This is a genomic window from Pseudomonas sp. MAFF 730105 (assembly GCF_055380705.1).
Genome location: NZ_AP018438.1, coordinates 5411590 through 5642275 on the forward strand (window position 1 = coordinate 5411590; position 230686 = coordinate 5642275).

Genomic DNA, 230686 nt, shown 5'->3' on the forward strand with positions numbered 1-230686 from the left:
GAAGAAGCCGGTACGTTGATCATCAAAGGGTTGCCGACGTCGTTGACGGACCAGTTGAAACGGCGGAATTGATGTTCGGCGGGGTCCTGAGGAAGTTTCTGCTGATTCTGCTGGTCGTCGTGGCTTACCAGAACTGGGGCAAGATCGAGCGGTTGCTCAACCCTTCGCAGATGGTGTCACAGCAGATTCGCAGCAATGCCCGCGTTACGTTGTATGCCACTGACTGGTGCGGCTACTGCAAGGCAACGCGACGGTTCCTGGATGAGAAAGGCGTGCCGTATCGCGAGTTCGACATCGAGAAAGACCCCGAAGCGCGCAAGGCCTATGAGGCGCTGGGCGGTCGGGGAATTCCGATCCTGGACGTGAATGGCACGCTGATTCGTGGGTATGAACCGCAAAGGATTCTTGAGGCGTTGTCTGCAACATAGCTTTTTGCAACCGCTGGCCTCAATCGCGAGCAGGCTCGCTCCCACATTGAATCAGCTGCTGACCGCAATCCTGGGAACATCGCCAATCCAGTGTGGGAGCGAGCCTGCTCGCGATGAGGGCATTCCAGTCACCATTTGCACTGACTGTCACACCGCTATCGCGAGCAGGCTCGCCCCCACAGGTCATGGGTGACTTAGCGAGCCTCTATTCGAAATCCAAACCGCGGAAAGTGCACATGCACCACCCCGCCGCGCTCATCTTCACGACGCAGGATCAGCTCTTCGCGCCCGGCAAACAGCAACACTCCCGACACCGGATCGACACCATAGTCCGTCGCGGCAACGCTCACCTGCTGCCCCTTCGCAAACCCGTTCGACTCATCGAATGGTTCATCCGGCAACGCGGCCGGCGTGGCGTTGCGGGCCACTTCCAAGGCTTCTTCGGAACTCATCGCGCTCGACGCACCATGACCGAAAGCCAACACCCGCGCCAGCCAGGCCGAGACAGCCGGGTACGCATCCACCAGTGGCGAAGTCACCGGTGTGCCCTTGAGAAACCACAGGGGGTGCGCCATGGCGAAGTCGGCAATCGAGGGTTCCCCCAACAGGAAGTCGCCTTCCTCGCGCTGCAACTGCTGCTCAAGACGCGCCATGATTGTCGGCCACTGATGCTTGGCCTGCTCGGCAGCCAAACGCGTGGCGCTGCCACCACTGAACAGCCCGGCGCGATCTGCGATGAACGCCTTGATCGCTTCAGGCGACAACTTGGCGAAACGCACGACCATCGACTCAGGCTGGAACACCAAGCTCACACCATGCTGGAACACCACCGAATCGGCCCAGGCCGCGAAGGAGGCTGCAATCATCTCCCGGCCTTCGGGAAACAGCGCCGGCGTGGCCTTTTCCTGCTCCAATCGACGAGCGATCAAGGCCGTATCGCAATAAACATCCGCGCCGATCTGCAACACCGGCGTCTTGCGGTAGCCCCCCGTCAATGCCGTCAGGTCGGGCTTGGGCATCATCGGCGGGATGTTGACCGAGCGCCAGGACAAGCCTTTGAACCCCAACAACAGGCGGGCTTTTTCGGCGAAGGGGGACGTCGGGTAGTGATGAAGAATCAGCTCTGACATGAGATTTGCCAATGCAGGAAGGAGGGCCGCAAGCTTAGCGCGCCATGGACAGACAGCCTACCCACCTGATGAGCGCTCATCAGTGGGATGGATGATGCGACGCCACCAGGCACTCCTTGGCGCTTTTGCGCAGCTTCTTGATCAGCCGCTCCTGGCGCAAGGCTTCGCCCTTATCACGGCAGGCTTCGGTATAAACCAATGCCACCGCCGGGCTGGAAAGAAAGAAACGCGCGCCCTTGCCGCTCTGGTGCTTGGCGAAACGGCGCACCGGATCGTCGCTGATGCCACAGTACAACGCGCCGTTGGCAGCCCGCACCAGGTAGACGAACCAGGGCTTGCCCGGCTCGGCCGCAGCCTCCACAGGAAGCTCTGAAGTGTTGTTGGCAATCGTCACGAAATGTTCAACAGGCGCGTAGGAAACATGCCGCGATCTTATCAGCGACTGGCCTGGAACGCCCGAAGCCCTTTGAGGGCCTGGGCCCTGACCGCGTTGCGCACCAGCGGCGTCCAGCCCAGCAGCAGGCCCTTGGCACCCAAGGCCTGGCGGGACCAGCGCCACAGATCGAAGCTGTCGTGATGCTCGCAGATCTTGCCATCACGAAACACGAAGCGCGCCTGAATGTCGTTGACAACAACGTTGCCGGTCTGGCTGAACAGGTAAGTCGCTACCCAATGCGCGCCACCGGAACGCTCGTCGCTGTGCACATTATCGAAAGTCAGGGAAAAGTCCTTGGCGCGGGTGGTGAGCATGCGCCACATGTCACCGGCGTCACGCCCACGCAGCTCGCCGAACGCCGGATCGCTGAAGACCACGTCATCGGTGTAGCAGGCGCTCATGGCTTCGGCGTCCAGGCGCTGGAAGGCCTGATAGAACCGGTTGATCAGGGCATTGTGGGCATCACTCATGGACAGACTCCGAAAAGCGTTTCAGTGGACCCACCACAATAATCTGCCGCCGCCGGGAACACTATCGTCATTCGCCATGTAAATGACATCAGCGAAGGCCGGTGATTTTCTCGCTGCTGACCCCGACGTACAACGCCCGCCCCGCCCCGATACCGGCGATGATCGCACCCAGGCCGATCAAGCCGAAGATCCAGCCCAGGGCTTGCCACCCACCGGTCCAGTCATGCACCACGCCCACTGCAAACGGCCCCAGGGACGCCAGGGTATAACCGAAGCCCTGGGCCATGCTGGAGAGGTTCGCGGCCACATGGGCGTCTCGCGAACGCAGCACGATCAGCGTAAGCGCCAGGCTGAACGTCGCCCCCTGCCCCAACCCCAGCAGGATCGCCCAACCCCACAAACCGTCGAGGGGGGCGTAGAGGCAACCGAACAACCCTCCAAGGGTCATGATCATGACGATCACGATGGCCGGGCGTTGATCCTTGCCACGGGTCGCCAGCCAGGGCGCCGCCAGGGAACTGATCAACTGCACGATGACCGAACCCGACAACACCAGGCCGGCCTGGGTCGGGGTCAGGCCGCGGCCGATGAGGATCGACGGCAGCCAACCGAACACGATGTAGGCCAGGGACGATTGCAACCCCATGTACAGCGTCACTTGCCAGGCCAATGGATCGCGCAACAACCCGCGAACCCGATACGCCGCTTGGTGGGCACCCTGCTTCTGAGCGGTTTGCGGCAGCCAGAATACGGCGGCCAGCAACGCCGGAATCGCCCAGAACCCAAGCCCCAGGGCCCAACTGTGGTTCAGTTGCTCGCTCAACGGCACCGTTGCCCCGGCGGCCATCGCCGCGCCCAGGCACAACGCCATGGTGTAGACCCCGGTCATGGTCCCGGCCTGGCGGGCGAAGTCACGCTTGACGATGCCCGGCAATAGCACCCCGATCACACCGATGCTCGCACCGGCCAGGATACTGCCGGCGAACAGGCCAACCTGGCCGAACGAACTGCGCAACACAATCCCCCCGGCAAGCGTCAGCAAGATTCCCAGCACCACGCGCTCGGCACCGAAACGCCGCGCCAGCACAGGCGCCAGTGGCGCGAACAAGCCAAGACACAGCACCGGCAACGTAGTCAGCAAACCGGCCTGGGCAGCCGACAGGCCGAGGTTTTTCGACACCTCGCTGAGCAACGGCGCCAGGCTCGACAGCGCCGGGCGCAGGTTCAACGCGACCAGGATCAACCCGAGCAGCAACAGCCAGGGCCGGCTCAGCAGCGGATGGGCCTGCTGGGCCAGTTCGTCGTCGGCCTCGGCGTCGATCAACAATTCTTCGAGCTCGGCGCCGCGCTTGGGCGTCTTCGAGGGGGCAGGGTCAGGCAGATCGCGGGACATGGAAAACTCGGATTCAGGGTTCATTGATCAACTGTCGACAAAGGGCCTTGGCCCGTTGCGGGTCTTGCTGCTCGACGGCTTCGAGGATTTCGGCATGCAGGTCGAACACGTGTTGATGGCGCGGGGCGATGTTGAGGCTCTGGCGCAGTTGCGCAGCGATCACGCTGGAAAAATAGCGATACAACTCACTGAGCGCCGGGTTGTGCGCGGCGTCTACCAAGCGGCGATGGAACACCAGGTCGCAGGCGATGTACTGCTCCAGGTCGCCGTGATAGTGCGCGCCACTGGCGCGTAGCGCCTGGTGCAAGGCCTGCAGGTCTTCGTCGGTACGCCGCATCGCCGCCAGGCCGATGGCCTCGACCTCCAGGATATGTCGGGTTTCCCGAGCCTGCTCCAGCGAACAGCGGGACAGCACCTTGAGGGTATCCAGTGGATCGACCAGCGCCCGTACATAACTGCCGTCGCCCTGGCGAACCTCGATCAACCCAGAAAATGCCAGTACGCGCATGGCCTCACGCACGGTATTACGGCTGATACCCAGCTCGGCCACCAGTTCCGGCTCGGTGGGCAGTCGCTGCCCCACCGGCCACAGGCCGTCACTGATGCGCCGACGCATCTGGTCCAGTGCCTGATCGACCAATGATCGACGGATTATTGGAGAAATTTCTGTCATTGAAAGCGCCCTTTCATCCAATCATAGGATGAATTTTCTGACATGTTAGTCAGCTTCGTGTAGGACAGCAACCGCCTACGGTCAAGGAGAGGGAAACGAAGCAACATTTTCGATTGGTCAGAATTACCCTTTTAGGGTAATCCTAGAAGCAGGGGTTCAAGTTTCTTATGGAAAAGAACACACCTCATTACGCGGTGGCGGTGATACAGGCGGATGTCAGGCGGCTCGGGGGGAATGCGTTCACCAGTACGGCAAAAAACAACGCCTGGGCGCTCGGCCTGACGCTCCCAGAGATGCTGGAGGTCATTTCCGGACTCCGGCGAAAACAGTTTTATAAATCGATGACCACCTATAACGATCATCGGCTCTGGCACGACGTCTATCACGTCAATACACATGGTCTGGAGATTTACATCAAGGTCACCTATCGCCCGAGCGGAGGTCCACCGGTAATCTCCTTCAAGGAGAAAAACGCATGAAAACCCAGCAATGCTTCAGCTGTGGCGCCCCGGAGGGGATGTTGCACTTCGAAGGTCGTGGCGAAACCCTGAGCGTCAAGGGCCTGGAACGCCGAATCGATGATTTGTCAGGCTGGGAATGCCGGATGTGCGGGGAGGTCGAGCTTGATGCCCATTGCTCGGAACGCCATGCGAAGGCGGGTGATGAGTTGGTCAATGCCGCCAGGCAGATGATCGGAGAGGAAATGAAGCGCATCCGCCGCAAGCTGCACCTCTCGCAGAAAGAAGCCGTATCGCTTTTGTCAGGCGGAGGGCATAACGCGATTTCCCGCTACGAGCGCGGCGAGATATTGCCGCCAAAACCACTGATACTGCTGATGCGCTTGCTTGACCTCTACCCTCATTTGCTCGCAGATGCACGGACCCTGGCGGAAGGAGCGGACTTGAGGCAATTCAAGACCAAGGTGCACAAGGAGCTCGAAACCCTCACGGCGTCCTGAGCACCGACGCACTAAAAAATAAACCCGGACAAGTCCGGGTTTATTTCATTACCTGGCGTCGATCAATGCAGGATCTGGCTCAGGAACAGTTTGGTGCGGTCGTTCTGCGGGTTGTCGAAGAAGTCGTTCGGCGCCGCCTGTTCGACGATTTCACCCTTGTCCATGAAGATCACGCGGTTGGCCACGGTGCGGGCGAAGCCCATTTCGTGGGTTACGCACAACATGGTCATGCCGTCTTCGGCCAGGCCGATCATGGTGTCGAGTACTTCCTTCACCATTTCCGGGTCGAGAGCGGAGGTCGGTTCGTCGAACAGCATGATTTTCGGTTTCATGCACAGGGCACGAGCGATGGCCACACGCTGCTGCTGACCACCGGAGAGCTGGCCCGGGTACTTGTGCGCCTGCTCTGGAATGCGCACGCGCTCCAGATAGTGCATAGCGATTTCCTCGGCCTTGCGCTTGGGCATCTTGCGCACCCACATCGGCGCCAGGGTGCAGTTCTGCAGAATGGTCAGGTGCGGGAACAGGTTGAAGTGCTGGAACACCATGCCGACTTCGCGGCGGATCGCTTCGATCTGCTTGAGGTCGTTGGTCAGCTCCACGCCATCGACCACGATGCGGCCTTGCTGGTGCTCTTCCAACCGGTTGAGGCAACGGATGGTGGTGGACTTGCCGGAGCCCGACGGGCCGCACAGCACGATGCGCTCGCCCTGCTTGACGTTCAGGTTGATGTCTTTCAACACATGGAACTGGCCGTACCACTTGTTTACACCCTGCATCTGAATAATGCCTTCAGGGCTCACAGGCTGCTTGATTGCTTCGCTCATTACAGAACTCCTAACGCTTGTGGCCAGTGTCGAGCTTGCGTTCCAGATGCATGGAATAGCGCGACATACCAAAACAGAAAATCCAGAACACCAGGGCGGCGAACACATAGCCTTCGGTGGCCATGCCCAGCCATTTCGGGTCGGCGGCAGCTTGTTTCACGCTGTTGAGCAAGTCGAACAGGCCGATGATGATCACCAGGCTCGTGTCCTTGAACAGCGCGATGAAGGTGTTGACGATGCCCGGGATCACCAGCTTCAGGGCTTGCGGCAGAATCACCAGGCCCATGCTGCGCCAGTAACCCAGGCCCATCGCCGCAGCCGCTTCGTATTGTCCCTTTGGAATGGCTTGCAGACCGCCGCGCACCACTTCGGCCACATAAGCCGACTGGAACAGGATGACCCCGATCAGCGCCCGCAGCAGCTTGTCGAAGTTCATGCCTTCAGGCAGGAACAGCGGCAGCATCACCGACGACATGAACAGTACCGTGATCAACGGCACGCCACGCCAGAACTCGATGAAGGTCACGCAGACCACGCGGATCGCCGGCAGGTTCGAGCGACGCCCGAGCGCCAGTACGATACCCAGCGGCAGTGCGCCGGCGATACCGACGGTAGCGATTACCAGGGTCAGCATCAGGCCGCCCCATTGGCTGGTCGCCACGGCGTCCAGACCGAACACACCACCGTGCAGCAGACACCAGGCGACGATCGGATACACCACCAGGAAGCTCAAGCCATAGATCGCCTTGCGCGGGAAGCGCGAGATGAACAACGGCGCCACGCCGATCACTGCCAGCCACACAGTCAGGTCCACGCGCCAGCGCAGGTCCGCCGGGTAGTAGCCGTACATGAACTGGCCGAAACGCTGTTGGATGAATACCCAGCAGGCGCCGTCCTTGGTGCAGTCGGCGCGGGTAGTACCTACCCAGTTCGCATCCAGGATCGCCCAGTGCAGCAGCGGTGGGATAATCAGGTAGATCAGGTAGAACGCAAACAGGGTCAGCAGCGTGTTGATCCAGCTGGAGAACATGTTGGCGCGCATCCACGCCACCACACCGATGCTGTTGCTCGGTGGAGGCATGTCGGGTTTGAAAGTATGGGATGTCATGCGCGTTTCCTCACCGCTCGATCAGCGCAATGCGCTTGTTGTACCAGTTCATCAGCAGGGAAATGCTGATACTGATCGCCAGGTACACACTCATGGTGATCGCGATCACCTCGATGGCCTGGCCGGTCTGGTTCAACACCGTACCAGCGAACAGCGACACCATTTCCGGGTAGCCGATACCGGCCGCCAGGGAGGAGTTTTTCGCTAGGTTCAGGTATTGGCTGGTCAACGGCGGAATGATCACGCGCAGAGCCTGCGGGATGATCACCTTGCGCAGGGTCGGACCGTTGCGCAGCCCCAGGGAGCGGGCCGCCTCGGTCTGGCCGTGGCTGACCGACTTGATGCCCGAACGCACGATCTCGGCGATGAATGCCGCGGTGTACACAGTCAACGCCAGGGTCAAGGCCAGCAGTTCCGGGATCAGCACCCAGCCACCGACGAAGTTGAAGCCCTTGAGTTCCGGCATTTCCCAACGCACTGGGGCACCGAACACCAACGCGCACACGGCCGGGATCACCAGGAACAGCGCCAGGCCCACCCAGAACTTGTGGAACGGTTCGCCGGTCGCTTCGAAACGCTTGTTGGCCCAGCGCGTCATCAGCACGATGGCGACAATCGCCAGCACGACGCTGACCACGAACGGCCAGAACCCATCGGCAACCAGCGCGGCCGGCATGTTCAGGCCCCGGCTGCTGACGAAGAAGGTGTCGCCGAAGTTATGGCTGTTGCGCGGCCCAGGCATGCTCAGGAATACCGCGAAGTACCAGAACAGGATCTGCAGCAGCGGTGGGATGTTACGGAAGACCTCCACGTAAACGGTCGCCAGCTTGGAGATGATCCAGTTCTGCGACAAGCGCGCGACACCGATGATGAAGCCGAGAATGGTCGCCAGGATCACCCCGATGAAGGTCACCAGCAACGTGTTGAGCAAACCGATGACAAAGACGCGGGCATAGCTGTCCGCTTCGGTGTAGTCGATCAGGTGTTGAGCGATGCCGAACCCGGCACTGCGCTCCAGGAAACCGAAACCGGATGTGATACCACGGTGCTGGAGGTTGGTCTGTGTGTTGTCGAACAGGAACCAGCCCAGCGTGATAACCGCCACGACAGTGACGATCTGAAATACCCACGCACGCACTTTTGGATCGCTGAGACTGAGCCTCTGCTTTGGTGCGCCGATTGAATTTTGCATGAAGTGCCCCGCAAAGAATGGAACAGAACATCACCCGGTGGTTGGCCCACCGGGTGATAGAACCATCAGCGCACTGGTGGTGCGTATTGGATGCCGCCAGCGTTCCACAGCGCGTTCAGGCCGCGGTCGATTTCCAGCGGGGTGCCCTTGCCGAGGTTGCGCTCGAACATTTCACCGTAGTTACCGACTTGCTTGACGATCTGCACGACCCAGTCTTTCGGCAGTTTCAGGTCCTTGCCGTATTCACCGTCAGCGCCGAGCATACGAGCGACGTCCGGGTTCTTGGTGGACTTGGCTTCAGCCTCGACGTTCTTCGAGGTCACACCGGCTTCTTCAGCGTTGAGCAGTGCATAGCCAGTCCAACGAACGATTGCCAGCCACTCATCGTCGCCGTTACGCACGACCGGGCCCAGTGGTTCCTTGGAAATGGTTTCCGGCAGAACCACGTAGTCCTTCGGCGAAGCCAGCTTGCTGCGCTGGGCGAACAGCTGGGATTTGTCGGAGGTCAGTACGTCGCAACGACCGGATTCCAGCGACTTGGCGCTTTCATCGGAGGTGTCGAACGTGATCGGGGTGTACTTCAGGCCGTTGGCGCGGAAGTAGTCGGAAACGTTCAGTTCGGTGGTGGTACCGGCCTGGATGCAGATGGTTGCACCGTCCAGTTCCTTGGCGCTCTTGACGCCCAGTTTGTTGTTGGCCAGGAAGCCGATGCCGTCGTAGTAGGTGATGAAGCCTGGAAACTTCAGGCCCATGCCCGCGTCACGGGAACTGGTCATGGTGGAGTTACGCGAAAGCACATCGATTTCGCCGGACTGCAGCGCGGTGAAGCGCTCCTTGGCGTTCAACTGGCTGAACTTGACCTTGCTTGCATCACCGAATACCGCAGCGGCAACCGCGCGGCAGAAGTCTGCGTCGATACCGACGATCTTGCCGGTCGAATCAGGCACCGAGAAACCCGGCAGGCCATCACTTACGCCGCACTGTACAAAACCTTTCTTCTGCACTGCGTCCAGGGTTGCACCCGCCTGAGCGAACCCGCTGACGCCGAGGACAGCTGCTGCGGTCACGACAGCCAGGGTGGATTTCAGTAACTTCATTCAAACCTCCAGTTTTGCTCTTGTTGTGTCGGAGCTTGAGTCCTGTCGCACCCTTTTGGGGCATTGCCGACCCTTGTTGGCTTTTTTTAGGGTCAACCGACGTCTGGACCTTCGCTATGAGTCTATTAATGAGGAAGGTGCACCATTGGCGACCATACCCACTTCTCACCAATCGGCCGAACGGGCTGTAGCCCTTCACGTTCGCGAAGCCCGTAGCGGCTATTGGCGAACATCCATCACCGGATTTCTGATATCCCATGCGTCGCGTCGAGCTGATAGTGTTACCGCGCAGCGTAAGATTCATCACTCAAGTATCCTCATAGCAAAGCCCGTACCAGACCGCCGCGCTTGGCCCTTGAGAAATACGTCAAGACAAAAAGTTGTACTTTTGCGACATCTAATTAACTGAGACACCGGGCACGCACCGTAACCACGCACTGATTGAGCGCGCCCGCACAGATTTGGAGCACAACCATGACCGACCCCCTGATTCTCGAGCCCAACGGCACTGCGGACGCGTGTGTTATCTGGCTCCACGGCCTGGGCGCCGATCGTTATGACTTCATGCCGGTTGCCGAAATCTTGCAGCAAAGCCTGCACACCACTCGTTTCGTTCTACCCCAGGCACCCACCCAGCCAGTAACGATCAACGGCGGCTACGCCATGCCCAGTTGGTACGACATCCGTGCCTTGAGCCCGGCCCGAGCCATTGACGAGCAGCAGCTGGAAGTGTCGGCCAAACGGGTCATGGACCTGGTCGAAAGCCAGCGAGCCAGCGGAATAGACGCTTCGCGAATTTTCCTGGCTGGCTTTTCCCAAGGCGGTGCGGTGGTCTATCACACGGCCTTCGTGAAGTGGCAGGGACCACTGGGTGGTGTGATCGCACTGTCCACCTATGCACCGACATTCGGTGACGAACTGCAGTTATCCGCCAGCCAGCAACGCATTCCGGTCCTGGCGTTGCACGGGCAATACGACGAAGTGGTGCTCAATCCCATGGGCCGGACCGCGAAAGAGTATTTAAAGCAGCATGGTGTCACCGTGACATGGCAGGAATACCCAATGGGCCACGAAGTGTTACCCGAGGAGATTCGCGACATCGGCACCTGGCTGGCCGAACGGTTGCGCTGAATCACCGCCAAGCCTTTGACTAACACACTACGCCGCGCCCGTTTCTTGCATTACACTGGCCGGCGTACATTCCTTAACCAATCGATGAGATGACCGTGCTCAAAGCACTCAAGAAGATGTTCGGTAAGGGCGAGGCCGAGCAGCTCGCGCCTGGCCCCAGCGCCCCTGACCACGGCCCGAGCCGTACCGAGGCGCCACAACAATCGCGCCGCCCCGCACCTGTCGCGCAGACGAAAAAAGAGCCGGTGACCTCGCCGGCCGCCGCTCCTGCGCCGGACAAGCCGCGCAACGAAGCTCCCAAGCCACGCCGCGAACGGGCACCGAAGCCACCGGTCGTCGCCTGGAAGCTCGAGGACTTCGTCGTAGAGCCCCAGGAAGGCAAGACCCGCTTCCACGATTTCAAGCTGGCCCCGGAACTGATGCATGCCATCCAGGACCTGGGTTTTCCGTACTGCACGCCAATCCAGGCCCAGGTGCTGGGTTACACCCTCGCCGGCAAGGACGCCATCGGTCGCGCCCAGACCGGCACCGGCAAGACCGCTGCGTTCCTGATCTCCACCATCACCCAGTTGCTGCAGACGCCGCCGCCCAAAGAGCGCTACATGGGCGAACCGAGGGCACTGATCATCGCGCCGACCCGCGAGCTGGTGGTGCAGATCGCCAAGGACGCTGCCGACCTGACCAAATACACCGGTCTGAACGTCATGACGTTCGTCGGTGGCATGGACTTCGACAAGCAGCTCAAGCACCTCGAAGCCCGTCATTGCGACATCCTGGTGGCAACCCCCGGCCGCTTGCTGGACTTCAACCAGCGCGGCGACGTGCACCTGGATATGGTTGAGGTCATGGTGCTGGACGAAGCCGACCGCATGCTCGACATGGGCTTCATCCCGCAAGTGCGCCAGATCATTCGCCAGACCCCGCCGAAAAGCGAACGCCAGACCCTGCTGTTCTCCGCCACGTTCACCGAGGACGTGATGAACCTGGCCCGGCAATGGACCACCGACCCGGCCATCGTCGAAATCGAAGCCGAGAACGTCGCCAGTGAAAACGTCGAACAACATATCTACGCCGTAGCCGCTGCCGACAAGTACAAGCTGCTCTACAACCTGGTCAACGACAACGGTTGGGAACGGGTCATGGTGTTCGCCAACCGCAAGGACGAAGTGCGGCGCATCGAGGAACGGCTGGTGCGCGACGGCGTCAACGCGGCCCAGCTGTCGGGTGATGTGCCCCAGCACAAACGCATCAAGACGCTCGAGGGCTTTCGCGAAGGCAAGATCCGCGTACTGGTGGCGACTGACGTGGCCGGACGTGGCATCCACATCGACGGCATCAGCCATGTGATCAACTTCACCCTGCCGGAAGTGCCGGACGACTACGTGCACCGCATCGGCCGTACCGGTCGTGCCGGCGCCGAGGGCGTGTCCATCAGCTTCGCCGGAGAGGACGACTCCTATCAGTTGCCGTCCATCGAGGCACTGCTGGGCCGCAAGATCAGTTGCGAAATGCCGCCGACCCATCTGTTGCGGCCGGTTGAGCGCAAACGTCACTGACAATCGCTCCCCCCAAAAAGCGCAGCCCTCGACGGCTGCGCTTTTTTTTGCCCGGGATATTGCTCGAATAAACTAAAAGTCCATAATGGACAAATTAGTTTACATGGAACACTCCGGAGCCCCCATGTCCAGCACACCTTATGTGATGACCCAAGCCCAGGCTCGCGCACTGCTCGGGCAAGTCGATGTGCCGCAGATCCTGCGCAAACTGTTTCGCGACCTCGCGGCCGGGCAAGCGGTGCAACCGGCCCAGCAATGGGTGGAATTTCCCCAGGGCGCCGGGGACTTCATCAACTACCTGGGCGTGTTGGCCGAGGACCAGGTCTATGGCGTCAAGACGTCGCCCTACATCGTGCGCGACCAGGGTCCGCTGATCACCGCCTGGACCTTGCTGATGTCGATGCGCACCGGCCAACCGCTGTTGTTGTGCGATGCCGCCGAACTGACGACCGCTCGCACCGCAGCCACCACGGCCGTCGCCGTCGACGCCCTCGCCCTGCCCCAGGCCCAACGCCTGGCCGTCATCGGCAGCGGTGCGGTAGCGCGGGCGCATGTGCATTACGTCAAGGGCTTGCGGGAATGGAAGACCATCAGCCTCTACTCGCCAGGCCTGCAGAGCAAGACGGCACAGGAACGTGCATCGATCACCGGCCTGGATCCGCGCCTGGAGATTGCCGACAGCCTTGCGGCGGCGGTACACGATGCCGACGTAGTGATGCTCTGCACCTCGTCCGCCAAAGCAGTGCTCGAACCGAAGATGCTGGGCAAGCCGGCGCTGATCACTTCAATCAGCACCAACGCCCCGCGCGCCCATGAAGTGCCGCCCCACAGCCTCGATGACATGGACGTGTACTGCGATTATCGTCAGACCACACCTGGCTCGGCCGGCGAGATGCTGATCGCTGCCGAACAACATGGCTGGCAACCGTCGAGCATCATCGGTGACTTGCCTGAGCTACTCAGCGGACAGGTTGCGCGGCCCGACCTCGAGCGCCACGTGTTCTTCCGCTCCATCGGCCTGGGGCTGGAAGATGTGGCGTTGGCGAATGCGCTTTACCAACTCCGCAACTGATACACCACATTCCCCGGTGGGAGCGAGCCTGTGGGAGCAAAGCTTGCTCGCGATGAAGACGCCTCGATCCATTGACCGTGTTTTCGTTCATCGCGAGCAAGCTTTGCTCCCACAGGCTCGCCCACACAGGGGGCCAGCGACGTTCTCAGGATCGCGCTCCACAGGAGAGTTTCATGACCTCAGCAGATTTCATCATCATCGGCGGCGGCATTGCCGGTGCCTCCACCGGCTACTGGCTGGCCCCCCATGGCCGGGTCGTTGTGCTCGAGCGTGAATCCCATCCGGCCTACCACTCCACCGGCCGTTCGGCGGCGCTGTACACCGCCGCCTACGGCACCCCACAGGTACGGGCATTGACCCAGGCCAGTCGCGATTTCTTCGACACACCACCGGCCGGCTTCTGCGAACACCCGCTGCTCACGCCCCGGGGCGAAATGACCGTGGACTTCACCGGTGATCCGGCCGAGTTGAACAATCAGTACCTCAGCGCCAAGGCCACCGTGCCGCAGATGCAATTGCTCAGCGCCGACGAAGCCTGCACGCGTCTGCCGATCCTGCGCCGGGAAAAAGTCCATGGGGCCATCTATGACCCCACGGCCGCCGACATCGACACGGATGCGTTGCACCAGGGCTACTTGCGCGGCATCCGCCGCAACGGCGGCGAGGTGCACACCGACAGCGAAGTCCTGGACCTGATTCGCGACAACCAGGGGCTGTGGCAGGTGAGAACGGCCAACCGGACCTTCACTGCGCCGATTCTGATCAACGCGGCCGGTGCCTGGGCAGACCAGGTTGCGCAAATGGCCGGCGCCCGGACGCTGGGCCTGCAACCCAAGCGGCGGGCGGCCTTCATCTTCGCCGGCCCCGAAGGCCTGGATATCCATGACTGGCCGATGCTGGTGAGCCTCGACGAATCCTTCTACATGAAGCCCGATGCCGGCATGTTCCTGGGTTCGCCGGCCAACGCCGACCCGGTGGAGCCCCACGATGTACAACCGGAAGAGCTGGACATCGCCCTGGGTATCTACCAGATCGAAGAGGCCACTACCCTGAGCATCCGCCGCCCGATCCGCACTTGGGCCGGGTTGCGCAGCTTTGTCCACGACGGCGACCTGCTGTCCGGTTTCGACCCGCAGCTACCCGGATTCTTCTGGGTCGCCGCCCAGGGCGGCTATGGCATTCAGACTTCCCCGGCAATGGGCCAGGCAAGCGCAGCGCTGGTACGCGGCGAACCGCTGCCCGAAGCCCTGACTGGCTTCGGCCTGAGCAGCGCAATGCTGTCGCCGGCGAGACTTGGCTGACCTTCCCGGAGGTGACGCATCGCCACGATTGCGGCACACTCCCTGCGCCCCTGCTTCACGGGGCGCCGACGCTGCCTGGAGCCCTGTGATGACCGCCCCGCAACCCGATCCGGCCATGGACAATTTCCACACCATCGCCGACGCCATCGCCACCCTGTTCTACCCTCACGCCGAGGTGGTGCTGCACGACCTGCGCACGCAGAAAGTCGATTACATCGCCAATAATCTTTCCAAGCGCGAGATCGGTGACGACTCGTCCCTGGAGGACATGCTCAGCGAGGACGTCAACGAACGGAACATCGGTCCGTATGAAAAGCTGAACTGGGACGGGCAGAAGATTCGCAGCCTCAGCAGCGTCTTGCGCGACGCCGAAGGCCGACCATTGGCGGTACTGTGCATCAACCTGAATATTTCACTGTTCGAGAATGCCAAGGCGGCGCTGGACCTGTTCCTGTCACCCGGCAAGTTGATTCCGCAGCCCGACTCCCTGTTTCGCGATGACTGGCAGGAACGCATCAACACCTTTTTGCATGCCTGGATGCGCGAGCGTCAGTTGAGCCTGAACCTGCTGACCCGCGACCATAAACGCGAGCTGGTGCTGGCGCTGCACGCCGAAGGTGCCTTCAAGGGCAAGAGCGCCTCCAACTATGTGGCCAATGTGCTGAATATGGGGCGGGCGACGGTGTACAAGCACTTGAAGGAATTGAAGGGCTGAGGTTGCGTCGCCTGGACTGACGCCATCGCGAGCAGGCTCGCTCCCACAGGTTCGCACGGATCAAAATGTGGGAGCGAGCCTGCTCGCGATGACAATCATTCAGTCACCATAGATATCCGACTTGAAATACTTGGCCTGGATCTTCTGATACTCGCCGTTGGCCCGAATACCATCGATGGCCTTGTTCAAATCTGCCACCAACTGGGTATTGCCCTTGCGTACCGCAATACCAGCACCTTCCCCAACGTATTTCGGGTCCTTGAGTTCAGGACCGACAAAGCCGTAGCCCTTGCCCCGGGGCATCGACAGGAAATCCTCCAGCGGGATGGTGTCGGCAAAAATCGCGTCCAGGCGGCCGGATGCCAGGTCCATGTAGATTTCTTCGTTGTTGCTGTAGCGCTTGACGATCACACCTTTGGGTTCGAGGACTTCGGTGGCGTAGCGGTCGGTGGTGGTCGCCCGCTGCACACCCACGGTCTTGCCCTTCAGGCTGGCGTACTGGTCATCCACCACGGCCCCCTCCTTCATGACCAGCCGCGAAGAGGTGAAATAGTACTTGTGGGTGAAATCCACCGACTTCTTGCGCTCCTCGGTGATGGTCATGGACGACAGCGCCATGTCGATCTTCTTCACCTTCAACGATGGAATCAGTCCGTCGAACTCACCTTCGACCCATTCGCACTTGACCTTCATCTGCATGCACAACGCATTGCCGATGTCGTAGTCGAAACCCTCGATCTTCCCTTCCGAGGTCTTGGAAGCAAATGGCGGATAGGCCGCTTCGATGCCGATGCGCAGGGTCTTCTCTGCGGCGAACAGGCTGCTGGAGGCCAGCAGGCTCAGGGCCAGGCCAGTGACGAGGGGGAATTTCTTCATGATCGTTCTCTCGCGGGTTGTTGTTGGTTTGGCAGAGAAAAAGCAGGCACGACTAATTATGTACTTATAAATCCATACTGGACTTTAATGTACACGCCGTCAATTGAAGAAATGATGGAAGGCCGATGGCCCCATCGCGAGCAGGCTCGCTCCCACAGAGGATCCCGGCTTGCACGGATCCATTGTGGGAGCGAGCCTGCTCGCGATGACGGACTATCAGATAACAAAGAAGGTCTACTGCTGCTTCCAGCGATCCGCCGCCGCATGATCGCTGTCCCGTCCCTCGACCCAACGCGGGCCATCCGCAGTGTTTTCCTTCTTCCAGAATGGGGCGCGGGTCTTGAGGTAGTCCATGACAAAGGCGCAAGCGTCGAATGCCGCCTGGCGATGGGCGCTGGCGGCAGCGACGAAAACGATGGGCTCGCCCGGCTCCAGGGCGCCGATGCGGTGCAACACTTCCAGCTTCAGCAGCGGCCAGCGCTGCTGCGCCTCGATGGCAATCTTGCCCAGGGCTTTCTCGGTCATGCCCGGGTAGTGCTCCAGGAACATCCCGGACACATCCAGGCCGTCATTGAAGTCCCGCACGTAGCCGACAAAACTCACCACCGCGCCCACGCCGACATTGGCCGCGTGCATCGCGTTGACTTCGGTGCCCGGATCGAACGGGTCGGCCTGTACACGAATCGCCATGACTCAGCCTCCGGTCACCGTAGGGAAGAACGCGACTTCGTCACCGTCCACCAGCGGTTCATCGAGCTGGCACAACTCTTCGTTGCGGGCGCACATCAGGGTCTGCTCGCTCAACACGTCGAAGCCCTGGCGATCCGCCAACAGCGCGCGAACGTCGTCGACCGTAGTGAATTGACCATCGACGCTCAAAGCGTCCATGCCTACGGCCTCGCGGTAACGGGCAAAGAACTTCACATGGATTTTCATGACGCGTCCGCCTGGAAATGACCACTCTTGCCGCCGAGCTTTTCCAGCACCCGAACCCCTTCAATGGTCATGCCCCGGTCCACGGCCTTGCACATGTCATAGATGGTCAGCGCGGCGACACTGGCGGCGGTCAGGGCTTCCATCTCCACCCCTGTCTGTCCCGAGAGCTTGCAACGGGCAACGATGCGTACCCGATCCTCCCCTTCGGCATTGAGCTCGACCTTGACGCCGGTGAGCATCAGCGGATGACAGAGCGGAATCAGATCGCTGGTTTTTTTCGCCGCCTGGATGCCGGCAATACGTGCGACGGCGAACACATCGCCCTTGGGGTGACCGCCGCTGACGATCATCTGCAGCGTAGCGGGCAACATGCGCACAAAAGCTTCGGCGGTGGCCTCACGGAACGTCACGGCCTTGTCGGTCACGTCAACCATGTTGGCGCGACCTTGGGAATCGAGATGGGTCAGCACAGGGTTACTCCTGATCAGGAGCGTCGATTGTAAACCCGTGAGTCAAATTCCGGCACGCCTGATTGTCGCACCTGCTCTGTCCTATGAGAGCCGGCTCGCTGAAGTAGAGCTTGCTGTGGGAGCAAGGCTTGCCCGCGATGAAGTTGATGCGGTCTGTCAGAAATCGCGGTGTCTTTATCGCGAGCAAGCTTTGCTCCCACAGCAAGCTCGCTCACAGGGTTATTTGGCGTGCTCAGGAACCGGGCGACCACAAGGTCGCCCGGTTTTTTTCAGGAGTTACAGATGGGATTCGGCATATTCGGCCAGGATCGAGCGCGGTACGCCCTGCAGGGTGATGTGGACCCCGTTGGGGAAGTCCTTGAAGCGCTCGGTCAGGTAGGTCAGTCCGGAGCTGGTCGCGGACAGATAAGGGGTATCGATCTGCGCCAGGTTACCCAGGCACACCACTTTGGAACCGGCGCCGGCACGGGTGATGATGGTTTTCATCTGGTGCGGGGTGAGGTTCTGGCATTCGTCGATCAGGATCAGGCTCTGCTGGAAGCTGCGGCCCCGGATGTAGTTGAGGGATTTGAACTGCAACGGCACCTTGCTGAGGATGTAGTCGACGCTGCCATGGGTGCTTTCGTCATCCATGTGCAAGGCTTCGAGGTTGTCGGTAATGGCCCCCAGCCAGGGCTCCATTTTTTCCGCTTCGGTACCGGGCAGGAAGCCGATCTCCTGGTCCAGGCCCTGCACGCTGCGGGTGGCGATGATGCGCCGGTAGCGCTTGCTGACCATGGTCTGCTCGATGGCGGCGGCCAGGGCCAGGATGGTCTTGCCGGAACCGGCCGCGCCGGACAGGTTGACCAGGTGGATATCCGGGTCGAGCAAGGCGAACAGAGCCAGGCTCTGGTAGATGTCACGGGGTTTGAGGCCCCAGGCCTCCTGATGCAGCAAGGGTTCCTGGTGCAGGTCGAGAATCAGCAGCTTGTCGTCTTCGATCTCCTTGATCCAGCCGACGAATCCCTGTTCGTCGATGATGAACTCATTGATGTGCACCGCCGGCAGGTTGTCGATCAGTTGCACCTGATGCCAGGTGCGACCATGGTCCTGGCGAGTATCGACCTTGCTCACGCGGTCCCAGAAGGAGCCGGTCATGGTGTGGTAGCCATTGGGCAACAGCGAGACGTCGTCGACCAATTGGTCGGTGCTGTAATCCTCCGCCGCAATCCCGCAGGCTCGGGCCTTGAGGCGCATGTTGATGTCTTTGGTCACCAGCACCACGGCGCGATCCTGGTTGCGCGAGTGCAGGTCGATCAATTGGTTGATGATGATGTTGTCGTTCAGGTGTTCGGGCAGTACCAGGTTGGGCTCGGTGCGCTTGCTCATCAGGATCGAGAGCAGGCCCTTGGGGCCGCCTTTGCCACGCTGGATCGGCACGCCCAGCTCGACGTCTTCGGGAGATGCATCCCCCAGGGTCTTGTCGATCAGGCGGATCGCCTGCCGGCATTCGGCCGCAACGCTGTGGTGACCGCTCTTGAGCTTGTCCAGCTCCTCGAGCACGGTCATCGGGATGGCAACGTGGTGTTCTTCGAAATTCAGCAGTGCGTTTGGATCGTGGATCAATACGTTGGTATCGAGTACATAGAGGATTGGCTGGTTGGAGGAAGGGCTACGTCCGTGGTCATCCATACTCGGTCACCTTTGTGGGGGCCATTCGACGCAATACCATGACAGTGCTGCGCCTCGAGGTAGCCACCGAATTCACCCGCGAGGATTCAGGTGAACTGCACACAAACGGGGTCTGGGAAGACGCCACCTGTGTTGCAGGTTTCGGCGGTCTGACTTCTTGATACCCCAAAAACCATGACAGGAAAAAGCACTTTGACGCTTTTTTGAAGTTTATTTTTCAGAGTGACGAAAAGCCCTTGGCGTACCGTCGCTACGCCGTTAAAGTCGGAAGTCCGGTCGTCATGAATGCGCACCGATTTTTTCCTCTCCCCCCGTGTTTCCGGGCCTTGCGCGGTTTCAGCGAAACGCCTCCTGACAATCTTGCCAACCGATCCCGCTTTGCGCCGTCTGCGTAATGAGCCAAGGCATTGCCGTCTTCACCGCATCCTGCTTGGCGTTGAAGTTGATCACCCCGTGGCGCCACAGCAGCATCAAGGTCAACGCGCGCTGGGCACTCTGTTCGGGCTTGAGCCGGTTGGTGCCGTCCTGGGGATCGATATCCCACAACGCTACTTGCAGGCCCTGCTGCCTGAAAAATGCCTCGGCATCGCCACGCCGCTGCCCCTGGGGCGGGCGGAACAACGGCACATAGTTCTCCGGCAGCTTGCCTTTGACCAGATCGACGCTGCGCCGTATCGAGTCCTGCCAGTCCTGCCAATAGCTATGGGAGCGGAACTCCCAGCCCTGAACCCCCACGCACTGTTCCGAATATAACGATTGGAGGTTGTTGACCGAGTCCTCCACCAGCCGCGCCTGGATGTCCTTGCCCAACACAAAAAAAGTGCCGTTCATGTTCGACTTGCGCAAGTAATCCGCCAGCCACGGGGTATTGTCTGGCGCAACGTTGGCACCGCTGTCGAACGTCAGCAGAAACAGCCGGTCATGCATGTCCTCGCCGTTGCGTTCGTAATCGCCGAAACGTTCTATTTCGCTGCTGGTTTGCGGAAAAAGCGCGGCTTTTCGCAGCAACTCATCCCGGTATTGGGTATGAAAAATCTGGCTTGGCCCGGCCCATTTGAAATAGAACGAGTCTTCATCGAGATGAAACCTGCGCGCCTCCTCACGCAAAGTCGCCATGTCCTCCACCAGGTAACAGAAAGAGGCGTCCTGGTCACAGCTCCGTTGGGCGAAGTTGTAACTGGCCAGTAACCGCCGCCACAACCGTGCACGCAGGGTGGAGATCGCCGCCATATTCACCGAGCGCAGCCCCAGGTATTGCTTGAGGGCGATTTCGTCCATGGCATCGGTGTCCAGCAACACCCGGGCGAACATCAGGATCTCGGCCCGCGAAGCGACGTCGAACAGGGTCGGACTGGTGAGTTGTTCCGGCCAGGTGCTGCGGTCCAGGGTGGCGATGTCGTTGGGCGCGGCAATGGCAGTGAGGCTCAAGAGCCAGGCCGATAACACAAGCACGATACGCAAAAGGGATGTCTCCATAACGAAACCCGCGCGGCATCATAGCTGATCCAAGAACGACGCCCGCTTATCTCATTGCTCGAACAGGGCTTTTGTGGCGAGGGGATTTGAATATTTCCTTCACGCCACCGATCACCTATTACCCCGATAGCTGGAGTCCACCCGGACAACCCCCTAGAATCGCCGCACCCTCAAAGGAGACGATTGCATGCTGATGGTGATTTCCCCCGCCAAGACCCTCGATTACGAAACACCGCCGGCCACCGAACGCTTTACCCTGCCCCAGTACCTGGACCATTCCCAGGAACTGATCGAGCAGCTGCGTGAATTCTCGCCGGCACAGATCAGCGAACTGATGCACGTCTCCGACAAGATCGGAGGCCTCAATGCTGCGCGATTCGGCAGCTGGACCCCGGCGTTCACCCCGGCCAATGCCAAGCAGGCCCTGCTGGCCTTCAAGGGTGACGTGTACACGGGCCTGGACGCACAGAGCTTCAGCGAAGCCGACTTCGAGCACGCCCAACAGCATCTGCGCATGCTCTCCGGCCTTTACGGCCTGCTGCGGCCGTTGGACCTGATGCAGCCCTATCGTCTGGAAATGGGCACTAAACTGGCCAATGCCCGAGGCAAGGATCTCTACGCATTCTGGGGCACCCGTATCAGTGAATGGCTGAACGAAGCCCTGGCCGACCAAGGCGATGACGTGCTGTTGAACCTGGCTTCCAACGAGTACTTCTCGGCGGTCAAACGCAGCGCCTTGAACGCACGCATCATCGATACCGAATTCAAGGACCTGAAGAACGGCCAGTACAAAATCATCAGTTTCTACGCTAAAAAAGCCCGCGGATTGATGAGCCGGTTTGTCATTCAGGAACGCATCGACGATCCGGCGCGGCTAAAACAGTTCGATGTGCAAGGCTATCGTTACAGTGCCGAGCAGTCTTCGCCCGAAAAACTGGTTTTCCTGCGCGACCACGCCCCACAATAACGCAACACCTCTTCCAGGCCCCTGATCAGGGGCCTCGATCAGACCTCGACAGGTCATCTCACTTCCCCGCTCAATTCGACACATTATTGACGCCAATATTTAATCCACCCCCTGGGCTAACTTTTCTTTCACTCGACAAATGTCAGTTTTTTCCGTAGTGGCACAGAAAATTTTCAACAGTAGTGGCAAAAAAATATCTAGGCCTCTTAACTCCCCGTAACTAAAGGGCGAAATCGCAAGTGCTATCAATATGAGAGCAGTGCCATCTCTGCCTATATTTCAAAAAATTTCCGAAATCGCGATGAGCGGGCTGGAACTATGTCCAAATGCACGGCTCATACCACCCGTAACGATTCTCGCCGAACGTGTACGAGATAACTTACATGGGACGTCGATCGAAGTAACCAAGTTGTCATGGCAACTAAGTGAAACGGTCGCTCTTATAGATCCAAGATGAAAGGACAGGAGATAAGGCACCATCGCTATCCCCTACAAGGCCAAGGCTGCGCCCCTATAACGTGCTCACCCGAGCACACAAGCTTCTGATTTTGTGGGCTTTTTGCCAGAAACCAGAAGTGAACGACCTTTGCACGAACGTTCTGGATAACGAGGACTGGCTGCATAACAGGGCAGGTCATAACAAGAAGGCCGCACTGCGCACAACTTGAGTGCAATTATTTAGACACTCGGAACTTAGTATGCCTGCACACGGCACTGTGGCGCCTGCATTCCACACTTCCGAGTGCACTATGACCGCTGAACACTATTAACTCCGGCCATTTAATGGCGTGAAAAACAGAGGTAAATGCGATGCGCATTAGCATATTTGGTTTGGGTTACGTCGGTGCAGTATGTGCCGGTTGCCTGTCTGCACGGGGCCATGATGTGGTTGGCGTAGATGTCGCCAAAGACAAGATCGATATGATCAACGCCGGCAAATCGCCTATTGTGGAACCGGGTCTTGGGGAGTTGCTGGCTCAAGGTATTCAAACAGGTCGCCTGCGTGGCACCACCAACTTCGCGGAAGCCATTCGCGATACAGACCTGTCGATGATCTGCGTCGGCACGCCGAGCAAAAAGAACGGCGACCTGGAACTGAACTACATCGAGGCCGTCTGCCGCGAGATCGGTTTTGTCCTGCGCGAAAAGAGCATCCGCCACACCATCGTGGTGCGCAGCACCGTGCTGCCGGGCACTGTCGCAAACGTTGTCATCCCGATCCTCGAAGACTGCTCCGGCAAAAAGGCCGGTGTCGATTTCGGCGTTGCGGTCAACCCTGAGTTCCTGCGTGAAAGCACCGCGATCAAGGACTATGACCAGCCACCGATGACCGTCATCGGCGAATTCGACAAGGCCTCTGGGGACGTCCTGCAATCGCTGTACGAAGAACTCGATGCGCCGATCATCCGCAAGGACATCGCTGTCGCCGAGATGATCAAGTACACCTGCAACGTCTGGCACGCCACCAAAGTGACCTTCGCCAACGAGATTGGCAACATCGCCAAGGCCGTGGGCGTCGACGGTCGCGTCGTGATGGATGTGGTCTGCCAGGACAAGGCCCTCAACCTGTCCCAGTACTACATGCGTCCAGGCTTCGCCTTCGGTGGCTCGTGCCTGCCCAAGGACGTACGTGCCCTGACCTATCGCGCCAGCTCCCTGGACGTGGAAGCGCCGCTGCTCAACTCGCTGATGCGCAGCAACGAATCCCAGGTGCAGAACGCCTTCGACATCGTCTCCAGCCATGAGAAACGCAAAGTCGCCCTGCTGGGCCTGAGCTTCAAGGCCGGCACCGACGACCTGCGTGAAAGCCCACTGGTAGAACTGGCGGAAATGCTGATCGGCAAGGGCTACGACCTGCGCATCTACGACAGCAACGTCGAATACGCCCGTGTCCACGGCGCGAACAAGGATTACATCGAGTCGAAGATTCCTCACGTCTCGTCCTTGCTCAACTCCGACTTCGACTCGGTGATCGACAACTCCGACATCATCATTCTCGGCAACCGCGACGAGAAGTTCCGCGCGCTGACCGAGAACGTACCGGAAGGCAAACAGGTCATCGACCTGGTTGGGTTCATGTCCAAGGCCACGACACCGAATGGCCGGACCGAAGGCATCTGCTGGTAAGTCTGTTTGCCGGTCGGGGCTTGCCCCGGCCGGCCTTTCGCCTGCCTTAACCCATCGGGCCGCCCACAAGGCCCGCCCGAGATAGAGACGGATGCAGATTATGCACAGGCTAAAGCACGGCCTGCTTCAGGCCGCCGGTTGGCTGTTTTACTTGAGTTTATTGATGGGCATCGCCATGGCGTTGCCCACGTCCACGTTCGACTCCGAATCCAAGGATTTCATTTTCCTGATCGGCGCCGTGGGCATCTGGCGTTACTCCATGGGAGCAACGCATTTCGTGCGTGGCATGATCTTCCTGTACATCGTCTACCCGCACCTGCGTCGCAAGGTACGCAAGCTGGGCGCGGCGGCGGATCCTTCCCACGTCTACCTGATGGTCACCAGTTTCCGGATCGACGCGCTGACCACTGCCCAGGTGTATGGCTCGGTGATCCGCGAGGCCATCGAGTGCGGGCTGCCCACCACCGTGGTCTGCTCCATCGTGGAAATGTCCGACGAACTGCTGGTCAAGAGCCTCTGGGCCCGCATGAACCCGCCAGCACGGGTCAAGCTGGACTTCGTGCGCATCCCTGGCACCGGCAAGCGTGATGGTCTGGCCTACGGTTTCCGCGCCATCTCCCGCCACTTGCCGGACGACCGCGCTGTGGTTGCCGTGATCGATGGCGACACCGTGCTCGCTGAAGGCGTCGTGCGCAAGACCGTGCCGTGGTTCCAGCTGTTCGGCAACGTCGGCGGCCTGACCACCAACGAGTTCTGCGAAGTGCGCGGCGGCTACATCATGGCCGAATGGCACAAGCTGCGTTTCGCCCAGCGCCACATCAACATGTGCTCCATGGCCCTGTCCAAGCGCGTGCTGACCATGACCGGCCGGATGTCGGTGTTCCGCGCCACCGTGGTGACCAACCCGGACTTCATCGCCGACGTGGAAAGCGACTCGCTGCAACACTGGCGCCTGGGTCGCTTCAAGTTCCTGACCGGTGACGACAAGTCGAGCTGGTTCAGCCTGATGCGCCTGGGCTACGACACTTTCTACGTACCCGATGCGGCGATCAACACCGTTGAGCACCCGCCGGAGAAAAGCTTCATCAAGGCCAGTCGCAAGCTGATGTTCCGCTGGTACGGCAACAACCTGCGGCAGAACTCCCGGGCACTGGGCCTGGGCTTGAGACGTCTGGGCCTGTTTACCTCGGTGGTGCTGTTCGACCAGCGCGTGTCGATGTGGACCTCGCTGCTGGGCCTGACCGTGGCATTGATCGCCAGCTTCAAGTACGGCACCGCGTTCATCCTGGTGTACCTGCTGTGGATCGGTATCACCCGGTTGATCCTGACTCTGTTGCTGTCGTGCTCCGGACACCGGATCGGCCCCGCTTACCCGGCGATTCTCTATTACAACCAGATCGTCGGCGCGATGGTGAAGATCTATGTGTTTTTTCGCCTCGATCAACAGTCCTGGACCCGTCAACCCACTTCGCTTACCCGTGATCTCGCCAGCTTTCAACGTTGGTTCAACACCTGGTCGTCTCGGACCATGACCTTCTCTGCCGGCAGTATTTTCGTCGCCGTGCTGTTGACGATGGTCTGACCGAACTCGCCTGAATTAACTAGGAAATCGCCCCTATGAACACCGCCGTGAATGTCAACGTAGTGCATGAATCCGAAGCCCAGCGCCAACACGCCCGAGTGAAAATCCCGGCCAAGTTGCGCTTCTTCGGCCCCGACCGTACCCCCATGGAAGTCAAGGTCCTGGACCTGTCCGCCGGCGGCCTGAGCTTCAACGCCGGCCAGATGCCGCTCAAAGTGGGCGAGTCCTACAAGGGCCGCCTGCAATTCGTCATCGACAACCTTGGCCTGGCCATGGACGTCGAATTGCAGATCCGCTCCCACGAGCGCCAGACCGGCCGTACCGGTTGCCAGTTCCAGAACCTGGAGCCTCGGGATATCTCGACACTGCGTCACATCATCACCTCGCACCTGGCCGGCGACATCGTCGGCGTCGGCGATGTGCTGGCGACCCTGCAACGCGACAACTTCACCAAGGCGCGCAAGCAGAAGGATGAAAACAGTGGCATGAGCGCCATGGGTCGCCTGCGGGCTGTGACCTTCAGCCTGGGCGTGTTCATCGTCGGCCTGGCGGCGTTCGGGTTCATCTTCAAGTCGGTGTACGGCATGTACTTCGTCAGCCACGCCCAGGCAGGCCTGGTAAACGTACCGGGCATGGCAATCACCATGCCACGCGACGGCACCGTGCAGAGCCTGGTCAAGGCTGACGGCGTTGCCGCCAAAGGCGCCCCGCTGGCGACCTTCAGCACCAGCATGCTCGACGTGCTCAAGGGCCACCTGGACGACAACCAGCTGCAACCGGCCAAGGTCGAGGAGCTGTTCGGCAAGCAGATGACCGGCACCCTGACCTCCCCTTGCGATTGCATCGTGGCCCAGCAATTGGTCGCCAACGGTCAATACGCCAGCAAGGGCGACGTGATCTTCCAACTGGTTCCACGCGGCACCGAAGCCAATGTGGAAGCACGCTTCTCCTATCGCCAGTTCGGCGAAGTGCGTCCAGGCACCTCGGTCAACTTCCAGGTCGCCGGTGAAGACATCACCCGCACCGGCAAGATCGTCAGCAGCACCAGCCTGAAAAGCGAAGACCTGTCGTCGGATATCCGCGTGCTGATCAAGCCCGACGAGCCTCTGGACAGCGCCCTGGCCGGCCGTCCCGTGGAAGTCAACAGCGACCGTGGTCCGAACCTGAACTGGCTGGTCGAAAAAGCCATGGCTGTCGGTAAGTAAGCGGAGGACATGCCAGTGACGACTCCACAAAACAACAATGCGCTGCATTCCCTGTGGGAGCGAGCCTGCTCGCGATGGGATCAGCGCGGTGTGTCTGATGTATCGAGTGGCCCGCATCGCGAGCAGGCCCGCTCCCACATGGGAACCCTCAGTGCCATTGCGCTGGCAATCAGCCTGGCCGGTTGCGCCGGCCTGCCCGACCAGCGCCTGGCCAACGAAGCCCTCAAGCGTGGTGACACGGCGCTGGCGCAGCAGAACTATCAGCAACTGGCCGACCTGGGCTACAGCGAGGCCCAGGTGGGTCTGGCCGATATCCAGGTGGACAGCCGCGACCCCGAGCAGATGAAAAAGGCCGAAGCGACTTACCGCGCGGCCGCCGATATCTCGCCACGGGCCCAGGCTCGCCTGGGTCGCCTGCTGGTGGCCAAACCGGGTTCTACCGAGGCTGAAAAGCACGAGGCCGAAGGCCTGTTGAAAAAAGCCTTCGCCAACGGTGAAGGCAATACCCTGATCCCGCTGGCGATGCTGTACCTGCAATATCCCCACAGTTTCCCGAACGTCAACGCCCAGCAGCAGATCAGCCAGTGGCGCAGCGCCGGCTATCCGGAAGCGGGCCTGGCGCAGATTCTGCTCTATCGCACCCAGGGCACCTACGACCAGCATCTGGATGAAGTCGAGAAAGTCTGCAAGGCCGCCCTGGCAACGACCGACATCTGCTACGTCGAACTGGCCACGGTCTATCAGAAACGCGGCCAGCCGGACCAGCAGGCCGAGTTGCTCAAGCAACTGCAGGCCGCTCACCGCAGTGGCGCGGCCTCTGCCCAACGGGTGGACAGCGTCGCCCGTGTCCTGGCCGATGCCAGCCTGGGCAAGACCGACGAAAAGACCGCCCAGTCCATGCTCGAGGAAATTGCCCCGGGCTACCCCGCTGCCTGGGTCAGCCTGGCGCAGTTGCTCTACGACTTCCCCGAACTGGGCGACGTCGACAAGATGATGCAATACCTGGAAAACGGCCGCGCCGCCGACCAGCCTCGCGCCGAGCTGTTGCTCGGCAAGCTGTACTACGAAGGCAAATGGGTGCCAGCCGACGCCAAGGTCGCCGAAGCGCATTTCCAGAAAGCCGTCGGCCGAGAAGTGGCCGCCGATTACTACCTGGGCCAGATCTATCGTCGTGGTTACCTGGGCCAGGTGTACTCGCAAAAAGCCCTGGACCATCTGCTCAAGGCCGCCCGCAATGGCCAGAACAGCGCCGACTTCGCCATTGCCCAGCTGTTTTCCCAAGGCAAGGGCACCAAGCCCAACCCGGTCAACGCCTATGTATTCAGCCAGTTGGCCAAGGTCCAGAACACCCCGCAAGCCAACGAGCTTGCCCAGACCCTCGAAGCACAACTACCGCCGGAGCAGCTTGCCCAAGCCAAACGCCTGCTACAACAAGAGCAGGCCATTCGTGGCGTCATGAGCCCCGATACGCTGGAACTGCAAGCCCTAAAAGAAGATAACGGCGAGGAACAACTATGAAGTCTTTGAAATTCAATCCTTTTGTGCAGGCTGGAATTGGCCTGACATGCGCATTGATGTGGTCCTGCCCGACGCTGGCGGCCCTGACCGAAAGCAAGAATTTCGGCCTGGAGGTGAAGATCACCGGCCAATCCGAAGACGACCGTGACCTGGGCACCCAGAGCGGTGGCGACGTCAACGGCGTGGGCCTGGACCTGCGTCCTTGGGTCTATGGCGAAAGCGGTAACTGGAGCGCCTACGCCATGGCCCAGGCCGTGACCTCCACCGATGTCATCGAGACCGACACCCTGCAACAGTCCGATGGCGCCAACCAGCAGACCGACAGCGGCGATCGCGAAGCCAAGAAAAACTACCTGGCCATGCGTGAATTCTGGATTGGCTACAGCGGCCTGACGCCTTACCCGGGCGAACAGTTGAAGTTCGGGCGCCAGCGCCTGCGCAACGACGACGGCCAATGGCGTGACACCAACATCGAAGCCCTGAACTGGACCTTCGACACCACGTTGCTGCGCGCCAACCTCGGCGTCGCCGAACGTTTCAGCGAATACCGCACCGACCTCAAGGAGCTGTCGCCCAAGGATAAAGATCGACTGCACGTCTATGGCGATGTGGCTTACCAGTGGATGCCAGGCCAGTGGGCCGGAATCCGTGCCCATCACACCCATGACAACGGCAGCCTCGATTACCCGACCCCGGGCGAACCCACCGACACCCTGGACAAGACCCAGAACGGTGACTTGACCTGGCTCGGCCTGGAAGCCAACAGCGACGCCTACAACTGGCGCAACACCAACACCGTCAACTACTGGGCCAGCCTCACCGGCATGTCCGGCGACCGCGACACCGTCAACCCGCTCAACGCCGACGGCACGCGTCCTGCGCAAGCCAAGCGCAGCGAAGACCTGAATGGCTGGGCCACTGACCTGGGTATCCGCCTGCGCCTCGATCCGCAATGGCAAGTCGGTGCGGCCTATGCCCGCGCCAGCGATGAGTACCAACAGAACGGCCTGCAGAGCAACCGTTCGAACTTCACCGGCACCCGCTCGCGGGTCCACCGTTTCGGCGAAGCGTTCCGTGGCGAAATGGCCAACACCCAGAGCGCCAGCCTGTTCGGCTCCTGGCAGCTGCGCGACGAATACGACGCCAGCCTGGTGTACCACAAGTTCTGGCGTGTGGACGGCAACAAGCCGGTGGGCAGCAACGGCATCAACGCCGTGGAAAACAACACCGACGACGTGACCGGCGCCATCCTCTCCACCTCGACCCTGCCGCTGCGTGACGGCGACAAGGATCTGGGCCAGGAGGTCGACCTGGTTGTCACCAAATACTTCAAGCAAGGACTGCTGCCGGCGGCACTGAGCCAGTCCATCGACGAACCATCGGCGCTGGTGCGCTTGCGTGGCGGCGTGTTCAAGCCAGGCGATGCCTACGGCAAGGACGTCGACTCGTACATGCATCGCGCCTTTGTCGACGTGATCTGGCGCTTCTGATGCAAATGGCCATGGGAGTGCCCGAAATGAACCGCTACCTCAGGAACAGCCAGGCGATGAAAGGTTCGATCAGCCTGTTGGTCGCAGCGATGCTGCTGGCCGGCTCGCCGGCGTTCGCCAACGTTGAACCGGTGGTCAAGCCGGGCAACGTGGTCAAGGAACTGCAACGCGCCAAGACCTACACCGTCAACAGCGCGCCGACCGAGCCGCTGGAACTGGCCAAGCCGACCTTGCCCGACCTCAAAGGCTTCACCGCCGAAGCAGTCGCGGCCAAGATCGTGCGGACCAAGCCCGGCAAGATCAGCGTGCGCCGGATGATGCAGGAAAACGCCTTGAAGGACTTCATCGGCGGTGACAACAAGATGGCCGAGTGGGTGGTGCGCCAGCACGGCATCCCACAGGCCATCTTCATCGACGATGGCTACATGAACTTCAAGGACCTGGCCAAGAAACTGCCCAAGTACATCATCGAAACTTCGCCGGGTGTCTACCTGGCGAAGATTCCGATCGTGGTCGGTCAGAAAGGCATTCTGGAAATCGACAAACAGACCCAGGAACTGCGCCTGTCCCAGGAAGGCGGCTCGTTCCTGGTCAACGATGGCCGGATGTTCATCCGCGATACCAAGGTCACCGGCTGGCGTGAGAAGGACAACGGCCCCGCCACGTTCCGCTCGCCCAAGGAGTTCCGTCCGTTCCTGCTCGCGTGGGGCGGCACCGAGACCTACATCGTCAACACCAAGATGGCCAGCTTCGGTTACTCCAACAGTAAGTCGTACGGGGTGAGTATTTCCCAGTACACGCCGAACATGGCCAAGGTCCTCAAGCGCCCGGAACCGACCGGCTGGATCATCGGTTCCGAGTTCTCGGACATGTGGTACGGCTTCTACTGCTACGAGACGCGCGACTTCGTGGTCAAGGGCAACACCTATAAGGACAACATTGTCTACGGCATCGACCCCCACGACCGGTCCCATCGGCTGATCATCGCCGACAACACCGTCTACGGGACGAAGAAGAAGCACGGGATCATTATTTCCCGTGAGGTCAACGACAGCTTCATCTTCAACAACCGCAGCTACGACAACAAGCTCTCGGGCCTGGTGATCGACCGTAACAGCGTCAACAACATCATTGCCTACAACGAGATCTACAAGAACCACACCGACGGCATCACCCTCTACGAGAGTGCCGACAACCTGTTGTGGGATAACAAAGTGATCAGCAACCAGCGCCACGGCATCCGGATTCGTAACAGCGTGAACATCCGCCTTTACGAAAACGTATCCATGGCCAACGGCCTGACCGGCATCTACGGCCACATCAAGGACCTGTCCAACACCGACCGGGACATCAAGCTCGACCCGTTCGACGCCGAGGTCTCGCTGATCGTGGTGGGTGGCGAACTGGCCGCCAACGGCAGTGGCCCGCTGTCCATCGACTCGCCCTTGAGCGTGGAGCTGTATCGCGTGTCCATGCTCGCGCCGACCAAATCCAGCGGCATCAGCTTCACCGGGATCCTGGGCGAGCGCCAGGATGAAATTCTCGACCTGCTGGTGCGCCAGCAGAAAGCCGTACTGATCGACCCTGTCGAACGCCAGACCGAATTGCGGGACTGAGGATGACCTTTATGAACCCACAGATGATCAAACTCCTGGGCCTGTCTGCCCTGACTGCCGGCATTCTCGCCGCTGCAAGCGGCGCGCGCGCCGACGAAATCAAGGCGCCTGCGTTTACCGCGGAGCCCTGCTGCAACCTGTGCCCTGCCGCTCACGATGCAAAGAACTACACCACGCGCTACCAGCAAAACTTCACCACGCTGGTACAGGCCCAGGGCGATTGGCTGTTCCGGACCCAGGAAGACCTGCGCACCGAATTCAACACCACCCCGGCCGGCTACAAGCGCCTGCAGCAGTTGCACGATGCGTTCAAGGCAAAAGGCGTCGAGCTGGTGCTCGTCTATCAACCGACCCGGGGCCTGGTGAACCGCAACAAGCTCAACCCACAGGAAAAGGCCGCTTTCGACTATGAGAAAGCCCTGACCAACTACAAATCCATGCTCGGCCGTTTCGCCCAGATGGGTTATGTAGTGCCGGACCTGTCGCCGCTGACCAACGAGAACCTGCCCGAAACCCTGCCAGCCCACGATTTCTACTTCCGTGGCGACCAGCACTGGACGCCATACGGTGCCCAGCGCACGGCGAAAATCGTCGCCGAGAAGGTCAAGCAGATCCCGGCCTTTGCCGACATTCCCAAGCGTGAGTTCGAGACCAAGAGGTCCGGCCGCATGGGCAAGACCGGCACCCTGCATAACATGGCCGGACAACTGTGCGGCACCAGCTACGCGATCCAGTACATGGACCAGTTCACCACCGAGCCCAAAGGCGAGGCCGGTGACGGCGATCTGTTTGGCGATTCCGGCAACCCGCAGATCACCCTTGTAGGCACCAGTCACAGCGGCAAGAACTACAACTTCGCCGGTTTCCTGGAAGAAGCCATCGGCGCTGACATCCTCAACGTGGCCTTCCCCGGCGGCGGTTTCGAAGGCGCAATGATCCAGTACCTGGGCAGCGAAGAGTTCCAGAAGAACCCGCCGAAAATCCTCATCTGGGAATTCTCGCCGCTATATCGCCTGGACCAGGAAACCATCTATCGCCAGATGATGGCGCTGCTGGACAACAACGGTTGCGAAGGCAAGCCGGCATTGATGAGCAGCAAGACCGCGCTCAAGCCGGGCAAGAACGAATTGATGGTCAATAGCAAGAACATGGATCTGCGTAACAGCAGTCACCAGGTCGATATCCGTTTCGCCGATACCTCGGTGAAAACGTTGCAAGCCACCCTCTGGTACATGAATGGGCGCCACGAGGATATCAAGATCGAAAAACCGGATACCTCCGAAACCGACGGACGTTTCGCCTTCCAGCTGCGCACCGACGAGGACTGGGCTTCGCAGAACCTGCTGGCCGTAGAAGTCCAAGGCCCCGAAGCCGGTGCGGCGCCACAGCAAGTCGAAGCGAAAATCTGCAAACGCAATGTCTCTCCGCAAGCCGAACAGACGGCTCAAATCGGACAATGAGGTCTCGCTTTATGACCAGGAACATGCGCAACCGAACGTTGAAAACGCTGCTGGCACCGTCCCTGCTGACCCTGGCGATGTTCGCCGGGGCCACCCAGGCCGCGGCCCCGCTGCGCCCGCCGCAGGGTTACTTCGCGCCGATCGAAAAGGCCAAGACCGGCGATTCCGCCCAAGGCTGCGACGCCGTGCCGGCACCCTATACCGGCTCCCTGCAGTTTCGCAGCAAGTACGAGGGCTCCGACAAAGCCCGTGCGACGTTGAACGTGCAATCGGAAAAAGCCTTTCGTGACAGCACCGCCGACATCACCAAGATCGAGCGCGGCGTCAGCAAGCAAGTAATGCAGTTCATGCGCGACGGCCGTCCCGAGCAATTGGACTGCACCCTGAACTGGCTGACCACCTGGGCCAAGGCCGATGCGCTGATGTCCAAGGACTTCAACCACACCGGCAAGTCCATGCGCAAATGGGCCTTGGGCAGCATGGCTTCGGCCTATGTGCGCCTGAAATTCTCCGACTCGCATCCGTTGGCGAACCATCAGGAGCAGGCGCAACTGATCGAAAGCTGGTTCAGCAAGATGGCCGATCAGGTGGTCAGCGACTGGGACAACCTGCCGCTGGACAAGACCAACAACCACTCCTACTGGGCCGCCTGGTCGGTGATGGCCACTTCGGTCGCGACCAACCGCCGCGACCTGTTCGACTGGGCCGTCAAGGAATACAAGGTCGGCGTCAACCAGATCGATGCCGACGGTTTCCTGCCCAACGAACTCAAGCGCAAGCAACGGGCCCTGTCCTATCACAACTATGCCCTGCCGCCATTGGCGATGATCGCCAGCTTCGCTCAGGTCAACGGTGTGGATCTGCGCCAGGAAAACAACGGCGCCCTCAAGCGCCTGGGTGACCGGGTGCTGGCCGGGGTGAAAGACCCGGATATCTTCGAGAAGAAGAATGGCGAAGAGCAGGACATGAAGGATCTGAAAATCGATTCGAAATTCGCCTGGCTCGAACCGTTCTGCAGCCTCTACACCTGCTCCGGCGATGTGCTGGAACGCAAACATGAAATGCAACCGTTCAAGACGTTCCGCCTTGGCGGGGACTTGACCCGGGTCTACGACCCAGCCAACGAGAAAGGCAAAGGAAGCTGATTCACCGCTGATCGTTCCCACGCTCTGCGTGGGAATGCAGCCGGGGACGCTCTGCGTCCCAAAAAGCCGAACGCGGAGCGTCCGTAGAGGCATTCCCACGCAGAGCGTGGGAACGATCATCACCGCCCTTTTTCATGGGGGGGTTTGGGGGGCTCTGGCCCTTGACTGTTGATTCAACATGGAGAGATCGGGATGGTATTTTCATCCAACGTGTTCCTGTTCCTGTTCCTGCCGATCTTTCTCGGCTTGTACTACTTGAGCGGGCAACGCTATCGCAACCTGCTACTGCTGATCGCCAGCTATGTGTTCTATGCCTGGTGGCGGGTGGACTTCCTCGCACTGTTCGCCGCCGTGACCCTGTGGAACTACTGGATCGGCCTGAAAGTCGGTGCCGCCGGCGTACGCACCAAGCCGGCCCAGCGCTGGCTGTTGCTCGGCGTGGCGGTGGACCTGTGCATCCTGGGCTACTTCAAGTACGCCAACTTCGGGGTGGACAGCCTCAACGCGATCATGACCAGCTTCGGTCTCGAACCCTTCATCCTGACCCATGTGCTGTTGCCAATCGGGATCTCGTTCTACATCTTCGAGTCCATCAGCTACATCATCGACGTCTATCGCGGCGACACTCCGGCGACCCGCAACCTGATCGACTTCGCAGCGTTCGTGGCGATCTTCCCGCACCTGATCGCCGGCCCCGTGCTGCGTTTCCGTGACCTGGCCGACCAGTTCAACAACCGCACCCACACCTTGGACAAGTTCTCCGAAGGCTGCACGCGCTTCATGCAGGGCTTCATCAAGAAAGTGTTCATCGCCGACACCCTGGCGGTGGTGGCCGACCATTGCTTCGCCCTGCAGAACCCGACCACCGGCGATGCCTGGCTCGGTGCCCTGGCCTACACCGCACAGCTGTACTTCGACTTCTCCGGCTACAGCGACATGGCCATCGGCCTGGGCCTGATGATGGGTTTCCGTTTCATGGAAAACTTCAAGCAGCCCTACATCAGCCAGTCCATTACCGAGTTCTGGCGGCGCTGGCACATCAGCCTGTCGACCTGGCTGCGCGATTACCTCTACATCACCCTGGGCGGTAACCGCAAAGGCACGCTGATGACCTATCGCAACCTGTTCCTGACCATGCTGCTCGGTGGTCTGTGGCACGGCGCGAACATCACCTACGTGATCTGGGGCGCCTGGCACGGTATCTGGCTGGCCATCGAGAAAGCCGTGGGCATCAACACCACCCCACGCAGTCTCAACCCGATCCGCTGGGCGCTGACCTTCCTGCTGGTGGTGATGGGCTGGGTGATCTTCCGTGCCGAGAACCTGCACGTGGCCGGTCGCATGTACGGCGCCATGTTCAGCTTCGGCGACTGGTCGCTGTCGGAACTGACCCGCGCCAACCTCACCGGCCTGCAGATCGCCACGCTGGTGGTGGCCTACATCACCCTCGCCTTCTTCGGCCTGCGGGATTTCTACACCAACCGTCCGCCGGTCAAGACCAAGCCCGAGGTCAACACCGAAGCCAATGGCCCGGCCACTGCACAACCGGGGCTGATCAAGGCCGTACCGGGCGACAACCCGTCGCAGATCCACGAACCGGGCTACACCGTGGGCGTCGAAGCCCAGGTGCAACCGGCCTACTGGGTCGCTGACTGGCCACGTTATGTCATGCGTGCGTTGGTGTTGCTGCTGTTCATCGCTTCGATTCTCAAACTCTCGGCGCAAAGCTTCTCGCCGTTCCTTTACTTCCAGTTCTGAGGGATCTGAACATGACCCGCTCATTACGCATCTTTTACATCGCACTGTTCCTGCTGATCCTCGCGGTCCTGGGCCTGTGGTCGATGCGCAGTTTCTTCGGTTTCAGCACCAACCCCGATGCCACCGTGCTCAACGGGCGCTGGACCAAGGCTGTCGAAACCCACTACGACGACCAGTTCCCGATCAAGCGCCTGGGCACCAACATCTGGGCCGCGCTGGACTACAAGCTGTTCAACGAGGGCCGTAAAGGCGTGGTCCTGGGCCGCGACCAGTGGCTGTACAGCGACGAAGAGTTCAACCCGATCGTCAACGAAGAACTGAACCTGCAAGGCAACTACGCGCTGGTCGAAGGCGTACGCCAGAAACTCAAGGAACAGGGCATCACCCTGGTGATGGCGATCGTGCCGGCCAAGGCGCGACTGTATCCGGAGCACTTGGGTGAAGTGAAGCCAGCCAGCATTCACGCCAATCTCTATCAGGATTTCCATGCCCGCGTCGCGGCCGACAAGATCCTCGCCCCTGACCTGCTCGGCCCACTGCAACAGGCCAAGCAGAGCGGCCAGCAGGTATTCCTGCGCACCGACACCCACTGGACTCCGGAAGGCGCCCAGGTCGCAGCCGAGAACATCGCCAAGGCCATTGCCGAGCGCGCGCCTCTCAACGGCGAGCCGCAACGTTTCGTCACCGAGCCTGCGGAAAAGATCATCCACAAGGGTGACCTGCGCCAGTTCCTGCCCCTGGACCCGCTGTTCGAAAACCTGATGCCGGCCCAGGAGCCGCTGGTCAAGCGCAACACCCGCGAGGCCGACGACCAGCCGGCCGGCGACGACGCGCTGTTTGCCGATGCCCAGGTTCCCGTGGCCCTGATCGGCACCAGCTACAGCGCCAACCCCAACTGGAACTTCGTCGGTGCACTCAAGCAAGCCCTGCACAGCGACGTCGTGAACTACGCCGAAGACGGCCATGGCCCGATTCTGCCGATGCTCAGCTACCTCAAGAGCGACGCCTTCAAGAACAGCCCGCCACAAGTGCTGATCTGGGAGTTTCCTGAGCGTTATCTGCCCGTGAACAACGAAATCGGCGACGCCGACCCGCAGTGGGTCGCAGAACTCAAACAAGCCGGTGCGCGCCAACAGAACGTTGCCGCCAACACTCAATCCGAGACGCCCGACCGGGCGCAAAACTGAAAGAGAGGTCCATCATGACTTTCAACACTACTCCTCGTCGTCTCGCTGCTCGTTCCTTCAAGGCCGTTGCCCTGGTTGCCAGCATGAGCGCCCTTTCCCTCTCCGCCTTTGCCGGTGACTCGGCGCTGTACGGCCCGGTCGCACCAAAAGGCTCGAGCTTCGTGCGTATCTACAACGCCAGCAACAGCGAAGTCAGCGCCACCGTCGGCAGCACCAACCTCAACGACGTCGCGCCATTGGCCAGCAGCGACTTCAGCTTCATGCCCGGCGGCGACTACAGCGCCAAGGTAGGTAGCCAGACCGTTCCGGTCAAACTGGCTCCCGATCACTACTACACCCTGGTCAACAACGCGACCGGCCAGCCGCAACTGATCGAAGAACCACCGTTCAAGAACAAACAGAAATCCCTGGTGCGTGTGCAGAACCTCACCGACAAGGCGCTGACCCTCAAGACCGCCGACGGCAAGACCGAGGTGGTGCCGAACGTGGCGGCCAAGGGCCGTGGCGAACGTGAAATCAACCCGGTGAAAGTCAGCCTGGCGCTGTTCGAAGGCGACAAGAAAGTCGGTGACCTCAAGCCCGTGGCCCTGGAGCGCGGCGAAGCGGCCGTGCTGTATGTCACCGGCTCCGGAAGCAGCTTGTCGCCGGTCTGGGTAAAGCGTCCAGTGTCAACTCGCTGACAGATTGGCCTGATTGACACTCCCCTGTGGGAGCGAACCCGCTCCCACACTGAACCGGGGCGTCATTCGGGTACGGAATAAAAACAAGAGTGAAACGACAGAACGCAGTAGCTCTATAACCATTACGCTTCAAAGGAGTAACACACATGATTCCGGTGATCTTGTCAGGTGGTAGCGGCTCACGTCTTTGGCCGCTTTCGCGCAAGCAATTCCCTAAACAGTTCCTGGCCCTGACCGGCGAACACACCCTGTTCCAGCAGACCCTCGAACGCCTGGTGTTCGAAGGCATGGACACGCCGATCGTGGTCTGCAACAAAGACCACCGTTTCATCGTCAACGAGCAGTTGAGCGGTCGTAACCTCGAAGCCCAGCGCATCCTGATGGAACCGTTCGGCCGCAATACCGCACCAGCCGTCGCGCTGACCGCGATGATGCTGGTCAACGAAGGTCGCGACGAGTTGATGCTGGTGCTGCCGGCCGACCACGTGATCGAAGACCAGAAAGCCCTGCAACGCGCCCTGGCCCTGGCCACCGTGGCCGCCGAGCGTGGTGAAATGGTGCTGTTCGGCGTACCGGCCACCAAACCGGAAACCGGCTACGGCTACATCAAGTCGACCAACGACGCGCTGCTGCCCGAAGGCGTGAGCCGTGTTTCGCACTTCGTCGAAAAACCCGACGTCAAGCGCGCTACCGAGTTCGTCGAGGCCGGCGGCTACTTCTGGAACAGCGGCATGTTCCTGTTCCGCGCCAGCCGTTTCCTCGAAGAGCTGAAAAAGCACGATCCGGATATCTACGACACCTGCCTGCTGACCCTGGAGCGCAGTGAGCAGACAGCGGACACCATCACCTTCGACGAAGCCACCTTCGCCTGCTGCCCGGACAACTCCATCGACTACGCCGTGATGGAAAAGACCCAGCGCGCCTGCGTGGTGCCGCTGTCGGCCGGTTGGAGCGATGTCGGTTGCTGGGCGTCGTTGTGGGAAGTCAATCCCAAGGATGCCGACGGCAACGTCACCAAGGGCGACGTGGTGGTCCAGGACAGCCGCAACTGCATGATCCATGGCAACGGCAAGCTGGTGTCGGTGATCGGCCTGGAAAACATCGTGGTGGTAGAAACCAAGGACGCCATGATGATTGCCCACAAGGACAAGGTCCAAGACGTCAAGAAGATGGTCAACACCCTCAATGCCCGGGGTCGCACCGAAACCCAGAACCACTGCGAAGTCTATCGTCCGTGGGGCTCGTATGACTCGGTGGACATGGGCGGGCGCTTCCAGGTCAAGCACATCTCGGTCAAGCCGGGGGCGTGCCTGTCCTTGCAGATGCACCACCACCGCGCCGAACACTGGATCGTGGTCAGCGGCACCGCTGAAGTGACCTGCGACGAGAACGTGTTCCTGCTCACCGAAAACCAGTCGACCTACATCCCGATCGCGTCGGTTCACCGCCTGCGCAACCCGGGCAAGATCCCGCTGGAAATCATCGAAGTGCAGTCCGGCAGCTACCTGGGCGAAGACGACATCGAGCGCTTCGAAGACATCTACGGTCGCTCCACCCCGATCGAGCGCGGCGTGTCGGTGAAGACCATCGCGCAGTAACGATCAGCGAAACAAGAAGCCCCCATCCAGCCCACTGCGTCCCCTATCCGCAGCGGGTTGGGTGGGGGCTTTTTAGTTGCTGCATTCGTATCTCTGATAATTATCTGGACTTTGAATGGGGCAACATTTTCGCTTTTATCACATATCGATGCGCCGTTCCGAATCGTTCTGCATTATTCATATAGGACCTTCCCTTTGGAATGTAATGCAAGGAAACTATTTGAATTTTGTTATATAGAGGAAACGTCACTTCGCCCTCAGATGCATACAGCCCCTCAGAAACACCTGCATGCCCAGATTCCAACTGAAAGTGCCACATTATTGACTTACCGGATACGTAACCCATCCCGGGGTCTTTTGCCGTTGACATTATAAGTTGAGAATGGATCTCCAAATTTATTGTTTCTTCTATCGCTCTATCCCCGCCCCCCTTTGCAAAGGTCGCGAGCCATGGATAGCTTTTCAATATAGCCGGCGAGTCTCCGCGAAAAACCTCCGCTACCTCTGCGCGACGATACGTAGACCATTCTGCATCTATTTCTCTGAGCACATTTTGAACCTCCAAGGCCTTTTCATAATCTATGTTCCTGGCGGGCGGAATCATATTACGCCCGGTCTCACGCCAAACACTTACAAACGTCTCCATATCAGCAATCGAACTGTAATGTTCAATATTCAGCTTCTGCAGAGTAATTGAAAACGAAGAGTAGTAAGGGTACTCACCCCCCTGTTGCTTATATAATGCCGGGTCTTTTTTTATGACCCATTTTTTTTTGATGGGTAGCTGGGAGCCAACCCCAGGAAGAGGCGGCGGACCGCCCATAGGCGGAGGTGGCATGGGGGGACCTCTCATTCCAGGGGGCGGAGGGGGTGGTGGGCCGGAAGGATGCATGGGGGGCGGAGGGGGTGCAGCGCCTGTGGGTATCCTGCCATCGGTGTCGAACAGTGTGAGTGGGTTATTGCGGACCATCCGATAGAAATTCAACCCATCCACCGCCCAGGCCGGATCCGGACTGGCCCAACGCTGCAACCACGGTACATAGAACCGATAGCCGTAGTAATAAAGCCCCGTCGCATCCCGCTCCTTGCCCGAGTACCGGGCCGTCTTGTAGCTGACCTCGATCACATCGTCCCCGGCCAGGAACGCCGTTTCACCGAACGGGTAGAAGTGTTCCTGGCTGATGATTCGCCCGTCCTGGTCAAGCTCCAGACTGATCGAACCCAGGTGCTCGGCAACACCGTACCGATAGCGGTCGTTCGCGCCGGAGGGCGGTGGGCTGTCCCAGTGCAAGACCCGCACGCCGCCAAGCCCGCCCTGGGCGATGATGACCTGCAATGATTCCCCGGTGCCGCTGTCGGCACGCAGTTCCAACCCCGGCAGGTAACGGACCTCGGCAGCCAGGGTCCGCGCTCCGGTGTGCAGTGTGCGCAGCTTGCGCACCCGCTGACCGCCGCCATCGTAGACATAGGCCTCGCGGTCATTGAGCCCCGATTCGCGCTCGATCGGCGTGACCGAGCACAGCTGGTTGCGCAGGTCCCAGGCCAGGGTCCGGCTGCTCTCCAACGCCAGGCAGTTACCCCGTGCATCGAACGCTGCAGCGATCTCCTCTTCTGTCGGCGGCACGCCGTTGCGGTATGGCAAGCAACGATTGCTGTAGCGCGCCGCCTGCAACTGGCGACCATGGTTCTGCGCGCCGACATGGGTCAGTTCCAGCAGGTTGCCGCTGTCGTCGTAGTGATAGGTTTGTCGGTAATTGCTGAGCGCGGCTGGGTCGACGCGGCCGACAGGCCCTTGGTTCTGAGCACCCGCTTCCCATCCGATGGCCTCGATCAATTGATAGAGGCTGTCGTAACGGAAACGACTGATCGGGTCGATGCGCTGGTTGGCAAAGTAGCGCACCGGCAACGCTTTGTCCTCGATGCCCAGTACATTGCCCATGGGGTCGTAGGCGTAGACCAGGTGTTGCAGCGACTGACCGCTCCGCCGGACATGGCGCTCCATCAGCCATCCGTCTTCAGGAGCGTAAGTGAGCGTGGTCTGTACCCCGTTGCCGGCCACTTCCCGTTCGATCTGGCCTTGGGCGTTGTAGTCGATCTCGCTCACCAGCGGTTGCCATTGGCTCTGGCCCTGCAACAGCAATTGGCTGCTGGACAACCGGCCATCGCGGGTCAGGGCCCGGCGCTGTCGGTTGCCCTTGGCGTCAATCTGCTCCAGCACATCCCCCTGCGGACCGAGACGCCACGTCGTCAAAGCACCGTCGCCAGGCTCGAGCAGGGATTCGCGATCGGCCTCCGACGCTGGCCAGTCCGGCATGGCCCCATCCAGGCAGAAACGTCGGCTCAGGGCCAGGCTCTGGCCGGTCAGGGCAAAGGACGCCAGCAGCAAGGTGCCCGCCGGGTCATCGTGGCGAATCAATTGTCCGTACTGATTGAAGGCCTGCTGGCCCTGACCTGGAGCGCCATATTGCATACGTTCGACACAGGTGCGCGATTGCCCGCTACCTTGCTCGAACACCGCCACCGGACGGAGCAAGTCGTCGAAGGCCACGTCGCGCCCCGTGCCCCGCCCATCCCAGCCCCGCAGGCTTTCACTGGCGAGCCCGGGCAGGTCGAGCTGCCAGCCCGCATCGACACTGCGCGCCAGCAGCGCGTCACCGGACAGCGTATACACCGTCGAAAGATTAGCCGGGGTCGCCGCATCGTCCTGTTGCAGGGCCCACAGGCGCGGGTCCCATTGCTTGATCGCGCGGCCGGCCAGGTCGAAAAGGCTGCGGTTGACCCGCGGTTGCGCAGGTTCACGCTCAAGCGCGCGGCAGTAATCGACCGAACGGACCGGCAAAGACCGTGGATCCACCGCAACCAACCTCGGCGTACCGTGATCCATGCTCATGCCTTGGCCTCCTGATAGTCGTGCGGTCTGGCCGACATCTAACAAGGGGCAATCCCTGGTGACTACTGTCAGAGATGACAGTGACGACCGATGGAGCGGGATGGATGAGATATCCATCGTCCCTCCCCTTCGGTAGGATGGAACGACGGTATCGGAGGCTTCGAACATGCTTATCGGCGTCTTGCTGGTCATAACCTGGCTGGTCCTGCTGCTGCGCTATCCGGCCAAGGCGCTGCCGGTGTCACTGGCCGCATTCGTCGGTTTGGGGCTGGTCGCCGCCTGGGTGGTCTGGCAGGAAAACCGTGAAACCCGGCAACTGGCGCGCCTGGAACTGCGCATTACCTACGCCCCCGAACGCTGCCCCGCCGATCGCCCTCTGTTGTTGAACATGAACAACGGTAACGACGTACCTTTGGTTGAGCTGCGCTGGCGAATCGCAGCCTATGCCCCCGGCGATACCATCAACCTGGCCGACACGCCCTACAGCGCGCCGCGCTACCGGAGACCAGGCCAATTGCAGGCGGGCAAGGACTGGCAGGATTGCCTGCCCCTGCCCTCCCTGCGACCCGGCTACCGCCCGCAGACCCTGGAGTTTCGCGCCGAGCGATTGCAGGGTAGTTTCTCCGACTGATTGCTTTCTCTCCGACTTTTTCTGCACAAGGAACGCGCCATGCCCGTTGCGTTGATTACCGGATGTTCCAGCGGCATCGGCCGCGCCCTCGCCGATGCGTTCAAGGTGGCCGGGTACCAGGTCTGGGCCAGCGCCCGCAAAGCTGAAGACGTTGCCCAACTCAGCGCCGCCGGGTTCACCGCGGTGCAACTGGACGTGAACGATGGCCCGGCCCTGGAGCAATTGAGCGAACGGATCAACCAACAGCACGGAGGCCTCGACGTGTTGATCAACAACGCCGGCTATGGCGCCATGGGCCCACTGCTGGACGGTGGCGTGCCGGCGATGCAACGTCAGTTCGAAACCAACGTGTTCGCCATCGTCGGCGTGACCCGGGCACTGTTCCCGGTACTGCGCCGGGCCAAGGGGCTGGTGGTGAACATCGGCAGTGTGTCCGGTGTGCTGGTAACACCGTTTGCCGGCGCTTACTGCGCCTCGAAGGCGGCGGTGCATGCCTTGAGCGATGCGCTGCGCATGGAATTGGCGCCTTTTGGTATCCGCGTGATGGAGGTGCAGCCAGGCGCCATTGCTTCCAGCTTTGCGAAGAATGCCGGTCATGAAGCCGAACAATTGATTCACGAACAATCGCCCTGGTGGCCCCTGCGCGACGGCATCCGCGCCCGGGCCAAGGCATCTCAGGACAACCCCACCCCGGCCAGCGAATTCGCCGCCGGGCTGCTCGCCGCCGTGCGACAACCAAGGCCACCGCGCCTGCTGCGCCTGGGCAACGGAAGCCGGGCGCTACCGTTGATGGCGGGATTGCTGCCCAAAGGGATGCTGGAGAAAGGCTTGATGAAGCGGACCGGGCTGGGTCGGTCGCTCTGATCGAAATGGCATGACCGGGAACCCATCGACAACTGACCCACCGCCATCGCGAGCAAGCTCGGCTCCCACAGGGGATTGGTGGCGAACACTAGTCTCGCGCACCTGCAGGAAGCCTTTTGGGAGCAAGGCTTGCCCGCGATGACGGCGGCACTGGCAACCTCTTCTGCAACTGAACACCGCTTCGCGAGCAGGCTCGCTCCCACAGAGATTGGCGGCGAACACTAGTCTCTCGCACCTGCAGGAAGCCTTGTGGGAGCAAGGCTTGCCCGCGATGACGGCGGTACTGGCAACCTCTTCTGCAACTGAACACCGCTTCGCGAGCAGGCTCGCTCCCACAGAGATTGGCGGCGAACACTAGTCTCTCGCACCTGCAGGAAGCCTTGTGGGAGCAAGGCTTGCCCGCGATGACGGCGGCACTGGCAACCTCTCCTGCAACTGAACCACCGCTTCGCGAGCAGGCTCGCTCCCACAGGGATTGGCGGCGAACACTAGTCTCTATCACATGCAGGAAGCCTTTTGGGAGCAAGGCTTGCCCGCGATGACGGCGGCACTGGCAACCTCTCCTGCAACTGAACCACCGCTTCGCGAGCAGGCTCGCTCCCACAGGGATTGGCGGCGAACACTAGTCTCTAGCACATGCAGGAAGCCTTGTGGGAGCAAGGCTTGCCCGCGATGACGGCGGCACTGGCAACCTCTTCTGCAACTGACCCACCGCTTCGCGAGCAGGCTCGCTCCCACGGATTTGTGGCGTTCTCAGGCCCTCAGTTGCTGGCCCGGGGCTCGACCACCACCGTACAGGTCATCCCCGCCGCCAGCAGCACGCTGTCCGGCACTTCGTCGAGATGGATCCTTACCGGTACCCGCTGGGCCAGGCGAACCCAGTTGAAGGTCGGGTTCACGTCGGCGATCAACTCGCGACTGACCGGATTGTCACGGTCGTAGATCCCGCGGGAGATGCTTTCCACATGTCCCTTCAGCACCTCGCCACTCATCAACTGCAACTGCGCCGAGTCGCCGATCCGCACCTTGGGCAGCTTGGTTTCCTCGAAGAAGCCGTACACCCAGAACGAATTCATATCGACCACCGCCATCTTCGCCTCGCCGATGCGCGCATAGTCGCCACGGTGCACGTTGAGGTTGGTGACATAGCCATCCACGGCCGCGCGGACTTCAGTGCGCGACAGGTTCAATTCGGCCGCCTCCAGTTGCGCCTGGGCTTGCTGGTAATCGGCCAGGGCCGAATCGGCGATGTTGCTGGCGTCGTCGCGGTTTTCCCGGGAAATCACCAGGCTGTCCAGGTCGGCACGCCGATGGGCATTGACCTTGCGCATTTCCCACGTCGCCTTGCGCGATGCCACTAGGGATTGCGCCTGCTTGACCGCGATACGGTAATGCTCGGGATCGATGCGCATCAGCAGGTCGCCCTTTTTCACCTGCTGGTTGTCATGCACTGGCACCTCCACCACCTCGCCACTGACATCGGCGGCGACGTTGATGATGTCGGCGCGTACCCGACCATCGCGGGTCCAGGGAGTGTTCATGTAGTGCACCCACAGCGCACGACCGATCCACAGCGCCAGGGCCAGCACCAGCAGTGTCGCAAGCAGACTGAAAAACTTTTTCATTGCATCGATCTCAACGGTAGACCGTCAGCGCCAGCGCACCGAACAGACAGGTAAACAGACTCAAGCGCAACAGCGCCGGGTGCCAGAAGAAGCGGTACAGGTCCAGTCCCGACAGGAAGCGATCCAGGGCCCAGGCCAACGCCGCAGCGAGGAAAAACATCAAGGTCAGGGTGGGCATGTACACGCCGTGGAAGGCGATTTCACGGGGCATGTTGACGGTCCTGGGGCAGCGCGGCGGCGAAGGCCGCCATGGGCGATTGCGGATCCAGCAGCGAAGTGCGGATGAAATGCAGGTAGCTCTTCACCCGGCGCAGGGCCGAGGTGTCGAAATGCGGTGCAAAAGGTTCGTCGGTGGCCTGCACGCGGCAGATGGCTTGGTCCACCGCCACCAGGGCACGCTCCAGGTTGCTCGGTCCGGGGTGACGGAAAAGCCTCACCAGGGCCCGGCCCATGCCTCGAATCGCCTGGCGCCACGGCTGGCTCTCGGCATAGGCCGGATGCACCGGCAGAATCGCCTGCTCCTTGCGCAGCTCGATAATCCCGTGTCCGACCTCCAGTACCACGAACATCCAGCGCAAAAGATCCCGTTGCACGGCGGGTTGTCCCGCCGCCAAACCGTAGGCCTGGTGCAACAAGTCGCGGGTGCGACTCTCGAAGCCCGACGCCAGGCCCTTGAGCCGGCCGCTGATGGCGAACACCACTTGCTCGCGCAGATCCTGTTCGAGCCGGCGCCACAGCCAGCGGCTGTTGGGCGGCAGGATGATCGCCCCGGCGGCGGCGCACACCAGCATCCCGAGGATCATCGCGAGGTAATCGTTGATGAAGACGTAGGGGTTGTACACCGTCAGGTTATCGGGCACCGACCCCGTGCAGAAAAAGATCAGCAACCCCAGCCCGACCCCGGCGTATTGCGGTCGCGAACTGAGGAACGAGCCGAACATGATCACCGGCGCCAGCATTACGCAGAGCAAAGGGAAGCCATCGATCAACGGGAAGATGAAGAACATCTCGACGAAACCGACCAGCGCCCCGAGCAACGTGCCGCATGCCATCTGGAAGGCCATGCGCTTGGGGTTCGGCGTGGCGGCCGACAAGCCCACCGTGGCAGCGGCGATCATCGTCATGGTCGCGCCGCTCGGCCAGGCCGTGGCGACCCAATAGCTGCCCAGCACCAACAGGATGAAGCCGGCGCGCAACCCCGAAGCCGCGGCGGCCAGCCAATTGGTCTGCGACACGAACGGCTCGTCCCAGCGCTCACGCTCGTGACGGTGCTCGGCCAGGGACGCATGGGTCAGGGCATAACCGTGCAGGTCATCGACAAAGCGGTAGAGCAATTCGTAGGCGGTGTGGAAATCCAGTAACTGCGCATCGTTCGGTCCTGTCTTCTGAAATACGCCCCGCAACTGGCGGACCTGTGCCGGCAAGTCAGCCTTGTAGCGGGCCAGGGCCTGGGCCAAGTGCGCCGCATCCCGATCGGTCAAGGCCCGTGCGCTGAAGCCGTCCAGCAATTCGGCGAGGTTCTGCAGACCCGGCTTGATGGCGTCCACCACATGATCGACGGCGCCGGCGCGCAAGCGCTGGAGCAGCTGGTGCAAGGCATTGAAGCGCGTGGTGATGCCCATGAACTCGCTGTTCAGGCGACTGAGCCGGCCGTTGCGCCGACGCATGTGCGGGTCTTCGAATACCGTCACGCTGCGCAGGCTCTCCAGGCCCACCGCTTCAGCAATGAAACGCACGTTGGCGGCTTCGAAGGCATCCCGCTGGCTACGCCCGCGCAAACCATCGGTGACGAACAGTGCGAACACCCCAAAGCGCTGGTACAAGGCATTGCGCATGGCCGCGCTGGCGGTTTGCGGCAGGATCGCGGCGCTGACCAGGGTGGCGCAGAGAATGCCCAGGGAAATCTCCAGGACCCGCCAGAGCGCCGCCATGAACGCACCTTCCGGATGGGCCAGGGCCGGCAGGCCGATCATCGCCGCGGTGTAGCCGGCCAGCACAAAACCGTAGGCCCGGAAGTTGCGATAACGCGCCGCGCCCGCCGTACAGACACCGACCCAGAGGGTCAGGCAGCCAAGAAACCATTCGGTGTTCTGGGCGAACAGCGCAATCAGCGCCACCATCACCGCCGAACCGGCCAATGTGCCGAGAAAGCGGTAGAAGCTCTTGGCGAACACTTGGCCGCTCTGCGGCTGCATGACGATGAACACGGTGATCATGGCCGTGCGCGGTTGCGGCAGCTCCAGGCGCATCGCCAGCCACAATGTCAGGAACGCGGCAAACAGCACCTTGAAGATATAGACCCAGGTCACCCCATCGCTGCGGGCCCAGTCGAAGAAACCACGGCGCCATTCGAGGCGATAGAGCCAGCGTACGGGAGTCATTAAAGGGGGCATGTGCAAGCATTCATCGGGCGAAATTCAGCATCGTGGCGGCGTCAGGTACATCGCTGCCGGCCTCCAGCCCACCGCCCAGGGCCGTCACCAGATCGGCATGGGCACTGAGGCGCGCCGCCTCCACCTGCTGCTGCACCTGTTGCTGCTTGAACAACAGGCTCTGGGCGTTGAGCACATTGAGGTAGTCCGTCAGCCCACGCTGGAACGCCACCAGCGCAATGTCGTAGGTGCGTTGCGCGGCCGCCACGGACTCGGCGGCGAAGGCCTGTTGCTTGTCCATGGACTCGCGACGGATCAGTTGATCGGAAATGTGTTTGAGCGCATTCACCAGCGTCTGGTTGTAATGCGCCACCGCGGCGTCATAGCCGGCTGCCGCCTCGCCCAACTGCGAACGCAGGCGCCCGCCGTCGAAGATCGGCAGCGTGACGGCCGGCCCGACGCTGTAGGTCAGCTTCTTGCCCGTCAGGAACTCCAGCGCACCACCGCCTGTGGCCATGTAGCCCAGGCTTCCCACCAAGTCCACATTGGGATAGAAACCGGCCCTGGCCACATCGATGCCCCGCGCCTGGGCCGCCACTTGCCAGCGTCCGGCAACCACATCCGGTCGCTGGCCCAGCAACTCGGCGGGCAGCGCCGATGGCAGCTTCAAGGGTGCACCCAGGGCCAGGGCCGGTCGCTGCAGCCCCCCGCCCGCCCCCGGCCCCTTGCCCGCCAGTGCCGCCAGTTGATTGCGACTCAAGGCGATGGCTTCGTCGAGGGCGTCGAGTTGACGATGGGTCTCGGGCAACGGTGCCTGGGCCTGGCTGACTTCGAAATGAGTGCCGATGCCACCGTCGAGGCGCTTTTGCGCCAGGTCGAGAATCTGTTCCTGCTGGCGCAGGGTCGCAGCAACGATATCGCGCTGGGCATAGTGCAGCGCAAACCGGATATAGGCCTGCACGATGTTGTTCTGCAACTCCAGCTGCGCCTGCCGTGCCTCGGCGACGCTGGCGTGGGCCAGGTCGACGGCCCGCTCGCTGGCGTTGCGCTCGCGCCCCCACAGGTCCAGGGCATAGCTCAGGCCCAAGCCTGCGTTGTTGTCCCAGGTGGTGGTGTCGGCCAGTTCGCCAGGGCCGTAGAACTGATCGGTGGGCCAGTTGTGACGCTTGAGGGTCGCCTGGCCTTCGACCTGCGGCGACTCGGCCGCCTCGGCAACACCGGCCATGGCCTTGGCCTGCCGCACCCGGGCGGCGGCCATGGCCAGGCTCGGGCTGTCCTGTACAGCCAGGTCGATCCAGCGGTCCAGTTGCGGGTCGCCATAGGCCTTCCACCACTGGCGACTGGGCCAATGGGCATCCCGGGCGGCTTCGCGGATCGCTTCATCGGTGGCCAGTCGATTGGCTGACAATGCCTCGCCCTGGGGGGCGATCCCTCCTGTCCCGACGCAAGCGCTGAGGGTCAACGATAAAGCCCAAACACTGAGAGTCTTCAGCTCTCTGCTGATGCAACGCGGCACTTGCGCAAGATTCCTGGGAAAGGGACAAAAAAAGGTGATGAGCGTGCATGCCGGTTACGCAACCTGTGGGAGCGAGCCTGCTCGCGAAGGCGGCGGCACCCGCGCTATCGCAGACAACTGACCCAACGCTTTCGCGAGCAGGCTCGCTCCCACATGAGGTCCGTGCCAGAAAGCCCACCCCTTCAACGCCGGCAATTCTAGGCACCCAGCCAAACGGCGATAAGCCGAACTTTCTGCGAATCTTTGTTACCGTAAACGCGATAATCCATAAGTCGGATCCCGTAGCACTGTAACTTCGTGTCACAATTTGCTATCGCCCAAGAGAGCCCTTCATGGACACCCTGCAAAACATGCGCGCGTTCTGCTGTGTTGCCGAAGCCGGCAGTTTCACCGCCGCCGCCGTGCAACTCGATACCACGACAGCCAACGTCTCGCGTGCGGTTTCCAATCTGGAAGCCCATCTGCAAACCCGCCTGCTCAACCGCACCACCCGCCGCATTGCCCTGACCGAAGCCGGTAAACGCTATCTGTTGCGTTGCGAGCAGATCCTGGCCTATGTCGAGGAAGCCGAAGCCGAGGCCAGCGATGCCCATGCCCGGCCAGCCGGGCAGTTGAAGGTCCACACCATGACCGGTATCGGCCAGCATTTCGTGATCGACGCCATCGCCCGTTATCGCAAGACCCATCCGGACGTGACCTTCGACCTGACCCTGGCCAACCGCGTGCCGGACATCCTGGACGAGGGCTATGACGTCTCCATCGTGCTGGCCAGCGAATTGCCGGATTCGGGTTTCGTTTCCCAACGCCTGGGCATCACTTACAGCATCGTCTGTGCTTCACCTGCCTACGTGAAGGCCAACGGTTGCCCACAGAAACCCAGCGAGTTGCTCAACCACGCCTGCCTGCGCCTGGTCAGCCCGGTCATTCCGCTGGAGAAATGGGTGTTCGACGGCCCGGAAGGCCAGGAAATGGTCACCATCAACCAGTCACCCTTCCTGGTGAACTCCGCCGATGCGATGAAAACCGCGATCACCAGCGGCATGGGCGTGGGTGTACTGCCGGTTTATGCCGCCATCGAAGGCCTGCGCAACGGCACGCTGGTGCGGGTCATGCCCAATTACCGCTCCCAGGAATTGAACCTCTACGCCATCTATCCTTCGCGCCAGTACCTGGACGCGAAGATCAAGACCTGGGTCGAGTACCTGCGAGGTTCGCTGCCGGAAATCCTGACAGCGCACCAGGCCGAACTGACAGCGTACGAGTTGAGCGGAAGTCTGGCGGGCGCGCGAGCCACGAATTGAAATCGCCGCTCCTGTATCGAGGAACGACCCTCAGCGCTTGCCCATCGAACGACGGGTGCCGGGAGGTGCGGCGCCGGGGGACTTGGCGTGACCATCTTTCACGCCGTTCTTGTACCACGGCAATTGTCCCGCCCCTTTGGCCGTGGCCAGTTCACCGGGCTTGAAAGGAAATTTGAAGGCCGGGATCGACGCTTTGCCGCTCTCGGCACTGGAAACATCGCCGTCAGGCAGGTCGGCCGGTTCGCCGTTCGGGGAAGTCATGTAAATGCCGTTCACTCAAGGTAGGCCATCAATCCGTGGCGAAGGGTTTGCTCCTCGCCATACTGTGTGCAAGTCAGGCCTGGAGAGAGGCGCGACGGGCACCAGTATACCCGCCCGCTGCCGCAACGTATCGGGCAGATTCAACCTGACACTCGTCCGACAGTAATCCAGGACGAAACTGACAAGCCTGTCAGTTAGCCGTCACCTTCCTGACCGTCTCGCAACGCTATATAAGAGTCCTGTAAATCCCTTCGTCCCGGACCGGCTTCCCACATCCATGCACATCCAGAAAAAAACCGTCCTGCTCGTCGCGCTATTGATCGCCCTGGCGGCCCTCGTCCTCTGGTTCGTCATGAAACCCATCGCCGCCAAACCCGGTGCGCCTGCCGCCGTTCCGGTACGGGTCGTCAGCGTGGAGCAAAAGGATGTGCCGCGCTTCGCCAGCGGCATCGGCACGGTGCTGTCACTGCACAGCGTGGTGATCCGTCCGCAGATCGATGGCATTCTCACCCGACTGCTGGTCAAGGAAGGGCAACAGGTGAGCAAGGGCGACCTGCTGGCGACCATCGACGACCGCTCCATTCGCGCCAGCCTCGACCAGGCCCGGGCCCAGCTTGGCGAAAGCCAGGCGCAACTGGCGGTGGCCCAGGTCAATCTCAAACGGTACAAATTGCTGAGTGTCGATGATGGCGTCTCGAAGCAGACCTACGATCAGCAGCAGGCCCTGGTCAATCAGCTCAAGGCCACCGCCCAGGGCAACCAGGCGGCCATTGATGCCGCCCAGGTGCAGCTGTCCTATACACAGATCCGCTCCCCGGTGACCGGTCGCGTCGGCATCCGCAACGTGGACGAAGGCAACTTCCTGCGCACCAGCGACACCGAAGGCCTGTTCACCGTGACCCAGATCGACCCGATAGCGGTGGAGTTTTCCCTGCCCCAACAGATGCTGCCCACCTTGCAACGCTTGATCGCTGCGCCCGAACAGGCGCTGGTCAAGGCCTACATCGGCGCCGATGGCGCGGCAGGTGAACCACTTGGCGAGGGTCGGCTGAGCCTCATCGACAACCAGATCAACGCCAATACCGGCACCCTGCGGGCCAAGGCCGAATTCAGCAACGCCGGGCAGCGGTTGTGGCCCGGGCAACTGGTCACGCTGAAAATCCAGACCGCCCTCGACAAGGGGGCCCTGGTGGTTCCGCCGACCGTGGTCCAGCGTGGACTGGACCAGCACTTCGTCTACCGGGTCAAGGGGGACAAGGTCGAGAGCGTACCGGTGGAGATGGTCTACCAGGACAGCGGCATGAACATCATCAAGGGGGTGAACGCTGGTGATCAACTGGTGAGTGACGGCCAGTCACGCCTCAGGCCGGGGGCCAGCGTCCAGGTGCTCACGGCCCCACCGGTCCTCGCCAAGGCCACGGAGCCGCAGCCATGAAGGGGCGCGGCTCGATTTCGGCGTGGTGCATCGACCATCCCGTCGCCACGGTGCTGCTGACGTTCGCCCTGATACTGCTGGGGAGTATCGCCTTTCCTCGCCTGCCCGTCGCCCCCTTGCCGGAGGCGGAATTCCCGACGATCCAGGTCAATGCCCAACTGCCCGGCGCCAGCCCCGAAACCATGGCCTCCTCGGTGGCGACGCCGCTGGAAGTGCAGTTCAGCGCGATTCCCGGCATCACACAGATGACCTCCAGCAGCGCCCTGGGCTCGACCAACCTGATCCTGCAATTCAGCCTCGGCAAGAGCATCGACACCGCCGCCCAGGAAGTGCAGGCCGCCATCAACACCGCCGCCGGCAAACTGCCCAGCGACATGCCGAACCTGCCCACCTGGCGCAAGGTCAACCCCGCCGACAGCCCGGTGCTGATCCTCAGTATCAGTTCCAGCCTGATGCCCGGCACCGAACTGAGCGACTACGTCGAAACACTGCTTGCCCGTCAGATCAGCCAGATCGACGGCGTCGGACAAGTCAACATCACCGGCCAACAGCGCCCGGCGATCCGGGTCCAGGCCTCCGCCGACCGTCTCGCCGCCATCGGCCTGACCCTGGCCGACATCCGCACGACACTCCAGCAGGCCAGCCTCAACCTGGCCAAGGGCGCGCTGTACGGCGACTCGAGCATCTCGACATTGTCCACCAACGATCAATTGTTCCAGCCCGAGGAGTACGGCGACCTGATCGTGTCCTACAAGAATGGGGCACCGGTGCATCTCAAGGACATTGCCAAGGTGATCAATGGCTCGGAAAACGCCTATGTCCAGGCCTGGGCCGATAACGAGCCGGGCCTCAACCTGGTGATCTTCCGGCAACCGGGAGCGAACATCGTCGAAACCGTCGACCGCATCCAGGCCGCCCTGCCCACCCTGGAAGCCATGCTGCCCGCCGCGGTACAGGTCAAGGTGCTGATCGACCGCACCCAGACGATCCGCGCCTCGCTGCATGAGGTGGAGCTCACCCTGCTGATCGCCGTGCTGCTGGTCGTGGCGGTCATGGCGTTGTTCCTGCGCCAGCTCTCGGCGACGTTGATCGTCTCGGCGGTGCTGGGGGTGTCTCTGACTGCGAGCCTCGCCCTGATGTACGTGATGGGCTTCAGCCTGAACAACCTGACCCTGGTCGCCATCGTCATCTCGGTGGGCTTCGTGGTGGACGACGCGATTGTGGTGGTGGAGAACATCCACCGGCATCTCGAGGCCGGTGACAGCATGCGCGAAGCGGCGATCAAGGGCGCCGGCGAAATCGGCTTCACGGTGGTGTCCATCAGTTTCTCCCTGATTGCCGCATTCATTCCGCTGCTGTTCATGGGCGGCGTGGTCGGGCGACTGTTCAAGGAGTTTGCCTTGACCGCCACCTCGACCATCCTGATTTCCGTGGTGGTGTCCCTGACCCTGGCGCCAACGCTGGCGGCGCTGTTCATGCGCGCCCCGGTGCATCATGCTCACCGAGTTCCGGGCTTTGGCGAGCGGCTGCTGGGCGGCTACGAAAAAGGCCTGCGCAAGGCACTGGCCCATCAGAAGCTGATGATCGGTGTGTTCGGCCTGACCCTGGCACTGGCCGTGGCAGGCTATGTGTTCATTCCCAAGGGCTTCTTCCCGGTGCAGGACACCGGCCTGGTGCTGGGCACCAGCGAAGCGGCCGCCGACGTGTCATTCCCGGACATGGTGGCCAAGCACAAGGCCCTGGCCGAAATCGTAGCCGCCGACCCGGCAGTGCAGACGTTCTCCCACTCCGTCGGCGTCTCGGGCAGCAACCAGACCATCGCCAACGGCCGCTTCTGGATCGCCCTCAAGCCCCAAAGCGAGCGTGACGTCTCGGCCAGCGGCTTCATCGACCGGATCCGCCCCAAGTTGCAGAAGATTCCGGGGGTGGTGCTGTACCTGAGGGCCGGACAGGACATCAACCTCAGTTCCGGTCCCAGTCGCGCCCAGTATCAGTACGTCCTCAAGAGCAACGACGGGCCAACCCTCAACACCTGGGCACAGAAACTCACTGACAGGCTGCGCAACAATCCGGCGTTCCGTGACATCTCCAACGACCTGCAACTGGGCGGCAGCATTACCCATATCAACATCGACCGCAGCGCGGCGGCACGCTTCGGCCTTACCGCCAGCGATGTCGACCAGGCGCTGTACGACGCGTTCGGCCAGCGGCAGATCAACGAATTCCAGACCGAGACCAACCAATACAACGTGATCCTGGAGCTCGACACCCAGCAGCGTGGAAAGGCCGAAAGTCTGGCCTACTTCTACCTGCGCTCGCCCCTGAGCGGCGAAATGGTACCGCTCTCGGCCCTGGCCCGCTTCGATCCCCCACCAACGGCCCGCTGTCCATTGCCCACGACGGCATGTTCCCGGCCGCCAACCTGTCGTTCAACCTGGCGCCAGGCGTGGCCCTGGGGGACGCGGTGCGCATGCTCGACCAGGCGAAGAACGAGATCGGCATGCCGGCCGCCATCAGCGGCAACTTCCAGGGCGCGGCACAGGCGTTCCAGAGTTCCCTGGCCAGCCAGCCGTGGCTGATCCTCGCCGCGCTGGTGGCGGTGTACATCATTCTCGGCGTGCTCTACGAGAGCTTCGTGCATCCGCTGACCATCATCTCCACCCTGCCCTCCGCCGGCCTCGGCGCCCTGATCATGCTCTGGCTGTTGGGCCGGGATTTTTCGATCATGGCGCTGATCGGGCTGGTGCTGTTGATCGGCATCGTCAAGAAAAACGGCATCCTGATGATCGACTTCGCCCTCGACGCGCAGCGCAATGGCGGGCTAACACCGCAGGAGGCGATTTTCCAGGCGGGCGTAACGCGGTTCCGTCCGATCATCATGACCACCCTGGCCGCCCTGCTCGGCGCCCTGCCGCTGATGCTCGGCCATGGCCCCGGCGCGGAGTTGCGCCAGCCCCTGGGCATTGCGGTGGTCGGCGGTCTGCTGGTGAGCCAGGCGCTGACGTTGTTCACCACACCGGTCATATACTTGTGGCTCGAGCGGTTGTTCCATCGGCCCGCCCATCATTCCGGGCCTGCGTCAGCTACGGCGCTGGCGACTACAGACTGAGGCGGGGCCATGCGCGTTCTGATCATCGAAGACGAAGAAAAAACCGCGGATTACCTGCATCGCGGCCTGACTGAGCAGGGCTACATCGTGGACGTAGCCCCCGACGGCGTCGAAGGGCTGCACCTGGCCCTGGAAAGCGAATATGCGGTGATCGTGCTCGACGTGATGCTGCCGGGTCTGGATGGCTTCGGCGTGTTGCGAGCCCTGCGCGCCCGCAAGCAGACCCCGGTGATCATGCTCACCGCCCGGGAACGGGTCGAAGACCGCATCAAGGGCCTGCGCGATGGCGCCGACGATTACCTGGGCAAACCGTTCTCCTTCCTGGAACTGGTGGCCCGCCTGCAAGCCCTGACCCGTCGTAGCGGCGGCCATGAACCGGTGCAGGTGAGCATCGCCGACCTGTGGATCGACCTGATCAGCCGCAAGGCCACCCGCGCTGGCCAACGCCTGGACCTGACGGCCAAGGAGTTCTCGCTGCTCAGCGTCCTGGCCCGCCGCCAGGGTGAAATCCTCTCCAAGACCGCCATCGCCGAAATGGTCTGGGACATCAATTTCGACAGCGACGCCAACGTCGTCGAAGTGGCGATCAAACGCCTGCGGGCCAAGCTCGACGGGCCGTTCGAGCAGAAGTTGCTGCACACCATTCGCGGGATGGGTTATGTGCTGGAAAGTCGCAGTGAGTAACAGTATCGCGCTACGCCTCAGCGGCCTGTTCACCCTGGTCGCCGCGCTGGTGTTCCTGTTGATCGGCGGAGCCTTGTACCAGCAGGTCGAAAAAGGCCTGGGCCTGTTGCCCGAAGCCGAACTCGATGCCCGCTACAGTGTGCTCGAATCCACGGTGGGCCGTTACGGCACGCCCGAGCACTGGGTGAAGATCCACAACAAACTGCGTTTGCTGGGCGAGGAAGACAAGCGTATCCATTTCTGGATCGTCAGCGGTGACCCTCACTTCGAATATGGCGATCCCGACCCGCAGATCCGCGCCTTCACCGAAGGGCCACTGGGTAAACGCGACCTGCAATTGCCCAACCGCCACTACCCGATGAAAGTGCTGGTGAGCCAGTTCCCGGCCAAGGACCAACGACCGCCGCTGCGTTTCATGATCGGCATCGACACCGAGACGTTCTACCAGACCCAACATCGCCTGCTGGTGGCCTTGGTCAGCCTGGCGATTGTCGGGGTGTTGCTGGCCTCCTTGCTGGGCTACTGGGTGGCGCATATCGGCCTCAAGCCACTGATCAAGCTGTCCGATGAAGCCCGGCGCCTGGCCCCTCCGCGCCTGTCCGGGCGCCTGCGGCTATCACCGTTGCCACCGGAACTCAGCCAGTTCGTCAGTTCCTTCAACGCCACCCTCGACCGGGTCGAACAGGCCTACTCACGGCTGGAATCGTTCAATGCCGATGTCGCCCATGAACTGCGCTCGCCCCTGACCAACCTGATCGGCCAGACCCAAGTGGCGCTGACCCGCGGTCGTTCGGCCGAGCATTACTTCGAAGTGCTGCAATCGAACCTCGAGGAACTGGAACGGCTGCGCTCGATCATCAACGACATGCTCTTCCTCGCCAGCGCCGACCAGGGCAGCAAGGCCACCAAACTGATCACCACGTCCTTGGCCGACGAAGTGGCCACCACCCTCGATTACCTGGACTTCATCCTCGAAGACGCCCAGGTCCAGGTTCGGGTCAGCGGCGACGCCCAGGCCAGCATCGAGATCGCTCATCTGCGCCGGGCGCTGATCAACCTGTTGAGCAACGCCGTACAGCACACCGCGCCAGGACACGTCATCGACGTACACATCGAAGCCCAGGCCGACCAGATCACCCTCGCCGTCACCAACCCTGGCGAACCGATTGCCACCGAACACCTGCCGCGGCTGTTCGAACGCTTCTACCGAGTCGATGCCTCTCGCAGCAACAGCGGGGCCAACCACGGGTTGGGGCTGGCCATCGTCAGGGCCATCGCCCTGATGCACGGTGGGGACGTCTTCGTGCGCAGTGACCGGGGTGCCAATACCTTTGGGATCCGTTTACCTGCCTGACTGCTCCGAACGATCCGGACACCTTTTTCCACGCCATTGAATGCTGGGCGAAAGGCTATTAGCCCAGAATCAGCAAGCCTTGGCCTCCGGCGGCAGCTACGGCTTCTGCGAACACTGATTGCCCCCTCTCGCCGATCCAAGCACAATCAGCAAAAGGCCAGCATCTGGTGAATTGCCAGCTATGCTCCCTTCGGAATGGATCGACCATATAGACATCGGAATCATGAGCACCAGCAGTGCGATACCCTGCAGCACCCCGCTTTCGATACGCTCGGAGCGGGTACTCGTACTGGCCAGCTCACTGGTTGTCATTGCCATCCTGGGCATCGTGACCTTCCTGCTGATACGCGAACACGCCAACGCCCGTGAAGCAGCGACACGCGCGGCCAGCAATATCGTGCAGTTGATCGATGCCGACGTGCTGCGCAACGTCGAACTCTACGACTTGTCGGTGCAAGGCCTGATTGCCGCAGCCCAGCGCGACGACCTGAAAGACGTCTCACCGGCCATCCGGCACCTGGCCCTGTTCGACCGCTCCACCGCCGCGCCTTACAAAGGCGACATCCTGCTGCTGGACAAACAAGGCGATGTCATCGCTGACTCGGCCTCGGTCGAACCACGCATCGGCAATTATGCTGAGCGGGAATATTTCCAGTCCCACGTCCAGAACCCAAGCCCGGAGATGATGATCAGCCGCCCCTTCCGAGCCCGGAGTGGCGAGCACGACTGGCGTATCAGTTTCAGTCGCCGACTGAGCGACGAACGAGGCGATTTCCTGGGCGTGGCCGAAGCCGCGATGCGCTTGAGTTACTTCAGCCAATTGTTCAGAAGCTTGAATATCGGGCATGGCGGTACGGTCAACCTGATCAGCCGCGACGGAATCCTGCTGGCACAGGAACCGCCCCTGGCCGAGGACATGATCGGCAGGGACTTCAGCAACCGGCCAAATTTCGTGCGCATCCTGCATGAAGGTAACGGCAGCTTCACCAGCACTTCCGGTTTTGACCAGAAACAGCGCCTCTACACCTTTTCACAGGTAGGCAACTTGCCGTTGATTGTCGTGGTGGCGCTCTCCTCCGAAGAGGTCTTTGCTTCATGGCTACGCACGACGCTGATCGTCAGCGGCGCCACCGGCGCTCTGTGCATCGGCCTGCTCTGGCTCACCTGGCTGCTGCGCCGGGAACTGAGACGCCGCCATCGCGCGGAACGGGAACTGGCCCAACGGGCGGCCACCGATCCGCTGACAGGTCTGGCCAACCGCAGGGCCCTGGATGAAACGCTGCAAAGAGAATGGCTACGGGCCTTGCGCTCGGGCCAACCGCTGTCGGTGCTGATGGTCGATGCCGACCACTTCAAGGCTTTCAATGATCGCCATGGCCATCAACAGGGTGACGAGGCACTGCGCACCTTGGCACGGCTGATCAGCGAGCGTGTCCGTCGCCCTGCCGACCTCGCAGCACGCTACGGTGGCGAAGAGTTCTCGGTGGTGTTACCGGAAACCAATACCGCCGGGGCCTTTGCCATGGCTCAAAGCATTCGCGAAGCGGTGGAACAACTGCCCGTCCAGCCGGGCGACGCGCCCATGACCGTCAGCATCGGCATCGCGACCTGGTCCCAGGGACCGTATGGCGACTTCGAACAGCTCCTGTTCGCCGCCGACAAAGCGCTATACCAGGCCAAGGCCAGCGGGCGCAATTGCGTGGTCTGCGCGATGTAATACCCCTCGCCACGAACGCTCTCCCCCGCTGCCTTTCCCCTGGGATAGGCGGCCCAAAGGGGCAGCGCTCAGTGATTTCTGTCTTGGGAAAACAGCGCCGAATATCGCCGCGCAGGATCAGTTCATTTGCTTCAAGCCGGGCCTTGACCTCACCCGCTTCGTTGCCGACTTACTAATGCACCAGCGCCTCACGTCCCATTTCCGGTCTCCTTCTGTTGGCAACATCCGCGAAGTGTCCGCCGAAGAGGGCGACGCCCGCCTGTCACATTTAAGCTTGTGCCCCGTTCCACCACTGCCGCGTCATCGCCTGCACACTGGCGGCGAGCCAGTCGAGGAATTCCATTTCCTTTGCCAGGTTGCCGCCGTCCAGCCAGTTGAGATAGGCGTCCAGCAGGAAGCTCGACACCATCCGCGCCAGCATGGCCGGATCGCCGGGCATGATGCCCGGCTCGCCCAATGCTTCTTGCATGCGATGGATGGTGCGTTCGGCAAGAACCGTGTGCAGATGGTCCACATACCGCCCGAAGCGTGGATCGTGGGGCGCCTGACGCAGCAGTATCCGCAGGGCGGCGCGCTTCTGTCGCGCCAACGCCAGGGTATGCGGCAGGCGCTCGGTCCACTTGTCCGCCGGCATGGCATCGACGCCGAGCAGTGCCTCGACCATGTCGGCCAATACCGCGTCGATCAGCGCATCCTTCGATCCGAAGTAGCGATAGAGCACGACCTTGGAGACACCAGCATGCGCGGCAATCGCGTCAATGGTGACGCTGCGCAGCCCATGCGCGTCGATCGCGTCTGCCGCGCTTGCGATCAACAAGGCACGCCGGTTGGTCCTGTGATCTTCGAGCATATCTGCATAGGTGCCGGTCATAGCCCGATTTTCGTTCACGTACGGCATGGTTACAAGATGTTACTATACAGTAACATCGGGGATCGGCGTGGCGACAAAGGAACGGTGCGACATGAACAGAGCCAGACTTTTCTTAACATACGGTTTGATCGCAGCCTCTCTTGTTGGCACGGTCGAGGCACAGCCAAGATTGCTGGAACGGTTGCGCGAGGCGCGGGAGGCGCGCGCCGAACGAGCCGAGCAGGCCGACAACAGCCAGGCTGTGTCGAAGACGCTGCGGGTCGGAGGCCTCGACCGCAGCTATCTGCTCCTCGACGAGCATCGCGGCAACGGTCCCGCGCCGCTGGTGATCGTGCTGCATGGCGGCGGCGGTAGTCCCGAAACGATGATTCCGCGCTGGGAACAGCAGGCGCAGACCGCCGGATTGGTGGTCGCCGCCCCCAAGGGGATTGGCCGTAACGATAGAATGGGCACCTGGAACGCCAGCGGTTGTTGCGGTGAGGCAGTGTCGAAGGGCGTGGACGATGTCGGCTTCGTTGCCGCCGTTATCGACGACGTGTCCAAGCAAATGCAGATCGACAGACGCCGCATCTATGTTGCCGGTTTTTCCAACGGCGGCATGCTGACCCATCGCGTTGCAATCGCTCTCGGCGATCGAATTGCCGCCGCTGCTGTAGTTTCCGGCGCGCTGTTCGGCAATGAAAGTACCGCGCGCACGCCTGTGCCGATGCTCGTCATACACGGTGAGCAGGATCCCGTCGTCGGTTTCAACGGCGGTATGAGCCAGACTGGCTTCGTCGCCAAGGGGCAGACGATCCCGTTCGAGCCGGTCCGCTATGCCGTGAATTTCTGGCGCAGGGCCAATGGCTGCAAAGGCAACCCTTCGGTAACGCAGCGACCCGGCGTGAAGATGGAGAGCAGCGTCAGTTGCCACGGCAACGCCGATATCGTGTTTTACGATTTGCCGAACGGCGGCCATAGTTGGCCGGGATCAAGCAGCGGAAAGGGCCTGGGGCGCAGCGGAAGCGACGGCGGCGCAAGCGCCGCGCCTATAGATGCGACCGGTACAATCTGGGACTTCTTCGAGGCGCACACCCGGTAATGGGCGCAACGCGATCTGCGGTTGCTGTGGCGTAGTCCAGCGAAGTTCGGTGCTGGAGTCATGCGGAAATAAAAAAAGGCCACCCGAAGGCAGCCCTTAAAAAACTAGAGAGGTTTTTTGCTTACACGGCCGCAACAGGGCGCATGTAAGAGATCGGTGCGGTACTGGCGTCTTCGAACGTCACGACTTCCCATGCATCTTTCTGCTCAATCAACTTGCGCAGCAGCTGGTTGTTCAGTGCGTGGCCGGACTTGAAGCCCTTGAACTCACCAATCAGGCTATTGCCCAGCAGGTAGAGGTCGCCGATTGCATCGAGGATCTTGTGTTTGACGAATTCGTCTTCATAGCGAAGGCCGTCTTCGTTCAACACGCCATCGGAATCGACCACGATCGCGTTTTCAACACTGCCGCCGAGTGCGAGGTTGTGCTTGCGCAGGTACTCGATGTCACTCATGAAACCAAAGGTACGGGCGCGGCTGACTTCTTTTACGAACGAAGTGCTGGAAAAATCCACGCTTGCACTCTGGGTGCGGTCACGGAAAACCGGGTGATCGAAATCGATCTCGAAGCTCACCTTGAAACCATCGAAAGGGACGAAAGTGGCGCGCTTGTCGCCGTCTTCCACTGTCACTTCCCGCAGGATGCGGATGAACTTCTTGGCCGCGTCCTGCTCTTCCAGGCCAGCCGATTGAATCAGGAATACGAAGGGTCCGGCGCTGCCATCCATGATCGGGACTTCGGACGCGGAGAGCTCGACGTAGGCGTTATCGATGCCCAGGCCAGCCATGGCCGAGAGCAAATGCTCCACCGTGTCCACTTTGGTGTCACCGTTGACCAGTGTGGTCGACATGGTGGTTTCACCAACATTTTCCGCGCGAGCAGGAATCTGCACCACAGGGTCGAGGTCGGCACGACAAAACACAATGCCGGTGTCGACAGGCGCGGGCTTGAGGGTCAGGTAGACCTTCTCGCCGGAGTGCAGGCCGACACCTGTGGCACGGATAATATTCTTCAGGGTGCGTTGTTTAATCATGGCATGGGCCGCTTCAGCGCAAATTGCGAACTGGTATCAACAAAGGCTGGCGATGATAGCAGACCAGACCTTTGCTGAACACCAATCACCCGAATACCCCTGATACATTTCATCAATCGGCCTGACGACGCAGGAAGGCCGGGATATCCAGGTAGTCCAGATCGTCTTGTGGATTCATCTTCGCGGCAGTCGCAGCACCGGCCTGGGCCTGGTTGCGCATGACGGTCGGACGGTCCAGGTCGCGGTAGTTCACCGCAGGCTGTTCCTGACGAACGGGGGCTTGCTGCTGAGGCTGCGAGGCCATTGTGGTCTGGACGGTGTTGTCGATCACCTTCATCGGCTTCTCGATTTTCGCACCCAGGCCGGTGGCAACCACGGTCACGTGCAGCTCGTCACGCATGTCCGGATCGATCACGGTGCCGACCTTGACCATGGCGTGGTCGGAAGCGAACGCTTCGATGATGCTACCCACGTCGGAGTACTCGCCCAAGGACAGGTCCGGACCAGCGGTGATGTTCACCAGGATGCCGCGAGCGCCCTGCAGGTTCACATCTTCGAGCAGCGGGTTGCGGATGGCCGCTTCGGTGGCTTCGCGAGCACGGTTCGGACCGCTGGCGCAGCCAGTGCCCATCATCGCCATGCCCATTTCGGACATCACGGTGCGTACGTCGGCGAAGTCGACGTTGATCATGCCCGGACGCTTGATGATGTCGGAGATACCGCGAACGGCACCGGCCAGTACGTCATCGGCCTTGGCGAAAGCCGACAGCAGGCTGGCGTCTTTACCGAGGATGGTCAGCAGTTTCTCGTTGGGGATGGTGATCAACGAGTCGACGCTGTCGCTCAGCGCGCGGATGCCTTCATCGGCAATCTGCATGCGCTTGCGGCCTTCGAACGGGAACGGACGGGTCACCACCGCAACGGTGAGGATGCCCATTTCCTTGGCCACTTCGGCAATGATCGGCGCCGCACCGGTACCGGTACCGCCGCCCATGCCCGTGGTGATGAACACCATGTTGGTGCCGGCCAGGACTTCAGCGATGCGCTCGCGGTCTTCCAGGGCAGCCTGACGGCCAACCTCGGGATTCGCGCCGGCACCCAGGCCCTTGGTCACGCCGGTACCCAGTTGCAGGATGGTCCGCGCGCCAATGTTCTTCAGCGCTTGAGCATCGGTGTTGGCGCAGATGAACTCGACGCCTTCGATGTTGCTCTTGACCATGTGATTGACAGCGTTGCCGCCGCCACCGCCGACACCGATTACTTTGATAACCGGGCTAGCGGGGATGTTGTCTACGAGTTCGAACATTTTCCCTCTCCTTACATTCTCTAGTTTTTTTCGCCTACTGCGTTTGTTGCCCTTCCAGCGCCAGGCCTGAAACCTGTCGCCCGAAGCCTGAAACCTGTATCAGAAATTACCTTTGACCCACGCCTGGAGCCGCTCGAACAGCGGAGCCTTCGGCTCGTCGCTGTTGTAGCTGTCGCGGCTGCCGATCCCCGAGAACGAGATCCCGTCGGACTGCTTCTGCAGGCCGTACATCAACAGGCCCACGCCGGTGGAATAGATCGGGTTGCGCACCACGTCATCCAGACCCTTGACGCCATGGGGCACACCCAGGCGTACCGGCATGTGGAAGATTTCCTCGGCCAGCTCGACTGCGCCTTCCATCTTCGACGTACCGCCGGTCAGCACGATGCCGGCCGGGATCAGGTCTTCGTAGCCGCTGCGACGCAGCTCGGCCTGGATCAACGTGAACAGTTCGTCGTAGCGCGGCTCGACCACTTCGGCCAGGGCCTGGCGGGACAGCTCGCGCGGAGGACGGTCGCCGACGCTCGGCACCTTGATGGTTTCACCGGCACCGGCCAGTTTCGCCAGGGCGCAGGCGTAGCGGATCTTGATTTCCTCGGCGTACTGGGTCGGGGTGCGCAACGCCATGGCGATGTCGTTGGTCACCTGGTCACCGGCAATCGGGATCACCGCGGTGTGGCGAATGGCGCCTTCGGTGAAGATCGCGATGTCGGTGGTGCCGCCGCCGATGTCCACCAGGCACACGCCCAGTTCCTTCTCGTCGTCGGTCAGTACCGAGTAGGCCGAAGCCAGTTGCTCGAGGATGATGTCGTCGATTTCCAGGCCGCAACGGCGCACGCATTTCTCGATGTTCTGCGCAGCGTTCACGGCGCAGGTCACCACGTGGACCTTGGCTTCCAGGCGCACGCCGGACATGCCCAGGGGCTCGCGCACGCCTTCCTGGTTGTCGATCACGTAATCCTGCGGCAGGGTGTGCAGCACCCGCTGGTCGGCCGGAATCGCCACGGCCTGTGCCGCGTCGAGCACGCGCTCGAGGTCGGCGGAGCTGACTTCGCGATCACGGATCGCGACGATACCGTGGGAGTTCAGGCTGCGGATGTGATTACCCGCCACGCCGACGAACGCCGAGTGGATCCGGCAACCGGCCATCAGCTGCGCTTCTTCGATGGCGCGCTGGATCGATTGCACGGTGGACTCGATGTTCACCACCACACCTTTCTTCAGGCCACGGGACGGATGGGTACCGATCCCGACGATGACCAGCGTGCCGTCGTCCGCAACCTCGCCTACCAGCGCAACCACCTTGGAAGTGCCGATATCCAGCCCGACGATCATTTTTCCGCTTTGCACGTTTGCCATGGGTCCTGCCTCTTCTTAATTCTTCGCGACGGCGGGTTGGGCCGTCGTGGGCGCTACCGGTTCCCGCCAGCCAACAGCCAGGCCATTGGCGTAGCGCAGATCGATGCGCGCGATGTTCGTAATCTGTTCTTTGAGCGTCTTGTCGTAGATGGCGATGAAGCGGCGCATCTTTTCCACCAGGTTGCCGCGACCGAGCAGCAGCTCGATGCCCGGTCCCGAGCTGCCCGCGCCAGTGGTCAGGAACCAGCTGCCGCGCTCGCGCAATTCCAGGCGCGCGATGGAGAAGCCCAACGGCCGCAGCATCTGGCTCAACACTTGGTATTGCTGCATCACCTGCTGCTGGGCCCGCTGCGGGCCGAACAACTGTGGCAAATGTTCGTAGTTGGCCAGTTCCCGCGGCGTGAACGCCTGGCCCTGGTTGTTCAACAGCGACTCGTCGCCCCAACGGGCCACCGGCAGTTGTTCTTCCAGGCGGATCGAGACCTGGTCAGGCCACACGCGCCGGACTTCGGCATGGGCAATCCAGGGCATTTGCTCCAGTTCCGTGCGCATGCCAGCCAGGTCGATGGTGAAGAAGCTCGACGCCACGAACGGGGCGATCCGCTGCTGCACCGCCTGCTGGCTGATGTAGCTGAGGTCGCCCTGGACGTTGATCCGGGCGATCGGCCGGTCGGCGTAAGGCAGCAACCGCTGGGCGCCTTCATACGTACCGAACCCCAACGCCACCAACAGCACCGGCCAGAACAGGCTCTTGAGAAAGCCAAAGTTGGCTTTCGGCAAGCGCGCCGACATCGGCTCTTTGGCCACCATTCGGCTGGCACCCCGCGGCACAGGCTTGCGACCGGGTGCGGATGGCTGATGACGAAGCGATGCGCCTTGCATGGCTTAACCTCGTGGCTCTTGATTGCCGACACTGGCGGCCAGGATCGACAGCACCAGTTGCTGGAAATCCAGACCGGCGGCACGGGCCGCCATCGGTACCAGACTGTGATCGGTCATGCCGGGCGCGGTGTTGACCTCCAGGAACCAGAACTGACCCTCTGCGTCCTGCATCACGTCCGCCCGTCCCCAACCGGCAATACCCAGCGCCTCACAGGCCTTGGCCGTGAGGTCCATCAGTTCTTTTTCCTTGGTGCTGTCCAGCCCGCAGGGAATGCGGTACTGGGTGTCATTGGCCACGTACTTGGCGTCGTAGTCGTAGAACGTGTGGGGCGTGCCCAGCGCAATCGGCGGCAACACCTGGTCACGCAGGGTGGCGATGGTGAACTCGGGACCGGTGATCCATTGCTCGACCAACACTTGCGAATCGTAGGAACTGGCGTCTTTCCATGCCGCGGTCAACTCAGGCAGCGAATTCACTTTCGCCATGCCGATACTTGAACCTTCATGGGCCGGTTTGACGATCAAAGGGAAGCCCAGTTCCGTGGCCGCCGAAATACAGTCGGCCTCGGACGCCAGCACGGCATGCCGCGGCGTCGGGATGCCGAGGCTGTGCCAGACCTGCTTGGTGCGCAGCTTGTCCATCGCCAGGGCCGATGCCAGGATGCCGCTGCCGGTGTAGGGAATGCCCAGGCATTCGAGCAGGCCTTGCATGCTGCCGTCTTCGCCGCCGCGACCATGGAGAATGATGAATGCGCGGTCGATCTTTTCGCTCAGCAGGCGCTGCAGGAAGTCATCGCCCACGTCGATACCGAATGCATCGACGCCGGCGCTTTGCAGGGCTTCGAGCACGGCCTTGCCGGACTTGAGGGACACCTCGCGCTCGGCACTCTTGCCACCGAACAGCACGGCGACGCGGCCGAAGGCTTTCGGGTCAAGGGTGGAGACCAGGTTGGCGTAGGCAGCAGTCATTTCAGTTTCCCCTCGCTGGAGGCCACGGTGGCACCGGCGAATAACGGACTTTTCAACAGTTTCGGCGCCAGGCCGCCGATGTCACCGGCCCCTTGGCACAACAGGATGTCGCCGGCGCGCAGCAGCGGCTTGACCAACGGCGCGAGGTCCACGCCGCGCTCGATATAGATCGGGTCCAGTTGACCGCGCTGGCGGATGCTGTGGCACAGCTGACGGCTGTCGGCGCCCGGGATAGGCTCTTCGCCGGCCGGATAGACTTCCATCAACAGCAGCACGTTGGCGTCGGTCAGGACCTGGACGAAATCGTCGTACAGGTCGCGGGTGCGGCTGTAGCGGTGCGGCTGGTAGACCATCACCAGGCGGCGCTCCGGCCAACCACCGCGCACGGCCTTGATCACCGCCGCGACCTCGGTCGGGTGGTGGCCGTAGTCGTCCACCAGCATCACGTTGCCGCCGTCCACCGGCAGCTCGCCATAGACCTGGAAGCGTCGACCCACGCCCTGGAAGCCGGACAGCCCCTGGACGATGGCTTCATCGCTGACACCTTCGTCGGTGGCGATGCAGATGGTGGCCAAGGCATTGAGCACGTTGTGGTTGCCCGGCATGTTCACCGACACGTCCAGCGGCTCGCGGTCGGGACGCAGCACGGTGAAGAACGTCTGCATGCCTTGTTGGCGCACGTTGATGGCGCGCACGTCGGCTTCTTCGCCGAAACCGTAGGTCACGGTCGGACGCTTGATCAGCGGCAGGATTTCACGCACCACCGGGTCATCCATGCACACCACCGCCAAACCGTAGAACGGCAGGTTGTGAAGGAACTCGACGAAGGTCTTCTTCAACTTGTTGAAGTCGCCGCCGTAGGTCGCCATGTGGTCGGCGTCGATGTTGGTGACCACGGCCACCAGCGGTTGCAGGTGCAGGAAGCTCGCATCACTCTCGTCGGCTTCGGCGATCAGGTAGCGGCTGGTGCCCAGTTGGGCATTGGTGCCCGCGGCATTCAGACGACCGCCGATCACGAAGGTCGGGTCCAGGCCGCCGGCGGCGAACACCGAGGCGATCAGGCTGGTGGTGGTGGTCTTGCCGTGGGTACCGGCCACGGCGATACCGTGGCGATAGCGCATCAGCTCGGCCAGCATCTCGGCACGTGGCACCACCGGAATGCGCCGTTCCAGGGCGGTGGCGACTTCCGGGTTGGACGTGTTCACGGCACTGGAAACCACCAGCACATCGGCATTGGCGGCGTTCTCGGCACGGTGGCCGATAAAGATCTGGGCGCCAAAGGATTCCAGGCGCTCGGTAACCGGGGAAGCCTTCAAGTCGGAACCGGAGACCTGATAGCCCAGGTTCAGCAGCACTTCGGCGATCCCGCACATGCCCACGCCGCCGATACCGACGAAGTGGATGCGGCGGATGCGGCGCATCTCCGGCTGTGGCATGGCTTTGCGATTCTCAACCATGGGCCACCTCCAGGCAGGTATCGACCACTTGGGCCGTTGCATCGGGTTTGGCCAGGCGGCGCGCGGCGCGGGCCATGTCTTCAAGTCGTTGCGGTTGCATCAAGACCTCTGTCAGGCGGGCGGCAAGATCCGCGGCGCCGGTCGTTCTTTGCGGCAGCAGGAAGGCAGCGCCTTCTCGGGCCAAATAATCGGCATTGCGGGTCTGGTGATCGTCGATGGCGTGGGGCAAAGGCACCAGCATCGAGGGCAGACCGGCGGCAGCCAGTTCACTGATGGTCAGCGCGCCTGCGCGACAGATCACCAGGTCGGCCCAGCCATAGGCTTGGGCCATGTCTTTGATGAACGGCTGCACTTGCGCCTCGACGCCTGCGGCGCGGTAGCGCTCGGCGGTCACTTCATCGTGGTGCTTGCCGGCCTGGTGAAAGACTTCCGGCCGCAGTTCGGAAGCGACCTGCGACAAGGCTTCGGGCAGCAATTTGTTCAACGGCTCTGCCCCCAGGCTCCCACCCAGGACCAGCAAACGCGCTTTGCGTCCGACCAGGGTCGGGCGCGGGGTATCGAGAAACAGCTCGGTACGCACCGGATTACCGGTGGTGCGGCGGCTGCCCGACAGGGTAAAGGTGTCGGGAAAGGCTTCACAGACCCGGGCGGCCAACGGCACCAGTAACCGATTGGCGGTACCGGCGACGGCGTTCTGTTCGTGAACGATCACCGGCACGCCGGCCAGTTTCGCCGCGACACCGCCCGGACCAGTCACATAACCACCGAACCCGACCACGCAGACCGGCCGCAGCCGACGAATGATCGCCCGCGCCTGCCAGACCGACTTGAGCAACATCAGCGGGGCCTTGAGCAAGGACAGCTTGCCCTTACCCCGCAGGCCGCTGGCATTGATCCGGTGCAATTCCAGACCCGCACCGGGAACCAGTTCATTCTCGATGCCTCGTGGCGTGCCCAGCCAATGCACGGTGTAGCCGCGCGCCTGGAACTCCCGGGCACAGGCCAACGCCGGGAAGACATGCCCGCCGGTGCCGCCGGCCATGATCAGCACGTTAGCGTCCATGAGTCGGCTCCTCGGCGAAGTCGCTCTCCTGGAATTCCATCTCTTCGCTGCCCAGGTGCGTCCGGCTCTCCCATTCGATACGCAACAGCAAACCGAGGCAGGCACAGCAGATCACCAGGGAGCTGCCGCCATAACTGAGGAACGGCAGCGTCAGGCCCTTGGTCGGCAGCAGGCCGACGTTCACACCGATGTTGATCAGGAACTGACCAATCCACAGGAACGACAGACCGTAGGCCACATAAGCGGCGAAGAACTGCTTGGCCTTCTCGGCCCACAAACCGATGTACATGCCACGCACGCAGACAAACACGAACAGGGCCACGGTGCACAACGACCCCACCACGCCCAGTTCTTCGGCCAGCACCGAGAACACGAAGTCGGTGTGGGCTTCCGGCAGGTAGAACTGTTTCTGCACGCTGTTGCCCAGGCCTACGCCCAGCCATTCGCCGCGCCCGAAAGCGATCAGCGCCTGGGTCAATTGATAACCGGAACCGAACTGGTCGGCCCACGGGTCGGTAAAGGTGATCAGGCGCGCCATCCGATAGGGTTGCGCCTGTACCAGCACTGTCACGGCAGCCACCGCAAGCGCCACCATCAGAATGAAGCGGAACAGCCCGACCCCGCCCAGGAACAGCATGGCCGCCGCCGCGCCCATCATCACCACCGTGGCGCCGAAGTCGGGCTCCATCAGCAGCAGGCCCGCCATGGGCAGCAATACGATGAATGGCTTGAAGAAGCCCATCCAGCTCTCGCGCACTTCTTTCTGGCGACGCACCAGATACCCAGCGAGGAAAAGCACCACAAAGACCTTGGCGATTTCCGAAGGCTGTACGTTGAAGAAACTGAAACCGATCCAGCGCATCGAGCCGTTGACCTCGCGGCCAATACCCGGCACCAGCACCATCACCAGCAGGCCAAAGGCGCCGAGCAGCATCATCCAGCCCAGGCGCTGCCAGGTGGCGATCGGCACCATCATGGTGACGACGCAGGCGCCCAGGCCGATCACCAGGTAAACCAGGTGGCGGATCATGTGGTACAGGGTGTTGCCGGATTGCACGGCAGCCACTTCCGACGACGCGGAAGTGATCATCACCAGACCCAGGCCGAGCAACGCCAGGCAGCCGGCGAGCATCGGGAAATCCAGGTCGATGCCACGCCCGGTGATCAGCGGCGACGGATACGGCTTGATGACGTTTCTCAGGCTCATGCCAAGTCCTCCGCGGCCCGGGCGAACAACTGCCCACGCTCTTCGTAGTTCTTGAACATGTCAAAACTGGCACAGGCTGGCGACAGCAGGACGGCATCGCCCGGCTGAGCGAGGGCACGGCATTGCTGCACAGCCTCGTCCAGCGAAGCGACACGAACCAGCGGCACGCCGTCGCCGATGGCCTCGGCGATCAGCTCGCGGTCACGTCCCATCAGCACCACGGCGCGGCAGTTGGCCGCTACCGGATCGCGCAGGTCCTTGAAGTCGGCCCCCTTGCCGTCGCCACCGGCGATCAGCACGAGCTTGCCTTCGATGTCTGCTCCCAGGCCCTCGATGGCGGCCAGCGCGGCCCCCACATTGGTGGCCTTAGAATCGTTGTACCAGGCCACGCCATCCAGGTCGCGAACCCACTGGCAGCGGTGTTCGAGACCGGCGAAGGTACGCAGCGCCGACAGCATGGCGTCGAACGGCAGGCCGACCGCATGCCCAAGGGCCAGGGCCGCCAACGCGTTGGCCTGGTTGTGGGCACCCCGGATCTTCAGCTCGCGCACTGGCATCAGGTTCTGGAATTCGAAGGCCAGGTATTTCTCGCCGTTCTCTTCCCGCAACCCGAAGCCCTTGAAGTCCGGTACGCCGAGGCCGAAGGACCAGCATGGCATGCCCTCGCCCAGCAGCGGACGGGTCAGGGCGTCCTGGCGGTTGAATACCACTTGCCGGGCACCCCGGAAAATCCGGTGCTTGGCCAAGTGATAGGCCGGCAGGCCGCTGTAGCGGTCCATGTGGTCTTCGCTGATGTTGAGCACAGTCGCCACTTCGGCGCCGAGATGATCGGTGGTCTCGAGCTGGAAGCTCGACAGCTCCATCACGTACAACTCGACGTCGTCGCTGAGCAGGTCCAGCGCCGGGGTGCCGAGGTTGCCGCCCACGGCGACCCGCTTGCCGGCCGCCGCGGCCATTTCGCCCACCAGGGTGGTGACGGTGCTTTTCGCATTGGAGCCGCTGATGGCGATGATCGGCGCCTTGGCGTTACGCGCGAACAGCTCGATATCACCGGACAATTTCACGCCGCGGGCAGCAGCGGCCTGCAGGGCCGGCGTCGCCAGCGCCAGGCCGGGGCTCACGTAGAGCTCGTCGGCGCGGCACAGGAATTCGACGTCCAGCTCGCCACAACGCACGTCCACCTGCGGATAGTCACGCCGCAGCGTGGCCAGCTCAGGCGGATTCTCCCGCGTATCGGCCACGGCAAACGACACGCCCCGGCTCGCCAGGAAGCGAACCAGGGACATGCCGCTCTTGCCGAGGCCGACAACGATGCGGAAGTGGTCAGAAGCGATCAGGGACACTCGTTCTACCTCAGCTTCAGGGTGGCAAGGCCGATCAGCACCAGAATCACGGTGATGATCCAGAAACGGACGATCACGCGCGGCTCGGGCCAGCCCTTGAGTTCAAAATGGTGGTGGATCGGCGCCATGCGGAATACGCGGCGGCCGGTCAATTTAAAGGACGCAACCTGAATGACCACTGACAGGGTCTCCATCACGAACACGCCGCCCATGATGAACAGGACGATTTCCTGGCGAACGATGACGGCAATGGTGCCCAGGGCCGCGCCCAGCGCCAGCGCGCCGACGTCGCCCATGAAGACCTGGGCCGGATAGGTGTTGAACCAGAGGAAACCCAGGCCGGCGCCGATCAGCGCGCCGCAGAACACGATCAACTCACCCGCCCCAGGCACGTAGGGGATCAGCAGGTATTCGGCGAACTTCACGTTGCCCGACAGGTAGCAGAAGATCCCCAGCGCGCCGCCGACCATGACCGTTGGCATGATCGCCAGGCCATCGAGACCATCCGTGAGGTTGACCGCGTTGCTCGAACCGACGATCACCAGGTAGGTCAGCACGACGAAGCCCGCGCCCAACGGAATGCTGTAGTCCTTGAGCATCGGCAGGATCAGGGTGGTTTCCACCGGCGAGGCGGCGGTCATATAAAGGAAGATCGCCGCGCCCAGGCCGAACACCGACTGCCAGAAATATTTCCAGCGGCTCGGCAGCCCGCGGGAATTTTTCTCGATGACCTTGCGGTAGTCGTCCACCCAGCCGATGGCGCCGAACAACAGGGTCACCAGCAGCACGGTCCAGACATAGCGGTTGGCCAGGTCGGCCCAGAGCAAGGTGCTGACGCCGATGGACGACAGGATCAACGCGCCACCCATGGTCGGGGTGCCGGATTTGGACAGATGCGACTGCGGACCGTCGTTACGCACCGACTGGCCGATTTGCAGGTTCTGCAGGGTGCGGATCATCCACGGGCCCAGGAACAGCGACAACGACAGCGCGGTCAACACACCCAGGATCCCGCGCAGGGTCAGGTATTGGAAGACCGCGAAGCCTTTGTAGAACTGTTGCAGGTACTCCGCTAGCAGCAGCAGCATTAATGTTTCTCCGTACGGGTGCCGCACAGCGCCGCGACGATGTTTTCCATCGCTGCGCTACGAGAGCCCTTGATCAATAAGGTAGTGTTCGGGTCTTGCTCGGCACCCAGGGCCTGGATCAGGTCGGCCTGAGTGGTGAAATGCTGTGCGTGCTCGCCAAACGCGGCGACGGCATGGGCCATCATCGGGCCGACGGCATACAGCGCGTCGACCTTGCCACGGGCATAGGCTCCAACATCGTGGTGCCCCTGTTGCGCCCACTCTCCCAATTCGCCGATATCTCCCAGCACCAGCACGGTGCGGCCGGAAAAACCGGCGAGGATATCCACCGCCGCACACATGGACGTCGGGTTGGCATTGTAGGTGTCGTCGATCACCCGCATGCCGTTGCTGGCCAGTTGCGCCACCGTGCGCCCCTTGACCGGTTGCACGGCGTTCAAGCCTGCGACGATGCCTGGAAGGGACACGCCCAGCGCATGGGCGGCGGCGGCGGCAGCCAGGGCGTTGGCGACGTTATGGGTGCCGAGCAGGTTCAACTGGACCCGCTCTGCACCGTCGGGACTGTGCAGGTTGAAGGCCGGGCAACCGCGGGCATCGCGGTCCAGGTCGCTGGCGTAGAAGTTCGCGGCGAGGTTGCTCAAGGCAAACGTCAGCACCTTGCGCTCACCCGCCCGCGCCTTCCAGATTTCGAACGCCTTGTCGTCGAGATTCAGCACGGCGACGCCATCGGCCTCAAGCCCCTCGATGATCTCGCCCTTGGCCTCGACGATTTTTTCCGGGCCACCGAACTCGCCAACATGGGCGGTCCCGGCGTTGTTGAGCACGGCGACGTGAGGCTTGGTCATGCCCACGGTGTAGGCGATCTCGCCGAGCCGCGAGGCACCCAGTTCGATGACGGCGGCGCTGTGCTCCGGCGCCAGTTCGAGCAGGGTCAACGGTACGCCGAGGTCATTGTTCAGGTTGCCCCGGGTCGCCAGCACCAGACCACGAGTACGCAGGATGCTGGCGAGCATTTCCTTGACCGTGGTCTTGCCGCTGGAACCGGTGATGGCCGCGACCGGATTGCCGAATGCTGCACGGTTCAGTGCGCCGAGCTGGCCCAGGGCCTGGCGGGTGTCGCCCACCAGCAGCTGTGGCAGCGCACTGTTGGTGACTTCGCGCTCGACCAATGCCGCGACCGCACCTTTGGCCGCCACATCATTCAGGTAATCGTGGCCGTCAAAACGCGGTCCGGCCAAGGCGACGAACAGCTGTCCCGGGGCAATGGCCCGGCTGTCGATGCTGACGCCGTCGAAACAGGCATCCGCCGCGATGAGACGCGCATTCAGGGCGCCGGTCAGTTCGCTGAGTTTCAAGGCTTTAAGCATGGGCCACCTCCCAGGCGGTCAAGGCGTGATCGGCCTCGACCAGATCGGAGAAGCCATGGCGCACGCCGTTGATTTCCTGGTAATCCTCGTGCCCCTTGCCAGCCAGGACGACCACATCGTCCGCCGAAGCGCTGGCGATCAACTGGGCAATCGCCTGGCCGCGACCGGCGACGAAGGTCACCTTGTCCGCCGCCGAGAACCCGGCACGGATGTCATCGAAAATCTGCATCGGGTCTTCGCTGCGGGGGTTGTCGTCGGTGACGAGTACACCATCGGCCAACCGCTCCACCACTTCGGCCATCAGCGGGCGCTTGCCGCGATCGCGGTCGCCACCGCAGCCGAACAGGCAGAGCAATTTGCCTTTGGCGTGAGGCCGCAAGGCCATCAGGACTTTTTCCAGGGCGTCGGGGGTGTGGGCGTAATCGACCACCACCAGCGGTTGAGTACCACCACCCAGGCGCTGCATGCGACCGGCCGGGCCTTCGAGCTTCGGCAGGACCTTGAGGATTTCATCCAGCGCGTAGTCCAACCCCAGCAAGGCGCCGATGGCGGCCAATACGTTGCTCAGGTTGAAACGCCCCAGCAAAGTGCTGCGCAGATGGTGCTCGCCCTGTGGCGTGACCAGCGTGGCTCGCACGCCCTCGTCGTCGAATTGCGCCTGGCGTACATAAAGGTGGGCGCCGGCATCTTCGAGGCTGTAGGTGATCAACCGGGACTCGCCCTGATTGGCCGCCAATTGCCGGCCGAACTCATCGTCGAGGTTGATGACCCGGCACTTCAGGTTGTTCCAGGCAAACAGCTTGGCCTTGGCTTCGCCATAGGCCTGCATGCTGCCGTGATAGTCTAGGTGATCCCGGGACAGATTGGTCAATACGGCGATGTCGAACGCCAGGGCGGTGACGCGCCCCTGGTCCAGGCCATGGGAGGAGACTTCCATCGCGACAGCCTTGGCACCGGCCTTTTTCAGGTCGGCCAGGGTCGCCTGCACGGCAATCGGGTTTGGCGTGGTGTGCAGGCCGCTCACCAGCGCACCGTGGAAACCGTTGCCCAGCGTCCCGACAATGCCGCAGTGCTGCCCCAACAGGTCCAGCGCCTGGGCCACCAATTGGGTGACGCTGGTCTTGCCGTTGGTGCCGGTCACGCCAATCAGGTTCAGGTGACGGCTAGGCTCGCCATAAAAGCGCCCGGCGATGTCCGATAACTGCGCCGCGAGGCCCTTGACCGGAATCAGCGGCACGTCGGTGATTGGCAACACAGTCGCACCTTCCACCTCATACGCCACGGCAGCCGCGCCGCGCTGCAAGGCATCGGCGATGTGGGCGCGGCCGTCGTACCGTCCGCCCGGCACCGCCAGGAACAGGTCCCCGGCGCGGACATTGCGGCTGTCCAGGGCCAGTTCGCGAATCAGCAGATCGTGACCGGCGTGGGCAAAAATCTTGTTCAGGCTCAGGGACATCAGCCACGCCCTCCATCAGCTTTCAAAGGGACGACCGGTGCAGTGCTCGCCTGCTGGGTGGGCGGCAGGTTGTCCGGGGTGACGTTCATCAGGCGCAGGGTGCCGGACATGACCTTGCTGAATACCGGCGCCGACACCAGGCCACCGAAGTAGCCCGCCTTGCTCGGCTCGTCGATGACCACCACGATGGCGTAGCGCGGGTCACTCATCGGCCCGAAGCCGGCGAACAGCGAACGGTAGGAGTTCTCGGCATAGCCCTTGGTCCCCACGGAGGTCTTGCGAGCCGTACCCGACTTGCCTGCGACGTGGTAGGCCGGCACCTGGGCGCGGAAGACGCCGCGCGGCGCCTCGATGACCTGCTGCAACATGCCCTGCATGGTCTTGGCGACCTTCTCGGGGATCACCTGGGTGGTCTGCGGCGGCTTGTCGGTCTTGATCAGGGTCAGCGGCGCGATGCGGCCGTTGTTGGCCAACGCCGAGAACGCGTGGACCAACTGGATCGCCGTCACGGAGACACCGTAGCCGTAGGACAGGGTTGCCGTCTCGGCCTTGCGCCATTCGCGATAGTTCGGCAGGTTGCCGACACGCTCGCCAGGGAAGCCCAGGCCGGTGTCCTGGCCGAGACCGATCTTCTGCGCCAGGCGATAGATGGTCTCACCGCCGATGTCGAAGGCGATCTTGCTCATGCCGACGTTACTGGAGTTGATCAGGATGCCGGTCAGGTCGAGCACCGGGCCTTCGGTCTTGGACACGTCGCGAATGGTGTACTTGCCGATCTGCAGGGTCCCCGGATACACCTCGACGGTGTCGCTCGGCTTCCAGCGCCCGGTTTCCAGCGCGGCGGCCATGGAAACGGCCTTCATGGTCGAACCCGGCTCGAACACGTCGATCATCGCGCGGTTGCGCATCATCGCCGGTTGCAGGTTGCGGCGGTTGTTCGGGTTGTAGGTGGGCTGGTTGACCATGGCCAGGATCTCGCCGGTCTTCACGTCCATGATCACCAGGCTGCCGGCCTTGGCACCGTTCTCGACGATGGCATTGCGCAGTTCGCGGTTGGCCAGGTATTGCAGGCGCAGATCAATGGACAACGCCAAGGGCTTGCCGGCCTTGGCGTTTTTGGTGACCTGGACATCCTTGATCAGCCTGCCGCGCCGATCCTTGATGACCTGGCGCTTGCCGGCGACCCCGGCGAGCCATTCGTCATAAGCCAGTTCCACACCTTCGCGCCCCCGGTCATCGATATCGGTAAAGCCGACCATGTGGGCCGTCACTTCACCGGCCGGATAAAAGCGCCGGAACTCTTCGATGCCATAGACGCCCGGCACTTTCAGGTCGAGCACGCTCTGGCCCTGCTCGGGCGTCAAGCCGCGCACCAGATAGATGAACTCCTTGTTGGCCTGGGCTTCCAGGCGTTCGGCCAGGGCCTTGGGGTCCTGCCCGAGCGCGGCGGCCAAGGCCGGCCATTTTTCCTTGGCCAGCTGCATTTCCTTGGCGTTCGCCCACAAGGTGGTCACCGGAGTACTCACGGCCAGGGGTTCGCCATTGCGGTCGGTGATCAGGCCACGGTGGGCCGGGATCGGGATATGACGCACGCTGCGAGCATCGCCCTGCCCCTTGAGGAAGTCACGGTCGACCACTTGCAGGTCGATGATGCGCCAGGAGATGGCCGCCACCATGATCCCGAGCAACCCCAGGACCAGACGGAACCGCCACGGGAACAGCGCCCCCTCGAGCTTCATCATGGCGCCACCATCTGTACTTCGGCAGCATTCGGGATGCGCATTTTCAGCTGTTCGGTGGCCAATACTTCGATGCGGCTGTGGGCCGTCCAGGTGCTCTGCTCCAGGATCAACCGGCCCCACTCGGCCTGTGCCTTGTCGCGCACGCTCAGTTCGTTATAAAGCGTATTGAGCAGCTGCCGGTTCCAGTGCGCGCTATAGGACACGCCGATGGCCGACACGAGCACGCCGATAAACAGCAGCAGCATGAAAAAGCTGCCGCCCGGCAGGGGCTTGGCGAAGAGCTTGCTCACCGCAACTTCTCCGCAACACGCATGACGGCGCTACGAGCGCGGGGATTGGCCTTGAGCTCCGCCTCGGAGGCGAACTGCGCCTTGCCATGGATCTTGATTTTCGGCACGAAGGCCTCGAAACGCACCGGCAGGTTGCGCGGCAGGTTGTCGGCCTCGCCCTTGGTGAGTTTGCGCATGAACAGCTTGACGATGCGGTCTTCCAGGGAATGGAAGCTGATCACCACCAGGCGACCGCCGATCTCCAGCGCTTCCAGGGCGGCGTCAAGGCCGGCCTCGAGGTCGCCCAGTTCGTTATTGACGTGGATGCGCAAACCCTGGAAGGCACGGGTCGCCGGGTTCTTGCCTTTCTCCCACGCCGGGTTGGCGACTTTCAGCACTTCGGCCAGGTCGCCGGTGCGCTCGAATGGCTTGATGTCACGGCGCTCCACAACGGCGCGCGCCATGCGCCCGGAGAAACGCTCTTCGCCGTACTCCTTGAAGACACGGGCGATTTCTTCCACCGCAGCGGTGTTGACGAATTCGGCGGCGCTGATTCCGCGAGACGGATCCATGCGCATGTCCAGCGGGCCATCATTGAGGAAACTGAAGCCGCGCTCAGGATCGTCCAACTGCGGCGAAGAGACGCCCAGGTCGAGCAGGATCCCGCTGACCTTGCCGGCCAGACCCCGTTCGGCGACCTCCGACCCCAGTTCCGCAAAGCTGCGCTGCACAATGACAAAGCGGCCGTCTTCGGCCGCCAGCGCTTGCCCGGTGGCAATCGCTTGAGGGTCCTTGTCGAATCCCAGCAGCCGGCCATCCGGACCGAGCTGGCTGAGAATCAGCCGGCTGTGCCCACCGCGCCCGAACGTGCCGTCCAGATAGCAGCCATCAGGACGTACGGCGAGGGCCTCGACGGCCTCGTCAAGCAGTACGGTGATGTGGTTAAAGCCGCTATTTATAGTCACAGGATCAAATCACGCAGTTCATCGGGCATGGCGCCCGGTTGTTGAATAGCAGCGAGGTCGGCGGCGGAAACCGCATTCCAGGCATCTTCGTCCCACAGTTGGAACTTGTTCAGTTGGCCCACCAGCATCGCGCGCTTGTCCAGCTTGGCGTACTCGCGAAGGCGCGGCGGAACCAGGAAACGACCGCTGCCATCGAGCTCCAGGTCGACGGCATTGCCGATCAGCAAGCGTTGCAGCCTGCGGTTTTCTTCACGCAGCGAAGGCAGTGCGCGCAGTTTGGTTTCGATGATTTCCCATTCATCCAACGGGTAGACACATAGACAGGGGTCAACGGCATCGATCGTGACGATCAACTGACCGGAACTACGCGAAACGAGCTCGTCACGGTACCGGCTCGGCATGGCGAGACGGCCCTTTGCATCGAGACTGATAGCGTTGGCTCCGCGAAACACGTCAGCGTTTCTCCAAAATCTAGCGTTTTACGTCCAAAAAACCCACTTCATGCCACTTTCCTCCACTCGCGCACACTATAGGAATGCGCCTACCGCACCGTCAAGGCGCGGATTGAAGGAAAAGCCTTATAGATCGGAGATTTAGGAGCGTTTCAGGAGGACCAACAAGAATCTGACGTAGGATTTTTCACCTCAACCCGAGCAACCACAGGAAGCTGCGCTCACAAGTTAAAGTGATTTGTTAAGAGTAAGATTTTTTTGGTCTTAGGAAATGCGTCTGCCAGTGATTTCGGCAGGAGGGGAAAAGGTGGAGAGTCGATCTGTAAGCCGGGTTCTGTCTTGAACAGTCATTCGTCTACGATGGCCATCACTGGACATCTTTAGCAACCTACCCGGTCCCAGCGCGGGCCACGCCTTGGGACCCTATTTGGTCTTGCTCCAAGTGGGGTTTACCTAGCCACGAACTGTTGCCAGCCGTGCGGTGCGCTCTTACCGCACCTTTTCACCCTTACCGGCGCCGAAACGCTTAGGCGGTTATTTTCTGTGGCACTTTCCGTAGGCTCACGCCTCCCAGGCATTACCTGGCACTTCGCCCTATGGAGCCCGGACTTTCCTCCCCCCTCTAATTCTCATAGAGGGCAGCGACTGTCCGATCGACTCTCCGCCGCGAAGGTTAACGGCAGAGCGCCTGAAGAACAAGCGCTAAAAGCCTTTGGCCATGTTGCCTGTCCGGTTTTACCGGGTCTTCTGCCGGTCCAGCGCGACCTGATACAGCACGTTCTTGCGCTCGCCGGTGATTTGCGCAGCCAGGGCGGCCGCACGCTTGAGCGGCATTTCCTCCAGCAGCAGGTCCAGGATCCGCATCGCTTCGCTACTGACAGCCTCTTCACTCTCCGGCGCGGTCCACCCTGCCACCAGGACGACACATTCGCCACGTTGCTGGTTGCTGTCGCTTTCGACAAAGGCCCGCAACTGCGCCAGCGGCAGTCCCTTGAGGGTTTCGAAGGTCTTGGTCAGCTCACGCGCCAGGAGTGCCGGACGCTCGGGACCGAACACCAGCTCCATGTCTTGCAGGCACTCGAGGATGCGGTGCGGCGCCTCGTAGAAAATCAGCGTGCGCGGCTCTTCCTTTATGGACTCCAGGCGCGCTCGACGCCCCACGGCCTTGGCCGGCAGGAAGCCTTCGAAGATGAAGCGGTCCGATGGCAGGCCGGCCGCCGACAACGCCGCGATCAAGGCACAGGCGCCCGGCACCGGCACCACATTGATGCCCGCCGCGCGGGCCTGGCGCACAAGATGGTAGCCGGGGTCGGAAATCAGTGGCGTGCCCGCGTCGGAGATCAGCGCGACGTTATCACCCGCCAGCAGGCGCGTGATGAAACGACTCCCCTCGTCCCGTTCATTATGTTCGTGGCAAGCGGCAAGCGGCGTGGAAATACCGAAATGCTGCAGCAGCCGCTGGGAATGGCGGGTGTCTTCAGCCGCGATCAGGGCGACCTCCCGCAGGATCTTCAGCGCCCGGGCACTGATATCGTCCAGGTTGCCTATGGGCGTCGCCACCACATAAAGCGAGCCTGCAGCGGAATTCAAAGCACCTGGAGCAGTCAAAACGCACACCTCACAATCGGTAAAACCGCCATTGTAGCGTGTGCCGGTCTCAGCCGTTCACATCATCCCTGCGGGGAGGGGATTTAGTGTCACCTCCCGAGTGAACGACGCTTTGTGCTGCACCACAACATTTGAACCATCTAAATTGATCGATTCACGCCACTGACATCGCGCCCCGGCCAGCGCTTGGGTACAATTCGACGCTAATTTGATCTCGTATCAGGACATTTACATGATCGCTTGCCTGCGGCTGCTCTCCGCCCTTTGCCTCGCCGCCCTTCTGGCGGCCTGCGCCAGCTCGCCCTCGTCCAGCCTTGGCGAACTTCCCCGGACCCCGGATGCCAGTATCGAGCAACTGCTCGAACAGGCCGCCCAAAGCAAGACACCGGAAAAAGCCGCCCTGCTGCGCCTGAGCGCAGCGGACCTGGCCTACCGCCAGGGCAATGCCGGCCAGTCCGCACAAATCCTGCAACAAGTGCCGATGGAACAGCTCAAGCCAGGCCAGCAGATTTTCGCCAGCACCCTGGCGGCGGAACTGGCAATGACGCGCAATCAGCCCAAGGCGGCGCTGACCGCCCTGAGCCACCCGAGCCTGCAACACCTGAGCGAAATGCCGGTGGAACAGCAGGTCCGCACCGGGACCGTCCATGCCCGCGCCCTCGAAGCCGATGGCCAGACCCTGGCAGCTGCGAAGGAACGTATCTTCATTGCGCCCCTGCTCGAGAACGAAGCCGCCGCTAAAAACCATGAAGCGATCTGGTCGCTGATTGCCTCGCTGCCCACCGATCAATTGCAACCGACCACCACCGATGACCTCGGCGGCTGGCTGAGCCTGGCCCGCGCCGTGAAAACCGCCGGCACCCTGGAACAGCAGCAAGCGGCCATCGACCATTGGCGCGAACAGAACCCGAAGCACCCGGCCGCCCTTCAGTTGCCGACACCCCTGGTCAAGCTCAAGGAGCTGGCAAGCCAGCCCCTGAGCAAGATCGCCCTGCTGCTGCCGCAGAATGGCCAGTTGGCCGCAGTCGCCAAAGCCCTGCGTGAAGGCTTCATGGCATCGCATTACCAGGCCCAGCAGGCCGGACAGAACCCACCGAGCATCCAGTTCTACGACAGCTCGACCCTGACCTCCATGGACGAGTTCTATCGCAAGGCCCAGGCCGACGGCGTGCAACTGGTGGTCGGCCCCCTGGAAAAACCATTGGTCAAGCAGATCAGCACGCGTGCGCAGTTGCCGATCACCACCCTGGCATTGAACTACAGCGAAGGCGAGCAAGGCCCACCCCAGCTGTTCCAGTTCGGCCTGGCCCCCGAGGATGAAGCCCGCGAAGTCGCTCGTCGCGCCCGCGCCGACGGTCTGCATCGCGCAGCGGTCATGGTACCGAAGGGCGAATGGGGTGATCGCGTATTGAAAGCCTTCAGCCAGGACTGGCAAGCCACCGGCGGCTCCATTCTCGCCATCGAACGCGTCGACCAACCCGTGCAACTGGCCCAGCAGATCGCCGACATGTTCCAACTGCGCCAGAGCGAAGGTCGCGCCAAGAGCCTGCAGAACACCGTGGGCACCACGGTCGCGGCCCAGCCTTCCCGTCGCCAGGACATCGAGTTCATCTTCCTGGCGTCGACCCCACAGCAGGCCCAGCAAATCAAGCCGACCCTGAACTTCCAGTACGCTGGAGACGTGCCGGTCTATGCGACGTCCCAGGTGTTCAGCGCCAGCGGCGACCAGAACCAGTACAACGACATGAACGGTATTCGCTTCTGCGAAACCCCGTGGCTGCTTGATGCCAACGATCCATTGCGCAAGCAGGTCACTGCCCAGTGGCCACAAGCTGCCGGCAGCCTCGGCCGGTTGTATGCGATGGGGGCAGATGCCTATCGCCTGGCGCCGCGCCTGGGCCAACTCAAGACACTGCCGGACAGCCGTATCGAAGGCCTGACGGGCAGCCTGGCGGTGTCCCAGTCCCAACGGGTTCAACGTCAATTGCCTTGGGCCGAGTTCGTCAACGGCCAGGTACAGCGCCTGCCGGACACCCAGCGCTGATGCCCGAACGATCACGCCAGCAAAGCGGACGGGATGCCGAGGGCAAGGCCCTCGCGCATCTCCAGCAGCAAGGCCTGCGTCTGGTGGCGCAGAACTGGCTGTGTAAACGCGGCGAGCTTGATCTGGTCATGCTTGACGGCGATACAGTAGTATTCGTCGAAGTCCGCTACAGAAAAAATACCCAATGGGGTGGTGCGCTCGATAGCATCGACGAGCGCAAGCGCCAGAAACTGGTTTTCGCCGCGCAGTATTTCCTGCAAAACGAATCTCGCTGGGCTGATCATCCTTGCCGTTTCGACGTGGTTGCCATCGACAGCAACGCCGATCAGTTGAATTGGCTGCAGAATGCCTTCGACAGCTGAACGCCCACGCCCATGACGAACCGAGCCGGACACCTTCACTCAACTTGCTCTTTGCTTTGCGCGCCGCACACGTTTGTGCCGATAAGTCGCGCTACATAAGGTCACACAGATGGACATGCAATCACGAATTCGCCAGCTTTTTCAGGCCAGTATCGACACCAAGCAACAGGCGATGGACGTACTTGCACCCTACATCGAGCAAGCCAGCCAAGTGATGGTCAACGCCCTGCTCAACGAAGGCAAAATGCTTTCGTGTGGCAATGGTGGTTCCGCCGGCGACGCCCAGCATTTCTCGTCCGAGCTGCTCAACCGTTTCGAGCGCGAACGCCCGAGCCTGCCGGCCATCGCGCTGACCACCGACAGCTCGACGATCACCTCGATCGCCAACGACTACAGCTACAACGAAATCTTCTCCAAACAGATCCGCGCCCTGGGCCAACCCGGCGATGTGCTGCTGGCGATTTCCACCAGCGGCAACTCGGCCAATATTATTCAGGCGATCCAGGCCGCACATGATCGCGAAATGATTGTCGTAGCATTGACCGGGCGCGACGGCGGCGGCATGGCTTCACTGCTGTTGCCTGAAGATGTCGAGATCCGCGTACCGGCCAAAGTCACCGCACGCATCCAGGAAGTCCACCTGCTGGCGATCCATTGTCTTTGCGACTTGATCGACAGCCAAATATTCGGGAGTGAAGAATGACCCCTAATCGCCTGGGCCTTCTGGCCCTGACCCTGTGCCTCGGCATCAGCGGCTGCACATCGGTGGTTAATGCCAGCCGGGAAAAGCCGATCGAAGACGACCGCGGCACCCGCACCTTCGGCAGCAAGATCGACGACTCCCTGATCGAAACCAAAGTCGGCGTGAACATCGCCAAGGCCGACCCGGACCTGGACAACAACTCGCACATCGTCGTCACCAGCTTCAACGGTGTCGTGCTGCTGGCGGGCCAGACCCCACGGGAAGACCTCAAGGCCAAGGCCGAACAAGAGGCCAGTGCCGTTCAACGGGTCAAGACCGTGCATAACGAATTGCAGGTCCTGCAACCGTCCTCGCTGCTGGCGCGTCAGAACGATGCCTGGCTGACCACCAAGATCAAGACCCAGATGCTGACCGATGCCAGCATTCCCGGCTCGCGTATCAAGGTTGTGACCGAGAATGGCATCGTTTACCTGCTGGGTCTGCTGACCAAGAAAGAGGCTGCTCAGGCGACCAATCTGGTGCAGGGGGTGTCTGGGGTGCAGAAGATCGTGAAGTTGTTTGAGTATATTGACTGAGGGTTGTTGCGGCTCTCGATGCTGCGCTTGGCTAGAAAACGGTGCTTCTTCAGACGGGGAAGCGCCGTTTTTTTTAGGGGGGTGGTTAGTGTGTATATCCGTTTCTGCGGTAACGGCTACTGGCGGTTCCGCCCTTACGGCGGGTTACTTTTGAAAAGGCGCCAAAAGTAACCAAAAGCGCCTCGCCCCACCACTGGGCACCTCGCCAAGGCTCGGTGTTCCCTCACTCCGGCATTGCTCCGTGGGCCCGCCGCGAAGGGCCATCCATGGCCCAGCGCGGCTATCCCGGCATCCATGCCGGGATACCCACTACGCAATGCCTGCGTTCGGCCCTTGTGGTTAATGGGGCGCCCAAGATCAAGATCAAAAGCAAAAGCAAAAGCAAAAGCGAGGCGGCGTGACGGCCGGCCTGTCTTTACGGCTGCACCTCAATCCCACTGTGGGAGCGAGCCTGCTCGCGATGGCGTCAGGTCTGCAGCATTGATGTAGGTTGACACATCGCAATCGCGAGCAGGCTCGCTCCCACAATTGATCGGGGACAGCCGGAAAAGACAGGTCGGCTGCCAGGTCGCCTCGCGAGCAAGCTTTGCTCCCACAGGTGGATTCAGGTGCAGCCGGAAGAGTCAGGCCGGCTGCCAGGTCGCCTCGCGAGCAAGCTTTGCTCCCACAGGTGGATTCAGGTACAGCCGGAAAAGTCAGGCAGGCCATTCGGCCGCCTAGCTTTGGCTTTGGCTTTGGCTTTGGCTTTGGCTTTGGCTTTGGCTTTTGATCTTAGGCGCCCCGTTAACCACAAGGGCCGAACGCAGGCGTTGCGTAGTGGGCATCCCGGCATGGATGCCGGGATAGCCGCGCTGGGCCATGGATGGCCCTTCGCGGCGGGCCCACGGAGCGATGCCGGAGTGAGGGAACACCGAGCCTTGGCGAGGTGCCCAGTGGTGGGGCAAAGCGCTTTTGGTTACTTTTGGCGCTCTTCCAAAAGTGACCCGCCGTAAGGGCGGAACCCTAAGCAGCCGTTACCGCAGAAAAGGATATACACACAAATCCCACGCAATAGCCGCCCCTGTTACTTCACCACCTTAAGACTAGGCCGACCACTAGGCCGCGGCGGCTCATCATCCGGTGGCGGCAGGTCATCATCCACCTCGTACTCTTCCTCGCCATCCATCGGCGTTTCCAGCTCAAACACCATGCCCTGGCCATTCTCCCGGGCATAAATCCCCAGGATCGAAGCGATAGGTACATACAGCGTATGCGGCACACCGCCGAAGCGGCCTTCGAAGCTCACGGCATCGTTGTCCATGTGCAGATGGCGCACGGCTGCCGGCGATACGTTCAGGACAATCTGCCCGTCATTGGCAAACCCCTGCGGCACCTGTACCGATGGATATTCGGCATTGACCAGCATGTGCGGGGTGCAATCATTGTCCACAATCCACTCGTAGAGCGCGCGGACCAGATAAGGTCGACTGGAGTTCATAGCGGCTCCCTAAGCCTTAGCGCATGTCGCGTTCGACACCAGACAGACTCGCCTGGAAAGTCTCACGCGCAAATTGGCGCTCCATATAATCAAGCAGCGGCTTGGCGGGCCGCGGCAGTTCGATACCCAGAATCGGCAAACGCCAGAGTATGGGCAATAGGCAGCAATCCACCAGACTTTGTTCCTCACTGAGGAAAAACGGTTTGTCGATGAACAGCGGCGATACGCCTGTCAGGCTTTCACGCAACTCCTTGCGCGCCACCACCCGCGCCGGCTCCTTGGTCCGCGGATCCAGGATCAGATCCACCTGCCCGCACCAGTCACGCTGGATACGATGGATCAGCAAACGGCTGTTGGCACGCGCCACAGGGTATACCGGCAGCAAGGGCGGGTGCGGATAACGCTCATCCAGGTATTCCATCACCACCGTCGACTCCCACAATGCCAGGTCACGATCGACCAGCGTGGGCAGGCTGCCGTAGGGGTTTACCTCGATCAGCTTCGGCGGCTGACGGCCAGCCTCGACGTAAATGATCTCGGCGCTGACACCCTTTTCTGCCAGTACGATACGTACCCGGTGGGAATAGTGGTCGGCGGGGTCGGAGTAACAGGCCAACCGATTGGTCACGCCCATGGCGATCCTCCTCGCTTGTTGAAATTTTAGGAAAGAAAAACGAGCGCGCCCAGAGGGCGTCTCCCGTAACACCTGGCTGACCAGGCTCGTTACACCTTCAGAGACGCCCTTGGGCGCGCACGATTAACAGCAACAACTTACCGCTTTATCAATGTACGTCTTTCCAGTATTCACGCTTGAGCAGATAAGCGAATACGAAGAAGAACGCCAGGTACAGCAATACATACGTACCGATGCGCTGATGCTGCAGCTTCACCGGGTTGGCCGAGTAGGCCAGGAACGTCACCAGATTCTTGACCTTCTCGTCGAACTGCTCAGGCGTCAAGGCGCCGCTGTTCGGCACGATGGTCAACTGATCGCAGGCTTCATGAGTCAAGGCGGTGCCGGTCAACGGGTCGAATTGCTTCTTGCCGTTCTCGACGACCTGCACCTGTTTGCAGCCTACCACCTGACGACCCTGCAGGCCGACCAGAACGTTCGGCATGCCGACGTTCGGGAAGACCTTGTTGTTCACGCCCCATGGACGCGCAGGATCTTCATAGAACGAACGCAGGTAACCATAGAGCCAGTCGGTACCGCGTACACGAGCGACCAGGGTCAGGTCGGGTGGCGCAGCGCCGAACCAGGTCTTGGCATCTGCCGGCTGCATGCCGACGGTCATGTGGTCGCCCAGCTTGGCGCCGGTGAACACCAATTTCTCGAGCATCAGCTCATGGGGAATGCCCAGGTCATCGGCCACGCGCTCGTAACGCTGGAACTTGGCACTGTGGCAACCCATGCAGTAGTTGGCGAACGTACGTGCGCCGTCCTGCATGGCGGCTTTATCGGAAACGTCGATATCGACTTTTTCCAGCTCTGGACCACCGTGTTCGGCCGCGAAGGACAGGACAGGCATGGCAGCAAGAATCAGTACAGCAAATAGCTTTTTCATCAGCCAGTCACCCTTTCCGGAACCGGTTTGGTCTTCTCGAGCCTGGTATAGAACGGCATCAGAATGAAGTAGGCGAAGTACAGGAACGTACAGACCTGCGACAGCAACGTACGCTCCGGTGTCGGTGCCAGTACACCCAGCACACCCAGGATCACGAACGAGATGCAGAACACCACGAGCCAGATCTTGCTTAGCCAGCCTTTGTAGCGCATCGACTTGACCGGGCTGCGGTCCAGCCATGGCAGGACAAACAGCACGGCGATGGCCGCGCCCATGGCGATAACGCCCATCAACTTGTCCGGGATCGCCCGCAGAATTGCGTAGAACGGCGTGAAGTACCAGACCGGGGCAATGTGCTCAGGCGTCTTGAAGGCGTTCGCCTGTTCGAAGTTCGGCTTCTCGAGGAAGTAGCCGCCCATCTCCGGAAAGAAGAACACGATGGAGCAGAAGATGAACAGGAACACCACTACGCCGACGATATCCTTCACGGTGTAGTACGGGTGGAAGGCAATGCCATCCAGCGGTACACCGTTTTCGTCCTTGTGCTTCTTGATGTCCACGCCATCCGGGTTGTTCGAGCCGACCTCGTGCAACGCCAGGATGTGCAACACCACCAGGCCGAGGATCACGATCGGCAGGGCTACCACATGCAGGGCGAAGAAGCGGTTCAGGGTAATGCCCGAGATCAGGTAGTCACCACGGATCCACTGGGTCAGGTCGTTGCCGATGACCGGGATCGCACCGAACAGCGAGATGATCACCTGGGCACCCCAGTAGGACATCTGGCCCCATGGCAGCAGGTAACCCATGAAGGCTTCAGCCATCAGCGCCAGGTAGATCAACATGCCGAAGACCCACACCAGTTCGCGGGGCTTCTGGTACGAACCGTAGAGCAGGCCACGGAACATGTGCAGATAGACCACGATGAAGAACGCCGAAGCGCCGGTGGAGTGCAGCAGACGCAGAATCGAGCCGTACTCGACGTCACGCATGATGTACTCGACGGAAGCGAACGCTTCTTCCGCCGACGGGGTGTAGCTCATGGTCAGCCAGACACCGGTGACGATCTGGTTGACCAGAACGAGCAATGCCAGGGAGCCAAAGAAATAGAAGAAGTTGAAGTTTTTCGGAGCGTAGTACTTGCTGAGATGGTCTTCCCACATCTTGGTCGCGGGAAAGCGCGCATCAACCCAATCCATAAGTTTGCTCATCACGCTTTCTCCGTGTCGACGCCGATGACAATGATCTCATCCGACTCATAGGAATGCGGGGGAACTGGCAGGTTCAGAGGTGCAGGCTGCGATTTGTAGACGCGCCCCGCCAGATCGTAGTGGGAGCCGTGGCAAGGGCAGAAATAGCCGCCTACCCAGTCCTTGCCCAGATCGGCAGGGGCCACTTCGGGACGGAATGTTGGCGAGCAACCCAGGTGCGTACAGATCCCGATCAGCAGCAGGATTTCCGGCTTGATCGAACGCGTTTCAGGATTGACGTATTCCGGTTGGACCGAGTTCTTGGAAGAGGGATCGGACAGCTGGCCCTCGATCTTTTTCAGATTCCCCAGGATTTCCTCTGTACGGCGGACGATGAACACCGGCTGGCCGCGCCATTCAGCAATCATCTGCTGGCCTGGCTCGATCTTGCTGACATTCACTTTCACCGGTGCACCTGCAGCTTTCGCCTTGGCACTGGGAAACCATGACCCCACGAACGGGACCGCAGCCCCCACCGCTCCTGCAGCACCCACCACGGATGTGGCTGCTACCAGGAAGCGACGCCGGCCTGCATTCACGCCGTCATTGCTCATTCAGTCCTCTCCCATCAGCTTTGTGGCCTGTTAGATCAGGCGTCTACTAAGTAAAAATCTGAACTTATAAAAATTTTGCCGAATGGTAATGAAAACCCCCAATTCTGACAAGGTAATTACCAAGCGGCCCTACCGCCAAGCCTTGTAGTATAGGGGCTCTACGAATGTGGCAAGTTGTCACAGAGCAATTATTTCGCCCATAAAAAAACGCCCAGCTCCGTGAGGAAACTGGGCGCCTTTTGAAAGCGGAAGCGAAATTAACGCTTCGAGTACTGCGGACGCTTACGCGCTTTACGCAGACCGACTTTCTTACGTTCAACTTCGCGAGCGTCGCGAGTCACGAAGCCAGCTTTGCGCAGGGCGCTACGCAGGGTTTCGTCGTAGTCCATCAGAGCGCGAGTGATACCGTGGCGGATTGCGCCAGCTTGACCACTTACACCACCACCGATAACGGTGACGTAGATGTCGAATTTTTCGACGGTCTCGGTCAGTTCCAGCGGCTGACGAACTACCATGCGGGCAGTTTCGCGGCCGAAGAAGTTATCCAGGGAGCGGTTGTTGATGGAGATGTTACCAGTGCCCGGACGCAGGAAAACGCGTGCGGTTGCAGTCTTGCGACGGCCAGTGCCGTAATTTTGAGTCGCCGACATAATGAACTATTCCGTTAAAACTTCAGTTCTTGGGGCTGCTGAGCAGTATGAGGGTGAGCAGCGCCCGCATAAACCTTCAGCTTACGATACATGTCGCGACCCAGTGGGTTCTTAGGCAGCATGCCTTTAACCGCGGTCTCGATCACGCGCTCAGGGGCTTTGGCGATCAGCTTTTCAAAGTTGATCGACTTGATGCCGCCCGGAAAACCGGAGTGGGAGTAGTACATTTTGTCAGTGGTTTTAGCGCCAGTAACACGTACTTGCTCAGCGTTGATCACGACGATGTAGTCACCGGTGTCAACGTGAGGGGTGTACTCAGGCTTGTGCTTGCCACGCAGACGGCTCGCGATTTCGGTGGCCAGACGACCCAGGGTCTGACCAGCAGCGTCGACGACGAACCAGTCGCGCTGTACTGTTTCCGGTTTAGCAGTAAAAGTTTTCATTCTTTATAGCCTCAGGGGCCGCCCTGTAAATTAGACGGCGGATCTTACTGAATAGTGCGTACTTTGACAAGTCAAAGGCAGCCGGATACAGACGCTTTCGGGGGCTCGGGTCGGCGCGTCCGTTCAACGGCAAGATTCTTCGGCGGCGGCGCATCACTTCCACTGCAGAAAGAGGTGCGCAATTATGCAGATTGCGAAAAATATTTCAACCTGCTTTTATGATTGTTTTGCCCAAGGAGCCCCCCGATGGACTATCGCCAGCTAGGCCGTACCGATCTGAACGTGAGCGCCCTGTGCCTCGGAACCATGACCTGGGGTGAGCAGAACAGCGAGGCCGAGGCTTTCGCCCAGATCGAACGCGCCAAGGGTGCCGGCATCAATTTCATCGACACCGCCGAGATGTACCCGGTCCCGCCCAAGGCCGAGACCTATGCCACCACCGAGCGCTACATCGGCAACTATTTCAAGAGCCGTGGCGACCGTGCCGACTGGATCCTGGCGAGCAAGATCGCCGGCCCCGGCAACACCATCGATTACATCCGCGACAAAAACCTCAAGCACAACCGCCGCCACATCGTCGAAGCGCTGGACGCCAGCCTCAAGCGCCTGCAGACCGACTGGATCGATCTCTACCAGTTGCACTGGCCGGAACGCAGCACCAACTTCTTCGGGCAGTTGGGCTACAAGCACAAAGCCGATGAAGAATTCACCCCACTGGAGGAAACCCTCGAGGCCCTCGACGAACAGGTCCGTGCCGGCAAGATCCGCCACATCGGCCTGTCCAACGAGACGCCGTGGGGCACCATGAAATTCCTCGCCCTGGCCGAAGCCCGTGGCTGGCCGCGAGCGGTGTCGATCCAGAATCCGTACAACCTGCTCAACCGCAGCTTCGAGATCGGCCTGGCGGAAGTCGCCCTTCGCGAACAGTGCGGGCTGCTGGCCTACTCGCCGCTGGCGTTCGGCTTCCTGTCGGGTAAATATGAAGGCGGCGCACGGCCGGCCAAGGGCCGCCTGACGCTCTACAGCCGCTTCATGCGCTACTTCAATCCACAGTCGGAAGCGGCATGCAGCCGTTATGTGGCGCTGGCCCGTGAACATGGCCTGGACCCGGCACAGATGGCCCTGGCGTTCGTCACGCAACAACCGTTCGTGACCAGCAACATCATCGGCGCCACCACCCTTGAACAACTGGACAGCAACATCGCCAGCTTCGATCTGAAGCTGTCGGACGAAGTGCTGGCGGGGATCGAGGCGATCCACAGGGATCAGCCGAATCCTGCTCCTTGATTGACCCGTAGACCCAATCGCGAGCAGGCTCGCTCCCACAAGGGTTGCTGATCATTCCCACGCTCTGCGTGGGAATGCATCCGGTGACGCTCCGCGTCACCAGAGCGGAACGCAGAGCGTCCCTGGCGGCGTTTCCACGCAGAGCGTGGGAACGATCACCCCAAGAGCACAACGCAATCAAAGCGACCGCGCAATGATCTCCTTCATGATTTCATTGGTCCCCGCATAGATCCGCTGCACCCGCGCATCCGCCCACGCCCGGGCAATCGGGTACTCCCACATGAAACCGTAGCCGCCATGCAACTGCACGCATTCGTCGAGCACCTTGCATTGCAGGTCCGTGCCCCAGTACTTGGCCATCGCCGCCGTCGGCACGTCGAGCGTGCCTTGCAGGTGCAGCTCCAGGCAGCGGTCGACGAAGACCCGGCCGATCTGGATCTCGGTGGCCATTTCCGCCAGTTTGAAGCGGGTATTCTGGAACTCCGCGATGGATTTGCCGAAGGCCTTGCGATCGCGGGTGTAGTCCAGCGTCCATTGCAGCGCCGCCTCGGCCGAGGCCAGGCCACCAATCGCGACGGTCAGGCGTTCCTGGGGCAACTCCTGCATCAGATAGGCAAACCCCATTCCGGCCTGCCCGAGCAGGTTTTCCTTCGGCACGCGGACATCCTGGAAGAACAACTCCGACGTGTCCTGGGCCTTCATTCCGACTTTCTCCAGGCGCTTGCCCTTCTCGAAACCCGGCGTGCCCGCTTCCACCAGAAACAGACTGGTGCCCTTGGCACCGGCTTTCGGATCGGTCTTGGCGACCACGATCACCAGGTCGGCGAGAAAGCCATTGGTGATGAAGGTCTTCGAACCGTTGATGACGTATTCATCACCGTCCAGTACCGCCGTGGTTTTCACCCCTTGCAGGTCGGAACCGGCGCCGGGTTCGGTCATGGCGATGGCCGTGACCATTTCGCCGGAAACCAGCTTCGGCAGGTATTTCTGCTTCAACGCTTCGCTGCCGTAATGCAGGATGTACGGCGCAACGATATCGGAATGCAGTGAGAAGCCGATGCCTGTCAGCCCCAGGCGGCCGATCTCCTCTATCACCACCGTACTGTAGAGAAAGTCCGCGTCGAGCCCGCCATAGGCTTGCGGCAGGTGCGAACACAGCATCCCCGCCTCCCCGGCCTTGTTCCAGAGCTGGCGATCGACACGACCCTGTTTTTCCCACTGGCTGTGGTAGGGCACGGCCTCCTTTTCCAGGAACGTTCGCACGCTGTCGCGAAACAATTCGTGCTCGGGACTGAACAGGGTTCTGGGGATCATGGCGCACCTTTGGTTATGGTTGGAGGGGGTCATCCGATGAGCCTAAGCCCGGGATGTACCATAGGACACTGGACACATCCGACAAAAAATAAGACGATCCAGCCGTCTGGTGACCACTTTCCCCTATAAAAACAAGATGAAATTATGTCTATGCACCCCTCCACGCCCTTGCGGCGCGTCAGCATCCTGGCAGTCGACCGGGTTTTCGCTTTCACCCTCATGCAGGCCAAGGATTTCTTCCACCTGGCCAGCCTGCGCTACGGCAAGCAACTGGGCCAAGGCCTGACACCGGCGTTTGAAATCCGACTGGTCAGCCCTGACGGCAAACCGGTGAACAGCTTCAGCGAAGTGATCATGCCGGTGGATGGCGGCCTGGAAAACACCGATGTGATTATCCTGCCGGCGTTCTGGGATGACTTCCCCACCCTTTGCCAACGCTATCCCCAGGTCCTGCCCTGGCTGCGGGAACAGCACGCTCGCGGCGCCGTACTGTGCGGCGAGGCCACTGGCGTGTTCTGGCTTGCCGAGGCCGGGCTGCTCGATGGCAAGGAAGCCACCACCTACTGGCGCTTCTTCAACGCCTTCAGGGAGCGTTTTCCCCAGGTGCATCTGAACCAGGACAAACACCTGACCGACGCCGACAACCTGTTCTGCGCCGGTGGCACGACCTCGGTGTGCGATCTCTACATCTACCTCATCGAGCGCTTCTGCGGCGCCAACGTGGCCCAGGCCGTGGCGCGGGACATCCTGTATGAAGTGCAGCGCAATTATTCGCCGGGCAGGATCGGTTTCGGCGGGCAGAAACTCCATCAGGACGTGATCATCCTGCAGATCCAGCACTGGCTCGAAGAACACTTCGCCGACAAGTTCCGTTTCGAAGACGTCGCCCGGGAACATGGCATGAGCATTCGCAATTTCATGCGCCGCTTCCAGACCGCCACTGGCGACAAACCGTTGCATTACCTGCAACGGCTGCGCATCGAAACCGCAAAGGGCCTGCTCTCCGGGAGCCGCAAGAGCATCAAGACCATCAGCTACGAAGTGGGCTACGACGACGCGAGCTTCTTCGCGCGGCTGTTCCGGCAGCACACGGACCTGTCGCCGAACCAGTACCGGCAGCAATTTCAGCAGGCGGCGTAAGGCTTCGGAGCCCACTACCCCATGTGGGAGCGAGCCTGCTCGCGATGACGGCAGCACATTCAGAATCGTAGCAAGCTGACCCACCGCCATCGCGAGCAGGCTCGCTCCCACAGGGTTATGCGGTGGATCAGCCATAAAAAAGGCCTGCAATCGCAGGCCCTTTGTGCTTTCCGAATCAGCCTAAGGCTTATGCGCCCGCGACAGGAACTCGTGGGACTGCATTTCCAGCAGGCGACTCAGGGTCCGCTGGAATTCGAACGTCAGGCGACCACCGGTGTAGAGGTCCTTGAGTTCGACTTCGGCCGAGATGATCAGCTTCACGTTACGGTCGTAGAACTCGTCCACCATATTGATGAAGCGACGGGCGATGTCGTCGGTGGTGACGCTCATCTGCTCGACGCCGCTGAGCAGTACGGCGTGGAAGATCTTGCCCAGCTCGATGTAGTCGTTCTGGCTGCGAGGGCCGTCGCACAGCTCACGGAAATCGAACCAGGCCACATCGTCACAGGTGCGGACTGCGCGGATCTCGCGATTCTCGATCATCAGCACATCGTTCTCGACCGCCTGGGTGCATTCTGGCGTCAGGGCGCGGAAACTCTTGCGCAGGCTTTCTTCGGCAGCGGCGTCCAGTGGGTAATGGAACAGCTCCGCCTGTTCGAGATGGCGCAAACGATAGTCGACGCCGCTGTCGACGTTGACGATTTCGGTGTGTTCCTTGATCAACGCGATGGCCGGCAGGAAGCGCGCCCGTTGCAGACCGTCCTTGTACAAGCCGTCCGGCACGATGTTCGACGTGGCGACCAGGGTCACGCCGTTCCTGAACAGCTCTTCCATCAAGGTGCCGAGGATCATGGCATCGGTGATGTCGGACACGAAGAACTCATCGAAGCAGATCACCCGCGTTTCATTGGAGAAACGTTTGGCGATGATGGTCAATGGGTTCTTCTCGCCACCCAGGGTCTTCATCTCTTCGTGCACACGCTTCATGAAGCGGTGGAAGTGCGTGCGGGTCTTTTCCTTGAACGGCAGCGCCTCGAAGAAGGTGTCCACCAGGTAGGTCTTGCCACGGCCCACGCCACCCCAGAAGTACAGGCCCTTGACCGGTGCCAGTTCCTTCTTGCCGAACAGTTTTCCCAACAAGCCCGGCTTGTTGTTCGACGCGGCGATCAGGTCGTCGTACAGGCGCTGCAAATGCCGCACCGCCGTTTCCTGGGCTGCGTCGTGGAAGAACTCCGGGCGTTTCAGATCAGCTTGATATCGTTCTAGGGGCGTCATATTCGTTAGCAAGGCAACAAAAACGGGCCGTCACTGTAGCGACGGCCCGTAAGAATGGCAATCGGCCCTTATGCAGGACCGATGGTCGGATGATGCTTTGGATCAATCCTGCGCGGGGGTCAGCGCGACGCGCAGCGCATCGATGGCCGCATCCCGCACAGCTTCGTCGGCAAAAGCCGGGCTGTCCGCCACGCATTCGCCTTCGAGCCAGACGCTGAAGCCCGCCGCCTCGCTGCGTACGTCCAGTGGCTGGCCGGCTTGCAGTTGCTTGGTCACCTGGCCCGCGGTCTTGCCATCGGCAAAATGGCGAGACAGCAACAGTTGTTCGCCGTCGGCAGCCAGCAGGCGGAAGCGGAAACTGCCGTCGTCTTCGCGAAAGCTGACGAAACGCGCCGCCTTGGTGGCTTTTTTCTTCGTGTTGGCCGCCACTTGGACCTGGCTGACGAACGAACGCAGGCCAACGGCTTCACGCAGTTCGTTAAGGAACGGCGTCGCCACGGCCCGGGCTTTTTTCGCGCCCAGTTGCAGGATGTCTTCAAGGTCCGCCGGACGTTCGATCAACTGGTGATAACGCTCGCGGGACTCACCCAGTTCGCTGTCGAGCAATTGGAACAGACGATTCTTCGCTTCGCCCCAACCCATGCCCTGCAACAGCTCGTTGCGGAACTCGGTTGACTGGGCCGGGGTGGCAAAGGCCTGGAACAGCGTGAACAGGTGCGAGTTGTCCGGATCCTTCGCTTCACCCGGGGCGCGGGAGTCGGTGACGATTCGCGAGATCGCGTCCTTCATCTCCTTGGCGCTGCTGAACAGCGGGATGGTGTTGTCGTAGCTCTTGGACATCTTGCGGCCATCGAGCCCGGGCAGCGTGGCGACGCTTTCTTCGATCAGCGCCTCGGGCATGGTGAAAAACTCCTTGCCCTGGCCAAACAGGTGGTTGAAGCGCTGGCCAATGTCCCGAGCCATCTCCACGTGCTGGATCTGATCGCGACCGACCGGCACCTTGTGGGCGTTGAACATCAGGATGTCAGCGGCCATCAGCACCGGGTAGCTGTACAGACCCATGGTGATGCCGGCGTCCGGGTCTTCGCCGGTCTCGACATTCTTGTCCACCGAGGCCTTGTAGGCATGGGCGCGATTGAGCAGGCCCTTGGCGGCGACACAGGTCAGCAGCCAGGTCAGTTCCGGGATCTCGGGGATATCGGACTGGCGATAAAAGGTCACGCGATCCACATCCAGGCCGCCGGCCAGCCAGGTCGCAGCGATTTCCAGGCGCGAGCGCTGAATGCGCAGCGGGTCATCGCATTTGATCAGGGCGTGGTAGTCGGCCAGGAAGTAGAACGAATCGGCATTGCTGTCGCGGCTGGCGAGAATCGCCGGGCGGATGGCGCCAGCATAGTTGCCCAGGTGCGGGGTGCCGGTGGTGGTGATGCCGGTCAGGATACGGGTACGAGTCGTCATGAATTATCGCTTGTCAGACTGCTGTCAATTCGAAAGGCGCGGCAGGAGCAGATCCTTGAGATCGGTCAGCTTGCCATGAAAAAAGTGCCCGCATTCTGCCACTTTCAGTAGCTCATGGGGGCGTTGGAGCGCGTCGGACCAATCGTAGACCAGTTGGGGATCGACGACTTCATCATTTTCTGGCTGGATCACCGTCAACGCGCCGCTCTTCGCCAAAGGCGACTGCTCGTCCAGGCGCATCACCGCCGGAGCCACCATGAACAGGTGCTTGAGCGATTGCCCCTGGGCTTCGAGCCGTCCACCCAGGCTGGCAGCGACGAAGCCGCCGAAGGAAAAACCGAAGAGGCTCAAGGGCAGTTGCGGGTGTTTTTCCCGCAGCCATGCGGCGACGGCCTGGGCGTCGTCCACTTCACCGGTCCCCATGTCATGGCTACCGGCACTGGCGCCGACACCGCGATAATTGAAACGCAATGTGACCAGGCCGGCATCCCGGGCAGTGCGCTGCAGGGTCGAAACCACTTTATTGAGCATGGTCCCGCCCTGCACCGGGTTCGGGTGGCAGATCAACGCCAGGCCACGGGGCGCCTCGCTGTCGAGGTACAACGCTTCCAGTTGGCCCACCGGGCCGTCGATGACTACAGGGGTTTCGCGTATAAGCAAGGGAAAGAACTCCGTGACCCCGGATAGGGTCGACTCGTCTAGCTAAAAGTCTGTGCCTGGCATGATTGCGATGTTCTTCGCGGTATACAGCGCAGGTCCGAGCCGTTAACGTAAAGCAAAGCCGTTTATAGAGGAAGGACTCGTGGAACACTCGCTCTTAGTTTGGTTGTTGCCGACTCTTGCCCTGGTTGCCGGTGTCGCCATTGGATTCCTGCTTGCCCGACTGCTGCCCAACGCAGTGCCCAACAGCACGCAACGTCAGCTGGACGACATTCAGGAACGTTTCGACAGTTATCAGAATGAGGTGGTGACCCACTTCAACGCCACCGCTTCTCTGGTGAAGAAACTCACCCAGAGCTATCAGGATGTTCAGGATCATTTGTCCGAGGGTGCCAACCGCCTGGCCCTGGACGAACAGACTCGCCAGCGCCTGCTGGCCGCCCTGCACGCCGACTCGGCGCAGGCACCACGGGAACGCCTGACTCCGCCAAGGGATCAGGAACCACCTAGGGACTACGCCCCCAAGGCACCGAATTCGCCCGGCATGCTCGATGAGCATTACGGTTTGAAGAAGTAAGCTGCAAGCCACACCAGAAGCCCGCCCGATCCTGTGATCGGGCGGGCTTTTTCATGGGCGCAGGTTTTCCGGTGGGGCTGTCCGTTGAGGTCAGAACGCCAATTGAAGGCTCTGCTGACCTTCGAGGCTGAGCAGCCATTGCTTGGCAGCCAGCCCACCGGCGAAACCGGTGAGGCTGCCGGAGGTGCCGATGACACGATGGCAGGGAGCGATGATCGAGATGGGGTTACGACCGTTGGCTGCGCCCACCGCCCGAACAGCAGTCGGCTGACCGATCTGGATGGCGATGTCGCGGTAACTGCGGGTCTCACCGAAGGGAATGGTCAGCAGTGCCTGCCAGACCCGTCTCTGGAAGTCCGTGCCGACAAAGTCCAGCTCCAGCTCGAAACGGCGCCGTTGGCCGGCGAAGTATTCCATCAGTTGACGCTCGGTTTCCTCGAGCATCGGGTGATGAATGTCTTCTTCCAAGGGGCCCAGGCGCACACGGTTGAGTCGCTCGTTTTCCCACAGGATCGCGGCCAGTCTTGCGCCTCGGGCGACGAGGATCAATTGGCCGACCGGGGATGGGATGGTTTTGTACCGGGGTAACATCGAGTCATTCCTTTACTGGCTGGCTTCTGTGGCAGGTTGCTTTGCGCAGCTGGACTCAGCCCAACAACCCCAGCTCCTTGGCCCTCGCCACAGCCTGGGTGCGACGTTCCACGCCAAGCTTGCTGTTGATATGACTGGCATGGGTCTTGACCGTATGCAACGAAATGAACAGCTGCTCGCTGATTTCCTGGTTGGAACAGCCCTGGGCAATCAGTTGCAGCACCGCCCGTTCGCGGCTGCTGAGGCTTTCGACAGGTGCCGGGGAGTCGGCCGGTTGCGTCGACGTCGGCAGGCGTTCGAGCAGATTCTGGCACAAGGGACTGGGGGGTGCGTGCAGCAGCTGCTCGCGCAGCCATTCACGATGTTCGTCGCCCAGCAGCCATTCGAACGGTTGCAGCACTCCGCCACCGGCGGCTTCAAAAGCCTGAGCCAGGGCATTGCGGGCCGCCGGTTCGCGGCCGACACTCAGCAACAAGGCGACTTTCTGGTTGAGGGCCATCACGCTGAGCATCTGCCGGCCGGTTTGCTGGCCGTGTTCAAGCAAGGCGTTGAGCCGCCCTTCAGCCAGCATCGGTTGACCGCGAACGGACTCCAGCAGTGCCTGTTGCAGCTCGATATGCAGCGGCAATTGCGGGTGGAACTCTGGCGGCGCCGCGGCCTGCTCCCCGGTATAGGTCCGCCCCAGCCGCGCCAGCCAGGCTTCGGCCAGCTCGGTGCGGCCCTGGGCCAGCCAGAGCTCGCATTTGACCAGTGTGATCATCGCCAGGTAGTAGATCGGCGGAACATCCCAGATATGCATCAGGCGCTCGGCTTCAGCCAGTTCGGCAAAGGCCCTGGCGAACTCGCCACTGTTGCCTTCGATACGGGCGATCACGCAATGACCGAGCAGCACGCTGATGTCGCGGCAGGCCCGTGCTTCGGTAAGACCGGCCTGCAACCGCGCCAGTCCGGCCTGGGGCTGCATGCGCAAAGTCAGCAGGAAACCCTCGTACAGGATCAACCGCGCCCGTACCGCATAAAGCCGTTGGGGCGAAAGTTTGTGCAAGCGTTGCAGGCCCTGGCGCACTTCATCCAGCGCCCGCAGGATCTCTCCCCGCGCCTGCAGGACCCGGGCGCGATCGTAATGAGCCAAGGCTTCGAACAAGGGGTTGCCGACCCGCTGTGCCAGTTCCAGGGAGTCGCGGTTCAAACCACGGGCGCGCCACAGGTCACCGTCGGCAATCGCCAGGTTCGACAACGTGGACAGGCACATCAGGCGTTGGCCGTAGCGTTTTTGCGGCAGGCTTTCCAGGGCTTCGGTGCAATAACGCACCGTGGCTGCACGATCCCCACGGCCACGAGCGACGATCCCGCTCAGGGCCAACCATTGGGCAAGCATGGATTTTTGCGCGGTGGCCGACGGTGCCGGCAGGAAGCGGCTCAGGTGGGCGGCCAGTTCTTCGGCGGCGTCCAGTTGACAGGCCAGCCCCAGCGCCCAGCTGTAGAGCACAATCAGCCTCGGGGTACTGATGAGCAGGCTGTCGGGCAGGTCCATCTTCCAGCGCAGCAACATGCCGACGTTCTGCTCGGCCAGCAGTTGTTCCTCCGAGAGGGTCTGCACCAGGTTCGCCGCCACATCCAGGTGCCCGGCCCGCAGCGCCTGCTCCACGGCTTCGTCGATCAGCCCCTGGGCGTTGAACCAGCGACAGGCACGCAAATGCAGGGTCGCGGCCGGCACCATGGCGGGTGCGCTGGGGCGGCTGCGCAACAGATCGGAAAACAAATGGTGGTAGCGATACCAGTGACCGTGTTCGTCCAGGGGCACCAGGAACACCTGATGGGCCGCCAGATATTGCAGGATCTCGGCGCTGTCATGGGCTTCGCGCACGGCATCGCACAGTTCGCTGCAAAAGCGATCCTGTGGCGCGGTGTCGTAGAGAAACGCCTGCACCTCGGCGGGCAGGCAGTCGATGACTTCTTCGAGCAGATAATCGCGGATCAGCCCTTCCCCACCGTGCAGCGTCTGTGGCAGCCCGCCCTCGGAACCGGCTTCGGAGGCGGCCAGCAACCAGAAACGCAGCCCGGCCACCCAGCCTTCGCTGCGCTGGATAAGGTTTTCCAACGCTTCACCGCGCAACGAGATGCTGTGATGCTCGAGCAGTGTCAGGGCTTCGCCATGGGTCAGGCGCAGGTCCTGCTCGTTCAGTTCGAGCAATTGCCGCGACAGGCGCAGGCGCGCCAGATGCCAGTTCGGTCGCTGGCGGCTGGTGACCAGTACCAGCAAACCATCAGGCAAGTGATTGAGGAAAAACTGCAGGCAACGATCCAGTACGGGGCCTTGGGCCAGGTGATAATCGTCGAGCACCAACAGCAAGGGGTTGCGAAGCGTCAGGTGACTGGTCAGTTCATCCAGCAGGCCATCGAGCCATTCTTCGAACGCGAAGGGCTGGTGGCGCTGGCGCATCTTCAGTAGCCCCGCTGCGCGGCCGCCCAGCTGTGGAAAGAGTGCCTGGAGCCCTTCGAGCAGCCGCTCCAGAAAACGTCCCGGATCATTGTCCCTGGTGTTGAGCCCCAACCAGAGGCTTTGCCAATGGACCGGCAGGCTCTGGCAGAACTCCACCGCGAGGGAGCTTTTGCCGAACCCCGCCGGCGCACTAACCAACAGCAATCGGCCGCCGAGCCCCGCACTTAAACGCTCGCACAACCGCGGCCGCACGACGTGCCCGTCGGGCAGAGGCGGTCGATAGAAGCGCCCGTCCTGTACCGCAAAGGCTGCGCGGGCAGAATCCGGAAGTGAAGACAAATCAGTCATGGCCGGCTCTTGTTTAGATGCAGGTGGCGGCGTTGTAGATGTCCGCAGACTAGCCGTAAACGAAGAGGTATTGAAGGGAGTGCTACAAATGGCTACAAAAAGACTACAAATCGACATCTCCTGACGACACATCCCATGGGAGCAAGGCTTGCTCGCGATGAAGGCGCCTCGGTTCCAGGGCAAACCGCGTTAACTCCATCGCGGGCAAGCCTTGCTCCCACATTCAGGCCAAAAAACAAACGCCCCGAACCAGTCGGGGCGTTTATCCGAGGATGCGGCCTCGGGGTAAAGCGGTTTAGCGGATACCGTCCTGGCGCAGCGCGTTCGGTGTGAAGTCTGCGGTGGTAGCGGTGAAGCCGAAATCGTAGGCCGATTTCTCTTCGTTCTTCATGCCCAGAGCCAGGTAGCGGCCGGACTGCAGGTCGTAGAGGGTTTCCAGGGCGTACCACGGCACTTGCTTGTCGTAGTAGTTCTCGGCATGGGCCTCGGCAACTCGCCACAGTTGGCCACGACCGTCGTAGTGATCGATCACCGCCGCCTGCCAGGTATCTTCGTCGATGAAGAAATCGCGCTTGGCGTAGATGTGGCGCTGGCCTTCCTTCAGGGTCGCGGTGACATGCCAGACACGACGCAGCTCGTAACGCGCCAGGTCCTGGTTGATGTGGCCGGCCTTGAGGATGTCGGCGTACTTGAGTTGTGGCGAGTCGATCTTGTAGCTGTTGGCGGCGATATACAGCTCTTTCTTGCCTTCCAACTTCCAGTCGTAGCGATCCGGCGCACCGTTGTACATGTCCAGGTTGTCGGAGGTACGCAGGCCATCGGCGGCGGTACCCGGACCATCATAGGAGACCTGTGGCGCACGACGTACCCGACGCTGGCCGGCGTTGTAGACCCAGGCCGAGCGCGGTTCCTTCACCTGGTCGAGGGTTTCGTGCACCAGCAACACGCCACCGGCCAGGCGTGCCGGCGCGGTCACTTGCTGTTTGAAGTAGAACAGGATGTTGCCAGGGTTGGCCGGATCGAAATCCTTCATCTTGTCGCGGAACACGAACTGATCACGGAAATACACCAGGCTATAGGAGCCGTTGGCTTGCGGCGTGGCCTGGGTCACCAGGCGCGTCACGCTGCCGCCACGGTAGCGGGTGATGTGGTTCCAGATCACTTCGACGCCGCTCTGGGGAATCGGGAACGGTATGGCGGTCTCGAAGTTTTCCAGGCCGTTGCCGCCGGATACCAGCTTGGTGTTGACCGCGTTCTTCTTGATGGACGCGAACACTTCATCCGGCACGGTGGCGCCACGATGGGTCGGATAGACCGGCATCTTGAAGGTTTCCGGGTAGCGCTTGAACATCGCGTACTGACCCGGCGCGAGCTTGTCCTTGTACTGCTCGACGTTCTGCGCGGTGATGGTGAACAGCGGTTTCTCGCTGGCATACGGGTCGGCGAGGAACCCTTTGCTGTCCACGCTACCGGCATTCTTGGCCATGGGCTTCCAGGCGGAAATCGAACCGTCGGCATTACCGGCCATCTCGGCGCCCATCGGCGTCAGGCTCTTGCCCAGTTTGTCGGCCTCGCCCGCAGGCACCGCGGCCATGACGCTGGCCGCCAGCAGGGACAATCCCAGTGCGCCGACCTGCAACAGACTCTTTGTTATTTTCATCGTGTGTCGTCCTGAATACGGTGCTTAGAAGGTCACGCCGACGCTGAGCGCCAGGAAGTCGCGATCGTCCACGGTGCTGAAGTCGCCACCAAAGAAGTTGGTGTAGGCCAGGCTCGCGTTGTAGGTGTTCTGGTACTCGGCATCCAGCCCGAGGCTGACGGCCTTGCGGCCTTCCTCGAAGTTGCCGCCAGGGCCTGGCGAGTAGCCTTTGACGTCATGGGACCAGGCCACGTTGGGCTTGAGGTTCACGCCGGCGAAGACGTCCGGGTATTCCCAGATGGCGCGGGCGCGGTAGCCCCAGGAAGTGGCGGTGGTGAAGCCGTCGTTGTTGCAGTTGCTGTTCACACCGCCAAGAGTCTGTCCGCCGCCTGCTGCAGTGGAGGCATTGAGCGCTTGGCAGGATCCGTTGGGCAGTTCACCCGGACCAAACACCGGGTCGCGACCGTAGCGGGCCTCGGACCTGCTTTCCAGGCCTCCCACATGCGTTACGCCTACTTCACCCACCAAGGTCAGGCGACTGGCCCCCATAACCTGGTCGAGGAAGTGGGTGAAGGTCGTTTGAAACTGGGTGATTTCCTTGCGGCTATAGCCATGCAGATCCTGGCCCGGAACGCCCGTAAGTACCGACGCGTTGGCCAAGGGCCCACCGATCGGACGGACGCCAGCAAAAAGAATGTCGGTAGTACTCAGCTGTACCGGTGCGTTCGGGCGATAACTCAACTCACCGCTCCACGCCGTGCCGGTAGGCAGGGTGGTGGAGAAACTCAGGCCATAGAGACGGATGTCTTCCGGGTACTCAACGAAGTAGTTGGAGTTGCCGGCCACAATCAGGGGACGCAGTGCCGCCAACGGACCCAACGGAGCCGTGTAGAACTGTGCCGGCGCGCCTGTGGCGCTGAAAATCGGCGCCCGGCTGTGGTAGTTCATGAAGTAGGCACCGAATTCGGTGTCCAGAGGCTCGAACATGTACTTCATGGACGCCCCCCACTGGCCGCTGTCACGGGCATCGCGATCCGGGCCACGACGCACCAGCACGCCTTCCTCGTTGACGTCGACCCCTCGCGCGGCCAGGGCGGGCAAGGCAGCACCAGGAATCGTGGAACGCTTGTTCAGCACCCGGAGGTTATCCGTACAACCATCGGCAATCACATCCGGCTGGGAGAAGAATGTCCCGCAGTTATCGACAACCGTCTGGTCCCACTCCAGTTGATAGAACGCCTCAGCCGACAGGTTGTCGGTCAGGCTCTGGGACACATAGAACATGTTGACCGGAATCAGGCCTTCCTTGATCTCGGCACCGGGACGACGGAACGCGGACACGTCGACCGGGTTGATGGAGTTGATGCCGCCCTGGATGAAGGTACTTTCACCCCAACTGACGACCTGCTTGCCCAAGCGAACGGAGCCTGGCTGATCGGCAATGGCGTAGTTGTGGTAGACGAAGGCATCGAGAATCTGCCCGCCGGAGGACTTGGCGCCTTCCTTGCGATTGTTGTCGCTGATGTCTTTGTACAGACGATTCTCGTCCTTGAGTTCGAAGTCGTACCAGTACTTGCCTCGCACAAACACACCGGTATCGCCGTACTTCAGCTCCAGGTCATGAATACCCTTGAAGATCTTCGAGAAGGTTTCCCCGCGCTTGAAGTTCAAGTGACCGTCATCAGAGGTCTGGGACAACCCCCTGCCACCGTTGTTGACGCCGATCAGGTCCTTGTTGGCATGGGCCGTGGACCAGCTCGCCCCCACCGACAGGGAAGAATCGAACTGGCCCTCGATTTCACCGATGTTGAAACTGACGCCGAATGCAGGCCCGGCGAGCGAAGAGGCGAGACTGACCGCCAGAGGCAATTTTGCCCGGCGCCAGAACGTGTTTGCAGAGGTCATTCGACACTACTCCATGTTCTTTATTGTTATGGCAGGGGGTATTTTCAAGGAACGTCTTCGACGACCAGCGACAGGGTTGCGGCACTCATTCAAAGTCGCATCGCCCGTTCGTGCAGGAGGCCCATTCTTGAAAATCCTTGAGCGGACTATAGCCAGCAGGTAGTACGGCTTGATCCCTCTAAAGTGTGATTTGCAGCCCCCGACCACTCTGGAACAGTCCTTTGCCAGGCCGACACCTGTCGGCACGGCAAGGATGGCTGAAATTGGCGGTTTGACAAGGCAAGCGCTTGCTCGGTGGGGCTGCCGTGCCCTTTCGGACACGGCAAGGAGACCTCAAAGCGTGGACAGGAAGGCGCTGTTGTTGCTCTGCCATTCGGCGATGTCGACGCGGATGCGTTTCTTGTCGAGCTTGCCAACGCTGGTCTTGGGAATTTCCGTAACAAGGGCGATCTGGCTCGGGATCGCCCACTTGCTCAGGTGTCCCTGTTCGACAAATGGCTTGAGGTGTTCCTTGAGCTCGCGAGCCCCGATCTGATGCCCATCGTGAATCACCAGCAAGGCAAACGGGCGCTCCCCCCACTGTGGATCGGGAATACCCACCACTGCCACTTCGCGTACCCCCGCGTGACGGCTGATGAGGTCTTCCAGGTCCAGGGACGAGATCCATTCGCCCCCCGTCTTGATCACGTCCTTGATACGGTCGCGGATGTCGATGAAGCCCATGCTGTCCAGCGTAGCCACGTCACCGGTGTGCAGCCAGCCGCCGGCCCAGAGCTCGGCGCCCTTCTGCGGTTCGTTGAAGTAGCCTTCGGTAAGCCAGGGTGCACGCAGCACCAGCTCGCCCTGGGTCTCGCCATCGGCCGGCAGGAACCGGCCTTCGGCATCGACGATCGCCGCCTCCACCAAGGGGCCCGGCACGCCAGCCTTGATCCGGTAGCTGATGCGTTCGTCTTCGCTGCCGGCCATCAACTCGTCGTTGAGGTGGGCGCAGGACACCAGCGGGCCGGTTTCCGACATGCCATAGGCGGCGGTGAGCTGGATCCCCCTGGCCTTGGCGGCTTCGTACAGGCTGCGATTCAGGGCACTTCCGCCGATGACGATTTTCCAACCGCCGAAATCGGTGCCCTGAGCACTCTTGGCGTTGAGCACCATCTGCAGGATGGTCGGCACGCAATGGGAAAAGCTGACCTTCTCCTTGCGCCACAACTGAACCAGGAGCTCGGGGTCGTAGCGGCCGGGATAGACCTGCTTGAGGCCGAGCATAGTCGCCACGTACGGTAGGCCCCAGGCATGAACGTGGAACATTGGCGTAATCGGCATGTACACATCGTTGGTGCCCAGCAACCGCACGCTGTCGATGGCGCCCATGATGGTCGCCTCGCCCAGGGAATGCAGCACCAATTGCCGGTGGGTGAAGTAGACGCCCTTGGGATTGCCCGTGGTACCGGTGGTGTAGAAGGTCGTGGCGACGGAGTTTTCGTCGAAGTCCTGGAAGTCGTAGACCGGGCTGGCAGCCGCCAGCAACTGCTCGTATTCGCCCACCAGGTTGGGCAGGTCGGCGGTTTTCTCCGGCAGGTCGGTCAGCAGCAGGGTCTTCTCCACCGTGGTCAGGTGCCCGGCAATGGCCTGGTACAACCCGACGAACTCGCTGTTGACCAGCACGAAGCGGTCCTCGGCGTGATTCATGGTGTAGACAATCTGCTCCGGTGACAGCCGCACGTTGATGGTGTGGATCACGGCGCCGATCATCGGGATCGCGAACATGCATTCCAGATAGCGATGGCTGTCCCAGTCCATCACCGCCACGGTATCGCCCGCCTTGACCCCGGCCTCGGTCAGCACGTTGGCCAACCGTGCCACCCGTTCGATCAGCGTCGGATAGCTGTAGCGCAACTGGTCACGGTAGACGATCTCGCGGGTTTTCTCGTAACGCACACCGGACATCAGCAGCCGCTTGATCAGCAGTGGATATTGATAAGCGCCTTCGGCGGGAGGAATAACGCGAGTCTGCAACATAAGAATCCTTTTCTGACTGCATGGTCGTGACTGGAGGTAAGCACTCTAGAGGGCTTATACACCGTTCAAATCAGCCAAAGGAATGATTTGATCGCTCGGCAAATACTGGCCCAGAGCCATCCACCCACCCATTCCGGATACTTTGAATCTGCAATCCCACCGGGACTGTCACCGCCAGTGTCCAGGCGGCAGAAGGCCAAGAAGATCGCAACCTCCTGCAATGGCGGCAAAAAAAAGAGCGGGCGAACCCGTCAATGCGCTTCGGTAAACGCCAGCTTCACACCGATGGCAACCAGTACCGCACCCATGGTCCGATCGAACCAGTGGCCCATGCGGGCGAATCCGGCGCGCACCCGCTGCTGGCTGAACAGCATGGCCACCAGGCAGAACCAGGCGGCCGTTGCGACCGCCAGGTACACACCGTAACCGGCCTGGATCGCCAGTGGTGTATGAGGGTTGATCACGACGGTGAACAGCGACAGGAAGAACAGCGTCGCCTTGGGGTTCAGGCCATTGGTGACGAAGCCCGAGGTGAATGCGCCGCGGGCGGTCCGTTCGCCAACTTCCTTGTGCAGATTTTCCTCGCTCGGCTTGGCCGGTTGTGCCCGCAGCGCCTTGAAGCCGATGTACAGCAGGTACGCGGCGGCGGCCCATTTCAGCGCGTTGAACAGCACAATGGACTGCGACACGATCAGGCCGATGCCCAACAGCGAATAGCCTACGTGCAGGAAAATCGCCGTGCCGACGCCCAGAGCCGTCCAGGTCCCGGCCCGGCGGCCATGGGTCACGCTTTCGCGCACCACCACGGCAAAATCCGGCCCGGGACTGGCAACCGCCAGCAGGTGGATCAGCGCGACGGTGAGGAATTCGGTGAGATACATGGCGGGCTCCTTGACTCAATTTCGAAACGGACATCGACTTCTGTGGCGAGGGATTTATCCCCTCGCCACAGGGCCGCAATTCATCTGATAGGCTCGTCACCTTACGCCTTCGGTTCCAGACTAAAAAGGTACAGCTGATGACAAATACCGGCCGCGCGGTTTTCCTCGACCACCCTTCCCTTGATCTCGGCGACCTGGATCTGGCCCCGTTGCGCAATTGCTTCGACGAACTGCAACTGTTTGCCCGCACCACGCCGAACCTGGTGATCGAACGACTCAAGGGCGCCACCGTGGCGATCACCAACAAGGTCGTGATCGATGCCGCCGCCATGGCCGCCAGCCCCGAATTGAAGCTGATCCTGATCAGCGCCACCGGTACCAACAATGTCGACCTCACGGCAGCTCGCCATCACGGCATTACAGTGTGTAACTGCCAGGGCTACGGTACGCCATCGGTCGCCCAGCACACGATCATGCTGTTGCTGAACCTGGCGACGCGACTGGCCGATTATCAGAAGGCGGTGGGCGACGGGCGCTGGCAACAGGCCTCACAATTCTGCCTGCTGGACTATCCCATCGTCGAACTGCAAGGCAAGACCCTGGGCCTGCTCGGCCACGGCGAACTGGGCAGTGCCGTCGGGCGGCTGGCGGAAGCCTTCGGCATGCGCGTGCTGTTGGGCCAGATCCCCGGACGTCCTGCCCGTCCTGACCGCTTGCCGCTGGATCAGCTGTTGTCGCAAGTCGATGCCCTGACCCTGCACTGCCCACTCAATGAACATACCCGCCACTTCATCGGCGCGCGGGAACTGGCGACGCTCAAGCCCGGCGCTTTCGTGATCAACACCGCCCGTGGCGGCCTGATCGATGAACAGGCCCTGGCTGACGCCCTGCGCAACGGTCACCTGGGCGGCGCGGCCACCGATGTGCTCAGCGTGGAGCCGCCAACCCAGGGCAATCCGCTGCTGGCCAGCGACATTCCCCGCCTGATCATCACGCCTCACAACGCCTGGGGCAGTCGCGAGGCGCGGCAACGGATCGTTGGCCAACTGACGGAAAACGCCCAAGGCTTTTTCAGCGGTACAGCGCGACGGGTCGTCAGTTGATAAACTGCCGCACTTTTTTTCAAGGAGCAGACCATGGATCCGCGCAGTGAAGTACTGCTTCGTCAGCCCGAACTATTCCAGGGGTCGGTCCTGCTGGCCGGCCTGCCCGCCGACGACCTGCTCGGCCGCTTGCCCGACGCCCATGGCTGGTGCTGGCACGCGGGCGATCAGGCCGCACTGGACGCCCACTTCCCCGAGCGTAGCCACTTTGGCGTAGACGCCCCTTCCCGTGAGTTCGACAGTGCGGTGGTATTCCTGCCCAAGGCCAAGGACCTGACGGACTACATCCTCAATGCCGTGGCCTCGCGCCTGGGCGGCCGCGAAGTGTTTCTGGTGGGGGAAAAGCGCAGCGGCATCGAAGGTGCTTCCAAGCAGCTCAACCCGTTCGGCAAACCGCGCAAGCTCGACAGCGCGCGGCATTGCCAACTGTGGCAGGTCACCGTCGCCAACGTTCCAGAGGCCAAGCCCCTGGAAAGCCTGGCCCAGACCTACGAGCTGCCCCTGGAGGAAGGTCCGCTGAAGGTCATCAGCCTGCCGGGGGTGTTCAGCCACGGTCGCCTGGATCGCGGCAGTGCTCTGCTGCTCGAACACCTGGATAAATTGCCCAGCGGCCACCTGCTGGACTTCGGATGCGGTGCCGGTGTGCTCGGGGCGGCCGTCAAGCGTCGCTATCCGCACAACACCGTCACCTTGCTGGATGTGGACGCTTTCGCCGCCGCCAGCAGTCGCCTGACCTTGGCTGCCAACGACCTGGAAGCCGAGGTGCTGACCGGTGACGGTATCGATGCCGCGCCGATGGGCCTGAACGCGATTCTGAGCAATCCGCCGTTCCATGTCGGCGTCCACACCGATTACTACGCGACGGAAAACCTGCTGCGAAAAGCGGCCAAACATCTGAAAAACGGTGGGGAATTGCGTTTGGTTGCGAACAGTTTCCTCAAATACCAGCCGCTGATCGAAGAACATCTGGGCGTGTGCACCATCAAGGCCGAGGGCCAGGGCTTTCGCATCTACCGGGCCAAGCGCGGTTGAAAGCTTTTTAAGACACAGCACTTGCCCAATCGGATTTGCCTAGGCAGAATCCGCAGCGTCCTAGGGGAGTAGTCTCCCGCGAGCACCCTGCTCGCCCGGCATACGTCAACATACTTGGTCAGCAGACCATGGCGTATGCGGCCCAAGCGTCCGGAACCGGTCGCAGGGTTTGACAAGACCTATGACACGCACACCTTACCCGGGGCGGGGAGGCTGTACGTGTCATAGCCGTGTCGACCCGCCCCTCTAGGAATCACCTGATGCTGGACTCTTTCCTCGTACCCACCACCATCGTTGCGCTGGCCGAAATCGGCGACAAGACCCAATTGCTTGCGCTCGTCCTGGCGGCTCGCTTTCGCAAACCCTGGCCGATCATCGCCGGCATTGTCGCCGCGACCCTGGCCAACCATGCGGCAGCCGGAGCCGTGGGGGCCTGGGTGGGCAGTATTTTCTCGAATGCGGTGTTGCACTGGATCCTGGCAGCGAGCTTCGCCGCCACAGCGCTGTGGACCCTGGTGCCTGACAAACTGGACGACGAAGAAGCCAGCACCGCGCGCAAGTTCGGCCCCTTCCTGACCACGCTGATCGCGTTCTTCCTGGCGGAAATCGGCGACAAGACCCAGATAGCCACCGTGATGCTCGCCGCGCAATACCCGGAATTGTGGCTGGTGATCATCGGTACCACTGTGGGCATGCTGATTGCCAACGTGCCGGTGGTACTGGCCGGCAATTTCGCCGCCGATAAGCTGCCGCTCACCCTGATCCGCCGCCTGGCCGCCTCGGCATTCTTCATCCTGGCGATTGTGGCGGTGTACAAGGCAATGCAGAGCAGTGGATGGGTTTGATCAGGTAGGCAAGTAATACCGTGCCATCGTTCATCGCGAGCAGGCTCGCTCCCACAGGGGATTTGCAGTGCCCACATTTTTTGTGAGCACCGCGCCCAATGTGGGAGCGAGCCTGCTCGCGATGAGGCCAGCGGCCTCACCACATAAGAAAGGTTACTTCTTGGCCTGCTGGTAAAGCGGCATCACCTTTGGAATCGCCGCCTGCAACGAAGCGATCCGGCTGCTGGACGCCGGGTGAGTGCTCATGAACTCCGGTGGTGCGCCTTCCGAGGCCTTGCTCATCTTGTTCCACAAGGTGATGGCGGCGTTCGGGTTGTAGCCGGCGCGAGCGGCCAGTTCGAGGCCGATCAGGTCGGCTTCGTTTTCGTTGGCACGGCTGTTGGGCAAGGTCATGCCGTAGTTGGCCACGGTGTCGGCCAGCGCCAGACTGTCCTGGCCCAGGCCGAACAAGGCACCGGCGCCCTGCTTGGCCATCTCGATGCCGTAGGCCTTGGACATTGCCTCACGCCCGTGCTCACGCAGGGCGTGGGCGATTTCATGGCCCATGACCGCGGCGATTTCATCGTCGGTCAGCTTCAGCGAGTCGATCAACCCGGTGTAGAAAATGATCTTGCCGCCGGGGCCGCAGTTGGCGTTGAGCTCATCGCTCTTGATCAGGTTCACTTCCCACTTCCACTGCGCCGAGTCCGGACGGAAAACCGGGGCCTGGGCGATCAGTCGGTCGGCAATGGCCTGGACGCGCCTGGCTTCGCTGCTGGTCTTGTCGAGCGCACCCTGGGTGCTCGCCTCGCCGACGGTCTTCTGATAGGACTGGGCGTACATCTGGTTGACCTCATCGGTCGACAGCATGCTGAACATGTACTGCTTGCGCTCCACACCCACGGCGCCGCCGCTGGTGGTATTCACCGATTGGCAACCGGCAAGCAACAGGCTCGTGCCGAGGACACTCACCATCAACGTCTTGTGCATATTAAAGCTCCCTGGAAACGTGGGCGTATCCTATGCGGTGATTTGTATCGGCGCCAGATACACAACGACGGATTACCGCTATTTCGCACAGATCCCACCCCCGCTCCATTAGCGACACTCACGATTCAAAAACAGTCACCCGACGAACAACGCCTCATGCCGGCCCCTATGGACGCCGATACAAGCTTCAGACGTCATCCTCGCGTCCGGAGCCTTTATGAAATTCAAGTCGATCCAGTTTTCCGTGGCCGCCCTGGCCGGTGCCATCGTGCTCAGCGTGGTCGGGGCCCTGGTCCTGTACGCGTTGTTCGCCGGGGCCCGCACCCAAGACATGGTGCAACAACGGACCAAGGCGCAGTTCGAACAACTCATCGAACAACGCCTCAGCGCCCTGGCCCGTACCCAGGCCAGCCTGATCCAACGGGAACTGGAAGCCCCACTGCAACTCGCCAAGGGCCTTGCCACCACGAACGCGCTGATGGGCATGAAGGGCACGGACGGCAACCCACAGTTGAAGATTGCGCGCGAGCAGATGATCAGCCTGCTGCGCGAAACCGTGGTGCGCAATCCAAAAGTCCTTGGCGCCTACATCGCCTGGGAGCCGAACGCCATCGACCACGATGATGCCAACTACGTGAACAGCCCCGTGGTGGGCATGGAAACCAACGGGCGTTTCCTGCCGTGGTGGTTCCGTAACCAGGACGGCACCCTGGGCCTGGAAAAACTGGCCGATGTGGCCGATCAGAAACTCCTGTCCACCGGTATCCGCGCCAGTGAGTACTACCTGTGCTCCCAGGACAGCAGGAAGGCCTGCGTGATCGACCCGGCGCCCTACCGCGTCGGCGACACCATGACCATGCTCGCCTCGTTCATCGAGCCGATCCTCATCGACGGCAAGTTCCAGGGCATCGTCGGGGCAGATCTGTCGGTGAACTTCATCCAGGACATGCTCGTGGCCGCCGATGCCAAGCTGTACAACGGCGCCGGGGAGTTGGCGCTGCTCTCCAGCAATAACCGCCTCGTGGCATTCACGAAGGACCCGAGCAAACTCGGGGAAAAGGCCAGCGACCTGCTCAACGCCAGTGAACTGGACAACCTGGGCAAGCTCAGTATCGGCGAAGTACGTTACGACATCGATGAGGAGCATGGGCACATCGAAGTGTATATGCCGTTCGGCATCGGCGAGACCAACGCCCGCTGGACGCTGATGCTGCAATTGCCGCTGAATGCGGTGATGGCCGACCTGCAAGCGTTGCAGAAAGACCTGAACGATCGACGCCAGTCCGATATTTTCGGCATGGCGATGGTAGGCCTGGTGATTGCCGGCATCGGTCTGCTGGTGATCTGGCTGGTGGGCCATGGCATCGCCCGGCCACTCAAGCAAATGGTGGCCATGCTCGATGACATCGCCCAGGGTGAAGGCGACCTGACCCGTCGCCTGGTGAGTGATCGCGCCGACGAACTGGGCGCGATAGCCAGGGGCTTCAACACGTTCCTGAGCAAGCTGCAGGGGATGATCACCCAGGTGGTGACTTCGGTGCAGAGCGTCAGCGATTCATCGGAGCACACCGCCGACATCGCGATCCGCACCAACCAGGGCGTGCACAAGCAAATGTCGGAGATCGACCAGGTCGCCACCGCCGTGCACGAGATGACCGCTACGGCCCAGGACGTCGCCCGCAACGCGACCCAGGCCGCCCAGGCCGCCAGTCACGCCGACCAGGCCGCCAGCCAGGGCATGCAGATCGTACGAGATACGTCCACGTCCATCGGCGCCCTGGCCGTGGAAATCGGCAAGGCGGTGGGCGTGGTGCAGACCCTGGCCAAGGACAGCGAGAACATCAACGCGATTCTCACCGCCATCCGTGGTATTGCCGAACAGACCAACCTGCTGGCGCTGAACGCCGCCATCGAAGCCGCCCGGGCCGGTGAACAGGGCCGCGGATTCGCCGTGGTGGCTGACGAAGTGCGCAACCTGGCGCAGAAGACGCAGCAGGCCACGGAAGAAATCCAGTCGATGATCCAGCAATTGCAGCAGGGTACCCGGGACGTGGTACGGGTGATGGAGGACAGCCAGCACCGCACCGATGAAAGCGTGCAGCATGCGGCGAAAGCGGCCCAGGCCCTGGAAACCATCACCCAGGCGGTGTCGGTGATCAATGACATGAACACCCAGATCGCCAGCGCTGCCGAGGAACAAAGCGCCGTGGCCGACGACATCAACCGCAACGTCATCAACATCGGGCAAGTGGCGAATGAAGTGGCGGGCGGCGCGGATGAATCCAGCGCCGCCAGTGCCGGCTTGACCAAACTGGCGGAGCAGCAGCGGCGGTTGATCAATCAGTTCAGGGTCTGATCCAGAACCGCTATCGCGAGCAGGCTCGCTCCCACAGGAGGTTGCGGATGTTCACAAAGATGTGTCCACCGCAATGACCCTGTGGGAGCGAGCCTGCTCGCGATAGCGGCAGTAAAGGCACCACAGGCCTCAAGCCGGGGTCAGGCATTCCGGTCCGTTGAGCTTCGGGTCGTTGACCATGTTGGCCAACACCCGCTCACGCAATTGTGCCGGTTCGCTTGCCAGCAGCCCTTGCAAGGCATGCAGCGGCGTTTCGGGATCGAGCCACAGGCGCTGGCCCTCTTCGTCCAGGATCAACGGCCTGCGTTGCCCCGCCGCCGGCTGGGTGATGACCGCCGTGCTCAGCCACACCTGTTCCTGCACGGGATACGCTTCCCATATCGCGGCAAAAAACAACGACGAACCCTCTCCCGGCGTCAGCCAGTAGGGCCGCTTGCGTGTGCCACCGCGCCATTCGTAGAAGCCGTTGGCCGGCAGCAGGCAGCGACGCAGGCGCAGGGCTTCACGGAACATCGGCTGCTCGGCCACGGTTTCGGCGCGGGCGTGGGCCGGAGTACGGGACAGATCGGTCAGCCACGCGGGCGTCAGGCCCCAGCGCGCACGGGCCAACTCGCGCTGCCCCTCGGCACCGGCCCGCAGCATCAGCACCGAATCGTTGGGCGAAATATTCCATTGAGCCTTCTGGTCGGCAGGAAAGCCGGGCAAGGCCGCGAAAGCGGGGTTCCAGCGAAACAGGGCATAACGTCCACACATGGGGCAACACGACTCTTGATCGAACGGCCGCCAGCCTAACAGACCAGCGTGCCGGGATAGCTCTCCGGCTCATCACCGGGCACTGGCATCGCGGCATTGTACGCAACGATGAGCTCCCGGGCGTACTGCGCCTGGTCGTCTTCTACCGCCAGGCCCAGGAGGCCTTGCATCGGCAACTCGCCAGCGCCGCCCACCAGGTCGCGCCCCACCAGATGCGCCGTGATGCCTTCGCTGGCGAGCATGCCTTGCAGCAGTTCGCCCTCCATCAGGCTTTCCAGCTCGTAGATTCGTTGCATGGGCGCCCCCATCAATCGTTTTCAGTGAAGGCCTCGAGAAACCAGTGTTCGTCATGCACTTGCAACCTGAATTTGATCGGTCGGCAACACACCTGACAGTCCTCAACATACTCCTGGTCGCCACCCGACAGATCCACGGTCGTCTCAACCTCTTCACCACAATACGGACAATCATAAAGAGCGGTTTCCAGCATCGCGGTCTCCCAGGTGACTTGTGCGTATAATCGCCGGTCTATTTGCAGGGCTATTTTCGTCTGGCTTATCTTCCAGGCCATGCCCCGTCGTTTTTTCGATCGAACCTTTAACTTACCCTAGCCGTTTCCAACAAGAGAGCATGATGGGCGAATTCGATGCCATCCGACCTTACGACGACAGCGAAGTCCCAGCGGTGCTGGCCCGGCTGCTCGGCGACAAGGCGTTTCTAGATATCCTCACCCACTTCCGCTTCCCGCGCCTGGCCGGCGCATTCGGCTGGATGCTCAAACCTCTTATAGCGCAAAGATTGCGCCGTGAGTTCGCCAGCGTGACATCGGTCGCCACTTTGCAGGATAAAGTCGAGTTCTACGTCGACCACACCATCGAGCGTGCCACCGACGGCGTGACCTATACAGGGGTGGAGCAATTCAAGTCCGGCAGCGCGTACCTGTTCATTGCCAACCATCGCGACATCGTGATGGACCCGGCCTTCGTCAACTATGCGGTGTACCACGCCGGCCTGCCGACCCCGCGCATCGCCATTGGCGACAACCTGCTGCAAAAACCTTTTGTCAGTGACCTGATGCGCCTGAACAAGAGTTTCATCGTGCACCGCTCCATCACCGGACGGCGAGAGAAGATGGCGGCCTACCAGTTGCTGTCAGCGTATATCAACCACTCGATCCGCAACGACTGCGCCTCGATCTGGATCGCCCAGGCCGAAGGGCGGGCCAAGGACGGCGACGACCGTACCGAATCGGCCATCCTCAAGATGTTCCATATGAGCCGCAAGGACGAGCCATTTGGCGAGGTCATCCAGTCGCTGAACCTCACTCCCGTGTCGATCAGTTACGAATACGACCCGTGCGACCAGGCCAAGGCCCGCGAGCTGTACATCCGAGCCACCACCGGCACCTACACCAAGGCACCGGGCGAAGATGATGTGAGCATCGCCAAAGGCATCACTGGATACAAGGGCCGGGTGCACGTGAACTTTGCCGCACCGATCACCGAACTGTTCGAAGACACCAAGCAATTGGCCCAGGAGATGGATCGGCAGATTCTCGGCGGCTACCGCCTGTTTCCGGTGCATTACCTGGCTTACGCCCAGTGGGCCGACGCCGATCCGCAATTGCAGGTTCCGCAGGCGGCCGAGGTATTCGGCGCCGATGAACTGGCCAAGGCGCAGGAAGAATGGCAACGCCGGCTGGATGCGTGCCCGGCGGAACACCGACCGTTCCTGATCCTGCAATATGCAACGCCGGTGCGTAATCAGTATCGGGTGAAGGCGGGGTTGGCGTTGTAACGCGGCATACCTGAGGGCGACCTGTGGGAGCAAGGCTTGCCCGCGATGAAAACGACACGATACTTTCGGAAATCGAGGTGCCTGTTTCGCGAGCAAGCTTTGCTCCCACAGGCACCCTCGCCACAAAAGCATCCTTGCTTCCGGTAAATCTCAGCTGATCTGCGTGCTGATCCACGACACCAGCAACGCCAACGCCAGGCAGCCAAAGCCGAATCGGTAGAAAAACCGGTTCATGCGCTGCGTCGCCAGGTCCAGCAACGCTTCGAACCGTTCTTCACCATTGCGATTGCCTGCTTGCAGGCTCGCTCGCGCCCGTTGCTCACGGCGGCGTGTCGCGTGCAGCACCCAGCCGCCCGGGCAGGCAAACAGCAAGGCGAACAAGTTGATCAGTTTGGCCGGGTGGGCGGCGAACAACGAAAGCAGATGCAGCGACATCACAAACCTCAAGGGAAAACGGAACGGAACACGCCCGGGACTTGCGAGCAGGGCGCGGATTCTACCGAAAGCCCACTGCCCTGCCCTGTTTTTTCCGACCTGTGGGAGCAAGGCTTGCCCGCGATGAAGGCGCTTCGATCCTCGGTAACCGCGTCAGCTTCATCGCGTCCAAGCCTTGCTCCCACAGAGCTTCGTTGCTGCGAGGCTGAGCTACGGACTTATGTTCACCGTCACGGTTTCGTCATCTGGATAAGCCACCCTGTCGCCCTCCAAACCTGACCGGACCCCGTCATGCTCCACGCCGAAAACCAGGATCGCCTCTACCTCATCACCCCAAGCGACGAACAGCAAAACCTCGTCGGCAGCCTGTCCTTCAACGTACAGGACCCACATTGGCTGGTGTATTGCGCCCTCGGTGGTCATCAACATGCCGACCTGCCGGAGACCGATCTGCTGACGGGCATCAGTGTGCTGGAACTGTATTCACAGGCCGCCTAGAAAAATCGCGCAAAAAAAAACCTGTGGGAGCGAGCCCTGCTCGCGATAGCGGTTTATCAGTCACAGTGATTTCAAATGTGACGCCGCTATCGCGAGTAGGCTCGCTCCCACAGGCGGGGGTCAGGCCCGGATCTTACTCAGCCAGCACCTGGCCAATGGTCGGGTCCTTGAACAGCCGGGTCAGGGCGTCGCTCAACACATCGCTGACCAGCTTGGTATTGGTGTCCTGATTGGGCGCCATGCCGAAACGCTGGTCCAGCGAAGCCCCATAACGACCGCTGTAACGGCGGTTGGCGTTCTGCACGTCGGAACGGAAGGTCGCGCCGATGGTGGCTTCGGTCACGTACATGCCTTCCTTGGGCGATTGATACTTGAGTTCGGCCAGGGTAACGGTCAGCTGTGGAGCATTCATCGCGTTCGCGGTAGGGGTGAAGCCCAGCAAACGTACGGCGGCTTCAGCCTGGGCCTGCAGCTTGGGCAGGATCTGTGCGCCCTGAACCGTGATGACGCTGGTTTCCGGGTACAGCCCGCCGCGGGTGCCGAGCGTCGGCGATGGACGGCCGTCCACCACCCGTACCACCACCGGCTGGCCATGACCCACAGGCGCCAGCTGGGCGTTGAGCTTGGGTTCCGGGTTAAGTTGTTGCGGGCTGTGGGCGCAGCCGACAAGGGTCAGACTGGTCACAGCGATCAAACCGAACAACAGGCGTTGCAACATGCTCTTCTCTCCAGAATCGGGCACTGACAGACCCGCAGTATAGCGGTGCGCCATCGCGGCGAACCAGCCGAATGAATACTGAAATTTCTGACATGTACCGCCAATGTCGGTTCCTGTCACTCCATTGTCACGGTCCTTACACCGGCATGTCATGGCTCGCTGTCAGGCTGCTCACAAGTCCCCCGACACGGAAATCCGACCATGCGCCTTCTCGTCTCCTTGTTCACTCCGCGCCCACAGCATCGCAGCTTCGCCCTGCTGGATCGCAACGGCCGCTGCCAGGCGTTCAAGCAATGCAGCCTGCAACCCATGGGCGAAGGCTGGGTGGAAATCGAAGAAATCCGTCTCAACTGGCTGAATCAGCCTTTACCCGCCAGCGCCCGCGTACAGCCGCTTCGTAGTCGCGCGCGCGGCCGCCAGTTGTTGGCCATCTGACCGAATGGCTAATAAAAGTCATTAAACACGACCATTTTCCTGCGTTTCTTCGTTACAATCTCCCCCCGATTATAAGGACGTCTCCTGATCGGGCCTCGCAACACCGCTGATGCGCTTGCATTGGCACCCCGCATCGCCCACAGAGAGCCGCCCACACAGATCGAGTGAAGCTGGCGCGCCTGCTGTTTCCGGGCCAATCACCACTTTTCGCGAATCTGCAGAGCTGTCATTACGCTCGGTCACTGAGCTGTCTGCCCGTTTTGCCTGTCATGTACTGCATGGGGCAAACAATCCGGACACGGTGCCTGGCTGGGACAGCCCTTTTTTGAGGTTCACGTCTTCAAAAGAGCGTGAAAAAACGGGTTTTCACAACTTCACAAGAGTGTGGCGAGCAAATGAAGAGTTTTGCGTCTGAACAAGCACCATTGGCGTCTGAAACAGCCCAACGACACAGGACCGGATATCGCTCAAGAACCGGCGCCTGAAGCCTGTCCGCTACGGATTTGGTTGCACGAACGGATGTCTCGGCCATAAGTCGAATTGCCTGCCCGGCGCTGAAATGAGTTCATGTGACTCTTGAGGCCAGGCTGCATGCATCCGTAGCAGTTGCAAAAAATTGCGAAGATTCGGACATGGCGATCCTGGCCATGGGTACCTGGGGCGCAACCGACCTGCCCCGTCACTCCTGGCCGCTATGCCGACAATTTGGTGCTGCAGATTTTGGAGACGCGTTAAATGGCGCATAACGAAGCAGTCGATGTAGTTCTGGTAGGGGCCGGCATCATGAGTGCCACCCTGGCCGTGCTGCTCAAGGAGCTCGACCCCGCGATTTCGCTGGAAGTCGTCGAGCTGATGGATTCCGGTGCCGCGGAGAGTTCCAACCCTTGGAACAACGCCGGTACCGGCCACGCCGGTCTGTGTGAGCTGAACTACACGCCGCAAGCGGCCGATGGCAGTGTCGACATCAAGAAAGCCGTGCACATCAACACCCAGTTCGAGGTGTCGAAGCAGTTCTGGACGTACCTGACCCAGAAGAGCACGTTCGGCTCCTCCAAATCCTTTATCGCCCCGGTGCCGCACCTGAGCTTCGTGCAGGGCGAAAAAGGCGTGTCATTCCTGAAGAAGCGCTTCGAACTGCTGAGCCAGCATCACGCCTTCGCCGACATGGAATACACCGAAGACAAAGGCAAGATGGCTGAGTGGATGCCGCTGATGATGCCGGGGCGTCCGGCCGATGAAGTCATCGCCGCCACCCGGGTCATGAACGGCACCGACGTCAACTTCGGTGCCCTGACCAACCAACTGCTCAAACACTTGACCAGCGCGCCCGACACCCAGGTCAAGTACTGCAAGCGCGTCACCGGCCTCAAGCGCAACGGCAGCGGCTGGACCGTAAGCATCAAGGACGTCAACTCCGGTGCCAGCCGCGACGTCGATGCCAAGTTCGTCTTCCTGGGTGCCGGCGGCGCGGCGTTGCCACTGCTGCAAGCCTCGGGCATCGAGGAAAGCAAGGGCTTCGGCGGCTTCCCGGTCAGTGGCCAGTGGCTGCGTTGCGACAACCCGGAAGTGGTCAAGCACCACCAGGCCAAGGTCTACAGCCAGGCCGCGGTGGGCTCGCCGCCGATGTCGGTGCCGCACCTGGATACCCGCGTGGTCGATGGCAAGAAATCCCTGCTGTTCGGACCTTACGCCGGTTTCACCACCAAGTTTCTCAAGCACGGCTCCATCATGGACCTGCCACTGTCGGTACGCGCCGGCAACATCGGCCCGATGCTGGCGGTAGCCCGGGACAACATGGACCTGACCAAGTACCTGATCAGCGAAGTGATGCAGTCCATGGAGCAGCGCCTGGAATCCCTGCGCCGCTTCTACCCCGAGGCGAAAGCCGAGGACTGGCGCCTGGAAGTGGCCGGCCAACGGGTGCAGATCATCAAGAAAGATCCGAAGAAAGGTGGCGTCCTGCAGTTCGGTACCGAGCTGGTGGCAGCCAAGGACGGTACCCTCGCCGCCCTGCTCGGCGCATCGCCAGGCGCTTCGGTGACCGTGTCGATCATGCTGGACCTGATCGAGCGCTGCTTCCCGGACAAGGCCAAGGGAGAGTGGGCGACCAAGCTCGCGGAAATCTTCCCGGCCCGGGAAAAAGTGCTGGAAACCGACGCGGCGCTGTATCGCAAGATCAATGCGCAGAACAACATCGCGCTGGAACTGGTTGAAGACAGCAAGGCTCAAAGTTACGCCTGACCCTCTGTCGTTATAAATAAAAAGCCTCCAACTGATGGAGGCTTTTTATTTTCCGCGTTTATTTCATATTGAACTTGATGCGTGTTCCGCCATGACGAACGTAATCGTCGTCATCATCAATCTCAAACAACTCTGCGACACAGGAATCTTGGGGTTGTGCATCAACCCAACGGCGATAAGGCATTGTTTGCTCATCACTCACTGGAGCTTTGGCTATATGCCCGAAACTGAAGTGGCACTTGCGACTGCCTTGGGTGTAGGTAAAAGACTCCCGCTCGGCGCGCGACTGTGGCAGGTAATAGGTCAGTTCCTGACTCGCGCCGGGACTTACCGAAAAGCCATGGCCTGCATTGGCCGGGTCCTGGGTCCAGGTGAAGTCGCTGCCGGGAACAATCATTGCCGATGTTGCGTTGAAAATCTCCACATTGACGATCTCATCGAACGCATTGGAAACCGAACTTGCCAGGCAACCGAGCAAGGCCAACAACGCCCCAGCGATACATTTGCTTTTATCTTCCATGATGAATACAGCTCCATTAAAACGATTGAATTGAAACCATCCGGTCCCAACGCAAAAGTAATGGAAATCAAACTGAAACAGAACAGTCCGAATGGTGACATAACCTTTCGGACATCTCTTAAAAGAGTATTGAGAAACTAAAAGAAGACGATCAAACGCCCCGAAAGGCGTTAAATCCGCCCTGACACGCTCAGCCGCGCGCCTTGTTGAACAACTCGATGTATTCCTCGGAATTGCGCTGATCCTGGATCAACGCAATGAAGTCGTTACCGTGCTCATCCTTGCCATTGAGGTCATAGCCGGCTTCGACGAAGAAGGTCAGGAAACGCTCGAAATCATCGACCCGCAGGCCACGGTAACCCTTGATCAGTTTGTGCAACGACGGCGAGGTGGCATCGGCCGGTTCGAAATTGAGGAACAGCTTGATCTGTTCATCGCCAATCTCGTCACCAATCACTTGTTTCTTGTCTTTACGCATTGCCGGCTCCAACTCGCACAGTTCACGGGGCAGGCAGTTTACCCCCGGCAGGCCCCGGCGCTCAACGCGGGTGTACCGCTCCGGTGTGCAGATCGGCCCAGACGTGGCCGTTGGCATAGCTGAGGAACTGCACATACACCGTGTCATTGCGCAGCAGATCGATGACCGCCCGATAATGCGCCTGTGGATAAGACAGGGTCAGGGTCTTGCTCGCCTCGTCAAAGACCGGTTTCTTCAGGCTCTTGCTTTCGCCATCGAAGTTGAGGATCACCTGATTGATGGTGGCGCCTTTGTTCAGGGGCTTGCCCTTGAGGCGCACCAGCAACGGCGAAGTCACCGGTATCGGTTGCTGGTTGGACTGACGCTGATTGCCCAGTACCACCGAGTACTCGGTAACTTGCAGCAGTTGCTGCTGTTCGGGCTGCTCCTGGCGCACGGTCAGGTCGTCGGGCGGCAGGAACTGGCTGTGCATCGGCGCGGCAACGGCCACCAGCGGCAGGCTGGAAATCAGAAGCAAGGCGGCACGGCGGCGGATCGATACAATCATGACAGGCTCCGGGATCTTGGCCCCGCACTCTAGCATGAGCATGACCAGTAAAAATAAACGATCCAGGTCAATACCGGGGGACGCCGTAGCAGGCATACTCAAAGGGCCATCATTCTGTCCCTCACCACAGGGAACTCGGTATTGTTTGCCCATTCCTTTTGAGGAGTACCCATGTCCTTCTCCGCGCCACCTCTATTCGCCGCCTGGCGCCAAAGCTGGCGGGCCGGTTATACCCTTGAACGCCTGCGGGGCGACCTGGTGGCCGGGCTGACGGTCGGGATCATCGCCATCCCCCTGGCGATGGCCTTGGCAATCGCAGTGGGCGTGCCGCCGCAACACGGCTTGTACACGGTGCTGGTGGCCGCACCGCTGATCGCCCTGACCGGCGGCTCGCGTTTCAACGTGAGCGGGCCGACAGCTGCATTCGTGGTGATCCTGCTGCCTATCACCCAGCAATACGGGCCAGGCGGCCTGCTGTTGTGCACGATGCTGGCCGGATTGATTCTGATTGCCCTGGGACTGATGCGCGCCGGGCGTCTGATCCAGTACATCCCTTATCCCGTCATCCTCGGTTTCACCGCTGGCATCGGCGTGGTCATCGCCACCCTGCAACTGAAAGATCTATTGGGCCTGACGACTGTCGGCCAGGCCCGACATTACGTCGAACAACTGGGCGAGCTGATCGTGGCACTGCCGGGCGCCCACCTCGGTGACAGCCTCATCGGTGTCGTGTGCCTGGCGGTTCTGGTCATCTGGCCGCGCTGGATTCCGCGGGTGCCAGGCCACTTGGTCGCCCTGCTGGTCGGGGCATTGCTGGGCTGGGCACTGGAGCGCGGCGGGTGGCCAGTGGCAACGTTGGGGGAACGCTTCAGTTACGTGGTCGATGGCATCAGCCATCCGGGAATTCCACCGTTCCTGCCAAGCTTCGACTGGCCCTGGAATCTTCCTGACGGCCAGGGGCGGCCGTTGGTGCTGTCCTACGACCTGATCCGACAGTTGCTGTCACCCGCCTTCGCCATCGCCATGCTCGGTGCCATCGAGTCGCTGTTATGCGCCGTGGTGGCGGACGGCATGACCGGCAGCAAACACGATCCCAACGCAGAGCTGATGGGCCAGGGCCTGGGCAACCTGGTGGCGCCGCTGTTCGGCGGCATCACCGCCACCGCCGCGATTGCCCGCAGCGCCACCAACGTGCGCAGCGGCGCATCTTCGCCCTTGGCATCGATCATCCACAGCCTCGTGGTACTGGCGGCGATCATGCTGTTGGCGCCGCTGTTCAGCTACCTGCCCATGGCCGCGCTGGCGGCGCTGCTGGTGATGGTCGCCTGGAACATGAGCGAAGCCGGGCACGTGCTGCACACCTTGCGTATCGCCCCGCGCAGCGATGTGCTGGTGCTGCTGACCTGCCTGGGCCTGACAGTGCTGTTCGACATGGTCCTGGCGGTCTCCGTCGGCCTGCTGCTGGCGGCCGGGCTGTTCATCAAGCGCATGAGCGAGCTGACCGACAGCGCCGAACTGCCGCGGCACTTTCACCAGGCGCTACTGGATATGCCTGAGCACGTGCGTTGCTACGGAATTCGCGGCCCGTTGTTCTTCGGTGCGGCAGAAAAAGCCCTGGATGTGCTGCGTCGGTTCGATCCGGGAGTCCGCGTCGTGGTGGTAGAGATGAGCGCCGTGCCGATGCTGGACATGACGGCACTGGCTGCGTTTGAAAACATCCTGAAGGACTACCGCAAGCACGATATCGGCCTGATCCTGGTAGCGACCACCCCGAGAGTGCGCCTGAAGCTACGCCGCGCCGGCATCCATCGCGAGCAGCGCCAACTGGCGTATGTGCAGACTCTGGAGCAGGCACGGATCAAGAGTGAGCATTGGCTGGCGGCTTGTGGGAGCAAGGCTTGCCCGCGATGAAGCTGACGCGGTCTGCCTTCGAAACCGAGGCGCCTGTTCGCGAGCAAGCTTTGCTCCCACAAAATATCCTGTTGGGCGCTCAGTCGAACTGCGCGCGCATCCAGGTGTGGTACTCAGCCACACCCGACTCGCCTTCCCGAGGCGCCCAGTGGGCCATCTCGCCCTCACCCACTGGCCGGTAAGGGCCAGCCTTGCACTCGAACATCAAGCTGTCGGCTTCCAGCACCACCAGGCCGTGATACACGCCGGCCGGCAGGTCGACGCCGAGGCAATCGCCACCGGCCTGGAGGATGCGCTTGTCCGTCACCGCACCGGCTTCGTCAAAGATCAACACACCCAGGCGGCCCTTGAGCACCAGCAGGGTTTCTGCCTTGTCGGCACCGAGGTGGCGATGGGGCGGGATGTAGGTGGAAGGTTGCAAACCCACCGCCATCCGATGACAGGGCTCGTCCATCTGATGGAAGTTATGGTGCTGCCGGCCGCGAGGGCTGGCCGCGGCTTTCTCGGCCAGCTCATCGAACAGCGTTTGGTCCAGGAAACCCGGGCGAGTCATCGATCACATGCCCTTGACGGCGAAAATACCGTTGGCGTTGCGCCAGTAACCCTTGTAATCCATGCCATAACCGAAGATGTAGCGGTCGATGCATGGCAAGCCGACAAAATCGGCCTTCAGGTCGGGACGAGCCTTGCGGTCGTGGTCCTTGTCGATCAACACAGCGGTGTGCACGGCGCGGGCGCCGGCATGCCGGCAGAAGTCGATGATCGCGCCCAGGGTGTGCCCTTCGTCGAGGATGTCGTCGATGATCAGCACGTCACGGTCGATGAACGAGACTTCCGGCTTGGCTTTCCAGAACAGGTCGCCGCCGCTGGTTTCGTTGCGATAACGGGTGGCATGCAGGTACGACGCCTCCAACGGGAAGTTCAGGTAGGTCAGCAGCTTGCCGGAGAAGATCAGCCCGCCGTTCATGACACAGAACACCACCGGATTGGAATCGGCCAGTTGGTCGTTGATCTGCGCACCGACCCGGGCAATGGCTGCTTCGACTTCGGCTTCGGTGTACAGGCAATCAGCCTCCGCCATGATTTGACGGATATGCTCGATATCAGCGGACATGTTGCTCTCCAGGGGTGCAGGTTCGGAAAAGCGGGCAAAGGTACGCATCCCGCCCGGCCAGATCAAGGGTTTGTGGACTAACGTTCTGTATTGTCTATAGGACAAGCCATCGGGATAGATTAATCTAGCCCGGTTTTTTTGCCCGCCGCCGGAGCCCTCCCCATGCCTATCCTCGAGATCCGCCATCCGCTGATCAGACACAAACTCGGCCTGATGCGCCGCGCCGATATCAGCACGAAGAACTTTCGCGAGCTCGCCCAGGAAGTCGGTGCGCTGCTCACCTACGAAGCCACCAAGGACCTGCCACTGGAATCCTACGAGATCGATGGCTGGGCCGGTGCGGTCCAGGTGGAGAAAATCGCCGGCAAGAAGATCACCGTGGTGCCGATCCTGCGCGCCGGCATCGGTATGCTCGAGGGCGTGCTGAGCCTGATCCCGGGTGCCAAGGTCAGCGCCGTGGGCGTGGCTCGCAACGAAGAAACGCTGCAGGCCCACACCTACCTGGAAAAGCTGGTACCGGAAATTGACGAGCGCCTGGCCATGATCATCGACCCGATGCTCGCCACCGGCGGTTCCATGGTCGCCACCATCGACCTGTTGAAAAAGGCCGGTTGTCGCGACATCCGCGCCATGGTCCTGGTTGCCGCCCCCGAAGGCATCAAGGTGGTCCAGGACGCTCACCCGGACGTGACCATCTATACCGCCTCCATCGACCAGAAACTCAACGAGCATGGCTACATCATCCCGGGCCTGGGCGATGCCGGCGACAAGATCTTCGGCACCAAGCAGAAGGACGCCTGAGCATGCAGGACGAGTTCAACGATCCGCTCTGGCGCCAGGTACTGTCCGGCGCACAGATGCTGTTCGTCGCCTTCGGCGCTCTGGTGTTGATGCCGCTGATCACCGGGCTGGACCCGAACGTCGCGCTGTTTACCGCAGGTCTGGGAACGATTCTGTTCCAGATCGTCACCGGACGGCAGGTACCGGTGTTCCTGGCGTCGAGCTTTGCCTTCATCACCCCGATCATTCTCGCCAAGGGCCAGTTCGGCCTCGCGGCGACCATGGGCGGCGTGATGGCGGCCGGTTTCGTCTATACCTTCCTGGGCCTGGCCGTGAAGATCAAGGGCACCGGTTTCATCGACCGGCTGCTGCCGCCAGTGGTCATCGGCCCGGTGATCATTTCCATCGGCCTGGCGATGGCGCCGATTGCCGCGAACATGGCGATGGGCAAGGCCGGCGACGGCACTGAGCTGATCCACTACCAGACCGCGATGATGATCTCGATGCCGGCCCTGCTCACCACGCTGATTGTCGCGGTGTTCGGCAAAGGTATCTTCCGTCTGGTGCCGATCATCTCCGGCGTGCTGGTAGGCTTCGCCATGGCGTTTTTCTTCGGCGTGGTGGATACCGGCAAAATCGCCGCCGCGCCATGGTTCGCGCTGCCGGCCTTCACCGCTCCCGCGTTCAACTGGCAGGCGATCCTGTTCATCGTGCCGGTGGCCCTGGCGCCGGCCATCGAGCACATTGGCGGGGTGATTGCCGTGGGCAGCGTGACCGGTCGCGACTACCTGAAAAAGCCGGGCCTGCATCGGACCCTGCTCGGTGACGGCATCGCCACCACCGCAGCCGGTCTGTTTGGCGGTCCGCCCAACACCACCTATGCCGAAGTCACCGGCGCGGTGATGCTGACCAAGAACTACAACCCGAAAATCATGACCTGGGCGGCGATCTTTGCCATCGCCCTGGCCTTCATCGGCAAGTTCGGCGCATTGCTGCAAAGCATCCCGGTACCGGTCATGGGCGGGATCCTGTGCCTGTTGTTCGGTTCGATTGCAGCGGTGGGCATGAACACCCTGATCCGTCACAAGATCGACCTGGGCGAAGCGCGCAACCTGGTGATCGTTTCGGTGACACTGGTGTTCGGCATCGGCGGCGTGCTGGTGGGAACCGGCACCGGCCCGGATGACTTCGGCCTCAAAGGCATCGCGCTGTGCGCGGTGGTGGCGATCGGGCTGAACCTGCTGCTGCCAGGTAACGATGGTTGGAAGCAGAAGAAGGCGGATGAACCGCTGCTCTGAGATGTTGCCTGACATGGCCCCATCGCGAGCAGGCTCGCTCCCACACTGGATCTCGGTTGGTCACAAAATCTGTGTACACAACCCACCCCATGTGGGAGCGAGCCTGCTCGCGATAGGGCCCGTGAATGTTACAACGCGATCGGCGCCCGTTCGCACAACCTGCTCAACGCCTTGGCCCACTGTGGCTGATCATTGAGACACGGCACTAACACCAACTCCTCTCCCCCGGCCTCGCGGAACTGCTCGCGCCCGCGGTCACCGATTTCTTCCAGGGTCTCGATGCAGTCGGCCACGAACGCCGGACACATCACCAACACCTTCTTGACCCCGCTTTTGGCCAATTCTTCCAGGCGCGCTTCGGTGTAGGGCTCGATCCATTTGGCGCGGCCGAGCCGGGACTGGAACGACACCGACCATTGGCCGTCCTTGAGCCCCATCTGCCGAGCGAACAGTTCGGCCGTGCGAATGCACTGGGCGCGGTAGCACGTCGCAATGACCTCCGGCGGCGCGTTCTTGCAGCAGTCGGCATCCTTGAAGCAATGAAACCCGGTCGGGTCGAGCTTGGTCAGGTGCCGCTCCGGCAAGCCATGGAAACTCAACAGCAGGTGATCGTAATCCTGCATCAGATAGGGCTTGGCGCTGGCAACCAGCGCGTCGAGGTATTCCGGCTGATCGTAGAACGGCTGAAGAATCGAGAACTGCACGTCGAGCTTCTTTTCCCGCACGACCCGCTTGGCCTCTTCGATCACAGTGGTGACGGTGCTATCAGCGAACTGCGGATACAACGGCGCCAGGGTGACCTTCTTGTGCCCCAGGCTCGCCAGGCGCACCAGCGCCGACTCGATGGACGGCTCGCCGTAACGCATCGCCAGTTCCACCGGCCCCTGGGTCCACTGGGCGACCATAGCCTGTTGCAGCCGGCGGCTGATCACCACCAGTGGCGACCCTTCCTCCCACCAGATCGAGGCATAGGCGTGGGCCGATTGCTCAGGGCGCTTGATCAGGATCAGCGACACCAGCAAACGTCGCACCGCCCATGGCAAGTCGATGACGTAAGGGTCCATCAGGAATTGATTGAGGTAGCGGCGTACATCGGCCACCGAAGTGGAGGCAGGCGAACCCAGATTCACCAGAAGCAACGCGTGATCGGTCATGCAACGTCCTATTTCAAAAGCGGCTGGACAAGTCGTCCAGTGCCGCAGGCAAATCCGTGAACCGGAAAGTGAAACCCGCCGCCTGCAACCGGGCCGGCGTGGCGCGCTGGCCGCCCAGCAACAGCAGTGACAACTCCCCCAGTGCGATTTTCAGTACCAGCTCCGGCATCGGCATCACGGCGGGCCGATTCAACACGTGCCCCAGGGCCTTGGCGAAATCGCGATTACGCACCGGGTTCGGCGCGCAGGCATTATAAGGACCGCTGGCGTCATCGCGGTGCAGAAGAAAATCAATCAGGGCGATTTGATCATCGATGTGGACCCATGGCATCCATTGCCGCCCATTGCCGATACGCCCACCCAGCGCCAGTTTGAAGGGCAATAGCAGCCGCGACAAAAAGCCGCCCTCGGCGGACAGGACCAGGCCGGTGCGAACCAGTACCACACGTATGCCCATGGCCTCGGCCCGTTGCGCGGTTTCTTCCCAGGCGATACACAGCTGGCTGGCGAAATCCTCGCTGACCGGCCCCGACTCCTCGGTCAATTCCCGTTCGCCGCCGTCGCCGTACCAACCCACCGCAGAACCTGAAATCAACACGGCGGGTTTGCGCTCGCAGCGCTCCAGCCACGCCAGCAAAACCTCGGTCAGGGTAACGCGGCTGCTCCACAACAACATCTTGCGCTTGTGGGTCCAGGGTCGATCGGCAATCGGCGCGCCCGCGAGATTGACCACCGCGTCCACCGGCTCGTCGATCTCATCGAGCTTGGCGATTCCCCGCACTTGCGCACCGCAGATTTTGGCCACCTCTTCGGCTCGGCGGCTCCATACCGTCAAGCGATGTCCCTGCTCCGACCAGAGGCGGCAGAGCTGACGTCCGATCAAACCAGTACCGCCGGTCAGCAATATGTGCATGAGATGATCCTCGCAGCGCGTTTTACCTGGCCCATTAGTCTATTTTTATAAGCAGGGATTTTTCGTATCGGACAGGGTCTGTGTTTAACAATAGGTCAACCTGTTCAAATGCGAACGGTAAAACTTATACCAAAAACCCAAATTGTACAGATTTACGCGACGGCGTAGTCTGTACAGAAAGGTAAACGAGGCCCCCATGACTGTACCCATCGCAATCATCGGTACCGGCATCGCCGGACTCTCAGCCGCCCAGGCCCTGACGGAGGCCGGGCATGTCGTTCAACTCTTCGATAAAAGCCACGGCAGCGGCGGGCGCATGTCCAGCAAACGCAGCGACGCTGGCACCCTGGACATGGGCGCGCAATATTTCACCGCCCGTGATCGCCGCTTCGTCACCGAAGTCCAGCGTTGGCAGGCCAACGGCTGGGCGGCGGAGTGGAACCCGCAACTCTACAACTTCCAGGACGGACAACTGACCCCTTCCCCGGACGAACAGACCCGCTGGGTCGGCACCCCGCGCATGAGCGCCATCACCCGCGCCCTGCTCGGCAAGTTGCAAGTGCAGTTCTCCTGCCGGATCACCGAGGTATACCGCGGCCAGGAACACTGGCACTTGCAGGACGCGGAAGGCTTCACCCATGGCCCCTTCGGCCAGGTCGTCATCGCCACTCCCGCGCCCCAGGCCACCGCGTTGCTGGCGGCCGTGCCGAAACTGGCCGGGGTAGCGGCCGGCGTGAAGATGGACCCGACCTGGGCCGTTGCCCTGGCCTTCGAACAGGCGTTGGATACCCCCATGGAAGGTTGCTTCGTGCAGGACAGCCCCCTCGACTGGCTGGCCCGTAACCGCAGCAAACCGGGACGCGACAGCAAGCTCGACACCTGGGTATTGCACGCCACCAGCGACTGGAGCCGGCAACACATCGACCTGCCCAAGGAAGCGGTGATCGAACACCTGCACGGTGCCTTCGCCGAACTGCTGCACAGCGCCATGCCCGCCCCGAGCTTCAGCGTGGCCCATCGCTGGCTCTACGCCCGCCCTGCCGGCAACCATGAGTGGGGCGCCCTGGCCGATGCCGACCTGGGCTTGTACGTGTGTGGCGACTGGTGCTTGTCCGGCCGGGTCGAAGGTGCCTGGCTCAGCGGCCAGGAAGCCGCGCGGCGCTTGCACGCCAGCCTCCAGTAGATCGCGTCATCCTGCACCCTCCGCTGCTGTCGAACGAGACGGCAGCCTGCCCGCGAATAACGCCAGCGGCCTCTCCCCTCATGCGAACCGGGTTGACTTGTACAGCCATGGATCTATGATGAATAAAATTGTACAAGCACACATAAATTGTACAAGTTTATACACCAGAGGTGCCCATGCCCGACTCAGCCATGATCCGCCCGAAAATAGCCATCAGCGCTTGCCTGATGGGAGCCGAAGTTCGCTTCAACGGCGGGCATAAGCAGTCACAGCTGTGCAGCCGTCTCGCGGAACACTTTGATTTCGTGCCGGTCTGCCCGGAAGTCGCCATCGGCCTGGGCATTCCGAGAGAGCCGATCCGCTTGGTGGGCGATCCCGAACACCCCGAAGTGGTCGGCACGGTGACACAGGACCTCAACGTGACCCGTCCCTTGGTCAATTACGCTCGGCAAATGGCTGCGGAACTGGATGACATCTGCGGCTACATCTTCATGCAGAAATCGCCGTCATGCGGACTGGAGCGGGTCAAGGTCTACGACCATAACGGCGCGTCGCAGCCAGGTGGCGGGCGAGGCGTCTACGCCCAGGCATTCTGCGACCTCCACCCGGACTTGCCGGTGGAAGAAGACGGCCGCCTCAACGATCCGGTGCTGCGGGAGAACTTCCTGACCCGGGTGTTCGCCTACGCCGCCTGGCAGCCGCTGCGCCGCAAGGGCCTGACCCGGCGGGACCTGATCGCGTTCCACTCGCGCTACAAATACCTGCTGATGGCTCACAACCCCGTGCAGTACAAAGTCCTGGGCAACCTGTTGGGCAACATGGGCAAGACCGACCCCAACGAGTTGGGCCCGCAATACTTCAGCGCCCTGATGGCCGCCCTGAAAAAATGCGCCACCCGCCGCACCCATACCAATGTATTGCAGCACCTGAGCGGTTATCTCAAACGCGCCATCGACGCCGAGGACAAACAGGAAGTTCAGCATCTCATCGCCCAGTACCGCCTCGGCATCGTACCGCTGGTCGTGCCACTGACCCTGCTCAAACATCACCTTCGCCAACATCCCGATCCCTACCTGGCGCAGCAGGTCTACCTGCAACCGCACCCGGAAAATCTCAGTTTGCGGAACGCCATCTGATGAAAGGCGATACCGACTCCAGCGCAGGTGAAGACCTTGGCGCCGATTTCGCCCAGGCCCTGGCGGAAGGCTGGCTTCCCATACGCGAGGTGGCGCGGCGAACCGGTGTCAACGCCGTGACGTTGCGAGCCTGGGAACGCCGTTATGGCCTGATCGTGCCGTTGCGGACCCCCAAGGGCCATCGGTTGTTCAACGCCGAACATGTGCAGCGAATCCTGAGTATTCTCGCCTGGATCGACCGAGGCGTGACGGTCAGCAAGATCAAGCCCTTGCTCGACACACCGCAGCCGCCCAGCGAGCCGCTGGACAGCGATTGGCAGCAACAGCGTCGCGCCCTCGTGCTGGCAGTGACACAACTGGCCGAGCGCCAGGTCGATGACCTGGTGAACCAGGCAATGGGGTTGTACCCGCCCTGGACGGTGTGTGAACAGCTGCTGCTGCCGTTGCTGGAGGAGATGCAGTTGCGCTGGCAGGGCCTGTTCGGCGCGCAATTGGAAAGGGTGTTCCTGTACTCCTGGCTGCGCAGCAAATTCGGCAGTCGGATCTACCACAACAACCGTCAGCTACGCGGCGCGCCGCTGCTGCTGGTCAACCATTCGGACGTTCCCCTGGAACCCGGCCTGTGGCTCACCGCCTGGCTGGCGAGCAGCGCCGATTGCCCAGTGGAAGTCTTCGACGGGCCGATACCGGCGGGCGAACTGGCCTTGGCGGTCGAGCGCCTCAAGGCCCGCGGCGTACTGCTGTATTCCAGTCACGCCCTGAACCTGTCGCAACTGCCCAGGCTGCTGAACGGAATCGACTGCCCGATCTTCATTGCCGGCACCGCAGCCTCGATCCATCACGCCAGACTTTCCGCCAGCGGCTCGATGAAGGACATCACCTGGGCCGAAGACCCTTTATCGGCCTACCGCGAGCTGAGTCGCAAAGCACTTCTTTGAAATGGAAAACCCCATGCAACTGATCTGGCTGCGCAGTGACCTGCGCCTGAACGACAATACCGCGTTGGCGGCAGCCGCGGCCCAGGGGCCTTGCGTGGCGGTGTACCTGACGAGTCCCGGGCAATGGCGCGCCCATGATGATGCGCCATGCAAGATCGATTTCTGGCTGCGTAACCTGGCTTCGTTGAGCGCAGCCTTGAGCGAACTGAACATCCCCTTGCTGATCCGCCATGCGCCGCACTGGGATCAGGCTCCGTCGGTACTGCTCACGCTGTGCCGCGAACTGAACATCGACGCGGTGCATGTCAACGAAGAATACGGAGTGAATGAAGCCCGGCGCGATGCCGAAGCAGCCCGAAGCCTGAAAGCCCAGGGCATCGCTTTTCACAGCTACCTCGACCAGTTGCTGTTCAAGCCCGGCAGCGTACTGACCCGGACCGGCAGTTATTTCCAGGTGTTCAGCCAATTTCGCAAAGTCTGCTACAGCCGCTTGCACCTTTCGCTGCCGAAGCTGATCCGCGCACCGTCCCGGCAGGCACCGACCGGTATCCACAGCGATCCGGTGCCAACGCAGGTAGAAGGGTTTGCCCTTCCCAGCGACTCCCTGCGCACCCTCTGGCCCGCCGGTGAAAACGAAGCCCGGCGACGCCTCGACACCTTTGTCGATCAACACCTGGACTTCTACCAAAGCGAACGGGACTTCCCGGCCAGGCCCGGTACCAGCCAGCTTTCGGCTTATCTGGTGGCGGGTGTGGTCTCGCCGCGCCAGTGCCTGCACGCCGCATTACAAGCCAACCAGGGCGAATTCGAGAGCGGAAGTGTCGGAACCGTGACCTGGATCAATGAATTGCTCTGGCGTGAGTTCTATAAACACATTCTAGTGGGCTTTCCTCGTGTGTCCCGTCATCGCGCGTTCCGCCCGGAAACCGAAGCCCTGACCTGGCGCAATGCGCCTGAAGAACTGACAGCTTGGAAGCAGGCTCGCACCGGTTTGCCAATCATCGATGCAGCCATGCGCCAATTATTGGAAACAGGATGGATGCATAACCGTTTACGAATGGTCGTCGCGATGTTCCTCACCAAGAACCTGCTGATCGACTGGCGCGAAGGCGAACGCTTTTTCATGCAGCACTTGATCGACGGTGACCTGGCCGCCAACAACGGCGGCTGGCAATGGAGCGCTTCCACCGGCACGGATTCGGCGCCCTGGTTCCGCATCTTCAACCCCTTGAGCCAATCGGAGAAATTCGACCGTGAGGGCCGGTTTATCAAACGCTGGTTGCCTGAGCTGAACGATCTGGATACGCAAGAGGTCCATAATCCTTTGGGCGGATTGTTTGGTCGCGCGAACTACCCGGCGCCGATCGTCAATCTCAAACAATCCCGGGAGCGTGCGCTGGCGGCTTTCAGGAATCTGCCGGCGCGACAACAGGCCATGTCCGAAAAGCCGGGCGATCAGCGAACATGAAATTAGCGAAATCCAGGGTCGCGTCCAACTATGCGAGATATAGTCAGACTAAACGCAAGGACTTTGCTGTGAATGGCCGCTACCCGTCGCGGCGTGCCGCCCCGATCAAAAGGAGTATGGAATGGGTCAGAGACCACCACGGCGATATTGGCTGACGGGCGCTGGTAACGGAGTCGGCGCTTCGTTGGCCCAGGCAATACTCGAAACCGGGGCGAACCTGGCCATCAGTTCACGCTCTGCTCAATCCTGCGAAGCCCTCTCGACACGTTATCCAGGCCAGGTATTGAGGATGCACGGCGACTTGACCGACGGCCAGACGGTACGTGACATCACTGATCAGATCGCTCAGCAGTGGGGGGCGCTGGACACGCTGATCCTGAACGCCGGCACCACCGAGTACGTCAACGGTCAGCTCCCCGACGCTTCTCTCATCGAACATATTGTGCGCAGCAACCTGTTGGTCGCCAGCCTTTGCATCGAAACAGCCTCGCCATTGCTGCGTGCCGGCACCGCGCCCCTGCTGGTGGGAATCATCAGCCCGGCAACTTACCTGCCACCGTCCCATACCGAGGGCAGCAGTGGAGCAATGCGTTATCTATTCGAATCGGCTCGCGCCTCCGAACACATCGACGTAACGCTCGTTCGCCCGGACTTCGATAGCGCGCTTGGGAGCCTGGCGAATTTTCCGGCCACACCAGGGGCGGCGGACGAATCGGCCGCTTACATCCTGAGCCAGTTGGTCGAACGGCCTCAGGAAGTGCTGCTCCCGATCACGGCCCTGGCCGCGCTGTGGCCGTTACCGCCATCGGGCCAGACGGCACAGGCGGACATCGATCCTCGTCAGATAAGCGCCACCTCACCGATCAAGGGTCGACCCTGAGCGGCCCGCTTGCCTTACACTGCGCGCCATGGAAACCATCCCTCTTGCTGACCTCACCGCACCGACCGTTACGTGTTCAACGTGCGCGGCGTGCTGCTGCCAATTGGAAGTACTGCTGATCACCGACACCGGCGTCCCGCAACGCTTCATCGCCACGGACGATTGGGGTGGGGAAGTGATGTTGCGCCTCGATGACGGCTGGTGCGCGGCGCTGGATCGCGACAGCATGAAGTGCACCATCTACGAAAAGCGCCCGCTGATCTGTCGGGAGTTCGAAATGGGGGCACCGGAATGCATTGAAGAACGCCGCGGGATTACGACGGCGTATCGGTAGAACATCACCGCCACTATCGCGAGCAGGCTCGCTCCCACAGGGATCAGCGGGGGATATCAGACTCGCGGCTACCCGCGAAACAGTGTGGGAGCGAGCCTGCTCGCGATAGCGGTAGCGCAGTCGACATCAAAGCCAACTGCACCAGCGCCGTTGCAAGCAACTGCTCCCCACAGGTTCAGGTATTACAACGGCATCGTGTAGTGCAGGGCGTAGCTTTCCACGCCATCGTTATCCGACTTGATGCCCGCGTTGGAATAGTGAGTGGCGCGAATGCCCACTTCATGTCCGCCAGTGAAGCGCAGGCCAAAGCCGATGCGGTCTTCGAACTGGAACGAGCTACCGAGCTTGTTATCTTCCAGCTCGGTCTTGTCGAACAGCGCAACGCCTATGCCGGCCTCGACGTAAGGCTTCACGCTTTCACCGGAAAATTCATACACGAAGACCGGCGAAAACGACAGGCTGTGGTTACTGGACGTCTTATCCCCTTCCCAGTAAGTGTAGGCACCGCTCCAGTAGCCGGTCAGACGGCCTACGTCGCTTTGCCACCAACTCTTGTCCCAATCGAATTGCATCCCCAGACGATAAGTCATGGTCGAGTCGCTGGTCTGGCCGACCCCGAACTCCACACCTGCTGCCTGTGCGGTATAGGTGTGCCCCAGCAATGCAGCCGCAAATGCGGCAAAGCAGAATAAGCGCTTCATTAGAAACATCCTTTTCCGAACGACATAGTTAGTTTTTTGTTACAAACAGACAAAAGTATAGAAATCCGCGCCGGAACAGAAGTTCAGCAGCATTTACGGAATTTTCACATTTTGCTTACAGAGAGAAGCTTCGCACAAGGCCAGACGAATGCCATAGCGTCGGTAGGATATTTCTTAAATGTGTCGGATCAGCGCTCGTCCAAAACTGCGTTTCGCTGGCCGGTCCCTTCGCCAACAACCCACGCTCGGCCAACAGGCGCTGAAGTTGCCGGGCCACGGCTGCACCGGTGTCGATCAGGCTGATGTGGTCCGGGATCATTTGCTTGAGCAATGGCCTGAGGAACGGATAGTGCGTGCAGCCCAGGATCAGCGTATCGCAGCCCGCTGCAAGCAACGGGTCAACGTAATGTTGCAACAACTGATACAACGCCGGACTGCGCAAGTCACCTGCCTCGATCAGTTCCACCAGTCCCGGGCACGGTTGAGTGATGACCTGCACATCGGTGGCGAAACGGTCGAGCAAGGCGGCGAATTTGGCGCTCTGCAAGGTACCGGTGGTGGCCAGTACGCCGACAATACCGCTGCGGGTGGCGGCGGCGGCCGGCTTGACTGCCGGCTCCATGCCAACGATGGGCCACTGGGGGAAATCGCGACGCAAATCAGCCACCGCTGCGACCGTTGCGGTGTTGCACGCCACCACCAGTGCCTTGGCGCCCTGGCAAAGGAGAAAATCGGCAATGATCGCGCAGCGCTGTCGGATGTATTCCGGCGTTTTTTCGCCGTAGGGGATATGCCCGCAGTCAGCCACGTACAACAGCGACTCGTTCGGCAGCAGCCGACGGATTTCCCCCAGCACCGACAACCCGCCGACGCCCGAGTCGAGGACACCGACCGGCGCTTCACTCATGTGGGTCACCACAGACACTGCAGGCCGGGTCACGCTTGACCCGCAACTCGCGGAACCGCGTACTCAGGGCATCGATCAACAGCAGGCGCCCTACCAACGGCTCACCAAAACCGGCCAGCAACTTCAAGGCTTCGAGGGCTTGCAAACTGCCCACCAGGCCCACCAGCGGCCCAAGCACCCCTGCTTCGCTGCAGGTCAACTCGGCCTCGCTGCCATGGCCATAGAGACAGTGGTAGCAAGGGCTTTCGGGACGGCGTGGGTCGAACACCGACAGCTGGCCCTCGAGACGGATCGCCGCCCCGCTGACCAGCGGCTTGCGCGCCGCAACACATGCCGCGTTGACCGCGGTACGCGTCGAGAAATTATCGGAACAGTCCAGCACCAGATCCACCCCCGCGACAGCCGCGGCCAGGCTGTCCTCGTCCATGGCCGTCGGATGAGGCACCAGTCGCACCTCGGGATTGATCGCCGTGAGACGACGCTGGGCCGAATCGACCTTGCTCAGGCCGATGCTGTCGGTGTCATGGATGATCTGGCGTTGCAGGTTGGTCAGGTCGACCGTATCGAAGTCCGCCAGGTGCAGTTCGCCAACGCCGGCGGCGGCCAGATACAACGCCACCGGCGCACCAAGGCCGCCGAGACCGACGATCAATGCACGACTTTGCTTGAGGCGCAGTTGGCCGTCGATGTCGACATGTTGCAACAAAATCTGCCGGCTGTAGCGCAACAGCTCCTGATCGTTCAGCACGGCAGGCACCCCAGGCTGATGCGTTCATGGCCGCCCAGGTCCTTGCGACTGTGGACCTCGGCGAAACCCTGAGCCTGCAACAGATCCCGCACCGCCTCGGCCTGATCGTAACCGTGCTCGAGCATCAGCCAGCCGCCCGGTGTCAGGTGATCCGGCGCCTGGGCAATGATCTCGCGCAGGTCATCGAGCCCATCCTGGCCCGCGACCAATGCACTGGCAGGTTCGAAACGCACGTCGCCTTCGGCCAGGTGCGGATCGGCGGTGGCAATATAAGGCGGGTTGCTGATGATCAACTCGAAACGCTCCCCCTCCAAGGCGCTGAACCAGTGACTGCTCAACACCGTGACGTTGACCAGACCAAGGCGCTGACGATTGCGTTCAGCGAGGGCCACGGCCTCCAGCACCCTATCGACCGCCGTGACCTTCCAGGCCTGGCGCTCGCTGGCCAGCGCCAGGGCAATCGCGCCGCTGCCGGTGCCCAAGTCCAGGACCCTGGCCGCAGTGGGCGGCAACAAAGCCAGCGCGGTTTCCACCAGCAACTCGGTGTCGGGACGCGGGATCAGGGTATGGGGCGCGACTTCCAGGTCGAGCTTCCAGAAGCCCTGCTGCCCCAGGATATAGGCCACCGGCTCGCCGGAACGACGACGACGCAGGTATTCGGAAAACAGCAGGGCGGCCTCGCTTGGCACGATCCGCTCGGGCCAGGTGTGCAGGAAGCTGCGGGACTTGCCCAGCGCAGCCGCCAGCAGTAACTCGGTATCCAGTTTTGGCGTGGGTGAATCCGGCAGCTCGGCGGCGCGTAGCAGACTGGCGATGATGGTCATGTGTTCACCTTTGTTTACTCGCCAATCGCGGCCAATTGGTCGGCCTGGTATTCGGCCAGCAGCGGTTCGATCACGGCATCGACACCACCGGCCAGAATTTCATCCAGGGAATACAAGGTCAGGTTGACCCGGTGATCGGTGACCCGGCCCTGGGCAAAGTTGTAGGTGCGGATGCGCTCGGAACGATCCCCCGAACCCACCAGCAACTTGCGCTCGCTGGCGATGGCATTGGCGGCGGCACTGGTCTGCTGGTCGTTGAGCTTGGCCGACAGCCAGGCCATGGCCCGGGCGCGGTTCTTGTGCTGGGAACGCTCTTCCTGGCATTCGACCACGATACCCGAAGGCAAGTGGGTGATGCGGATCGCCGAGTCAGTCTTGTTGACGTGCTGGCCGCCCGCGCCGGAGGAACGGTAGGTGTCGATCCGCAGGTCCGCCGGATTGATTTCGATGGCTTCCTGTTCGTCCGGTTCGGGCAATACCGCCACCGTGCAGGCCGAGGTATGAATACGCCCCTGGGATTCGGTGGCCGGCACACGCTGTACACGGTGGGCCCCGGACTCGAACTTCAGCTTGCCATAGACGTTGTCGCCTTCGACCCGAGCGATGACTTCCTTATAGCCGCCATGCTCCCCTTCGTTCTCCGACAGGATCTCCACGCGCCAGCCACGCCGCTCGGCGTAGCGCGAATACATGCGAAACAGGTCGCCGGAAAAGATCGCCGCTTCATCGCCGCCAGTACCGGCGCGGATTTCCAGGAACACGTTACGCCCGTCGTTCGGATCCTTGGGCAGCAACATGCGCTGCAGATTGCTTTCCAGCTCGACCAATTGTTCCTTGGCCTCACGCACTTCCAGAGCCGCCATTTCCCGCAGGTCCGGGTCGCTGTCCTTGAGCAGTGCCTGGGCACCGGCGAGGTCGTCCTGAATTTTGAGCAACTGTTTATAGGTCGCGACAATCGGCTCGACTTCCGCGTACTCCTTGGAATAGGTGCGGAATTTGTTCTGGTCGGAAATGACTTCGCCATCGCCCAGCAAGGCGGTCAGTTCTTCGAAACGGTCCTGGAGGGTGTCCAGTTTATTGAGCAGTGACGCTTTCATTGCGATTTCTTATCCGAAAAGCTATCCGGTGAACCCTCACCGAGGGCAAAGAGTTCCTGGGCCATGGCCAGTGCATCGAGGCGGCCCTCTGCGGTCAGTTTCTTGAGCTGGACGCTGGGGGCGTGGAGCAATTTATTGGTCAGGCCACGGGCCAGTTGCACCAGCACTTCCTCAGCGCTGCCGCCGTTGGCCAGCAGGCGCTGGGCCTTTTGCAGCTCCTCATCGCGCAGGCGTTCGCTCTGCTGACGATAGGCCTTGAGCACATCCACCGCGGCCAGCTCGCGCAGGCGCACCATGAAGTCCTCGGCGCCAATGGAGATCATCTCCTCCGCCGCCTGGGCTGCGCCCTGCCGGCTCTTGAGGTTTTCGGCGACCACTTCGTGCAAGTCGTCGACGCTATAAAGGTACACGTCGTCCAATTCGCCGACTTCCGGCTCGATGTCCCGGGGTACGGCAATGTCCACCATGAAGATCGGCTTGTGCTTGCGCAGCTTCAGGGCGCTTTCCACCGCGCCCTTGCCGAGGATCGGCAACTGGCTGGCGGTGGAACTGATGACGATGTCGCTGTGCACCAGCTCGGCCGGGATATCCGACAGCAGTACCGCGTGGGCACCGAACTGTTCGGCCAGGATACTGGCCCGCTCCAGGGTCCGATTGGCGACGACAATGCGCTTGACCCCCAGGTCGTGCAAATGGCGGGCGACCAGGGTGATGGTCTCGCCGGCACCGATCAGCAGCGCCTGGCTGCGTTGCAGATCGCTGAAAATCTGTTTTGCCAGGCTGACGGCGGCAAACGCCACGGACACCGGGTTCTCGCCAATGGCCGTGTCGGTGCGTACCTGCTTGGCGGCGTTGAACGTGGCCTGGAACAACCGCCCCAGCAGCGGGCCGACCGTACCGGCCTCGCGAGCCACGGCATAGGCCGACTTCATCTGGCCGAGGATCTGCGGCTCGCCCAGCACCAGAGAATCGAGCCCGGAGGCGACACGCATCATGTGACGAACGGCCGCATCGTCCTCATGCACATAGGCACTGGCACGCAGCTCCTCGAGGCTCAGGTCGTGGTATTCGGCCAGCCAGCGCAGCACGGCATCGACCGAAACATGATCCTGTTCTATATAAAGCTCACTGCGATTGCAGGTGGAGAGGATCGCAGCCTCACGGCTCTCGGTGAGCCGGCAGAGCTGCTGCAGGGCCTCCACCAGCTGCTCAGGCGTAAAGGCCACGCGCTCGCGGACGTCTACTGAAGCAGTCTTGTGGTTGATACCAAGTGCAAGGAAGGCCATTCAAGGTCGCTGATGGTGACGTGAAGCCGGCAATTGTCCTACTTCGCCAGATCCAGAACAACCACTGCATCTCTATCGCCCTCCCTCGCTTCGTAAATCGACGGGGCGGTTATGTTTGACCGAAGGCTTGTGTCATGATGATCCGACCGCAGGTTAGTCGTCCTCTTCCTATATGAATAGATCTTCCGCGTTGCTCCTCGCTCTTGCCTTGCTCAGCGGCTGCCAATCCATGGCCCCCGTTTCGACGGACGGTACGCCGCCGGTCGAAGACAGCACGCAGGCACCTGAAAAACCCAAGGTCTACGGCTCGTTCAGCGAAGAAACCATCTTCAGCCTGTTGAGCGCCGAACTGGCAGGCCAGCGCAATCGCTTCGACATTGCGCTGGACAACTACGTGACCCAGGCCATCAATACCCAGGACCCGGGCATCTCCGAGCGGGCGTTTCGCATCGCCGAGTACCTGGGGGCCGACCAGGCTGCGCTGGATACCGCGATGATCTGGGCCCGCAATGCCCCAGACGACCTCGAAGCGCAACGCGCCGCCGCCGTGCAACTGGCACGCGCCGGGCGCTACGACGACGCCATGACCTACATGGAGAAAGTCCTGCAGGGCAAGGGGGATACCCACTTCGATTTCCTCGCGCTATCGGCTGCCGATACCGACCAGGAAACCCGCAGCGGCCTGATGAAGAGCTTCGACCGCCTGTTGGAACGCCATCCGAACAACGGTCAGTTGATTTTTGGCAAGGCCCTGCTGCTGCAACAGGATGGCGACGCCCAGGGCGCCCTCACCCTGCTGGAAGACAACCCGCCGGAAGCCGGCGAAGTGGCGCCGATCCTGCTGCGCGCTCGCCTGCTGCAAGGCTTGAACCGCGGCGACGAAGCACTGCCTCTGCTGGAAAAAAGCATCAAGAAGTATCCGGACGACAAGCGCCTGCGCCTCACCTACGCCCGCATGCTGGTGGAAAACAACCGCATGGACGATGCCAAGGTGGAGTTCTCCAGCCTCGTCCAGCAATACCCCGAAGACGACGAATTGCGCTACTCCCTGGCACTGGTCTGCCTGGAAGCCAAAGCCTGGGATGAGGCCAAGGGCTATCTGGAAGACCTGATCGCCCGGGAAAGCCATGTCGACTCGGCCCACCTGAACCTGGGTCGCATCGCCGAAGAACGCAACGACCCGGAAAGCGCGCTGATCGAGTACGCCCAAGTCGGCCCGGGCAACGACTACCTGCCGGCGCAGTTGCGCCAGGCCGATATCCTGATCGGCAACGGCAAGACGGCCGAAGCCCAAAGTCGCCTGGCCGTACAGCGCGACGCCCAGCCGGACTACGGCATTCAGCTGTACCTGATCGAAGCCGAGACGCTGTCGGCCAACAATCAGAGCGACAAGGCCTGGAACGTGCTGCAACAGGCCTTGAAGCAATACCCGGACGATCTGAACCTGTTGTACACCCGCGCCATGCTGGCGGAAAAACGCAACGATCTGGCCCAGATGGAAAAAGACCTGCGCCTGATCATCCAGCGTGACCCTGACAACGCCATGGCCCTGAACGCCCTCGGCTATACCCTGTCGGACCGCACCACCCGCTACGCCGAAGCCAAGGTATTGATCGAGCAGGCCCACCAGCTCAACCCGGAAGACCCGGCGGTGCTCGACAGCCTCGGCTGGGTGAATTTCCGCCTGGGCAACCTCGACGAAGCCGAGCGCCTGCTGCGCCAGGCCCTGGAGCGCTTTCCCGACCAGGAAGTCGCCGCTCACCTGGGCGAAGTCCTGTGGGCCGCAGGCAAACAACGCGAGGCCCGGCAGATCTGGAGCAAGTTCCTCAAGGACCAGCCCGACAGCCCCATCCTGCGCGGTACCATCAAACGCCTGACCGGATCAGAGACCCTTTAAGATCATGTTTTTGCGCCACATCATCGTTTTCAGCTTCATCGCCCTGCTCGCCGGCTGTGCGGGCTTCGGCGCCCGCGAATCCGTCCAGGGCCACGGCAACCCGGCCCAGTGGCGCGAACACAAGGCACAACTGAGTGGCCTCGACGGCTGGCAGATCGACGGCAAGATCGGCATCCGCGCGCCGAAGGACTCGGGCAGCGGCACGCTGTTCTGGCTGCAACGCCAGGACTACTACGACATCCGCCTGTCCGGGCCGCTGGGACGTGGCGCGGCGCGCCTGACCGGCCGGCCGGGGCAGGTTTCGCTGGAAGTCGCCAACCAGGGCCGCTACGAGGCTCCCACGCCCGAAGCCCTGCTGGAAGAGCAACTGGGCTGGAAATTGCCGGTTTCCCACCTGACCTGGTGGGTGCGCGGGCTGCCGGCGCCAGACAGCAAGAGCCGGTTGACCCTCGACGCCGACAGCCGCCTGTCCAACCTGGAACAGGACGACTGGCAGATCGAATACCTCAGCTATGCCCAGCAGAACGGCTACTGGCTGCCCGAGCGAATCAAACTGCACGGCAGCGACCTGGATGTCACGCTGGTGATCAAGCAATGGCAGCCACGAAAGCTGGGGCAATGACATGACCGCTGTGCGCCTGACCCTGCCCTCCCCGGCCAAGCTCAACCTGATGTTGCACATCCTGGGTCGTCGTCCGGACGGCTACCACGAGCTGCAGACGATTTTCCAGTTCCTGGACTACGGCGATGAAATCACCTTCGCAGTGCGCGAGGATGGTGTCATCCGCCTTCACACCGAGTTCGAAGGCGTTCCCCACGACAGCAACCTGATCGTCAAGGCTGCAAGAAAACTCCAGGAGCAATCCGGTTGTTCGCTGGGCATCGACATCTGGATCGAAAAAATCCTGCCCATGGGCGGCGGTATCGGTGGCGGCAGCTCGAACGCGGCAACGACCCTGCTCGGGCTCAATCACCTGTGGCAGCTCGATTGGGACGTCGACCGCCTGGCGGCGCTGGGCCTGACGCTAGGGGCCGACGTGCCGGTTTTCGTGCGTGGCCACGCGGCTTTTGCCGAAGGCGTAGGGGAGAAACTCACGCCCGTAGAGCCCGAGGAACCCTGGTACCTGGTACTCGTGCCGCAAGTCTCTGTAAGTACAGCAGAAATTTTTTCAGATCCACTGTTGACACGTAACTCTCCTCCCATTAAAGTGCGCCCCGTTCCCAAGGGAAACAGTCGAAATGACTGCTTACCGGTGGTAGCAAGGCGTTATCCAGATGTTCGTAACGCTTTGAATTTGTTAGGTAAATTTACCGAAGCAAAACTCACCGGAACTGGAAGTTGTGTGTTTGGGGGCTTCCCAAGCAAAGCTGAAGCTGATAAAGTCTCGGCCCTTCTGACAGAGACCCTTACAGGGTTTGTAGCGAAAGGAAGCAACGTTTCGATGTTGCATCGCAAGCTGCAAAGTCTGCTCTAAAAGGAATCGAGTGCTGGGCACTCGCAGCAACAGATACAGGGGCGTCGCCAAGCGGTAAGGCAGCAGGTTTTGATCCTGCCATGCGTTGGTTCGAATCCAGCCGCCCCTGCCATTTTCCTATACTCATCCAGGTATACCCTCAGCCTTCAGGTACTGCGCGTGTCCAAGATGATGGTCTTTACGGGGAACGCTAACCCCGATCTGGCTCGGCGTGTCGTACGTCAGCTGCATATCCCTCTCGGTGACATTTCTGTCGGTAAGTTCTCCGACGGCGAAATCACTGCCGAGATCAATGAAAACGTCCGCGGTAAAGACGTCTTCATTATTCAGCCGACTTGCGCTCCGACCAACGATAATCTGATGGAACTCGTCGTGATGGCTGATGCCTTCCGCCGTTCCTCGGCTACTCGTATCACTGCTGTTATTCCTTACTTTGGTTATGCCCGCCAGGATCGCCGTCCGCGTTCCGCGCGTGTAGCAATCAGCGCGAAAGTCGTGGCTGACATGCTCACCGTCGTCGGCATCGATCGTGTGCTCACGGTTGACCTGCATGCTGACCAGATCCAGGGTTTCTTCGATATTCCCGTAGACAACATCTACGGCTCCCCAGTCCTGGTGGATGACATCGAAGATCAGCGCTTCGAGAACCTGATGATCGTGTCCCCGGACATTGGTGGCGTCGTGCGTGCACGGGCAGTTGCCAAATCCCTGGGCGTGGATCTGGGTATCATCGACAAACGCCGTGAGAAAGCCAATCACTCCGAAGTGATGCATATCATTGGTGACGTCGAAGGGCGTACCTGTATCCTGGTCGACGACATGGTCGATACCGCCGGCACCCTGTGCCACGCGGCCAAGGCCTTGAAAGAGCATGGCGCAGCCAAGGTCTTTGCCTACTGCACACACCCTGTGCTGTCGGGTCGGGCAATCGAGAACATTGAAAATTCCGTGCTGGACGAGCTGGTGGTGACCAACACCATCCCGCTGTCCGCTGCCGCACAAGCCTGTGTACGTATCCGTCAACTGGATATCGCACCGGTAGTTGCCGAGGCGGTTCGCCGCATCAGCAATGAAGAATCGATCAGCGCGATGTTCCGCTAAGGGCCCTGCCCTTACATGACATCCCGTTGACGAAAAGCGCCCCGCCCCAACACTCATGTTGGGGCGGGGCTTTTTTGCCCATCCGCTTTGACGTCGGTCGCAGACGTCACCCGGAATGGCTATTTTGGAGATACAAAATGACTGATTTCATCCTGAACGCCCAAGCGCGTACCGACCTGGGGAAAGGTGCGAGCCGCCGCCTGCGTCGTCTCGCCAGCCAGGTTCCTGCCGTTGTATACGGTGGTGACAAGGCCCCTGAGTCCATCACCATGCTGGCCAAAGAAGTGGCCAAGCTGTTCGAAGACGAGGCTGCTTTCAGCCACGTGATCGAGCTGAACGTTGATGGCAAGAAGCAGAACGTCATCGTTAAAGCGATGCAGCGTCACCCGGCCAAGCAGTTCATCATGCACGCTGACTTCATTCGCGTCGTGGCTGGCCAGAAACTGACCGCTACCGTTCCAGTGCACTTCATCAACGAAGCTGCCCCGGTCAAGAAAGGCGGCGAAATCTCGCACGTGACTTCCGAGCTGGAAGTGTCCTGCCTGCCGAAAGACCTGCCTGAATTCATCGAAGTCGACCTGGCTGACGCCGAAGTCGGCACGATCATTCACCTGTCTGACCTCAAGGCCCCTAAAGGCGTTGAGTTCGTTGCCCTGGCACACGGTGATGACAAGGCTGTTGCCAACGTCCACGCTCCACGTGTTGCTCCAGAAGCTACCGAAGAAGGCGCTGCAGAGTAATTTCACTCTGTCGCCGGAGTGACCGGAAAACATCGCGGACTGGAACGTAGCGAGACAGCGGGCGGTAACGCGAAGTTTACTTAACGGTAGATCCGCATTGTTCGTCCACTGTCGCTACATCTGATCGCGACGTTATCCACACTCCAGGAAGGGCCCCTATCGTGACTGCCATCAAACTGATCGTTGGCCTGGGAAATCCAGGCACCGAATACGAACAGACCCGGCATAACGCAGGGGCCCTTTTTGTTGAGCGCATCGCGCACGCACAAGGCGTCAGCCTGGCGGCCGATCGCAAGTATTTCGGCCTGACCGGACGCTTCTCGCATCAAGGTCAGGATGTTCGCCTGTTGATTCCCACCACCTACATGAACCGTAGCGGCCAGGCCGTGGCGGCATTGGCTGGCTTCTTCCGCATCAAGCCTGAAGAAATCCTGGTGGCCCACGACGAACTCGATCTGCCTCCGGGCGTCGCCAAGCTCAAGCAGGGCGGCGGCCATGGCGGTCACAACGGGTTGCGCGACATCATCGCGCAGCTGGGTAATCAGAATACCTTTTACCGCCTGCGGCTTGGCATCGGCCACCCGGGCGTAGCCAGCATGGTTTCAAATTTTGTCCTGGGTCGCGCGCCTCGCGCCGAACAGGAAAAACTCGATGCCAGCATCGACTTTGCCCTCGGCGTGCTGCCGGATATCCTCGCCGGTGAATGGAACCGCGCGATGAAAAACCTGCACAGCCAGAAGGCCTGACTCTTACCGAGGGGAAACACCATGGGATTCAATTGCGGCATCGTCGGCCTGCCTAACGTCGGCAAGTCCACCCTGTTCAACGCCCTGACCAAATCCGGCATCGCGGCCGAGAACTTCCCCTTCTGCACCATCGAGCCGAACAGCGGTATCGTGCCGATGCCGGACTCGCGCCTGGACGCACTGGCGGCCATCGTCAACCCCAAGCGCATCCTGCCGACCACCATGGAGTTCGTCGACATCGCGGGCCTCGTAGCCGGTGCCTCCAAAGGCGAAGGCCTGGGCAACAAGTTCCTGGCCAACATCCGTGAAACCGACGCCATCGCCCATGTGGTGCGCTGCTTTGAAGACGAGAACGTGATTCACGTCTCCAACAGCGTCGACCCGAAGCGCGACATCGAGATCATCGACCTGGAACTGATCTTCGCCGACCTCGACAGCTGCGAGAAGCAACTGCAGAAAGTCGCCCGCAACGCCAAGGGTGGCGACAAGGACGCAGTGGTCCAGAAAGGCCTGCTGGAGCAATTGATCGCTCACTTCACCGAAGGCAAGCCTGCACGCAGCCTGATGAAGAACATGAGCACCGATGAGAAACTGGTGATCAAGGGCTTCCACCTGCTGACCACCAAGCCGGTCATGTACATCGCCAACGTCGCCGAAGACGGTTTCGAGAACAACCCGCACCTGGACGTGGTCAAGGCCATCGCCGAAGAAGAAGGCGCCGTGGTGGTTCCGGTCTGCAACAAGATCGAAGCGGAAATCGCCGAGCTGGACGATGGCGAAGAGAAAGACATGTTCCTCGAGGCCCTGGGCCTGGAAGAGCCTGGCCTGAACCGCGTGATCCGCGCCGGCTATGAAATGCTGCACCTGCAGACCTACTTCACCGCCGGTGTCGAAGAAGTCCGTGCCTGGACCGTGCGTGTCGGTGCCACCGCACCGCAAGCCGCTGGCGTGATCCACACCGACTTCGAAAAAGGCTTCATCCGTGCCGAAGTCATCGCCTACAACGACTTCATCCAGTACAAGGGCGAAGCCGGTGCCAAGGAAGCCGGTAAATGGCGTCTGGAAGGCAAGGAATACGTCGTCAAAGACGGCGACGTGATGCACTTCCGCTTTAACGTCTAAATCGTAGATAGCATTTCAGGAGATTTCTGTAGATTACCTCGGACTCCTAAAAAGCACGTAAAAGCCCCGATTTTCGGGGCTTCTTCGTTTCTATAGCTTGCTGACTGCTGCGTCATCTTCCCTGAAATGCACATCAGGCCCTACGGCTTTCCTCGGTCAACGTTCGGTAGTGGCGAAAAGACTCGCGAACAGTCTCGATCAACTCTGCTTCCTGCCAGGGCTTGGTCAGAAAACGGTAGATCTCGCCGCGGTTGATTGCCTCGGTCACGTTATCGACAGCGGTACAGCCTGACAGGACCATTCGGACGGTATGGGGGTGCATGGTCCGAATACATGCGAGTAACTCCGTGCCACTCATGCCTGGCATGTGTTGGTCAACAATGATTACACCAACCTGATGTTCCGCCAGAAGCGTGAGCGCTTCCTGGGCACTCGTCGCGGTGAGGATGAAATAGTTCTCGTGACGCAGCAGACGCTTGAGCGAAGACAAAATGCCCAAGTCGTCGTCCACCAGCAACAACGTAGAGGCTGTTTCATGTTCAAGTAGGACATCCGCTGGCTGATAGGAAGAAAGAAAGCGCTCAGTGTCTTCAACAGGCATGGGATGGCTGATCAGGTAACCCTGGATCAGATCACAGTGCATGGATCGCAGATACCGCGCTTGGCCTGGGTGCTCGACACCTTCGGCAACCACCTCAAGTCCGAGGCTATGCCCCAGCGCGATAATGGCCTTGACGATAGAAGCGTTGCCCGTGTTCGTCGTCATGTCGCGGACAAAGGAGAGATCAATCTTGAGCCTGTGCACTTCCAGTTGCTGCAGATAGCCCAGCGAAGAGTAACCCGTTCCGAAATCATCGATGGACAGCCGGACCCCCAGAGCTTTGAGCTCGCTCAGCGACTTGAATGACTGATCCCGGTCCACCATTACATAACTTTCGGTGATTTCCAGCTCAAGCTGACTGGGATTGATGCCGGTTTGCGCCAAGACAGTTCTGACGGACCTAGCCAGATTACCCGCGCTTAACTGAACGGCAGAAATGTTCACCGCTGTTTGACGCGGCGCGAGACCTGCCTCTGACCAGATTTTGATTTGCTGGCAGACCTCACGCAACACCCAATCACCGAGTTGAATGACCAGGCCACTTTCCTCTGCAAGGGGGATGAAGTCGCCCGGAGAGATCATCCCGCGCTCGGGATGTTGCCAGCGGACCAAGGCTTCAAGACCGCCAATATTACCGGTGTCCAGATCAACCTGAGGCTGGTAGTAAACCCGCAGCTCTCCTTGCTCAAGGGCATTGCGCAACTCTACTTCGAGTTTTAAACGCCGCTTGGCTCGGTGAGTCATCTCTGGCGAGAAAAAGCACAATGTTCCCCGCCCCTGCTCTTTAGCTCTATGAAGTGCGGCGTCGGCATTGCTGAGCAGCGTCTCGGAATCGGTGCCATCATCGGGATAGAGCGTAATTCCAATGCTGGCACCGATGTAAACATTCTGCTTGCCCAGTATGAATGGCTCTGCCAACGCATTGATGATGCGCTGGGACATCAGGTCCACTGGAACATCGACTTGCTCCAGAATAATGTTGAATTCATCACCAGCAATGCGGGCAATGCTATCGCTCTCGGGCAACAGGCTTTGCAACCGCTGTGCTACCTGCATCAGCAACTGGTCACCCAACTTGTGACCGAGGCTTTCATTGATCGTCGCGAAGTTATCCAGATCTATGTTGAGTAAGGAAAAATGAGACTGATCGCGCTCCGCCTGCAGAATCGCGTGATCCAGTAATTCGGCGAACAGCACGCGATTTGGCAAGCCAGTCAGGGGGTCACGATGGGCAAGAATGCGATATTTGTCTTCAGTCAGTTGCAGCAATGCACTACGCTGCGCCACCAGATCCTCCAGAAAACGATGAAGTCGGGCCAACTCCAGATGAGTGCGAATACGCGCGCGCACTTCGTCGATATCGAAGGGTTTGGTGATGTAGTCGGCAGCCCCGATCTCGAAGCCTTTGACTTTTTCTGATGCAGCATTGATGACCGTGACAAAGATGATAGGGATTCGGCTGCCTACCGGCGTTGCCTTGATGCGTTTGCATACCTCATAGCCGTCCATGCGAGGCATCACGACGTCAAGAAGCACAAGGTCTGGGGGCGCGGCGCCCTGAACGGCATCCAGCGCCTGCGCGCCGGTGCGTGCAACCATGATGCGGTAGTCATCCTTGAGCGCCTCGAGTAGCTCATGGATGTTGTCCGGGATGTCATCAACGACCAATAGCGATGGCCGATTGGCAGGGTCTGCGGGCGTTGCTATATCGAAACGGATGGGATTCTGCCGAAAACGTCTGAGCTCAAGCTGATTGTGAATGCGCGCCTTGAGCAGATCAGGGCTGAACGGCTTGGTGATGTAATCGGCGACGCCCATCGCAAGGCCTCGCGCCTCATCCATGGCATCGGCCAGGGCGGTCACAAAAATCACCGGAATACTCGTGGTGCAAGGATCAAGCTTGAGTGCGGAAAGAACGGAGTAGCCGTCCATTCCCGGCATCTTGATATCCAGCAGGATCAGATCTGGCTGCGGTTGGCGGTTCGCCAGTTCAAGCGCTTTTTCACCGTTGGTGGCGGCACACAGAGAAAAATCGTCGCGCAACATTCCCATCAAGACATGCAGGTTTTCGTGAATATCATCGACGATCAGAATACGGGCACGTTTGTTGTTGGGAGCGAGTTCGTTCATAAAGATGTATCCGGGTCGACCCTATTCAGGCGCTGTAATCGGGTATGTGCCGCGTCAATTTCGAAATCATCGATCAAGGCGGCGATGGCGGATATTTCCTGCTCGATCCGGGTTCCGCGCGTCCCCTTGAGCAATTGAGCGAGTATGGGTTCTGCCGCACCAAGATCCGATTCCAGGGCCTGTGCGAGCTGGCTCAGTAACGCGTCCAGCAATGGCTGTGATAAGGGGGCGTCGACACTCGACTGGGCAGGGCAATCAACTTCGCCAATCCCATCGATCTCACGTAGCACGTGCTGCAGGAGGCCTTCAGCCTCCTTCAGGATGCGATCATCAGGGAAAATGTCCTGCTTGAGCTGGTCGTCGATGGTTTTAACGATGTCATACAGCCGCTGGGCCCCGATATTTCCAGTAACGCCCCTGAGTGAATGACAGAATGTCTCCGCGCCGTGCTTGTCGCCGCTTGCAACAGAGCTCCGGATCTTGAGGATCGCATCAGCGTAATGCAGGCGAAATCGCCGCAGCTGTTTTCGATAGCCATCTGCCCTGCCGCCAATACGGCGTAAACCATCCTGAGCATTGACATGGACCATCGCCTGCAGATCGGCAGGCAAGCTACTCGTCGGCGATTTCACAACATCGAGCACCGGAGGCTGATCGCTACGCCGGATGGGTAACTGTATCCACTTGGCAAGTACGATCATCAGACGATCTGGCGCAATCGGTTTGGTAATGTGATCGTTCATTCCCGCATCATGGCTGGCCTGGGTATCCTGTGCCATCGCCAACGCTGTCATGGCAATGATCGGTAGCGCACCAAAGCGTTCTCCACCAGGTACATCACCCAACGCCCGAATGCGCCTGGTTGATTCCAGCCCATCCATCACTGGCATCTGGATATCCATCAATACCGCGTCATAACTATTACCTTGGACCTTGTCGAGAGCCTCCTGCCCATTCACCGCCTCGTCCACTGCCATGCCTTCGCTGTGCAACAACTCGGTGGCGAATTCCCGGTTGATATCGTTGTCTTCGACGACCAGTATGTGTGCGCCCGCCAATTGATTGCTATTCGCTGGCCTGAGCGATGCGGGTCTACTCTGGGCATCCATTCCGAGAATGCGGCCACGTCCCAGAACTGAAAGAATCGAGTCAAGCAGCACTGAAGGTGAGACCGGTTTGATCAAGAACCCGTCCACACCGGCCTGCTCGGCCAGGCGCAAGACATCTTCGCGGCCATAAGCGGTGATCATGATGACCTTGGGGAGGCGAGGCAACCCAATATCACGGCGAATGCGCTGGGTGGTTTCATCGCCATTCATGCCAGGCATGCGCCAGTCCATCAGGACCAGATCATAGGGCTCGGCGGTTGAGGCCTGCAGCTCAGTGAGGGCGGCAGGGCCACTGGCAACGGTGACAACCTCCAATTGGAAGAAACGCAACATTTCGGCAAGGATTTCACGAGAGACGGCATTATCATCCACGAGCAAGACGCGGATGCCCTTAAGCAATGGCCCGGTCTGCTCGACCAGTTCTCGTTGATGCGCCTGTGCTTGGCGAGCGACGGGCAACTGCACGGTGAAACTGATCGTACTGCCTTTGTCTGGTTGCGAGTCTTCAATCCAGATCCGCCCTCCCATCAATTCGGTCAGACTCTTGCTGATGGCCAGTCCAAGGCCGGTTCCACCAAATCTTCGCGTCGTGGATGAGTCGCCTTGTGTAAATTTTTCGAAGAGATGACGCTGCGTTTCCGGGCTCATGCCAATGCCCGTGTCGCGCACGCTAATCTGCATATGCAGGATGTCGTCACGAATGCCCAGGCTGTGGAACGCTAACTCCACCTCGCCTTTTTCTGTGAACTTTACAGCGTTCCCGCATAAATTCAGGAGGACTTGGCCCAGGCGCAATGGATCGCCCAACAAGCGCGTGGGAATGGTGGGGTCATGACGAATAAGAAACTCGATACCTTTATCTTCGGCCTGGAAGGCAATGGCATCCGTCAGTTGTTCCAACACTGAATCCAACCCGAACTCGATCTGTTCGAGTTTAAGCTTGCCCGCCTCGACCTTGGAAAAATCAAGAATGTCGTTGATAACCCCCAGCAGTGAATGGGCGGCCGTTTGCACCTTGACCAGTTGGCTACGCAAGGCCGGTGGCACATCCCTTTTCAAGACAAGATAGAGCATGCCGAGAATAGCGTTCATCGGGGTGCGAATCTCGTGGCTCATGTTAGCCAGGAAATCACTCTTGACCTGAGTCAGCCGCTCCGCTTCCTCCTTGGCAAGGAGCAACTCTTCAGTTCGCTCGGCAACGATGCCTTCGAGATTGTGATTGAGCTGGTTAAGCGCCTGCAACGAATCGAAGAGTCGACTGCGACTCTCGTTAAAGGCATTTACCAACTCGCCGAGTTCGTCTTTATAGGGATATTGGACTCTCTCCACGGGCGCGTTGTCCGGCCCGAAACGCCAGTTCGTCACAGCCTGGGAAACACGGGTAACGGCATTGGACAATCGATAACGAATGGCCCAGAGAATGATTAACCAGAGTGCAGAGGTAATGACGATGGAATTGAGCAGAATGAACAGGCAGGCGTATTTTGTACGGCTCCATAGCACACTGCGATCCGAATACATCTTAAGAACCCCGATCACATTCTGCTCGCCTTTCTGCCCAGGCGATGTGAGCGGAAGTTCGGCTTGGCGGAACCTGGCGGGGAAAAGAGTCTGCCCCTCTTTCATGCCGCTTGGCACATGGCCAGAGACCGCCAGAACCTCCCCCCCACTGGAGACTACCTGGACACCGCTGACGATAGCGTTCTGGCGCAGAGCTGTGACGATACTCATGAGTTGCGCCTTATCCAGTTCCCATACGGCATTGGTGACGCTGGGGCTGATGGTCCTGTTCAGAGAGGCTAAATCATCACTGATATCCCTGCTGACGCTGAAATATTGGATGCTCAACTGCGTTCCCGTCATACCCAGAGCAATCAAGAGATACCATGGGAACATGGTGTATAGCAGTCGCCTGAAAAGCGTCTGAGCAGCAAACATCCGTCTACTCCCGCCCCGTCACTTGCATTTTATTTCCACCACCAAAGGGTATCCGGTTCTGGCGTTTTGGCAGGCAGAACGGGATTGTCGAGATGGATGACCTGCCGATGTTCCCTGGCAAGCGCGGCAATCTCCTTTGCATGGTAAGTTTCAAACAGTTTGCGAAAGGACCCGTCCTTCAACGAAAGATTGAGTCCAAGTTCGATTCGCCGGGCCAGTGCGGTGTCACTCCTGTTGACCCAAAAATACACCGGATAAGGGAAGAACAGCGCCTTGCTGTTTTCAATGACGAGTTGAGGGTATTGATCCTTGTGCTCTTCAAGTTCACGAGCCGCTTCATTCAACCCACGCGGGAACGCGTCGAAGCGTCCAGCTGCAAGCATGCCAAAAAGATTTTCATAGCTGGTCGAGGTGACCACCGTAAAGCCGCTGGCTTGCATGATGGGTACATCGGCCCACTGACTGTTGAGGCCGAATGTCAGTTGCTTGCGAAGCGCTTGTTCGTCCATCTGCGCAATACGAGGTTGATCGGCAGCGCGAATCAAGAGCAATCGGAAGCCGACAAGACCACGCAAGATATCGATCTTGATCGGCAGCATAAGGGATTCGCGCTCGGCGTTGGTTCCCAGCGCGATGACATCGATCTGTCCTGTCTGGAGCAACTCCATGCCGCGATTCTGAGTAACCTCCTGCGCATAGGGAACGAGACGGGCGCGGCCATCAGTAGCCTGTGTGTGCGAAAGCGCCAACTCCAGGAGCTTCCAACGGTATTCATAGATGGGCCCAGAAGGGAAATAACGAAATGTCTTTTCGCGGTCTTCGGCTTGCGCGGGATGAGCAAACAAATTCAGCGAAATGACTACAGCAATTAAAAACTTTAGAAGAGATGAAAAACGCGGCGCCGGGCTTCGCGCAAACGATGGAATGTACATACTCCGGGTTTCCTTCTCCGTAGCGAATTGGGCAGATACAGCTACGTCTGCGGATGGTCCGGTAGCAAGTCTAACTTTCGATACGTCAAAAAATAGCAACAAGCGTGGCATTTTGCCAGTCTCGTCGTAGCGCGCGACGTTAGTGAGCGTAGGGAGGAAACACATTGCGATGGGCTACGCTGTCCCCACGCTAGATACTGACCAACTGGCCGGGCTGAAACGGAGCGACCACTAACCCGCATTAAAATGGGTAAGCGCTCCGCCAACACATCCTGTGTGGTTATACGGGCCGAGCCACGCTGCACGATAGATCTCCTTGGAACCTTCAAACCAGAACCAAAGCAACATCGACGGTTTGTCGCGTGGCAGCTCCCCACTGCCACGCGACCATCCCCCAGGGCATCAGGACAACAGATGTCCTGGATCGACCTCGGGCACTACCCCGACCAGCCCTATCCCGGCGTCGGGAGCAAAGATCATGTGTTCCTCGTCAAGGCTTTCCCGCCAATCGCCGGCAAGCCCAATCTGGAATAAGTGCCCCTGTGCGTCCGCTTCCGCGTCCGTCAGGTACGTGCGGTCCAGGGCCTGGTTGTAGACCACCTTCAGCGTATTATCCGTACCCTCTCCAAAGCCGGTATAACCCAGGGCCGACACATCGATCCGGTCGTCAACCGTGAAGCCTTCGATCAGGTCGGCAAAGCTCTGGCTTTCAGTACGATAGCTGTCCTCGGTGGAGGTGTAGCGAAACACGTCATCGTTCTGATGGTTATCGGTCCATAGCGAGATGTCGCTCCTGTCCCCGCCGTTCAGATGGTCGGCGCCCCTGCCACCAATGATGACATCCGCTCCAGCGCCGCCGTTGATGCGGTCGTTGCCGTCCAGGCCATAGATGATTTCCGATAAGGCAGAACCGCTGATCGTATCCTTGCCAGATGTACCCTCGACGGTAGGCGCGGTGAACACCAGGTTGGTGCTGTTCAATTGCCCCACCCAGTCGCCGTCCAAGGCCAGTTCGAAGCGTTGCCCGGAGGCATCGGCGTCGTAGCTCTTGAGGTAGGTACGCGTGCCATCTGCGCTGGCCTGGATGGCCAACGTGCCGTCATGGCCGTCACCGATTCCGGTGAAGCCCAGGGCAATCAGGTCGATGCGGTCCTGGGAGGCGTCGAAGTCCTGGATTCGGTCGCTACCGTTTTGCGTGCCGGTGCGGTAGCTGTCGCTCAGCTCGGCGAAGCGGAAGATGTCGGCGCCAGCACCACCCTGCAGAACGTCGCGCCCGCCGTTGCCCTGGAGCACGTCATCACCGGCCAGGCCATGGATGATTTCGGCGGCATCGGTACCTTGCAGGATTTCCTCACCGGCGTATCCGTCCACATGGAGCTTGCCGTCCTGGCTGCCGAAACTGGTGTCGACACTGCCATCCGCGTTCAAGCGGATGACGCTGAAATCGCCGTTGTTCGTACCGGCGGCCACGATCTTGCCATCGGCTTGTACCGTCAAAGCCGCAGGCGTGCCGGCCTCGAAGGTCACCGTGCCGTTGGTGCCAAAGCCAGTGTCGAAGGAGCCGTCAGGGTTTAGCCGCACCACGGTGGCCAAGGTGTCACCTTCGCCATGGCCCATCACGACGATCTTGCCGTCCGTTTGCAGGGTGATCACCGAGTCTTCGCCAAACCCCATGGCAGGGCTCAGGTAGAGGACACCGTTGTCACCGAAATGGGTATCCAGCTGACCGTCGGGATTGAAGCGTTGCAGGGCGTATGTCGGATCCCCTGCACCGGCGGCATTGTATGCAGCCCCGACCACAACACCTCCGTCAGCCTGCACTGCAGTGGAAATCCCGCCGTTGTAGAAGGCGTCTTCCGGAATACTGACGGTCAGCACGCCATTGTCGCCAAAGCCCTCGACGAAAGCGCCGTCATTGCCGATCCAGGACACGGTGGCCTGATCAAGCCCACGGGCGCTGATCTGGAAAGTGCCATCCACATTGGCCGTCAGGTCGATGTCTTTGAACGCATGACTGATGTCGACGGTAATGGCGCCGTTCTGACCAAAGGAAGTATCGCGCGTCCCGTCGCTGTTGAAGCGCTGCACCTGTACGCTGGTGTCCTGCGCAATGGCAATGAGCACCTTGCCATCGGACTGCACCGCCGTCAGCTCATAGCGCGACGCCGGGGCTACCTCGGCAGGTACGATATCGACGCCGCCATCATGGAAGCTGGTGTCCAGGCTACCATCCGCGTTGAGGCGGATAACGGAATGGTTCTGTTCGTAGCCGTAACTTTCCTCGCCGGGCGCCCCGGGGTAACCCCATGCCAGGTATTCGGTATACCCCCGACCAGTATCTTGCCGTCCGGCTGGATAATGATGCTCTGGTTATCATCGAGCTGGCCGGTGAGATCGACTTGGACGGTGCCTGGGCCACTTCTCACGGAATGGGTACTGACCGTCGTGCTATCAGTAGTTGCCATGTCTTAATCCTTTAAGGGGGGTGGACCCGTCACTCTAGTAGAGCGACAAGTCGGTGCCAGCAGCGCTCGACGGGCGGCTTTTTGAAGTCATGAAAAAGCCGCGTTGATTCGCGGCTTTTTCATGGGCTCATGGACGCTGCAGTGGCTCGACATGAGCATGAACTCTGTGGGAGCGAGCCCGCTCGCGATAGCGGCGCAACAGTCGGCATCAATGCCAGCTGAATAAACACCGCCATCGCGAGCAGGCTCGCTCCCACAGTTTTTTATGGCGGGTTAGAACAGATAGCCAATATAGATCGCCGCCCCACCACCGGCCTGTACACCGGCGTTCATGCCCGCCATGACCAGGGCGCCCTTGGCTGATTGCATCAGCTGCCGGTTGACCGTGCTGGAAGCAATGATCGATGTGGCCGGGCTGGCACTCAAGGCCACCGACAACGCCAGCAACTTGGGATCGAGCCCGAACAACAGCGCCGTGGCAGAACCACCGACGACCAGTCCGCCTGCCACTTCGGTGTATAGGCAGGGGCCGGTGATGTCATCACTTGTCAGGTCGCGTCCGGCCAAGGCATCGCTGACAAATACCTTGCCGAAGCTGGGAAACGCCTCGGCTGCGCCGGCCGCTCCTACACTCTTGCCTTTTATCTGGATATTGACCTTGCCAAAGCGCGGCAGCCGGGCACCAAAGCCGGCTCCTACCCCTACACCACCGTAGCGGTAGCTGACGTCTTCACCTTGGGGCGAGCGCAGAATGATCGAACCACCACTGCCGGCAACCACGGCCACGGTCAGTCCGCCACCGCTGGCGGTCTGGTACACCCAACGACTCTCGTTGAGCGGAATTGGGATGTTGTAGCTCATAGGTTCAAAATCCTTTTATTTGAATGAAACGCGCCGACCATGCTGGAAAATGGTTTTGGACAAGCCAGCAAACGCGAACATCAGACCGAGGCATCCCAGCAGCCCGGAAGGTCCCCAGAGTGCACCCGGGTCGTCGATGACAGCGCTGCCGACGGGCTGTTCGGGCAAGTAATACACGCGTACCGACTGCCCTGGCTGATAGCCGAAGATCATCCCGCCCTGGGGATAGGAGATTGCTTCACCGCCGACGCTGGTAAAGGCGATTTCAGGATGCGAACCGCCGGCATTCAGGCGGCTGACGACGCCATCGGCAGCCTGCGCGCGGGAGAGAAACTCGCGGCGATCAAGGGTGAGATTGACAGCAATGACCAACAGTCCGATACCTATCAGGGCAAACAGCAAGCCCAGCAATATCTTCCCGGTGGAGGAGGAAGCGTGGTTAGCCATGGAGGGTCTCAGTATTCGTCCATGAAAGAGGGGCGTCAGGATAGCAAGAAGCTTTATCCGAGTCCGCTCATTTGCTGGCGGAAGCCATCAGTACGCCAAAACAGAAAAAGGTGATGCCCGACAGCTTGCCAACAATGCCTGCGCCCCTGGTTGTGGAGAGCCAACCCCTAGCACGGTTGGCCATGAGCGCATATCCGGTATGAACCAGTACGACAAGCAAGCCATAGGAAGACACCAGCAGGAAAAATTGACTGTAGTAGTTGTCCCCCGACTTGATGAACTGCGGGAATACCGCGAGAAAGAAGAAGCCTGCCTTGGGATTCAATAGCTGAATCGACAGCGCTCCGGCGAATCGTCGCCACGGACGCGACGACGTGACATTGAGCGCCGGGATGAACCCCCTCACCCGCCACATCTTGACCCCAAGGTACAACAGGTACAGCGCACCGACATATTTGAGAACGGTGAACGCGGTGGCTGACGTGGCGAGGATCAGCCCGACACTGGTGGCGGAGATACCCGCCACGACAAATGCCCCCAGCGCGATACCAAAGATGCCGGGCAACGAACCGGTCCAACCATGGCGCAAAGCGTTGGAAATCGTCAGCACCACCCCCGGGCCGGGGCTGAGCACGGTCAGGGTAGCCAGAATCAGAAACAGTCCGTAATTAACCATGAATCACTCCAAAGCAGTGACGCTCAGAGTGGTATGAAGGGACATCGCTGACAAACGCTTTAATTGCGCCCCTGATGTGACTAAATTAGACGCATGATTGCCGACCTCCCGCCCTTGAACGCCGTGCGTGCCTTCGCCGCTGCCGCTCGCCACCAGAGTTTCAGCCGTGCGGCCGAAGAACTGCATGTCAGCCACAGCGCTGTCAGCCGTCATATCAAGCTGCTCGAAGAACACCTGGGGGTGCTGCTTTTCGAACGTCGCACCCGCCAATCCGTGCTCACGCCGGCCGGCCAGACGTTTTATGAACAGGTCAGCATGGCCCTTGCACAGATTGCCAATGCCGCGACCGCCCTGACCCGGAGTGCTTCGCGGCGCAAGGTGACGATCAATGTGCGTCCATCCTTCGCGGTGCGCTGGCTGATTCCGCGATTGCCCAACTTCATGGCACTGTATCCGGATATCTACCCTGAAGTGGTTACCAGCACCCTGCCGCCGGATCAATCGCGCGAGCTGTTTGACGTCGTGGTTCGCCGTGGACAGTCCGGATGGTCCGCCAACGTTCAACCCCACGCGTTGCTGGAAGACCACCTGATACTGGTCGCCGCCCCGTCGCTGCTGCAACGCCAGCCGCTGGACAGCCCGAATGATCTGTTCCAGCACACGCTGCTGACCGGTAAAACCCGCAGCAGCGACTGGCAGGACTGGGCCAGGCAGGCGGGTATCGCTCAGTTGCGAACCCAACCGACCCTGCAATTGGACCATATGCATCTGGTGTTGCAAGCCGCCGTCGATGGCCTGGGAGTGGCCCTGTGTCCGGCGTCATTGTTGGGCAGGGACTTATCCACAGGGCGACTGACCTGTCCGTTTCCCTCCTTGCGCCTGCCGTTGATCCGTTATTACTACGGCGTCTCCCAGGACGCAGCGGCTGAAACCCAGGTGTTTATCGACTGGATGCTGTCTCATATCCGTCAGGACGCAACAACACCCTCGTCACCCGACGCTCCTGGACCTCAACCACCGTCATGCGCCACGCCTGCCAATGGAGTTCATCGCCAATGACCGGCAAGCGATCCAGCAAACTCATGACCAATCCTGCGAGTGTCTGATAGTCCTCGGTGGCTTGTGCCTGGAAGCCCGTTTGCTCGCGAATCTGACTGAGATTCAGCGCACCGTTGATGAGGAAACCGCCCTCCTGGGGCAGGATATTCGGACCTTCGATTTCACTGGCATCGGGCAGCTCACCGGCGATGGATTCGAGGATGTCGGTCATGGTGAGCAGTCCCACGAAATCACCAAACTCGTTCACCACAAAAGCGATATGCGTCGACTCCTTACGCATCTGTTCCAGCGCGTTGAGAATCGTGAAACTGTCCAGCAAGTTGATTGCCTTGCGGGCCATGGCTTCCAGATCGGGCTCGTGCCCCGCCAACAGTTCCTTGAGCAGTTCTTTCTTGTGCACGAAGCCCAACGGCTCATCGACCTGACCATTGCGAATCAACGGCAGCCTGGAATACGACGAATGCATCAGCCGCGTGCGGATCACGTCTGGGGCGTCGGCCAGATCGAGGTGATCGATTTCCGCGCGGGGGGTCATGACACCGCGTATCGGGCGCTCCGCCAACTGAAGCACACCGCTGATCATGACCCGTTCACGTCGGTCGAACGCCGGCTCGGCCTCATCGCTTGAGAGCATGTCGGCAATCTCTTCACCCACCTCGTCGGCGTCCAATGGGTGGCCACCCAACAAACGCATCACCGCATGGGCGGTACGTTGGCGCATGGGGCGACGACCCTGCAGGCTCTTCTTGCGACGCGAGCGAGCCAACTGGTTGAACAGTTCGATCAGGATCGAGAAGCCTATCGCGGCGTAGAGATACCCTTTCGGAATGTGGAAACCCAGGCCCTCCGCGGTGAGACTGAAACCGATCATCATCAGGAAGCCCAGGCAGAGCATGATGACCGTGGGGTGCCCGTTGACGAAATTCGTCAGCGGCTTGCTTGCGACGATCATCAGGCCAATGGAGAAAATCACCGCGATCATCATGACCGACAGGTGCTCCACCATGCCCACGGCAGTGATCACGGCATCCAGCGAAAACACTGCATCCAGCACCACGATCTGCGCAACGATTGGCCAGAACATCGCATAGGCCGCGTTACCCGAGCGCTGGGCCACATGGCCTTCGAGTCGCTCATGCAACTCCATGGTTGCCTTGAACAACAGGAACACCCCCCGAACAACATGATCAAGTCTCGACCCGAGAACGTCTTGTCAAAGACCTCGAACAACGGTTCGGTCAGGGTCACCATCCACGAGATGCTGGCCAGCAAGCCAAGACGCATCAACAGCGCCAGGGACAGCCCGATGATGCGGGCGCGATCCCGCTGCTCTGGAGGAAGTTTGTCGGCCAGGATGGCGATGAAGACAAGGTTGTCGATGCCGAGCACCAGCTCCAGCACGATCAGCGTCAAAAGGCCAAGCCAGGCCGTGGGGTCAACGATCCATTCCATGGAATTATTCGCTCCCTCGGAAAGAGTTTGTCAGAGGGGTGCAGCGAACGAGAGGAGAAAAGCGACTGGGGGGCTCCATGGAGGTGTTCATATCGACCTGAAGTAATTGGGGATAAAAATCCTACAGAGTTTCAGGACGCTTCATGCGAGGCGAATTATTACAGGATCTGACAAAAACCCTGCATCCATCACCGATGCAGGGCTTCTTGTGCTGATTTGACATGCTTGGCCATACGCCTGGGAACGGGTACTAGCCCCCTTTGACTTTAAAACGGCTCAACACCCGTTGCATCAGCGACGCCCGCTCCGACAGATCCTTGGCCGCCACCGCGCATTCCTGCGAGCTCGACTGGTTTTTCTGCGTCACCTCATCGATCTGTTCCAACCCGACACTGGCCTGTTGCAAGCCTGAAGCCTGCTCGCTGGAAGCCTGGTAGATCAGCGAAACCAGGCTGGACACCGCGCTGGTGCCACTGACGATATTCTTGAGGGACTCGGCGGTTCGTCCGGCGATGATCATGCCGCGCTGGGTCTTGTTCGAGGAATCGGCAATCAACGCGGCCGTCTGCTGCGCGGCCTCGGCGCTACGGGCTGCCAAGGTGCGAACCTCATCCGCGACCACGGCAAAACCGCGCCCGAGCTCACCGGCCCGGGCAGCCTCGATGGCGGCGTTCAGTGCCAGAAGGTTGGTTTGTGCGGCAATGTTATCGATGGTGGTAATGATCGCGGTGATGTCCTTGCCCGAATTATCGATTTCGGCCATCGCGGCAATCAGCTCGCTCATCAACTTGTCGCTCTCGCCTGCATCGGCCCGTGATGACTGGGATTGCTCATCGGCCTTCTTGGCATTGGCGGCATTGTCCCGGGTCTGGGCAGCCATCTGGGTCATCACCGCGCTGATCTCGGTGATGGACGAGGCCGAGTTGGCCGCCCCATCGGACAAGGACTGACTCAGATCGGTGACCTGCGCCGAACTGCCACTGATTCGGGTGGCACTGACTTGGACCTCGGAAATCAACTGGTTCAAGTTGGTGACCATTTTTTCCAGCGACTTGCCCAGGGTATCGTGAGGTGAAGACAGCCGGACTTCCAGGTCCAGATCGCCTTCGGAAATGCGCTCGGCCACCCTGACCTGTCGCTGCAGACTCTCGGACATGTCGTTGAGCGCGATGGACAACTGCCCGACTTCGTCCTCGGACTTCTGCACCAAGCGACGAGAGAAATCCCCCAGGCTGATCTGAGCCGCCAGGGCAGCAGCCTCGCGAATCGGCCCGACGATTTTTGCCGCGGCCAGCCAAAGGCCAACGAGAGCCAACAGTGAAATGCCCAGCCCTACGGACACTTGCCAGACGCTGTTACTGATACTGCGCGATTGCAACTCCTGCTCCAGGGCAATCGCTTGGCTCATGACCACCGCCTTGGGCAAGCGAATGAGTACTGCCCACGGTTTACCCGTGCGTCCCAGTTCAATGGGCATCAGCACTTCAATATTCTGCGTTTGCGGATTGAGCAGGCCATCGCCACGACCACGCTGGATATCACTCAGCACCTTTTCCCAGGAATCGGGCAACAAGGCCTTGATGGGTTGCCCGATCAGATCCGTACGCTTGCTGTCTGCGACCACCAGTCCCTGGTTGCTCATGATCGAAACAGACCCCTTGCCATCGTAAAGATCGGCAGACATCTGCTCGCTGAGTTTCTGGATGAAAGCGATATCGAAGTCAGCCCCGACCACCCCGTAGAACTTGCCGCCGGACACAATCGGCACCGACAAGGTGGTCAGCCAGACATTCTTGCCCTGGACCACATAGGGAATGGGGTCCAACACACTTTCCTTCAGGGTGTCGCGCGGGCCGCTGTACCAACCGCCCTTCGGCACACCATTGGGGTGACGGTCAGGGGAGTCATACTCCACCAGCGGTTGCACCGCGACATGGCCGTCCGCGCTGCGGGTCCAATAGGGCGTGAAACGTCCGGTCAGCGGATTGTTGCCATCCTGGGCATTTCGAAAAGCGCGATCCTGCCCATCCAATGCATCCGGCTCCCAGCAGGAATACGTGCCATTGAAGTCAGGATTATCCTTGAGGACACTGAGCAATACACTGTTGATCTGATCCCTGCCCAATGCCAGCGGGCTCTGCACGGCCTTGCCGGCGGCAAAGGTATTGGCCATGGTGCGGGCTGCATCCAGCGCGTTTTGCAGCCTGGCCTGAATGGCGTTGGCGCGGGACTCGGCCAGGTTCTGAATTTCCCGAATCGTCGATTTTTCAACCAGTGCCGTCACTTCCGTCGAAACATAATGCTCATTGGCGCGAGCGGTGAAGAGCCCGTAGGCAACCAGGCTGACCGATGAGACAAACAGGCATACGCCCGCCGTGACACAAATACGTGCCTGCAACGACTTGAACTTCATATTGACCCCTGCCTGATTCTATTTATTGCTACCGTCAACAACGACGGCGGCATTTCAACGTGTGCACGACGTGGCGAATAACAATCGATCACCGCTGCTTACGCCGCCTCGAACGAACGCCTTCAAGGACACGGCGATACAGCTGTTTACCAGCATTGAAACGTGGCAAGTGGGGGGAAAGCATTCATCGCTCTATCCACTCGGTAGCGGAAGAGGCGTTCGAATCAGAAACCGGAGGCTTATTTCCAGGAAGGCAAGGGCGATAGGCGGAAAGAATGTAAAGCCTGCTTCTGCTATCACCCAGGATCACCCTTGAATAAAGCCGCAGAATCCATTCAAACCAACAACCACAGCAGCAAATTAACACGGGCAATATTTCTACAACATCAACTTAGGACTTATACAAATCAGTACTTTAGTCGTGACGAGAGCACACTCGGCGACCCAACGTTCGTATCGTTTCAACTCAGCGAACGGGGAGCGCACGCTGACAGGCCCCGCAATGCGCCATTTTAGTGCGGCACGTTTTTAATTAGCATGCTATCGACCTAAAAAATCCCCGCCGCCAAGGTGATAGCTCAACGCCATGGTCTGAATCTTGCCTTATTTTTCGTTATAACGCGGTCCCTTACAAAGGGAACCGAGAATGGGAAGTTTCGCTACAGAGCCCGCGTACAGAGCGATCAGAGCGAATTTTCGAGGCCTTTTAAAAGAACACCTGTTTCAGCATTTGTGTAGAAACGCACAAAAAGAGTGCAAGGGTGTTCAGGGGAGTATGGGCATGCAGGCTTTTCTATCACCGGGCATCGGATTATTGGGACGTTTCGGCTTCGCCGGTAAATTCCAATTGTTGTTCTTGCTCTTCATCCTGCCACTCATGGGCAGTCTGTGGATCATCGGCCAGGACTATCGCGATCAGCTCAGCCTGATTTCCGGGGAACGTGCCGGGGTCCGCCAGTTACTGGCCCTGGACAACCTGGACAACCTGCTCACCGCCCAGCGCAACCGCGCTGCCCGTTGGCGCGCCACGGAAACCAATCGGCAACCTACGCCTGCCACGCTTGCCGCGATGGCGGCTTTCGATGCCGTACAACCGGCCCTCAACCAGGCCGCCGATGACCTGAACGCCACCTTGCAGGCCGAAGGCGCCGAAGCCGATATCCTCGCCCGCTACCAAGCCTTGCAGACCAGCCTCAAGGGCCTGGATTCGAAAAGCCTGGGCGCCGTGGGTTGGTGGCCAGACGGCTATGACCGCTTCACCGCCGCCCTCAGTGCGCTGCAAGCTCTGCGCGAGCAGATCGTGATGGACAATCGCCTGACCCTCGCCTCCTGGCTCGAAACCTATTTGCTGACCCAGATCTCGACCCAGCAGACCCCCGAGCTGATCGAGCGGGTCGGGCGCCTGGCCAGCGTCGGACAAGCCTCGGTGGTGTCGGGCCAGTTCACTCTGCAGAGCCGCCTGCAACTTCGGGACCTGCGCAGTCGCATCGGCGACGCCCGGGATCAATTGCTCAAGACCGGTGGGCTCCTGGAAGCACGCTTGCCCAGCGACCTGCAAACCTGGGCCGGTCAATACCAAGGCAGCCTCAAGCATCTGGATGCCGAACTGAAAGTGCTGGATGACGGCGTGTTCGGCGGCTCCATCAGCCTCAAGCCGGAAGACTTCGAGAAACACCTGGACGCCCTGCTGTCCGATCTGGCCGCCTTGCGCCAGCAATCCCTGGTGGCCCTGGATACGCGGCTGAACCATTATCACGCCACGGCGATCCGCCAGTTCACGCTGGTGGCGACAGTGCTGGGCTGCCTGCTGTTGGCGGCTCTCTACCTGTTTGTCTGCCTGCAAGCGTCTATCCGCCGCAGCGCCAGCGGCATCACCTTGCTGGCCGAAGCCCTGCGTGACGGTAACCTCAGCCTGCAAGTGCCGGTGCAAGGCCGCGACGAATTGGCGGCGATCAGCACCGCCCTCAACGTCGCCGTGGTGCAATTGCGCAACAGCCTGCTGGGGGTCGACCACGAGACGTCGCAGGTGAGCAATGCCGTGCGCACCCTCAATACCCATTCCAGCGGCGCCCTGGGAGAAGTCGAAGCCCAACAGATGCAGATCAGCCAGATCGCCGCTGCGGCAACGCAACTGGCCGCGACCTCTCAAGGCGTGGCAAAAAGCTGTGAACAGGCGTCCGACAGCGCCCAACAGACCCGACGCATCGCTACCGATAGCAGTCGCGACAGCCAACGCACGACCGCGAGCATCCAGCAGCTCAACCAGCGCCTCAACGACACCGCCGCCGCCCTGGGCCGCGTGAGCGAACAAGGGCAGCAGATCCAACTGGTGGTCGACACCATCCGTGGCGTGGCCGAGCAGACCAACCTGCTGGCCCTCAACGCCGCCATCGAAGCCGCGCGTGCTGGGGAACAGGGGCGCGGTTTCGCGGTGGTGGCTGATGAGGTCCGCAGCCTGTCGCAGCGTACCCAGTCCTCCACCCAGCAGATTGCAGGCACGGTCGACAGCCTGCGCGCTACGGTGAATGAAGCAGTCAGCCTGATGGAAGCTGCCTGCGAGCAGGCACAGACCGATGCCCAAGCCGTCACCAGCCTGGGCGAACGCCTGGGGGAAATCGCCAGCGCGGTGCAAAGCGTGACCGATACCCTGGCGCAGATCGCCACCGCAGTGGACGAACAGGCCAGCACGGCCGACGAGGTCAGCGGCAATATCCAGCAGGTCGATCAAGCCGCCATGCGCTTGCTGGATGGTGCTCGGGCAGTGAACCTGGCAGCGGATACCCTGAGCCAGGGAAGCCAGGCGCTGAGTGCGAATACCGGGAGATTTCAACTCGGTTGAGGGGCATTTGTAGCGAGGAAGGATAAGCGGTTGAAAGCGCAGAGAAATATTTCAGATTTACGCTTGACACATCCTCGCTACCGGCGAATAATGCGCGCCACTTGGCTACATAGCTCAGTTGGTTAGAGCATAGCATTCATAATGCTGGGGTCCGGGGTTCAAGTCCCTGTGTAGCCACCAAGTACCGATCCATAGATGTCTACAGCAGTCTATGAATCACCTCAAGAAGCCCGCCTCGTGCGGGCTTTCTTGTTTCTGGCTGTTCACCTCTGTCTACCCCTATCCTTCCCCACCGTGTATGCCCACGTGTATGCTTCAGAACTAATTGAACTGGAGGCATACACGGATGAAACGCGCCGATATCAAGCGACGCCCTCTCGCTGATACAACACTTTCCAGCCTGGAGCCGGAGGGCGGGGCATACCGCGAACTAGACAGCCCTGGGCTGTATTTTAGAGTCAAACCAAACGGCCAAAAATCTTGGGAATTACGCTACAAGAAACCGGACGGCAAATGGTCTTGGTTAGGTCTCGGCGGCTATCCAGAAGTAAGCGGCGCCTTCGCTCGACAGAAAGCGGCAGAGCTGCGAGCTGACGCCTCAGAGGGCAAGAACCCAATCATCTCCAAGAAGGCTCGTCAGGCGGCTGACATTGACGCAGCCAATGACACCTTTGAAGCTCTAGCCAGGGAATGGCATACGTCTCGCCTCAGCGGCTGGGATGCGGGGACTGCCAAAAGGATACTCGGCGCACTCGAACGGCACGTGTTCCCCTCGCTCGGTAAACGTCCCTATACCTCGATCATGTCTATGGAGTGGATGGAGCTATTGAGAGGACTTGAGCGCCAGGGGATTTTGGAACAGATGAGCCGCGTGAGGGCTTACTGCAAAGATATCTATGACCTGGCTCGCGTAACCGGCAGAGCCGTCAACAATCCTTTGGAGGGAGTGCATAAGTTTCTGTCATCGGGAAAGGCAGAGAACTACGCTCATGTCTCACCTGACGAGCTTCCTCAGTTACTCAGAGCGATACGTTCCTATCCGCATGCCAAAGATGTTCAGCTTGGCCTGCGGCTGTTGACCCTGATGGCAGTCCGCCCCAGCGAACTTCGCGAAGCTCATTGGGTAGAGTTCGACTTCGACAAGAAACTGTGGACAGTTCCTGTCGAACGCAAGGGGCGTAAAAAAGGCCGCGAACATCTGGTGCCGCTATGCACTCAAGCCGTAGATGCCCTATTGGAGCTTCGGCAACTTACCGGGGCATACCCTCTCCTGTTTCCAGGTAGAAGCGACCGCACCAAACCCCGAAGCGACACCGTATTTCTCATGGCACTCAGGCGCCTTGGTTACGAAGGCCGCCAGACCGGTCATGGCTTCCGCCACATCGCCAGCACCATCCTCAACGAGCATGGTTACCCCGCCGACCATATCGAGGCCCAACTCAGTCACAAGGCACAAGGTGTCAGGGGGATTTACAACAAAGCCCAATACCTTGAACAGCGCATAAAGATGATGCAGTGGTATGCCGATCATCTTGATGCACTTGAAGCCGGAAATGTTATTCAAGGTCACTTCGGTAAGGCTGTATGAGGACCCACTACCATACCTCCCTCAAAATCCATGTTACGGGTGTTACTCGTGTAACTAACCTCGCCAAACGCCCGTTTTCATTGGCTTTCACGCCTGTTACACGCCCACGTAAACATCCGTACACCGCGTGTGACACTGCCTCAATGTGTAACGCGTCCACTCCCCCTAACTCACTGTGGGCTGACGTTAGACGTGCCTGGTCATCGAGCGATTCACGCTGGCTTCACTTGCGACACACAGGGCGTGGGATAAAGCGCGACACAACGCCTGAGACGCTCGGCCATGGCTGATCATCAATCCCTAGTAGATTCCGCGTTTACCTCGGGGCTAATGAGTTTTCTCTCGGCACAGCCGCTATACAAGCTCTGCCGTGAACAGATTCATGACGTGTGCTATTTGATCGAACAATGCTGTCTTCGCGTTCGCGACGACAGCAACGACTTCGATCCCAGCAGCCTCTGCATCAAGACGACAATGCATGAAGAGACAATTTTTCAGTATGCCTCCACCGACACCAGGGCACGTCTCGCCCACTGGGTTCGTCAGTACAGCAAATGTGAGACGGTTTCGGATCGCGATGCCCACGCAGCCTACATCATGGCTTGCGCTGTTAAAGCATTGGGGGCGCTAAACGATTGGATGCGGACAACCGATCAAAAGCCTTGGTCCCATCTCTCAGAACCTCCGACCGACTTGTCGTGGGGGCTTTACTGTCAGCTCGTGGAGATACAGGCCAATCCGGATGAGCGCATTGAGGCGCTTGATCAGTACGTCCTTTATCTGGAGCCAATCACGTCCCTGCCCTGCTTGATTGATGATGAACTGACGCCCGTCGCTGATCGAGCGATCAAGAATGCGACCCGCAAAAAAGGCGGCATCATCAGCGGCATGGAGCGTAGAAAGGACATCAGTGTTCGAGACGCAGCCATCGTTGTGCAGGCGAAACGTCTACAGGCGAAAGGCATGGAGAACCAAAATATCCCTAGCGCCGTGCATGCTTGGCTGGTGCGGGAAGTGGCGAAGACGTCAAAACAGCGTCCCGAGTGGATCGCTCTTGAAACGGAAAAAGCACTCACGCGCAAAAGCGTAGAGGCCATCCTCAAACGCAACTTTGTTCTGTAACTGAAATTTCAATCGAATTTCAATTGGAAGTGAACTGCTCACCGCATTTCATCGCCTAGATCATTGCTCTCGTCAGTCCAAATCAATCGAGAGCAATACCTATGAATACCTCAATCACCGGCCTTTCCCGCAAGGCTCCTGCAAATTCCCCCTCGCTGTTTGATGCCACCTCGACGTTGATCCGCATGCGTGAAGTCGAAGGCATCGTAGGGATGAAACGGTCCACCATCTACAAGCTGATGCAGCGTCCTGACTGTGGCTTTCCTCAGCCCGTCAAACTGAGCAACAGCAATGCTCGCGGTGCGCCGGTCGCCTGGGTTCTATCTGAAGTCCAAGCATGGGCACGCAGCCGCATCGAGGCCCGTGATCAGGTGGCCGCATGAGCCGCAAGATCGCCAACAAAGCCCTGATGCACCCGTTCTCTATTCTTCGTCAGATCGGCTTCCCGCCTCGCCTCATGCAACGCCTGGAGCGCTACCGCAGCCAGCAGGACAAACAAGGTCGTGTGGTCGCCGTGCTCTGTTGGGCCGACGGGACCTGGTGCGCGTTGTCAGTTCCCTGCGAAGCGCCTCGAGCAATCATCGTTGACGAAGGCCAACAAATCGATGCCTACGAAGATGCACGCGCCTGCCTAGATGGCGACCTCTTGCCCTTTGTTTCCCTGCGCTGGGAAGTCAATGCCTGAAACGAAAACGCCTCCGGGGGCTATCCGGAGGCGTTGAGGTAAATCTACATGCCCGAACAATTTATGCCACACCCGAAAAATCCGCAAGACACCCCCATAGTTGCACTTTCGAAAAACGGACGTTACTCTCTGGCCGTCGCTGCAAAATCAGCGATCGGGTTTGGCGACCCGACTACATACAGGCGCACAGGCGCCCCCATACCGATTGCAGGCGCTTTTTTTGTGCCCGCATTCATCTTTTATGGTGGCTGTGCGTGGGAGACCTTCGGGTCTGCCGGGGTCCTGTATGCCCGGTTCGCCAACCCGCGCACAGCTGCCACCCTAAATCGTTTGGCGACGATCCGTGGCAGCTCCTCACATACAGGAGTTCCGCTAGATGAAACACGCCCTCAATCCGTCCAAATTTCGCGCCGCTGCACACCGTGCAATGGCTCTCGCCGCTCTACACGCCAACTCCAGCCTCGCTACTCGTCTTGCCCGTTACAACGCCCATATGGTCAAAGCTCGCGCTCTCGAAGCCGCAGGCGGTGCCCAATGAATTCCTCCCTCAGCTTCGCCTTGCCCGAAGACCTGCTCTGCGTCAGCAAAGACATCGAGAAGGGTGTCCCGGTTGATGCAATCACCTGTGCTATCAACCGCGCAGAGTCCGTGCTGATGTTGCTTGAGGACCATTTCGAAAGCGAAAGCGACAGACCACGCCTAGCCAATCACGTCCTGGCCGCTGTTATTTGGGATGTCCGGGGCACCCTGGGACTGATCAAAACCCTGACCCTTCACGGTGACACCACGTCTGTTCCGATGGATCAGAAAGGCGGTGCCGTATGAGCGCTCACACCACACTAGGCCGAGCGTCGTTTTTCAATAAAACCGCCGGTCATGGCGTGTTTCGAGCGAATGCGGGCATTCCTATTGAGGACGCACTCGAAACGGTTTCGCTCCTCCAGCATTACGCCAATCAACTCTCCCTTGATGCCGCCATGAGCGACAAGGGCGAGCGCTACAGCTGGTGCGCGCTGTACCTGGGCGAAATGGCAAAGGCCCTGATTGATGATGTGAACGATGCGATGTTTATGCCGGGGGCCGATATATGACCCAGCGCACAAACAAACCAACAAAACGCCCCAGCTTTGCCGACGTGAAAAGTGCCGCACTCAAGGACATTGATCGCGTGCTGTCTCACTGGCTGCCCAATGGCAAACGGGTCGACGGCGGCAAGGAATACACCGCTCCCAATCCGACCCGCACGGACAAACGAGCCGGATCGCTTAAGGTCAACTTGAGCAAGGGCACCTGGGCGGACTTTGCTACCGGTGACAAGGGCGGCGACCTGATCGACCTGGTGCGCTACCTCGACGGAGGCACAGACGTCGAAGCATGTAACAAGCTGGCGGATCTGCTGCACGTATCGGCAGGCGCCGCACAGTCCACGCCAACACCGCGCAAAAGCAAAGCGCCAGAATGGATCGCCATTCAGCCGATCCCGGTCGAGGCCATGAATAAGTGCCCGGCCAAGCATCGGCAACACGGCGTGCCTTCCAAGGTTTGGATCTATCGCGATGCCCAAGGCCAGCCCCTCATGGCGCTTTATCGCTTCGACCTGGGGCCGGACGAAGACGGCAAGCCAAGGAAAGTCTTTGCACCGTTGACCTGGTGCCAACGCGCCGACGGCCAAACCACGCAGTGGCGTTGGCAAGGTCTGCCCGATCCGCGCCCCCTTCTGCGCCTGGACGAACTATCGCAACGGCTCGATGCCCCGGTCGTACTGTGCGAGGGTGAGAAAGCCGCCGATGCCGCTGCCGAGTTGATGCCGGGCCATGTGGCGACCTGCTGGCCGAACGGTTCCAACTCTTGGCACAAGGCCGACCTGACACCGCTCAAAGGGCGGGCGGTCTTGTTGTGGCCGGACAACGACTCCAGCGGTCAGAGTTGCATGGAGGCCGTCGCGGAAAAGCTGCGTGAAATCGGTGCTGTCTCAGTGCAAGCAATCGCCCTGGACGTCTTCAAACGCAAGCCCACGCTCAAGAATGGCAAACCTACCTTTGCCAAAGGGGATCAATGGGACGATGGCGACGATGCAGCCGACGCACTCGCCAAGGGCTGGACATCGGCCCACCTCGCCGAGCTGGAGCGCACCGGCGAGCTGCTCGACTCGGCACCTGCCCCCGCTCCGGCCGGAGAAATAGAAACAAAGGCGCAGCCCAAAACCAAGCGGCCAGCCAAATCAAAAAATGACCTGCTGCCCGGCGGTTTTCGCCTGACGCCGGAAGGCGTGTTTTATTCCGGCGACGATGGCGAAGCGCGGCCTGTGTGCTCGCCTCTGGAGATCCTCGCACGCACCCGCGACGACAAGGGGCATAACTGGGGCTTACTGGTCGAGTTCGACGACCCGGACGGGCAGAAAAAACGCTGGAACATTCCGGCCCGCACCATGACCGGCGACTTTGGCAAGGACGTCCTTGGCCCACTGGTGGACATGGGGCTACGTCTGGCGGGCAGCCGCTCAGGACGCAACGCACGCAACGACCTACAAAGCTATTTGCAGGGTTTTGACAGTGCGCAACGGGCTCGTCTGGTCACTCGGCTGGGCTGGCACGGCAATGCCTTCCTATTGCCCGAACGGCAGATCGGTTCGCATGACGAACACCTGCACTTCTATGAGGCTGGGGCACAACTCCCACCGATCAGCGAGTCCGGCACGCTGGAGCAATGGCAGGAGCAAATCGGCGCACTGTGCGTTGGTAACCATCGTCTAGCGTTTGTCGTCAGCGTGGCCTTTGCGGGACCGCTGTTGAATATGCTCGGTCACGAATCGGGCGGGTTTCACCTCTACGGTGACAGCTCCGGTGGCAAGACCACCCATCTGCAAGTGGCCGCCTCGATCTATGGCGGGCCACGTGTAGTGCGTTCCTGGCGCTCGACAGACAACGCCCTGGAATCCATCGCCGCCGCGCACTCGGACGGGCTCCTGGTGCTGGATGAGATCGGTATGTGCGACCCGCGCATCATCGGCGAAACGGTCTACATGCTCGGCAATGGCACCGGCAAGGCTCGCGCCAATGATCGAGGACAAGCGGGCCGACAGGTACAGGAGTGGCGCTTGCTGTTTCTCTCTACGGGCGAGAAGACACTGGCGCAGCACATGGCCGAAGCCAACAAGGAACTGAAAGCCGGCATGGAGGTGCGCATGCTGGCCGTGCCAGCGGATGCCAGTAAAGGTCTCGGCATGTTCGATGTGTTGAGTGGCTTCGATGACGCAGCGGCCCTCTCTGACGCGCTCAAGGCTCGGGTAGCCAAATACTACGGCACACCACTGACCGCGTTCCTGGCGGCTCTTTGCGAGCCCGGCAAGATGCACGGATGGTCAACCATCCTCCGCCGGACTCTAGAAGGGTTCGTTGCCAAAGCCCTGCCCGCCTCGGCCAGCGGGCAGGCACATCGAGCCGCTGCACGCTTTGGTCTAGCCGCAGCGGCCGGAGAGTTGGCCACCGCCCTCGGTATCACTGGCTGGCCTGACGGCACCGCGACCACGGCGGCACGCGTGTGCCTAAGCGCGTGGCTGAATGAGCGTGGCGGCGCCGGGAACCTTGAAGGTGATGCGATCTTGGCCCGCCTTCGCCAGATCATCGAGCGCTTTGGTGAAAGCCGCTTCACCCGCTGGGAAACCGCCGCCGCGAAGATCGACGAGCACGGGCCACGCACCATCGACCGCCTGGGCTTTCGCAAGACGCTAGAGCACGGCATGGGCGACACCATGCACACCACCCACACCTACTACGTGCTGCCCGAGGCATGGCGATCCGAGATATTCCGGGGCATGAACATCAACGCCGTGAACAAGGAGCTGCTGCACCGGGGTGTGCTGGAACCTGGTAGCGACGGCAAGGCATCGAGTTTGGTCCGGTTGCCCGGTCTAGGCCCGCAACGCTGCTACATCGTGAAGACGATACCGGGAACGGATGAGAGCGAGGCTCGGGCTGCCTGACGGCCTCCCTACTGATCGAGGTAGCGCCGGCTGATCCCGGCCTCGCCAGCCGCTCAACCCAACCCAATCGAATTACACAGAGACGAAACAATGAACGACATCCAAAAACTGAAAGACCGCCGTGAACAACTGACCTCCGAAGTGGAACGCCTGCGAGTCGAACTCTTGCACTATGAGACCGCTCTAGCCGCCCCCGAGTCTATCCAGCGAGGCCGGGAGCGGGACGTCCAGGATCAGTACGCCGACCGGAAAAGAAAATGTGATTCACTGGACTTTGAAATTGATCGGTTGAGTCAAAAAATTGTTCGACACGAAAACATCGCCAATCACGAAACCCTGATGGCAGGCTACCGCGACGCCATGGCGACCTGGAAGGCCGACGAGCAGGAGCTCAACGAAAAGCGCCGGAGTGTCAGCACCCGCCTGAATGAAATCCGTCAGCAAGCCACAGACGAAATGGCGAAGGCACGTCAGGCTGAGACCGAAGCGGCGACTGCCTACGCTCAGGCTGTCGCGTGGGGCGACACCGATGGCGAGAAGACCGCTAACGCTGACGCTCAAAAAGCCGCCAAAAACCTCGCGACGGTAGCCGAACAAAACCGTCGTCAACAGCTGATGATCAGCGCCCTCGAACAAGAGCTGGCCACCATCGATCAACACATCGCTGAAGCGCAGCAAGAACATCAAAAAATTGAGAATAAGGCGCTGCACCTCGCCAACGCGGTGCTTGAAGAGAAGTGGAATGAGGCGGCTCAGGCTTTGCTTGATGTGGGCGGACAACTTTGCGCGGCGCGTCGGATGATCGACCGGGATCCTGTTGCGCTGCTCAAGCTCAACGTTCCAGAGCAAGGCGAAAATTTCAGCAGTTGGGACTGGAGTGACCTGTCGGAGCGCTCAGTGCGGTACAAGGTGCAAGACGTTCTGGCCTTGTAGCGACCCGTCCCACCCGAAACAGCCTGCGCACGCAGGCTGTTTCAAAATTGCCGTTAGGACGAAGATCACGATAACGCAATCCAAAGCAGCGTAAGCCGGAGCGACACCTCGATGGCGTGCAAAGCGCATCTGACCGCCGTGCTGAGAATCATCGACATAAAAACAGGAAAGACCACAACGGTCGAGGCACTCACTATCAACCTGATCAAGGATGAGATGAGCTACGTGAAATCCTGTCTGAACACACGCGCAACTTCAGGCACTTGAGACGCTGAAGAGCGACGGAGCATTGAAAAAGGAAATCGAGTTCGAATCTGAACTACGTTGGGTTCCTAGACCAGTATTGCTTCAGTCCGAAACACATTATCAATCTGCTGGTCCGCAAAGCACAAAGTGCAGTACGGCCTCTGTCGCTAAGCCAGGCACTCGTAGACCTCTCGCACTGAAGACCTACAAAAACCTACACACTGGCGAAGTGATTGAACCAAAGGTGGCAATCACAAGACACTTAAAGAGTGGAAAACTAAGCACGGGGCCGATACTGTTGAAAGCTGGATTCGTAAGTAATGACTTACTAAAAAAGCCCTCATAATTCTTTTTACTTAACATCACTTACCCACCATGAGAACTATTCAAGAATAGCTTTATAAGCATAAACAAAAAAAACAATAAAACTGACTATTTATCAAAGTAAAAACTCAATTTCTTATTGCACGCTTCAAAAGCCCTTAGTAAATCAACAAAATTATTACCTCCCAACAAATAGGGCAAGCGATAAAATATAGTCTCTAGAAAGCAGCAACCCCACTTCAAGATCTACACTCAATCCATACGCACAAAGCACCACTATACAAATCATGGCTATGTGCTACGATCCAACTTTAAGGTGTGTCTCACCTAAAATTTAGGGAGATCCGCCATTTACAGACAGATCGCAATGGATTGGCATTATGGTTCAGATCACTGATTTTCCATTTTTAGGTAAATTCATACCTTTGGCTCGTAAAGGATCGTCGTCAGACAACCGGTTTACAGTGATCCTAGGAAAAAATGGCGTTGGAAAGAGTCGACTGCTTGCCGAATTAGTTTCAAATTTTTCCAAACCGTTATTCGACAAAGAGTCAAAGTATTACGTCGGACAGCTGAATTCACTACCCTCAAAAATAATCGCAGTATCCACAAGTCCCTTTGATAAATTCCCCGCAGCGCGCAAAGACTTAAATTCCTCATCGGCTTATAGCTATATTGGAATGCGCGCAAGTAGCGCTGTAACGTCCAATCAGATGGCACTTATTTTATCAGCAGCCAAAGGGCTAATGACTAAGTACCTAGAAACAGAACAGCATGAAAACTTAATAGAGATTTTCGATCTACTTTCACTTAAACCCACACTAAATTTTGTATTCAGACTCAATCTACGTCAAAAAATAGAGATTAAGACACCTGAGGGCGGTCGAATTCAATTCTCATTCGAGGGAATGATTCCGGATTTTTACAACGATGAGCCAGACGTTCTAAAAGAAATGATGGATGAACCCACCTTTCTAAAATACGCGGAAGAAAGCCAAGAGTCGCGCGCTAAAATCAGGCATGCCCTAGCGGTATTATGGGATCATATTGAGCACCAAAGAGGCATGTTCTTCAAATTAGACTTCGACTATTCAAGCAAGCACGGGACAGGTTTTGTAAGCAAAGAGATCGTATCATCTTTGCTTGTACTACTCTCTTCCAACTTAGTAAAGCTTTACGACCTAAAAATAACAAAAACGACAAGTGGCAGGGGCACACATGAAATGTCGCTGCGCCGCGCCAGTTCCGGCGAACAATGCTTACTAGTTATTATCCTAGGAATTGCAGGCCATATTAAGCATAACTCCTTAATATTGATTGATGAGCCCGAAATTAGCCTCCATCCGTCCTGGCAGGCCAAGTTCATGGATTTGATCATTAACATTTTTAAAAGTTACTATGACTGCCACTTTATCATTGCGACCCACTCACCTCAAATTGTCTCAAGACTCTCTCATAAGAACTGCTTCATAACCACAATGGATGACAACACTCTTCACAAAGCATCTGACTTTCATCAGCGCTCTGCAGATTACCAGCTTACTGAGCTTTTCGACTCTCCTGGCATGATGAATGAATATGTCTCTAGAATTGCCTTTACTCTCCTAACAAAAGTTAAATCACAAAAAACGATCATGTTGATCGATGAAAAAATGCTTTCACGGCTATATCAAATAAAATCTCACCTCGAACTTGGCGACCCCAACATTGAACTTATTGACTCAGTAGCAGAGGTGTGCAACTACTATGCCACACATCAATGAGCGCTATGCATTCTCCAAAGCCGAGCTAAAAACAATAAAAGATTTAATGGACCAGGGATTTAATTATAGAGACTGGGGATGCGACGACCTTCAAGAGATACGCTCGAACATACGTCGCTTCTACCGAAACATTCAAAGAGGTCTATGTCCCTACTGCATGAAAACCATTTCCCTTAATGCCGCTGGGAATGCACACGTTGAACATATATTACCCAAATCATTATTTCAGAGCTATATATTCGAACCAAAAAACCTGTGTGTGATTTGTGCGGACTGCAATACTGCGAAGAATAACGGAAATGCGATAAATGACGATGAAATGGATACGTGCAATGGAGTTACTCAGACATACCCGAGATCCACTAAAAGATTTAAAATCGTCCATCCGCACATTGATGAATATTCAGAGCACATAGTCAGAACAGGGATATTTTACGTAGACAAGACGCCTAAAGGACACTTCACGATAGGAATTTGCAAGTTAAATATTGCAACCCACAAATATGGTCACGAGGAAGGTGTAATTGATGACTTTGATTATTTTCAAATGATGCAAAAGTTTCAAAGCGGAACTGAGATTGAACAACGGGAAGTTTTTGACAAAATAAGAGCTTTAATCCCGCGCCCGACTTAGTCGCCAAACTGACTGGCTAGCGCAAACAAATATTATATTGCGCTAGACCAGAATCAGAATACCTTATCAGGTATCCCAGTCTTTGGCCCTCTTGCTTCTGTGCCTTTCTAGCAAATCCATAAAACTAAGATTTATCCTAATGGTACTAATTAGCGCGCAGATTTGTAGACCACTAATAAACAGAAGTACAAACTGTATTACGCCTGTCATCCATAATCTTACGCTAAAACCAAATTCATTTATAGTTGAAACGAGAATTAGCAGCACAACAGCAGCTATCATTGTTGATGCAGACTGCACAATTACACTTATGATCTCTTTAAGTCTTGCAGTATCTTCACCTCCCGCAGAGAAATCAACATTTACTAGATTTTCTCCTTTCAGAGTCTTCAGCACGTTAGGATAAAGAAATGCCACCCAAATACTCATAATAGTAAAAATAGCGCCCGCAATTGCAACTAGCAAACCAAGGATATTAGATATTGACCCAGAATCGATATCAATTTTTAAAAAAAGCATTATCAAAGGTGCTATAAAACAGGCAATAAGAGCTTTCATGAACGTGTTCCAGTGACAGGCTCAGAATTAACTTTAACTTCTTCTCCCTTATCAATAAGAGGCAAATATGTATCTCGGGATTGTGAGACAACACTATAAAGCTGATCACAACTATATGCATCAATTGTAGGAGGCAGCACTATCCGCTCTACTATCCTATGCTGCTTTATAGACGTACCATTATCATTTTCATCAATAAAGATAACATCCGCCCAGCCGCTCTCACTAAACCCCGACGAGTAGCTTATTAACTCTTTCATCTGCTCCATTGTTGGAGTAGCTTCCAGCTTTATCTCGACTTTTCGAACATTATCATCTGCCTCCCTTTCTTTAGGGAAAAATCTAGTCATAAACGTTTGAAAATAGTTGAATATTTCTATATTTGCTTTATCTAAACCATCTTTACCCGAGACCACGATCTCCATCTCAGCGTTCCTAGCCTCATCGCTCACGGTAACCTCGTTACGCAGGAGCATGTATTTCGTTGTCTCACAAATTTTTTCTAGATACTCCTCACTCGTCTTAAATATTTTGATATTGGTTGAAAACCGGTAGAGCAAATTATAAGTCTCTGGGCTTTCAGGGGTGCTAAACGAAATTCTTGTCTCTGAATCACCTGGCTGCCGCGAATTATAGCCTGGGAACTTGAGCCGATACCTTACACAATAGCTCACCCATTTCTGCATCAACTCCGAGTCACACTTTGAATCATCAAACTTTATTGACACTACGATATTTTTTTCAGGCACAACCCAGTAGTAGCATGGGTGCCCCCATACATAATTCTCTCCGGTACTAGATGCCCCGCTGGCAATATAGTTACCAGTAGGCTTCCCATCTGCCCCCAATTCAAGCCCCCGGAAGCCTCGCGTATCTGTTGGATCATGCTTCCACAGCACAACTAGGAAATCTCCATTAGGAAACTCTTTAATTTCCCGGCAATAGCACATCACTGGATCGTTATCCGCTTCCCCTTTACTCGGCCAAGGGGCTGTTTCCTTAAACCCTCGCCCTCTCACCCAACTTACAAGCTCGCGAAATACTTGACTAGTTCCCAGCCCATGATTCTTAGATATAATTTCGTCACCAGAGGATTTTCTTTGGACTCGATAAAGGCCACTTTTTTCGATCTCAAAGAAATTTAAATATCCATAATTGTGTTCGCGCTTGAATTTTGACATCTACAATTCACTTCCTTGATTTTAGGGCGGAAACTCTTTGGTTCGTCCGCGATCATGTTACTTCATTGTCTTTACAAATACGTCATAGTGATCGATTCACGCACGACTCCTAGCCCGCCTTGTACCTCCAACCTGCTGCGAGCTCGACACTCTGTGCGTGTTTGCTTCCACAGATTCACTTATGTAGCAGCATGAGAGACAAGGGGCAATCGTAATTCTGATCCCTTCAGCTAAATTGTAGCTTCCTATCAGAGAGGATGGATGAAGCCACAGGTCTCTTAGCCCTTTGCAATGCTTGTGCTCGCGCCCTTCGTGGGCTTGGTCTATAAAGTAATGACCATGAATCCCTGAGGGAGCCAACCATGAGTAAAGACCGAGACAGGACGATATCCAGGCGACCAGATGGAACCTGGGAAAACAAGCGCAATGATTCAGACCGCGCATCAAGCGTCCACAGCACCCAAGCGGAAGCTCAAAAAGCCGCTCGCGAAATGCTCAAGAATCAAGGGGGAGGAGAACTGACCACGAAAGGGGTTGATGGACAGATACGCGCCAAAGACACAATTGCTCCTGGTAACGACCCCAGCCCGCCAAAAGGCTAGGCCCAGCCCCTTTCGGCAGTAAGATTGCCCATGTGCGCTGCGGCTCCCGTCGCGAGCGCACGGCGGCCTCACAGGCAAACCACCAGGCGCCCACAGGGATCGCCAACCCTGGCTGCCAGGCACCTTGCTTCAGCACATACTTGCTGTAAATTTCTTAAAAACCTATAGGGGAAACCTAATGCCCTTAATGCGTCGATATGAATCACTACTACTTAAGAAAAACGTATGCCTATCACAGCCCTACTCGCATCGCATGAGTCAGTGCCTAGCATTGCGGCTTCAATACTATTCGTCACTCAGAAGGATCAATAAATTCTCGGTATTAGATGAGATCGCACTACTTGAAAAAACACCTACGAGCCGCCCCACGGGTACAAAAGCAGCAGAAAAATTCAGAGGCCCAATTTTAGAACGGTTTTGGCACAAGCATTACTGTGACGCAAACCACCTACCCCAAAACGTTCTGAATAAATGGTTCGGCAAACACGCTGTGAAACAGGAATTACTGAAGAAAAAATTACATGAAGTTTTGATGGCCGACGAGCCCGATACAGACATGGAAAAGTACTGGGAGACTAAGGCCAACCATGTATCACACGCAATTATCTATGGGGGGATTGAGTCGAGAAAAAATAGAGGTGCGCTGACAGGAGAATGGTTAATTTATTATGAACATGCAGGACTCTATTATTACTTAGATCTAGCCGACCACAGGGAACTAAACAATCAGCAAAAACTTTTTGATCGCCTGAGGGATGAATGCGCATGGGAGTTCCCTTTCGCGTTCGACACATCGGCCACTAGCAGTTGCATTGCCCCTGTATGAGTTAATCCGAAACTACCGCCATGAAGATAAAATACGTTTGAGTGTATGCGTTCACGCCCCGCTAAGGGGCAAAAATCATCTAAAGATTATTGGTAAGCCAATCCGAGCAATTTTTATCTAAGCCAACCCAAGCTCCTGCCCCTGAGAGCCCCAAAACCAACAGCTTGTCATTAGAATCGACGTGCTTCTTTAACTGGTCGCGGATCTGCACAAGTGAGAGTTCGGACTTTACAATCCAGGTTGACTCGACGCAATGCCACCAGGAACCCAATACCTTTATTGCATCGTGAAGCTCTGTGTATTTTTTTCCTGGGGAAATCAGATCGTACGTAATCAAGACTGATGCCATCGCCGTCTCCATTCGCTCAACGATATCGAACCGATATCATTTCGAGAGCATAGTCAGGATTATTGAATCATCCAACTTTTTGGGAGCCAGCTCCTTGGGGAACCACCTCAAACGCCAACACCAAAATATCCATAATCATTTTTAAAATCAGCGTGTTACGCTTTGGAAAGCTTGACGATGACACGGATAATTGAACTCTAAAAAGGCATAACAAACGTGGCAATGCTCTTATTTGTTAGGCGTTAACACGACAGTCCAACGACCTGCCAGGAAATAGTAACCTCATCCTAAGCGTTACACGGGCCGGGTCTGTAACACGACCTCTGACGACAAAAGGCAGCAGTGTTACCTATAAAATAGTCAATTAATACAGTTAGTTAGATGATCCGTTACACCAGTAACCCGCGTAACACTGGTTTGAGAGGTGAAAGAGATACCCCGCTCCCCGGTAGCATCCCTCCCCCAGCGAAGGGCAGCATCAGCCTCCGAGCAGGGGATGGGGTCCCTGAGTCTTTTATTTGGACACGGGGTCAGAAACCCGCGTGATCGTGTTAGCGAAAAAGTGCACAGCTTAGTGAACAGGTGAACCTGGTGAACTGGTGTTCACCTGTGCATGCCCTCTCGCTTGGTAGCTCGCCGGGGACCCTGGGCATTTCGAATGAGTACGGGGCAAAGAACCCGCAGCATCTTGTTAGCGACTGAGTTTTCTACCTCGGTTGACAGGTTGACGTGGTTGACACCATCCCCAAGGTTGACCGGGTTCAACCGTTCGCTATCAACAACACAATGGCTCACCTTTACCGTTGCGGTAACGATCCACTTTTTTCGTCAGGATCCTTTCAATTTCAACGATGAAATTTCAGTAAGCTGAAATCTCTGTCGCTACCAAGATCCCGCGGGTTTCCGACCCCGTGCAGAAGAAAACGCCCAGGGTCCCCAGCAGTTTTTTGATCGACTACCATTGGATCGTTGCGCTTTCGACAGTTTGGCTGTTGTATGTCTGGACCTCATCGTCAGTGCTGAAGGGATGTCATGGGACGGAATGATCGGAACTACCTATTTTCTGATGGCGATCTAGCTACGACACTGGATCAGCAAACACGATCTATCAAGGGTCTGGTCGAACAAATACCTCAGAGCCAATTCCTAGCGACTAGCGCAGAGACCCTAGTTGAAAATATCGTAGATCGACTAACAGTTTCTCCCCTTGTGCTTCATGAAGACCAAATGCAAATGGAGCAAGCCGAGGTAAAAGTAGATGTCGCCGGCCGCTTTGATTTCGACCATGTTCCTGGGGGAGCCAAAGCGGATGGTCATCAGCTTCGTTTCTTCGTCCCCTTTTCGGGAGACGCTGGGCTTTGGAAATGCCAACCGAATGTGTGGAGCTCGAGGACCCCTCAAGGAGAAATCGATGCACGGAGAAATTTGCTCATTCTCTCTTTTCAAAATACCAGCAACACAGCCCCTGAATGGTATCGACAGGAACTCGATAGCAGCCTGCAACTAATTCGACAATCAATCACTGCTCAAAGCTCGATGCTGTCGCAATTCCATTCCGCGCTTCCTGACTCAGTACGAAAATCAGTGCAGCACCGACGACAAGAAGTAGAGAAACTCCACGGCTTGGCTTCGGCGTTCAATATTCCGATGGTCAAAAAGCCAGGCATGCCTGAGTTCACCCTCGTAGACGTTAAGAAAAAGACTGTTCGAGCCCTTCCGAAAGCTCCCGCTGCTGGCTACAAGCCCGAACCTGCTATCACTGCCGAGCTCTACACAGAAATCCTCAGCAACATTCGCCACATGGGTGCCACCTTTGAAGGAACACCTCAAACGTACTTATCATTAGGCGAGGAAGGGCTTCGAGACATTCTGTTGGCTAGTTTGAACGGTGTGTATCAGGGGGCCGCAGCAGGAGAAGCGTTCCGTAAGTACGGCAAAACTGATATCCGAATCGAGGAGGAAACTCGCTCTGCCTTCGTAGGTGAATGCAAGCTTTGGGGTGGCGAAAAAGTTCTCGTTGCAGCTCTCGACCAGCTGTTGGACTACTTGACTTGGAGAGACTGCAAAGCAGCATTGATTCTCTTCAATAAATCGGTATCAGGCTTCGCCGGCATACAGGAAACGATTTCTCAATCGCTGCCTCAGCATGAGCTTTTCATTCGGTCTTCTCCGTCAGAGCAACTAGGAGAATGGAGGATGACATTCAGGGCCAAAGAGGATGAGGGACGCGAAGTCACCATCCACGTATTCTGTTTCAACCTTTACGTGTCTGATGAGCGTGCAGGTAAGAAGCGCTGAGATCAAGCTGTACCCCGCAATTCAATGACTACAGGAATTTACAATCCTAGTTAAAATGCCCTTGGCTCGGGAGAACGCTCATGGAAGATGTCTCGCTGCTCGCATCATTGCTTAAGCGTATGAATGAAAACCAGTTGGCGTTGGGGGCTGCTATTGAGGAACTATCGAACTGGGTTGAGCAACGTGGATCTACAGAAGTGGCACAGAATATCCGTGGGGCACTGGAGACGCTGGATAGAAACTCAGGATTCATCACCCTAGCCCTGGCCTCTCTGGCAGCCGAAGGACGTTCAAAAGAATAGCGTACTCGCTTCCCACTTCAGCCAGCCATGCTTGGTTGACGCACGCCGCTCAACGTTTGGTGGTGCCTTCATGGAAGGGGATGCAAGCAAAACCAGTAGCCAGAAACGAGCGGCTTGTATGCCTTGCTGTATGCCACACCTTAAGACGCTGCTTTAAATGTATATATTTCAATAACTTACAAAACAAGTTCAAATGACTGTGTAGCCACCAAGTACTAAAAACGGCTTATCGAAAGATAAGCCGTTTTTTTATGCCCTGAAAAAAACCGCCATGATTGCCTGAACCATCGTGGTGGATCCTTCATCGCCTGTCAGCCGTTTCGCCGCTGACTGCCGCTCTCACTGTCGTTGCCTGCAAGACCCCGCCCTCTTCCAACACAACCTCTCACATTGCCCATCGCACGTGGGAAATCTGCGCTTCTTTCCTCATGGCTTTCATCGTCCATCCAGGCGCCCCCCACCCAGCCTCCAGTTACATTGATGTCAATCAACATCAAAAGATTGACATTTTAGAGTTCGATCGCAATCATTAGAACCATTCCCACACCAGAAGCTGGAAATCATGTCTGAGAAATCGCTTTTCGAACCCTATCTCCTGGGAGACCTGACGCTCTCCAATCGCATCGTCATGGCACCCCTGACCCGTAACCGTGCGGGCGCCGGCCTGGTCCCGAGCGCATTGAGCGCAACCTATTACGCCCAACGCGCCACGGCCGGCCTGATCATCACCGAAGCCACCCAGGTATCAGCGCAGGCGCAGGGATACCAAGACACCCCGGGGCTGTATACGCCCGCGCAGATCGCCGGCTGGCGGACAGTGACGGACGCTGTGCATGCTGCGGGTGGGCGCATTTTTGTGCAGCTCTGGCACGTTGGCCGTGTTTCGCACGTCGACCTGCAACCGGATGGCGCAGCCCCCGTGGCACCGTCGGCGATCCGGGCGCAGACGAAGACTTTCGTCAACAACCATTTCGCCGACGTCTCGGAGCCTCGTGCCCTGCAATTGAGCGAGCTGCCAGGCATCGTCAACGACTTTCGCCAAGCGGCGGCGAACGCCATTGCCGCGGGCTTCGACGGCGTCGAGATCCATGGGGCAAACGGCTATTTGCTTGATCAGTTCATCAAAGACAACGCCAACCAGCGCACGGATGCCTACGGCGGCTCGATAGAAAATCGCGCGCGTCTGCTGATCGAAGTCGTCGCGGCAGTGGTCGACGAAATCGGTGCCGAGCGCACCGGCGTGCGGATCTCGCCGGTCTCGCCAGCCAACGGCGTCTCCAGCAGCGCCCCGCAAGCCCAGTACGAATACATCGTCGAGCAGCTCAATGCGCTGGGGATTGTTTTGCTGCACGTAGTGGAAGGCGCCACTGGCGGCCCACGCGATGTAGCACCGTTCAACTACGACGCATTACGTCAGCGATTCAAGCAGACCTACCTGGCCAACAACGGTTACGACCTGCAATTGGCTACCGCTGCTCTCAACGAGGACAAGGCCGATCTGATTGCCTTTGGCCGTCCGTTCATCAGCAACCCGGACCTGGTTGAACGCTTGAAAACCGCTGCGCCGTTGACACCGCTCGACGGTGCGACGCTCTACGGTGGCGGCGCCGAAGGTTATACCGACTACCCGACACTCGCTGGTTGAAGTTTCCCCACTCATCTTCTTGCACAACACGCCCTCAGGAATTCCAACATGACAACGCTTGCCACTGTTCTGATCACAGGTGCCTCTACCGGCATCGGCGCCACCTATGCCAAACGCTTTGCCAAACGCGGCCATGATCTTGTCCTTGTCGCCCGTGACAAGGAACGCCTGGATGCACTGGCCGCCCGCCTTCATGCGGAACACGGCATTGCTGTTGATGTTATGCAAGCCGACTTGACCGACCCTGCCGATCTCAGTGCGGTCGAAATCCGCCTGCGTGACGACTCGCGCATTGGCGTACTGATCAACAACGCAGGGTTGGCTCAATCCGGTGCTTTCGTCCAACAGAACGCCGAGGCGATCGACCGACTTGTCTCACTCAACATCGTGGCCGTGACGCGGCTCGCCGCTGCGGTAGCTCCCCGCTTTGCACAATCCGGTGCGGGTTCTATCGTCAACCTGGGGTCGGTGGTGGGCTTGGCGCCTGAATTCGGTATGTCGGTGTATGGCGCTTCGAAGGCGTTCGTGCTTTTCCTGTCCCAAGGGATGCATCTGGAGTTGTCGCCCAAGGGCGTCTATGTCCAGGCAGTATTACCAGCCGCCACCCGCACCGAAATCTGGGAGCGCGCAGGGATAGACGTCAATTCACTGAGTGAAGTGATGGACGTCGAAGAGTTGGTCGATGCCGCACTGATCGGCTTTGATCGCCGCGAGCTGGTCACCATCCCACCGTTACACACCGAGGCACGCTGGACGACGCTGGATCAAGCGCGGCAGGGTTTGCTGTCAGAGATTCGCCAAGCCCACGCCGCTGAGCGCTATCAACCGAAAGCCTGAGTGTTCACGGCGCTCATTCAGTCAATGCAATTGAACGCAAAGCTTCCCTGTGGCCATGTCACGGGGGAGCGAAGTGGCAGCGGCATGTGCAGATCGGAATCAGAGCACTGTGAAAGCACTCACATTCAACACTATGGCAAATCGGGTTTAAGCAAGTGGCCCGACCGACAATCGTGCCTGATGAAATGCGCCGCCCTCAAGCCTGGGGATAGCGCTTGAACGATTCGGTTTCTTCCAACCGGGCCGCATGAGCATGCAACACGGGAAAATCATCTGCCCTGACGATATCGGCGACCATCAGTTGAATGAAAGACCAGGCGACTGCACTGGTGAGGGTGGCCTGATCCGGCCTCTCTTGGACAGCCGGCGGCAGGCGCGCCAGTTGGGTTTCCCATTCACGGCAGGCCGCCAGCAACTGCCCGACCACCCGGTCCAGCCAAGGCTGATGACGTTTTTCCTCAGGGCGTAACTGGCGTTCATAGACAATCTGCACCGCCTTGTCGCAAGCAGCCAGCGCCAATCCCAGGATTTGCAGCGAAGTGACCAGGGACATGGCCTGCTGCGGCATCAACTTCTTGTCAGCGGGACTTTGCGCCTCGAAGTAGTCGATGATCAGTGTCGAATCCATCAACACGCTACCGTCATCCAATACCAGGCTGGGGGCCTTTACCACCGGGTTGATCGCGCGAAACGCCTCGAACGAACCGAAGACCGACAGTGCGACGTGTTCGAACGAGACACCCATCAGATCAAGCGAGATCGCCACGCGACGGACATAGGGGGAATCCAGCATGCCAATCAGTTTCATCAGGTCTTTCCTCCGTGATGCGGATCAATCCTAGTTCCGGCTACTGCCGAGAAGCGGGTCCCTGTCGGTTTGCACCCTGCGTCTCGCATCGCTACAGTCCGACTGTATATCCCATGCCACGGATGGAGCAACACGTGCTTACAGACCTCAAACCGAACCTTCATCGCCTGTCAGCTGCTTCATTGCTGGCTGTCGCCCTCACCCTCGTTGCCTGCAAGGCTCCCCCCTCCTCCTCAACGCCCGCATTACCCACCGCACCGGAGATCACCTCCGGTTACCGTGCCGATCTACAGTCCCGCCACGCCGACAAGCACATGGCCGCCGCAGCCAACCCTCTGGCAGCCCAGGCCGGGCGGGAGATGTTGCGGCGTGGAGGCTCGGCCATCGACGCGGCGATTGCCATGCAAGCGGTGTTGACCCTGGTGGAACCGCAATCTTCGGGCATTGGCGGCGGTGCATTCATTGTGCTGTGGGATGGCAAGGCGGTGCGTACATATGATGGCCGCGAAACGGCACCGGCCGGTGCTACCGAGCGACTCTTCCTGCAGGCCGATGGCAAGCCCATGCCGTTTACCGCTGCACAGATCGGTGGCCGTTCGGTCGGCACGCCGGGTGTGTTGCGTGCGCTGGAGCTGGCCCACCAAAAACACGGACGCTTGAAATGGGCAACGCTGTTCGAACCGGCCATCAAGCTGGCGGAACAAGGTTTTCCGATCTCGCCTCGGTTGCACTCAATCATTGCCAGCGATCCGTCCCTGCCAGGTTCACCGGACATGGCTGCTTATTTCCTGAATAGCGATGGCAGCCCGAAAGCCGTCGGCACGCTGCTGAAAAATCCAGCCTTGGCCGGTGTGCTCAAGCGCATCGCCAACGAAGGCCCCGACGCGTTGTACGAGGGCCCGGTGGCCCGGGAAATCGTCGCCAAGGTGCAGGGCCACGCCAACCCCGGCAGCCTTTCGCTGAACGACCTGAAAGGCTACGCCGCCCGGGAGCGTGCGCCGCTGTGCACCGACTACAAGCGCTGGCAGCTCTGCGGCATGGCCCCACCCTCCTCCGGCACAATCGCCGTCGCGCAGATTCTCGGGACTTTGCAGGCTTTGGAACAGCGCGACAGCCACTCCGCCCTCGCGCCCTTGAAACCCATCAAGAGCGATAAACCCGCCGGCCTCGAACCCGCGCCGGAAGCTGTGCATCTGATCGCCGAGGCCGAACGCCTGGCCTACGCCGACCGTGCCCAGTATGTCGCCGATTCGGACTTCGTCCCTGTACCGATCCAGGGCCTGGTCGACCCTGGCTACCTGGCCAGCCGCGCCAACCTGATCGGCCCGCGCAGCATGGGTACCGCTAAACCCGGTACGCCGCCGGGCATCCAGGTAGCCTACGCCCCGGACCGTTCGCCACTGCGTATTTCCACCTCGCAAGTGGTGGCAGTGGATGACCAGGGCGGCGCCGTGTCCATGACCACCACGGTGGAATCGGCATTCGGCTCACATGTGATGGTCCAGGGCTTCATGCTCAACAACCAGATGACCGACTTCTCGTTCATCCCCGAAGAAAACGGACAGAAAGTCGCCAACCGCGTCGAACCCGGCAAGCGCCCACGTTCATCGATGGCACCGACGCTGATTTTCGACCGTCAGAACGGTGAGCTGCTGGCCGCAGTCGGCTCGCCGGGGGGCTCGCAGATCATCGAATACGTGGCCAAATCGGTGATCGGTCTGTTGGACTGGAACCTGGACCCACAAACCGCCATCAACCTGCCCAACTTCGGCAGCCGCAATGGCCCCACTGAGCTGGAACAAGGACAATTCAGCCCTGCGTTGATCCAGGCGCTGAAAGATAAAGGCCACACGGTGAGCGAGATCGACATGACCAGCGGCACCCAGGCCATCGTCCGGGTGCGCGATGCGCAAGGCAAAACATCACTGGCCGGGGGCGCCGATCCTCGGCGTGAAGGGGAGGCGCTGGGGGACTGAGCGAATATCCGACTCACTCATGACAGCTCGCGCTCTGGTTGATAAATCAGCAGATCGGCGGGCTGACACTGCAGGTAACTGCAAATAGCCTCGAGCGTCGCCAGGCGTATGCCCTTGACCTTTCCCTGCTTCAACAGGGAGAGGTTGGCTTCCGTAATGCCTATGGCGGCGGCCAGGTCCTTGGATTTGACCTTGCGCGTTGCCAGCATCACATCCAGTTGAATCACGATAGGCATGAGTTTCTCAAACGAAAGTTCTGTTTTCTGAGTCGACTTCACTGGCCTGGGACAATATCCGAGCAATGATGGCGATACAGGCGGCAAGGAACAAAGCGACGAAGGACGGAGCGGTGATGCTGATAGTCAGTAATCGCTCGCCCACCGGCGCATTGATCGTGACCAGCAGGCTGAGGAACGGCTCGCACAGGAAATCCAGCAACACCCATAGTGCGACCGCGCGACCTGCGTTTCCAAGATAAACCGCGGCTTCACTGGAAAAATATTGCCCCTGGGCATAGCGCCTGAAGAGCTGCCGCAGGTTGACCAGTCCGACCGCGAGCGCGAGCAGAGGCACGCTGGACAAAAGAATGCCCCCCAGACGCTGCCAGCCCGTCAACCCTACCGCCCCTCCTTCGGGCAGACTGAACAATTGCCGCTCGGTCAGGGAAAAGCCCAACCCGTATTTTGACGCAACATCAGGAAACAGCCAGGCAGCAGCGTTGACGACCATCATCGCGACAATGAAAACAAGCGTGATGGCAGCCATGCGCTGGCTGTACAGGGCGAGACGATTCGAACACATGTCAGGGCTCCAACAGAGTATGGGAGCACCAAACATAATGACGAAATTATCGTAAAACAATAATTAATATGTAAAAAACAATAACACCTGCCTCAGCTCGACAGCTGATTGGCAAACTGGCTCACGGCATCGACCACTTTCTTTGCCCCATCCTGGATCTCGACGATCACTGTCCCCGCCTCGGCTGCCAGGGCCAGGCCCTGTTCGGCCTGGTGTTGACCGTCCGTCATCAACGAGACGGCATTACGCGCCATGTCCTGGTTCTGGCGAACCACGCCGACAATTTCATCGGTGGCCTGGCTGGTACGCGACGCCAGTTGCCGCACTTCATCGGCCACCACCGCAAAGCCTCGGCCCTGTTCGCCGGCACGGGCGGCTTCGATAGCAGCGTTGAGCGCCAGCAGGTTGGTCTGCTCGGCAATACCGCTGATGGTCTTGACGATGGTGCCGATCACCATGGATTGCTCGTTCAGCGCCTCGATACCTTCGCCGGCGGTTTGCATGTGCCGGGCCAGGTCGCGCATCACGTCCACGGCCTGGGTCACCACAGTAGTCCCCCGCTGAGCGCTGCTGTCGGTTTGCAGGGACGTGCTGTAGGCGATGTTGGCGGCCTCGGCGACGGCTTTTTCCTGGTTGACCTGGTCGGTGATGTTGGTGGCGAACTTGACCACTTTGTACAGTCGGTCGTTGGCGTCGACCACCGGGTTATAGGAAGCCTCCAGCCACACTTCACGACCATTGCTGTCGAGGCGCTTGAAGCGGCCGGCGACGAACTCGCCGCTGTTCAGGCGTTTCCAGAACTGCTGGTAGGCGGGACTGTTGTATTCCTCCGGATCGCAGAAGGTGCGGTGATGCTTGCCCTTGACCTGCGCCAGGCTATAACCCATGGCGTTGAGAAAACGGTCATTGGCTGTCAGTACGTGACCGTCCAGATCAAACTCGATCACCGCCGTTGAACGCACCAACGCACCAATGAGGTTTTCATGCTCGCGAGAACCTTCGATGGTACGGGTCAGGTCATTGGAATACATCGAAAAATAACGAACTCGCCCATCAACTCCTTTTACAGGCTGAAGGATCGAGCGCAGCCAGGCTTCCTTGCCATTGCCCCGCAGCAGGCGCACGGCACCGGAAAAATGCTCACCACGGGTCAATGCCGTCTTGAAGCGAAGCTGGAACTCATTGGACTTCAGATAGGACGGCACCAGGTCTTCCACACCCCGGCCAATGAGGTCCTGGCTCTTGTAGTGCATTTCATCGAGAAACTTCTGATTGACCGTCTGCACCCTCCCCTCGGCATCAAGGGTGAGCGCCAGCATTTCACGGTCCAGGCTTTCCTTCACTTGCATGAGGCTGGACAGTTCTTGGCGCAGGGCCGTCAGCTCCTGCTTCAAGCGTTGATTGAACATAAGCATGCTCCGGGTGGCAGGAGAATTGACAAGCTGTTCTCATGCCATCGGCGCGGCGACTTTTTTCTGAAGAGTGCCATTGGTCGCCCTGGCGTTTTCCAAGAGGCTCGCGAACCCAGGCCCGTCTTTCATGGTCAGTGGATTGTTCTACCGTTGTCGGGGCCTCTCCGCTCCAGATACCCGTCCCCATAAAAGCAATCATAAGAATCGAGGTAATCGCCGTGACCACCGACATCCAAGACAGCCGCTCCGCCCGCTTTGCCTTGCGCTGTTCCAGTTTTGCCGAACGCTGGTTTCCCGACTCCTGGGTCTTTGCCGCGCTGGCAGTGCTGGTGGTCGCCCTGGCGACGCAGTTCATCGGCGCCACGCCTACGGCCGCCGCCATGGCGTTCGGCGATGGCTTCTGGAGCCTGATCCCGTTCACCATGCAAATGGCCTTCGTCGTGATCGGTGGCTACGTGGTCGCCAGCTCGCCACCCGCCGTCAGGTTGATCGATCGCCTGGCGCGCATCCCAAGGAATGGGCGTTCCGCAGTGGCCTGGGTGGCGTTGATCTCCATGGTCGCCTCGTTACTCAATTGGGGCCTGTCGCTGGTCTTCGGCGGCCTGCTGGTACGCGCCCTCGCCCGCCGCACCGATCTGAAAATGGACTATCGCGCCGCTGGCGCCGCCGCTTACCTGGGCCTCGGCGCGGTGTGGGCCTTGGGGTTATCGTCGTCGGCCGCGCAATTGCAAGCCAACCCGGCCAGCCTGCCGCCGTCGATCCTGTCGATCACCGGCGTCATTCCATTCACCCAGACCATCTTCCTCTGGCAGTCCGGCGTGATGTTGCTGGCGCTGATCGTCATTTCACTGCTGGTTGCCTATGCGACCGCCCCAGGGCCAAACAGCGCCCGTGACGCCGCCGCTTGCGGGATCGATCCCAGCTTCAGCATGCCGGCCCTGCAACCCCGTACCCGTCCTGGGGAATGGCTGGAGCACAGCCCGCTGCTGACCATCGCGCTGGTGCTGCTGGCCGCCGGCTGGCTGTTCCACGAGTTTTCGACCAAGCCGGCGATCAGCGCGATTTCGGGGCTCAACACCTATAACTTCCTGTTCCTGATGCTCGGCGCCTTGCTGCATTGGCGCCCGCGCAGTTTTCTCGATGCGGTGGCCCGCGCAGTACCGACCACTACCGGCGTACTGATCCAGTTCCCGCTATACGGCTCCATCGCCGCGCTGCTGACCACGGTCAAGGGCAGCGATGCCCAGACACTCGCCCACCATATCTCGACCTTTTTCGTACAGATCGCTTCCCACGACACCTACGCCTTGTTGATGGGGGTCTACTCGGCGATCCTGGGGTTCTTCATTCCTTCCGGTGGAGGCAAGTGGATCATTGAAGCCCCTTACGTGATGCAGGTGGCCAATGACCTGAATTACCACCTCGGTTGGGCGGTGCAGATCTACAACGCCGCCGAAGCGTTGCCGAACCTCATCAACCCCTTCTACATGCTGCCGCTGCTGGGTGTATTGGGGCTGAAAGCCAGGGACTTGATCGGCTTTTCCTTCGTGCAACTGTTGGTGCACACCCCCTTGGTGCTGGTGCTGCTATGGGCGCTCGGGACAACATTGGCCTATTTGCCGCCAGTGATGCCATAAAGCCATAAAAAAGGGCCGATATTTACGTCGGCCCACTTCTTCTTCGGCTCGGTCTGTTTCAGTATGGGGGCGCCCTGTTCGAAGGGCTCAAACGCTGAAAAGGATCTGAGCATGTCTAAACTCGCAGTATTTCCCCTTGCCGCCCTGGCCCTGAGTGCCACCGTTCACGGGGCCGACATCGATGTACAGCTTGGCAGTACCGAACGCGTCACTCGCCTCTTCGCTTACCCCAACAACTGCAACGTCATCTGCTTCCGCAACTGGACGCTGGAACAGACCGTCGAGCACTACCTGACCCAGAGCGTTCAACGTGACGGCTACGGCGCGGCCAAGGTCAGCGTCAAACGCGACAACGGCAAGGTCTACGCCCACATCAGCGGCGTGCCGAAAGCCTATGGCCAACCCTTGAGCAAACTGCTCGATGCCGGTGACCTGGCGTACAAGGGGGCCACGAAGCTCAACGACGACAAGAAATGGGCCTACAACTGGTACCTGTTCCTGCCGCTGGGCATGGCCCTGGAAAACCGCAAGAGTGTCGAACTGCTGCACTTCCCGCCTGATTATTCCCTGACCCAGGCCCAGGACTACCTGGAATCAGCCACCACCGATCGCTGGGCCACCCTGCTGACGGCCAACGGCATTGCCGCCGACCAGACGCCGGCTTACCAGACCATCATCGACATCGCCCCCATCGCGGCTCCGTCCACTGCCGGCGCGACGCTGGAGGGTGTCTACGATTACTTCAACGACTACCAGACCACCATGGTCAAGCAAGTCAGCCAGAGCGCCAGCGGAACCGCGCTGCCAATGGTGGCCTTTGGTGCCCCCGTGCGGAACTGGATCAAGACCCAATACGGCCAGACCGTGGCGGTGCTCGGCCTGGCGACCATCTCTCCCGCCGCTGGCGTCAAGGTTCCAGTCCTGGGCTCCAACCACCCAAGCTACATCTGGTACGCCGCCGACCCGGAAAGCTATGGCGGCGACGAAGCCAAGGCGGACGCGGCAGGCCTGAAAGTCATGGGCCAGGACCTGAGCGCTGCCTGCTGGCAAGCCGGCATGGGCAGCAAGCCGAGCAGCGACCCGACGACTCAATTGAACCAGTGCACGCAGACCTGGCAGGTCACGCAAAAGGAAAAAACCTGCGAGTTGTTCTACACCTCGATTCGCAAGCTGTCGCCAGAAGACGCGGCGAAAAAATGCGAAACGCCGGCGATCAAGTCGCAACTTCCGCAGTTGAAGGTGCCCATGCCGCTGCCATCCGAGTCGGTATAACCCCTGAAGGCCTCGTGGTGAGGGGACATATGCCCTCGCCACGGGTCCACTTTCCTTTGTAAGCCTTCGCTCACACAGGAAAGCGCCTTTGGCGCCTGTCAGAGTTGACAGTAGATGTCCCGTCGGACTTGGAGGAAGCTACCCAGGTCACTCACGACCGTTGGCAGGACGCCAACGGCAGCAAGTCGGCCTGTACCGACAAGGACTGTCATGACCATCTTCGTTGCAGATAAAGCCTTTTCACAGGACCGGGGCTGCATTTACCCGGAAAAAGCTCTCAGCCTCCGCCTGGGTTATCCGTCTGCCCGCGATTTCGAAGTGCTACGCACCCCCAACGGCCGCGGCAATGCCGTTATCGCCCGGAAAAGGTTCGCCCCCATGGAGCGGATGTGCAGGGTATCGGGGCTGCTGGTGGGGCGGCGCCGCCCGCACACTGTGCAGGTCCTGCCGGACATCCATATGTATGACCCGCACTTCGCCGGATTGCTGCTGCATTCCTGCAACCCGAATGTCTTTCTCGACATGAGCGAACTGTGGTTATGGGCGCTGACGCCCATCCACGCAGGCGACTGCCTGACGATGGATCACGCCAGCACGGAACAGAAGCTCTACCGGCAGTTTGCCTGTCGGTGCGGTTCGTCCAATTGCCATGGTTGGATCACTGGCTATGACGAACCGCCCAACGAACAGGGCATGAAGTTCCTGAAGCACTGGCGCCGCCGCTGTCACCGCGACTGACGCCAGTCAGATCAGGGGGCGCCCACCGGACGCAAGCGATACTGCGGCGGCAATTGCTCGAAACCGCTGATCGTGGTGTCCAGGCTTTTCCAACGCCCGTCCTTGATGCCATAGATGCAACCATGGATCGACAACTTCTGTCCGCGATGCCAGGCGTTCTGCACGATGCTGGTGTGGCCGACGTTGGCCACCTGTTGAATCACGTTGAGTTCGCACAGGCGATCCACACGTTCCTCTTCGGTCGGCAGTTGCGCCAACGCTTCGCGATGCTCGTAATACAGGTCGCGAATGGAGCGCAGCCAGCCATCGATCAGACCCAGCTGGCGATCCTGCATCGAGGCCCGCACGCCACCACAGCCATAATGGCCGGTGACCAGGATGTGTTTGACCTTGAGCACGTCCACTGCATACTGGATCACCGACAGGCAATTGAGGTCGGTGTGCAGCACCACGTTGGCCACGTTGCGGTGCACGAACAGATCGCCCGGCAGCATGCCGACGATCTCGTTGGCCGGCACCCGCGCATCGGAACAGCCGATCCACAGGTATTCAGGGGTTTGCTGACGAGCCAGCTTGGCGAAGAAGTCAGGATCCTCCTGCTTGATCGCATCGGCCCAGCGCGCGTTGTTATCAATCAGATCTTGTAGTTCGTTCATGCTGTCTTGCCCTCGAGAACAGTGCGCATCTTTGACAACGGAGCGGCTGTCGAGGTCACTTCGTCAATGCCGTTGGAATTCTCGACACGGCTACCGGTCCATCCAGTAAGGCCCAAAGTAGGAGAGTTGCCATGAATGATTCACGACGTCCTTTCGATGCGGCGCAACCGGAGCCCATCGATGACAACGAAGACCGCATGGGTTCGATGCATGAACTGGAATTCGATGAAGACGAGCCCAGCGCGAAGATTGGTGACGAGTTGCCGGAAAACGAACGCGAACATTTGATGCCCCGTGAGCGCGTCCGCGAGGCCGGCATGACCGGCGCCTCGACGGATGATCATCAACCGACCGACGATGACATGAGCCCCGAGACACTGATCCGGGAAGACGGCGCCCGGGATGCCCACGAGGCCGGCGACGACGAGCAGGCCGATTGGGACCTGAGCGTGGTGGATGAAAATGACATTGGCGGGGGCGATGGATTGGACGAGGCCGAGATGGCGGATATCGACCCACTGGATGGCAAGCGCTGAGTGAAACGCAGCCCTCCAGGCTGCCTATACGCCTGTGGGAGCATGGCTTGCCCGCGATGAGGCCAGGACAGTCGATAGCTCGACAACTGACCCGTCGCTATCGCGGGCAAGCCTTGCTCCCACAGGAGACTTCTATGCTGGCTTCAATCCACCAGCGTACAAGCCATGACCACCGCATCTTCACGCCCACCCACCGCTGGGTAATAATCCCGCCGCCGACCGATCTCGTTGAAGCCATAGCGCTCGTACAACCGGAACGCCGTGCGGTTACTGTCGCGCACCTCCAGGAAGCACTCCCGGGCCTCGGCCTTGTAGGCAATCGACATGAGGTGTTCCAGCAGGCGCAAGCCCAGCCCCCGGCCCTGGTTTTCCGGTTTGACGGTAATGTTGAGCAGGTGCGCCTCGTCAAGAATGATCTGCACCACACCGTGCCCCACTTGCTGCTGGCCTTCGAACATCAGCCAGATCTGGTACTTGCCCAGACCGTCGAGAAATATCCCCCGGGTCCAAGGGTGGCTGTAGGCCGCGTATTCGATTTTCAGTACAGCGTCGAGGTCCGCCTCGGTCATCGGGCGAAACGAAACAGCATCACTCATTCGATTCTTTCCAGCGCGCCATCAGCCGGCGCATGGCTTGCCAGACTTCAGCCTTGTGCTGTGGCGTTTCCATTAACAGTTCCAGGCCCGGTAATGCCCAGGCCACCCCCAGCCCTTCGATCTGCAGCTCGCGATTGAACGCTTGCGCGTCCGCTTCGCCGGCAAACTTCACCGCCGGCAGGCCGACCAACCACAAACACGCGCAGGGCGCGTCTTCGAGCCGCGCCGCTACAAAACCCTGGACGAACTCCCGTGCAGCTTCCGGCCCCTGGTCCATCGTCCCGCGAGACAACAGCGGCCAGCGCACCGGTTCACCCACGATCTGTGGACTGTCTGGCAGACCGGCGGCGCGCAACATGTCCTTGAGTAGCAGATACGCGGGATCGCGGCTCTGGAATGGCTCGCCGGTGGGCAGTTCCACCAGCAGCAGGCATCGTCCGGCACGCAGCAATTGCAGGGCGAAGCGCGGTGGCGGGACCTGGGCGACCCTGGCAGGGGCCGGCACCTCCGGCGCGTCCTCCACCGGTTTGGCACCGTTGCGGGTCGAGGCCAGGCTAGGCCGTGGCACTTCGATTTTCGGCCGTTCGGCCACAGGCGCTGCCGGCTCGGCCACGGTCCGGGCCACGGGGGCCGCAACCACCGGCGCGATCTCTGCCGGCTCGGGCATTTCCAACAGCTCAGGCCGCGACGGGGCGGCGAACGGCAATTCGGTGCGCGGCAGCCAATTGACCACCTGCATGGCGGTCAGATAGGCGCGGCGACGGGACTCGATAAGCAAGGGTCGGCCACTTGTGGATAACTGAAAGTGGAAGGGATTCTACCGCCCTTCGACGCGGATCGCTTCCTTGTTGAGTCAATAGTTGGGCAATACAGACGACAGTCCGTCTCGGGGGTGAATCGCAACCGGCCCGATGCAGTACAATCGCCCCTTTTAATTGCCAACCCGACGGCCATTGCGATGATCGAACCCAAGCGCGTCTTGCGCGCCCTCGCTGAACACTGGGCATTGCTGGAACCTTTGTGCGAGCACTTCGACCAGGGCACCCTGAGCCTCAACGAATTGCGTTCACAACTGGCCGCCCAACAGCTGGACAGCACGCCCCAGGACATCACCAACCTGCTGGACGTGTGGATCCGCCTGGACATCCTCGTGCCGGTGGCAAAAAGCCCGAACCGTTTCGAGCTGAATGCCCAGATCCATGACTTCCTCGCCTACCTGCGCCGCGAACACCGCCTGGGCCTGTGCCTGGAGATCGAAGCCTACCTGCGCCACCTCGAACGTCTGGCCGGCTATATCCAGGACGCCTTCGACGTGCGCGACGGCAACGACCTGGCCCGCCAGTTGCGCCTGCTCGACATGCGCGTGCGGGACGTCCTGAAGAAACTTGCCAACGATGAGCAGGCCCTGGTGGCCGTGGCCGAACGGGCCAAGACCAGCGACCGGCAGATCCCGCTGCGCCAACGTTACGCTGAAGTGCTGGCGACCTGGGACGAGTACGTCGAACCGATGATCCAGTTGGTTAACGCCGACGGAGCGTTCGAGCAAGGCGTGCGCAAGGTCGAGAATGTGTTGTTGCGCATGCTCACCGAACAACAGCGCCTCGGCCACCTGGTGGACGATGACATGCTGCTGCGTACCCACGCACGCATTCTCGAGATGCAGACCAGCGCCCAGCTGACCCTGCGCCATGCCCGCGAGTTGCTCCTGCCGCTGCGCGAAGAGGCCCGTCGTCACAACGCCGTGACCCGTGGCGCAGCCCTGGCCCTGGCTGCCATCCGTCGCAAAGGCATCGATGCCGTGCCGCAGGCGGCCATGCCGTTGTTCACCCGGCCGCAAAGCACCTTCCTCGGCAGCGCCAGCCAGGTTGAAGCCTATGTCTACGCCCTGGCCCGCTTCGAGCCGAAACCGGCGCGCTTCCCCAAGTCCCACAAAACCCACAAGGGCAGCGATGCCCCGCGGGCGCCGCGCACCGTGCGCGAGATGGTCGAGCGTTGCGAAGATGCCCTGCCGCTGCCGGATCTGATGGTCTGGCTGCTGGAGCAGGAGCCGGACGGCGCCACCGACGAATTGCTGTACTGGTTCTCGCGCCTGTCGCGGGAAAAACGCTTCAAGCGCGAGCGCCTGGAACGCCGCGAATACCACACTCACGAGCATCAGGTCAGCCTGCGCTCCTTCGCCCTGCTCTCGGCCCGCGACGCTGCCGAGGATTCTGCGAGCATCCCCCATGCATCTTGATCTATCCGAACTGTCCCAGCTGGCGCCGATCTTTCGCGAGCTGTTCAAGGGTTACCACGTCAGCCGCCGCGACCCGGAGCTGTACGCGCAACTGTCGAATTTCCAGGACCAGTACCGCACGCTGTTCAAGGCCCTGGGTTTTGAACTGGTGTGCGATACCCGTGGTTTCTACTACTTCGTGCCGGACCTGGCCGCTGCGGCGGTGAACAAGACCGCCCAGCGCCTGGCGCTGTTCACCTTCATCCTCGTCGAGCACCTGGCCGACCAGGGCCGCGACCCGATTGCCGTGCTCGACGGTGGCAGCCTGGGCCGCGATGAGCTGCCTTCGCTGCTGGAAAAGTACCGCGACCTGTTCATCCAGGCCGAGGTACAGACCCAGGAAGAGCTGGAAGAAAAAATCATGCGCCGCATGACCCAACTGGGCTTCGCCAGTGAAGACAACGGCGTGTACCGCTTCCTGCCGCCGATGCACCGTTTCCTCGATGTCTGCCTGTCGGTCCAGCAGGACCGCGACCTGGCGGCCAGCGTGCACAGCGTGCTGCCGTTGCCGGCGCCGGTACTGATCGACGAAGACAGTGATGAGAAGCTGCTGCAAACCGACGATCCGCTCGACCTGGCGCCGTTTGAAGACGAAAGCGAAGAAGACGCACTGGCCCGCGCCATTGCCGAAGAACAGGAGACCGACGCATGAGCCAGGAACGCTACGGCATCCGCCGCTTTGCCCTTTTGAACACCGCCGGCTACAGCCTCGGCCTGTTCCCGCTGGAAGAACCGCTGTCGGTGTATGGCGCGAACAACCTCGGTAAATCCGCCTCGATCAACGCCTTGCAGTTCCCGATCCTGGCGCGTATGTCGGACATGAGCTTCGGCAAGTACAGCCTGGAGCAATCCCGGCGTTTCTACTTCGCCTCGGACACCAGCTACATCCTGGTGGAAGTCGCCCTGCCCCACGGTCCTCATGTGATCGGCGTGGTCGGTCGCGGCCCCGGCGGCGGTTTCGGTCACCAGTTCTTTGCCTACGCAGGCAAACTGGACCTGGCCCACTATCAGAAAAACGACACCTGCCTGCGTCAGAAAGAGCTGTTCACCAACCTGGAGCGCGAAGGCCTCAAGGCTTACGAACTCAAGCCCGATGAACTGCGGCGCCTGCTGGTGGGTGGTCACACCTCGATTCCCCTGGACCTGACGCTGATCCCGCTGCGTTCCACCAGCGAGCAAAGCCTCAAGACTTTCCGAGCGCTGTTCATCAACCTGCTGCACATGCGCGAAATCACCGCGGCCAAGCTCAAGCAGCTGTTTCTCGATGCCTTCGAGCACAGTCTGCGTTCCGGGAGCGTGGACTACATCGCCGCGTGCGAAGAAGCCTTCCGCGACGTGCGACGCATGGAGCAGGACTACAACTCCCTGGTGGCCGCGGGTCCGTTGGTGGAAGCCCTGGCCAATGGCGTGAAGCAGCGCGATATCCTGCGCGGCAAACTGCATCGCCTGTCGCCCTTGCTCGACTCGTTGCTGGGTACCTGGTCGGACTACGCCGGAGCACGCAAGGAAGAGCTGACCATCCAGGCCGAGCACTACCGCAACGAACAGGATTCGCTGCAGAACGACCAGCGCGGCAGCACCCAGGAGCTGATGCGCCTGGAGCGGGAAATCACGGGGATCCAGCGCTGGCTCGGCGAGCTGTCGGTGCTCAAGCATCGCTTCGCCCTGGTGGATGACGTCAAGGTCCTGGAGCAGCAACTGCTCGCCGCCAAGGATGCCCACGATGAACTGGCCGGCGCCCTGGCCCAGTCCCGGCAGTTCAGCGCCGAAGACCTGGAAGAGCGTCTGCGGGATCTGGAAAAACGCCTGAAGTCGGTCAAGCAGCAACTCGATCACGCCGACAACAACAGCTACGCCCGCCTACGAGAGGAGTTTTCGCAGCAGGACGTCGAGCGCTTGATGCGCCTGTTCAACAGCGCCCTGTTCAGCCTACCGCTGGGCGAGCATGGCATCGCGCTGGACGAGAACGGCGAATGGGTCAAATCCATGGAGTTGATCCTCGACGGCTTCAAGGGCGAGCGTTTCGAAGTGCCGGGCCTGTCCATCGACCTGTCCCACATCGAGCCACCGGCCCTGCAAGCCCTGGCCGACCGCGCCGCGTTGCGGGACCAGAAAGAGCGCCTGGAGAAAGAACTCAAGCAACTCAAGACCCAACAGGCCGTGGCCGCCGACCGTGCGGCGAGCAAGACCCAGACCGAAGCGCTGTACCAGCAGGTACTGGACGCGCAAAAGGCCCTGGAAGACTTCCGTCGCAGCCAGACCCTGAGCGCCGAAGAAGGCGAAAAGCTCGAGCAACTGGCACAGATGGAAGCCGCCCAGGACGAACTCAAGCGCTCCAGCGACGCCTTCACCGAGCGTGTCCAGCAGCTTTCCGCCAAACTGCAACTGGTGGGCCGGCAGATTGCCGATATGGAAGCCAAGCAGCGCACCCTCGACGACGCCTTGCGCCGCCGTCAACTGCTACCGGCGGACTTGCCGTTCGGCACGCCGTTCATGGACCCGGTCGACGACTCCATGGACAACCTGCTGCCGCTGCTCAATGACTATCAGGACAGCTGGCAAGGCTTGCTGCGGGTGGACGGCCAGATCGAGGCACTGTACGCCCAGGTGCGCCTCAAGGGCGTCGCCAAGTTCGACAGCGAAGACGACATGGAGCGCCGCCTGCAACTGCTGATCAACGCCTATGCCCACCGTACCGACGAAGCCCTGACGTTGGGCAAGGCTCGCCGTGCGGCAGTGACTGACATCGCCCGGACCCTGCGCAACATCCGCAGCGACTACGACAGCCTCGAGCACCAACTGGCGTTGTTCAACCGCGAGATCAACAAGCGCCAGGTGTCCAACCTGCAGAGCTTCCGCATCGTCCTGGCGCCGAACAAGGAAGCGCTCAAGCACATCGACCAGATCATCCACAGCGCCGGTCAATACGAGGAAGGCGAGACCCTCTCGGTGTTTGACCTCAGCCAGAGCGCCGAGCAGGACAACAAGAACGAAGAAGCCAAGGAATACCTGGCGCGCCTGGTGGCGGCGAACCACAACCAGCTCGGCCTCAAGGACCTGTTCGAACTGGCCTTCGAGATCACCAAGGTCAACGGCCAGCCCGTGATCCATACTGACATCGATGGCGCGGCCTCCAACGGCACCACCATGACCATCAAGGCGCTGACCAACATGTACCTGTTGCTGCACTTGATGGACCGCGAGCAGGCCGGTCGCGTGCGCCTGCCGTACTACTTGGATGAGGCGGCGGACATCGATGAAAAGAACCAGGCAGCGTTGCTGGAAACCAGTCTGCAACTGGGCTTCGTGCCGATCCTGGCGAGTGTGAAGCCGCAGGTCTGTGCCAGTGTCGCCATCGACCTGGAAGGCGGCAGCGGCCCGAACGGTATCTACATCGACGAAGCGGACTGGAAGTACATCCGCCGCCATGATGTGGTGAAAGCCACGGTGAATGTAGAGGCCGATGAGCCGGAGCTGGATCCGGTGTGAGGTAAGTCTCGGAAAATGAAAAAGGCCGCGATCCATTGGATCGCGGCCTTTTTTTTTAAGCACTTGTATCGACTGTCCCGCCGTCATCGCGAGCAGGCTCGCTCCCACAGGGGATTCGTGTCAGGCACAGGAGCTGTGTTTGCAACGGGTCATTGTGGGAGCGAGCCTGCTCGCGATGACGTCGGAACAGGCCACCACTTGACCCGTTATTTACCGAGCTTGATCTTCGGCGCCCAGGTCAGCCACTCATCCTCGAATTTATCGAACAACGGGAAGGTCTGCTCCGGCCGCGCCGGGCTGCCCATGCTCTCGCCATCCGGTGTCGCGAAAGCGACGCCCCCTTGGATCAACGTCTCCAACGACTCGGTCCGCACTGTGGCGCCCTTGAACAGGCCGAAGTCCATGTCGAAACCGCTGGTGTTCCAGAATCGCGTACCACTGCGTACCAGCGGCGCGTATTTGGGTTCGATCAGGATGTGGATCAGCACCCGGTCCGCCGTCTGGCCCAGTTCATAACCGGTAACCTTGCCCACAGTGATCTCTCGGTACGTCACCGGAACGCCCGTCTTCAACGAACCACGGCGGGCAGCGCTCAACACCAGGCTCAAACCGGCTTCGGGCACGGCACTTTCCGGTGGACTGGCAAGGGCCACGAAGTTCTTCTGTGGCCCGAGGTTTTTCACCGAGGGCTGCACTTCGAGGTACTGACCGGTCACCAGTGTTTCCAGGTTCGAGGTCTTGATCAGCCCCAGTTCGGGTTTGACGACCCAGAACTGGCTGCCAACCCGGGCGATACGCTCCGGTACTTCAGTGATGCGAGCAGTGAGCAGCACCGACTGTAGATCGGCGCTGAGATCAACGTCCTCGACCTTGCCCACATCCAACCCTTTGTAGCGAATCGGCGTCCCGCTGCGCAAACCGTCGGCACGATCGACCTTGATCGTCACCACGGTGCCGTTCTGTTGCGCGGCTTCGCGGTTCTCGAACAGGCGGAAGCGGGGGACACGTCTCTTCAACGGTACATTGGGCACCGGCGTTTCGAAGGCGATACCGCCAGCCATCAGGCTTTGCAGCGATTCACTCTTGACCTGGATTCCCCCCGTCAGACCTCCCGTGAGGGTAATGCCGCTGGCGTTCCAGAACCGCGTCGAACCGTTGACCAGCCCTTCGTATTCCTTCTCGATGTGCACACCGACGATCAACTGCTTTTTCTTGCGGGAGAATTGGTAGCTCTGCACCGAGCCGACCTTGACCTGCTTGTAGAGGATCGGGCTGCCGACCTCCAGCGATCCGAGGTTTTCAGTCAACAGCACCAGATGCAGGCCGGGCGAACGCAAGTCCAGCGGCGGCGCCTTCGCCCTGGCTTCGAACTCACGCTGGGGGGCCGCGCCCTTGTCGCCGGGTCGCACGGCAATGTAGTTGCCCTTGACCAGCGCTTCCAGGCCGGTGATCCCCGCCAGGGAAATCGACGGCTTGACGACCCAGAACTGAGTGCCGGTTACCAGGTAATCTTCGGCCAGTGGGTCCATGGTCAGTTCAGCCGTAGCGCTGGACAGGTCAGAGTCAATCTTGAGGTTCTTCAGGCTGCCGACCTGGATGCCCTTGTACATCACCGGTGTACGGCCGGCCTGCAAACCTTCAAAGTCGCTGAGCTTGACCTTCACGCGAATACCGGCAGCCGCGGCGTCAAAGTCTTCGTAAAGACGAAACGGCAAGCTGGGGTCCGTCGGTGGACTGTCCTTGCGGCTTTCCGGCGTGGCGAATGCAATACCACCGGCCACGATGCTCGCCAGGGACTCGCTGCGGACTTTGACACCTGAGAGATTGGCATCGATGCTGATGCCGCTGGCATTCCAGAAACGCGTGTGTTTACGCACCAGGCTGGCGTAGGTCGGTTCGATGAAAACCTTGATCTCCACCGTGTTCTGATCTTCAGAGAGCTGGTAGCTCTTCACCTGCCCGACCTGGATCTGCTTGTAGAATACCGGGCTGCCCCGATCCAGCGAACCCAACCGGTCAGCCTTGATGGTCAGGTGTAAACCCGGCTTGGCGTCCGACAGTGGCGGCTCTTGGGACAAGGCCTTGAACTTGCGGCTGGAGTCTCCGTCACCCGGGCTGATCGCCACGTAGTTGCCCGATACCAGGGTTTCCAGACCCGTGATCCCGGCCAGGCTCACGCTTGGCTTGACCAGCCAGAAACGCGTTCCGGTCTTGAGGTATTGTTCCACGTCCTTGTTCATCTCAACGGTCGCGACCACCCCCTTCGAGCTGCCTTCGTCGTCCAGAGTAAGGGCTTTCACTTTACCGACCGGCATACCCTTGTAGACCACCTCGGTCTTGTTGATCTGGATACCCTCGCCGCTCTCGAAGCGCACGCTGATCTCGATCCCGGTCTCGTTATAAGCCCGCCAGCCGAGCCATCCCCCGATGATCAAGGCAATCAACGGCAGGACCCAGATGGCCGACCAGTTAGAGGCCGGTCGGGTTTTAGCGGTAGGCAAATCAGTCATGGTCGTTATCCGACTCCGTGTTATCCCAAATCAGTCGGGGATCGAAGGTTACTGCGGCAATCATTGTCAAAATCACTACGCTGGCAAAGGCAATCGCGCCAAGACCGGCTTCGACACTGGCGAGTCGTCCAAAATTCACCACCGCCACCAGAATCGCGATCACGAAAATATCCAGCATCGACCAGCGACCAATGAATTCGATGAAACGGTACATAAGGATGCGTTGCCTTGCAGACATGGGCTGATGCCGCTGCACGGAAAACAACAGCAAGGCAATACCCACCAGTTTGAAGGTCGGCACCAGGATACTGGCGATGAACACCACGGCGGCAATCGGGAACATGCCGTGCTGCACCAACTCGATGACACCGGCCATGATGGTACTGGGGGCACCATGGCCCAGGGAATTGATCGTCATGATCGGTAGCATGTTGGCCGGGATGTAAAGAATTGCGGCGGTGACCAACAACGCCCAGGTACGCATCAAGCTGTTCGGGCGACGGGGATGAATCCGCGCTCCGCAGCGGGTACAGGCTTGCGCGTCGGCGTCAGTATCCAGTCGATTCAATTCATGGCATTCGGTACAGATCAGAATACCCGCATCAATCGCCCGCATGGGCATCCTCTCCTGATAACGCTTGCCAGATCTGATGCGGCGACATCACCACCTCCAACCAGACCTGAACCAGCAGCAAACTGATGAAACACACCAACCCCAGGCCCACGGTGATGGCGGCCATGTCTGCCAACTTGACGATGGCCACCAACACGCCCATGAGATAGACCTCAAGCATTCCCCAATCTCGCAGGTGGTGATAAATGCGATACAGCAACAAGCCGTAGCTGCGGCCGACGTTCCAGCGAATGGTCAACAATACAGCCAACTGACAAAGGAGCTTGAGCAGCGGCACACCCATGCTGCACAGGAACACCACCACCGCGATGCCTTGCATGCCGCTATCGAACAGGCCGACCACGCCACTCCACACGGTGTCCTGGGAAGATTGACCGAGCAGGTTGAGCTGCATGATGGGTAGAAAGTTCGCGGGTACATACAACAGCAGGGCAGCGATGACCAAGGCAAGGCTACGCTCGACGACATTGGGCCGGTGGGCGTAGAGCTCATATCCACAACGGGGGCATTCGGCTTTCTCGCCATGGGACAGTCGAGGCTTGCGCATCAACAGGTCGCACTCATGGCACGCTACCAGTTCGCCTAAAGGCAGTTCTGACAGCCGATGGGTGTCCAGCGGGTCGGGCATAAACAACTCTGACTCAACTGAGGTGGGGCTATTCTAGTGCTCCAGCTCAAAAATAACTGTGCAAATTTATTTCGAGCTTTCGCAGGTTTTTCCTGCGGGCAAAACAAAACCCCTACCTGCATCAGCAGATAGGGGTTTCGGAATTTAATCTTGACGATGACCTACTCTCACATGGGGAAACCCCACACTACCATCGGCGATGCATCGTTTCACTTCTGAGTTCGGGATGGGATCAGGTGGTTCCAACGCTCTATGGTCGTCAAGAAATTCGGTAGCCAGCGCGTGCCTTGCGGTCACGTTCCAGCGAATGGGTATGCGATAGTTTGTGTGTTGCTGCTGAGTCAGTCCGAACTTTCGGTTCGTTTCGTCTTCACACACCGCAATCTGGTGCCCTTTCAGGTCAACAAATTGCTTGGGTGTTATATGGTCAAGCCTCACGGGCAATTAGTACAGGTTAGCTCAACGCCTCACAGCGCTTACACACCCTGCCTATCAACGTCGTAGTCTTCGACGGCCCTTCAGGGAGCTCAAGGCTCCAGTGAGATCTCATCTTGAGGCAAGTTTCCCGCTTAGATGCTTTCAGCGGTTATCTTTTCCGAACATAGCTACCCGGCAATGCCACTGGCGTGACAACCGGAACACCAGAGGTTCGTCCACTCCGGTCCTCTCGTACTAGGAGCAGCCCCTCTCAAATCTCAAACGTCCACGGCAGATAGGGACCGAACTGTCTCACGACGTTCTAAACCCAGCTCGCGTACCACTTTAAATGGCGAACAGCCATACCCTTGGGACCGGCTTCAGCCCCAGGATGTGATGAGCCGACATCGAGGTGCCAAACACCGCCGTCGATATGAACTCTTGGGCGGTATCAGCCTGTTATCCCCGGAGTACCTTTTATCCGTTGAGCGATGGCCCTTCCATACAGAACCACCGGATCACTAAGACCTACTTTCGTACCTGCTCGACGTGTCTGTCTCGCAGTCAAGCGCGCTTTTGCCTTTATACTCTACGACCGATTTCCGACCGGTCTGAGCGCACCTTCGTACTCCTCCGTTACTCTTTAGGAGGAGACCGCCCCAGTCAAACTACCCACCATACACTGTCCTCGATCCGGATAACGGACCTGAGTTAGAACCTCAAAGTTGCCAGGGTGGTATTTCAAGGATGGCTCCACGCAGACTGGCGTCCACGCTTCAAAGCCTCCCACCTATCCTACACAAGCAAATTCAAAGTCCAGTGCAAAGCTATAGTAAAGGTTCACGGGGTCTTTCCGTCTAGCCGCGGATACACTGCATCTTCACAGCGATTTCAATTTCACTGAGTCTCGGGTGGAGACAGCGCCGCCATCGTTACGCCATTCGTGCAGGTCGGAACTTACCCGACAAGGAATTTCGCTACCTTAGGACCGTTATAGTTACGGCCGCCGTTTACCGGGGCTTCGATCAAGAGCTTCGCGTTAGCTAACCCCATCAATTAACCTTCCGGCACCGGGCAGGCGTCACACCCTATACGTCCACTTTCGTGTTTGCAGAGTGCTGTGTTTTTAATAAACAGTCGCAGCGGCCTGGTATCTTCGACCGGCGTGGGCTTACGCAGCAAGTGCTTCACCCTCACCGGCGCACCTTCTCCCGAAGTTACGGTGCCATTTTGCCTAGTTCCTTCACCCGAGTTCTCTCAAGCGCCTTGGTATTCTCTACCCAACCACCTGTGTCGGTTTGGGGTACGGTTCCTGGTTATCTGAAGCTTAGAAGCTTTTCTTGGAAGCATGGCATCAACCACTTCGTCACCCAAAGGGTAACTCGTCATCAGCTCTCGGCCTTAAGATCCCGGATTTACCTAAGATCTCAGCCTACCACCTTAAACTTGGACAACCAACGCCAAGCTGGCCTAGCCTTCTCCGTCCCTCCATCGCAATAACCAGAAGTACAGGAATATTAACCTGTTTTCCATCGACTACGCTTTTCAGCCTCGCCTTAGGGACCGACTAACCCTGCGTCGATTAACGTTGCGCAGGAAACCTTGGTCTTTCGGCGTGGGTGTTTTTCACACCCATTGTCGTTACTCATGTCAGCATTCGCACTTCTGATACCTCCAGCAAGCTTCTCAACTCACCTTCACAGGCTTACAGAACGCTCCTCTACCGCATCACTTACGTGATACCCGTAGCTTCGGTGTATGGTTTGAGCCCCGTTACATCTTCCGCGCAGGCCGACTCGACTAGTGAGCTATTACGCTTTCTTTAAAGGGTGGCTGCTTCTAAGCCAACCTCCTAGCTGTCTAAGCCTTCCCACATCGTTTCCCACTTAACCATAACTTTGGGACCTTAGCTGACGGTCTGGGTTGTTTCCCTTTTCACGACGGACGTTAGCACCCGCCGTGTGTCTCCCATGCTCGGCACTTGTAGGTATTCGGAGTTTGCATCGGTTTGGTAAGTCGGGATGACCCCCTAGCCGAAACAGTGCTCTACCCCCTACAGTGATACATGAGGCGCTACCTAAATAGCTTTCGAGGAGAACCAGCTATCTCCGAGCTTGATTAGCCTTTCACTCCGATCCACAGGTCATCCGCTAACTTTTCAACGGTAGTCGGTTCGGTCCTCCAGTCAGTGTTACCTAACCTTCAACCTGCCCATGGATAGATCGCCCGGTTTCGGGTCTATTCCCAGCGACTAGACGCCCTATTAAGACTCGCTTTCGCTACGCCTCCCCTATTCGGTTAAGCTCGCCACTGAAAATAAGTCGCTGACCCATTATACAAAAGGTACGCAGTCACAGAACAAAGTCTGCTCCCACTGCTTGTACGCATACGGTTTCAGGATCTATTTCACTCCCCTCTCCGGGGTTCTTTTCGCCTTTCCCTCACGGTACTAGTTCACTATCGGTCAGTCAGTAGTATTTAGCCTTGGAGGATGGTCCCCCCATATTCAGACAAAGTTTCTCGTGCTCCGTCCTACTCGATTTCACTTCTAAGATCCTTTCGCGTACAGGGCTATCACCCACTATGGCCGCACTTTCCAGAGCGTTCCGCTAAAATCAAAGAAGCTTAAGGGCTAGTCCCCGTTCGCTCGCCACTACTAAGGGAATCTCGGTTGATTTCTTTTCCTCAGGGTACTTAGATGTTTCAGTTCCCCTGGTTCGCCTCTTGCACCTATGTATTCAGTGCAAGATAACCATCTTGTGATGGCTGGGTTCCCCCATTCAGACATCTCCGGATCAAAGTCTGTTTGCCGACTCCCCGAAGCTTTTCGCAGGCTACCACGTCTTTCATCGCCTCTGACTGCCAAGGCATCCACCGTATGCGCTTCTTCACTTGACCATATAACCCCAAGCAATCTGGTTATACTGTGAAGACGACATTCGCCGAAAATTCGATCTTGCTCATGCGAGCAACTCACAAATTTTACCTTAGCCTGAACAACACCAGTGAAAGTGCCATTCAGTCTATCTTTCTATCACATACCCAAATTTTTAAAGAACGATCTAATCAAAAGACTAGAAATCAACATTCATCATCGTCTTGATGGAATGCTCATTTCTAAGCTTTAAACGAGGGTCACCAATCGGTAAATGGTGGAGCCAAGCGGGATCGAACCGCTGACCTCCTGCGTGCAAGGCAGGCGCTCTCCCAGCTGAGCTATGGCCCCGTATCGCTACAGGGTGCACCAGTAATTGGTGGGTCTGGGCAGATTCGAACTGCCGACCTCACCCTTATCAGGGGTGCGCTCTAACCAACTGAGCTACAGACCCAATCGTCTTCTTCAATGAATCAAGCAATTCGTGTGGGAGCTCATGGAGCAGCTGCCGTCGTCGATTAAGGAGGTGATCCAGCCGCAGGTTCCCCTACGGCTACCTTGTTACGACTTCACCCCAGTCATGAATCACACCGTGGTAACCGTCCCCCGAAGGTTAGACTAGCTACTTCTGGTGCAACCCACTCCCATGGTGTGACGGGCGGTGTGTACAAGGCCCGGGAACGTATTCACCGCGACATTCTGATTCGCGATTACTAGCGATTCCGACTTCACGCAGTCGAGTTGCAGACTGCGATCCGGACTACGATCGGTTTTATGGGATTAGCTCCACCTCGCGGCTTGGCAACCCTCTGTACCGACCATTGTAGCACGTGTGTAGCCCAGGCCGTAAGGGCCATGATGACTTGACGTCATCCCCACCTTCCTCCGGTTTGTCACCGGCAGTCTCCTTAGAGTGCCCACCATAACGTGCTGGTAACTAAGGACAAGGGTTGCGCTCGTTACGGGACTTAACCCAACATCTCACGACACGAGCTGACGACAGCCATGCAGCACCTGTCTCAATGTTCCCGAAGGCACCAATCCATCTCTGGAAAGTTCATTGGATGTCAAGGCCTGGTAAGGTTCTTCGCGTTGCTTCGAATTAAACCACATGCTCCACCGCTTGTGCGGGCCCCCGTCAATTCATTTGAGTTTTAACCTTGCGGCCGTACTCCCCAGGCGGTCAACTTAATGCGTTAGCTGCGCCACTAAGAGCTCAAGGCTCCCAACGGCTAGTTGACATCGTTTACGGCGTGGACTACCAGGGTATCTAATCCTGTTTGCTCCCCACGCTTTCGCACCTCAGTGTCAGTATCAGTCCAGGTGGTCGCCTTCGCCACTGGTGTTCCTTCCTATATCTACGCATTTCACCGCTACACAGGAAATTCCACCACCCTCTACCATACTCTAGCTCGACAGTTTTGAATGCAGTTCCCAGGTTGAGCCCGGGGCTTTCACATCCAACTTAACGAACCACCTACGCGCGCTTTACGCCCAGTAATTCCGATTAACGCTTGCACCCTCTGTATTACCGCGGCTGCTGGCACAGAGTTAGCCGGTGCTTATTCTGTCGGTAACGTCAAAACCATCACGTATTAGATAATGGCCCTTCCTCCCAACTTAAAGTGCTTTACAATCCGAAGACCTTCTTCACACACGCGGCATGGCTGGATCAGGCTTTCGCCCATTGTCCAATATTCCCCACTGCTGCCTCCCGTAGGAGTCTGGACCGTGTCTCAGTTCCAGTGTGACTGATCATCCTCTCAGACCAGTTACGGATCGTCGCCTTGGTGAGCCATTACCTCACCAACTAGCTAATCCGACCTAGGCTCATCTGATAGCGCAAGGCCCGAAGGTCCCCTGCTTTCTCCCGTAGGACGTATGCGGTATTAGCGTCCGTTTCCGAGCGTTATCCCCCACTACCAGGCAGATTCCTAGGCATTACTCACCCGTCCGCCGCTCTCAAGAGGTGCAAGCACCTCTCTACCGCTCGACTTGCATGTGTTAGGCCTGCCGCCAGCGTTCAATCTGAGCCATGATCAAACTCTTCAGTTCAAACATCTTTGGGTTTTGAGAAAACCCTAAACTTGGCTCAGCAATCGTTGGTTACATCTTTGATTTCTCGCGGAGTAACTTGTGATGCTGATAATCTGTTGACTAGCAGTCTGACTCCACAAGCACCCACACGAATTGCTTGATTCAGTTGTTAAAGAGCGGTGGGTTGAGCCTTTCGTCTCAACCGAGGCGCGCATTCTACAGCGCCCCGTGTATCTGTCAAGCGATTATTTCAGAAGTTTTCAAAGTTTTGCTTTTCAAAACCTCAACAACTTCAACCACTTGCGCTTCCGATCTCTCGTTAGCGGGAGGCGAATTCTACAGCGTTAGTCGCTGCTGTCAACACCTCTTTTTCACCGCTTTCGACCGAGAAGATCGAACCGTCAACGGGGCCAAACAACACGCCCTGCCGACTCCTTCCGGACTTCGATGAACTGAAGCCCTGCGCCATCTTAAATCGTCTAACTCATTGAAACTCAAGGAGTTTTCAGTTTCGACTGCGCCGGAAGTGGGGCGAATTATAGAGACTCAGAATCTGCCGTCAACCCTTAATTACGCTTTTGTTGCAGAAGACACTTTCTTACCCATCAAACGCGGGATCCGGCGCGTAATCGAAGGAATCCTCAGCATCATTAAGACACCCCCGATGAAAGCATAGATTGCCCACTCCTTCAGATCTGCCCGCACGATCCACAGCATGTGCAACAACCCAAGCCCGAGAATGAAATAAACCAGGCGATGCAGCTTCTTCCAACGCACACCGAGGCGCCGCTGGCTATAACGGTTGGACGTGACGGCCAGGGACAACAAACCGAGAAACCCGAGTACCCCGACGATGATGTACGGCCGCTTGCTCAACTCGACACCCAACTGCGACCAGTCGAATCCCAAGATGAAGGCCAAGTAGCTACTCAGGTGAAGCACCACATAGGTGAAGCACCATAATCCGAGTTGGCGTCTGACCGCGATCCATCCCGCCCACCCCGTCAACTTCTGCAGAGGGGTCATGCTCAAGGTAATGAGGAGCAGGATCAGCGTCCCCAACCCCAACCGATCCACCAGCACCTTGCCAGGATCGGGGCCCAAGGTATTCATCAACGCCTCGTAGAGCCAGAACAACGGCCAGATCGCCGCCGCGACGAAGACGCCAATCCGCCACACTGGAAAACGCATCAGTAGTCCTTCCTCAGGTCCATCCCTGCATATAAAGAAGCGACTTCATCCTGATAGCCGTTGAACATCAATGTATCGCGCACATTGGGACTGAACAGTCCGCTTGGCAGGCGACGCTCATGCGCCTGGGTCCAGCGCGGGTGGTCGACCGTCGGGTTGACGTTGGCATAGAAGCCGTATTCGTCCGATGCAATGCTTTGCCAGGTCGTCTTGGGTTGTTCGCTGACCAGACTGATACGCACAATGGATTTCACACTTTTGAAACCGTACTTCCATGGCACCACCAACCGCAGCGGCGCGCCGTTCTGGTTCGGCAACTCCCGCCCATACATGCCAACCGCGAGGATAGCCAATGGGTTCATGGCCTCATCCAGCCGCACCCCCTCTACATAAGGCCAGTCGATCAGGGCGAAGCCGGAGCGCTGGCCAGGCATGGTCTTCGGATCCTGCAATGTTTCAAAACGGATGAACTTGGCCTTGGAGGTCGGTTCAACCTGCTTGAGCAGCGCAGAGATGGGAAAGCCGATCCAAGGAATGACCATTGACCAGGCCTCCACGCAGCGCAGTCGATAGATCCGCTCCTCCAATTGATAGGGCTTCATGAAGTCTTCCAGACCGTAGCGCCCAGGCTTGCCTACCTCTCCATCCACCACCACGCTCCAAGGCTCGGTTTTCAAGGACCCGGCATTGGCCGCCGGATCGCCCTTGTCGGTTCCGAACTCATAGAAGTTGTTGTAATGGGTTGCATCCTTGAACGGCGTAATCGGTTCATTCTTGACCGTCACCGCGCCCCATTGGGTTGAGGGTAGTTTTTCGGCAAACCAGGACGGCGCCTTGCCTGGCTCCACGTCGGGATAGCGCGCCACATCGGCGGCGCTCGCCCAGCGCGGCAGGCTGCTCACGGCAAGGCCAGCCATGGTTGCTCCCAGCATCTGGCGACGGGATAAATAAAAGGATTCGGGCGTGACGTCCGATTCACGGCAGTCGGACGACTTGGGGATCTTGATCAGCATGACAACTCCGCAGTATTGGAGGGCAGGTGCACCAATAGACTGCGGAGTATGGGGGAAATTACATCACTCGGCGCTTTTGTGACGACGCAGGCGCAACAGGTACTGAACCGGGCCGGACGCGGCATAGGCAAGGAATACCAGCAGCAGGATACGCGGCGGATCGCTGAAGACCACCGCGAACACCAGCACCACCGCCAGGATGGCCACGAATGGCACACGCCCCTTCAGATCAAGCTCCTTGAAGCTGTTGTACTTGATGTTGCTGACCATCAGCATACCGGCCGCCGCCACCAGCAGTGCCACCAGGAAGGACATCTTCGAACCCTGGATGCCATAGTCACTGAACGCCCAGACCACACCCGCCACGACGCCCGCCGCAGCCGGGCTCGCCAGGCCGATGAAGTAGCGCTTGTCGGCCTTGCCGACCTGGGTGTTGAAACGCGCCAGGCGCAACGCGGCGCCCGCCACATAAATGAAGGCGACCATCCAGCCGACCTTGCCCATGTCCCCCAGCGCCCAACCGAACGCCAGCAAGGCCGGGGCCACGCCGAAAGCGACCATGTCCGACAGGGAATCGTACTCGGCCCCGAATGCGCTCTGGGTATTGGTCATGCGGGCCACGCGCCCGTCCAGGCCATCGAGCACCATGGCGACAAAGATCGCGATGGCGGCGAAAGCAAAATAACGGCTCGCCCCCGCGCTATCACCAGCGCTCAACGCAGCCTGGGCGCTCATGGAGCTGATGATCGAGTAGAAACCGGCAAACAGGTTGGCGGTGGTAAACAGATTCGGCAGCAGATAGATGCCACGATGCCGGACCTTACGGCCTTCAGCGTCATGACCTTCCTCGACGTGTTCATCGATGGGCAACATGCTTTCGGCGTCAGGAGCCTGGTTTGGCTCGTCGGGACGTTCGCTCATGGACAGTACCTTGCAACGGTGTGAAAAAATTCGACAGGTGTCTGGGACGAGGGTTCGGCCGCAAACGATGCAGCTTTATACCAGAAGCCATCGCCCAAACGAAAAAACGCGGCCGAGGCCGCGTTTTTCGATCAAGCCCGCGACTCAGTTCTTGGCTTTGTCGACGATCTTGTTGGCGCTGATCCAAGGCATCATCGAGCGCAGTTGCTCGCCGATGATCTCGATGCCGTGGGCAGCGTTGTTGCGACGCTTGGCGGTCATCGAAGGATAGCCGGTAGCGCCTTCGCTGATGAACATCTTGGCGTATTCGCCGTCCTGAATACGTTTCAGGGCGTTGCGCATAGCCTGGCGGGACTCGGCGTTGATCACTTCCGGACCGGTCACGTACTCGCCGTATTCGGCGTTGTTGGAGATCGAGTAGTTCATGTTGGCGATACCGCCTTCGTACATGAGGTCAACGATCAGCTTCAGTTCGTGCAGGCACTCGAAGTAGGCCATTTCCGGCGCGTAGCCCGCTTCAACCAGGGTTTCGAAACCGGCTTTAACCAGCTCGACGGTACCGCCGCACAGAACGGCCTGCTCACCGAACAGGTCGGTTTCGGTCTCGTCCTTGAAGGTGGTTTCGATGATGCCGGTACGGCCGCCGCCAACGCCCGCAGCGTAGGACAGGGCCACGTTCTTGGCGTTGCCCGAAGCGTCCTGGTAGATCGCGATCAGGTCAGGGATACCGCCACCCTTGACGAACTCGGAACGCACGGTGTGACCCGGAGCCTTCGGCGCGATCATGATCACGTCGAGGTCAGCGCGTGGCACGACCTGGTTGTAATGGATCGAGAAACCGTGGGAGAAGGCCAGGGTAGCGCCCTTCTTGATGTTCGGTTCGATTTCGTCGCGATACAGTGCGCCCTGGAATTCGTCCGGGGTCAGGATCATGACCAGGTCGGCAGCGGCAACGGCGGAAGCCACGTCAGCCACTTTCAGGCCGTGGGCTTCTGCCTTGGCAACGGTGGCCGAGCCTTTACGCAGGCCGACGGTCACGTCAACACCGGAGTCCTTCAGGTTGCACGCCTGGGCGTGACCCTGGGAACCGTAGCCGATGATGGCGACTTTCTTGCCCTGGATGATCGACAGATCGCAATCTTTATCGTAGAAAACTTTCATGAATTTCCCCTATATCCGGCCGCTCAGGCCATTCGCTAATTTGGTTTAGATGCTCAGTACTTTGTCGCCACGGGCAATGCCGGTGACACCACTGCGTACGGTTTCCAGAATCGAGGCAGTGCCGATCGATTGAATGAAGCTGTCGAGCTTGTCGCTGGTACCGGTCAACTGAACGGTATAGACGCTGGCGCTGACATCGACGATCTGCCCACGATAAATATCGGTAGTGCGCTTGATCTCGGCGCGCTGGGCGCCGGTGGCCTTGACCTTGACCAGCATCAGTTCGCGCTCGATGTGAGCACTTTCCGACAGGTCCACGAGCTTGACCACCTCGATCAGCTTGTTCAGGTTCTTGGTGATCTGCTCGATGATTTCATCGTGGCCCACGGTGGTCAGCGTCAGACGCGACAGGGTCGGGTCTTCGGTTGGCGCCACCGTCAGGCTTTCGATGTTGTAGTTGCGCTGCGAGAACAGGCCCACTACGCGAGACAGAGCACCCGGTTCGTTTTCCAGAAGCAGGGAAATAATATGCCGCATGATTAGGTACGCTCCGTCTTGCTCAGCCACATATCGCGCATGGAACCGTCTTTGATCTGCATCGGGTAGACGTGTTCGCTGGTGTCGACTGCAATATCGATGACCACCAGGCGATCCTTCATGGCGAACGCCTCCTCCATCTTCGACTTCAGGTCCTTCGATTCGGTGATGCGCACGCCGACGTGACCATAGGCCTCGGCCAGCTTGACGAAATCAGGCAGCGATTCCATGTACGAGTGCGAGTGACGGCTGCCGTAGCTCATGTCCTGCCATTGGCGAACCATGCCCAGCACACCGTTGTTCAGGATCACGATCTTCACCGGCAAACCGTATTGCAGGCAGGTGGACAGCTCCTGGATGTTCATCTGGATGCTGCCCTCGCCGGTGACGCAGGCGACGTCGACATCCGGGAAGCTCAACTTGATGCCCATGGCCGCCGGGAAACCGAAGCCCATGGTGCCCAGGCCACCGGAGTTGATCCAGCGGTTGGGCTTGTTGAACGTATAGTATTGCGCAGCGAACATCTGGTGCTGGCCCACGTCGGAGGTTACAAAGGCATCGCCCTTGGTCACTTCGCAAAGGGTTTCGATCACGGTCTGCGGCTTGATCACGCTACCGTCGCCCTTGTCATAGGGGAACAGGCCACGGTCGCCACGCCACTCATCGACCTGCTTCCACCAACTGGCCACGGACTCCTTGTTCGGGGTCTCGCCGATTTCCTTGAGGATCGCGACCATTTCGGTCAGGACACTCTCCACAGGACCGACAATCGGCACGTCTGCCTTGATGGTCTTGGAAATGGACGCAGGGTCGATGTCGATGTGGATGATCTTGGCGTTCGGGCAGAACTTCGCCGCACCGTTGATGACCCGGTCATCGAAACGCGCACCGACGGCCAGGATCACATCGGCATGGTGCATCGCCAGGTTGGCGGTGTAGCTGCCGTGCATGCCGAGCATACCGATGAACTGACGGTCGGTGCCCGGGAAGGCGCCCAGGCCCATCAGCGTATTGGTGACCGGCAGGTTGAGCATCTTCGCCAGTTCGGTCAGCGGCGCGGAGCCGCCACCGAGGATCACGCCCCCCCCGAATACAACACGGGACGCTTGGCCGCCAGGAGCATTTCGGCTGCCTTGCGGATCTGCCCGGAGTGACCGCGTACGGCCGGGCTGTAGGAGCGCAGCTTGGCTTTTTTCGGAAAGATGTATTCGAACTTCTCGGCCGGGTTGGTCATGTCTTTCGGGACATCGACCACCACAGGGCCCGGACGACCGGATTCAGCCAGGTAGAAGGCCTTCTTCATGACTTCCGGGATTTCCGACGGGTGCTTGATCATGAAGCTGTGCTTCACGATCGGCCGGGAGATACCGATCATGTCGGTTTCCTGGAACGCATCAGTGCCAACCATGGTGCTGGGCACCTGGCCGGAAATGATCACCATCGGGATCGAGTCCATGTAGGCGGTGGCGATACCGGTGATGGCGTTCGTGGCGCCTGGACCGGAAGTCACCAACACCACGCCGGCCTTGCCGGTGGCGCGGGCGTAGCCGTCAGCCATGTGGGTCGCCGCCTGCTCGTGACGAACCAGGATGTGGGTCACTTCCGGTTCTTTGAACAGGGCATCATAGACATGAAGAAGAGCACCACCCGGGTACCCGTAGATATATTTGACGCCTTCGTCACGCAAGAAGCGGACGAGCATCTCACCGCCAGATAAAAGCTCCACGTTGTTCACCTCTAAAACGCCAGAATACCGCCCCTCAAAAGGGGACGGGTCTTAATAGGTTTACTTCTCGGCAGAGCATGAGCGACGGTGGTCGCCGACTACGTCAGCACTGACTGAGCAAGTATTGGGATCGTCCCAAGTGTTGCGGGCCTTTCCCACCCAGCGCGAGGTAACGCGTTGCGGGTGTAACAGGTCGACGCGGATATGCGCCTCATGATCTGCCGAGTGGGCCTGCTTCTGGCAGTCCCTCTACAGCGGACTTTGGATTCTTCTGTTTCGCCTTCTGCAAGTCAAGTCGTCTATGTGCTTTATTCGAAGTAAGCGCATGAGAACGCAAGAAAAAACCTTTAAACGGCAACTGTGTTAGCTTCAATTGCGCAACCCCTGACAAGGAAACAGCATGCGAATGTTCATACTGACGGCCAGCCTGCTGGTTGGCCTGAGCCCGATGTGCATGGCCGGTCAGATCTACAAATGGGTGGACGCCCAGGGGGTGACTCACTTCAGCGCCCAGCCACCCGATGGCGCAGGGGCCACGACCGTGATCAAGTCCTCACCGCCCGTCGGCAAACCGCCCGCGCCACCCTCCGCCGGCACCATTGGCGACCAAAAGGCCATTGACGAGCAGGTCAAGCAGCAAGTGGCTGACCAGGAAGCCCAGCTCAAGGTGTTCTGCGAGCAGGCCCGGACCAACCTCGCACAATTGAAGAACAACCCACGGGTTCGTGAAGACGTGGAGGGGGAAATGCGCCGCCTCACTGACGAGGAACGACGCCAGCGAATCGACGAGACGAGCAAGCAGATCGAGGAACACTGCCAGTGACGGCAGTCAGCTGACGTCGCTGATCAACCGGTCGAACTGCGACAGCAACCGCTGCAACTCGATGCCCTGCCCTGGTCGCTGGGCATAGACCATTTCCGCCATGGCAAGGATGCCCGAGGCGTTGGGCAGCGGCAGGTCATTTTCCAGGATGGCTTTCATCCGTGGCAGGAAAATCCATTGCAGCCATTGCTCGAAGTCCAGGGTGTCGACCGCGAACGGCTCGACACTGGCCAGCGCTTCGACCGAAGGCGAAACGCTGCTCCACCAGCCCTGGACCCGCAACTCCCGCTCGATCAGCAGCAACTGATCGGCGATCTGGGGAAAACGCGTATCCATCAGAGCGAAACCTTGGCCTTCTGACGGGCCAGCGCCGCGCCGGCCGAATCGCCTTGTTTCTCACGCGCCTGGGCGATCAGTTCCCACAGGCTGGCCTGAAGGGCCGGACGACCGCTGGTGAATGTCAGACCGCGACGGGCCAGTTGTTCGGCTTGCGGCGCATCGCCCTGGGCCATGCGTACCTGGGCCAGGCGATAAAGAACCTGGGGTTCACGCGGCGCTACGCGCTGGGCACGTTCCAGACTGGAAGAGGCACCGTTGAGGTCGCCACTGGCCTGTTGCTGTTGAGCGGTCGTCAGCAGGGCCAACACCGGGCCATCCAGTTGCTCATCGGCGGACAGGCCACCGGAGCCAGCCGACGGAATGCTGCCGGGCGAGGCAGGCATGCTGTAGCTGCCCTGATTGATCGGCGAGGTTTCGATAGGGCCAGGCGTGATGGGTCCGGGCGTGATCGGCGTAGTGCTGATCGGCGCCGAGGTCGTGGCACCGCCACCGGGCACCATCACGACCACTCCGGTGTCGCCTTGAGGAATCGCCTGGGCCTGGCCTTGCACCGGCCGTTTCACCGTCGTTTGACGGAAGCCGCCGCTTGCCGACACCCGCTCACTGTTGGAAACGGCAGTGCCGGAGTCGACAACCGGAATCGAGCCGCGCTGTACGGTCGAGCAACCACTGAGCAAAGCCACGGCAGTTACCGCTGGAATCAACCACTTGTTCACGTGAAACCCTCTTTGCTTAATTCATCCAGTCCTTGACCCAATCCATCACCGACTCGGCTGGATTCTGTCCGCCGCAGGCGGCACCGGGTGGTGGTTCGCTGCCGCGAATATACGGCATCTGCACCGCGCCCGGGCAATTGGCATCGGAGCCTTGTCCGGTGCGCGAATCGACCCAGGCCTGAACGACGTTGTCCGGCTGCGGCATGTCCAGCGGCAATGGGTCGGCCTTGCGCATGAAGCTGGTCCAGACCTGCAATGCGCCCGTGGCGCCGGTGAACGGCGTCTTGCCGTTGTCATCGCGACCGAGCCAGACCACGGCCAGCAGGTCCTGGCTGAAACCGGCGAACCAGCTGTCACGGGAATCGTTACTGGTACCGGTCTTGCCCGCCAGCGTCAGGGTTCGGGGCAGCACGTTATAGACCGAGCTGCCGGTACCTTCACGCATGACCCGCTGCATGGCGCTCTGGATCAGGTAGATGGAACCCGGATCGAAACGCTGCTGAATCTGGAACGGATAACGCTTGAGTGGCTCACCGTCGGCGGTGAGCACGCTGCGGATCCCGCGCATCGGCGTATTGAAGCCGCCGTTGGCCAGCGTCTGGTACATGGCCGCAACCTCGATCGGCGTGAGGCCACCGGCTCCCAGCAGCATCGACGGGAAGGCCGGCAATTCGCGGCTGACCCCCAGACGCGCCAATGTCTTGAGCACATTCGGCACACCGACTTCCAGCCCAAGGCGAGCCGTGGACAAGTTGTAGGAATGCGCCAGCCCCTGATACAGGAAAACCGTACCGTGGGAGCGCCGGTCATAGTTCTGCGGTTTCCAGACCTGGCCGTCCGCGCCCTTGACCGAGAACACCTCGTCCGACAGCCAACTGGTCAGTGTGTACTGGCTTGGTTTTTCCAGGGCGGTAAGGTACACCGCCGGCTTGATCAGCGAGCCGATCGGGCGCACGGCATCCAGGGCCCGGTTGAAACCGGCGAAACTGGCCTGGCGGCTGCCGATCATGGCCTGGACTTCACCGGTTTCCGGGTTGGTCACCACCATGGCGGCTTCCACATCCTCGGCACCCTTGCGCGCACCCAGACGCTTGAAAGTATCCTCGACCGACGCTTCGGCTTTCATCTGCAGGATCGGGTCGAAACTGGTGAAGATCCGCAGGCCTTCTTCGGTCAAGTCTTCGTCGCGGTAGTCTTCACGCAGTTGCCGTTTGACCAGGTCGAGGAAACCGGGGAACGAGCTGTCCGCCAGGCTGCCGCGCTTGGTCACGCCCAATGGCATTTTCTTCGCTGCTTCGACCTGCTCGGCCGTCGCCACGCCTTGTTGTTGCAGCAGGTCGAGCACCAGGTTGCGACGTTCGAGGGCCCGCTCCGGATTACGCCGCGGGTTGTAGGAAGACGGCCCCTTGACCATGCCCACCAGCAGCGCCACCTGATGCAGCTTGAGTTCGGACAACGGCTGGCTGAAGAAGAACTGGCTGGCGAGGCCAAAACCGTGCACCGCCCGCTGACCGTCCTGGCCGATGAAGACCTCATTGAGGTACGCCTCGAGGATCTCCTGCTTGTCGTAATGCAACTCCAGCAACAACGCCATCATGGCTTCGGTGAGCTTGCGGGTGAGGCTACGCTCGTTGGTCAGGTAGAAGTTCTTGACCAACTGTTGGGTCAGGGTACTGCCACCCTGGCGCATATGGCCCGAGGACGTGTTGACCCAGATGGCCCGGGCAATCGACTTGGGCGAGACGCCGAAGTGATGGTAGAAATCCCGGTCTTCGACAGCGACCAGCGTATCGATCAGGAACGGCGGCACCTGGTCGATCTTGATCAGGATCCGGTCTTCGAGGTTCTTCGGATACAGGCCGCCGATCAACAGCGGCTCGAGGCGCACCACCGAAAGACTGGCATTGTTGGCACCCGTCAACGCGGCCACGTAGTCGCCGGAAAACCGCACGCGCACCGCTTGCGCCTGCTCCATGCCTTCATAGAACTGGAAGCCACGGGTATTGAGATCGACAGTGTTGCCATTGACGGAAGCTTCGCCCGGGCCGTTGGCCACACTTTCACGGCGATAGCCCAGGGCGTCGAGTTCGGTGAGGAAGTCGTCCTTGCTCAGCTTCTGTCCGACGAACAGCTCCAGCGGCCGGGCGTAGACCTTGGCCGGGATCGTCCAGCGCTTGCCGGAGAACTTCTCCTGGACCACCGCATCGAGGTAGACGGCAAAACCGGCAAGCACGACAAGGCCCACCAGGCCGAGTTTAAGGGCCCAGCCCAGCCAGGGCCGCAGGCGGCTGGCGGGTGGTTTCTTGGGGGTACGGGGGGATCGGGTACGAGTCATGGCGGCGGATTATACGCACTTTGCGATGGTTCAACATGAGCCCGATAAGCTGCGTGATGCACAGGCCATCCGGTTTGCGTTAATGCAGCTTGCCGCCATAATGACGGCCTTGAATTTTTCCAGACTCTGAAGGATCGCCTGTGAGCCAGACCCTGATCGCTGCCCTGCAAAACCCGGCCCTCTATCCGCACCCCGTCGAAGGGTTCCAGGTCATCGAAACCCACATTTCCTGGGTCTTGCTCACCGGTCCTTACGCCTACAAGTTCAAGAAGCCGGTCAATTTCGGCTTCCTCGACTTCACCGAGCTCGACGCCCGCAAGCATTTCTGCGGCGAAGAGCTGCGCCTGAACCAGCGCTTGACCCGGGACCTGTACCTGGAAGTGTTGCCGATCACCGGCAGCGCCGAAGCGCCACAGTTGAATGGTGACGGACCGGCGATCGAATATGCCCTGAAGATGCGTCAGTTCCCGCAAAGCCAGTTGCTCAGCACGTTGCAGGCCAACGGTGAACTGACCACCGCCCACGTCGACGAAATGGCCGAGCAGATTGCCCGGTTCCACCTCTCCACGCCCAAGGTTCCCGCCGAAAACCCGGCCGGCACCCCGGACAGCGTGATGGCACCGGTGCGGCAGAATTTCGAACAGATCCTCCCGTTCCTCAGCGACAAGGCTGACCTGGCGCAACTCGAGGCCCTGCAAGCCTGGGCTGAAAGCAGTTTCGAACGCCTCAAGCCGCTGTTCATCCAGCGCAAGGCCGAAGGCTTCATCCGCGAATGCCATGGCGACATCCACCTGGGCAACGCCACCGTGATCGATGGCAATGTGGTGATTTTCGACTGCATCGAGTTCAACGAACCGTTCCGTTTCACCGACGTCTACGGCGACACGGCATTCCTGGCGATGGACCTGGAAGACCGCGGGCTCAAGTCCCTGGCCCGGCGATTCGTCAGCCAGTACCTGGAGCTGACCGGCGATTACCAGGGCCTGGAACTGCTGAACTTCTACAAAGCCTACCGGGCCCTGGTCCGGGCCAAGATCGCCTTGTTCAGCATGCCGGCCGAAGCCGACCCGGTGCAACGCGCCACCACCCTGCGCCAGTACCGCAACTACGCCAACCTGGCAGAGAGCTACAGCACCATTCCGTCGCCATTCCTGGCCATTACCCATGGTGTTTCAGCCGTAGGCAAAAGCCACGTCGCGATGCGCCTGGTGGAAGCGCTGGGGGCGATTCGCCTGCGTTCGGACGTGGAACGCAAGCGCCTGTTCGGTGAGCAACAGGTGCCGAACGATCCCCAGGCCGGCATCTATAGCAGCGATGCCAGCAGCGCCACGTATGCGCGCTTGCATGAAATCGCCGGCGGGATCCTGCGCGCCGGGTTCCCGGTGGTGATCGATGCCACGTACCTCAAGCGCGAGCAGCGTGAAGCCGCAGCGAAAATCGCCGAAGCGACGGGCACCCCGTTCCTGATCCTCGATTGCAATGCTCCGCAAGCGGTCATCGAAAACAGGCTGGCGCAGCGTCAGGCCGATCAGAAAGACCCTTCCGACGCGACCCTGGCCGTCATCGCTGCACAGCAGGCCAACCGCGAAGCGCTGACGCCGGAGGAAATCCTCTGCAGCAAACCGGTCCAGACCAATGAAAGCGGCACGCTCGACAACGTGGTCGCGCAGATTCGCCAACGCCTGCCAGGCCTGTAAGCAACTATTTCGACCGTGAAGCGACACCTGGCTTCACGGTCGCCAAATACTGGCACTATACTGGCGCCATAAAACCAACAGGTGACATGACATGAACCGCCCAAAGATTCTCGACACGCCGCTGTATGCCTTGCTGCGCAAAGACGACATTGCAGGCTTCAATAAAGAACGCCCTCAAGGCCCGGTTGACTTGCGCGGCGGCGATTTTCGCGGGCTCGACCTGCGGGAATTGAATGTGGACGACGTCGACTTCACGGACGCTTACTTCCGTTCCGCTGATTTGCGTGGCGTCGATTTCCGCAAGTCGAAGCTGGAAGGCGCGAGCCTGGCCCATGCGCAGATCTCCGGCGCCTATTTCCCACCCGAGCTGTCGGCCGACGAAATTCTGATGTCGATGAACTTCGGCACCCGGTTGCGCTACCGTACCCGCTGATTTGCCAGAAAAGGCAAACCCGCACGACCAAATCCAGCGCCCCCGCCCGCGCTGGATGGGGTCCGTCGCCACTGGTTTTCCCTCATCGTGCGTTATGCCTTAGAAGCTTTTGCGACAATCCTGCCAAAGAATCACGCTTTTCCTACTGAGCGCTACACTCCTGAGAAGCTTGCCCACTGAACAGTCGGCCGTCGCAAGGAGGCTCGATGAATGATGAACTGCAACACCTGAAAAATCTGGGCAAGACGTCGGCCCAATGGCTACACGCCGTGGGCATCCACAGCGCCTCGGATCTGCGTCGACTCGGAGCGGTCGATGCCTATCGTGCGGTACGCACGCGTGGTTTCCGGGCCTCCAAGGTGTTGCTGTACGCGATTGAAGGCGCGCTGATGGATATGCACTGGAATGACATCCCCGCCGAACGCAAGGAAGCATTGAACAAGCAATTGGACGCCATTTCCACACGCCACAAAGCCTGATGCCCTTGGTTATCGACATAAACCATCGCGGTTATTGCGACGAACTGGAAAACAACGTTTGACATGGTAATGAGAATCGCTATGATTACCACATCCGGTCGCGAGACTGGTCGATATTTGAAAAGCCCTTGGTTCGGACTCTCAGATATCTCCTCATCAGGCTAATCACGGTTATTTGACCCGGCTCTTGCCGGGTCTTTTTTTGTCCGCGAGAAGCCTACGGCTGTCCGCGCATTTGCGCGCAATAATCCACGGGTGGCGTGGCCGGTGTGTACCATACGTAATCCGCCATGGCCGATGTGACCTCGCTGCCCTCCTCGGCCAGCATCAGGACCACCGGTGCTTCACCTGCCCCAAGGTCCAGGACATGCAGCGGTACGCCAATATCCTTGCGTCCATGCCAGGCACCTGCAAACAACAATGCGGGAGTTGGCGCCGCCAGCAATCGCTCGGCCATGCGCCGATCGCGTTGTTGCTGAACGGCCACCATCGCCGGCATCTGCGATTCCGGCAGCAGGCCGCAGTGGGCATCGCGAATCTGCCCCAGCAGCTCTTCTTTTACCGCCGCCCCTTTGGAGCGAACACCGCTCAAGCCTGGCGCTTGCCGGTAGAAGCGCTTGATTTCGACAGCATCCAGGTTCGCGGCCAACAACGGATAAGGTTGCGCCAGTGCGTATTCGACGACAGGTCCATAGAGGTTCCAATCCCAACCCGGCGACCAATCCAGCGCGTCAGGCAAGTTTTCCGGCATGGCAGGTTGCTGGCGGACCCCATCGATCCGCGACTGCTGGCTTGGCGTCAGCATTTCCAGCAATAGACTGCCTTGCGCCCGTTGCCCGGCCAGGGCCTGGAGCAGCCATAATTGCAGCGCGTGATGATCCGGGTTGTCATGCTGCTCTCCCACGATAACCCGAGGCGCCTTCGCCAGACGTTCGACCAGAACCCTGGGCGCAACAGACTGACCGTTGTGCAGGTCACGGATCCGCCCGCTGATCGGTGGCGGTGCGATGCTCTGGCAGGCGGTCAAGGTACTCAAGACCAGAATCAGGATCAGGCGCATCGGGCAGCGTTCTCGACGAAGTTGTTCATGAATGGGCATGGAATCGTCAGGCGAGTACTCTCGACCCGACATTTGATGAATACTTCTATCTGACCGTCAACTGTGAAGTTACTCCCACAGGGAGGCATTCAACATCCGCATCGAGACTCACATGAAATTTCTGTGCAGCAACGCCGAACTGCCCGACAACGACAGTCGCGGTTTCGACATTGAGGGGCGCAAGGTGCTGGCGGTACGGCGTGCGGGTCAGGTTCATGTGTATCTCAACCGCTGTCCGCACCGTGGCGTACCGCTGGAATGGCAACCCGACCGGTTCCTCGACGCCAGTGCCAGCCTGATCCAGTGCGCCACCCACGGCGCGCTGTTTCTGATCGAAAGCGGCGAATGCGTGGCCGGTCCTTGTGCCGGCCAGTTCCTGGTGGCGCTAGACAGCCGGGAGAACGCGCAAGGCATCTGGGTCAAGGTGTAGCGGCTCGAGCAACACTGGCAACGCACGGTCCACCCACATCTGCTCGGGCGTCAGCGTGACCCCGTAGGCCAGCACCTGCACACCCGCCGCGGCCGCTTCGCGCAGGGCTGCCGCATAGCCCGGGTCGATTTCCTCGGCCGGGCGCACTGCGTCGATGCCGCTCAGGTTCACGCAATACAACTGCACCGCCCTCGTACCTTCGCGAGCCAGGCAGGCCAATTCCCTCAAGTGCTTGGCGCCGCGCTGCGTCACGGCATCGGGAAACGCGGCGACGTTCGTGCCATCGAAACCCAGGGTGACGCTCTTGACTTCGACCCAGGCCGAACCGTGCTCGTAATCCAGGCGAAAATCGATACGACTGTTCTCCACGCCGTAGGCCACTTCCCGCTTTAACCCGATGAAGCCATTGAGCTCGCTGATCACCCCGGCACGCAACGCCTCTTCGATCAAGCCATTGGCCCGCCCGGTGTTGATGCAAGCCAGCCGCCCCTGGGGGGTTTCGCCGACTTCCCAGGTTCCGGGCAGCTTGCGTTTGGGATCGCTGGAACGACTGAACCAGACCCGTGCGCCTTCGGCCATGCAATTGAGCATCGAACCGGTATTGGGACAGTGGATCGTCAGCTGTTCGCCATCAAGGGTTTCGATATCGGCAAGGAAACGCTTGTAGCGCCGAATCAGTCGACCTTCTTCCAGGGCAGGAGAAAAGCGCATCAGCCTTGCCAGCTCCGCAGTCCGCGCGCGATTCGCTCCACCGCTTCCTGTAGCCGCGGCAGACTCTGGGTGTAGGCGAAGCGCACATGGTGCCCAGCCTGATGACGGCCGAAGTCCAGGCCGGGGGTGAACGCCACGTGTTCGGTTTCCAGGAAGTGCTGGCAGAAGGCAAAGGCATCGCCACCGAATGCGCGGATATCGGCATAGAGGTAGAACGCGCCTTCCGGCTCGACCGCAATGCCGAAACCCAACTCACGCAAGGCCGGCAGCAAGAAATCCCGGCGTAGCGCGAACTCGGCCCGACGCTGCTCGAAGATCTCGATGGTCGCTGGCTCGAAACAGGCCAGGGCCGCGTACTGGGCCATGCTTGGCGCGCTGATGTAGAGGTTCTGCGCCAGTTTTTCCAACTCACTGACGGCGGCCGAAGGCGCCACCAGCCAGCCCAATCGCCAGCCGGTCATGCCGAAATACTTGGAAAAACTATTCAGGACGAAGGCATCGTCGTCGACTTCCAGCACGCTGGCGGCCTCGGTGCCATAGGTCAGGCCGTGATAGATCTCATCCACCACCAGATGGCCCTTACGTGCCTTGATTGCCTTCGACAGCCCGGCCAGTTCATCCCGGGAAAGCAGCGTTCCGGTCGGATTGGCCGGCGACGCCACCAGCGCACCGACGCTGTCCTGGTCCCAATGCCGGTCCACCAGCTCAGGGGTCAACTGGTAACGCACCTCCGGCCCCACCGGCACCAGCTGCGCCGCGCCTTCCACCAACCGCAGGAAGTGACGGTTGCAGGGGTAGCCCGGGTCCGCCAGCAACCAGTGTTTACCCGGGTCTACCAGCAAGGCGCTGGCCAGTAGCAATGCACCGGACCCACCCGGCGTGATCAGGATACGTCGGGGGTCGATGCTCACCCCGTAGCGCTGCCCGTAGAAACCGGCAATGGCTTCCCGCAGTTCGGGGATGCCGCGAGCGGCGGTGTAGCGGGTCTTGCCCGCCGCCAGCGCGACCTGACCGGCCTGGATGATCGGCTCGGCCGTGGTGAAGTCCGGCTCGCCGATCTCCAGGTGGATGACGTCGTGTCCGGCGGCCTGCAGTTCATTGGCACGGGCCAGCAACGCCATCACATGGAAAGGTTCGATGGCGCGACTGCGCGCACTGTAGGACTGAGCCATTAGCCTTCCTTCGCATAAAAAAGAACCGATTCTACCCAACTCTCCGCCCAAGTCAGAAACAACTGCGGGAACGAGCGCGAACCTGAAGCGGTCATAGCCCCGGATTGCAGGAAATGACTCCGGCGATTGGCCCAGGCTTGACTAGAATCAAGCATTGAGCAGGATGACCTCTTCACCGAACCGAACCCGGCCATGCCTTGCGAGGCCCCGCCCGCCGCAGGCTCGACAACCGGGAGTGGCGCGGCCCGATTCGATCTGGTAAGTTCGCCCGCTTGCAGCCGCAGGGCCGGCAGGTGTCGGTGATGGAGCAATCCTGCGTAGTGGATTACAAGAGTAGAGGCGGTCCATTCATGCCCACCCAAGCAAAGCAAAATCAAAATCAGTCGCTCAGCGGGTTTGAGCCTTATGTCCCTAAAGCGGGCGAAGAGTACATGGGCGCCCCCATGCGCGCGCACTTCACCAAGATCCTGAACAAGTGGAAACAGGACTTGATGCAGGAAGTCGACCGCACCGTGGACCACATGAAAGACGAGGCGGCCAACTTCCCCGACCCGGCCGACCGTGCCAGCCAGGAAGAAGAATTCAGCCTGGAACTGCGCGCACGTGACCGTGAGCGCAAGTTGATCAAGAAGATCGACAAGACGTTGCAACTGATCGAAGACGAAGAATACGGCTGGTGCGAGTCCTGCGGCATCGAGATCGGCATCCGCCGGCTGGAAGCCCGCCCGACGGCCGACTTGTGCATCGACTGCAAGACCCTGGCGGAAATCAAGGAAAAACAGGTCGGCAAGTAATTTGCCTGAGCTGTTACCGAAAAACGGAGCGTTCATACGCTCCGTTTTTTGTTTGCACCAGGTTCCCTACTCAGAACGTGTGCCCCCCTTGTGGGAGCGAGCCTGCTCGCGATAGCGCCAGATCAGTCACCTCTGCGGTGGCAGGCATACCACTATCGCGAGCAGGCTCGCTCCCACAAAGGGGCAGTGTTCCTCCACTATTATTTTCCTATGACTGCCACCTCCTCCTACATCGGACGCTTCGCCCCCACTCCCAGCGGCCACCTGCATTTCGGCTCGCTGGTCGCGGCCCTGGCGTCGTACCTGGACGCCAGGGCCGCTGGCGGACGCTGGCTGTTGCGCATGGAAGACCTCGATCCGCCCCGGGAAGAACCCGGCGCGCAAGTGGCGATTCTCAAGGCCCTGGAGAGCTATGGCTTCGAATGGGACGGTGAGATGGTCCGCCAGAGCGAACGCCATGAGGCCTACGATCAGGTGATCAACCGCCTGTTCAGCCAAGGCCTGGCTTATGCCTGCACCTGTTCGCGCAAACAACTGGAGGCGTATCAGGGTGTGTATCCGGGGTTGTGCCGCAACGCCGGGCACAGCACCGAAGACGCCGCCATCCGCCTGCGCGTCCCCGAGCTCGAGTACCACTTCATCGACCGGGTACAAGGCGAGTTCCGCCAGCATCTGGGCCGCGAGGTCGGCGATTTTGTCATCCGGCGCCGCGACGGGCTCTATGCTTATCAACTGGCCGTGGTGCTGGACGACGCCTGGCAAGGAGTGACCGATATCGTGCGCGGCGCCGACCTGCTGGACTCCACACCCCGCCAACTCTATCTGCAAGAGTTGCTCGGGCTGCCACAGCCG

Annotated in this window: 201 protein-coding genes, 4 tRNA genes, 3 rRNA genes, 1 other RNA gene, 8 pseudogenes and 1 riboswitch (2 of these 218 running past the window's edge); of the genes and pseudogenes, 99 read left to right on the top strand and 118 right to left on the bottom strand. The window is 59.8% G+C overall.

The annotated features are described in order from the left end of the window. Window positions 1-72: the end of a nucleoid-associated protein YejK gene (gene yejK / locus PCOSP_RS23610; RefSeq protein ID WP_014340016.1), read on the top strand. The gene continues 933 nt to the left of window position 1, outside the view; only the last 72 of its 1005 coding nucleotides appear in the window; its start codon lies off the left edge, out of view; it ends in the stop codon at window positions 70-72. Then, window positions 72-428 carry a glutaredoxin family protein gene (locus PCOSP_RS23615; RefSeq protein ID WP_175386812.1) on the top strand — a complete coding sequence of 119 codons (357 nt, stop codon included), beginning with the start codon at window positions 72-74 and terminating at the stop codon, window positions 426-428. The genes yejK and PCOSP_RS23615 overlap by 1 nt, the downstream gene beginning before the upstream one ends. Window positions 429-622: 194 nt before the next feature. Here the strand turns inward: PCOSP_RS23615 and PCOSP_RS23620 are convergent, their stop codons facing one another. The 5 genes from PCOSP_RS23620 to PCOSP_RS23640 all read right to left on the bottom strand — a co-directional run bounded on the left by PCOSP_RS23620 (window position 623) and on the right by PCOSP_RS23640 (window position 4530). Beyond that, window positions 623-1558 carry a glutathione S-transferase family protein gene (locus PCOSP_RS23620; protein ID WP_464709621.1) on the bottom strand — a complete coding sequence of 312 codons (936 nt, stop codon included), beginning with the start codon at window positions 1556-1558 and terminating at the stop codon, window positions 623-625. Window positions 1559-1637: 79 nt separating this feature from the next. Continuing rightward, window positions 1638-1952 carry a GIY-YIG nuclease family protein gene (locus PCOSP_RS23625; protein ID WP_139645006.1) on the bottom strand — a complete coding sequence of 105 codons (315 nt, stop codon included), beginning with the start codon at window positions 1950-1952 and terminating at the stop codon, window positions 1638-1640. Window positions 1953-1993: 41 nt separating this feature from the next. Next, window positions 1994-2464, bottom strand: a complete 471-nt coding sequence (locus tag PCOSP_RS23630; RefSeq protein ID WP_139645004.1) for a nuclear transport factor 2 family protein — start codon at window positions 2462-2464, stop codon at window positions 1994-1996. A gap of 88 nt (window positions 2465-2552) precedes the next feature. After that, window positions 2553-3881 carry a CynX/NimT family MFS transporter gene (locus PCOSP_RS23635; RefSeq protein ID WP_464709623.1) on the bottom strand — a complete coding sequence of 443 codons (1329 nt, stop codon included), beginning with the start codon at window positions 3879-3881 and terminating at the stop codon, window positions 2553-2555. After that, window positions 3871-4530: a FadR/GntR family transcriptional regulator gene (locus PCOSP_RS23640; protein ID WP_139645000.1), complete on the bottom strand. Its 660-nt coding sequence runs from the start codon at window positions 4528-4530 to the stop codon at window positions 3871-3873. Before PCOSP_RS23640 ends, PCOSP_RS23635 begins: the two co-directional genes overlap by 11 nt. 167 nt (window positions 4531-4697) lie before the next feature. Here PCOSP_RS23640 and PCOSP_RS23645 point away from each other — a divergent pair, with 167 nt between their 5' ends. Continuing rightward, window positions 4698-5009 (top strand): type II toxin-antitoxin system MqsR family toxin, encoded by a 312-nt coding sequence (locus PCOSP_RS23645; RefSeq protein ID WP_464709625.1) that lies wholly within the window; start codon window positions 4698-4700, stop codon window positions 5007-5009. After that, a complete protein-coding gene (locus PCOSP_RS23650; protein WP_139644996.1) occupies window positions 5006-5488 on the top strand; it encodes a type II TA system antitoxin MqsA family protein in 483 nt (160 codons plus the stop codon). Before PCOSP_RS23645 ends, PCOSP_RS23650 begins: the two co-directional genes overlap by 4 nt. A 62-nt stretch (window positions 5489-5550) precedes the next feature. On the opposite strand, the gene PCOSP_RS23655 is transcribed toward PCOSP_RS23650, so the two are convergent. The 4 genes from PCOSP_RS23655 to PCOSP_RS23670 form a co-directional block, all read right to left on the bottom strand. Beyond that, on the bottom strand, window positions 5551-6315 hold the full coding sequence (locus PCOSP_RS23655) for an amino acid ABC transporter ATP-binding protein (RefSeq protein WP_003178331.1): 765 nt from the start codon (window positions 6313-6315) through the stop codon (window positions 5551-5553). A gap of 10 nt (window positions 6316-6325) precedes the next feature. Then, a complete protein-coding gene (locus tag PCOSP_RS23660) occupies window positions 6326-7423 on the bottom strand; it encodes an amino acid ABC transporter permease (RefSeq protein ID WP_139644994.1) in 1098 nt (365 codons plus the stop codon). Window positions 7424-7433: 10 nt separating this feature from the next. Continuing rightward, window positions 7434-8615 (bottom strand): amino acid ABC transporter permease, encoded by a 1182-nt coding sequence (locus PCOSP_RS23665; protein WP_139644993.1) that lies wholly within the window; start codon window positions 8613-8615, stop codon window positions 7434-7436. Between the two features lie 65 nt (window positions 8616-8680). Next, window positions 8681-9712, bottom strand: coding sequence for an amino acid ABC transporter substrate-binding protein (locus PCOSP_RS23670; protein WP_139644991.1), 1032 nt, complete (start codon window positions 9710-9712; stop codon window positions 8681-8683). 474 nt (window positions 9713-10186) lie between these two features. Here PCOSP_RS23670 and PCOSP_RS23675 point away from each other — a divergent pair, with 474 nt between their 5' ends. From PCOSP_RS23675 to PCOSP_RS23695, 5 genes are all read left to right on the top strand, one after another. Next, a complete protein-coding gene (locus tag PCOSP_RS23675) occupies window positions 10187-10843 on the top strand; it encodes an alpha/beta hydrolase (protein ID WP_139644989.1) in 657 nt (218 codons plus the stop codon). 89 nt (window positions 10844-10932) lie between these two features. Further along, window positions 10933-12399, top strand: coding sequence for an ATP-dependent RNA helicase RhlB (gene rhlB, locus PCOSP_RS23680; RefSeq protein ID WP_175363651.1), 1467 nt, complete (start codon window positions 10933-10935; stop codon window positions 12397-12399). Window positions 12400-12523: 124 nt separating this feature from the next. Beyond that, window positions 12524-13471, top strand: coding sequence for an ornithine cyclodeaminase family protein (locus PCOSP_RS23685; protein ID WP_139644985.1), 948 nt, complete (start codon window positions 12524-12526; stop codon window positions 13469-13471). Between the two features lie 173 nt (window positions 13472-13644). Further along, entirely contained in the window at window positions 13645-14772 is a 1128-nt protein-coding gene (locus PCOSP_RS23690; protein WP_175363649.1) for an NAD(P)/FAD-dependent oxidoreductase, read from the top strand. 88 nt (window positions 14773-14860) lie between these two features. Then, complete coding sequence (locus PCOSP_RS23695; RefSeq protein ID WP_041021610.1) at window positions 14861-15487, top strand: helix-turn-helix transcriptional regulator; 627 nt, start codon at window positions 14861-14863, stop codon at window positions 15485-15487. A 99-nt stretch (window positions 15488-15586) separates the two neighbouring features. Here PCOSP_RS23695 and PCOSP_RS23700 read toward each other — a convergent pair whose 3' ends face one another. The 7 genes from PCOSP_RS23700 to PCOSP_RS23730 form a co-directional block, all read right to left on the bottom strand. Further along, the gene (locus PCOSP_RS23700; protein WP_024777620.1) at window positions 15587-16363 is read right to left on the bottom strand and encodes an ABC transporter substrate-binding protein; all 777 of its coding nucleotides are present in this window, start codon (window positions 16361-16363) and stop codon (window positions 15587-15589) included. A gap of 234 nt (window positions 16364-16597) precedes the next feature. Continuing rightward, complete coding sequence (gene moaE / locus PCOSP_RS23705) at window positions 16598-17053, bottom strand: molybdopterin synthase catalytic subunit MoaE (protein WP_464709628.1); 456 nt, start codon at window positions 17051-17053, stop codon at window positions 16598-16600. Between the two features lie 3 nt (window positions 17054-17056). Further along, a complete protein-coding gene (moaD, locus tag PCOSP_RS23710) occupies window positions 17057-17299 on the bottom strand; it encodes a molybdopterin converting factor subunit 1 (RefSeq protein ID WP_139644978.1) in 243 nt (80 codons plus the stop codon). After that, the gene (moaC, locus tag PCOSP_RS23715) at window positions 17296-17769 is read right to left on the bottom strand and encodes a cyclic pyranopterin monophosphate synthase MoaC (protein WP_024777617.1); all 474 of its coding nucleotides are present in this window, start codon (window positions 17767-17769) and stop codon (window positions 17296-17298) included. The genes moaD and moaC overlap by 4 nt, the downstream gene beginning before the upstream one ends. Window positions 17770-18045: 276 nt before the next feature. Further along, the gene (locus tag PCOSP_RS23720; RefSeq protein ID WP_041021615.1) at window positions 18046-19440 is read right to left on the bottom strand and encodes a PhoH family protein; all 1395 of its coding nucleotides are present in this window, start codon (window positions 19438-19440) and stop codon (window positions 18046-18048) included. Between the two features lie 86 nt (window positions 19441-19526). Further along, window positions 19527-19733: a hypothetical protein gene (locus tag PCOSP_RS23725; protein ID WP_175363646.1), complete on the bottom strand. Its 207-nt coding sequence runs from the start codon at window positions 19731-19733 to the stop codon at window positions 19527-19529. Between the two features lie 43 nt (window positions 19734-19776). Next, window positions 19777-20901: a polysaccharide deacetylase family protein gene (locus PCOSP_RS23730; protein ID WP_139644974.1), complete on the bottom strand. Its 1125-nt coding sequence runs from the start codon at window positions 20899-20901 to the stop codon at window positions 19777-19779. A 202-nt stretch (window positions 20902-21103) separates the two neighbouring features. Between PCOSP_RS23730 and yaaA the strand changes: the two genes are divergently transcribed. From yaaA to PCOSP_RS23795, 13 genes are all read left to right on the top strand, one after another. After that, window positions 21104-21883 (top strand): peroxide stress protein YaaA, encoded by a 780-nt coding sequence (gene yaaA, locus PCOSP_RS23735; RefSeq protein ID WP_139644972.1) that lies wholly within the window; start codon window positions 21104-21106, stop codon window positions 21881-21883. 810 nt (window positions 21884-22693) lie between these two features. Further along, window positions 22694-24010: a nucleotide sugar dehydrogenase gene (locus PCOSP_RS23740; RefSeq protein WP_464709632.1), complete on the top strand. Its 1317-nt coding sequence runs from the start codon at window positions 22694-22696 to the stop codon at window positions 24008-24010. Between the two features lie 100 nt (window positions 24011-24110). Continuing rightward, window positions 24111-25592: a mannuronan synthase gene (alg8, locus tag PCOSP_RS23745; protein ID WP_373682460.1), complete on the top strand. Its 1482-nt coding sequence runs from the start codon at window positions 24111-24113 to the stop codon at window positions 25590-25592. A 35-nt stretch (window positions 25593-25627) separates the two neighbouring features. Beyond that, the gene (locus tag PCOSP_RS23750) at window positions 25628-26797 is read left to right on the top strand and encodes an alginate biosynthesis protein Alg44 (RefSeq protein WP_139644966.1); all 1170 of its coding nucleotides are present in this window, start codon (window positions 25628-25630) and stop codon (window positions 26795-26797) included. 9 nt (window positions 26798-26806) lie between these two features. Further along, entirely contained in the window at window positions 26807-28315 is a 1509-nt protein-coding gene (gene algK, locus PCOSP_RS23755) for an alginate biosynthesis TPR repeat lipoprotein AlgK (protein ID WP_175386805.1), read from the top strand. A 5-nt stretch (window positions 28316-28320) separates the two neighbouring features. Next, the gene (locus PCOSP_RS23760) at window positions 28321-29805 is read left to right on the top strand and encodes an alginate export family protein (protein ID WP_175386814.1); all 1485 of its coding nucleotides are present in this window, start codon (window positions 28321-28323) and stop codon (window positions 29803-29805) included. 26 nt (window positions 29806-29831) lie between these two features. Beyond that, entirely contained in the window at window positions 29832-31421 is a 1590-nt protein-coding gene (gene algG, locus PCOSP_RS23765; protein WP_139644962.1) for a mannuronan 5-epimerase AlgG, read from the top strand. Window positions 31422-31432: 11 nt separating this feature from the next. Then, window positions 31433-32881: an alginate O-acetyltransferase gene (locus PCOSP_RS23770; RefSeq protein WP_139644960.1), complete on the top strand. Its 1449-nt coding sequence runs from the start codon at window positions 31433-31435 to the stop codon at window positions 32879-32881. 23 nt (window positions 32882-32904) lie between these two features. Further along, on the top strand, window positions 32905-34026 hold the full coding sequence (locus tag PCOSP_RS23775; RefSeq protein ID WP_139644958.1) for a mannuronate-specific alginate lyase: 1122 nt from the start codon (window positions 32905-32907) through the stop codon (window positions 34024-34026). A 192-nt stretch (window positions 34027-34218) separates the two neighbouring features. Further along, window positions 34219-35784, top strand: coding sequence for an MBOAT family O-acyltransferase (locus tag PCOSP_RS23780; RefSeq protein WP_175386804.1), 1566 nt, complete (start codon window positions 34219-34221; stop codon window positions 35782-35784). 11 nt (window positions 35785-35795) lie between these two features. Next, window positions 35796-36971, top strand: coding sequence for an alginate O-acetyltransferase (locus PCOSP_RS23785; RefSeq protein ID WP_041021623.1), 1176 nt, complete (start codon window positions 35796-35798; stop codon window positions 36969-36971). A gap of 14 nt (window positions 36972-36985) precedes the next feature. Next, complete coding sequence (locus tag PCOSP_RS23790) at window positions 36986-37651, top strand: alginate O-acetyltransferase AlgF (RefSeq protein WP_139644954.1); 666 nt, start codon at window positions 36986-36988, stop codon at window positions 37649-37651. Window positions 37652-37797: 146 nt separating this feature from the next. Continuing rightward, window positions 37798-39249, top strand: coding sequence for a mannose-1-phosphate guanylyltransferase/mannose-6-phosphate isomerase (locus tag PCOSP_RS23795; protein ID WP_464709636.1), 1452 nt, complete (start codon window positions 37798-37800; stop codon window positions 39247-39249). A 100-nt stretch (window positions 39250-39349) separates the two neighbouring features. On the opposite strand, the gene PCOSP_RS23800 is transcribed toward PCOSP_RS23795, so the two are convergent. After that, window positions 39350-42139, bottom strand: a complete 2790-nt coding sequence (locus PCOSP_RS23800) for an RHS repeat domain-containing protein (protein WP_464709637.1) — start codon at window positions 42137-42139, stop codon at window positions 39350-39352. Window positions 42140-42305: 166 nt separating this feature from the next. Between PCOSP_RS23800 and PCOSP_RS23805 the strand changes: the two genes are divergently transcribed. Beyond that, entirely contained in the window at window positions 42306-42770 is a 465-nt protein-coding gene (locus PCOSP_RS23805; protein ID WP_464709638.1) for a multidrug transporter, read from the top strand. A 39-nt stretch (window positions 42771-42809) separates the two neighbouring features. Then, window positions 42810-43634 carry an SDR family oxidoreductase gene (locus PCOSP_RS23810; RefSeq protein ID WP_464709640.1) on the top strand — a complete coding sequence of 275 codons (825 nt, stop codon included), beginning with the start codon at window positions 42810-42812 and terminating at the stop codon, window positions 43632-43634. Between the two features lie 761 nt (window positions 43635-44395). Here the strand turns inward: PCOSP_RS23810 and PCOSP_RS23815 are convergent. From PCOSP_RS23815 to PCOSP_RS23830, 4 genes are read right to left on the bottom strand one after another with little or no spacing between them, the layout of a single operon-like run. Then, a complete protein-coding gene (locus PCOSP_RS23815; RefSeq protein WP_464709641.1) occupies window positions 44396-45259 on the bottom strand; it encodes an efflux RND transporter periplasmic adaptor subunit in 864 nt (287 codons plus the stop codon). A gap of 10 nt (window positions 45260-45269) precedes the next feature. Further along, the gene (locus PCOSP_RS23820; protein WP_024780658.1) at window positions 45270-45470 is read right to left on the bottom strand and encodes a DUF1656 domain-containing protein; all 201 of its coding nucleotides are present in this window, start codon (window positions 45468-45470) and stop codon (window positions 45270-45272) included. Further along, window positions 45460-47652 carry an FUSC family protein gene (locus tag PCOSP_RS23825; RefSeq protein WP_464709642.1) on the bottom strand — a complete coding sequence of 731 codons (2193 nt, stop codon included), beginning with the start codon at window positions 47650-47652 and terminating at the stop codon, window positions 45460-45462. The genes PCOSP_RS23820 and PCOSP_RS23825 overlap by 11 nt, the downstream gene beginning before the upstream one ends. 10 nt (window positions 47653-47662) lie before the next feature. Continuing rightward, window positions 47663-49147, bottom strand: a complete 1485-nt coding sequence (locus PCOSP_RS23830) for an efflux transporter outer membrane subunit (RefSeq protein ID WP_464709643.1) — start codon at window positions 49145-49147, stop codon at window positions 47663-47665. A 332-nt stretch (window positions 49148-49479) separates the two neighbouring features. On the opposite strand from PCOSP_RS23830, the gene PCOSP_RS23835 reads away from it, so the two are divergent. Next, on the top strand, window positions 49480-50448 hold the full coding sequence (locus PCOSP_RS23835) for a LysR family transcriptional regulator (RefSeq protein WP_139644934.1): 969 nt from the start codon (window positions 49480-49482) through the stop codon (window positions 50446-50448). 30 nt (window positions 50449-50478) lie between these two features. Here PCOSP_RS23835 and PCOSP_RS23840 read toward each other — a convergent pair whose 3' ends face one another. Next, window positions 50479-50709 carry a hypothetical protein gene (locus PCOSP_RS23840; protein ID WP_139644932.1) on the bottom strand — a complete coding sequence of 77 codons (231 nt, stop codon included), beginning with the start codon at window positions 50707-50709 and terminating at the stop codon, window positions 50479-50481. A 277-nt stretch (window positions 50710-50986) separates the two neighbouring features. On the opposite strand from PCOSP_RS23840, the gene PCOSP_RS23845 reads away from it, so the two are divergent. From PCOSP_RS23845 to PCOSP_RS23865, 5 genes and pseudogenes are all read left to right on the top strand, one after another. Beyond that, window positions 50987-52144 carry an efflux RND transporter periplasmic adaptor subunit gene (locus tag PCOSP_RS23845; RefSeq protein ID WP_139644930.1) on the top strand — a complete coding sequence of 386 codons (1158 nt, stop codon included), beginning with the start codon at window positions 50987-50989 and terminating at the stop codon, window positions 52142-52144. Then, window positions 52141-55253: pseudogene (locus tag PCOSP_RS23850) on the top strand (multidrug efflux RND transporter permease subunit). Before PCOSP_RS23845 ends, PCOSP_RS23850 begins: the two are co-directional and overlap by 4 nt. 9 nt (window positions 55254-55262) lie before the next feature. Then, the gene (locus PCOSP_RS23855; RefSeq protein ID WP_139644926.1) at window positions 55263-55937 is read left to right on the top strand and encodes a heavy metal response regulator transcription factor; all 675 of its coding nucleotides are present in this window, start codon (window positions 55263-55265) and stop codon (window positions 55935-55937) included. Continuing rightward, a complete protein-coding gene (locus PCOSP_RS23860) occupies window positions 55912-57291 on the top strand; it encodes a heavy metal sensor histidine kinase (protein WP_464709644.1) in 1380 nt (459 codons plus the stop codon). Before PCOSP_RS23855 ends, PCOSP_RS23860 begins: the two co-directional genes overlap by 26 nt. 223 nt (window positions 57292-57514) lie before the next feature. After that, entirely contained in the window at window positions 57515-59008 is a 1494-nt protein-coding gene (locus tag PCOSP_RS23865) for a GGDEF domain-containing protein (protein ID WP_175386906.1), read from the top strand. 268 nt (window positions 59009-59276) lie between these two features. On the opposite strand, the gene PCOSP_RS23870 is transcribed toward PCOSP_RS23865, so the two are convergent. Further along, a complete protein-coding gene (locus PCOSP_RS23870; RefSeq protein ID WP_176563002.1) occupies window positions 59277-59879 on the bottom strand; it encodes a TetR/AcrR family transcriptional regulator in 603 nt (200 codons plus the stop codon). A 91-nt stretch (window positions 59880-59970) separates the two neighbouring features. Here PCOSP_RS23870 and PCOSP_RS23875 point away from each other — a divergent pair, with 91 nt between their 5' ends. Continuing rightward, on the top strand, window positions 59971-60960 hold the full coding sequence (locus PCOSP_RS23875) for a CE1 family esterase (RefSeq protein WP_464709646.1): 990 nt from the start codon (window positions 59971-59973) through the stop codon (window positions 60958-60960). 121 nt (window positions 60961-61081) lie between these two features. Here the strand turns inward: PCOSP_RS23875 and lpxC are convergent, their stop codons facing one another. The 18 genes from lpxC to rsmI form a co-directional block, all read right to left on the bottom strand. Beyond that, on the bottom strand, window positions 61082-61993 hold the full coding sequence (lpxC, locus tag PCOSP_RS23880; protein ID WP_010452622.1) for a UDP-3-O-acyl-N-acetylglucosamine deacetylase: 912 nt from the start codon (window positions 61991-61993) through the stop codon (window positions 61082-61084). A gap of 112 nt (window positions 61994-62105) precedes the next feature. Beyond that, window positions 62106-63299 (bottom strand): cell division protein FtsZ, encoded by a 1194-nt coding sequence (gene ftsZ / locus PCOSP_RS23885; RefSeq protein WP_047701346.1) that lies wholly within the window; start codon window positions 63297-63299, stop codon window positions 62106-62108. 99 nt (window positions 63300-63398) lie between these two features. Continuing rightward, the gene (gene ftsA, locus PCOSP_RS23890) at window positions 63399-64658 is read right to left on the bottom strand and encodes a cell division protein FtsA (RefSeq protein WP_139644916.1); all 1260 of its coding nucleotides are present in this window, start codon (window positions 64656-64658) and stop codon (window positions 63399-63401) included. 15 nt (window positions 64659-64673) lie between these two features. After that, a complete protein-coding gene (locus PCOSP_RS23895; RefSeq protein ID WP_024781279.1) occupies window positions 64674-65540 on the bottom strand; it encodes a cell division protein FtsQ/DivIB in 867 nt (288 codons plus the stop codon). Between the two features lie 3 nt (window positions 65541-65543). Continuing rightward, window positions 65544-66509: a D-alanine--D-alanine ligase gene (locus PCOSP_RS23900; protein WP_175364011.1), complete on the bottom strand. Its 966-nt coding sequence runs from the start codon at window positions 66507-66509 to the stop codon at window positions 65544-65546. Next, on the bottom strand, window positions 66506-67966 hold the full coding sequence (gene murC, locus PCOSP_RS23905) for a UDP-N-acetylmuramate--L-alanine ligase (RefSeq protein ID WP_139644912.1): 1461 nt from the start codon (window positions 67964-67966) through the stop codon (window positions 66506-66508). Before murC ends, PCOSP_RS23900 begins: the two co-directional genes overlap by 4 nt. Continuing rightward, complete coding sequence (gene murG, locus PCOSP_RS23910) at window positions 67959-69029, bottom strand: undecaprenyldiphospho-muramoylpentapeptide beta-N-acetylglucosaminyltransferase (protein ID WP_464709648.1); 1071 nt, start codon at window positions 69027-69029, stop codon at window positions 67959-67961. Before murG ends, murC begins: the two co-directional genes overlap by 8 nt. Next, complete coding sequence (gene ftsW / locus PCOSP_RS23915; protein WP_041020569.1) at window positions 69019-70236, bottom strand: putative lipid II flippase FtsW; 1218 nt, start codon at window positions 70234-70236, stop codon at window positions 69019-69021. The genes murG and ftsW overlap by 11 nt, the downstream gene beginning before the upstream one ends. Further along, window positions 70233-71579, bottom strand: a complete 1347-nt coding sequence (gene murD, locus PCOSP_RS23920; RefSeq protein ID WP_047701351.1) for a UDP-N-acetylmuramoyl-L-alanine--D-glutamate ligase — start codon at window positions 71577-71579, stop codon at window positions 70233-70235. The genes ftsW and murD overlap by 4 nt, the downstream gene beginning before the upstream one ends. 5 nt (window positions 71580-71584) lie before the next feature. Next, window positions 71585-72667 carry a phospho-N-acetylmuramoyl-pentapeptide-transferase gene (gene mraY / locus PCOSP_RS23925; protein ID WP_041020571.1) on the bottom strand — a complete coding sequence of 361 codons (1083 nt, stop codon included), beginning with the start codon at window positions 72665-72667 and terminating at the stop codon, window positions 71585-71587. Next, window positions 72667-74034: a UDP-N-acetylmuramoyl-tripeptide--D-alanyl-D-alanine ligase gene (locus tag PCOSP_RS23930; RefSeq protein WP_175364009.1), complete on the bottom strand. Its 1368-nt coding sequence runs from the start codon at window positions 74032-74034 to the stop codon at window positions 72667-72669. The genes mraY and PCOSP_RS23930 overlap by 1 nt, the downstream gene beginning before the upstream one ends. Further along, on the bottom strand, window positions 74027-75490 hold the full coding sequence (locus tag PCOSP_RS23935; RefSeq protein WP_175364008.1) for a UDP-N-acetylmuramoyl-L-alanyl-D-glutamate--2,6-diaminopimelate ligase: 1464 nt from the start codon (window positions 75488-75490) through the stop codon (window positions 74027-74029). The genes PCOSP_RS23930 and PCOSP_RS23935 overlap by 8 nt, the downstream gene beginning before the upstream one ends. Next, a complete protein-coding gene (locus tag PCOSP_RS23940) occupies window positions 75490-77229 on the bottom strand; it encodes a peptidoglycan D,D-transpeptidase FtsI family protein (protein ID WP_175364018.1) in 1740 nt (579 codons plus the stop codon). The genes PCOSP_RS23935 and PCOSP_RS23940 overlap by 1 nt, the downstream gene beginning before the upstream one ends. After that, the gene (ftsL, locus tag PCOSP_RS23945; RefSeq protein WP_041020575.1) at window positions 77229-77522 is read right to left on the bottom strand and encodes a cell division protein FtsL; all 294 of its coding nucleotides are present in this window, start codon (window positions 77520-77522) and stop codon (window positions 77229-77231) included. The genes PCOSP_RS23940 and ftsL overlap by 1 nt, the downstream gene beginning before the upstream one ends. Then, window positions 77519-78466 (bottom strand): 16S rRNA (cytosine(1402)-N(4))-methyltransferase RsmH, encoded by a 948-nt coding sequence (gene rsmH, locus PCOSP_RS23950; protein ID WP_373682458.1) that lies wholly within the window; start codon window positions 78464-78466, stop codon window positions 77519-77521. Before rsmH ends, ftsL begins: the two co-directional genes overlap by 4 nt. Then, complete coding sequence (gene mraZ / locus PCOSP_RS23955) at window positions 78463-78918, bottom strand: division/cell wall cluster transcriptional repressor MraZ (RefSeq protein WP_003205355.1); 456 nt, start codon at window positions 78916-78918, stop codon at window positions 78463-78465. Before mraZ ends, rsmH begins: the two co-directional genes overlap by 4 nt. A 307-nt stretch (window positions 78919-79225) precedes the next feature. Beyond that, window positions 79226-79579, bottom strand: an RNA gene (gene rnpB, locus PCOSP_RS23960) — RNase P RNA component class A. Window positions 79580-79653: 74 nt separating this feature from the next. Next, window positions 79654-80526, bottom strand: coding sequence for a 16S rRNA (cytidine(1402)-2'-O)-methyltransferase (gene rsmI / locus PCOSP_RS23965; protein ID WP_041020577.1), 873 nt, complete (start codon window positions 80524-80526; stop codon window positions 79654-79656). Between the two features lie 232 nt (window positions 80527-80758). Here rsmI and PCOSP_RS23970 point away from each other — a divergent pair, with 232 nt between their 5' ends. The 4 genes from PCOSP_RS23970 (at window position 80759) to PCOSP_RS23985 (ending at window position 84210) form a co-directional block, all read left to right on the top strand. Next, a complete protein-coding gene (locus PCOSP_RS23970; RefSeq protein WP_175386902.1) occupies window positions 80759-82570 on the top strand; it encodes a penicillin-binding protein activator in 1812 nt (603 codons plus the stop codon). Beyond that, entirely contained in the window at window positions 82570-82932 is a 363-nt protein-coding gene (locus PCOSP_RS23975; protein ID WP_464709650.1) for a YraN family protein, read from the top strand. The genes PCOSP_RS23970 and PCOSP_RS23975 overlap by 1 nt, the downstream gene beginning before the upstream one ends. A 109-nt stretch (window positions 82933-83041) precedes the next feature. Further along, the gene (locus PCOSP_RS23980; protein ID WP_139644899.1) at window positions 83042-83635 is read left to right on the top strand and encodes a phosphoheptose isomerase; all 594 of its coding nucleotides are present in this window, start codon (window positions 83042-83044) and stop codon (window positions 83633-83635) included. Beyond that, window positions 83632-84210, top strand: coding sequence for a BON domain-containing protein (locus PCOSP_RS23985; RefSeq protein ID WP_024781263.1), 579 nt, complete (start codon window positions 83632-83634; stop codon window positions 84208-84210). Before PCOSP_RS23980 ends, PCOSP_RS23985 begins: the two co-directional genes overlap by 4 nt. Before the next feature lie 1063 nt (window positions 84211-85273). On the opposite strand, the gene PCOSP_RS23990 is transcribed toward PCOSP_RS23985, so the two are convergent. From PCOSP_RS23990 to rplM, 7 genes are all read right to left on the bottom strand, one after another. Then, the gene (locus tag PCOSP_RS23990) at window positions 85274-85687 is read right to left on the bottom strand and encodes a ClpXP protease specificity-enhancing factor (protein ID WP_024781105.1); all 414 of its coding nucleotides are present in this window, start codon (window positions 85685-85687) and stop codon (window positions 85274-85276) included. A gap of 16 nt (window positions 85688-85703) precedes the next feature. After that, the gene (locus PCOSP_RS23995; protein ID WP_139644897.1) at window positions 85704-86321 is read right to left on the bottom strand and encodes a glutathione S-transferase N-terminal domain-containing protein; all 618 of its coding nucleotides are present in this window, start codon (window positions 86319-86321) and stop codon (window positions 85704-85706) included. Window positions 86322-86469: 148 nt separating this feature from the next. Then, complete coding sequence (locus tag PCOSP_RS24000; RefSeq protein ID WP_175363461.1) at window positions 86470-87252, bottom strand: cytochrome c1; 783 nt, start codon at window positions 87250-87252, stop codon at window positions 86470-86472. Further along, on the bottom strand, window positions 87252-88463 hold the full coding sequence (locus tag PCOSP_RS24005) for a cytochrome b (protein WP_139644895.1): 1212 nt from the start codon (window positions 88461-88463) through the stop codon (window positions 87252-87254). Before PCOSP_RS24005 ends, PCOSP_RS24000 begins: the two co-directional genes overlap by 1 nt. After that, window positions 88463-89056 carry a ubiquinol-cytochrome c reductase iron-sulfur subunit gene (petA, locus tag PCOSP_RS24010; protein ID WP_175363462.1) on the bottom strand — a complete coding sequence of 198 codons (594 nt, stop codon included), beginning with the start codon at window positions 89054-89056 and terminating at the stop codon, window positions 88463-88465. The genes PCOSP_RS24005 and petA overlap by 1 nt, the downstream gene beginning before the upstream one ends. Window positions 89057-89313: 257 nt before the next feature. Then, a complete protein-coding gene (gene rpsI, locus PCOSP_RS24015) occupies window positions 89314-89706 on the bottom strand; it encodes a 30S ribosomal protein S9 (protein WP_003228056.1) in 393 nt (130 codons plus the stop codon). Window positions 89707-89720: 14 nt separating this feature from the next. Beyond that, window positions 89721-90149 (bottom strand): 50S ribosomal protein L13, encoded by a 429-nt coding sequence (gene rplM, locus PCOSP_RS24020; RefSeq protein WP_024781110.1) that lies wholly within the window; start codon window positions 90147-90149, stop codon window positions 89721-89723. Window positions 90150-90395: 246 nt separating this feature from the next. Here rplM and PCOSP_RS24025 point away from each other — a divergent pair, with 246 nt between their 5' ends. Then, window positions 90396-91436 (top strand): NADP(H)-dependent aldo-keto reductase, encoded by a 1041-nt coding sequence (locus PCOSP_RS24025; protein WP_139644891.1) that lies wholly within the window; start codon window positions 90396-90398, stop codon window positions 91434-91436. A gap of 177 nt (window positions 91437-91613) precedes the next feature. Here PCOSP_RS24025 and PCOSP_RS24030 read toward each other — a convergent pair whose 3' ends face one another. Beyond that, window positions 91614-92750 (bottom strand): acyl-CoA dehydrogenase family protein, encoded by a 1137-nt coding sequence (locus PCOSP_RS24030; RefSeq protein WP_464709654.1) that lies wholly within the window; start codon window positions 92748-92750, stop codon window positions 91614-91616. A gap of 243 nt (window positions 92751-92993) precedes the next feature. On the opposite strand from PCOSP_RS24030, the gene PCOSP_RS24035 reads away from it, so the two are divergent. Further along, on the top strand, window positions 92994-93890 hold the full coding sequence (locus PCOSP_RS24035) for a GlxA family transcriptional regulator (RefSeq protein WP_173668656.1): 897 nt from the start codon (window positions 92994-92996) through the stop codon (window positions 93888-93890). 180 nt (window positions 93891-94070) lie between these two features. Here the strand turns inward: PCOSP_RS24035 and zapE are convergent, their stop codons facing one another. From zapE to PCOSP_RS24050, 3 genes are all read right to left on the bottom strand, one after another. Then, entirely contained in the window at window positions 94071-95165 is a 1095-nt protein-coding gene (zapE, locus tag PCOSP_RS24040; protein WP_139644885.1) for a cell division protein ZapE, read from the bottom strand. A gap of 102 nt (window positions 95166-95267) precedes the next feature. Continuing rightward, window positions 95268-96623, bottom strand: a complete 1356-nt coding sequence (locus tag PCOSP_RS24045) for a tryptophan--tRNA ligase (protein WP_464709656.1) — start codon at window positions 96621-96623, stop codon at window positions 95268-95270. A gap of 24 nt (window positions 96624-96647) precedes the next feature. Next, window positions 96648-97283 (bottom strand): alpha/beta hydrolase, encoded by a 636-nt coding sequence (locus tag PCOSP_RS24050; RefSeq protein WP_139644882.1) that lies wholly within the window; start codon window positions 97281-97283, stop codon window positions 96648-96650. Window positions 97284-97425: 142 nt separating this feature from the next. Here PCOSP_RS24050 and PCOSP_RS24055 point away from each other — a divergent pair, with 142 nt between their 5' ends. Next, the gene (locus tag PCOSP_RS24055; RefSeq protein ID WP_024778106.1) at window positions 97426-97860 is read left to right on the top strand and encodes a Z-ring associated ZapG family protein; all 435 of its coding nucleotides are present in this window, start codon (window positions 97426-97428) and stop codon (window positions 97858-97860) included. 90 nt (window positions 97861-97950) lie between these two features. Here PCOSP_RS24055 and PCOSP_RS24060 read toward each other — a convergent pair whose 3' ends face one another. From PCOSP_RS24060 to PCOSP_RS24085, 6 genes are all read right to left on the bottom strand, one after another. Continuing rightward, entirely contained in the window at window positions 97951-98451 is a 501-nt protein-coding gene (locus tag PCOSP_RS24060; protein WP_175363466.1) for a methylated-DNA--[protein]-cysteine S-methyltransferase, read from the bottom strand. Window positions 98452-98506: 55 nt separating this feature from the next. Continuing rightward, window positions 98507-101242: a LuxR C-terminal-related transcriptional regulator gene (locus tag PCOSP_RS24065; RefSeq protein ID WP_464709658.1), complete on the bottom strand. Its 2736-nt coding sequence runs from the start codon at window positions 101240-101242 to the stop codon at window positions 98507-98509. A 295-nt stretch (window positions 101243-101537) separates the two neighbouring features. Continuing rightward, window positions 101538-102902, bottom strand: coding sequence for a DUF1329 domain-containing protein (locus tag PCOSP_RS24070; protein ID WP_139644877.1), 1365 nt, complete (start codon window positions 102900-102902; stop codon window positions 101538-101540). A 24-nt stretch (window positions 102903-102926) separates the two neighbouring features. Next, window positions 102927-104786, bottom strand: a complete 1860-nt coding sequence (locus tag PCOSP_RS24075; protein ID WP_139644875.1) for a DUF1302 domain-containing protein — start codon at window positions 104784-104786, stop codon at window positions 102927-102929. 333 nt (window positions 104787-105119) lie between these two features. Further along, window positions 105120-106802, bottom strand: a complete 1683-nt coding sequence (locus PCOSP_RS24080; RefSeq protein WP_139644873.1) for a fatty acid--CoA ligase — start codon at window positions 106800-106802, stop codon at window positions 105120-105122. Window positions 106803-107053: 251 nt separating this feature from the next. Next, window positions 107054-107683 (bottom strand): LysE family translocator, encoded by a 630-nt coding sequence (locus PCOSP_RS24085; protein ID WP_139644871.1) that lies wholly within the window; start codon window positions 107681-107683, stop codon window positions 107054-107056. A 137-nt stretch (window positions 107684-107820) separates the two neighbouring features. Here PCOSP_RS24085 and PCOSP_RS24090 point away from each other — a divergent pair, with 137 nt between their 5' ends. The 3 genes from PCOSP_RS24090 (at window position 107821) to PCOSP_RS24100 (ending at window position 110663) form a co-directional block, all read left to right on the top strand. Beyond that, window positions 107821-108786, top strand: a complete 966-nt coding sequence (locus PCOSP_RS24090) for a 2-hydroxyacid dehydrogenase (protein WP_139644869.1) — start codon at window positions 107821-107823, stop codon at window positions 108784-108786. A gap of 33 nt (window positions 108787-108819) precedes the next feature. Continuing rightward, on the top strand, window positions 108820-109818 hold the full coding sequence (locus PCOSP_RS24095; RefSeq protein ID WP_464709660.1) for a methyltransferase: 999 nt from the start codon (window positions 108820-108822) through the stop codon (window positions 109816-109818). A 50-nt stretch (window positions 109819-109868) separates the two neighbouring features. Next, window positions 109869-109989: riboswitch (yybP-ykoY riboswitch) on the top strand. Between the two features lie 89 nt (window positions 109990-110078). Beyond that, the gene (locus PCOSP_RS24100) at window positions 110079-110663 is read left to right on the top strand and encodes a TMEM165/GDT1 family protein (protein WP_041020600.1); all 585 of its coding nucleotides are present in this window, start codon (window positions 110079-110081) and stop codon (window positions 110661-110663) included. A 153-nt stretch (window positions 110664-110816) separates the two neighbouring features. Here the strand turns inward: PCOSP_RS24100 and PCOSP_RS24105 are convergent, their stop codons facing one another. Further along, a complete protein-coding gene (locus PCOSP_RS24105) occupies window positions 110817-111632 on the bottom strand; it encodes a M48 family metallopeptidase (protein ID WP_041020601.1) in 816 nt (271 codons plus the stop codon). A 1303-nt stretch (window positions 111633-112935) separates the two neighbouring features. Here PCOSP_RS24105 and PCOSP_RS24110 point away from each other — a divergent pair. After that, window positions 112936-113130: pseudogene (locus PCOSP_RS24110) on the top strand (HAMP domain-containing protein); the annotation flags it as partial. Between the two features lie 114 nt (window positions 113131-113244). Then, window positions 113245-113988 (top strand): methyl-accepting chemotaxis protein, encoded by a 744-nt coding sequence (locus PCOSP_RS24115; protein ID WP_392397197.1) that lies wholly within the window; start codon window positions 113245-113247, stop codon window positions 113986-113988. Between the two features lie 129 nt (window positions 113989-114117). Here PCOSP_RS24115 and PCOSP_RS24120 read toward each other — a convergent pair whose 3' ends face one another. The 3 genes from PCOSP_RS24120 to PCOSP_RS24130 are packed head-to-tail and all read right to left on the bottom strand — an operon-like array spanning window position 114118 to window position 115231. Continuing rightward, complete coding sequence (locus PCOSP_RS24120; protein ID WP_139644860.1) at window positions 114118-114741, bottom strand: SOS response-associated peptidase; 624 nt, start codon at window positions 114739-114741, stop codon at window positions 114118-114120. A gap of 35 nt (window positions 114742-114776) precedes the next feature. After that, window positions 114777-115037 (bottom strand): putative signal transducing protein, encoded by a 261-nt coding sequence (locus PCOSP_RS24125; RefSeq protein WP_041020608.1) that lies wholly within the window; start codon window positions 115035-115037, stop codon window positions 114777-114779. Between the two features lie 11 nt (window positions 115038-115048). Next, window positions 115049-115231 carry a CPXCG motif-containing cysteine-rich protein gene (locus tag PCOSP_RS24130; protein ID WP_139645260.1) on the bottom strand — a complete coding sequence of 61 codons (183 nt, stop codon included), beginning with the start codon at window positions 115229-115231 and terminating at the stop codon, window positions 115049-115051. Window positions 115232-115371: 140 nt separating this feature from the next. Here PCOSP_RS24130 and PCOSP_RS24135 point away from each other — a divergent pair, with 140 nt between their 5' ends. Then, window positions 115372-116538, top strand: coding sequence for a 1-acyl-sn-glycerol-3-phosphate acyltransferase (locus PCOSP_RS24135; protein WP_139644858.1), 1167 nt, complete (start codon window positions 115372-115374; stop codon window positions 116536-116538). A 150-nt stretch (window positions 116539-116688) separates the two neighbouring features. Here PCOSP_RS24135 and PCOSP_RS24140 read toward each other — a convergent pair whose 3' ends face one another. Then, window positions 116689-116973: a hypothetical protein gene (locus tag PCOSP_RS24140; RefSeq protein WP_139644856.1), complete on the bottom strand. Its 285-nt coding sequence runs from the start codon at window positions 116971-116973 to the stop codon at window positions 116689-116691. A 291-nt stretch (window positions 116974-117264) separates the two neighbouring features. Between PCOSP_RS24140 and PCOSP_RS24145 the strand changes: the two genes are divergently transcribed. Then, window positions 117265-117471: a hypothetical protein gene (locus tag PCOSP_RS24145; RefSeq protein ID WP_041020607.1), complete on the top strand. Its 207-nt coding sequence runs from the start codon at window positions 117265-117267 to the stop codon at window positions 117469-117471. 133 nt (window positions 117472-117604) lie between these two features. Here PCOSP_RS24145 and PCOSP_RS24150 read toward each other — a convergent pair whose 3' ends face one another. Then, entirely contained in the window at window positions 117605-118189 is a 585-nt protein-coding gene (locus PCOSP_RS24150) for a YajG family lipoprotein (protein ID WP_047701387.1), read from the bottom strand. Window positions 118190-118390: 201 nt separating this feature from the next. Here PCOSP_RS24150 and PCOSP_RS24155 point away from each other — a divergent pair, with 201 nt between their 5' ends. Beyond that, window positions 118391-118624 (top strand): hypothetical protein, encoded by a 234-nt coding sequence (locus PCOSP_RS24155; protein WP_139644854.1) that lies wholly within the window; start codon window positions 118391-118393, stop codon window positions 118622-118624. A 735-nt stretch (window positions 118625-119359) separates the two neighbouring features. Further along, window positions 119360-120865, top strand: a complete 1506-nt coding sequence (gene mqo, locus PCOSP_RS24160) for a malate dehydrogenase (quinone) (protein WP_139644852.1) — start codon at window positions 119360-119362, stop codon at window positions 120863-120865. Between the two features lie 58 nt (window positions 120866-120923). Here the strand turns inward: mqo and PCOSP_RS24165 are convergent, their stop codons facing one another. From PCOSP_RS24165 to PCOSP_RS24175, 3 genes are all read right to left on the bottom strand, one after another. Further along, a complete protein-coding gene (locus tag PCOSP_RS24165; protein WP_464709661.1) occupies window positions 120924-121385 on the bottom strand; it encodes a hypothetical protein in 462 nt (153 codons plus the stop codon). Window positions 121386-121575: 190 nt separating this feature from the next. Continuing rightward, on the bottom strand, window positions 121576-121863 hold the full coding sequence (locus tag PCOSP_RS24170; RefSeq protein WP_139644848.1) for a PA4642 family protein: 288 nt from the start codon (window positions 121861-121863) through the stop codon (window positions 121576-121578). Window positions 121864-121924: 61 nt separating this feature from the next. Continuing rightward, entirely contained in the window at window positions 121925-122410 is a 486-nt protein-coding gene (locus PCOSP_RS24175) for a hypothetical protein (RefSeq protein WP_041022098.1), read from the bottom strand. A 171-nt stretch (window positions 122411-122581) separates the two neighbouring features. On the opposite strand from PCOSP_RS24175, the gene dauA reads away from it, so the two are divergent. Then, entirely contained in the window at window positions 122582-124321 is a 1740-nt protein-coding gene (gene dauA, locus PCOSP_RS24180) for a C4-dicarboxylic acid transporter DauA (RefSeq protein WP_464709662.1), read from the top strand. Window positions 124322-124400: 79 nt separating this feature from the next. On the opposite strand, the gene PCOSP_RS24185 is transcribed toward dauA, so the two are convergent. Continuing rightward, a complete protein-coding gene (locus PCOSP_RS24185) occupies window positions 124401-124874 on the bottom strand; it encodes a WbuC family cupin fold metalloprotein (protein WP_175386191.1) in 474 nt (157 codons plus the stop codon). 3 nt (window positions 124875-124877) lie between these two features. Beyond that, window positions 124878-125435: a hypoxanthine-guanine phosphoribosyltransferase gene (locus PCOSP_RS24190; protein WP_464709663.1), complete on the bottom strand. Its 558-nt coding sequence runs from the start codon at window positions 125433-125435 to the stop codon at window positions 124878-124880. A 162-nt stretch (window positions 125436-125597) separates the two neighbouring features. On the opposite strand from PCOSP_RS24190, the gene upp reads away from it, so the two are divergent. Next, the gene (gene upp / locus PCOSP_RS24195; RefSeq protein ID WP_024778135.1) at window positions 125598-126236 is read left to right on the top strand and encodes a uracil phosphoribosyltransferase; all 639 of its coding nucleotides are present in this window, start codon (window positions 125598-125600) and stop codon (window positions 126234-126236) included. Between the two features lie 2 nt (window positions 126237-126238). Then, complete coding sequence (locus PCOSP_RS24200; protein WP_175363480.1) at window positions 126239-127513, top strand: uracil-xanthine permease family protein; 1275 nt, start codon at window positions 126239-126241, stop codon at window positions 127511-127513. A 128-nt stretch (window positions 127514-127641) separates the two neighbouring features. On the opposite strand, the gene hemH is transcribed toward PCOSP_RS24200, so the two are convergent. Continuing rightward, a complete protein-coding gene (hemH, locus tag PCOSP_RS24205; protein WP_464709665.1) occupies window positions 127642-128667 on the bottom strand; it encodes a ferrochelatase in 1026 nt (341 codons plus the stop codon). A 13-nt stretch (window positions 128668-128680) separates the two neighbouring features. Continuing rightward, entirely contained in the window at window positions 128681-129580 is a 900-nt protein-coding gene (locus PCOSP_RS24210) for a TIGR01777 family oxidoreductase (RefSeq protein ID WP_464709666.1), read from the bottom strand. 196 nt (window positions 129581-129776) lie between these two features. On the opposite strand from PCOSP_RS24210, the gene PCOSP_RS24215 reads away from it, so the two are divergent. The 6 genes from PCOSP_RS24215 (at window position 129777) to PCOSP_RS24240 (ending at window position 135519) form a co-directional block, all read left to right on the top strand. Further along, on the top strand, window positions 129777-130763 hold the full coding sequence (locus tag PCOSP_RS24215) for an NAD(P)/FAD-dependent oxidoreductase (protein ID WP_139644835.1): 987 nt from the start codon (window positions 129777-129779) through the stop codon (window positions 130761-130763). 176 nt (window positions 130764-130939) lie between these two features. Next, the gene (locus PCOSP_RS24220; protein WP_139644834.1) at window positions 130940-131899 is read left to right on the top strand and encodes a YbgA family protein; all 960 of its coding nucleotides are present in this window, start codon (window positions 130940-130942) and stop codon (window positions 131897-131899) included. Next, on the top strand, window positions 131899-132837 hold the full coding sequence (locus PCOSP_RS24225; RefSeq protein ID WP_175386187.1) for a MerR family transcriptional regulator: 939 nt from the start codon (window positions 131899-131901) through the stop codon (window positions 132835-132837). Before PCOSP_RS24220 ends, PCOSP_RS24225 begins: the two co-directional genes overlap by 1 nt. Window positions 132838-132850: 13 nt before the next feature. Continuing rightward, window positions 132851-134305, top strand: a complete 1455-nt coding sequence (gene phrB / locus PCOSP_RS24230; RefSeq protein ID WP_464709667.1) for a deoxyribodipyrimidine photo-lyase — start codon at window positions 132851-132853, stop codon at window positions 134303-134305. A 121-nt stretch (window positions 134306-134426) separates the two neighbouring features. Further along, window positions 134427-135185, top strand: a complete 759-nt coding sequence (locus tag PCOSP_RS24235) for an SDR family NAD(P)-dependent oxidoreductase (RefSeq protein WP_139644828.1) — start codon at window positions 134427-134429, stop codon at window positions 135183-135185. Window positions 135186-135213: 28 nt separating this feature from the next. Next, complete coding sequence (locus PCOSP_RS24240) at window positions 135214-135519, top strand: YkgJ family cysteine cluster protein (RefSeq protein WP_024778144.1); 306 nt, start codon at window positions 135214-135216, stop codon at window positions 135517-135519. 182 nt (window positions 135520-135701) lie between these two features. Here the strand turns inward: PCOSP_RS24240 and PCOSP_RS24245 are convergent, their stop codons facing one another. From PCOSP_RS24245 to hemA, 6 genes are all read right to left on the bottom strand, one after another. Then, window positions 135702-136220, bottom strand: coding sequence for an acyloxyacyl hydrolase (locus PCOSP_RS24245; RefSeq protein WP_139644826.1), 519 nt, complete (start codon window positions 136218-136220; stop codon window positions 135702-135704). Between the two features lie 115 nt (window positions 136221-136335). After that, complete coding sequence (gene murI, locus PCOSP_RS24250) at window positions 136336-137127, bottom strand: glutamate racemase (RefSeq protein ID WP_464709668.1); 792 nt, start codon at window positions 137125-137127, stop codon at window positions 136336-136338. Further along, complete coding sequence (locus PCOSP_RS24255) at window positions 137120-137875, bottom strand: molybdopterin-synthase adenylyltransferase MoeB (RefSeq protein WP_139644822.1); 756 nt, start codon at window positions 137873-137875, stop codon at window positions 137120-137122. The genes murI and PCOSP_RS24255 overlap by 8 nt, the downstream gene beginning before the upstream one ends. Next, window positions 137869-138699 carry a peptide chain release factor N(5)-glutamine methyltransferase gene (gene prmC, locus PCOSP_RS24260; protein WP_464709669.1) on the bottom strand — a complete coding sequence of 277 codons (831 nt, stop codon included), beginning with the start codon at window positions 138697-138699 and terminating at the stop codon, window positions 137869-137871. The genes PCOSP_RS24255 and prmC overlap by 7 nt, the downstream gene beginning before the upstream one ends. A gap of 14 nt (window positions 138700-138713) precedes the next feature. Then, window positions 138714-139796, bottom strand: a complete 1083-nt coding sequence (gene prfA, locus PCOSP_RS24265; protein WP_139644818.1) for a peptide chain release factor 1 — start codon at window positions 139794-139796, stop codon at window positions 138714-138716. Continuing rightward, window positions 139793-141082 carry a glutamyl-tRNA reductase gene (hemA, locus tag PCOSP_RS24270; RefSeq protein ID WP_175386176.1) on the bottom strand — a complete coding sequence of 430 codons (1290 nt, stop codon included), beginning with the start codon at window positions 141080-141082 and terminating at the stop codon, window positions 139793-139795. Before hemA ends, prfA begins: the two co-directional genes overlap by 4 nt. Before the next feature lie 172 nt (window positions 141083-141254). Here hemA and PCOSP_RS24275 point away from each other — a divergent pair, with 172 nt between their 5' ends. The 8 genes from PCOSP_RS24275 (at window position 141255) to ychF (ending at window position 148163) form a co-directional block, all read left to right on the top strand. Then, on the top strand, window positions 141255-142979 hold the full coding sequence (locus PCOSP_RS24275; protein WP_139644812.1) for a tetratricopeptide repeat protein: 1725 nt from the start codon (window positions 141255-141257) through the stop codon (window positions 142977-142979). A 4-nt stretch (window positions 142980-142983) separates the two neighbouring features. Further along, window positions 142984-143601 (top strand): lipoprotein insertase outer membrane protein LolB, encoded by a 618-nt coding sequence (lolB, locus tag PCOSP_RS24280; protein ID WP_139644810.1) that lies wholly within the window; start codon window positions 142984-142986, stop codon window positions 143599-143601. Window position 143602: 1 nt separating this feature from the next. Beyond that, window positions 143603-144454, top strand: coding sequence for a 4-(cytidine 5'-diphospho)-2-C-methyl-D-erythritol kinase (gene ispE, locus PCOSP_RS24285; RefSeq protein ID WP_464709670.1), 852 nt, complete (start codon window positions 143603-143605; stop codon window positions 144452-144454). Between the two features lie 37 nt (window positions 144455-144491). After that, window positions 144492-144566 (top strand) — tRNA-Gln (locus PCOSP_RS24290). A 47-nt stretch (window positions 144567-144613) separates the two neighbouring features. Next, a complete protein-coding gene (locus PCOSP_RS24295) occupies window positions 144614-145555 on the top strand; it encodes a ribose-phosphate pyrophosphokinase (protein WP_003205529.1) in 942 nt (313 codons plus the stop codon). Between the two features lie 137 nt (window positions 145556-145692). Further along, complete coding sequence (locus tag PCOSP_RS24300; RefSeq protein ID WP_024778154.1) at window positions 145693-146295, top strand: 50S ribosomal protein L25/general stress protein Ctc; 603 nt, start codon at window positions 145693-145695, stop codon at window positions 146293-146295. 161 nt (window positions 146296-146456) lie between these two features. After that, window positions 146457-147041 carry an aminoacyl-tRNA hydrolase gene (gene pth / locus PCOSP_RS24305; RefSeq protein WP_024778155.1) on the top strand — a complete coding sequence of 195 codons (585 nt, stop codon included), beginning with the start codon at window positions 146457-146459 and terminating at the stop codon, window positions 147039-147041. Between the two features lie 21 nt (window positions 147042-147062). Then, on the top strand, window positions 147063-148163 hold the full coding sequence (ychF, locus tag PCOSP_RS24310) for a redox-regulated ATPase YchF (RefSeq protein WP_139644806.1): 1101 nt from the start codon (window positions 147063-147065) through the stop codon (window positions 148161-148163). Window positions 148164-148296: 133 nt separating this feature from the next. On the opposite strand, the gene PCOSP_RS24315 is transcribed toward ychF, so the two are convergent. The 8 genes and pseudogenes from PCOSP_RS24315 to PCOSP_RS24350 form a co-directional block, all read right to left on the bottom strand. Next, window positions 148297-150894 (bottom strand): EAL domain-containing protein, encoded by a 2598-nt coding sequence (locus PCOSP_RS24315; protein WP_464709672.1) that lies wholly within the window; start codon window positions 150892-150894, stop codon window positions 148297-148299. Next, on the bottom strand, window positions 150891-153941 hold the full coding sequence (locus tag PCOSP_RS24320; protein WP_464709673.1) for a response regulator: 3051 nt from the start codon (window positions 153939-153941) through the stop codon (window positions 150891-150893). Before PCOSP_RS24320 ends, PCOSP_RS24315 begins: the two co-directional genes overlap by 4 nt. 29 nt (window positions 153942-153970) lie before the next feature. After that, window positions 153971-154873, bottom strand: coding sequence for a substrate-binding periplasmic protein (locus tag PCOSP_RS24325; RefSeq protein ID WP_139644800.1), 903 nt, complete (start codon window positions 154871-154873; stop codon window positions 153971-153973). A 402-nt stretch (window positions 154874-155275) separates the two neighbouring features. Then, entirely contained in the window at window positions 155276-157015 is a 1740-nt protein-coding gene (locus tag PCOSP_RS24330) for a calcium-binding protein (RefSeq protein ID WP_464709674.1), read from the bottom strand. 87 nt (window positions 157016-157102) lie between these two features. Next, window positions 157103-157186: pseudogene (locus tag PCOSP_RS24335) on the bottom strand (hypothetical protein); the annotation flags it as partial. Window positions 157187-157611: 425 nt separating this feature from the next. After that, window positions 157612-158199 carry a hypothetical protein gene (locus PCOSP_RS24340; RefSeq protein ID WP_139644795.1) on the bottom strand — a complete coding sequence of 196 codons (588 nt, stop codon included), beginning with the start codon at window positions 158197-158199 and terminating at the stop codon, window positions 157612-157614. 15 nt (window positions 158200-158214) lie between these two features. After that, on the bottom strand, window positions 158215-158646 hold the full coding sequence (locus PCOSP_RS24345) for a DUF3592 domain-containing protein (RefSeq protein ID WP_175363492.1): 432 nt from the start codon (window positions 158644-158646) through the stop codon (window positions 158215-158217). Between the two features lie 67 nt (window positions 158647-158713). Then, complete coding sequence (locus PCOSP_RS24350) at window positions 158714-159322, bottom strand: LysE family translocator (protein WP_464709676.1); 609 nt, start codon at window positions 159320-159322, stop codon at window positions 158714-158716. 93 nt (window positions 159323-159415) lie between these two features. On the opposite strand from PCOSP_RS24350, the gene gcvA reads away from it, so the two are divergent. After that, a complete protein-coding gene (gene gcvA / locus PCOSP_RS24355; RefSeq protein WP_464709677.1) occupies window positions 159416-160381 on the top strand; it encodes a transcriptional regulator GcvA in 966 nt (321 codons plus the stop codon). Here gcvA and PCOSP_RS24360 read toward each other — a convergent pair. The 3 genes and pseudogenes from PCOSP_RS24360 to PCOSP_RS24370 all read right to left on the bottom strand — a co-directional run. Continuing rightward, window positions 160263-161833 (bottom strand): annotated as a pseudogene (locus tag PCOSP_RS24360) (TerC family protein). The gene gcvA and the pseudogene PCOSP_RS24360 overlap by 119 nt on opposite strands. Before the next feature lie 250 nt (window positions 161834-162083). Beyond that, on the bottom strand, window positions 162084-162989 hold the full coding sequence (locus tag PCOSP_RS24365) for a methyl-accepting chemotaxis protein (RefSeq protein WP_434010954.1): 906 nt from the start codon (window positions 162987-162989) through the stop codon (window positions 162084-162086). Then, window positions 162984-164246 (bottom strand): annotated as a pseudogene (locus PCOSP_RS24370) (PDC sensor domain-containing protein); the annotation flags it as partial. The pseudogene PCOSP_RS24370 and the gene PCOSP_RS24365, both read right to left, overlap by 6 nt. 781 nt (window positions 164247-165027) lie before the next feature. Between PCOSP_RS24370 and PCOSP_RS24375 the strand changes: the two are divergent. The 13 genes and pseudogenes from PCOSP_RS24375 (at window position 165028) to PCOSP_RS24435 (ending at window position 178362) form a co-directional block, all read left to right on the top strand. Beyond that, window positions 165028-167085, top strand: coding sequence for a methyl-accepting chemotaxis protein (locus tag PCOSP_RS24375; RefSeq protein ID WP_175386168.1), 2058 nt, complete (start codon window positions 165028-165030; stop codon window positions 167083-167085). 103 nt (window positions 167086-167188) lie between these two features. Then, a tRNA-Met gene (locus tag PCOSP_RS24380) sits at window positions 167189-167265 on the top strand. A gap of 166 nt (window positions 167266-167431) precedes the next feature. Next, complete coding sequence (locus PCOSP_RS24385; protein WP_464709678.1) at window positions 167432-168673, top strand: tyrosine-type recombinase/integrase; 1242 nt, start codon at window positions 167432-167434, stop codon at window positions 168671-168673. 282 nt (window positions 168674-168955) lie between these two features. Further along, window positions 168956-169795, top strand: coding sequence for a hypothetical protein (locus tag PCOSP_RS24390; RefSeq protein ID WP_464709679.1), 840 nt, complete (start codon window positions 168956-168958; stop codon window positions 169793-169795). A 101-nt stretch (window positions 169796-169896) separates the two neighbouring features. Beyond that, window positions 169897-170178: a helix-turn-helix transcriptional regulator gene (locus tag PCOSP_RS24395; protein WP_003205554.1), complete on the top strand. Its 282-nt coding sequence runs from the start codon at window positions 169897-169899 to the stop codon at window positions 170176-170178. Next, window positions 170175-170480 (top strand): hypothetical protein, encoded by a 306-nt coding sequence (locus PCOSP_RS24400; RefSeq protein WP_139051103.1) that lies wholly within the window; start codon window positions 170175-170177, stop codon window positions 170478-170480. The genes PCOSP_RS24395 and PCOSP_RS24400 overlap by 4 nt, the downstream gene beginning before the upstream one ends. 534 nt (window positions 170481-171014) lie before the next feature. Then, window positions 171015-171305 (top strand): hypothetical protein, encoded by a 291-nt coding sequence (locus PCOSP_RS24405; RefSeq protein ID WP_010457912.1) that lies wholly within the window; start codon window positions 171015-171017, stop codon window positions 171303-171305. Further along, window positions 171302-171571 carry a DUF3077 domain-containing protein gene (locus tag PCOSP_RS24410; RefSeq protein ID WP_464709681.1) on the top strand — a complete coding sequence of 90 codons (270 nt, stop codon included), beginning with the start codon at window positions 171302-171304 and terminating at the stop codon, window positions 171569-171571. The genes PCOSP_RS24405 and PCOSP_RS24410 overlap by 4 nt, the downstream gene beginning before the upstream one ends. Beyond that, window positions 171568-174462, top strand: a complete 2895-nt coding sequence (locus PCOSP_RS24415; protein ID WP_464709682.1) for a DUF927 domain-containing protein — start codon at window positions 171568-171570, stop codon at window positions 174460-174462. Before PCOSP_RS24410 ends, PCOSP_RS24415 begins: the two co-directional genes overlap by 4 nt. Before the next feature lie 90 nt (window positions 174463-174552). Continuing rightward, the gene (locus PCOSP_RS24420) at window positions 174553-175395 is read left to right on the top strand and encodes a chromosome segregation protein SMC (RefSeq protein ID WP_464709683.1); all 843 of its coding nucleotides are present in this window, start codon (window positions 174553-174555) and stop codon (window positions 175393-175395) included. Between the two features lie 445 nt (window positions 175396-175840). Then, window positions 175841-175962 (top strand): annotated as a pseudogene (locus PCOSP_RS24425) (transcriptional regulator); the annotation flags it as partial. Between the two features lie 383 nt (window positions 175963-176345). Continuing rightward, window positions 176346-177728: an AAA family ATPase gene (locus PCOSP_RS24430; RefSeq protein WP_464709685.1), complete on the top strand. Its 1383-nt coding sequence runs from the start codon at window positions 176346-176348 to the stop codon at window positions 177726-177728. Then, on the top strand, window positions 177712-178362 hold the full coding sequence (locus tag PCOSP_RS24435) for an HNH endonuclease (RefSeq protein WP_464709686.1): 651 nt from the start codon (window positions 177712-177714) through the stop codon (window positions 178360-178362). Before PCOSP_RS24430 ends, PCOSP_RS24435 begins: the two co-directional genes overlap by 17 nt. A gap of 66 nt (window positions 178363-178428) precedes the next feature. Here the strand turns inward: PCOSP_RS24435 and PCOSP_RS24440 are convergent, their stop codons facing one another. Beyond that, window positions 178429-178920 (bottom strand): hypothetical protein, encoded by a 492-nt coding sequence (locus PCOSP_RS24440; protein WP_464709687.1) that lies wholly within the window; start codon window positions 178918-178920, stop codon window positions 178429-178431. Beyond that, the gene (locus PCOSP_RS24445) at window positions 178917-180101 is read right to left on the bottom strand and encodes a hypothetical protein (protein WP_464709688.1); all 1185 of its coding nucleotides are present in this window, start codon (window positions 180099-180101) and stop codon (window positions 178917-178919) included. Before PCOSP_RS24445 ends, PCOSP_RS24440 begins: the two co-directional genes overlap by 4 nt. Window positions 180102-180463: 362 nt before the next feature. Between PCOSP_RS24445 and PCOSP_RS24450 the strand changes: the two genes are divergently transcribed. The 6 genes from PCOSP_RS24450 (at window position 180464) to PCOSP_RS24475 (ending at window position 186960) form a co-directional block, all read left to right on the top strand. Further along, window positions 180464-180703, top strand: coding sequence for a DUF2188 domain-containing protein (locus PCOSP_RS24450; protein ID WP_464709689.1), 240 nt, complete (start codon window positions 180464-180466; stop codon window positions 180701-180703). Window positions 180704-180881: 178 nt separating this feature from the next. Further along, window positions 180882-181529 (top strand): hypothetical protein, encoded by a 648-nt coding sequence (locus PCOSP_RS24455; protein ID WP_464709690.1) that lies wholly within the window; start codon window positions 180882-180884, stop codon window positions 181527-181529. 1576 nt (window positions 181530-183105) lie between these two features. Beyond that, on the top strand, window positions 183106-184176 hold the full coding sequence (locus PCOSP_RS24460) for a hypothetical protein (RefSeq protein ID WP_464709691.1): 1071 nt from the start codon (window positions 183106-183108) through the stop codon (window positions 184174-184176). A gap of 80 nt (window positions 184177-184256) precedes the next feature. Beyond that, window positions 184257-184478 (top strand): hypothetical protein, encoded by a 222-nt coding sequence (locus PCOSP_RS24465; protein ID WP_320389453.1) that lies wholly within the window; start codon window positions 184257-184259, stop codon window positions 184476-184478. A gap of 562 nt (window positions 184479-185040) precedes the next feature. Further along, window positions 185041-186123 carry an alkene reductase gene (locus PCOSP_RS24470; RefSeq protein ID WP_175386932.1) on the top strand — a complete coding sequence of 361 codons (1083 nt, stop codon included), beginning with the start codon at window positions 185041-185043 and terminating at the stop codon, window positions 186121-186123. A 48-nt stretch (window positions 186124-186171) separates the two neighbouring features. Continuing rightward, the gene (locus tag PCOSP_RS24475; protein WP_464709692.1) at window positions 186172-186960 is read left to right on the top strand and encodes an SDR family NAD(P)-dependent oxidoreductase; all 789 of its coding nucleotides are present in this window, start codon (window positions 186172-186174) and stop codon (window positions 186958-186960) included. 196 nt (window positions 186961-187156) lie between these two features. Here PCOSP_RS24475 and PCOSP_RS24480 read toward each other — a convergent pair whose 3' ends face one another. Next, a complete protein-coding gene (locus PCOSP_RS24480) occupies window positions 187157-187768 on the bottom strand; it encodes a glutathione S-transferase (RefSeq protein ID WP_464709693.1) in 612 nt (203 codons plus the stop codon). Between the two features lie 122 nt (window positions 187769-187890). Between PCOSP_RS24480 and ggt the strand changes: the two genes are divergently transcribed. Continuing rightward, window positions 187891-189744: a gamma-glutamyltransferase gene (ggt, locus tag PCOSP_RS24485; RefSeq protein WP_464711996.1), complete on the top strand. Its 1854-nt coding sequence runs from the start codon at window positions 187891-187893 to the stop codon at window positions 189742-189744. A gap of 17 nt (window positions 189745-189761) precedes the next feature. Here the strand turns inward: ggt and PCOSP_RS24490 are convergent, their stop codons facing one another. The 4 genes and pseudogenes from PCOSP_RS24490 to PCOSP_RS24505 form a co-directional block, all read right to left on the bottom strand. After that, window positions 189762-189980, bottom strand: a complete 219-nt coding sequence (locus PCOSP_RS24490) for a helix-turn-helix domain-containing protein (protein WP_139644729.1) — start codon at window positions 189978-189980, stop codon at window positions 189762-189764. 7 nt (window positions 189981-189987) lie between these two features. After that, window positions 189988-190545, bottom strand: a complete 558-nt coding sequence (locus PCOSP_RS24495; RefSeq protein ID WP_464709694.1) for a DUF2975 domain-containing protein — start codon at window positions 190543-190545, stop codon at window positions 189988-189990. Between the two features lie 92 nt (window positions 190546-190637). After that, a complete protein-coding gene (locus PCOSP_RS24500) occupies window positions 190638-191069 on the bottom strand; it encodes a methyl-accepting chemotaxis protein (RefSeq protein WP_434007084.1) in 432 nt (143 codons plus the stop codon). A gap of 108 nt (window positions 191070-191177) precedes the next feature. Continuing rightward, window positions 191178-191960: pseudogene (locus PCOSP_RS24505) on the bottom strand (PAS domain-containing protein); the annotation flags it as partial. A gap of 215 nt (window positions 191961-192175) precedes the next feature. Between PCOSP_RS24505 and PCOSP_RS24510 the strand changes: the two are divergent. From PCOSP_RS24510 to PCOSP_RS24520, 3 genes are all read left to right on the top strand, one after another. Further along, the gene (locus PCOSP_RS24510; RefSeq protein ID WP_175363502.1) at window positions 192176-193594 is read left to right on the top strand and encodes a short-chain fatty acid transporter; all 1419 of its coding nucleotides are present in this window, start codon (window positions 192176-192178) and stop codon (window positions 193592-193594) included. A gap of 111 nt (window positions 193595-193705) precedes the next feature. Beyond that, a complete protein-coding gene (locus PCOSP_RS24515; RefSeq protein ID WP_175363503.1) occupies window positions 193706-194866 on the top strand; it encodes a hypothetical protein in 1161 nt (386 codons plus the stop codon). A gap of 210 nt (window positions 194867-195076) precedes the next feature. After that, window positions 195077-195604 carry an SET domain-containing protein gene (locus PCOSP_RS24520; protein ID WP_139644719.1) on the top strand — a complete coding sequence of 176 codons (528 nt, stop codon included), beginning with the start codon at window positions 195077-195079 and terminating at the stop codon, window positions 195602-195604. Window positions 195605-195615: 11 nt separating this feature from the next. Here the strand turns inward: PCOSP_RS24520 and can are convergent, their stop codons facing one another. Next, window positions 195616-196260: a carbonate dehydratase gene (gene can, locus PCOSP_RS24525; RefSeq protein ID WP_041023284.1), complete on the bottom strand. Its 645-nt coding sequence runs from the start codon at window positions 196258-196260 to the stop codon at window positions 195616-195618. Between the two features lie 131 nt (window positions 196261-196391). Here can and PCOSP_RS24530 point away from each other — a divergent pair, with 131 nt between their 5' ends. After that, window positions 196392-196796: a serine kinase/phosphatase gene (locus tag PCOSP_RS24530; RefSeq protein ID WP_139644717.1), complete on the top strand. Its 405-nt coding sequence runs from the start codon at window positions 196392-196394 to the stop codon at window positions 196794-196796. A gap of 143 nt (window positions 196797-196939) precedes the next feature. Here the strand turns inward: PCOSP_RS24530 and rimI are convergent, their stop codons facing one another. Together rimI and PCOSP_RS24540 are read right to left on the bottom strand one after the other, a co-directional pair. Next, a complete protein-coding gene (gene rimI / locus PCOSP_RS24535; RefSeq protein WP_003205585.1) occupies window positions 196940-197392 on the bottom strand; it encodes a ribosomal protein S18-alanine N-acetyltransferase in 453 nt (150 codons plus the stop codon). Continuing rightward, window positions 197385-198170 (bottom strand): energy transducer TonB, encoded by a 786-nt coding sequence (locus tag PCOSP_RS24540; protein ID WP_464709695.1) that lies wholly within the window; start codon window positions 198168-198170, stop codon window positions 197385-197387. The genes rimI and PCOSP_RS24540 overlap by 8 nt, the downstream gene beginning before the upstream one ends. A 180-nt stretch (window positions 198171-198350) precedes the next feature. On the opposite strand from PCOSP_RS24540, the gene mksB reads away from it, so the two are divergent. Genes mksB through mksF form a run of 3 tightly spaced genes read left to right on the top strand, consistent with a single transcriptional unit; the run spans window position 198351 to window position 203156 of the window. Beyond that, complete coding sequence (gene mksB, locus PCOSP_RS24545; RefSeq protein ID WP_464709696.1) at window positions 198351-199628, top strand: Mks condensin complex protein MksB; 1278 nt, start codon at window positions 198351-198353, stop codon at window positions 199626-199628. Continuing rightward, on the top strand, window positions 199618-200319 hold the full coding sequence (gene mksE / locus PCOSP_RS24550) for an Mks condensin complex protein MksE (RefSeq protein WP_024778194.1): 702 nt from the start codon (window positions 199618-199620) through the stop codon (window positions 200317-200319). The genes mksB and mksE overlap by 11 nt, the downstream gene beginning before the upstream one ends. Beyond that, on the top strand, window positions 200316-203156 hold the full coding sequence (gene mksF, locus PCOSP_RS24555; protein ID WP_175363506.1) for an Mks condensin complex protein MksF: 2841 nt from the start codon (window positions 200316-200318) through the stop codon (window positions 203154-203156). The genes mksE and mksF overlap by 4 nt, the downstream gene beginning before the upstream one ends. Before the next feature lie 206 nt (window positions 203157-203362). Here mksF and PCOSP_RS24560 read toward each other — a convergent pair whose 3' ends face one another. From PCOSP_RS24560 to PCOSP_RS24625, 14 genes and pseudogenes are all read right to left on the bottom strand, one after another. Next, complete coding sequence (locus tag PCOSP_RS24560) at window positions 203363-205666, bottom strand: PqiB family protein (protein ID WP_464709697.1); 2304 nt, start codon at window positions 205664-205666, stop codon at window positions 203363-203365. Further along, window positions 205659-206282 (bottom strand): paraquat-inducible protein A, encoded by a 624-nt coding sequence (locus PCOSP_RS24565; protein ID WP_464709698.1) that lies wholly within the window; start codon window positions 206280-206282, stop codon window positions 205659-205661. The genes PCOSP_RS24560 and PCOSP_RS24565 overlap by 8 nt, the downstream gene beginning before the upstream one ends. Further along, complete coding sequence (locus PCOSP_RS24570) at window positions 206269-206928, bottom strand: paraquat-inducible protein A (protein ID WP_139644705.1); 660 nt, start codon at window positions 206926-206928, stop codon at window positions 206269-206271. The genes PCOSP_RS24565 and PCOSP_RS24570 overlap by 14 nt, the downstream gene beginning before the upstream one ends. A 148-nt stretch (window positions 206929-207076) precedes the next feature. Next, window positions 207077-207192: ribosomal RNA gene (gene rrf, locus PCOSP_RS24575) — 5S ribosomal RNA — on the bottom strand. A 159-nt stretch (window positions 207193-207351) separates the two neighbouring features. After that, window positions 207352-210243, bottom strand: a 23S ribosomal RNA gene (locus PCOSP_RS24580). A 252-nt stretch (window positions 210244-210495) separates the two neighbouring features. Continuing rightward, window positions 210496-210571, bottom strand: a tRNA-Ala gene (locus tag PCOSP_RS24585). Between the two features lie 26 nt (window positions 210572-210597). Continuing rightward, window positions 210598-210674 (bottom strand) — tRNA-Ile (locus PCOSP_RS24590). Window positions 210675-210739: 65 nt separating this feature from the next. Beyond that, window positions 210740-212275, bottom strand: a 16S ribosomal RNA gene (locus tag PCOSP_RS24595). The 16S, 23S and 5S rRNA genes sit together here with 2 tRNA genes alongside, the layout of an rRNA operon. 552 nt (window positions 212276-212827) lie before the next feature. After that, entirely contained in the window at window positions 212828-213448 is a 621-nt protein-coding gene (msrQ, locus tag PCOSP_RS24600; protein ID WP_139649734.1) for a protein-methionine-sulfoxide reductase heme-binding subunit MsrQ, read from the bottom strand. Further along, the gene (msrP, locus tag PCOSP_RS24605) at window positions 213448-214461 is read right to left on the bottom strand and encodes a protein-methionine-sulfoxide reductase catalytic subunit MsrP (RefSeq protein ID WP_464709700.1); all 1014 of its coding nucleotides are present in this window, start codon (window positions 214459-214461) and stop codon (window positions 213448-213450) included. The genes msrQ and msrP overlap by 1 nt, the downstream gene beginning before the upstream one ends. A gap of 63 nt (window positions 214462-214524) precedes the next feature. After that, on the bottom strand, window positions 214525-215382 hold the full coding sequence (gene pssA, locus PCOSP_RS24610; protein ID WP_041020669.1) for a CDP-diacylglycerol--serine O-phosphatidyltransferase: 858 nt from the start codon (window positions 215380-215382) through the stop codon (window positions 214525-214527). A gap of 144 nt (window positions 215383-215526) precedes the next feature. Then, window positions 215527-216543, bottom strand: coding sequence for a ketol-acid reductoisomerase (gene ilvC / locus PCOSP_RS24615; RefSeq protein WP_024779611.1), 1017 nt, complete (start codon window positions 216541-216543; stop codon window positions 215527-215529). A 45-nt stretch (window positions 216544-216588) separates the two neighbouring features. After that, window positions 216589-217080, bottom strand: a complete 492-nt coding sequence (gene ilvN / locus PCOSP_RS24620; RefSeq protein WP_003205610.1) for an acetolactate synthase small subunit — start codon at window positions 217078-217080, stop codon at window positions 216589-216591. 2 nt (window positions 217081-217082) lie between these two features. Beyond that, a pseudogene (locus PCOSP_RS24625) lies at window positions 217083-218806 on the bottom strand (acetolactate synthase 3 large subunit). A 400-nt stretch (window positions 218807-219206) separates the two neighbouring features. Between PCOSP_RS24625 and PCOSP_RS24630 the strand changes: the two are divergent. After that, window positions 219207-219629, top strand: coding sequence for a DUF4124 domain-containing protein (locus PCOSP_RS24630; protein ID WP_464709702.1), 423 nt, complete (start codon window positions 219207-219209; stop codon window positions 219627-219629). A gap of 6 nt (window positions 219630-219635) precedes the next feature. Here PCOSP_RS24630 and PCOSP_RS24635 read toward each other — a convergent pair whose 3' ends face one another. The 3 genes from PCOSP_RS24635 to mrcB are packed head-to-tail and all read right to left on the bottom strand — an operon-like array spanning window position 219636 to window position 223019. Next, window positions 219636-219965 (bottom strand): YqcC family protein, encoded by a 330-nt coding sequence (locus tag PCOSP_RS24635; RefSeq protein WP_055129265.1) that lies wholly within the window; start codon window positions 219963-219965, stop codon window positions 219636-219638. Then, the gene (locus tag PCOSP_RS24640) at window positions 219965-220684 is read right to left on the bottom strand and encodes a tetratricopeptide repeat protein (protein ID WP_464709703.1); all 720 of its coding nucleotides are present in this window, start codon (window positions 220682-220684) and stop codon (window positions 219965-219967) included. The genes PCOSP_RS24635 and PCOSP_RS24640 overlap by 1 nt, the downstream gene beginning before the upstream one ends. A 16-nt stretch (window positions 220685-220700) precedes the next feature. Then, window positions 220701-223019, bottom strand: coding sequence for a penicillin-binding protein 1B (mrcB, locus tag PCOSP_RS24645; protein WP_139649740.1), 2319 nt, complete (start codon window positions 223017-223019; stop codon window positions 220701-220703). A gap of 140 nt (window positions 223020-223159) precedes the next feature. On the opposite strand from mrcB, the gene PCOSP_RS24650 reads away from it, so the two are divergent. From PCOSP_RS24650 to PCOSP_RS24660, 3 genes are all read left to right on the top strand, one after another. Then, on the top strand, window positions 223160-224716 hold the full coding sequence (locus tag PCOSP_RS24650) for a bifunctional aminoglycoside phosphotransferase/ATP-binding protein (protein WP_175363808.1): 1557 nt from the start codon (window positions 223160-223162) through the stop codon (window positions 224714-224716). Window positions 224717-224807: 91 nt separating this feature from the next. Then, on the top strand, window positions 224808-225149 hold the full coding sequence (locus PCOSP_RS24655) for a pentapeptide repeat-containing protein (RefSeq protein WP_139649745.1): 342 nt from the start codon (window positions 224808-224810) through the stop codon (window positions 225147-225149). Window positions 225150-225355: 206 nt separating this feature from the next. Next, the gene (locus tag PCOSP_RS24660; RefSeq protein ID WP_024779602.1) at window positions 225356-225628 is read left to right on the top strand and encodes a TfoX/Sxy family protein; all 273 of its coding nucleotides are present in this window, start codon (window positions 225356-225358) and stop codon (window positions 225626-225628) included. A 217-nt stretch (window positions 225629-225845) separates the two neighbouring features. On the opposite strand, the gene PCOSP_RS24665 is transcribed toward PCOSP_RS24660, so the two are convergent. Continuing rightward, window positions 225846-226688, bottom strand: a complete 843-nt coding sequence (locus tag PCOSP_RS24665) for a ChaN family lipoprotein (RefSeq protein WP_464711997.1) — start codon at window positions 226686-226688, stop codon at window positions 225846-225848. Between the two features lie 151 nt (window positions 226689-226839). Here PCOSP_RS24665 and PCOSP_RS24670 point away from each other — a divergent pair, with 151 nt between their 5' ends. Next, entirely contained in the window at window positions 226840-227157 is a 318-nt protein-coding gene (locus tag PCOSP_RS24670; protein ID WP_139649749.1) for a Rieske (2Fe-2S) protein, read from the top strand. On the opposite strand, the gene sfsA is transcribed toward PCOSP_RS24670, so the two are convergent. Further along, window positions 227113-227868 carry a DNA/RNA nuclease SfsA gene (sfsA, locus tag PCOSP_RS24675; protein ID WP_139649751.1) on the bottom strand — a complete coding sequence of 252 codons (756 nt, stop codon included), beginning with the start codon at window positions 227866-227868 and terminating at the stop codon, window positions 227113-227115. The two genes, PCOSP_RS24670 and sfsA, sit on opposite strands and share 45 nt — an antisense overlap. Further along, window positions 227868-229040: a pyridoxal phosphate-dependent aminotransferase gene (locus PCOSP_RS24680; protein ID WP_464709705.1), complete on the bottom strand. Its 1173-nt coding sequence runs from the start codon at window positions 229038-229040 to the stop codon at window positions 227868-227870. Before PCOSP_RS24680 ends, sfsA begins: the two co-directional genes overlap by 1 nt. A 350-nt stretch (window positions 229041-229390) precedes the next feature. On the opposite strand from PCOSP_RS24680, the gene dksA reads away from it, so the two are divergent. Continuing rightward, entirely contained in the window at window positions 229391-229834 is a 444-nt protein-coding gene (gene dksA, locus PCOSP_RS24685; protein WP_024779597.1) for an RNA polymerase-binding protein DksA, read from the top strand. 210 nt (window positions 229835-230044) lie between these two features. Continuing rightward, window positions 230045-230686, top strand: the 5' portion of a protein-coding gene (gene gluQRS / locus PCOSP_RS24690) for a tRNA glutamyl-Q(34) synthetase GluQRS (RefSeq protein WP_139649754.1). Its footprint extends 249 nt past the window's final position; 642 of the gene's 891 nt are visible here — the first part of the coding sequence; its start codon is at window positions 230045-230047; the stop codon falls past the right edge of the window.

What these genes read in the sequence shown, in the direction of transcription:
- PCOSP_RS23615 (WP_175386812.1), top strand. Translation starts at nt 72, where the DNA reads ATGTTCGGCGGGGTCCTGAGGAAGTTTCTGCTGATTCTGCTGGTCGTC.
- PCOSP_RS23620 (WP_464709621.1), bottom strand. Translation starts at nt 1,558, where the DNA reads ATGTCAGAGCTGATTCTTCATCACTACCCGACGTCCCCCTTCGCCGAA.
- PCOSP_RS23630 (WP_139645004.1), bottom strand. Translation starts at nt 2,464, where the DNA reads ATGAGTGATGCCCACAATGCCCTGATCAACCGGTTCTATCAGGCCTTC.
- PCOSP_RS23635 (WP_464709623.1), bottom strand. Translation starts at nt 3,881, where the DNA reads ATGAACCCTGAATCCGAGTTTTCCATGTCCCGCGATCTGCCTGACCCT.
- PCOSP_RS23640 (WP_139645000.1), bottom strand. Translation starts at nt 4,530, where the DNA reads ATGACAGAAATTTCTCCAATAATCCGTCGATCATTGGTCGATCAGGCA.
- PCOSP_RS23645 (WP_464709625.1), top strand. Translation starts at nt 4,698, where the DNA reads ATGGAAAAGAACACACCTCATTACGCGGTGGCGGTGATACAGGCGGAT.
- PCOSP_RS23650 (WP_139644996.1), top strand. Translation starts at nt 5,006, where the DNA reads ATGAAAACCCAGCAATGCTTCAGCTGTGGCGCCCCGGAGGGGATGTTG.
- PCOSP_RS23655 (WP_003178331.1), bottom strand. Translation starts at nt 6,315, where the DNA reads ATGAGCGAAGCAATCAAGCAGCCTGTGAGCCCTGAAGGCATTATTCAG.
- PCOSP_RS23660 (WP_139644994.1), bottom strand. Translation starts at nt 7,423, where the DNA reads ATGACATCCCATACTTTCAAACCCGACATGCCTCCACCGAGCAACAGC.
- PCOSP_RS23665 (WP_139644993.1), bottom strand. Translation starts at nt 8,615, where the DNA reads ATGCAAAATTCAATCGGCGCACCAAAGCAGAGGCTCAGTCTCAGCGAT.
- PCOSP_RS23670 (WP_139644991.1), bottom strand. Translation starts at nt 9,712, where the DNA reads ATGAAGTTACTGAAATCCACCCTGGCTGTCGTGACCGCAGCAGCTGTC.
- PCOSP_RS23675 (WP_139644989.1), top strand. Translation starts at nt 10,187, where the DNA reads ATGACCGACCCCCTGATTCTCGAGCCCAACGGCACTGCGGACGCGTGT.
- rhlB (WP_175363651.1), top strand. Translation starts at nt 10,933, where the DNA reads ATGACCGTGCTCAAAGCACTCAAGAAGATGTTCGGTAAGGGCGAGGCC.
- PCOSP_RS23685 (WP_139644985.1), top strand. Translation starts at nt 12,524, where the DNA reads ATGTCCAGCACACCTTATGTGATGACCCAAGCCCAGGCTCGCGCACTG.
- PCOSP_RS23690 (WP_175363649.1), top strand. Translation starts at nt 13,645, where the DNA reads ATGACCTCAGCAGATTTCATCATCATCGGCGGCGGCATTGCCGGTGCC.
- PCOSP_RS23695 (WP_041021610.1), top strand. Translation starts at nt 14,861, where the DNA reads ATGACCGCCCCGCAACCCGATCCGGCCATGGACAATTTCCACACCATC.
- PCOSP_RS23700 (WP_024777620.1), bottom strand. Translation starts at nt 16,363, where the DNA reads ATGAAGAAATTCCCCCTCGTCACTGGCCTGGCCCTGAGCCTGCTGGCC.
- moaE (WP_464709628.1), bottom strand. Translation starts at nt 17,053, where the DNA reads ATGGCGATTCGTGTACAGGCCGACCCGTTCGATCCGGGCACCGAAGTC.
- moaD (WP_139644978.1), bottom strand. Translation starts at nt 17,299, where the DNA reads ATGAAAATCCATGTGAAGTTCTTTGCCCGTTACCGCGAGGCCGTAGGC.
- PCOSP_RS23720 (WP_041021615.1), bottom strand. Translation starts at nt 19,440, where the DNA reads ATGGATGACCACGGACGTAGCCCTTCCTCCAACCAGCCAATCCTCTAT.
- yaaA (WP_139644972.1), top strand. Translation starts at nt 21,104, where the DNA reads ATGCTGATGGTGATTTCCCCCGCCAAGACCCTCGATTACGAAACACCG.
- PCOSP_RS23740 (WP_464709632.1), top strand. Translation starts at nt 22,694, where the DNA reads ATGCGCATTAGCATATTTGGTTTGGGTTACGTCGGTGCAGTATGTGCC.
- alg8 (WP_373682460.1), top strand. Translation starts at nt 24,111, where the DNA reads ATGCACAGGCTAAAGCACGGCCTGCTTCAGGCCGCCGGTTGGCTGTTT.
- PCOSP_RS23750 (WP_139644966.1), top strand. Translation starts at nt 25,628, where the DNA reads ATGAACACCGCCGTGAATGTCAACGTAGTGCATGAATCCGAAGCCCAG.
- algK (WP_175386805.1), top strand. Translation starts at nt 26,807, where the DNA reads ATGCCAGTGACGACTCCACAAAACAACAATGCGCTGCATTCCCTGTGG.
- algG (WP_139644962.1), top strand. Translation starts at nt 29,832, where the DNA reads ATGAACCGCTACCTCAGGAACAGCCAGGCGATGAAAGGTTCGATCAGC.
- PCOSP_RS23770 (WP_139644960.1), top strand. Translation starts at nt 31,433, where the DNA reads ATGAACCCACAGATGATCAAACTCCTGGGCCTGTCTGCCCTGACTGCC.
- PCOSP_RS23775 (WP_139644958.1), top strand. Translation starts at nt 32,905, where the DNA reads ATGCGCAACCGAACGTTGAAAACGCTGCTGGCACCGTCCCTGCTGACC.
- PCOSP_RS23780 (WP_175386804.1), top strand. Translation starts at nt 34,219, where the DNA reads ATGGTATTTTCATCCAACGTGTTCCTGTTCCTGTTCCTGCCGATCTTT.
- PCOSP_RS23785 (WP_041021623.1), top strand. Translation starts at nt 35,796, where the DNA reads ATGACCCGCTCATTACGCATCTTTTACATCGCACTGTTCCTGCTGATC.
- PCOSP_RS23790 (WP_139644954.1), top strand. Translation starts at nt 36,986, where the DNA reads ATGACTTTCAACACTACTCCTCGTCGTCTCGCTGCTCGTTCCTTCAAG.
- PCOSP_RS23795 (WP_464709636.1), top strand. Translation starts at nt 37,798, where the DNA reads ATGATTCCGGTGATCTTGTCAGGTGGTAGCGGCTCACGTCTTTGGCCG.
- PCOSP_RS23800 (WP_464709637.1), bottom strand. Translation starts at nt 42,139, where the DNA reads ATGAGCATGGATCACGGTACGCCGAGGTTGGTTGCGGTGGATCCACGG.
- PCOSP_RS23805 (WP_464709638.1), top strand. Translation starts at nt 42,306, where the DNA reads ATGCTTATCGGCGTCTTGCTGGTCATAACCTGGCTGGTCCTGCTGCTG.
- PCOSP_RS23810 (WP_464709640.1), top strand. Translation starts at nt 42,810, where the DNA reads ATGCCCGTTGCGTTGATTACCGGATGTTCCAGCGGCATCGGCCGCGCC.
- PCOSP_RS23815 (WP_464709641.1), bottom strand. Translation starts at nt 45,259, where the DNA reads ATGAAAAAGTTTTTCAGTCTGCTTGCGACACTGCTGGTGCTGGCCCTG.
- PCOSP_RS23820 (WP_024780658.1), bottom strand. Translation starts at nt 45,470, where the DNA reads ATGCCCCGTGAAATCGCCTTCCACGGCGTGTACATGCCCACCCTGACC.
- PCOSP_RS23825 (WP_464709642.1), bottom strand. Translation starts at nt 47,652, where the DNA reads ATGCCCCCTTTAATGACTCCCGTACGCTGGCTCTATCGCCTCGAATGG.
- PCOSP_RS23835 (WP_139644934.1), top strand. Translation starts at nt 49,480, where the DNA reads ATGGACACCCTGCAAAACATGCGCGCGTTCTGCTGTGTTGCCGAAGCC.
- PCOSP_RS23840 (WP_139644932.1), bottom strand. Translation starts at nt 50,709, where the DNA reads ATGACTTCCCCGAACGGCGAACCGGCCGACCTGCCTGACGGCGATGTT.
- PCOSP_RS23845 (WP_139644930.1), top strand. Translation starts at nt 50,987, where the DNA reads ATGCACATCCAGAAAAAAACCGTCCTGCTCGTCGCGCTATTGATCGCC.
- PCOSP_RS23855 (WP_139644926.1), top strand. Translation starts at nt 55,263, where the DNA reads ATGCGCGTTCTGATCATCGAAGACGAAGAAAAAACCGCGGATTACCTG.
- PCOSP_RS23860 (WP_464709644.1), top strand. Translation starts at nt 55,912, where the DNA reads ATGTGCTGGAAAGTCGCAGTGAGTAACAGTATCGCGCTACGCCTCAGC.
- PCOSP_RS23865 (WP_175386906.1), top strand. Translation starts at nt 57,515, where the DNA reads ATGAGCACCAGCAGTGCGATACCCTGCAGCACCCCGCTTTCGATACGC.
- PCOSP_RS23870 (WP_176563002.1), bottom strand. Translation starts at nt 59,879, where the DNA reads ATGACCGGCACCTATGCAGATATGCTCGAAGATCACAGGACCAACCGG.
- PCOSP_RS23875 (WP_464709646.1), top strand. Translation starts at nt 59,971, where the DNA reads ATGAACAGAGCCAGACTTTTCTTAACATACGGTTTGATCGCAGCCTCT.
- lpxC (WP_010452622.1), bottom strand. Translation starts at nt 61,993, where the DNA reads ATGATTAAACAACGCACCCTGAAGAATATTATCCGTGCCACAGGTGTC.
- ftsZ (WP_047701346.1), bottom strand. Translation starts at nt 63,299, where the DNA reads ATGTTCGAACTCGTAGACAACATCCCCGCTAGCCCGGTTATCAAAGTA.
- ftsA (WP_139644916.1), bottom strand. Translation starts at nt 64,658, where the DNA reads ATGGCAAACGTGCAAAGCGGAAAAATGATCGTCGGGCTGGATATCGGC.
- PCOSP_RS23895 (WP_024781279.1), bottom strand. Translation starts at nt 65,540, where the DNA reads ATGCAAGGCGCATCGCTTCGTCATCAGCCATCCGCACCCGGTCGCAAG.
- PCOSP_RS23900 (WP_175364011.1), bottom strand. Translation starts at nt 66,509, where the DNA reads ATGACTGCTGCCTACGCCAACCTGGTCTCCACCCTTGACCCGAAAGCC.
- murC (WP_139644912.1), bottom strand. Translation starts at nt 67,966, where the DNA reads ATGGTTGAGAATCGCAAAGCCATGCCACAGCCGGAGATGCGCCGCATC.
- murG (WP_464709648.1), bottom strand. Translation starts at nt 69,029, where the DNA reads ATGGACGCTAACGTGCTGATCATGGCCGGCGGCACCGGCGGGCATGTC.
- ftsW (WP_041020569.1), bottom strand. Translation starts at nt 70,236, where the DNA reads ATGAGCCTGAGAAACGTCATCAAGCCGTATCCGTCGCCGCTGATCACC.
- mraY (WP_041020571.1), bottom strand. Translation starts at nt 72,667, where the DNA reads ATGCTGCTGCTGCTAGCGGAGTACCTGCAACAGTTCTACAAAGGCTTC.
- PCOSP_RS23930 (WP_175364009.1), bottom strand. Translation starts at nt 74,034, where the DNA reads ATGCTTAAAGCCTTGAAACTCAGCGAACTGACCGGCGCCCTGAATGCG.
- PCOSP_RS23935 (WP_175364008.1), bottom strand. Translation starts at nt 75,490, where the DNA reads ATGTCCCTGAGCCTGAACAAGATTTTTGCCCACGCCGGTCACGATCTG.
- PCOSP_RS23940 (WP_175364018.1), bottom strand. Translation starts at nt 77,229, where the DNA reads ATGAAGCTCGAGGGGGCGCTGTTCCCGTGGCGGTTCCGTCTGGTCCTG.
- PCOSP_RS23970 (WP_175386902.1), top strand. Translation starts at nt 80,759, where the DNA reads ATGATCGCTTGCCTGCGGCTGCTCTCCGCCCTTTGCCTCGCCGCCCTT.
- PCOSP_RS23975 (WP_464709650.1), top strand. Translation starts at nt 82,570, where the DNA reads ATGCCCGAACGATCACGCCAGCAAAGCGGACGGGATGCCGAGGGCAAG.
- PCOSP_RS23980 (WP_139644899.1), top strand. Translation starts at nt 83,042, where the DNA reads ATGGACATGCAATCACGAATTCGCCAGCTTTTTCAGGCCAGTATCGAC.
- PCOSP_RS23985 (WP_024781263.1), top strand. Translation starts at nt 83,632, where the DNA reads ATGACCCCTAATCGCCTGGGCCTTCTGGCCCTGACCCTGTGCCTCGGC.
- PCOSP_RS23990 (WP_024781105.1), bottom strand. Translation starts at nt 85,687, where the DNA reads ATGAACTCCAGTCGACCTTATCTGGTCCGCGCGCTCTACGAGTGGATT.
- PCOSP_RS23995 (WP_139644897.1), bottom strand. Translation starts at nt 86,321, where the DNA reads ATGGGCGTGACCAATCGGTTGGCCTGTTACTCCGACCCCGCCGACCAC.
- PCOSP_RS24000 (WP_175363461.1), bottom strand. Translation starts at nt 87,252, where the DNA reads ATGAAAAAGCTATTTGCTGTACTGATTCTTGCTGCCATGCCTGTCCTG.
- PCOSP_RS24005 (WP_139644895.1), bottom strand. Translation starts at nt 88,463, where the DNA reads ATGAGCAAACTTATGGATTGGGTTGATGCGCGCTTTCCCGCGACCAAG.
- petA (WP_175363462.1), bottom strand. Translation starts at nt 89,056, where the DNA reads ATGAGCAATGACGGCGTGAATGCAGGCCGGCGTCGCTTCCTGGTAGCA.
- rpsI (WP_003228056.1), bottom strand. Translation starts at nt 89,706, where the DNA reads ATGTCGGCGACTCAAAATTACGGCACTGGCCGTCGCAAGACTGCAACC.
- rplM (WP_024781110.1), bottom strand. Translation starts at nt 90,149, where the DNA reads ATGAAAACTTTTACTGCTAAACCGGAAACAGTACAGCGCGACTGGTTC.
- PCOSP_RS24025 (WP_139644891.1), top strand. Translation starts at nt 90,396, where the DNA reads ATGGACTATCGCCAGCTAGGCCGTACCGATCTGAACGTGAGCGCCCTG.
- PCOSP_RS24030 (WP_464709654.1), bottom strand. Translation starts at nt 92,750, where the DNA reads ATGATCCCCAGAACCCTGTTCAGTCCCGAGCACGAATTGTTTCGCGAC.
- zapE (WP_139644885.1), bottom strand. Translation starts at nt 95,165, where the DNA reads ATGACGCCCCTAGAACGATATCAAGCTGATCTGAAACGCCCGGAGTTC.
- PCOSP_RS24045 (WP_464709656.1), bottom strand. Translation starts at nt 96,623, where the DNA reads ATGACGACTCGTACCCGTATCCTGACCGGCATCACCACCACCGGCACC.
- PCOSP_RS24060 (WP_175363466.1), bottom strand. Translation starts at nt 98,451, where the DNA reads ATGTTACCCCGGTACAAAACCATCCCATCCCCGGTCGGCCAATTGATC.
- PCOSP_RS24065 (WP_464709658.1), bottom strand. Translation starts at nt 101,242, where the DNA reads ATGACTGATTTGTCTTCACTTCCGGATTCTGCCCGCGCAGCCTTTGCG.
- PCOSP_RS24070 (WP_139644877.1), bottom strand. Translation starts at nt 102,902, where the DNA reads ATGAAAATAACAAAGAGTCTGTTGCAGGTCGGCGCACTGGGATTGTCC.
- PCOSP_RS24075 (WP_139644875.1), bottom strand. Translation starts at nt 104,786, where the DNA reads ATGACCTCTGCAAACACGTTCTGGCGCCGGGCAAAATTGCCTCTGGCG.
- PCOSP_RS24080 (WP_139644873.1), bottom strand. Translation starts at nt 106,802, where the DNA reads ATGTTGCAGACTCGCGTTATTCCTCCCGCCGAAGGCGCTTATCAATAT.
- PCOSP_RS24085 (WP_139644871.1), bottom strand. Translation starts at nt 107,683, where the DNA reads ATGTATCTCACCGAATTCCTCACCGTCGCGCTGATCCACCTGCTGGCG.
- PCOSP_RS24090 (WP_139644869.1), top strand. Translation starts at nt 107,821, where the DNA reads ATGACAAATACCGGCCGCGCGGTTTTCCTCGACCACCCTTCCCTTGAT.
- PCOSP_RS24095 (WP_464709660.1), top strand. Translation starts at nt 108,820, where the DNA reads ATGGATCCGCGCAGTGAAGTACTGCTTCGTCAGCCCGAACTATTCCAG.
- PCOSP_RS24100 (WP_041020600.1), top strand. Translation starts at nt 110,079, where the DNA reads ATGCTGGACTCTTTCCTCGTACCCACCACCATCGTTGCGCTGGCCGAA.
- PCOSP_RS24105 (WP_041020601.1), bottom strand. Translation starts at nt 111,632, where the DNA reads ATGCACAAGACGTTGATGGTGAGTGTCCTCGGCACGAGCCTGTTGCTT.
- PCOSP_RS24115 (WP_392397197.1), top strand. Translation starts at nt 113,245, where the DNA reads ATGTCGGAGATCGACCAGGTCGCCACCGCCGTGCACGAGATGACCGCT.
- PCOSP_RS24120 (WP_139644860.1), bottom strand. Translation starts at nt 114,741, where the DNA reads ATGTGTGGACGTTATGCCCTGTTTCGCTGGAACCCCGCTTTCGCGGCC.
- PCOSP_RS24125 (WP_041020608.1), bottom strand. Translation starts at nt 115,037, where the DNA reads ATGCAACGAATCTACGAGCTGGAAAGCCTGATGGAGGGCGAACTGCTG.
- PCOSP_RS24130 (WP_139645260.1), bottom strand. Translation starts at nt 115,231, where the DNA reads ATGCTGGAAACCGCTCTTTATGATTGTCCGTATTGTGGTGAAGAGGTT.
- PCOSP_RS24135 (WP_139644858.1), top strand. Translation starts at nt 115,372, where the DNA reads ATGATGGGCGAATTCGATGCCATCCGACCTTACGACGACAGCGAAGTC.
- PCOSP_RS24140 (WP_139644856.1), bottom strand. Translation starts at nt 116,973, where the DNA reads ATGTCGCTGCATCTGCTTTCGTTGTTCGCCGCCCACCCGGCCAAACTG.
- PCOSP_RS24145 (WP_041020607.1), top strand. Translation starts at nt 117,265, where the DNA reads ATGCTCCACGCCGAAAACCAGGATCGCCTCTACCTCATCACCCCAAGC.
- PCOSP_RS24150 (WP_047701387.1), bottom strand. Translation starts at nt 118,189, where the DNA reads ATGTTGCAACGCCTGTTGTTCGGTTTGATCGCTGTGACCAGTCTGACC.
- PCOSP_RS24155 (WP_139644854.1), top strand. Translation starts at nt 118,391, where the DNA reads ATGCGCCTTCTCGTCTCCTTGTTCACTCCGCGCCCACAGCATCGCAGC.
- mqo (WP_139644852.1), top strand. Translation starts at nt 119,360, where the DNA reads ATGGCGCATAACGAAGCAGTCGATGTAGTTCTGGTAGGGGCCGGCATC.
- PCOSP_RS24165 (WP_464709661.1), bottom strand. Translation starts at nt 121,385, where the DNA reads ATGGAAGATAAAAGCAAATGTATCGCTGGGGCGTTGTTGGCCTTGCTC.
- PCOSP_RS24170 (WP_139644848.1), bottom strand. Translation starts at nt 121,863, where the DNA reads ATGCGTAAAGACAAGAAACAAGTGATTGGTGACGAGATTGGCGATGAA.
- PCOSP_RS24175 (WP_041022098.1), bottom strand. Translation starts at nt 122,410, where the DNA reads ATGATTGTATCGATCCGCCGCCGTGCCGCCTTGCTTCTGATTTCCAGC.
- dauA (WP_464709662.1), top strand. Translation starts at nt 122,582, where the DNA reads ATGTCCTTCTCCGCGCCACCTCTATTCGCCGCCTGGCGCCAAAGCTGG.
- PCOSP_RS24185 (WP_175386191.1), bottom strand. Translation starts at nt 124,874, where the DNA reads ATGACTCGCCCGGGTTTCCTGGACCAAACGCTGTTCGATGAGCTGGCC.
- PCOSP_RS24190 (WP_464709663.1), bottom strand. Translation starts at nt 125,435, where the DNA reads ATGTCCGCTGATATCGAGCATATCCGTCAAATCATGGCGGAGGCTGAT.
- upp (WP_024778135.1), top strand. Translation starts at nt 125,598, where the DNA reads ATGCCTATCCTCGAGATCCGCCATCCGCTGATCAGACACAAACTCGGC.
- PCOSP_RS24200 (WP_175363480.1), top strand. Translation starts at nt 126,239, where the DNA reads ATGCAGGACGAGTTCAACGATCCGCTCTGGCGCCAGGTACTGTCCGGC.
- hemH (WP_464709665.1), bottom strand. Translation starts at nt 128,667, where the DNA reads ATGACCGATCACGCGTTGCTTCTGGTGAATCTGGGTTCGCCTGCCTCC.
- PCOSP_RS24210 (WP_464709666.1), bottom strand. Translation starts at nt 129,580, where the DNA reads ATGCACATATTGCTGACCGGCGGTACTGGTTTGATCGGACGTCAGCTC.
- PCOSP_RS24215 (WP_139644835.1), top strand. Translation starts at nt 129,777, where the DNA reads ATGACTGTACCCATCGCAATCATCGGTACCGGCATCGCCGGACTCTCA.
- PCOSP_RS24220 (WP_139644834.1), top strand. Translation starts at nt 130,940, where the DNA reads ATGCCCGACTCAGCCATGATCCGCCCGAAAATAGCCATCAGCGCTTGC.
- PCOSP_RS24225 (WP_175386187.1), top strand. Translation starts at nt 131,899, where the DNA reads ATGAAAGGCGATACCGACTCCAGCGCAGGTGAAGACCTTGGCGCCGAT.
- phrB (WP_464709667.1), top strand. Translation starts at nt 132,851, where the DNA reads ATGCAACTGATCTGGCTGCGCAGTGACCTGCGCCTGAACGACAATACC.
- PCOSP_RS24235 (WP_139644828.1), top strand. Translation starts at nt 134,427, where the DNA reads ATGGGTCAGAGACCACCACGGCGATATTGGCTGACGGGCGCTGGTAAC.
- PCOSP_RS24240 (WP_024778144.1), top strand. Translation starts at nt 135,214, where the DNA reads ATGGAAACCATCCCTCTTGCTGACCTCACCGCACCGACCGTTACGTGT.
- PCOSP_RS24245 (WP_139644826.1), bottom strand. Translation starts at nt 136,220, where the DNA reads ATGAAGCGCTTATTCTGCTTTGCCGCATTTGCGGCTGCATTGCTGGGG.
- murI (WP_464709668.1), bottom strand. Translation starts at nt 137,127, where the DNA reads ATGAGTGAAGCGCCGGTCGGTGTCCTCGACTCGGGCGTCGGCGGGTTG.
- prmC (WP_464709669.1), bottom strand. Translation starts at nt 138,699, where the DNA reads ATGACCATCATCGCCAGTCTGCTACGCGCCGCCGAGCTGCCGGATTCA.
- prfA (WP_139644818.1), bottom strand. Translation starts at nt 139,796, where the DNA reads ATGAAAGCGTCACTGCTCAATAAACTGGACACCCTCCAGGACCGTTTC.
- hemA (WP_175386176.1), bottom strand. Translation starts at nt 141,082, where the DNA reads ATGGCCTTCCTTGCACTTGGTATCAACCACAAGACTGCTTCAGTAGAC.
- PCOSP_RS24275 (WP_139644812.1), top strand. Translation starts at nt 141,255, where the DNA reads ATGAATAGATCTTCCGCGTTGCTCCTCGCTCTTGCCTTGCTCAGCGGC.
- lolB (WP_139644810.1), top strand. Translation starts at nt 142,984, where the DNA reads ATGTTTTTGCGCCACATCATCGTTTTCAGCTTCATCGCCCTGCTCGCC.
- ispE (WP_464709670.1), top strand. Translation starts at nt 143,603, where the DNA reads ATGACCGCTGTGCGCCTGACCCTGCCCTCCCCGGCCAAGCTCAACCTG.
- PCOSP_RS24300 (WP_024778154.1), top strand. Translation starts at nt 145,693, where the DNA reads ATGACTGATTTCATCCTGAACGCCCAAGCGCGTACCGACCTGGGGAAA.
- ychF (WP_139644806.1), top strand. Translation starts at nt 147,063, where the DNA reads ATGGGATTCAATTGCGGCATCGTCGGCCTGCCTAACGTCGGCAAGTCC.
- PCOSP_RS24315 (WP_464709672.1), bottom strand. Translation starts at nt 150,894, where the DNA reads ATGAACGAACTCGCTCCCAACAACAAACGTGCCCGTATTCTGATCGTC.
- PCOSP_RS24320 (WP_464709673.1), bottom strand. Translation starts at nt 153,941, where the DNA reads ATGTTTGCTGCTCAGACGCTTTTCAGGCGACTGCTATACACCATGTTC.
- PCOSP_RS24325 (WP_139644800.1), bottom strand. Translation starts at nt 154,873, where the DNA reads ATGTACATTCCATCGTTTGCGCGAAGCCCGGCGCCGCGTTTTTCATCT.
- PCOSP_RS24340 (WP_139644795.1), bottom strand. Translation starts at nt 158,199, where the DNA reads ATGAGCTACAACATCCCAATTCCGCTCAACGAGAGTCGTTGGGTGTAC.
- PCOSP_RS24345 (WP_175363492.1), bottom strand. Translation starts at nt 158,646, where the DNA reads ATGGCTAACCACGCTTCCTCCTCCACCGGGAAGATATTGCTGGGCTTG.
- PCOSP_RS24350 (WP_464709676.1), bottom strand. Translation starts at nt 159,322, where the DNA reads ATGGTTAATTACGGACTGTTTCTGATTCTGGCTACCCTGACCGTGCTC.
- gcvA (WP_464709677.1), top strand. Translation starts at nt 159,416, where the DNA reads ATGATTGCCGACCTCCCGCCCTTGAACGCCGTGCGTGCCTTCGCCGCT.
- PCOSP_RS24365 (WP_434010954.1), bottom strand. Translation starts at nt 162,989, where the DNA reads ATGTCCGAGAGTCTGCAGCGACAGGTCAGGGTGGCCGAGCGCATTTCC.
- PCOSP_RS24375 (WP_175386168.1), top strand. Translation starts at nt 165,028, where the DNA reads ATGCAGGCTTTTCTATCACCGGGCATCGGATTATTGGGACGTTTCGGC.
- PCOSP_RS24385 (WP_464709678.1), top strand. Translation starts at nt 167,432, where the DNA reads ATGAAACGCGCCGATATCAAGCGACGCCCTCTCGCTGATACAACACTT.
- PCOSP_RS24390 (WP_464709679.1), top strand. Translation starts at nt 168,956, where the DNA reads ATGGCTGATCATCAATCCCTAGTAGATTCCGCGTTTACCTCGGGGCTA.
- PCOSP_RS24395 (WP_003205554.1), top strand. Translation starts at nt 169,897, where the DNA reads ATGAATACCTCAATCACCGGCCTTTCCCGCAAGGCTCCTGCAAATTCC.
- PCOSP_RS24400 (WP_139051103.1), top strand. Translation starts at nt 170,175, where the DNA reads ATGAGCCGCAAGATCGCCAACAAAGCCCTGATGCACCCGTTCTCTATT.
- PCOSP_RS24405 (WP_010457912.1), top strand. Translation starts at nt 171,015, where the DNA reads ATGAATTCCTCCCTCAGCTTCGCCTTGCCCGAAGACCTGCTCTGCGTC.
- PCOSP_RS24410 (WP_464709681.1), top strand. Translation starts at nt 171,302, where the DNA reads ATGAGCGCTCACACCACACTAGGCCGAGCGTCGTTTTTCAATAAAACC.
- PCOSP_RS24415 (WP_464709682.1), top strand. Translation starts at nt 171,568, where the DNA reads ATGACCCAGCGCACAAACAAACCAACAAAACGCCCCAGCTTTGCCGAC.
- PCOSP_RS24420 (WP_464709683.1), top strand. Translation starts at nt 174,553, where the DNA reads ATGAACGACATCCAAAAACTGAAAGACCGCCGTGAACAACTGACCTCC.
- PCOSP_RS24430 (WP_464709685.1), top strand. Translation starts at nt 176,346, where the DNA reads ATGGTTCAGATCACTGATTTTCCATTTTTAGGTAAATTCATACCTTTG.
- PCOSP_RS24435 (WP_464709686.1), top strand. Translation starts at nt 177,712, where the DNA reads ATGCCACACATCAATGAGCGCTATGCATTCTCCAAAGCCGAGCTAAAA.
- PCOSP_RS24440 (WP_464709687.1), bottom strand. Translation starts at nt 178,920, where the DNA reads ATGAAAGCTCTTATTGCCTGTTTTATAGCACCTTTGATAATGCTTTTT.
- PCOSP_RS24445 (WP_464709688.1), bottom strand. Translation starts at nt 180,101, where the DNA reads ATGTCAAAATTCAAGCGCGAACACAATTATGGATATTTAAATTTCTTT.
- PCOSP_RS24450 (WP_464709689.1), top strand. Translation starts at nt 180,464, where the DNA reads ATGAGTAAAGACCGAGACAGGACGATATCCAGGCGACCAGATGGAACC.
- PCOSP_RS24455 (WP_464709690.1), top strand. Translation starts at nt 180,882, where the DNA reads ATGCCCTTAATGCGTCGATATGAATCACTACTACTTAAGAAAAACGTA.
- PCOSP_RS24460 (WP_464709691.1), top strand. Translation starts at nt 183,106, where the DNA reads ATGCAAATGGAGCAAGCCGAGGTAAAAGTAGATGTCGCCGGCCGCTTT.
- PCOSP_RS24465 (WP_320389453.1), top strand. Translation starts at nt 184,257, where the DNA reads ATGGAAGATGTCTCGCTGCTCGCATCATTGCTTAAGCGTATGAATGAA.
- PCOSP_RS24470 (WP_175386932.1), top strand. Translation starts at nt 185,041, where the DNA reads ATGTCTGAGAAATCGCTTTTCGAACCCTATCTCCTGGGAGACCTGACG.
- PCOSP_RS24475 (WP_464709692.1), top strand. Translation starts at nt 186,172, where the DNA reads ATGACAACGCTTGCCACTGTTCTGATCACAGGTGCCTCTACCGGCATC.
- PCOSP_RS24480 (WP_464709693.1), bottom strand. Translation starts at nt 187,768, where the DNA reads ATGAAACTGATTGGCATGCTGGATTCCCCCTATGTCCGTCGCGTGGCG.
- ggt (WP_464711996.1), top strand. Translation starts at nt 187,891, where the DNA reads ATGGAGCAACACGTGCTTACAGACCTCAAACCGAACCTTCATCGCCTG.
- PCOSP_RS24490 (WP_139644729.1), bottom strand. Translation starts at nt 189,980, where the DNA reads ATGCCTATCGTGATTCAACTGGATGTGATGCTGGCAACGCGCAAGGTC.
- PCOSP_RS24495 (WP_464709694.1), bottom strand. Translation starts at nt 190,545, where the DNA reads ATGTGTTCGAATCGTCTCGCCCTGTACAGCCAGCGCATGGCTGCCATC.
- PCOSP_RS24500 (WP_434007084.1), bottom strand. Translation starts at nt 191,069, where the DNA reads ATGCGCGACCTGGCCCGGCACATGCAAACCGCCGGCGAAGGTATCGAG.
- PCOSP_RS24515 (WP_175363503.1), top strand. Translation starts at nt 193,706, where the DNA reads ATGTCTAAACTCGCAGTATTTCCCCTTGCCGCCCTGGCCCTGAGTGCC.
- PCOSP_RS24520 (WP_139644719.1), top strand. Translation starts at nt 195,077, where the DNA reads ATGACCATCTTCGTTGCAGATAAAGCCTTTTCACAGGACCGGGGCTGC.
- can (WP_041023284.1), bottom strand. Translation starts at nt 196,260, where the DNA reads ATGAACGAACTACAAGATCTGATTGATAACAACGCGCGCTGGGCCGAT.
- PCOSP_RS24530 (WP_139644717.1), top strand. Translation starts at nt 196,392, where the DNA reads ATGAATGATTCACGACGTCCTTTCGATGCGGCGCAACCGGAGCCCATC.
- rimI (WP_003205585.1), bottom strand. Translation starts at nt 197,392, where the DNA reads ATGAGTGATGCTGTTTCGTTTCGCCCGATGACCGAGGCGGACCTCGAC.
- mksB (WP_464709696.1), top strand. Translation starts at nt 198,351, where the DNA reads ATGATCGAACCCAAGCGCGTCTTGCGCGCCCTCGCTGAACACTGGGCA.
- mksE (WP_024778194.1), top strand. Translation starts at nt 199,618, where the DNA reads ATGCATCTTGATCTATCCGAACTGTCCCAGCTGGCGCCGATCTTTCGC.
- mksF (WP_175363506.1), top strand. Translation starts at nt 200,316, where the DNA reads ATGAGCCAGGAACGCTACGGCATCCGCCGCTTTGCCCTTTTGAACACC.
- PCOSP_RS24560 (WP_464709697.1), bottom strand. Translation starts at nt 205,666, where the DNA reads ATGACTGATTTGCCTACCGCTAAAACCCGACCGGCCTCTAACTGGTCG.
- PCOSP_RS24565 (WP_464709698.1), bottom strand. Translation starts at nt 206,282, where the DNA reads ATGCGGGCGATTGATGCGGGTATTCTGATCTGTACCGAATGCCATGAA.
- PCOSP_RS24570 (WP_139644705.1), bottom strand. Translation starts at nt 206,928, where the DNA reads ATGCCCGACCCGCTGGACACCCATCGGCTGTCAGAACTGCCTTTAGGC.
- msrQ (WP_139649734.1), bottom strand. Translation starts at nt 213,448, where the DNA reads ATGCGTTTTCCAGTGTGGCGGATTGGCGTCTTCGTCGCGGCGGCGATC.
- msrP (WP_464709700.1), bottom strand. Translation starts at nt 214,461, where the DNA reads ATGCTGATCAAGATCCCCAAGTCGTCCGACTGCCGTGAATCGGACGTC.
- pssA (WP_041020669.1), bottom strand. Translation starts at nt 215,382, where the DNA reads ATGAGCGAACGTCCCGACGAGCCAAACCAGGCTCCTGACGCCGAAAGC.
- ilvC (WP_024779611.1), bottom strand. Translation starts at nt 216,543, where the DNA reads ATGAAAGTTTTCTACGATAAAGATTGCGATCTGTCGATCATCCAGGGC.
- ilvN (WP_003205610.1), bottom strand. Translation starts at nt 217,080, where the DNA reads ATGCGGCATATTATTTCCCTGCTTCTGGAAAACGAACCGGGTGCTCTG.
- PCOSP_RS24630 (WP_464709702.1), top strand. Translation starts at nt 219,207, where the DNA reads ATGCGAATGTTCATACTGACGGCCAGCCTGCTGGTTGGCCTGAGCCCG.
- PCOSP_RS24635 (WP_055129265.1), bottom strand. Translation starts at nt 219,965, where the DNA reads ATGGATACGCGTTTTCCCCAGATCGCCGATCAGTTGCTGCTGATCGAG.
- mrcB (WP_139649740.1), bottom strand. Translation starts at nt 223,019, where the DNA reads ATGACTCGTACCCGATCCCCCCGTACCCCCAAGAAACCACCCGCCAGC.
- PCOSP_RS24655 (WP_139649745.1), top strand. Translation starts at nt 224,808, where the DNA reads ATGAACCGCCCAAAGATTCTCGACACGCCGCTGTATGCCTTGCTGCGC.
- PCOSP_RS24660 (WP_024779602.1), top strand. Translation starts at nt 225,356, where the DNA reads ATGAATGATGAACTGCAACACCTGAAAAATCTGGGCAAGACGTCGGCC.
- PCOSP_RS24665 (WP_464711997.1), bottom strand. Translation starts at nt 226,688, where the DNA reads ATGCGCCTGATCCTGATTCTGGTCTTGAGTACCTTGACCGCCTGCCAG.
- PCOSP_RS24670 (WP_139649749.1), top strand. Translation starts at nt 226,840, where the DNA reads ATGAAATTTCTGTGCAGCAACGCCGAACTGCCCGACAACGACAGTCGC.
- sfsA (WP_139649751.1), bottom strand. Translation starts at nt 227,868, where the DNA reads ATGCGCTTTTCTCCTGCCCTGGAAGAAGGTCGACTGATTCGGCGCTAC.
- PCOSP_RS24680 (WP_464709705.1), bottom strand. Translation starts at nt 229,040, where the DNA reads ATGGCTCAGTCCTACAGTGCGCGCAGTCGCGCCATCGAACCTTTCCAT.
- dksA (WP_024779597.1), top strand. Translation starts at nt 229,391, where the DNA reads ATGCCCACCCAAGCAAAGCAAAATCAAAATCAGTCGCTCAGCGGGTTT.